Raw genomic sequence first — 230,686 nt, 5'->3', positions numbered from 1 at the left:
GTCGATCCGTCGGTGATCGGTCTCGCCGCCTCCTGCGGGCACGACACCCTGCGGGTGCGGGCGCAGCCTCGGGCCGCGCTGCTGGTCTTCGGCGACGAGCTGCTGACCGCCGGTCCGCCCGCCGACGGCCGGATCCGCGACGCGCTCGGCCCGGCCGTGCCGGGCTGGCTGCGGCGGTACGGCTGCCAGGTGCGTACGACCGATGTGGTCGGGCCGGTCGCCGACACGCTGCCCGCCCATGAGGCGGCGCTGCGCAGCGCGTTGGTCGAGGTCGACCTCGTCTGCACCACCGGCGGCACCATGCGCGGCCCGGTCGACCACCTGCACCCGGCGCTGGCGGCACTCGGCGCGGACTACGTGGTCAACACCGTCGCGGTGCGGCCCGGCTTTCCCATGCTGCTGGCCCGGGTGATCGGCCCTGACGGGCGGAGTCGATTCGTGGCGGGCCTGCCGGGCAATCCGCAGTCCGCCGTCATCGCCCTCGTCTCGCTCGTCGCGCCGTTGCTGGCGGGTCTCGCCGGCCGGCCGATGCCGGTGCTTCCGCACGCCATGCTCGCCGAGCCGATTCCGGGTCGGGGCAACCACACCCACCTGGCCCTGGTCCGGCTCGACCGGGTGGCCGGGACCGCGCATCCGGTGCGGCACGTCGGTTCGGCGATGTTGCGGGGGCTGTCCGGGGCCGACGGGTTCGCGGTGATCGCGCCCGGCAGCTCCGGAGCGGCCGGGGATCGGGTGCCTGTCGTACCGTTGCCGTTGCTGCCCGGGGAGCGGACATGGTGATCCTGATCGGAGCCGTCACCGAACAGCCGTTGGATCTTGCCGCGCACGAGGCCGCGGTGGCCGACCATCGGGCCGGCGCGGTGGTCTCGTTCGCCGGGGTGGTCCGCGACCACGACCACGGGCGGGCGGTGGCCAGCCTGGAGTACGAGGGCCATCCGAGCGCCGAGCGGGTGCTGCGGGAGGTGGCCGCCGAGATCGCCGCGGACCCCGAGGTGTACGCGGTGGCGGTGTCGCACCGGATCGGCCCACTGGCCATCGGTGACGCGGCCCTGGTGGCGGCGGTCAGCACCGCGCACCGGGCCGCTGCGTTCGCCGCCTGCGCCCGTCTGGTGGACGAGGTGAAGGCCCGCCTGCCGATCTGGAAGCGGCAGGTCTTCACCGACGGCACCGAGGAGTGGGTGAACTGCCCCTGACGCCCTACCGCCGGCCGTACAGGATGGCGTTGCGGGCCATCCGGTCGGTCAGGAAGGCCGGCTCGGCACCCGGCCGCCACGGCAGTGCGGCGACCAGCACGATCAGAGCCAGGATCAGGGAGTTCTCCATCACGGCACCGAACAGGCCGTCGGCGTAGTGCGAGACCTCCGGCAGTTGGTGTTCGTACGGCCAGATCGGCGAGATCAGGAAGAGCAGGTAGAGCCCGACGGCGGCGATGCCGTGCCGGATCCCGGTCAACGTCGGGTACCAGATCGGCGGGCGTAGCGCGGCCACTGCCGGAGGGCCGCCGTACGGCCCTGCCGTGGCTCGGGCGACAAGTCCCCGACTCGCGTCGCGGCGGCGGATCGCCGCGTCGGCCAGCACGATGATCGCCGGGATCACCCAGACGAGGTGGTGCGTCCAGGAGATCGGGCTGATCACGTTGGCGGTCAACCCGACCAGGGTGAAGGCGGTCAGTTCGTCGCCGTCGGAGTGCGCGTTGGCGGCCCGGGACAGACCGAGGGTGAGCACCAGTACGGCGAACGCGAGCCAGAGCAGGCCGGGGGTCTCGATCGAGTCGTAGAGTCGGGCCAGGAGCCCGGCCAGCGACTGGTTGGGCGTCATGTCGGCGGCACCCACCCGCTCGGTCTGCCAGAGCACGCTGCCGAAGTAGGCCCGGGACTCGGCTCCGACGATGCCGAAGCTGCCGATGGTGACGCCGACCGTGGTGCCGATGGCCGTCCAGGCCACCCGCCACTGTCGAGTGATGATCAGATAGAAGATGAACAGCGCCGGGGTCAGCTTGACCGCCGTGGCCAGGCCGATGCCCACGCCGGCCCAGGCGCCGCTGTAGATGAACCGCAGCAGTGGGCCGTCGGTGTCGGCCTGGTGCGTACCGCGACGGGACCGCCAGCGCAGGGCCACCATGTCCGCCATGATCAGGGCGAACAGCAGCAGGTTGACCTGCCCGTAGCCGAGGGTCTCCCGGACCGGCTCGATGGCGGTGGCCAGCGGCGTGGCGATGGCCACCGTGTACCACAGTGGCCAGCCCATCCGGTCGACGATCGGGCGCAGCAGCGCGGCCAGCACCACGGCCAGGGCGGCGATGCTCATCAGTGCGTTCACCAGGCCGGCCATGGTCACCGGCAGGTGCGCCATGGGCAGCATGGCCAGGCCTGCGAACGGTGGATAGGTGAAGCCCAATGTGGTGTCGGGTGCGACAAACTCGTACAGCTCATGACCGCTCGCCCACCAGACCACCGCACCGTGGTAGATCTTCATGTCGAAGAAGTTGTACGGCCGCCCGAATGCGCCGATGGCAAGCCAGGCGGCATAGGCGACGGCGGCCACGATGCCGGTCCGTACGACTGTTCTTCGATCGATCCCACGCGTTACGCGACGGACTGCGGCGAGGCGGTCCAGCCTTCTACCGACATTCGTCGGCATGGCGTGGCCACCCCCGTACCAAGGTCGTCCTACCCGTCCAGGTCCGGTAGGGAGCCTAGAACGGCGCCTCACGTCAGTGCCTCCCGCGTTATGCGACCGTGTCCGATCCCACACATTCTTTTGACATTTCCACCGCGTTAACGCCTCGCGGGCGGTTCAGGTGATTCGCGGCCTTAGCGGGGGGTGGGGGCCGGTAATCGCAGGTCAGCCGGGAAGCCGACGGGCGGTGGCTGCGGAGAGGGCGGCGATGCGGGCCTCGCGGCGGGCGGTACGCACGGCGCGACTCACCGACCGTCGAGAGTGGTCGATGCGGTGCCCGGCTCGCCAGCGCAGCCCTGGCTTTCCCTGAGTGTCGGCGGCGGCGAGCAGCAACCCACCGAAGAGACCGACGTTCTTCAGGAAGTGGATCTGGTGGTTGTGGCGCTGCGCCGGGTCCTCCTGACGCCAGAAGGGGTGCCCGGCCAGGGTCACCGGGACCAGGGTGCCCGCCAGGACCAGCGCCGCCGGCCGGGTGAACCGCCCGGTGGCGAGCATCAGGCCGGCACCGACCTGAACGGCGGCGTTGGCGCGGATCAGCGTCGTGGTGTCGGTGGGGATGCGAGGATCAGCCCGCTGCAGCAGGGGCGTCATTCGATCGGTGATGGGCTTGGCTACGGGTACCAGGCGCTCCGGGTGGGTGAAATTGCGAGCGCCGCTGGCCACGAAGATGCCGCTGAGCATGGCGCGGGCGATGAACCGTACGGGCGTCATGGACCAGTCATACCCTCTTCGGGCCGTGGTCACTCGCCACAACGGCCGATCTCGATCGACCGGGTGATGCCGGACGGCGCGCCGATTCCAACGACCATCTCGGATGGACGGGCCACAGGCGGTAACCTCGCGGCGTGACGACGCTGCGGCTACGACCCGAGGAGCCGGCCGACACCGGCGCGGTCCGTCGGGTGCTGGCTGCGGCCTTCGCCCGGCCGGACGTGGCAACCCCGCCAGAGGTACGCCTCGTCGAGGAGTTGCGGGACGGCGACGCCTGGCTGCCGGAGTTGGCGATGGTCGCCGAGTACGGCGGTGAGATCGTCGGCTACGCCTTGTTCACCCGGGTCGTCGTGTCCGCGGACGAGCACACCGCCCCGGCACTGGCCCTCGGCCCGGTGGCGGTGGCACCCCACCGTCAGCGGATCGGGCTCGGCACCTCCGTGGTGCAGGCCGGCCTGGAGGCGGCCACGGAACTCGGTGAGCGACTGGTCGTGGTGCTCGGTGACCCCGCGTACTACCGGCGTTTCGGGTTCAGCCGGGCCGACCGGATGGGTCTGACCAGCCCCTGGTCGGGGCTGGGTGAGCCGTGGCAGGCCCTGGTGCTGCCGCCGTCGACGAGTGGCGAGCCCGCCCCGCCGCAGGGCGAAGTCGTCTTCCCGCCACCCTGGTCCAAGGTCTGACCGTTCCCTGTGCGGACACCTCACCGGCTGGTCCGCGCCGGAGCGCGTCGAGCGGGGTACGGGACCGGTGCGACGCGCACCGGGCGGATCCCCTCCGGCATCACGAACAACTGGCGCTTCTCGGTCGCGTCTCCGTGCCGGTCGAGCTGGTAGCAGTCGATCCACGTCCAGCCGTACGGCGGGTGGCGGTCGGTCAGTTCGCGGATCACGCGGACCAGGATCGGCACGTGGAACTGCGGAGACGCGTCCCGGTTCAGCAGGTAGACGCCGGGGCTCACCCGCGGAGTCCCGTCCTCCCGACGGCCGGTCACCGGGCATCGCGGTCGGACACGGGTGCCTCCTCGGCTGCCAACAGAGATGGAAGGGGCCGCCCCGGAGGTGCTCGCCGGGTCGGGGCGGCCCCGACAGCGCGACCAGCGGGTTCGGGTCCTCCACTGGCAGCGCCGTCCTGATTTCCACCTTTCCGGCGATTGCCTGCCCCATACACCCCGTATCGGAGTGGAGACTGAGTGTCCCGGGACGTCCAGGAGGGACCGCAGAGTGAACCGTGCCGTTGTAGCAGCCATGACCGAGGCGGGCGAGACCGCCGACACCCTCGCGGCGCAGGTCGGTGTCGACCCGAAGACCGCCGCGCGGTGGGCGAGCCATGGACGCATCCCGCGTCCGCAGACACGCAGGAGGGTCGCCGCGGTCCTCGGTCGCGAGGTGACCGAGCTGTGGCCAGACGTTCTCAAGCGGCGCGAGCCGGCGTGGTTCCGGCGGTGGGTGGACATCGAGCGCGAGGCGGTGGCGCTGCGCTGGTTCGAGCTGACCTGGGTGCCGGGTCTGCTCCAGACCGAGGCGTACGCGCGGGCGACGCTGGCCGGGGAGAAGCTGACCACCGACGATGTCGGACGATTAGTGGAGGCCCGCCTTCAGCGGCAGGCCATCCTGCGGCGGGACAACCCACCGATGCTGGTCGTGGTGCTCGACGAGTTGGTGCTGCGTCGGTCCGCCTACGGTGACCGGGCCCTGATGCGGGAACAGTGTGAGCACCTGGTGGCGTGCGGCACCCACCCCACCACGACGATCCACGTCGTGCCCGCGTCGGTCGGCATGTACCCCGGTCTGGGCGGCCCCTTCACCCTCGCCGAACTGGACGACGGCAGCGTGCTCGGCCATGCCGACAGCCAGGCCGAAGCGAAGATCATCGATAACCCTGCGGACGTTGCTACCCTGGGCCGCAGGTGGGAACGCATCCGTGGCGAGGCCCTGTCGCGGACGCAGTCCCTGGAGCTGATCAGGGAAGCGGCAGCATCATGGACATGACCGGCGCCCATTGGCGTAAGAGCAGCAAGAGCGGCAACAACGGCGGGAACTGTGTCGAGGTCGCCGACAACCTCCCCGGCGTCGTCCTCGTCCGGGACAGCAAGGACCGCGACGGCGGGACGCTCGCCTTCGAGCCAGCGGCCTGGCACTGCTTCGTCGAGCTGGCCAAGGCCGGCAGCCCGACCGCCTGACGCCCTTCAACCGAAGCCGGTTGACAGTCAGGCGGGTTGGGTGCGCAGGTAGCGGCCGAAGTGGGGGACGGTGAAGGCGACAGTGCCGCGTTCTCCGGAGTAGATCAGGCCCTTCTTGATCAGGGCGTCGCGGGCCGGGGAGAGGCTGGCGGGCTTACGACCGAGGGCACGGGCGATCTCGGCGGTCGGCACCGCCGCGTCCATGTCGTCCCGTCCGCCGCCGTCCGCTGCCCCCTCGACCAGGGAGAGGGCGGCCATCGCCCGCATGTACTCCCGTTCCGCCGGGGTGGCCCGCTCGAAGCGGGAGCCGAAGAAGCCCACCGCCAACTCCGCCTCGGCCTCCGGAGCGGCCACCCGTACGTCGGCGGCGGTGATCGGTGATCGGGGCGCGTGATCCCAGGTCGCCTTGCCGTACGCCTGGACGAAGTACGGGTAGCCGCCGGACTTCTCGTAGAGCAGGTCGAGCGCCTTCGCCTCGTACTCCACGTCCTCGCGCTCGGCCGGGGCGCAGAGTGCCTGGTCGGCGGCGATCCGGTCGAGCCGGTCGATGCGTTGGTAGCGGAACAGCCGCTCGGAGTACGACTTGGCCGCGCTCAGCACCGCCGGCAGGTGCGGCAGGCCCGCGCCGACCACGATCAGCGGCGCGCCGAGTTGGGACAGCTCGTGGCAGGCGGCGCAGAGCGCGGAGACCTCCTCCGGCCCGAGATCCTGCATCTCGTCGATGAAGATGGCCACGCCGGTGCCGACGTCGCTGGCGACCGAGGCGGCGTCGGTGAGCAACTCCACCAGGTCGATCTCGATGTCGCCGGAGTCGGCGCGCCCGCTGGCCGCCGGTACGTCGATGCCGGGCTGCCAGCGGTCCCGCAGCTTGGGGGCGGCACCGCCCCGGCCGGTCGGGGCACCCCGTTGGGCGAAGGCTTTGAGCACCCCGAGGAAGGCGTCGATGCGGTCCGGTGCCCGGTGCCGGGGGGCGAGTTCCCGGACGGCCATGTGCAGGGCGGCGGCGATCGGTCGGCGCAGCGACTGATCCGGCCGGGCCTCGATCTTGCCGCTGCCCCAGAGCCGGTTGATGGCCTGCGATCGAAGCGTGTTGAGCAGTACGGTCTTGCCGACGCCCCGCAGGCCGGTGAGCATCAGGCTGCGTTCCGGTCGGCCGCGCGCGATCCGTTCCAGGACGATGTCGAAGACGTCCAGTTCCCGCCCCCGCCCGGCGAGTTCGGGCGGGCGCTGACCGGCGCCCGGAGCGTACGGGTTGCGGACCGGATCCACGAATCGCAGAGTATCGAGCCGTCTAGCCGAGGAGCTAGACATCGGTAGAGCAGGCTACGGCGTGTCGACCGTCGACATAAAACTAGTGCTGTCTAGCATCCACGCTAGACAGCACTAGTTTTGCCGATCGTCGACTCAGCCGCGGCTGATCCGACCGCGCCGCTTCAGCCCGCGCCGCTTCAGCCGCGCTGCTTCAGGCAGAGGACGAAGTCGAGCGAGTCCAACTCGCTGTCGTAGAAGTACCAGTTCGTGTAGCCGTCGACCTTGGCGCACTTCGCCTCGGCGTCCTTCTCCCCGCTGGTCTTGCCGTCGAAGCGCTGCAACACCTCGTACGCCGAGGGGCCGCAGTCGGTGATCAGCAGCTTGGGCTTGCCGCCGGTCGGCGCGTCGTTGCGCACGCACTGTCCCTGCTCGACGAACCGGGGATCGGTGGACGAGTTGGCGGTCGGGACGCCTGCCCCGGGGTCTTCCTCGTCGCCTGTCGGATCGGCGGTAGGCACCGGATCCTGGGTCGGCGCGGCCACCGCAGTGGGAGTCGACTCGTCCTGCCCGAGCAGGTAGAACGCCACCCCGCCGGCGGCCAGCACCAGCACCGACACCAGCGCGGCGATCATCGGCGTACGACCGCGCCGACGCTCCGGCGGTGGCGTGGGTTGCCCGGCGTACGCGGCCACCCCCGCGTCATCCTGGAAGGCCCGGCCGCCCTGCGGATACCCGCCGTAGCCCTGCCCAGCCTCATAGCCCTGCCCAGCGCCGTAACTCTGCCCAGCGCAGTAACTCTGCCCAGCCTCGTAGCCGCCCTGGCCGGAGCCGTACATCTGACCGGAGCCGTAGACGTGGCCGGAGTCGTACGCCTGGCCGGGTTCGTAGGTCTGGCCGGAACCGTACACCTGGCCCTGCACCTCGCCGGGTCGCGGCTCGTGCCACGGTTGCGGGCCGCCGCCCGGTGGTCCGTAGTTCGCCATGCACGCCCTCCTCCGTCACCCACGTCACGGTAGCGCGTGCGCCGCTTCGGCTCGGCCCGGAAGGCAGCCGGTCAACTCTTCGCAGGTGGGTCAGATGAGCCGTAGTTGGCGGTCCTTCGGACGGCGAGGTGCGTCACTGTCGCCGAGCCGCTCGAACAGACCCGGGTCGATCACATCCAGGAACGGCGACGGTCGGCAGTCGTGCTCCGAGCCGTGCCGGACCCGACGGGCCGCGTGGCTGACGTAGAGCCGATCCTGTGCCCGGGTCAGGCCGACGAAGAACAACCGGCGTTCCTCGGCGACCGCGTCGTCGTCGGGCGTCGAGCCCGGCCAGCGCAGCGGCAGCAGCCCGTCCTCGGCACCGACCAGGAAGACCACCGGGAACTCCAGGCCCTTCGCGGCGTGCAGGGTCAGCAGGGTGACCGCCTCGGCGCGCGGATCGAGGGCGTCCACCTCCGCGCCGGTGGCGAGCTGGGACAGGAACGTCTCCAGGTCGTCACCGCACCGGCGGGCCAGCGGCGTGAGCAGGTCGACAGCGGTCCGCACGTCCTCCGGGCGGACCCCGCCGGAACCGTCCAGGGTGGGGATGGCGAAGCGTTCGGCGAGGACCTGCCCGGCGAGGCGTACCCGGGCGGGCAGCGCGCCGTCCACGCCCGAGGCGTGCCGCAGTTCGCGCGCGATGGCCAGCACCCCGGGACGGTCCCGCAGCCGGTCGTGCGAGCGCTTCTGCACCGGGATGTTCGCCCGGGACAGGGCATCCACGATCGGGGCCGCCTGCGAATCGGTCCGGTAGAGCACGGCGATGTCGGAGAAGGACAGCGTGGTCGACCGACCGTCGATCCGACCGGAGTCCAGCGACCGGTGCGAGAGGCCGCCGACCAGTTCGTCGACGGTGCGTACCACGAAATCGGCCTCGTCGGCGACGGAGGCCGCGGCGTACCGACCCACCAGCGGGGCCTCGGGGTCGAGCCGGGCCGGATCCAGCCGGCGGCCCCGGACCAGCGACGACGGCGCGATGGCCTGCACCGCGGCGGCCAGGATCGGCGCCGAGGACCGGTAGTTGCGGTTGAGCCGGACCAGCCGGGCGTCGGTGAAGTCCTGCGAGAAGCGCAGGAAGTACCCGACGTCGGCACCCCGGAACGAATAGATGGCCTGGTCCGGGTCGCCGATCGCGCAGAGGTTGCCGTCGGCGGGGCTGAGCAGCCGCAACAGCTCGTACTGCACCGCGTCGACGTCCTGATACTCGTCGACGAAGATCCACTGCCAGCGGTCCCGGTACCGCTGGACCAGCTTGCGGTTCTCGCGCAGCAGCGCGACCGGCAGGGTGAGCAGCTCGTCCAGGTCGACCATGCCCTGCTTGCGCAGCAGCCCGGTGTACCGGGCCAGGTCGTCGCCGGCCTCCGCGCGGGCCGCCGCCCGCTCGGCGTCGTCGGCGATCCGGAAGTCGCCCGGCAGGCCCGCGGCCTCGGCGTTCTCCCGCAGGATGGTCAACCCGAGCGAGTGGAAGGTGCCCACCGTGACGTCCTCGGCGACCGGGCCGAGCAGGCCGTCGAGGCGGTGCCGAAGCTCCTCGGCCGCCCGTCGGGTGAAGGTGATCGCCAGGCACTGCTCGGGGAAGACGTTCAACTCGGCACAGAGGTACGCGATCCGGTGGGTGAGCGTACGGGTCTTGCCGGTACCCGGTCCGGCGACGATCAGCAGCGGACCACCGGGAGCCGAGGCCGCGACCCGTTGCATCGCGTCGAGCCGGTCGAGCAGGCCGGTGCCGACCTCCTCCATGCCGGCGAGCATCGGCTCGAACGGCTCGTGCGGAGAGGGCTGCGGGGCGATCGGCGGCGGTGGTGGGGCCGGTTGACGCTTCGGTTCGGCCTTGGTCGCCGGCCGCTTGACCCTGGCGACTGGCCGGTCCGAGTCGGCGGGCCGCCGCTGCGCCGGGACCGGCACGTCGAACAGCGTCTCCTGGCCGCCCGAGGCACCGGAGTTGCTCAACTCGGCCGGATCGAACAGCGTGATCACGCCGTACTCGCCGTCGTAGCCGGGCACCCGGCGCACCTCGCCCCGGCGCAGCCGGCCGATGCCCTCGGCGAGCAACTCCCCGCCGACCCGGCCGATCTCGTCCAGCGGGGTACGGGTCAGGATCTCCAACTCGGGCCCGAGCGCGGCGACCAGGTCGGTGAGCTTCCCCTCGACCTTCTTCGATCGCGGCCCGACCTTGTTGATCTCACCGAGGATCTCGGCGAGCTGGATCAGATGGGTCACCTCACGGGCGTGCTCCGGCCGGTACCCCTGCGGGCGGTCGGCCAGTTCCTCGACCCGACTGAGTACGCCCACCGTGAGCGGCTTGCCGCACTCCGGACACCGGCCGCCGGCCTGCCGGGTGCGTTCGGGCGCCCAGTTCACCCCGCACAGCCGGTGGCCGTCGGCGTGGTACTTCCCCTCCTCGGGGAAGAACTCGATGGTGCCGGCCAACCCGTCGCCGGTGCGCAGCGCGTCCCGGATGCCGAAGTAGTCCCGAGGCGCGGCGAAGACGGTGGCCTCCCGGGCCAGCGCGGGCGGGGAGTGCGCGTCGGAGTTGGAGACCAGGCGGTAGCGGTCCAGACTGCCGACCCGCCAGTTCATCTCCGGGTCGCTGGAGAGCCCGGTCTCCACGGCGAAGATGTGCTCGGCCAGGTCGGCGTAGCAGTCGGCGATCGCGTCGAAGCCGGACTTCGAGCCCAACGCGGAGAACCACGGGGTCCAGATGTGCGCCGGGACCAGGTAGCCGTCCGGGCTGGCCTCCAGGGTGATCTCCAGCAGGTCCCGGGAGTCCAGGCCGAGGATCGGCCGGCCGTCCGAGCCGAGGTTGCCGATGCGGCCCAGGGCGGCGTTGAACCGGCCCACCGCGTCCAGATCCGGCAGATAGATCAGGTGGTGCACCTTGCGGGTCCGGTCGTCCCGCTTGTAGATCGTCGAGATCTCCACGCTGAGCATGAACCGGACCGGGTCGGTGTCCGCCTCGCTGGCCAGCCTCGGCGGCAGGCGGCGGGCGATGTCCCGCTCCATCTCCGCCGACAGGCGGTACAGGCCGGGCTCGGCCGGATGCAGCGTCTCGCGCAGATGGTCGTACCAGGCGGGGTGGGTGAAATCGCCGGTGCCGAGCACCGAGATGCCCTTGCGTCGCGCCCACCAGCCGAGATTCGGCAGGGTCAGATCACGGCTGCACGCTCGCGAGTACTTCGAGTGGATGTGCAGGTCCGCGACGAAGGGCGGGAGGCCACCGGGGGGTACGGCGCTGAACGGGGGCACGCCGCATCCTGCCACGACCGGTGACGCTCCCGCGCGTCGCCACGCACGAAGGTGAGGTGCGCTATGCCGAGCGCAACTCCACGAGAGTGATCTGCGGCTCCGCGCCGACCCGGACCGGCGGGCCCCAGAATCCGGCGCCGTTCGTGACGTACACCTTCGTGCCGTCCACCTCACCGAGGCCGGACACCACCGGCTGTTCTAGCCGTACCAGCAGGTTGAACGGGACGATCTGGCCGCCGTGGGTGTGGCCGGACAGTTGCAGGTCGACGTCGTACTTCGCCGCCTCGAACGCGGCCACCGGCTGGTGTGCCAGCAGCACCACCGGGCGGGACGGGTCGCGGTCGGCCAGCGCGGCGGCGTAGTCGGCCGGGGCGGCCACCCCGGTACCCGCCGCGCTGACGTCGTTGACCCCGGCCAGGTCCAGTACGCCGTTGCGGGTGGCGATCTCCAGCCGCTCGTTCTGGAGCACCCGCAGCCCGAGCCGGTCGACCTCGGCCACCCACTCCTCGACACCTGAGTAGTACTCGTGGTTGCCGGTGACGAAGTAGCTGCCGTGCCGGGCCCGCAGGTCACGCAGGGGCGCTGCGGCCTCGCCCAGTTCGGCCACCGTACCGTCGACCAGGTCGCCGACGACGGCGACGAGGTCGGCGTCCAGCCGGTTGATCGCGGCGACGATCCGCTCGGTGTGCAGCCGGCCGCGCAGCGGCCCGATGTGGATGTCGGAGACGGTGGCGATCCGCAGGCCGTCCATGCTGCGCGGCAGCTTGGCCAGCGGAATCTGCACCCGGTCCAGTCGCGGCGGACCCATCGCGGTGCGGACGCCGCTGCCGACCAGACCGGCGGCGGTGAGCCCGGCGAAGATCGCGGCACCTCGGGCCAGCAGCAGCCGGCGGCCCGGATCGTGGTCCGGCCCGATCGCCCCGGCGGCCGGCGGCTCGCTCGCCTCGTCGGCGGTCGGCGGGGTGCCGGGCGTCGCCGGCCCGTCAGCCGCTGTGGTGGTCGTGGTGGTCGTGCCGGTCGTGGTGGTCGCGCCGACCGTGGTGGTCGTGCCGGTCGTGGTCGCCGTGCCTGGCGTGCTGGCGGGACCGACCAGCACCGGTTCCGGCGCGGCCACCGCCGTGCGGCGGCGCAGCACCAGGCGGGTCACCAGCATCGGGACTTCCAGCACCACGAGGAGCACCAGCAGGTAGAACATCAGCGCGAGCCAGACGTAGCCCGGCCAGGCCAGCCAGTACATGCCGGCGCGGGTGCCCATCATCGTCGCCGGTACGAGCAGCGCCAGCACCACCGCGGTGACAGTGCCGATCCGCCGCCAGCGGCCGGGCCTGGTGGTGTCCTTGACCAGCCGCTTCCAGAGGTAAAGGTGGATCAGCCCGGTGATCAGGGCAAGAGTGGCCACGAAACCGAGTACCGCGAGCACGAGTGAAGTCCCCCTCAGCCGCCGGCGAAGGGAGGCAGGACGTCGATCGTCACTCCGGCCGGCAGCGGCTTGTCCCGATCATGACAGGTCACGCCATCGACCAAGAAGTTTGCCACGGCAAGCACAGGGACCAGCCGACCGTGCCGCTCAGCCAGTTCCGTCAACAATCCGTCGAGCGTACGGCCCGCCGGAACGGTCTCCTCGCTGAGCCCGGCCGCAGCTCGCGCCCCGGCGAAGTAGCGGACGGTGACGGTCGCCATGGTCATCCTCCGATGGCCGACATCGGCCTGGCGGGTTGCAGGAAGCTCGGGTCGTCGATGCCGTGACCGGCCCGTTTGCGCCAGGTCGCGGCCGACCACCGCCGCGCCAGCTCGTCGTCGTCGGCACCGGCGCGCAGCGCCCCGCGCAGATCCGTCTCCTCGGTGGCGAACAGGCAGTTGCGGACCTGACCGTCAGCGGTGATCCGGGTCCGGTCACAGTCGCCGCAGAACGGACGGGTCACCGTGCCGATCACCCCGACCCGGGCCGGACCGCCGTCGACCAGCCAGGTCTCCGCCGGGGCCGCGCCGCGTCCGGCCGGATCCGGGCTCAACTCGTACGCCGCACCCAGCGTGGCCAGGATCTCCTCGGCGGTGACCATGCTCGACCGGTCCCAGCCGTGCTGAGCGTCCAGCGGCATCTGTTCGATGAAGCGCAACTCGTAGCCGTGGTCGAGGGCGAAGCGGAGCAACGCCGGCGCCTCGTCGTCGTTGACGCCGCGCATCAGCACGCTGTTCACCTTGACCGGGGTGAGCCCGGCGGCGGCCGCCCCGGCCAGGCCGGCCAGCACGTCGTCGAGGCGGTCCCGCCGGGTCAACCGGAGGAAGCGATCACGATCCAGGGTGTCCAGCGAGACGTTCACCCGGTCCAACCCGGCGGCGTGCAGCGCCGGTGCCAACCGGGCCAACCCGATGCCGTTGGTGGTCAACGAGATGCGCGGACGCGGGTCGAGGGCGGCCACGGCCGCCACGATGGCGGTCAGACCCGGACGGATCAGTGGCTCACCGCCGGTGAACCGGACCTCGTCGACGCCGAACCGGTGCACCGCGAGCCGGACCAGCCGGATCACCTCGTCGTCGGTGAGCAGTTGCGGCCCGGCCAACCAGGGCAGCCCTTCGGCGGGCATGCAGTACGTGCAGCGCAGGTTGCACTTGTCGGTCAGGGAGACCCTCAGGTCCCGAGCTGTCCGGCCGTACCGGTCGACGAGGAGGCCTCCGGGCGGCGCGACGCTCATCCGTCGACGGTAGCGCGCCCGGCCCCGCTCAGGGTGGCGCGGGCGAGCCCGACGACCGAATCCCGGTACGCGGCTCCGAACAAGGCGGTGTGCACCAGCATCAGGTGCAACTGGTGCAGGGGCACCCGCTGCCGCCAGCCGTCGGCAAGCGGCCAGGACTCGTCGTACGCGGCCATGATCCGGGCACCGTGCGGCGGGCCACCGAAAAGCGCGAGTTGCGCGAGGTCGGTCTCGCGGTGCCCACCGTGCGCGGCCGGGTCGACCAACCACACCCGGTCGTCGGCCCCCCAGATCAGGTTGCCCGGCCACAGGTCGCCGTGGATGCGGGCCGGCGGCTCCTCCCCGCCGAACTCGCCGATCCGGGCGACGACCTCTTCGACGAGCCCGGCGGCGCGGGCATCCAGGGCCTGGTTGTCGACCGAGTGGCGCAGGTAGGGCAGCAGCCTGGTCCGGGCGAACCAGTCCGCCCAGGGGCCGTCGTGCGGGGTGTTGTCCGCCGGCAGGGCCCCGATGAACCCGGGCCAGGACGCGCCGAAGGCGGACGCCCTGGCCCGGTGCAGGCCGGCCAGCTCCCGGCCGAAGCGTTCGGCGGCGTCGACGCTCGGCTCACCCGGCTCGATCCACTCCAGGGCGAGCAGGTCGGGCAGCGCCACCAGCACCTCCGGAACCGCGACCGTGCCGGCCTCCCGCAGCCAGCGCAGCCCGGCCGCCTCGGTGGCGAAGAACCCCTCCGGGACCGGCCGCTGCGCCCGTTCCGGCCAGGTCTTCGCGAAGACCGAGTGGCCGTCGTCGAGCGTCAGTCGGGACGCGGCGCAGATGTCGCCGCCGCCGACCGGCGTCTCCCGGATCCGCTGGTGGGTCAGGAAGGTCGGCAGCTGCTCCGGATGCGCTCGCAGATACGCCAGATCCATGCCCCGCAACGTATCGCCTCCGGCGGGAAGGAAGGGCACCTTATTAACGCCTCCGGTAGAGGAAGGGCCCCTTATTAACGCCTGCACCGTGGACCCGCGCGTAGTGCAGGGGTGGGAGGCGGATGGAGAACTCTGCTGACCAGGGAAAATGCGCTGAGTAGCTGTGGATAACCGGCGTGTCGTCCACAGGGGCGGCGGCGCGTACCGCTCGGCTCGCAGGCTGGCCCCATGAACTCGACGGAGATTCCCCGGCTGACCGTCCGCTCGCCCGCCGACCTCATCGCCGCGGTGCCGTACCTGCTCGGCTTCCATCCGACCGACAGCGTCGTGGTGGTGGCGTTGTCGGCCTCCCGGGTGGTCTTCGTCGCCCGTGGTGACCTGCCCGGCGAGACCGAGCACGACGAGGCGGCCGGGCACATCGCCGCGGTCACCGCCCAGCAGAGCGCCGACTCGGCAACCGTGATCGGGTACGGCCCGGCAGCCCGGGTGACCCCAGCACTCGACGCGGTCCGAGGGGCGTTGACCGAGGCCGGCCTGGCCGTGCTCGACGCGCTGCGGGTCACCGACGGACGGTGGTGGTCGTACCTCTGCACCGAACCGGAGTGCTGCCCGCCGGAAGGAACCGCGTACGACCCGCAGGGCAGCGCGGTGCCGGCGGCGGCCGTCTTCGCCGGCCAGGTCGCCCTGCCCGACCGGGCGGCGCTCGCCGCTCAGCTCGCCCCGATCGGCGGGGCAGCCGCCCGGCACGCCGCGAAGCGGGCCGAGCAGCGGCTGACCGGGTTGCTGGCGACGGCACCCCCGGCGGATCTGCTCGGCGCGCGGGCACTGCGGGCGGCGGGGGTGTCGGCGTACCGTGCCGCCCGGCGTCGGCACGACCGTGGTGCGCAGCTCACCGACGACGAAATCGCCTGGCTGTGCCTGCTGCTGACCCACCTTCCGGTACGCGACCACGCCTGGGAGCGCACCGACGGCCGGGACGAGGACGTGGCGTTCTGGACGGAGCTGCTGCGCCGCGTCGAACCGGATCTGATCGCCGCCCCGGGGGCGCTGCTGGCGTTCGCCGCCTGGCGGGCCGGGCAGGGCGCCCTGGCGGCGGTGGCGTTGGAACGGGTGCTGGCCGAGCACCCGGAATACTCACTCGCCCTGCTGATCGACGACCTGCTGCGTCGCGGAGTGCCGCCGTCGCGGCTCGACGGATGGCCGGCCGACGGGCCGGTGGTGACACCCCGTCGAGAGCGGCGCAAGTCGCGCCCCCGGCGGCGATGACACACCCGACCGGGGCAGCGGGATGGACCGCGACGCTGGATAATCGGCGGATGTTCCGGGCGGCGTCGGGGGGCGCATGAGCGTTGCACTGCTGCTCTCACTCGCCGGGCTCGCCCTGATCGACAGCACCAGCATCGGCACGTTGTTCATCCCGGTGTGGCTGCTGCTGGCACCCGGCCCGGTCAGCGGCCGGCGGGTCCTGACCTACCTGGGCACCATCGCCGGGTTCTACTTCCTGGTGGGGTTGGCGCTCTTCTTCGGCGGCAGCGGCCTGGCCGATGTGCTGGGCGGGGCGCTGGACAACCCGCCGGTCATCTGGGCGCAGCTGGTGTTCGGGGTCGCCCTGCTGCTGGTGAGCTTCCGGTACGACGGTAAGCGCGGCGCCGGAACCGGTCGGGTGTTGCGCTGGCGGGATCGGGTCACCGCCGGTGACTCGTCCGGGCGCTGGCTGGTCGGGCTGGCGTTGTTCGCCGCGTTGGCCGAGGTGGCGACCATGCTGCCGTACCTCGGCGCACTCGGTCTGTTGAGCACCTCGGGTCTGGACATGCCGGCGGTGGTCGCCCTGCTCGGTGGATACTGCCTGGTCATGGTGCTGCCGGCGGTGGTGCTGCTGGGTGCGCGGCTGGCCTGGCCGAGGCTGGTCGAGCCGGTGCTCGCCCGGCTCAACGCATGGATCGTCAGGTCGTCCGGGAGCATGCTCGGCTGGGTCCTGGGCATCGCCGGCTTCCTGATCGCCCGGGACGCCGCCGTCCGCCTGGGGCTGTTCGAGATGCTCGCGAACCGCTGACTGCTCGCGAACCGCTGACTGCTCGCGAACCGCTGACTGCTCGCGGACGGCTGAGTGCTCCTGAACCGCTGAGCGGTCGCGTCAGGCGCTCACCCGGTGTGCGCCGGTGTAGACGTTCATGGTCCGGCCGCGCAGGAAACCGACCAGGGTCATTCCGGCCTCGGCAGCGAGGTCGACCGCGAGTGTGCTCGGTGCCGAGACCGCCGCGAGCAGCGGCAGACCGGCCATCCACGCCTTCTGGGTCAGCTCGAAGCTGGCCCGTCCGGAGACGAGCAGGACGTACCCGGCCAGCGGCAGTCGCCGTTCGCGTACCGCCCAGCCGATGACCTTGTCCACCGCGTTGTGCCGGCCCACGTCCTCGCGCAGCACCACCAGGTCACCGTCGGCGGTGAACAGACCCGCGGCGTGCAGCCCGCCGGTACGGTCGAAGCCCCGCTGCCCGGCGCGCAGCCGCTGCGGCAACTCGGCCAGCAACTCCGCCGGCACGGTGAGCGGGTCGCCGGCCACGTCGAACATCGACCGGGTCCGCACCGCCTCGATGCTCTCCTTGCCGCAGACCCCGCAGGCGCTGGTGGTGGTGAACTGGCGACTCGCCTCGGCAGCCGGCTCCGGTACGCCAGGCGCGAGCGCCACGTCGACCACGTTGTAGGTGTTCGGGGTCTCCGCACCGGCACACAGCTGCGCGGTCGACACATCGTCCGCCGACCGGATCAGCCCCTCGGCGAACAGGAAACCGAGCGCCAGGTCCAGATCCGCGCCGGGGGTACGCATGGTGACCGACAGCGGGCGGCGGCGACCCGGTCCGGCCGCACCGACCCGGATCTCCAGCGGCTCCTCGGCGGCGAGGGTGTCCGGCCGACGGGTCAGCGTGCGCCCGTCGGCGGTGGCGTCGAGGTCCACGCGGAGCACCACGCGGCGGTCAGCAGCACGTCCCACCCCACCATCCTGCCCCGACCGCCACGCCCCGGCCCGACCAGCCCCGCAGAGCGCGTGGCGTTACGGTGGCCCGGTGAGCGCGTACGCGGCGGTGGTGCTCGCCGGCGGTGCGGCCCGCCGGCTGGGCGGACTGGACAAGCCGGCGCTGCCGGTCGGCGGTGTGCCGATGCGGGAGCGGGTGCTCACGGCGGTCGCCGACGCGTCGCCTCGGATCCTGGTCGGGCCCGGACCGGCCCCGCCGGGCGTACGACTGACCCGCGAGTCGCCACCGGGCGGTGGGCCGGTGGCCGCCACCGCAGCCGGGCTGGCCCTGCTCGACGCCGACGTGCCGGCCGTCGCCCTGCTCGCGGCCGACCTGCCGCTGCTGACCCGGTCCGCCGTCGGTGAACTGCTGCGTCACCTCGACACCGCACCCGCCGCGTCGAGCAGCGCCGAACCGGCCGCGTCGAGCAGCGAGCCGCCCGCCGACGGGGTCTGTTTCGTGGACGCGGACGGGCGGCGGCAGTCGCTCTGCGGGGTGTGGCGGCCCGCGGCGCTGCGCGCGGCCCTGGACCGGTTGACCGTTCGACGTGGCGGGTTGGCCGGAGCCGCGCTGCGGGAGTTGCTCGCCGACCTCGCCGTACGCGAGCTGACCTGGCCCGGTGAGGGCCCGGCGCCCTGGTTCGACTGCGACACTGAGCGGGACCTGCGGCAGGCGGAGGAGTGGTCGCGATGACGGTGATGGACGACTGGCTCACGGCGGCCTGCGCCGAGTTGGGTGTCGACCCGGCCGATGTGCCGGTACAACCCGTGCTCGACCTGGCCCGGGACGTGGCCCATCAGGTGCTCCGGCCGGGTGCCCCGGTCACCGCCTACCTGCTCGGTCTGGCGGTCGGCCGGGGTGCGGATCCCGCCGTGGCAGCCGCCCGGCTGACCGAGTTGGCCGGCACCTGGCCGGTCGAGTTGGGCGGCGACCGCTGACCGCGTGAGCGGTGTCCGATCACGGTCCGGGCTGATCCCTCTCGACGGCGGGCTCGGTAGGGTGGCCGGAACGGACGGAGGCGATCATGACGGCAGACCACCCCTCGGCACCGCCCGGCACGCCGGCACACCACGAGTCGATTCTGCTCGATGAGCCGAGCACGGCCGACCTGCGGGCGAAGGTGACCCATGCGTGGCGGGAGTTCGCGCGGGCACTTGCCGACCGGCTGGCGGCCCTGCCACCGGGTGCCCACGTGGAGTTGACCCTCGACCCGACGGCCTCCGGTATCGATGACGCCGTCTACTCCGTCAGCGTCGACGTCACCGAGGACGGTGGGTTGACGGCGCGGGCGGTGGGCAACGCGACCCTGCCGCAGGGCTACCGGCTGGACCGGTCGGCGGTGGCCGACATGGTCGCGCTGGGCTGGTCTCCGCCGGGGGTGCTGGAGGGCTCCGGTGACCAGTTCGGCCTGCACTGCGCGGTGACCGAGAGCAGCCGACTGGCCGCCCTGATCTCGCGTACGCTGCGCGACATCTACGGCGCGCCACACCCGGCGTTCCTGGTCTACCTGATCGTCGACGCGGAGGGTGAGCCGCTTGCCGGCGCGCCACTGGGCACCGCACGCAGCGAGTTCGGCACCGGTCGGGAGATCGAGACCGATCTGGCGCAGGCGCTGGCGGACACCGCTGACTCCGGCGCGGACACCGAGGTGCTGGAGTTGGCCGAGCGGGTCCGGACGGTGGTGTCGACCATGCTGAAGTCCGACTCCGACCGGGTCCAGGTCGATTCCGACGGCGACATCAACATCCGTGCCGGATCAGCGATGGTCTTCGTCCGGGTACGCGACAACCCGCCGCTGGTCGACGTCTTCTCCCCGGTGCTCACCGAGGTCGAGCCCACCGAGCGGCTCTACGTGAAGCTCTCCGAGCTGACCAACCGGATGCCGATCGGCCGGCTCTACTGTGCCGACGACACCGTCTGGGCGTCGATCCCGGTCTTTGGCCGCAACTTCCAGCCCACCCACCTGATGCTCGCCGTGCAGGTGATGACCGGCCTGGCCGACGAGTTGGACGACCGGCTGCACGGTGAGTTCGGCGGCAAGCGCTTCTTCGGCGAGGGGGACAAGCCGGGGCGGGGTGAGCACCGCACCGGCATGTACCTCTGAGCCCGCCGTCGGGGTGCCGTCGAGGTCAAGTCGAGGTGCCGTCGAGGTCAAGAGGTGGGGCCCGGAGATCCCCAGATACCGGGCCCCACCCCTCGGGGGAGGGTGATTCAGGTCGTCGGGATCCAGCCGAGGCCCTGGGCTGTGGCCGGATCGGAGGCCCGTAGGCCCGCTTCGGAGACGGTCCAGAGCACGTCGCCGATCATCAGTGCACGCTGTACGTCCGGTCGCCGCCAGGCCCGGTCGCTGTGCGTCGTGACGGTCGGGTGGGTGACCTGACCGATCTCGCTGATCCGGTCGGCGCTGACCCGCAGCAGCCGCAGGCCGGTGTCCACCGGCAGCACCACCAGGCCGTTGGCCGGCCAGTACAGAAAGGCGTGCGGGTCGTGCTCGGCGGCGGACCAGCCGGACGGTAGGTGCCACTGGTCCAGTCGGGTCGGCCGGGCCGGGTTCCGCACGTCGAAGAGGGACACCTGCACGCCCTCGGTGCGGCCCTGACCGTCGGCCTCCTGACCCACGCCGAGTAGCCGCCCGTCGGGCAGCGGATGCAGGTACGCGGAATAGCCGGTGATCTTCAGCTCGCCGGTCACCAGCGGCTTCGTCGGGTCGGTCAGGTCGAGTGAGTAGAGCGGGTCGGTCTGCCGGAAGGTCACCACGTACGCGACGTGCCCGAGATACCGCACGGAGTAGATGCGTTCGCCGCGTCCGAGCCCGCCGACCGCACCGGTCGGCACGAGTGACCCGCCGTCGCGGCGCAGCACCCGTACGGTCGACTCGGATCGGCGTTCCTCGCCCCAGACGTCGCCGACGGTGGTGGCCACCCGCAGGTGTCCGTCCCATTCGGAGAGCGCGTACTGGTTGATCAGCCAGCCTGGCACGGTGCCGGCGGCGAGGTAGTGGGGACGACCCGGCTCGCTGGTGTCGAACTGGTAGATCTCGGTGACCTGGTCGCGGACGGTGGGTCGCCAGCGGAGCAGGCCCATACCGGGTTGTGGCTGCTGACCGGCGAGGTACAGGCTCCGCGCCGTGCCGTAGACGGTGGTCGCGTCGGCGGCGACGCTTACCGGGTCGCCCGCGCCCAGCTGGTCGGCGGCGAGGTCGAAGCTGAGCACGGTGAGCAGCGAGGTGCCGGTCATCCGCTTCGGACGGCTGAGCCGATCGCAGTCGACCCGCCCGGTGTGCCGCTCGTCGCCGGCCGTCCACTCGTACTCCGGCAGCCAGGACTCGATTCCGGCCCGGTCGATGATGGCGCGGTTCTGCCTGGTACGGGCCCGGTCGCTGCCGATCGCGTCGAGCGGGAACTCGATCCGGGGTGCGGTGCGGACCACCACCCGCGCGGTGTCGCCGGTCAGCCGGCCGTCGAGCAGGCTGCCCTCGATCCGGTACGAGCCGAGCACCGTGGGCGCACCGGCCAGGTCGACCAGGAACAGGCGGGCCGATTCGACCGGCGGCGTCGGCCAGGCCCGGTCCATCGTGACGAACGGTGACCCGTCGGCCAGCACCAACGCCCGGTCGCCGTGCAGCAGCAGTCGGTACGAGCCCCAGTAGGCGTCCGCTTCCGCGCCGGGCAGGTCGAGCTGGCCGGTGATCCGTCGGCCGGCCGGGTCGATCACCCGCAGCATGCCGGAGGTGACCGTGACGATCCGTCGGCCGTCGGTCTTCACCACGTCCGGTTCGTCCGCGTCGGCTTCATGGTTGTTGGTCTTCGAGTGGTCAGGCCCGGCATCGCCGAGAGGTTGGCTCCCGCCCTCTGCCCCGGCCGCGACGGCCGCCCGGGCGCTCAACAGTGTGCCGTCCTCGAAGCCGTACGGCCCGACCGAGTCGCGGGCCGCGGCGCGCAGTTCGGTCAGGGCCTCGGCGCAGGAGTCGAACGAGGTCAGGGCGGCCACCGGCACCATCACCGACCCGGTCGGCCGGACCGGGTTCGGACCGGCCGTACTGCCGGCGAGCAGGGTCAGTGCGACCAGGGTGCTGCCGACCGCGACGACTCTGCTTGCCCGCATCATGTCGGCTTCGACGCCGCCGGTCGTCGTCCGGTTCCGCACCGGCGGCGAGATCCCGACCGATGGTCAGCTGATCGACGGGCCGACGCCGGGGGACTCGACAAGTCGGGACAGCACGATGGTGCTGCGGCTGGAGGTCACGAAACTCTCCGCCCGCAACCGCTCCAACGCCTGCTCAAGGTGGGCGATGTCGGCGGCCCGCAGATGCACGAGCGCGTCGGCCTCCCCGGAGACCGTGTACGCCCCGACCACCTCGGGATGGCGGCGCACCGCGGCGCCGATCTGTGCCGGGGTGGTGCGGCCGGCGCAGAACAGCTCGACGAACGCCTCCGTGGTCCAGCCGACCGACGCCGGGTCGACGATGGCGGTGAATCCCCGGATGACCCCGGCGGCACGTAGTCGGTCCACCCGTCGCTTGACGGCCGGAGCGGAGAGTGAGACCCGGGTGCCGATGTCCGCGTACGAGGCACGGGCATCAGCGACGAGCAATGCAATGATTCGCTGGTCAACCGCGTCGATCTGCAACGTTTCGCCCCTGAGAAGCAATGGTCGTGGCTGTTACGAAAGTCTGAGCCTACCTACTCTTGGTGACCGTGGACCAGCAGCGAGTGCCGCGAAAGCGGACATATCTCATGTGCTCACCGGAGTATTTCGCGGTCGAGTACGCGATCAACCCGTGGATGGACGTGACCAGGCCGGTCGACCCGGAGTTGGCCGTCAAGCAGTGGGACCGCCTGCGGGAAACCCTTGTCGGTCTGGGGCACGAGGTGCACCTGCTGGCACCCGAGCCCGGACTCCCCGACATGGTCTACGCCGCCAACGGCGCGTTCAGCGTCGACGGAACGGTCTACGGGGCCCGGTTCAAGCACCATCAGCGCACCGCCGAGGCGGCTGCCCACCGGGCCTTCTACGAGTCGCAGGGCTGGCGGTTCATCGCGCCGAACGAGACGAACGAGGGCGAGGGCGACTTCGCGTACCTGCCGGAGGCGCACGGTGGGCTGATCCTCGCCGGGTACGGATTCCGTACCGAGCTGGCCGCGCACGCCGAGGCACAGGAGGCGCTGGGCCGCCCGGTGATCTCGCTGCGGCTGGTCGACCCGCGCTTCTACCACCTGGACGTTGCCCTCGCCTCGATCGACGACGGCAACATCGTCTACTACCCGGGCGCCTTCTCCGCGGCCGGTCAGAAGGTGCTCGCCCAACTCTTTCCGGACGCGGTGCTGGCGGAGGCCGAGGACGTCCTCGCCTTCGGACTCAACCTGGTGAGCGACGGCGCGAACGTGGTGCTCAACAGCGAGGCGACCCGGCTGGCCGGGCGACTCAAGGCGGCCGGCTACACGCCGGTGCCGGTGGAGTTGGCCGAGCTGAAGAAGGGCGGCGGCAGCGTGAAGTGCTGCATCGCCGAGTTGCGGCACTGAGCGGACGACGAGCAGGGTCGCCGACCCTGCTCGTCGTGGGATGAACCGGGGTCAGCCCAGCGTGGCCAGCTCGCTGACCATCACGTTCGACAGCACCTGGCCGTCGTGCTGAACCTCCCGCAGGTACCACTTCTGCTGCGGGGTACGCGGCTGGTTGAACTGCCAGGCGCCGCGCGGGCTGTCGATCTGACCGATCCGGCCCAGCGCCAGGTTGACCGTCTGCGGGGTGGGGTCCTCGCCGGCCAGGCGGATCGCCTGGTCGAGCACCTTCGCCGCGTCGTACGAGGCCATCGCGTAGGTGGTCGGCGAGGCGCTGTGCTTCTTGCGGTACGCCGAGGCGAACCGGCGGTTGGCGGCGTTGTTCAGGTCGGCGGAGTAGTTCAGCGCGGTGCGGATGCCCAGGGCGTCGTTGGCCGGCCGGACGCTGTCCAGCACGGTGCCCTCGGTGAGGAACCCGGGAGCGTAGATGCCGCCCTGGAAGCCGGCGTCGCGGAGCTGCATGATGAACTCCGCCGCCGCCGGGCCGGAGTAGAAGCAGAAGACGACCGACGGGTTGCGGCTCAACGCGCGGTCGATGTCCCGGACGAAGGCACCCTTGCCCGGGTTCGCGTTGTTGGTGGTGAAGACGACCTGATCCGCGATGCGCGGGTCGGATTCGCCGAACTCCTGGCGGAAGCCGAGCAGCACGTCGTCTCCTCCGACGGCCGACTCCGGCATGACGATCGCCACCCGGTCGTCGGGGCCCAACACGTCCCGCAGGTAGCGGCCGAGTGCCCGGCCGGCCTCGTCGAGCACGTACGAGGTGCGCCAGATGTAGACGACGCTCTGGAGGCTGGAGGGTGAGGCGTTGGAACCGATCAGCGGCACCCGGGCCTGCTCGATGGTGTCCCGGATGCCGAACATGACCGCCGAGGAGGCGACTCCGGTCAGTGCGAGCACGCCCTGTTTGAGCAGCCCGTCGACGGCGGCCTGACCGGACTTGACGCTGTCACCCTCGTCGGCGACGAGCAGGTTGACCGGATGGCCGCCGAGTTGGCCCTCGTTGAGGTCCAGATAGAGCTGGAAGCCGTTACGCAACTCGTCACCGACGGCCTTGCCTGAGCCGGACTGCGGTGCGACGAGCCCGACCTTGACCGGACTCTTCGGCTTCGCGGGCTCCTCGGTGTCCGAGGCACATCCGGCGGCGAGGCCGCCGGCGCCGAGCGCGGCCAGCATCTGGAGTGCCCGCCTACGGTTCATCTGCGACACCGGGGTTCCCTTCGGATGTGCTGCCGGGGCCTCCCGCCCCTCCGGCGTTCTACCTGCTTAGCGACGCTGCGTCAATGGTTAATGATCTTCGACTAGAGAACGGAACGCGGCGGTAACCTGCGACCAGGCCGGAGACTCCGGGTCGATGAGCCCGAAATGTTCGCAGTCGGGCAGCTCGACAAGGTGCATATCCGCACCTAGTGCCTGTGCGGCCTGCACGTACGCCCTGCTCATGTGGACCGGAACGTGCTGATCCAGGGTGCCGTGAATCACTACCGTCCGTGTTGACGGAGGCGGGGTGGCTCGTGGGTCCGCGACCTCGTAGCGATCGGGCACATCGGCCGGCCCACCACCCAGCAACGCCGCCACCGCGCCCGCGTCCAGATCCAGCCGGTACGCCTCGGCCAGGTCGACGACCGGGGCGAGCGCGAGCACGCCGCCGACGTCCTGCGGTGAGCGCGTCGCGGTGTGCAGCGCGAGATGACCGCCGGCCGAGTGGCCGACCAAAATCGGCGGCACCGGCGCGACCTGACCGGGCAGCGCCGCAGCGGCCAACCCCGGCAGTGCGGACACCCCGGAGCGGACGTCGGTCAGCGTGACGGGCCAGCCACCACCGGGTTGCCCGGTCCGGCGGTACTCCAGTTGCGCGATCGGAAAGCCGAGCCGGGCCAGCCCGACGGCCAGCGAGTCGGTGTGCCGCCGGTCGTACTCCACGCGCCAGAAACCGCCGTGCACCACGATCACCAGTGGGCGGGGCGGGGTCGCGCCGGGCGGGCGGCGCAGATCGGCGACCTGATCGGGATGCTCGCCGTAGGCGACGGTGAGGTCCGGCTCAGGCGCGGGTCGGCTGAGCACGGCGCGGGGATCGGGCGACATCGGCCGACGGTAGCGCGGCTGGTCGGCGGCCGACCGGACGGGTCCATTGCACCTTCTCGGCCGGGCCGGCGGGCGGCGACGGGGATGGCTGAGTCAAGATGGATGCCATGACCGAAGCGCGTACCGCTGGACAGAACGACGAGCCTGGCCGGGACGGCACCGGGCACTCGGGCACCGTGGTGGTGGTCGGCCCGGACGGCCGACCCGTCGGCACCGTGCAGACCGACGACGGCCAGGGTGAGGACCCCACTCGCCTGGTCGAGCAGCCGGCAAAGGTGATGCGGATCGGCAGCATGATCAAGCAGCTGCTGGAGGAGGTCAAGTCCGCGCCGCTGGACGACGCCAGCCGGCATCGGATGCGGGAGATCCACGAGCGGTCGATCGTCGAGCTCAAGGAAGGGCTGGCGCCCGAGCTGCGCGAGGAGCTGGAGCGACTCTCGCTGCCGTTCACCGAGGACCAGGCCCCGACCGAGGGTGAGCTGCGGATCGCCCATGCCCAGCTGGTCGGCTGGCTGGAGGGGCTGTTCCACGGCATCCAGGCCGCCCTGGTCGCCCAGCAGATGGCCGCCCGGGTGCAGTTGGAGCAGATGCGCTCCGGCCGGCAGGCGTTGCCGAGCGGGCCGAGCGGAGCGGCCCTGCCGGGAATGCCCGGCCTGGGCCAGGTGCCCGGCGGTGAGGGCCACAGCACCGGCCAGTACCTCTGACGATCGCTGCGGGGTGCGGCGTGCCGCGCCCCGCAGCCGTCAGTCCACCCCGAAGACCTTCTCCAGGTACGCCGCCACCCCGTCGACCGAGTTCGCCGAGGTGACCTCGTCGGCGATCTCCCGTACGGCGGGGTGCGCGTTGGCCACCGCCACCGCCCGGCCGGCCCAGGTCAGCAGGGGTACGTCGTTGGGCATGTCGCCGAAGGCCAGCACCTCGTCCGCCTCGATGCCGAGCCGGTGGCAGTACCACGCGAGGCCGGCCGCCTTGGTCACCCCGGCCGCCGAGATCTCCACCAGGCCGGAGCGCGAGGAGTGGGTGGCCTCGGCCAGTCCGGCGAGGGCAGTGGCGACCAGCTCGGTGAACCGATCGGGATCCTGCTGCTCCTCGGCTCGTACCAGCAGTTTCACCGCCGGCAGCGAGTGCAGCTCGTCCGGAGTCGTCACGACCCGGATCGCCGTGTCGTCGGCGTCCCAGCGCATCGGGTAGTGCGCCTCGTGCCGCATCTGCCGGCTGTCGGCGATCTCCACCGCGAAGCTCACCCCGGGCACCTCGGCGCGCAGCCGGCGGGCCACCTCGGCGAGCAGTTCGGGGGCCAGCGGATCGGCGCGCAGCACCTCGTCGTTGACCGGGTCGTAGACCACCGCACCGTTGGCGCAGACCGCGGGCACCGGCTCGGCCAGCTGGTCGTACACCAGTTTCAGCCAGCGGATCGGTCGGCCGGTGACCAGCACGACGGGCGTGCCCCGGGCGGAGATCCGGGCCAGCACCTCGGCGGTGTGGGCGCTGAGCGTCGCGTCGTCGCGCAGCAGCGTGCCGTCGATGTCGCTGGCGACCAGGCGTGGAAGTGCCTCCATCACCTGGACAGTAGCCGGTCGAGGTAGACCGCCACCCCGTCGTCGTCGTTGCGCAGGGTCACGTCGTCGGCCACGGCACGCAACTCGGCGTGAGCGTTCGCCACCGCCACCCGCGCCCAGCCGGCCCACTCGAACATCGGCAGGTCGTTCGGCATGTCACCGAAGACCAGCACCTCGGCCGGGTCGACGCCGAGGCTCTGCGCCACCACACTCAGCCCGGTCGCCTTGTCCACCCCCGACGGGCTGATCTCGATGAAGCCGAGCCCGGCCTGGGTGAGCGCGGCCAGGTGCGGCGGGATGATCTGCCTGGCGACCGCCAGCAACTCGTCGACATGGTGGTCGGCGGTCCGCGCGAACGCCTTGATCACGTCACCGGCCAGGCACTCGTCGCGGGTGCGTACCTCGAACCGGTCCTGATACGGCCAGGCCGGGTGGTAGTCGCCCCACAGGGGCGCGTCGTGCTCGTCGGACGCCTCGACCATCACCGTCAGCGGGCCGACCGCGGCTTCCAGGTCGGCCAGGAGGGTAGCCAGCACCTCGCTGGAGAGCCGTTCGTCGCGCAGCACCACCGGCCCGGCCGGGTCGCTCTGGTCGACCACCCGGCCGCCACCGGCCATCACCAGGAAGTCCGCCGCGCGGATGTCGTTGCGGGTCAATTCGGTCAGCCGTGGGCCCCGGCCGGTGGCACCGACCACCGGAATCCCGGCCGCACGCACCCGGTCCAGAACCTCATGGGTGTACGCCGACACGGTGTCGTCGCTGCGCACGAGCGTCCCGTCGAGGTCGGTGGCGATCAGCTTGGGCAGGCCCGGGCGGGTCATTTCTCCTCCTTCGCCCACCGCCGTCGCAGCCAGCCGTTTCCGGTCGTCAGGTGGCGACCCGGCGTGACGGCGGGCAGCAACCGTACCTCGTCGAACGGGTCGCAACCACGGCTTCCAGGCGAATCGGATGCGGCGAGCGGAAGGGCTGCTGCTTAACGTCCGGTGGCCCGCTCAACGTGCGGTGGTCTGCCGGGGCGGCGTGGGGCACCGATCAGTCGGATCAGGGCTCGCGGGCGAAGGGCACGGTGGGGGTGACGGTGATGTCGATCGGCCGCCCGCCCTCGTCCTCGTCGGTGTCGGTGTCGTCGATCTGGCGGTGGGGGCGGGGCTGACGCCGACCCGGCTCGCTTGTCGCACCCTCGGGCCTGGTGGTGGTGCGGGCGAGGGCGATGGCGAACAGCAGGACGGCGGCGAAGGCCGCGACCAGTCCTCGCCCCAGCTCGACTGCGAATCCGTCTTCCGTGGAGTAGGCCAACGCCGCGCGGCCGCCGCCGTCTTCGAGGGCGACGGCGGTGGCCACCAGCACGGCGACCAGACCCACGGCCAGGGCGAGGCCGGCGACCCGGGCATTGGCGCGTACGTTGTCGGTGCCGCGCAGCGCGAGGGCCACCGAGACGCCGAGCATCAGCATCCCGACCAGGTAGCCGACGCCCAGACCGCCGATCTCGGACACGTTGCTCGGCAACTCGATCCGCTCGCTGCCGGTGGGCAGGGTGACGGTGACCCATTCGCCGAGCAGGGAGGCGAGGGTGGCGGCGACACCGAGCCCGACGAGCAGCAGCGGTACCCGGTGGTCGTGGCCGAGGCCGCCGAGGGCCGAGCGCCACCGACTCGTGCTGGTGGTCTTCTCGTCCTCCGTGCCCCACTCAAGGACGCTTGTGCTCTCGGAGCGGTCCTCCTGGCGGGGAATGGGGAGGTCATGGGTCACCGCTGCGCCTCCTTGTGGCCGGGCTGCCTGCTCGTGGCCCTGCTGCCTGCTCGTGGCTTGGCTGCGTGCCCAGGGCGGGGTCTGTGACGAATTCTGGCACAGCCCACCTCTCCCGTCGGGGAACGTGGACGCAGCTGGCGGGGTCGGTCGCCCGGCGGGTGCGCGTTCGACTAGCGTCAGCTGCATGCCTATTCGTACCGCTTCCGCACGCTGGCAGGGCAACCTCCCCGAAGGGTCCGGCACCATTCGCACGGGCAAGGGTGGACTGGAGGGCAACTACTCCTTCAAGTCCCGCTTCGAGGAGGGTGAGGGCACCAACCCCGAGGAGCTGATCGGCGCCGCGCACGCCGGCTGCTTCTCGATGGCCTTCTCCAAGGCCCTCGCCGACGCCGGCACGACGCCGACCTCCGTGGAGACCACCGCGAAGGTGCACCTGGACAAGACCGACGCGGGCTTCACCGTGACCCGCATCGCGTTGGAGACCGTCGGTGTCGTTCCCGGCATCGACGAGGCACGCTTCGCCGAGCTGGCCGAGACCGCCAAGCAGAACTGCCCCATCTCCCGCCTCCTCTCCCCCGGCGCCGAGATCACCCTCACCACCCACCTCTCCTCCTAACCCACCCCCTTTGACCGCCGCGATCTTGCACTTTCGGTCGACGAGATGGGGCTTACGTCCCGTTATGCGGCGACGAAAAGTGCAAGATCGCGGGGTGGGGGTGGGTTGGGGGTGGGGGAGAATGGTGACGTGGCGGTGGAGATGGAGCGGGAGCGGTTCGAGGAACTGGTGGGGGAGGCGCTGGACGAGGTTCCGGAGGAACTGCTGGCGCTGATGAGCAACGTGGTGATCCTGGTGGAGGACGATCCCCCGCCTGGGGAGGATCTGCTCGGCCTGTACGAGGGGCACGCGTTGACCGACCGGGGGTGGGACTACGCCGGTGTCCTGCCGGACCGCATTCTGATCTACCGCAACCCGATCCTGCGGATCTGTGAGACCGAGGACGACGTCGTCGAGGAGGTGGCGGTGACCGTGGTGCACGAGATCGCCCACCACTTCGGCATCGACGACGAGCGCCTGCACGACCTCGGTTGGGGTTGACGGTTTGCGCAGCTGACCTATCGTCTCGACCAGTCCCGGCCGAGTACGGAGGAAGACATGCGCAGCGAACTGTTCTCAGCGGCGAACCTGGAGCAGGAGTCCGCACAGCCCGGCATGCGGCTCCAGAACTCCAAGATGCTCAAGATCGAGCTCAATGGCGAAATGCTGGCCCGCGTCGGTTCGATGGTCGCGTACCAGGGACATGTGCAGTTCCAGGCGCTCGGCTCCGGCGGACTGGGCAACTTCCTCAAGCAGAAGCTCACCGGCGAAGGCGTGCCGCTGATGAAGCTCACCGGCCAGGGTGACGTCTTCCTGGCCGACTTCGCCAAGGACGTGCACATCATCGACCTCGAACCGGGCGACGCACTGTCCATCAACGGCTCCAGCGTGCTGGCCTTCGACCCCAGCCTCCAGTACGACATCAAGATGGTCGGCGGGGCGGGCATGGCCTCGACCGGCCTGTTCAACTGCGTCTTCACCGGCCACGGCCGGATCGCCGTGACCACCCGGGGCACCCCGGTGGTGCTCGCCGTCGACGCGCCCACCTATGTGGATCCGCAGGCGGCGGTCTGCTGGTCGGCCGGCCTGCAGACCGGCTACCACCGGGCCGACCAGCTCGGGTTGGGCACGCTGCTGGGCCGTACCACAGGCGAGGCGTACACGATGAGCTTCGCGGGGCAGGGCTTCGTCGTCGTCCAGCCGTCCGAGGAACCGCCGATCATGGGCAGCGGTCAGCAGGATCAGGGCGGGGTGCTCGGCGGCCTGTTCCGCTGAGCCGACTCAGCTCAGCTCGCCGGCCCTGAGCCGGGCGAGCCAGGCCGCGGCGTCGGCGTAGTCGGCGTCGGAGAGACCGGCCGGGGCGGGCACCGGCTGCTCGCCCTCGGCCCCGCTCCACCGGTGACGCGGATAGGAGCCGAGGAAGCGTACGTCGGCGCAGACCCGCCGTAGCCCCTGGAGCGCCTCGCCCAGCCGGACGTCGGCGACGTGGCCGGTGCAGTCGAGGAAGAAGACGTACTCCCCGAGGGCCTTGCCGGTCGGCCGGGACTCGATCCGGCTCAGGTTCACACCCCGGACCGCAAGCTCCATGAGTACGGACAACAGCGCGCCGACCCGGTCGTGCGCGATGTACACCGCAAGCGTCGTCACGTCGTCGCCGGTCGGAGGCGGTGGTGGACCCGGCCGGGCGACCAGGGCGAACCGGGTCACCGCGTCGGGATGATCGGCGATCTTGTCAGCGAGCACGGCCAACCGGTGTCGCGTCGCGCCCACCGGAGCACAGATTGCCGCGTCGTACTCGCCCGTGGCCGCGCCGGCCGCCGCCGAGCCGTTGGAGAGTACGTCGATCACTGTCGCGTCCGGCAGGTACGTCCGCAGCCAGCCGCGACACTGCGTGGACGCCTGCGGATGAGCGGCGACGGTGCGAACCGCCGACAGTTGAGTGCCCGCACGTGCACCGAGGACGAACTCCACCGGCAGGATCACCTCGCGGGTGATCACCAACGGCTCGCCCTCGGCCAACTCGTCCAGCGTCACCCCGACGGCGCCGCCGATCGAGTTCTCCAGCGGGACCAGCGCGGCGTCGGCGTCACCGGCGCGTACCGCGTCCAGCGCCTCACCGACGCTGCGGGCCGGCGTACGCGTGCCCCGCTCGGCCGCGGGCAGGGTGCGCAACGCCTGCTCCGCGAAGGTCCCCTCGGGACCGAGGAAGGCGAAGCGGGTCGGCGGTGTTCCCGGCATGGCGTCCAGCCTACGCACCCGGTCCGGGTGTGGTGGTCGAAGGCGTCGCAGCGGGCGTCGTCGGCAACGGCGTCGGTGTGGTCGGGAACTGCGTCGGCAACGGCACGGTGACCGGGGCGTCGTCGCCGCAGGCCAGCCTACGGACGCCGGGCGGCGCGGTGACCCGTACCTCGACCGAGCACACGTCGGTGCCGGCGGTGACCAGCCGTAGCGCGCCCGCCTGCCGGCGGGTGACCACGTGCAGCGGCTCGTAACCGGTCACGTCGAGGGCGGTGAAGTGCCAGTCCGCGGCGCACAACGGGCCTTCGCTGACCTTGACCTTCGCGTTGCGGGGCAGGAGGCCGGAGCGCCCCCGGACCAGATTGACGACGCCCTGACCCGACGGTTCGCCCCGGCAGGCCGTGGCGACCAGGCCGGCATCCGTCGTCGGAACGGCCGTGCCGGCGACGGGCGGTACGGCGACCGAGGGCGAGGGCGTAACGGGCCCGGAAGGGCTGGGAGTCGCCGTGGTGGTCGGCAATCCGGATGTGCCGCCATCGCGCACCTCGGGAGGCTCGCCACAGCCGGACAGCAGCAGCCCGGTCAGCGCCAGGACACCGGCCGCCCAGCCGACGCGCGGGCGCGGGTCGGGGCGGGCCGGGCGACGGCCGGCAGCGGCGCGACGGAGGGGACTGGGCGGCACGGGAGGGATCCTCGGGGAACGCGGGGGCGTGCATGGGGTGGGCCCATGGTAGGAGGATCCGTTGCCGTGGTGGAAGACCGCACCGACAGCGGCCCGCGAGCCTGTGCCGGTGACGGGTGCTCAGACCTCGGAGAAGAAGGTCAGCGAGCCGGCGACGGCACCATCGGCGAGCACCGGGGTGGAGACCGCGTCGACTGTCGCGTCGGGCCCACCGACGGTGGCCGACTCGATGCGTAACAGACCTCGGGCCAGCCGGCCCGAGGTGAGCGCGAGCAGCGGTGGGATCTTGTCGATCTCCGGCTCGGTCAACTCGCCCCGGTTGGCGGTGAAGTCCAGCAGGCGCAACCCGCCGTCGAGCAGCGGCAGGCCGATCAGCTCCTCCGGCGTACCCAGACAGAGCAGCTCACAGCCGGCGGCGGAGACGGCCACCACCCGCGTCTGGTCGTCGATCAGCAGGCACGGCTCGTCCGCGCTGGACACCGTCGCCGACCAGCGACCGATGTTGTCGCACTCCTGCTCTGTCGGTGTCCCCGTCGTGGGCGCGAACACTTCCGAGAGCGAGAGTTCGACGTGGGCCACCGCGCCTCCTATGTACACCGACGGTACGTCCACGCTAGCCGGTCATCGCGGCGACCGCCGACCGTGCGTCGCGCATCGGGTCGTCGGTGGGATCGGTGTCCCGGTCGGCAGCTGAGCCGGCCGGGACGAATACCGAGCCGGGACAGCCCGGCCGCGTGGCGTCGTGGCAGACGTTACCGGTGGGTGGCCGCCTTGTCAGCGGCCGTTCGGCCGTCCTCGTACCACCGGTAGTCCGCCGCCGGCTGGTGTCCACCGGTGGTCCAGGTGCTGGGATGCTGGGCCACCCGGGAAAGCTTCTCCGCCGTGGCCGGACTGATCCGGTTGCCGCCCGCGACGAGCAGCCTGTCGAGTTCCCGGTGCGTGGCCATCAGGCAGTCCTTCGGCAGGCCGTAGACGCTGATCACGCCGGAGCCGACGAAGGTCAGCACCGGCGTGACCGGAATCGGATGGCCGACAGCTGCGGTGAGCGCCTTGCTGGCTCGCCGGGCGTCCCGCCGGGCCTCCGTCACGTACGGCGGACGCTTGCCGTTGATCTGCACCACGTCACCGGCGACCAGTACGCGAGCCCGGCCGTGGTCGGCGATGGTAACGGCGAAAAGGCCGCTGGGACCGATGGCGAGGAACCCGGCCCGGTTGTCGTCGCTCTCGTCGAGCAGCACGTCGGCGGGGTCCACCCGGGGCCAGTCGACGACGTGCCAGGCCGGCCCGAGGTGACCCAGTTGGCCCAACGCGCGGGCACCGGCTGCCTCCAGCCGCCGTGCGCCACGCTCGGCCCGGCGACGCCGGGCCCACTCCAACGGGGACGGACGAGCGGCCACCCCTGCCGCCTCCGTCCGGGGGTGCGGTACCGCCACGGGCGGCAGTGCCCGGGTCGGGGGTACGGCTCGACGAGCGGGGAAGACAGTCATCGCGACCTCCGGCAAAAGGTCCCTCGAAGTTACGTTCTCACTACACTACGTTGCTGGTCCGGGTGGTCGGCAAGCCGGAGCGCCGGAATGACTGCGGATGAATGCCGTATTCATCCACAGCTGTTTTCCCAGATGCCGCCAAACCCTGCCCTACGCTGCGAGAGTGAGCCACTACGTGGACAGTGAGGTCGGTCGGCTCGGCAGCGTGCTGGTGCACCGACCGGGGCCGGAACTCGCCCGACTCACCCCACGCAACAACGACTCCCTCCTGTTCGACGCGATCCCCTGGGTGGGACGGGCACAGGAGGAGCACGACGGCTTCGCCGACGCGCTGCGCGCCCGCGGCGTCGAGGTGCTCTACCTGACCGACCTGCTCACCGAGACGTTGGCGGTGGCCGACGCCCGGCACGAACTCACCGAGCAGGTGCTCGACTCTCCCCGGCTCGGCGACACCCTGCGGGCCCGGGTCGCCGCCCACCTGTCGTACCTCGACCCGGCCGCCCTCGCCGGTGTGCTGGTGGCCGGTCTGGCCCACGAGGAACTGAGAATCGGCCGGGACCGCCCGGGTGGGCTGGTGTACACCCTGATGGACCGGCACGACTTCGTCATCGAACCGCTGCCCAACCTGCTGTTCACCCGCGACTCGTCGTTGTGGATCCGGGACCGGGTGGGCGTGACCAGCCTGGCCATGCCGGCCCGCCGCCGGGAGACCACCCTGACGGACGCGATCTACCGTCACCATCCGCGGTTCGCCAACACCGAGTTCGTCTACCGGCCCGAGCTGGAGCACCTGGAGGGCGGCGACGTTCTGCTGCTGGCGCCCGGGGTGCTGGCCGTCGGGGTGGGCGAGCGGACCACTCCGGCCGGTGCCGAGCGGCTGGCCCGTCGGGTCTTCGCCGCCGAACTGGCCCACACCATCCTCGTCGTGCCGATCGCCCAGGAACGGGCGACCATGCACCTCGACACCATCTGCACGATGGTCGACGTCGACGCGGTGCTGATGTACCCGAACGTGGCAACCTCGCTGTCGGCGTACACCGTGATCGCCGGTGCCGACGGCGACGACCCGCGGGTCGACGGGCCGGCGCCGTTCCTGCGGGCGGCGGCCGACGCGATGGACCTGGATCAGCTCCGGGTCATCGACACCGGTCTCGACCCGGTCACCGCCGAGCGGGAACAGTGGGACGACGGCAACAACACGCTGGCGCTGGCACCCCGACTCTGTGTCGGCTACGAACGCAACATCGAGACCAACGCGCAGCTGGAACGGGCCGGCATCGAGATCATCCCGATCGCCGGCTCCGAACTCGGCTCCGGGCGGGGTGGCCCCCGCTGCATGTCCTGCCCGCTGCTGCGGGGGTGAAAGGAGGGGCCCCTTCTTAACGCCTCAGGTAGAGGCGGGGCCCCCTGTTAACACCCCGCGCCCGACCTCAGCGCAGGGTGAGCTGGCGGCCGAGCAGACCCTGCCGGGACCGGCGGGCCGCCGCGTCGAGCGGGCCGGTCTCGGCGAGCGCCTCGACGTACCGCTTGGCGAACCCGGCGACCGGCTCCTCCCAGTCGCTCGCCGGCACGTCCTCGGGCAGATCCCAGACCGGCACCAGTCGCCCGTGCGCGCGGAACATGCCCGCGAACTTGGTCGACTCACCCAGGGTCAGCGAGCCGGCCGCGCTCAGCCGTGCCAGGGCGTCCAGGGCGGCCTCCTCGTCCTCGGGCAGCACCCAGCGCACGTGCGCCTTCTCCGGCACCCGGCACCAGTACGCGGCAGGTGCGGCGGCCAACCGTACGGTCGGGTAGATCGCCGCGTTGGCCCGCTCCAGCGACGCCTGCACGGTCGGGTCGTCGACGGCCTCCGGAACCAGCCAGAACTCGAACCCCTCGTGCAGGGTGATCTCCAGCGGACCGTCGGCCAGGATGTCCTGCAGTCGAGGCCCGGGGCCGGGCAACGGCGGTACGGCGACCGGCGCGCCCGGTTCCGTCCGCAGCGCGCAGAGCAGCGACTCGGCCAGATCCCGCGACACGTCACCGGACTGCTGGTGCCGCTGGAGCCCGATGAAGACGCGCCCGTCCTGCCGGCTCATCGCCGGCGCGGCCATCGGCAGCACCGTGGCCAGCGTGATCGGGCGGTCGCCGTACTCCTCGGTCAGCGCCGGGGTGAGCCGCAGCGGCGCGGAGGCGGCGGGCACGAGCTCGCGCAGGGCGATCCACTCCGGCTCGTCGGCCAGCCCTTCGAAGGGGCGGGGCACGAAGACGTCGCGTACCCGCTCCCGCTTTGCGCTCGGAGTGGCCGCCCGCTGGTTCTTTCGACGCTTGCTCACGGCCAGACAGCCTAGAGGCCCCGGCGGCACCGCGTGGGCCGGACCCACCCCTGCCACCTTGGCGGGCCGTTCAGCCGGCGGGCACCAGGCCCGGCCGCTGCGGCACAGGATCGAAGTCGGCCCAGACGCTCTGCCCGAGACCGTCGCGTTCCACGCCCCACCGGTCGGCCAGCCCGGAGACGATGTGCAGGCCACGGCCGTCGGCCGCGCCCAGGTCGGCCGGACGGATCTGCGGACCGCACGCAGCCCCGCCGTCGGTGACCTGGAGCCGGACCTGGGTGCCCTCGGTCGTGGCGCGCAACCGCCAGGACACCCGGACCACCCCGCCGGGCAGCGGGTCGGCGTGCCGGACGGCGTTGCCCACCAATTCGGCCAGGACCGCCACCAGGTCGGCGAGGACCGTCGGGGGCACCACCTCGGCCAACTCGGTGGCGAGCCGGTGTCGGGCGACCCGCGCCCCGGTGGCGTGGTGCGGCACCACCACGCACCACGCTCGTTCGACAGCTGCGGTCGACACCTCTGCCCCTCTTCCGCCCCCGTTGTTCCCACCGGTCACCGGCAGGGCAGTCGCATCTCTGCGACCGTACCGCCGCCGGTCCTCGGTCGAAGGAATACCCATCCATTCTGCTGTTCAACGATCCGACGGACGAGATAGAGGCCCAGACCGGTGCCGGGATAGCGCCGCCGGTCGCCGGAGTCGCCCTGCCAGAACCGTTCGAAGGCGCGTTCGACGTGTTCCGGGCGGATGCCGATGCCGCGGTCACTGACCTGAAGGCTGACCGTCCGGCCGTCGGCTGCTGCGCTGATCTCGATGGGCGAGCCGGGTGGGGAGTACTTTCCGGCGTTGGTGACCAGTTCGGTGAGCACGGTGGCGAGGCTCTGCCGATGCCCGACCGCCCGGGGCAGGTCGGCCGGCACCTGGAGCGTGGCGCGGCGGCGCAGGTCGGCCGGCAGGTTGGCGACGGCGACCCGGAGCGTCTCGGCGAAGTCGAACGGGGCCGGTGGGCCGTCGCCCGGCCACACCTCGGCGGCGGAGGAGAGCAGCCGGTCGAGCAGCCGGGCCAGTTCGTTCGCCCGTTGCCCGATGACCCGGGCCGCCTGCCGCCGGTCGGCCTCGCCGAGCGAGTCCCAGTGATCGTTGAGGGTGTCCGCGTACCCCTTGATGACGGTCACCGGGGTACGCAGCTCGTGGCTGGTGACGGCGACGAAGAGGTCGCGTTCGCGGTCGTGGCGTTGCTGGTCGAGGGCGTCTCGAAGGTCCGGCCCGTCGGCGCGGGTCGCGACCGTCGGATCGTCACCCTGCACCGGCAGGTGGCTGTGGTCGCCGTACATGTGCGCGATGCAGGTGCCGAGGTAGGCGACGACTCCCCGTTCCTCGGTGCTGGGTTCCTCGGCGTCGGCGGAGTAGAGGGCGTGCAGACTGCCGACGGTGTGCCCGCCGAGTTCCGCCCGGGACACGACCATTTGCAGCAGTCCACGGCCGGCCAGTTCGACGGCGAGTTGATTGGTCAGCTGGTCGGTCCGTACGCACCGCACGCGCGGCCCGGAGAGCAGGCAGGTGGTGGCCGGGTCGTTGGCGGGCACCGGCCGGCCGACGATCCACTCGGCGGCGCCGGTGGCGGCGATCACCCGCCCACCGCTCGGCGCGAACTCGACGAACGCCATGCCTGCCGCACCGAGGGCCGGCTGGGCCATCCGGAGCAGTCGGTTCAGGACCGGCAGACCCGCGTCACCGGAATTGATCATCTCGATGATGACGGTGTGCCCGGCGATGAGGGCCGAGTAGTCGGTGCGGTCCGGCATGACCCAGAGTGTGCCCCGCGATTCGTGTATCTGGGCACCCCCGAGTTGGTTACCGGGCCAATCGGGCGAGCGTGTGCGCCGGACGGTCGGTGATCACGCCGTCGACCCCGGCGGCCAGCACCAGGTCGAGGTCGTTCGGCTCGTTCACCGTCCAGACGTAGACCTGGTTGCCGGCTGCCCGCAGGGCGGGCACCAGCATCGGTCGGGCCCGCACCAGCCCGATGCCCGGACCGGCGATGCCGGCACCGAACGGCAGGCGGCCGAGGCGCAGCCAGCGCGGCAGCACCTCCAGCAGCAGCACCGTCGGCAGCGCGGGAGCAAGAGCCCGGATCCGGCGTACGGCCAGCGGGGAGAACGACATCACGGTGACCTGTACCGGGGCGTCCGGGCGCGGTTCGGCCAGCCCGTGGCGGCGCAGCAGGGCGACCAGTCGACGTTCGACGTCCCCGCCGTGGCGGGACGGGTGCTTGGTCTCCACCAGCAGCCGTACCGGTCGACCGGCGGCGAGGACCGCCTCCAGCAGCCGTTCGAGGGTGAGCAGCCGGGTGTGCGACTCGTCGAGCACCTCGTCACCGTCGGGCGGTACGCAGCCCGGGTGCCAGGAACCGAAGTCCAGGCTCTCCAACTCGGCGAGGGTACGGGTGCTGACCGGCCCTCGGCCGTTGCTGGTCCGTTCCAACCGACGGTCGTGTACGCAGACCAGGTGCCCGTCGCGGGTCAGCCGTACGTCGCACTCCAGCCCGTCGGCACCCTCGTCGAGCGCCCGCAGATAGGCCGCGAGGGTGTGTTCGGGCAGGTCGTGCGAGGCGCCGCGGTGCGCGAATACGAGGGGTGCGCCCATTGCGCCCTACAGGACCCGGCCCGGCTGCCCGTTGTCGGCGACCACCGGCCGTCCGGCGCTCGCCCAGTCGCCCATCCCGCCCGCGACGTTGCGGACCTGGTCCCACCCGTTGCGCATCAGGTACGCCACGACCTGGGCGGAGCGCCCGCCCGAGCGGCAGATGACGGCCACGTCGCGGTCGGTCGGCACCTCGGCGATCCGGGCCGGCAACTCCATCATCGGCAGGTGGTGGGCCTCCGGCGCGTGACCGGCGGCCCACTCGTCGTCCTCCCGGACGTCGAGCAGGTACGTGTCGTCGGTGATCTCGGAAACGGTCACGGTGGGTATCTGGGATCCGAACACGGGTACCAAGGGTAGATCCTCGGCGGGCCCGGCGAGGATCGACGCCACCTATGGCTCCGTCAGAGCTGGGTCACCCAGCGCGGATGCGCACCGGCCCACTGCGGCATCCGGGTGCCGCGGACCGCCTCGAACAGTCCCTCACCGCCGTTGTCGAGCAGGACGTAGGAGACCTGGTCGATGGTCTGCGGGTACGACGGCACCTGCACACCGCGCAGTCCGTCGGTGGAGAGCCCGCGCAGGGCGAGCAGCAGATCCTCCACCGGTACGCCGTTGGTGTCCACGGTCAACGACTCGCCGACGGCCCTGATGAGCTGGTGCATCTGGACGGGGTTGGTGCGCACCCGGGTCTCGCCCGCTCGTTCGAGCATCGCCCCCAGGAGTTGCTGCTGGTGGGTCTGCCGGTCGTAGTCGCCGCCGGGCAGGTCGTAGCGCTGGCGTACGTAGTCGAGCGCCGCAGCGCCGTCCATCCGCTGACAGCCGGGCTGGAAGACCCGGTTGGTGTGGATCGAGCGCACCTCGGTCCGTACGCACATCTCGACGCCGTCGAGCAGGTCGATGACGCTGCGTAGTCCGGCGAAGTCGACGAGGGCGGCACCGTCGAAGCGGATCCCGGTGAGCCGGGTCAGGGTGGTGGAGAGCAACTGGGCACCGGACTGGCCGCCCCCGCCGTACTCGTAAGCGGTGTTGATCTTGTCATCGCCGCCCGGCCAGCCGGCCGCGGCCGGGATGCTGACCAACAGGTCCCGGGGTACCGAGACGAGGTAGCCCTCGCGCAGCCCGGCGGGGACGTGCACGATGAGGATGGTGTCGGTGCGTTGCTCCGGACCGGTGTCGCCGGGACGCCGGTCCGAGCCGACGAGCAGGTAGTTGAGCGGTCCGTCCAGGTCGGTACGGTCGGTGCGGGCGGACGGATCGAGCAACTGCTCGTGGGTGATGGTGCGTTCGTACCGGTCGGCGAGCACCCGGAGGCCGACCACGGCGACCGCCGCCAGCAGCACCACCACCAGCCCGGCTCCGAGCAGCACGCGCGCCCAGCGCGGATGCCGGGAACCCTTCCCCGGCGGCCGCGTCCCGCCGTCGCGCACCCGACTGGCCGTGACGTCCCTCCCGCTAGCCCAACCTGAACACGTCTCATGTCAGGCTAGGAGAGGTTTACGCAGCGTGACGGGAGATTACGAAGATCCGCGCCCGCCGGTCACTTCCGGTTGGAGATCACCTCGGGGTTGTAGAAGACGAACTCGGCGAGCTTGTCCTGCCGGACCGCCCGGAACATGTCCAGGGTCTGCTCGTCGAGCGCCTCGTTGCCGTTGCCCTTGGCGTTGTAGGTGCCGCCGTTGGTCTTGAGCATGATCAGCTCGTTGCCGGTGACGCCGCGCATGGTGAAGACGAAGTCCTCCACCGAGACGCCGCCGGTGTCGAGGATGAACGCCTTGCCCGCCGCCTTGATCAACTCGTTCAGCTTGACCGGGTTGGTCAGCGTGCCGTTCTGGCTGGCCTTCTTCGCCATCGCCTTGATCAGCTGCTGCTGGTTCTGCTGGCGGTCGTAGTCGCTGTTGGCGAGGCCGTAGCGCTGCCGGGAGAAGTCCAGCGCGGCCCAGCCCTCCATCTCCTGGCAGCCCTTCTTGTGCACCACCGGAGTACGCGGCTTGCCGGTCTTCTTGGCGTCCGCGTTCCACATCGGCTTGCCGTCGACGTACGACATGTGGGTCGACTTGACGTCCTGCTTCGGGCAGATCCGCACCGAGCCGAGGGCGTCGATGACGTTCTTGAAGCCGCCGAAGTTGATGATGGCCGCGCCGTCGAAGCTGACGCCGGTCATGTTCTTGATCGTCTGAGCCATCACCTGGGCGCCACCCTCCCAGCCGCCGCCGTTGCGGGCGCCGACCTGGAACGCGGCGTTGATCTTGTCGACGCCGCCGGCGTAGTTGCCCTTCGGCCAGGCGGGGATCTGCGCCTCGGTGTCCCGGGGAATGGAGATCAGGTACGCCTGGTCGTGGGTGGCCGGGATGTGCAGCACGATGATGCTGTCCGCCCGGACGTCGTCGGCGGCCCAGCGCTCCCGGGCGTCCACGCCCAGCAGCAGCATGTCGATCGGGCCCTTGAGGTCGGACCCGCCCTCGGCCAACGTCTTGCCCGCGTCGCCGAGCAGGTTGCGCTGGGTGATGCTGCCGGTGGCCTGGCTGATCACCGCCTTGCTGCCGACGATGGCGACACCGCTTGTCATCATCAGCACGGCTCCGGCCACCACGGTGAGTCGGGCCCAGAGCGGATCCTTGCGCCGCGGACGCCCCTTCCCGGCCTTGCCGGATCGCTTCCTGCCCCCGGGCGGCGGCGGTGGGGTGGCAGTCGCATGAGGTGGTTCGAGCAAGGCGGAACTGTGAACCGGCATGCGCGCTCCAGCTCTTGTGTAGCAAAAGGGGGCGGAGACACTTTACGTACGCAATCCCGCCGAAGCGAGTTCTCATGACGGCCAGTTACTGTTCTCCGCCGCGTCATCCTGGCGAAATGACCGAACGGTCAGAGTCAAACATCCGATCAGCCGTTGGCTCACAGGAAGGGTTCAGCTGGCCGCGTCAGCCGTTACCGCTGGTCGATGGCTTGTTGGCCGACATCCACTCGGCCATCGTGTCGGCGGACATCGCGCGGTACATGGCCAGGGCCTTCTCCCGGTCGGAGACCACCACCGACTCGCCGTTGATGGTCTCGCTGCCCAGGTGCGGGCTGGTGACGAAGGTGAGGTTCTCGCCCCGCAGGTTGCGGAACTGCACCGCCATGTCGGTGAGCGAGAAGCCGTGATCGACCGTGACCGCGTCGGTCACCGACCGTAGGAAGGCGTTCAGCTTCTTCGGGTTGGTCAGCGTGCCGGTGCTCGCCGCCTTGTCCATCAGGGCACGCAGGAACTCCTGCTGGTGGCGCATCCGGGCGAAGTCGCCGTCGGGGAACTGCTTGCGCTGACGGATCCAGTCCAGCGCCTCGGTCCCGTTCATGTGGTTGGTGCCCTTGGTGAACTTCCGGTACGGCTTGTGGATCGAGGTGATCGTCCGCTCCACCTCCAGATCCACTCCACCGAGGGCGTCGGTGACCTGCTTGAAGCCACCGAAGTCGATCGCCATCACGTGATCGATGTGCACGTCGGTGAAGCACTCGACCGTGCGTACCGCCAGCGGCAGCCCGCCGAAGGCGAAGGCGGCGTTGATCTTGCGACGCTGGCCGGAGCCGCAGTCCGCGCCGGCGCTCTCCGGAATCGGCACGTACAGGTCACGGGGGATGGAGACCAGGTACGCCTTCTGGTGGTCGGCGGGGATGTGCATGACGATGATCGTGTCGGCCCGCCACTCACCGGGCCGGTCCATCGGCGCGTCCGGATCCCGCGAGTCGGTACCCACCATGAGGATGTTCAGCGCGCCGTCCACCGACTTCGCCGGCCGACCGCCGGTGATCTCCGAGAAGGGGTCGGTCCGGGCCAGATTCTTGTCGAGGCTGCGGGCGTAGAACCAGGCCCCGCCCCCACCGATCAACGCCAGCGCCAACACGACGACGCCGGCCACCAAGGCGATGCGCCGCCAGTGCGGTCCCCGCCTCCGGGGCGGACCACTGCCCGGTCCTCCCGGCCCCAGCGGCCCACGCGGGCCGCCCGGCCCGCCGGACCGTACCGGCTCCTCGTCGTAGCCGGGCTGCCACTGGGCGGTGTCGGCCGGTCGGGCGGCACGCCCGCCGCGACCGGGGCCCGGCACCGCCGCGCGCCCGGCGCTGCGGTGCAGGTGAGGGAGCCGGTGGGCATCGGGGCTGGTCGCTGACATGTCACTCAGGGTACGCAGCCCCGGCCACTGTCGCCCTGCGTCGAACCCCCGCGCCGTGTCGGACCGGCTAGGCCAGCCGCTCCCGGAAATGGTCGATGGTGCGTCGCAGGCCGATCTCCGGCGTCACCGTCGGCTCGTAGCCGAGCACCTCGCGGGCGAGGCTGAGATCGGGCCGGCGCATCTCCGGATCGTCGGCGCTGCGGGTGACGTACGTCACCTCAGAGCTGCTGCCGCAGAGTGACACGATCGTCTCGGCCAGTTCCCGCATGCTCACCTCGTGCTCGGTGCCGCAGTTCACCGGCCCGCTCTCGGTGGAGTCGAGCAACAGCAGGATGCCCCGGACCAGATCCGCCACGTAGCAGATCGAGCGGGTCTGGTTGCCGGTGCCGTGCACGGTGATCGGCTCACCACGCAGCGCCTGGGAGATGAAGGTCGGGATGGCCCGTCCGTCGTCCGGCCGCATCCGGGGGCCGTAGGTGTTGAAGATGCGCACGATGGCGGTGTCCAGACCCCGACTGCGTCGGTACGCCATCGTCGCGGCCTCGGAGAAGCGCTTTGCTTCGTCGTACACGCTGCGGATGCCGATCGGGTTGACGTTGCCCCAGTACGTCTCCCGCTGCGGGTGTTCCTTCGGGTCGCCGTACGCCTCGGAGGTGGAGGCCAGCAGGAACCGGGCGCCGTCGGCGACCGCGCGGTCCAGCAGGTGCAGGGTGGCCACCGAACCCACCCGCAGGATCTCCACCGGCAGCTTCTCGAAGTCGGTCGGGCTGGCCGGCGAGGCCATGTGCAGGATCGCGTCGAACCGTTCCGCCAGCGCGGGATGATCCGGCAGCCCGTCGGAAATGTCCGCCTCGACAAGTGTGAAGGTCGGCGCGTCGAGCAGGTGGGCGACGTTCTCCTTCGAGCCGGTGACGAAGTTGTCCACCGCGACCACCGTGCAACCGCGGGCGATCAACGCATCCACCAGGTGCGAGGGAACGAAGCCGGCGCCGCCGGTGACCAGGACCCGGTGACCGGGACCGAAACGCTGCTCAACCTTCATGCCGCCAAGCCTAAAGGAGGGGCCCCCTGTTAACGCCTCGCGTACTACAGGGGGCCCCTGTTAACAGGTGCGGGTCAGTGCGCGCCGGCACCGGTCAGGGCACGCACCTCCAGTTCGGCGTACTTCTCCTCGTCGCTCTCCTTGGAGATCACCGTGCCGATCCAGCCGCAGAGGAAGCCGAACGGGATGGACAGGATGCCCGGGTTGGACAGCGGGAACCACTGCCAGTCGTGGTCCGGGAACATCGCCGTCGGCGCACCGGAGACAACCGGTGAGAAGAACACCAGCACCACAGCCGCGAGCAGACCGCCGTAGATCGCCCAGACCGCGCCGGAGGTGTTGAACCGCTTCCAGAACAGGCTGTAGAGGATCGCCGGCAGGTTGCCCGAGGCGGCCACCGCGAAGGCCAGCGCCACCAGGAACGCCACGTTCAGGTTCTGCGCGTAGATCGACAGGGCGATGGAGACCGCGCCGATCACCAGGGCGGAGATCCGGGCGACGTTCACCTCCTGCCGTTCCGACGCGGAGCCCCGCTTGACGACGTTGGCGTAGAAGTCGTGCGCCAGGCTCGACGATGAGGCCAACGTCAACCCCGCGACCACCGCCAGGATGGTGGCGAAGGCGACCGCCGCGATGATCGCCAGCAATGCCGCACCACCCAGTTCACCGCCGAAGAAGTCGATCCCCAGGGCCTCGGCCAACTGTGGTGCGGCCGTGTTGCCGGCCCGATCCTGCTCCCGGATGGCGTCGCCACCGACCAGCGCCGCCGCGCCGAAGCCGAGCGCCAGGGTGAGCAGGTAGAACGAGCCGATGATGCCGATCGCCCAGAGCACGCTCTTGCGAGCCGCCTTCGCCGTCGGGACGGTGTAGAAGCGGATCAGGATGTGCGGCAGGCCGGCGGTGCCGAGCACCAGCGCGATGCCGAGGGAGAGCAGGTCGACCTTGTTGTAGAAGGTCTGTGTCGCGTTGCCGGCGACCTCGACGCCGTACCTCAGACCGGGTTCCAGGAATGCGGTGCCCTGGCCGGAACTCGCGGCCGCGTCACCGAGCAGCGAGGAGAGGTTGAACTTGTACTTCGCCAGCACCAGCAGGGTCATCAACAGCGCGCCACCCATGAGCAGGAACGCCTTGACGATCTGCACGTAGGTGGTGCCCTTCATGCCACCCACGGTGACGTAGATGATCATGAGCGCGCCGACCATGATGATGGTCGCCACCTTGGCGGTGTCCGCGTCCATGCCCAGGAAGGTGGTGCCCGGCCGGATGCCGAGCAGCAGTGCCACCAGGGCGCCCGCGCCGACCATCTGCGCCAACAGGTAGAAGATCGAGACGGTGATGGTGGAGACCGCCGCCGCCGTACGCACCGGACGCTGGCGCATCCGGAACGCCAGCACGTCGGCCATCGTGTACCGCCCGGAGTTCCGCAGCAGCTCCGCGACCAGCAGCAGCGCCACCAGCCAGGCCACCAGGAAGCCGATGGAGTAGAGGAAGCCGTCGTAGCCGTAGAGCGCGATGATGCCGGCGATACCGAGGAAGGACGCGGCGGACATGTAGTCGCCGCCGATCGCCATGCCGTTCTGGAAGCCGGAGAACGACCGGCCGCCCGCGTAGAAGTCGGTGGCGGTCTTGGTCTGCCGGCTGGCCCAGATCGTGATGGCCAGGGTCGCCGCCACGAAGGCCAGGAACAGCACGATGGTCAGGTTGCGGGCGGTGGTGTTGCCCGCCTCGGCCGCGAGGACGACTGAGTTCACGACTCACCTCCGGTGAGCTCGCCGCGGATCTTGTCGGCCACCGGGTCGATCTTCCGGTCGGCGTACCGGGAGTAGAGCCAGGCGATGAGGAAGGTGGAGACGAACTGGAGCAGGCCGAAGACCAGCGCAACATTGATGTTGCTGCCGAACAGTCGGGTGCCCATGAAGTCTCGCGCGTACGCGGAGAGGATCACGTAGAGCGCGTACCACAGGAAGAACGCGATGGTCATCGGGAAGACGAAGCCGCGCAGCGCGCGACGCAACCCGGCGAACTCGTCGGACCGTTGGACCGCGAGGTACCGCTCCGGTTCCGAGTCGGTCGGCGCGGTAGCAGGGGTGTCCGTGGACATTTGATCACCACCTTCACAGACGTCAGGAGTTTCGCGCACGGTAGAAAGCGCGCTCCCCGCCGGAGAAGAGGCAATATCGGTGCCGGTCGACGGCTGCGCCGAACGGCCGCGCTGCTGCGCTCAATGACCTGGATCACACCGCTGACCGGTAAGCGCGCGGCAGCGGGTAGGTGGTTGTAGCTCGGGTGCGACGGTGGTGGCTCGGCGGGATCAGCCCAGCTCGTGGTAGCGGCCACGGTGGTGCAGCAGCGGCCCACCGTCGTCCGTCAGCTCCACCCGCTCGATGGTCGCCTCGACCAGCAGGCTCCAGCCGTACTCCCGCGCGCCGTCAAGCCGGCAACCGGCCCAACCGCCGCCGCCGGCAGGCACCGGCCCGTAGGGCGTCTCGGCCCAGCTGTCGATGGCGAACAGGCCGCCAGGGGACGGGAACAGACCGGCAAACCGGTCGGCGAGCTGTCGGTGCCCCGGGCTCAACGGTGCCACGGCGAACCGACCCGCCTCCTCGACCGCCGCCCAGAGATCCGACTCCGCGTCGATCAGGCCGAGCAACCGCCCGGGATCACCGTCGGCCACCAACGTCGACGAAACCGTCAAACCCGCCGGCCCCGGCGCCGTCCACAGCGTCACCGGCGCGGCGAGCCGACCCCGAAACCGGCGTACGGGCGAACGCTTGTCGGCCGGTACGGCGAACGGATCGCTGTGGTGGATCTGGGCGCCCGGCTCTGGATTCACGTGAAACATTGTGACCCGCCCGGCCTGCCCGCGTGCCCGCGCCCAGCCGACGAACCGCTGATAGAGCTCGGCCCGGTGTCGCGGCCCACCGGCGCGTGCAAGAGGCCGGAACAGGGCTGAATACGCCAACTCGCCGTGCGCGGGTGCCGCTTAGCGGCCCGGCGGGGGTGAACGCGGGGTCGCAGCAAGGCCCGATCCGACAAGGTCACGCTCGATCTGGGATCGAGTGGTCTGGTTGCCAGCACGGAACCACTCGATCACAGATCGAGCGTGACCTTGTTCGAGATAACCCCTCTACGGGGCCTGCGAGGGCACTTGTTCCCACGTCGAGCGCGATCTTGCTGGAGGTAATCCCCTGCGGGACGTGCGAGGGCGCTTGTTCGTTGGGTCGCCCAGGCGGTGGAGCGGGCTCCCGCATCGAGCGCGATCCTGCATCGAGGCCATGCCTCTATGGGGCCGTGAGGGCCCGCGTGTCGCGGTCGACCTGGCGGATGCCGGGGCCGAGTCGCCGCAGGAGTCCCGTGCTCGGGTTCGGCTCGTGTTGGCCGGGCTGCCGCGTCCGCGTACCCAATGGGTGGTGTCGGCCCAGGGTCGGTTCCTCGCCCGTCTCGATCTTGCTTGGCCGGACTATCGGGTGGCGATCGAGTACGACGGCCTCTGGCACGACGACCCGGCGCAGTTCGACGCGGATCGCCGACGGCTCAAGCCGGTGGTCGGCGGTGACTGGATCGTCCTGCACCTGACTGCGAAGCGCCTCCGCGAGGACTTCGACGGCTTCGTCGCCGAGGTGCGGGCCGCCCTGCGCTCCCGCGGCCACCGCAACGGTGCACCCCGCATCCCCGAGCAGCATGCCCCGTGACCGCCGGCCGTCACCCCGCGACCGCCGGCCCGTGAGCCGCGACCAGCGACCCCAAACCAGCGACCCCAGACCAGCGACCGCCGAGCCGCGAGCCGCGATCGGCCGCGGATGGTCAGCGGCGCGGGGTGACGGCGGTCAGCAGTTCGGGCTGGCGACGGTCCAGGGCGTCACCGGCCAGGTAAGAACCGAGCAGCGCCACGCCGACGCCGTAGAGGATGCCCAGGGGCAGACCCAACCAGAGCCAGGCGTCGCCGAGCAGCGCGGCGGCGATCACCGTGGGTAGGCCGGTCGCGGCGGTGGCGACCATGGCCACCAGGGCCAGCAGGCTCTTGGTCACCCCGGCGCCGCTGTTCATCGCGAACGGGTTGCTCGTCTCGGGCAGCGAGTAGGCGGCGAGGACGGACACGAACGAGTTGACCGCCAGCCCGGCGCCGAAGGTGGCGATCAGGGTGCCGGCCATGAAGCCCACCCAGGTCGGCTCGCCGAGGATCAGCGCCATCACTACGGAGACGAGCACCAGCATGGGCAGCACGTAGAGCGAGAAGGCGACCATCCGGGCGCGCAACTCCAGGCGGCCGGGCACGCCGGCGATCACGTTGGCCGCGTACGCGCTGCCGTCGAAACCGAACTGGTTGGCCAGGGTCATCGCGGCCAGCAACCCGACGAAGAGCATGGAGAGACTGACCAGCAGCGGTGAGGTGTCGGAGGGGAGGCTGAAGCCCTGCTCGCTGTCGATGCTGAAGCCCTGCCCACCCACGTTGACCATGACCGGCACGAAGAGGCCGACCACCGCGATGGTGATCAGGTTCGCCCGCCGTCGGGCGTCCCGCCACCAGTAGCGGGCCTCCCGGGCGACCAGCGCGCCGAAGCGGTCCCGGCGCAGCCAGCCGGCCGCCTGTGGGAACAATTGGTCCACCGCGCCGCCACTGACCTCCGGCTTGCCCTTGGACGGCCCGGTGCTGGCCGTACCGATCATCGCCGACTCCAACGAGCGCGACCACCAGGCCAGCAGCGCGACGATCGTCACGACGGTGATCAGGAGTTTCAGCGGTGCCGCCCAGGCTCGGCCCTGCGCCACGTCGATGCCGGCGGTCCAGGGTGCGCCGAACGGTGTCCAGCCGATCACGGTCGCCACACCGGTGAGCCGGTCCCAGTCGGTGTCCCGGATCGCGGCGAGACCGGCCAGCTGCAACGGACCGAGCAACGCGGCGGCCACCGCGAGCAGGACGGCCGCCAGGTCGCGTACCCGGCGGGATCGGAGCATGCTGGCGAAGGCGCTGGTCATCGCCCGTGCGGCGGCGACGCAGAGCAGCAGTCCGGAGATCACTCCGAGAACGGCCACCGCGGCTGCGGGCCAGCCACCGAACACCCCGGCGGTGACCACCAGCCCGGAGAGCGCCACCAGTACGGCGACCGTGGGCACGCTCACCAGCGCCGCGGCGAACAGCCCGGTGACCAGGGTCCGGCGGGACAGCGGCAGCAACGCGAAGCGGGCCGGGTCGAGGGTCTCGTCGACGCCGAAGAAGACCAGGGGCAGCAGCAGCCAGCCGAGCACCGTCAGGCCGCCGGCGAACGCGGCGACCAGCAGCGCGTACCGGTCCTCGCCGGCGAACCCGGGGGCTGCCAGGCCGAAGAAGGCGGTGGCTGCGAGCCAGAGCCCGACCAGCGAGCCGATCACGAACAGCACGGCCCGCCAGGCCTGGCCCCGGAAGTTGTTGCCGATCACCCGCAGCTTGAGCCGGACGAAGTGCCGCGCCTTGACCGGGTGTACGCGGCTGGCCGGGTCGGTCACCGGGACAGCCACGACAACTCCTCGCCGGTTGCCGTACGCCCGCCGACCACCTCGACGAAGACCTCCTCCAGTGAGCGCTCCCCGCGTACCTCCTCCAGGGTGCCCACCCGCTTGATGGTGCCCTCGGCGAGGATCGCCACGTGCGAGCAGAGGCGCTGCACGACCTCCATGACGTGACTGGAGAAGATCACCGTCCCGCCGCCGGTGACGTACCGCTGGAGGATGTCGCGGATCAGCGCCGCCGAGACCGGGTCGACCGCCTCGAAGGGCTCGTCCAGCACCAGCAGCCGGGGTCCGTGCAGCAGGGCGCAGGCGAGGCCGATCTTCTTCTTCATGCCGGCCGAGTAGTCCACCACCAGGGTGCGGCCGGCATCGGAGAGGGCGAGCACGTCGATCAGCTCCGCCGCGCGCTGGTCGACGACCGCCGGGTCCATGCCCCGCAGCAATCCGTGGTACGCCAGCAGTTCGGCGCCGCTGAGCCGGTCGAACAGCCGTACGCCGTCGGGCATCACCCCGAACAGCCGTTTCGCCTCGACCGGGTCGGCCCACACGTCGCGCCCGAGCACCCACGCGCTGCCGGCGTCCGGTCGCAGCAGCCCGACGGCCATCGACAGGGTGGTGGTCTTGCCCGCGCCGTTGGGGCCGAGCAGCCCGTAGAACGAGCCCGCCGGTACGTCCAGGTTCACCCCGGCCACGGCGACCTTGCTGTCGAATCGTTTGGCCAGGCCACGTAGCGCCAACGCAGGGTACTCGCCAGTCATGTGACAGACCGTATCCGGTGGCGGCCAGCGCTCCCTGAGCCACCAGGCTGAGCTTGACTCATCCCACAGTCGTAGGCGTCATCCGCTGCGAGTGTTAACAAGGGGCCCTTGCTCTACACGAGGCGTTAATAAGGTGCCCTTCCTTTCACAGCCGGAGGCTGTCGGGGGCGTGTAGGCGGAGCATGGTGCGGCCGGTGTCGGCGGGGGTACGGCCACGGGTGGCGAGCGAGACCGCGACCATCACCGTGAAGGCCAGCGGCACCGTCCAGGCGGCCGGCTGCGCGGTGAGGGTGGCCGGCCAGCCGCTCAGCGGCGGCCCGAGCACGGTGATCAGCACCGCCGACACCGCCGCGCCGCCGCCGACCAGGATCCCGGCGGCCGCGCCCGCGTCGGTGAGCCCACGCCACCAGATGCCGAGCACCAGCAGCGGGCAGAAGCTGGACGCGGCGACGGCGAAGGCCAGCCCGACCACCTGTGAGACGTCGAGTCCGGAGACGTTCAGCGCGAGGATCAGTGGCACCCCACCGGCGATCACCGTGGCGAGCCGGAAGCCGCGCACCGAGCCACGGCCCAGCACATCCGTGGAGATCACCCCGGCGACGCTGGTGAGCAGCCCGGACGAGGTGGAGAGGAAGGCCGCGAACGCCCCGGCGGCGACCAGGGCGGCCAGCAGTCGACCGGTGGTCCCGGCACCGAGCGCCGCCTCGGGCAGCAGCACCACCACCGCGTCGGTCTGGCCACTGACCAGCAGTTGTGGGGTGTAGATCCGACCCAGCACGCCGTAGATGGTGGGCAGCAGATAGAAGACCCCGACCAGGGCCAGCACGACAAGCGTGGTGCGGCGGGCCGCGGTGCCGTCCGGGTTGGTGTAGAAGCGGACCAGCACGTGCGGCAGCCCCATGGTGCCCAGGAAGGTGGCCAGAATGAGGGAGTACGTGGCGAACAGTCCCCGGTCGTCCGAGCCGGCGGTGCTGGGCAGCAACCAGTCGGTCGCGCTGGTGGCGACCCCGGACACCTCGGGCACCGGCTCGCCGGCGGCGAAGGTCAACTCGTCGCCGGGGTTCACCTGGCGGCTCTGCCCGTCCGGCAGGGTCAGGACGGCGCGATGTTCGACAACGACTGTGGTCGCGGTTCGGAAGGTCGGCCCGTCGGGCGGGGTCACCGCCGGCCGCCCGTCGGCCTGCCACTGAAGCGCCAGAAAAATCGCGGGTACGGCCAGCGCGGTCAACTTCAGCCAGTACTGGAACGCCTGCACGAAGGTGACCGCCCGCATCCCGCCCAGCGCCACGTTGGCGGTCACCACCACCGCCACCACCAGGGCACCCACCGGGTACGGGGAACCGGCCAGGGTGGCCAGCGTCAGCCCGGCGCCCTGCAACTGGGGCACCAGGTAGAGCCAGCCGATGAAGATCACGAAGACGGTGGCCAGCGTGCGCAAACGACGGGAGCCCAGCCGCAGTTCGCAGAAGTCGGGCAGGGTGAAGGCGCCGGAGCGGCGCAGCGGCGCGGCGACGAAGAGCAGCAGAGCCAGGTAGCCGGCCGCGAAGCCGACCGGATACCAGAGCACGTCCACGCCGTACTTGAGGATCAGCCCGGCGACACCGAGGAAGCTGGCCGCCGACAGGTACTCGCCGCCGATCGCGGCGGCGTTCCAGGTCGGGCTGACCACCCGCGAGGCGACCAGGAAGTCGGAGGTGGTGCGGGCCAGCCGCAGCCCGTAGAAGCCGATCCCGAGGGTGGCCAGGGTGACCGCCACGATCGCCGGTACGACGAGGTCGTTTGTCACCTCAACGCTCCGGCCGCTGGACCAGGTCGGTGAAGTCCTGCTCGTTGCGTTCGGCCAGCCGTACGTACGTCCAGCCGACCGCGACCAGGAACGGGAAGGAGAGCACGGCGAGCAGCAGCCAGGGCAGGTTGACACCGAGCACTGTCATCCGGCCCACCGAGGGGGCGATGGCGAACAGCCAGGGCAGTCCACCCAGCCCGACCAGGACCACTGCCGACAGTTGCAGGGCCAGCGCGAGCTGGGCGCGTACCAGGCCGCGGATCAGCGTCTCGCCGACCCGGGTCTGCTGGGTCAACTCGGTACGGGCACCGCCGGCCCGCTGTCGTCGGCCCGAGACCTCGGCCAACACCACCCGGGTACGTGCAGCCGGCCCCGACCCGCGCAGCTGCGCGGCAGCCAGCTCCCCAGCCTGAAGCGGCTCCTCAGCCCGGGGCGCTTCCCCAGCCCGGGGCGGCGATGCAGCCTGAAGCGGCTCCGCGGCCCGGGGCGGCGGCGCGGCGGTCCCGGCTGGCTCGGGTCGGCGGGGTGCCGGTGGTGAATCCTCGGCGGCCACCCCGGCAGTCTCGTCCGCCCCACGGGAATGTCAAGCGGCTGTGGACAACCTGTGGACAACCCGCTGACCCTGTGGACAAAGGTGTGGACGCTCAGCGGCTCCATTCCTGCTTCGCGGCTCGGACCAGCTTGTCCTTCAACTCCCGGGTGTGCCGCCGACTCACCGGCAGCTCCGCGTCGTCGACCACGACCACGTAGCCGGAATTGACAAGTCGAAGCTCGGCGATCAGCCGCAACTGCACCAGGTAGGACCGGTGGATCCGGACGAACCCGGCGTCGGCCCACCGCTCGGCGAGCGTCGCCAGGGACACCCGCACCAGGTGCGAACCTTCTGTGGTGTGCAGCCGGGCGTAGTCGCCCTGCGCCTCCACCCAACGCACGGCGGAGCGGGGCAGCATCCGGGTGGAGCCGGCCAACTCGACGGGGATCGTCGGGTCCTCCTCGGCGCGGGCCAGGGCCGCCGGATGCGACGGCAGCACCCGTGACCCGACGACTCGACGCAGTGCCTCGGCGAGCCGCTCCGCGCGTACCGGCTTGCGGACGTAGTCGGTGGCGCCCAGGTCGAAGGCGTCCGCGGCACCGTCGTCGTACGCGGTGACGAAGACGATCGCCGGTGGCCGGGCGAACTGACGCAACACCCGGGCCAGCTCCATGCCGTCCAGGCCGGGCATCCGGATGTCCAGGAAGATCACGTCGACCTCGTCGTCGCGGAGCACCCGCAGCGCCTCGGTGGCGTCGCCGGCCGTGTGCAGCCGCGCCACCCGAGGGTCGGTACGCAGGTGGTACGCCAGCTCGTCCAGGGCCGGGGGTTCGTCGTCCACCGCCAGCACCCGCAGGAAGCCGGGCGTACCGCCGTTGCCGGTCACGAACGCGCCCGTACGCCGGGGTGGAACTTCGGCACCCGCATGCTCACCTTCGTGCCCGACCCCACGCCCGTCTCCACCACCAGGCCGAAGTCGCTGCCGAACACCGAGCGGAGTCGTTCGTCGACGTTCGAGAGGCCGACGTGCTGGCCCGGGTCGTCCCCCGGATCACCGGTGGCCCCGGCCAGCTCGGCGATTCCGGCGGTCAGTGTGCCCGGATCCATCCCCACTCCGTCGTCCTCCACCGTGATGTGACATTCGGCGCCCGCGTCCCGCGCCTCGATGCTCACCATGCCCGTGCCGGGCTTGCGCGACAACCCGTGCCGGACGGCGTTCTCCACCAACGGCTGCAGGCAGAGGAAGGGCAGAGTCACCGGCAGCACCTCCGGGGCGATCTGCAGCCGCACCTGAAGCCGGTCGCCGAAGCGGGCCCGCTCGATGGTCAGGTAGCGGTCGATCGACCGAAGCTCCTCGGCCAACGTGGTGAACTCACCGTGGGCCCGGAACGAGTAGCGGGTGAACTCGGCGAACTCCAGGATCAGCTCCCGGGCCCGCTCCGGATCGGTCCGGACGAACGAGCCGATCGCGGTCAGCGCGTTGTAGATGAAGTGCGGGCTGATCTGCGCCCGCAGCGCCCGGACCTCGGCGCGGGCCAGCCGTTCCCGGGACGAGTCCAGCTCGGCCAGGGCGAGTTGGCTGCCCGCCCAGCGGGCGGTCTCCATGGTCGCCTGCACCAGGCCCGGACCGGGCACGCCGTCGGTGACCGCGATCATGGCACCGGCCACCCGGCCCTCCGCGCCGGCCATCGGGGCCACCACCGCACCCCGGACCGCGCAGTCGATGCGGTCGCAGAACAACTCGGCCTCGCCCAGCACGGTGGACCGCTCGGTGGCCACCACTCGCTGTGCCGCCGCGCGCAGCTGGTCGGTGTGGTGCGCACCGCGCCCGTCGAGGGCGAGCACCTCCTCGGTGTCGGTCAACGCCAACCCCGCCGCGCCGACCAGGCCACGCAGGTGCCGGGCCGCCTTCGCCGCACCCGCCGGGCTCAGCCCGGCCCGCAGCGGCTCGGCGGCCAAGCCGGTGGTGTGCAGCACCTCGTAGGTGGCCCGCTGGCTGGCCGTGGCGATGCCCCGCCGGCCACGCAGCCGAGCGACCGCGACCAGTGCCCCGGTCAGCACGACGACCAGCGACAAGACTCCGATGCCGGCCGAGAGGTTGCCACCCACGTCGATGATCCTGCTGGTTGCGGTGGCGCAGGGAAAGAGCTGATTCAGTACGCGCCCTTGCGCGCCAGCACCACGCCCACCGTGCGCCACAGGATGCTCAGGTCGTACGCCAGCGACCAGTTGTCGACGTAGTAGAGGTCCAGTCGGACGGCCTCGTCCCAGGACAGGTCGGAGCGGCCGGACACTTGCCACAGCCCGGTCATCCCGGGGCGGACCAGCAGCCGGCGGCGTACGTCGCCGAGGAAGTCGCCGTCGTCGGCGGGCAGCGGACGCGGCCCGACCAGGGACATCTCGCCCATCAGCACGTTGATCAGCTGCGGCAGCTCGTCAAGCGACGAGGCACGCAGGAAGCGGCCCACCGGGAAGACCCGAGGATCCTGCTTCATCTTGAACAGCATGCCGTCGGTCTCGTTCTGGTCGACCAGGCTGGCCAGCCGGTCCTCCGCGTCGACGTACATGGTGCGGAACTTCCACACCCGGAAGGTGCGCCCCTCGTGCCCCACCCGGGGCTGGCGGAAGAAGACCGGACCGGGATCGGAGATCCGGATGGCGATGGCGATGACGATGAAGACCGGGATCAGCGCCAGCAGGCCCAGGCCGGCGGCGACCCGGTCCATCATGTTCTTGGCCAGCAGCGCCGGCCCGGACAGGGTGGGCTCCTCGACGTGCAGCAGCGGCAGGCCCTCGATCGGGCGGATGTGCACCCGGGGGCCGGCGATGTCGGTCAGCTGCGGTGCCACCACCAGGTCGACGCCGGAGCCCTCCAACTGCCAGGCCAGCCGGCGCAGCTCGCCCGGCTCGGCGCTGGCCGAGCCGCAGACCGCGATCGTGTCGCCGCCGACCTCCCGCACCAGGGCCAGCACGTCACGGCCGGCGTACACCGGGACGGGGGTCTGCACGCCCTTGGCCGCGGCGTAACCGTCGGTGATGTGGATGGCCACCGGCACCAGCCCGGCGGCGGGGTTACGGGTGACCGCGGTGTAGACCTCCAGGCACTCCGGCAGGGTGCCGACCAGCACCATCCGGTGGGCCGCCTGCTGGGTGTTGCGGCGCATCACGTGCAGCACGAAGCGGGTCAGGATCCGGCCCAGCAGGATCAACAGCAGGGCCAGCAGCAGGGCGGTGCCGACGGTGAACCGGGACAGGTCGGTCTTGGTGGCGAAGGCGAGGAACGACACGGCCGCGCATACCGCCACGCCGGCCCGGATCACCCGCTTGAACTCGTCCGGCCCGAGACCGAGACAGCGCCGGTCATAGGCCCCGTTGAACCACAGAATGGTCAGCCAGCCCAGCGGCAGCAGCAGGAAAGCCACCGTGTGGAACCAGGTCGGGTCGTTCTGGGCCTCGTGGAAACCGGCGGTGGCCTGGTCGAAGGTGCGGATCGCGGTGAAACTGGCGAAGGCCGCCGCCGCGAAGTCGAGCAGCAGCAGAATCGCGGTGTACGGCCGATGCCAGCGGGAGACGCGTCGTCGAGCCCGCGCCCACGCCGAGCGGGGCACGCCGTTGTGCGACGGCGGGTTCGGCGGCTGGATCTCGAAGCTGTCGACGTGCCGCACGAGTCTGCTCCGGCCTTCGTTGGTTACCGGGCGCTGGAGGCTTGTCGTCACCTCACCCATGTCCTCCCGCATGACCCGCACCGCTTACTCGCCGTAAGGGCCCGAGTCTCCCACCGTTCCAGTTTCCCACGCGGATTCCGCCTCGACGCCGACCCGAGAGACATTGCGTGACGGACTCGTTTTCGCCTGGGATCTGGCCGGCTCCACGCCATCCGGAAGCCGGGGACCGAGCCACTATACCGATGGATGGCGGCCCGGGAAGAGTGCCGGACCGTGGTTGCGCACCCCGCGTCCGATTCCGCTCCGTAGTCAAGCGTGTCGTTACTCACCGTACAAGTCTGGACAGCCTTCGGTCAGCAAGGGGCTTGCCGCCGGTCTGACAGGTCGGGCAGTACTGGAGGCTCGAATCGGCGAAGGAAACCTCACGCACGGTGTCGCCGCAGACCGGGCAGGGCAGTCCCGTACGGGCGTGCACCTTCAGCCCGGAGCGCTTCTCACCCTTCAGTTCCGCGGCCCGCTGCCCCAGTGAGCGGGTGACCGCGTCGCCGAGCACCCGTCGGGTGGCCGCGTGCAGCGTCGCCATCTGGTCGTCGGTGAGTCGGTCGGTCAGGGCGAACGGTGACAGCTTCGCCGCGTGCAGGATCTCGTCCGAGTACGCGTTGCCCACCCCGGCCAGCACCGCCTGATCGGTGAGCACCCCCTTGAGCTGTCCCCGGCGGCTCCGCAGTGCCCCGGCGAAGGCGGCCAGATCGGCCGAGAGCGCGTCCGGGCCGAGCTTGGCCACTCCGGGCACCGCCTGCGGATCGGTCACCAGGTACACGGCGAGCTTCTTCTGCGTACCGGCCTCGGTCAGGTCGAAACCGGAACCGTCGTCCAGACGGGCCCGCAGCGCGATCGGGCCCTTGCCCGGTCGGAGCGGGACGGTCGAGGCGAACGCCTCCCGGTAGTGCAGCCAGCCGGCCCGCGCCAGGTGCACCACCAGGTGCAGGTCACCGTCGAAAACGACGTCGAGGAACTTGCCGTGCCGGCGGGCGTCGGTCACCGACCGGCCGGTGACCGCGGTCAGCGCCGGATCGTACGTCTTCAGGGCGCTGATCGCGACGGCCTCCAACCGCTCGACGCGGCGGCCCACCGCGCGCTGTCGCAGGTAACCCGCGAGCGCCTCCACCTCCGGTAGTTCGGGCATCGTCCAACGGTAGCCTTCTTTCCCGTGAGCGCGAGGAATGAGCTTGCGAGTCCCGCAGTCGTGAACGAAAGACGAATCCCGTGAGAATCGTGGTGGCGCACAACCGGTACCGGGAAGCTCAGCCCTCCGGTGAGAACACCATCGTCGACGCGGAGATCGCCCAGCTCACCGCCGCCGGTGTGGAGGTGCTGCCCTTCCTGCGCAGCTCCGACGAGATCCCGTCGATGCCGAAGACGGCGAAGGCCCTGCTGCCGATCTCCCCGATCTATGCGCCCCGGGCCCAGCAGGAGCTGTCCCAGTTGCTCACCGAGCACCGGCCGGACGTGCTGCACCTGCACAACCCGTACCCGCTGCTCTCGCCCTGGGTGGTGCGGACCGCGCACAAGCACGGCGTGCCGGTGGTGCAGACGGTGCACAACTACCGCCAGGTCTGCTCCTCGGGCCTGTACTTCCGCGACGGGGTGATCTGCCAGGACTGCCGGGGGCGGGCGCTCGGGGTGCCGGCGGTGGTGCACCGCTGCTACCGCGGGTCCCGGGCGCAGAGCGCGCTGATGGCCACCACCCTGGCCGTGCACCGGGGCACCTGGAAGTCGGTGGACCGGTTCATCGCGCTGACCAGCGCGGTCGCCGACCACCTGCGCGACTACGGCATCCCGGACTCTCGGATCGTGGTGAAGCCGAACGGCATTCCCGATCCTGGTACGCCCGCCCCGCTTGGTCAGGGCTTCCTCTTCCTCGGCCGGCTCTCCCCGGAGAAGGGGCTCGGCCTGCTGCTGGAGGCGTGGCGTCGGCACCCCGACGGGGCGCTCGGGCCGCTGCGGGTGGCCGGTGACGGTGAGTTGCGTCCGCTGGTCGAGGCGGCGGCGGCCGAACGCGCCGACGTGACCTTCCTCGGCCCGCTGGACCGGGCCGGGGTCCGCTCGGCACTGGCCGCGAGCGCCGTGGTGCTGGCCACCTCCACCTGGCACGACGTGCTGCCCACGGTGATCATCGAGGCGTTGGCCAGCGGCCGACCGGTCCTCGGCACGGCACTGGGTGGTATTCCGTACCTGGTCGGCGCGGACACCCCGCGCGAGCCCGCGGGCACCGGCCCGGCGGTGATCGCCTCGGCCCCCGCCCCGGCCAGCCCCGGCGGCCCCGCCGCTTCAGGCGGGCCGGGTGGTGTCGGTGGCATGGCCGGTCTGGGCAGTGCCTCCGGGGTGGCGTCCGCGCTGCCGGCCGGGGTCCTGGCCGGTGAGGCCGGCTGGGTGGTGCCGCCGGAGCCGGCGGCGCTCGCCGCCGCGCTGCCGCTGGCCGCCGCCGGCGCCGCCGCACTCGCCGCCCCGGCCCGGTCCCGCTACGAGCGGGTCTTCCACCCCGACGTGGTCACCGAGCAACTCCTCGCCGTGTACGCGGGGCTCGCGCGTTCTTGATCAACGCTGTTACGCCGTAGTGGCGGTATCCAGGCAGGTGGGATACCGCCACTACGGCGTAACGAAGTCGATCTAGTAGGCAATGAGCTTGTAGGAGAGGAATACGCCGGGGCTCCAGCCCTGCCAGCCGCTGAGCTGCAACCCGTAGCCGGTGCAGTCGTCACTCGCGTAGGCGATGGCGTACACGGGGGTCCAGCTGATGGAGGTGACCGCGTCCTGCATCGGGTGGCAGAGGTCATCGGCTGCGGTGTGCCGGGCGACCACGTAGGCGCTGTTCGCGGTGTAGAGAACCAGGCCCTGGTCAGGCACCTTGAACGGTTCCCGCGCCACCTCCTTCGCGACCGCGGGCGCGGCAGCCAGAGTGGTGGTCAGGGCTGCGACGGCCAGGACCGAGGCAATCCGCTTGGCGGTTTTGCGCATGAGGTCTCCCAAGGGTGGGGTGGCGTGGGGAGCGAGAACATCAGCTTCGCCATGAAGCGATATCCGTCTATGGGATCTTCCATGGCTTTGCTTGAAGTGTCAACAATTGTCGATCACCTTGAAATCGGCACAGCGGGAGCGGCGTCTCGTCGTCGTAGCCGGCCACCAGCGCCCTTGGATCAGACCGGGATGCCCTGGAGCCTGGCATCGGGATAGCCGGTGCACCAGCCCGGCCCCCGACGCGTTAATAGGGGGCCCTTCCTATGCGCGAGGCGTTAAGAAGGTGCCCTTCCTTACCAGCTGGCGCGGGCGGAGAAGGCGATGCTGGCGAGCAGGAAGCCGCCGTTGACGATCGTGAACGCCGCGATCACCCAGAACACCAGCGCCGGGGCGACGGCCAGGACCAGCGCGGCCGCGAAGATCACCGCGCCGTAGTCGCGGACCAGCTTGACCAGGCGTACGGGCAGCGAGGTCGAGGTGACCATGCTTGCCGCGTTCGGGCCGGACTGCATCACCGAGGTGACCAGGTTGACCATCCAACTCCCGGCGAACGCGGCCACCAGCCACACCGGCGTCGAGGGACGCTGCGCCACCGCAGTCGCGGACAACGCGGCGACCAGGGCGATCTGCGCCGCCACGTCACAGAGCACGTCCACCCGGGCGCCGGCCGCACTGCCCTGACCGGTCACCCGGGCCAACTGGCCGTCGGCGCAGTCCAGGGCGTACGCCACCTGCCAGCCGACCAGGGCGAGCAGCCCGACCAGCCAGGCCGGTACGTCCCCGGCGGCGACCGGGCCGGCGAGGGCGACCACGGTCGCCGAGGTGGCCAGCCCGAGCACCAGGTTGGTGATGGTCAGGGCGGTCGGCCGGAGCCCGAGGCGCTGGGCGACAAGCGCGAAGACCGCACCGATCCACTGGCTGACCGACTCGCTGAACAGGCCACCGCCCCGGTTCACCCGGTGGAAGTCGGCGACCGTGGGGTGGGACGGCTCAGCCAAGGTGCTCACGGAGGGCGTCAACGTAATCTCCCAGCCGGGTACGGAGGTCGTCAGCGGACAGCGCAAGGTGCTCAAGGATGGTGTAGCGGTCCGGCCGGGTACGCGGCGCGAAGGCGACCGCCTCGACGAACTGCTCGTCGGTGAGACCCAACTCGCTCGGCCGGGTGGAGAGGCCGTGCCGGTGCAGGCAGCGGGCGAGCTGGCCGAAGCGCTCCAGGTCACCACGGAGGAAGGTGCAGAACAGCGCACCCAGGCCGACCTGCTCGCCGTGCGAGCCGGTGCCCGGGTAGAGGTGGTCGATGGCGTGCGAGATCTCGTGGTCGCCGCCGCTGGCCGGTCGGCTGGAACCACAGACCGACATTGAGATGCCGCCCAGGATGAGCGCCTCGGCCAACGTGGTCAGGAACGCGTCGTCGGTGATCTTGCCGGGGTGGTTGACCAGGGCCTCCGCCCCGGTCCGGGCCAGCGTCAGGGCCAGCCCGTCGATCGGCTCGTCGCGTACCTGATGGGCCAGCTCCCAGTCGGCGCAGGCGCTCAGGTTGCTCACCGCGTCGCCGATGCCGGCCTGGGTCTGCCGATCCGGGCCGTTCTCCACGAAATCCAGGTCGACCAGGACGGCGATCGGGATGTGCACGCCGTACGACCCCTTGCCGCCCTCGTGGCTCAGCGAGGCCACCGGGGAGGCGATGCCGTCGTTGGCGAGGCTGGTCGCCACGGTGACCATCGGGAGGGCGTAGCGGGTGGCGGCGTACTTGGCCGTGTCGATCGTCTTGCCGCCACCGATGCCGACGACCGCGTCGTAGTGCCGGCGGCGGAGCTGATCGCCCAGCTCGTTGGCCGAGTCGACGGTGCCGCCGCTGACCGTGAAGATGTCGGCCGATCCGAGCGAGGGCCGGCACATCTCGGCGATCTTTTCGCCCTGCCCGGGGCCGACCACCACCGCGACGTCGCCGCCACCGGAGATCCGCCGGTCGGCGAGCAGCGCGCCGAGGTCCGTCACCGCACCACGGCGGACCTCGATCGACAGCGGCGTCGTGACGGTACGGGCTAGTAACGGCACGCGATCTCCCGAGCCCGGGCCAGGTCGGCGTGGTTGTCGACCTCGACCCAGGACACGTCACCGATCGGAGCGGCCCGCACCTCGCCACCCCGGTCGGCGAACTCCTGGTAACCGTCCTCGTAGTACAGGTTCGGGTCGCGTCGCCAGGTCGCCTCCAGCGCATCGGCGAGCGGCTCGGCCACCTGCGGCTCGATCAACGTCGCGCCGATGTACTCGCCGTACGCCTCGGCCGGGTCCATCAGCTTGGTGATCCGGGTGAGCTGGCCGGCGGCGTCGAAGGTGGTCTTCATCTCCTCCTCCGCCAGCGGCTTGATGTTGTCGATGGCCAGCAGGACACCGGGACCCCGCTCGGCGAGCAGCGTCTTCTCCACGCTCACCGGATGCACCGTGTCACCGTTGACCAGCAGCACGCCCCGGGCGAACCAGTCCCGGGCCAGCCAGAGAGAGTACGCGTTGTTCCACTCCTCGGCCTTGTCGTTGTGCACGAGAGTGATCGTGACGCCGTACCGGCGCTCCAGCTCGGCCTGTCGTTCCCGGACGGCGTCCGCGGCGTACCCGACCACCACCACGACGTCCGTGAGTCCCACCTCGGCCAGGTTGCGCAGGGCGATGTCGAGGATGGTGATCTCGCCATCCACCGGCACCAGCGCCTTCGGCAGCGTGTCGGTGTACGGGCGCAGCCGGCGACCCGCGCCAGCCGCCAGCACCATTCCGACCATGCCGGTACCAGTCTCTGTCTTCACGGCGTTCACCGGAGGAGGATAGCGCCGTCCCGAGGGCTGCCGTCGGCCCAGCCGGACACCGCTGCCAGGTGGGCCAACATCTCCAACCGCCGCGACCCGGGGTCGGCCGGCGTGTCCAGCCGTTGCGGCACGAGTCCGCCGGCACCGTCGCGACGAACAGCGGGTAGTTGGCGGGCGCGACCATCGCGGCATGGGTGCGCGCCGGTCCGCCGCTGTCGTTCAGGAATGCGTTGACCTCAGCAGGGCGAAGGCTCGTTCCGCGATCTGGCGGATCAGGCCCTCGTTGACATGGCGGTGCTCGTCCAGCACGTCGACATCATCCGGACCGAGCCAGCGGTACTCGGTGTGCTTGCCGGCCTCCAACACCGGAGCGGCCAGGTCACCGTCGACCCGGACCAGCCAGTCGTACTCGATCCGGGTCAGACCGTCGTCACCGACGTAGCGGAACTCACCGACCGGGCCGAGGATCTCCGCCACCCGCCAGCCGGTCTCCTCCAAGACCTCTCGACGCAGGGCCTCCTCGACGGTCTCGCCCGGTTCGAGGTGACCACCCACGATGTCCCAGCAGTTGGGGAACAAGCGCCGGTCCGGCGACCGACGCTGAAAGAACAGCCGCCCCTCCGGGTCGACGATCAGCGCCCCAGCACACCGCAACGGCTCAACCGACACCCCAGCACCCTAACCCTCCCCCACCCCCGCCCCCGCCCAGCGCCTGCTGGCACCTGCTCGGCGATCTTGCACTTTGTGTCCCCGCATAACGGGTATAAGCCGCGAATCAACGACCGAAACTGCAAGATCGACGGACTGGCCCCCTGGCCTGGGGCGGGCGGTGTGGTGGGGTGGGTTGGGGGGTATGGGGGTTGGGTCGGGGGTGGAGTGGGTTGGTGGGGAGGACAGGATGCGTGGCGCGGACCGGTTGATCGAGCAGCAGTACGCCATGCTGCTGCGGCGGGACGTGGCCCGCCTGCCCGAGTTGTACGCGGTCGACGGCAGCTACGGCATGCCCGGCGTGACGGTGCGCCCGACCGAGTTGCCGGCGCTGCTGCGTACCTGGACGGGTGCCTTTCCTGACCTGCGGGTCGACCCACTCGGCGCGGTACGCACGGCCGGTGGGGCGGCGGTCGAGCATCGGCTCACCGGCACTCACACCGGGGTGCTGCACACCCCGTTCGGCACTGTCGCACCGACCGGTCACTCCGTGTCCTGGCAGGTGGTGGACATGGTCCGGGTGCGGCGGGGTCGGATCGTCACCTGGCGGTCCTACTTCGACTGGGGACAGCTGATCACCTCGCTCGGGGTGCAGGTGGCGGGCCTGTCCCGGCAGGTGCCGTTGGCCTCGGTGTCCCCGGTGTCGTCCGGCGTCAGGTAAGTCCTGACCTGCTCGGCCGTCCTCCCGATCACCCACTCGCCTTTCCCGGTCGCTCGGCTCACCCGACCCGGTGGCTCAGGATGCGGACATCGCCGTGCCGTCGGCGTACGCCCTGCCACCGCACGTACGCTGAACAGCCATGACCGCCGAGCAGCTGATCTCCTTCGCCCGTGGCGCGCCTTCGCTGGACATCGTCGATGTCGAAGGGCTCAAGGCCGCCGCCGTCCGCGCGTTCGACGCCGACCCCACCGGGGTGACCGCGTACGGTACCTCCGTCGGCTACCTTCCGTTGCGGAAGTGGATCGCCGAGAAGCACGGGGTCGAGGCCGACCAGGTGTTGATCACCAACGGTTCCCTGCAGGCCGACGCCTTCCTCTTCGACCACCTGGTACGCCCCGGCGACGCCGTGGTGGTGGAGCGGCCGACCTACGACCGGACCCTGCTGAACCTTCAGCGGATGGGCAGCGAGCTGCACGGAGTCACCATCCAGCCGGACGGCCTGGACACTGCCGAGCTGCGCAAGCTGCTGGAGTCCGGGGTGCGGCCACGGCTGGCGCACATCATTCCGAACTACCAGAACCCGGCCGGTGTGACGCTCTCCCTGGACAAGCGCCGGGAGCTGCTGGAGTTGGCCGCGGAGTACGGCTTCACGATCTTCGAGGACGACCCGTACGCCGACATCCGGTTCCGTGGTGAGCCGCTGCCGTCGATGCTGTCGATGGACACCCGTGGTGTCGTGGTGCACGCCTCCAGCTTCACCAAGACGGTCTGCCCCGGCGTACGGGTGGGCTACCTGGTCGGCCCGGCGGACGTGATCGGTGCCATCGCGAGCAAGGCGACCAGCCTCTACATCTCGCCCGGCATGGTGGCGCAGGCGATCGTGCACCAGTTCTGTGTCTCCGGCGACATCGAGCGGTCGATCGAGACGGTCCGGGCGGCGCTCGGCGAGCGGGCGCGGGTGCTGGCCGAGTCGCTGCGCCGGCACATTCCCGAGGCCCGGTTCGTGGAGCCGGACGGCGGCTACTTCCTCTGGGTCGAGTTGCCGGAGGACGTCGACGTCGAGAAGCTGGCGCCGGCGGCCGCCGAGCGGGGCGTCGCGGTGGTCAAGGGCAGTGACTTCGTCATCGACGGTGGGCGGCATGCGCTCCGGCTCGCCTATTCGGCAGTCACCGCGGATCGTGTCGACGAGGGTGTCCGGCGGCTGGCCGAGGCGATGGAAGCGGTCCGCGGCTGAAATCTGTCGGATTTCTGACAGTACGGCCACGCCGGTCGCTCCAGGGCTCCCCCTCGGGGCGACCGGCGGCTCACAATGCTGCGAGCGTCACTCACCTGCGTACTGCGGCCTTCCGGGCTTCGACCATCGTGGACATGCCCGACGCGAGCCGGCCGCCGTACGCCCCTGGGTGACACGGCAGCACCACCCCCGCCCCCATGGCGCCGGGCGGGCCGGGCCGCAGCCTCACCCCCCGTAGCGGTCCGGTCCGTCCGGCGCCACCCCCCCGGCGGTCGCCGAAGCCACCATGATCGTTGCTGCGGCGTACCCTGCAAGCCGCAACCAGGGCGTGCGGAGGGGGCGTGATGACCGATCGGATCAAGCGAGGCCGGAACACCTCCACCGCCGACCAGCGGACGTCACCTCCGGATCAGGATCGGGCCCGCTCCGCGGTCGCCGGCCGGGCACTGCGGCCCCGCGACTGGTCACCGGTACGCGCCATGACACGTCGACTCAGCCCGGACGGAACACGGACGGTGACGGTTCCGGCCGAGTCGCCACGCAGCGCGGTGGTGGACTGCGCCGTCTACGTCGACGGTAGGCGCCAGCCCGGCGAGTGGACCTTCGCGGAGGCGCTGGCGGCGGCGCGCCGCGAGGAGAGCGGCTTCGTGTGGCTCGGGCTGCACGAGCCGGAGCTGGCCGAGATGACCGAGATCGCCGAGAGCTACGGGTTGCACGAGCTGGCTGTCGAGGACGCCGTCAAGGCCCAGCAGCGGCCCAAGCTGGAGCGTTTCGGCGAGGTCAGCTTCCTGGTGTTGCGTACGGCACGCTACTGCGAGCACACCGAGTTGACCGAGAACTCCGAGGTCGTGGAGACCGGGCAGGTGATGCTCTTCATCGGTCCGCACTTCCTGATCAGTGTCCGGCACGGCGACGCCAGCCGGCTCGCGCCGGTGCGGGAGGAGTTGGAGAGCCGCCAGGACCTGCTGCTGCACGGCCCCTGGGCGGTCGCGTACGCGATCACCGACCGGGTCGTCGACCTCTACCTGGAGGTCGCCGACCAGCTCGAGGACGACATGGACGTGTTGGAGATCGAGGTCTTCGACCGTCAGGCCACCGGCCGGATCCAGCGGATCTACCAGCTGAAGCGGGAACTGGTGGAGTTCAAGCGCGCGGTGATGCCGTTGCAGCGTCCGCTGCTCGCGTTGACCACGCAGATGAACCGCGAGGTGCCCAAGGAGGTACGCCGCTACTTCCGTGACGTGCAGGACCACCTGAGCCGTACGGTCGAGCAGGTCAACTCGTACGACGACCTGCTGAACTCGATCCTGCAGGCGCGTCTGGCCCAGGTGACGGTCGACCAGAACAACGACATGCGCAAGATCGCCGCCTGGGCGGCCATCGCCGCCGTCTGGACCGCCATCGCCGGCATCTACGGCATGAACTTCGAGTTCATGCCCGAACTGAAGGTCGCCTACGGCTACCCCGTGGTCCTGGCCCTGATGCTCACCATCTCCCTAACCCTCTACCGCTGGTTCCGCCGCAACGACTGGCTCTAACGCCCTCCCTCCCTCCCACCCCTCCCCGCCGATCTTGCAGTTTCGGTCGCTGATTCGCGGCATAAGTCCGCTATGCACCGACGCAAAGTGCAAGATCGACGGGGTGGGAGGTGGGGTTAGGGGCGGCCGTTGGAGGAGGTGGGGGAGTTGTTGACGGCCTTGGTGAGGTTGTCGGCGGGGCGGCCGCTGGTGGTGCGGGCGCCCTCGGCGACCGAGGGAACCTTGTCGGTCGGGGTGGGCTTGGGCGGGGTGGTGGTCTTGGTGGTGGAGGCGCTGTCGCCAGCGGCCACCGCGGAACTGCCCGCGCCGGTCGAGGCCTTGCCCGCGCCGGCCGGTCCGGTCGTACGCACCTCGATGGTCTCCACCTCCTCGCGCATCGGCTCAAGCGTCGTGCCCGGGTCGTACTCGGCCCACGCCTGCTGTTCCCGGTAGCGCCGCAGAGCCATCGCACCGGCCAAACCGGCCACCGTGCCGGCGGCGAGCAGGCCGATCATGGTGCCGCGGCGGGACTTCTTCTTCGCCTTCATGTTCTTCGCCTTGACCTTCCTGGTGGCCGCCGCCTTCTTGGTGGCGGCAACCTTCTTTCCGGCAGCAGCCTTGCCGGCTGCCTCGGCCTGCGCCTGCCGCATCGCCAGGGTCAGGGGCGCGAGTGCCGCAGCCGTCGTCGCCAGACCGCTCGACGCGCGATCACGGATCATGACAGTGGCTGGCATGACGGCACTGCGAGCCGCCTCGACCCGTGGACCGACAGTGGCACCGGCACCCTTCGCCGCGTGCGTGGCAGCCTGACGCAGGTGACCAACGCCGCGGTTCAGCTCGGCCCTGGCCAGTTGCCCCTGGGTCTTGCGCCGCGCGAATCCAAACACGTTCCCACCTCCTGGGAGTTGTCCTCTGTCATCCTCCACCTTCGGATGCCTCCGCATGTCCAGATCGGGCACATGGGAGGATCCGCAAGGAACTGACCAACGAGTGAGGAGTACCCGTGGCTGAGGCTGTCTACGCCACCTTGCACACCAACGCCGGTCCGATCCGGCTGGAGCTTTTCCCGAACCACGCGCCGAAGACGGTCCGCAACTTCGTCGAGCTGGCCGAGGGCACGCGCGAGTACACCGACCCGCGGACCGGCCAGCCGGGCAGTGGTCCGTACTACGACGGCACCATCTCGCACCGCGTGATCAGCGGGTTCATGATTCAGATGGGTGACCCGACCGGCACCGGTCGCGGCGGTCCGGGCTACAACTTCGCCGACGAGTTCCACCCCGAGCTGCGCTTCGACCGGCCGTACCTGCTGGCGATGGCGAACGCCGGGCCCGGCACCAACGGCTCGCAGTTCTTCATCACGGTCGCGCCGACCCCGCACCTGAACAACCGGCACACCATCTTCGGTCAGGTGGCCGACGAGCAGTCCGCGAAGGTCGTCGACTCGATCGCCAACACCCCCACCGGCCCGAGCGACCGGCCGCTTCAGGACGTCGTCATCGAGCGGGTCGAGATCGAGCGTCAGGGCGCCTGACCCGTACGTCGTCCGGCCGTGTCCGCCGCCCGGGCCTGGGTGTGGCGGGCATGGAGGATCCGACCGGGGTGCGGCCCATCCGTCGCTGCGGCGGATCAAGGTACCTTTGCTCGCATGACTGAGCGCTCGGGCACCTGGGGCTCGCGGTGAGTGAGTCCGCGCCGACCACTCCGGCCTGTTACCGCCACCCCGGGCGGGAGACGTACGTCAGATGCACCCGGTGCGACCGGTCGATCTGTCCGGACTGCATGAACGAGGCATCCGTCGGCTTCCAGTGCCCGGAGTGTGTGTCGGAAGGACGTCGTAGCGTCCGGCCGGCGCGTACCGCCTTCGGTGGCGGTGCCGCCGGCCGGCACGGCTACGTGACCAAGGCGCTGATCGCGATCAACGTGCTGATCATGCTGGTGTCGATCGCCTCCGACCGGGGCGGGGACGCGGCGGCCGGTGGCACCGGCTTCGGCGGTCTGATGGGTGGCAGCACCCCGCTGACCGAGTGGGGTGCCGTGCTGGGTCGGGCGATGTTCCTCGACGGCAGCATCGGCGGGGTCGCCGAGGGCCAGTGGTACCGCCTGGTCACCGCGATGTTCCTGCACTACGGCATCCTGCACCTGTTGCTCAACATGTGGGCCCTCTGGGTGCTGGGCCAGTCGTTGGAGGCGGTGCTCGGGCCGCTGCGCTTCGCCGCGCTCTATTTCATCGCCGGCTTCGGCGGCAACGTCGCGGTGTACGTGTTCAGCCCGCCGAACCAGATGTCGGCCGGCGCGTCCACCGCCATCTTCGGTCTCTTCGCGGCGATATTCGTGATCATGAGGCGGCTCGGTCGGGACACCTCGGCGATCCTGCCGATCCTGGTGATCAACCTGATCTTCACGTTCACCGTGCCGCAGATCTCGATCGCCGGGCACCTCGGCGGCCTGGTGTTCGGCGGGCTCATGGCCCTGGTGCTGGCCTACGCCCCGAGGTCACACCGGACGCTGGTGCAGGCGGTGGGCGGCACGGTGATCATGGTGCTGCTACTCGGCGCGGCTCTGATCCGTACCGTCGCTCTGCTCGCCTGAGGGCGGCCGGGACGGTCGTGCCGGCTCCGGACGGACGGCGGCCAGGGCGTCGGCGACCTCCTCCGGATCGGTGCCGAGGTCGAGCCGGCTGAACAGGTGCAGCGTCTCGCTGGTGTCGATCTCCAGCGCCGGGCCGGCGAAGCCGCGCCCGGGTCGGCGCTGCACCCGGATGCTCTCCACCGCCGACCAGGGCAGGTGCTGCCGGCCGGTCCATCCCTTCGGCACGGTGATCCCGCTCGGGTCGACCGCCAGCCGGACCGGTGCGATCACGTCTCGTACGCCCCATCCGGCCAGCAGCGCGGCACCCAACGCGCCGGCCACCGGCCGGAGCAGATCACCCTCGGCCAGCAGGAATCCCAGGGCGAGGAGGCCGGCCGCGCCGACCAGTTTGAGCACCGGCAGGGCCGCAGGTATCCGCCACTGCATCGGAGTCGTCCCGGAAGGCACCCGACCAGCATCCGTTTCGGAAGGCACGAGACCAGCATGCCAGCGCGGGCGGACGACCGGCAGATGGGCGTAGGATCGAGGCAGCCCAAGTTACCGGGGAGTACAGATGAGTGACGCGGTTGTCGTCGGTGCGGTGCGTACCCCGGTCGGACGGCGCAAGGGCAGCCTTGCCGCAGTGCACCCGGTGGATCTGTCGGCGCACGTGCTGCGCGCCCTCGCCGAACGGACCGGATTCGACCCGGCGCAGGTAGACGACGTGGTGTGGGGGTGCGTCTCCCAGGTCGGCGAGCAGTCCTGGAACGTGGCACGCAACGCGGTGCTCGCCGCCGGCTGGCCCGAGTCGGTGCCCGGCACCACGCTGGACCGGCAGTGCGGCTCCAGTCAGCAGGCGCTGCACTTCGCCGCCGCCACCGTGCTCTCCGGCCAGGCCGACCTGGTGGTCGCCGGCGGGGTGGAGTCGATGACCCGGGTGCCGATGGGTTCCAGCGTGGCCGGTGGCCAGCCGTTCAGCGACCTGATCCTGGCCCGCTACCGGGGCGTCGAGGGCGTCGCCGAGGATTCGCCGCTGCCGTTCAACCAGGGCGTCGGCGCGGAGTTGATCGCGCAGCGCTGGCGGTTGTCCCGTACCCAGCTCGACGAGTTCGCCCTGGCCAGTCACGAGAAGGCCGCCGCCGCCCAGGACGCGGGAGCGTTCGAGGGCGAGATCGCACCGGTTGTCCTCCCGGACGGCGGCAAGTTCGCCGCGGACGAGGGCGTACGCCGGGACACCTCACTGGAGAAGCTGGCCGAGTTGCCCACCCCGTTCCGCCCGGACGGAGTGGTCACCGCCGGTTCGGCCTCGCAGATCTCCGACGGCGCGGCCGCGCTGGCCGTCACCACCAGCGAGTGGGCCAGCCGGCACGGACTGCGGCCGCTGGCCCGCATCCACACCGCCGTGGTCGCCGCCGACGACCCGGTCGCCATGCTCACCGCGCCGATTCCGGCCACCGCGAAGGCGCTGCGCCGCGCGGGGCTGGGCATCGAGGAGATCGGGGTGTACGAGGTCAACGAGGCGTTCGCCCCGGTGCCGCTGGCCTGGCTGGCGGAGACCGAGGCGGACCCGGAGCGGCTCAACCCGCGCGGCGGGGCGATCGCCCTCGGGCACCCGCTCGGCGGATCCGGTGCCCGGATCATGACGACGATGCTCGCCCACATGCGCGACAACGGCATCCGCTACGGCCTGCAGACGATGTGCGAGGGTGGCGGAATGGCGAATGCGACGATCGTCGAGCTGCTCTGACCTGCGCCGCCGAGCCGATCTTCGTAACGTGGAATTTGCAAAAAGCAGTTGCGTGAGCCACGTCACCGGTTGAGCAAGGTCGTTGGGTAGGGCATGGACGTCTTCTCCCGAACGTTCCTTCCCGCCGCCGCCGAGGCCGGGCTGGCGGTGCAGACCGCGACCCGACACATGCCGGTGTTCCGTCGCTGCGTCGGCGCCAGCGACGCCACAGTTCTGGTCACCCGGTGCAGCCGGCCCGACCGGCCGATGTCCGGCGAATACCTTCTCCTGCTCACCCATCGACGTCTCGTGATCACCCGGCAGACCCGGGTGCTGCACCGGCTGCGGCTGCACCTCAACACCGAGTTGCGCGAGCTGAGCCACGTGACCTGGAGCCCCGACCCCCGACTGCACTCGGTCGAACTGGCGGCCACCGCCATCGACGGCATCCGTGAGCGCTTCCTCGTCCGCACCCAGCACCCGAAGCAGGTGTGGCAGCTCGACGCGCTCTTCAACCACGCCTTCCGCACTCGGGTACGCGCCACCCGGCCCCGGGTTCTGGCGACCGTTGCGGAAGCCTCCGCCGTCCGTCCGACCACGCTGCACCCGGCCGCGGCGCACTGACCGTCGCCTCGGCGAAAACGACCGGCGAGGCGGCAGGTGAACCCACCGCCCCGCCGATGATCAGGGGCCGGCGTCAGTAGACGCGAGACCCGATGAAGTCGTCGTACCCGTACCCGACGGGCTGCGCGAACGACCGTGACTCGAACGACCACTGCTGCCGGGAGCTGCTGGAGCAGTTCGCCAGCCGCAGCCGGGGAGTGCCCAGCAGCGGGTTGTCGAAGGCCAGGCAGAGGTTGGTGTTGCCGGCGGCGCGGATCTGGTTGCCGGAGAAGACGAACTTCTGGTTGTTACCACCGTGGCAGTCGTAGATGTTGACAGTCGTGCCGGAGGTCAACGATCCGCCGGAGACGTCCAGGCAGCGGTCGTGGGACAGCTCGGAGTGCAGCGACTGCCGCGTCGGGTCGTACCAGAAGCCCTGGTTGCGGCCCCCGTGGCAGCGGTACGACTGCTGCGCGGTGTTGTTGCGTGAGTCGTACCCCTTGCCGTCCACGCAGGTGCCGGTGGCGGCGTTGCGCAGCTGCTTGAACTGCATCAGGCCCGGGTAGAGCACGCCGTTGCCGGTGCTCGCCGGGTCGACGCAGGTGCCCTGCTGCTGGCCGGAGGCGTAGAACTGGGTGATGCACTGGGCGAACATGCCGTGACCCCGGTAGTTCGGGTGGAACGACTGGCGGGCCGCGTTCTCGTCCCAGACGCCGAGTTCGATGTAGAGGCCACGCACTGACGTGTTGTCGGTGCACACCTCATGGCCGTGGAAGAGTCGGCTGCCGTCGAGGTAGCGGGTGCCCGTGTTGGCCGCCGCCGCCCGGAGCGCCGACTCGAACAGCGGTACCGCCTTGTTCCGGGCGAAGGCGGCGTCGGCCAGGTAGAGCAGGCAGCCGCCGGCGTACCAACCGGGGAAGTTGGGGTTGTCCTCCACGTCGGGGCTGGCCGGGCTGGAGTACGACATCAGCACCAACTCGTAGTCGGTGTTGAGGTAACCGGCACCGGTCATGGTCCGGCGGATGTCGGTCAGCGCGTCCTCGACGGCGCGCCGGCTGCCGTCGGTGCGTACCGTCCACTGGTCGGTGTAGGTGGGCCAGCAGGGGCCCTGGAAGAGGACGCGGCGCACCGCGCAGTCGGTGGCGACCGGACCGAACTGGATCGTGCCGTCACCGTTGGCGCCGACCACCACCCAGATCAGCTTGATGTTGGTGTTGCGCGCCTTGATGGCGAGGTGGTCGCCCTGGTTCAGCTCGTTGTGCTGGGTCGGTCCGCCCGCGATCAGGTTCCACGGGGTGGCGCCCGAGCAGGCGATGTTGTAACGCTCGTCGGCGGCGATGCCGGTACGGAACACCGCCTGGTCGTACGAGCGGTCGCACCAGTTGCCCGGCTGGTGGGTGCCGGGCACGTAGTTGCCCACCCCCTCGCCGGAGATCTGACTGTCGCCCATGGTGATCAGCGCGGTGCGGCGCTGGGCGAGTGGCCGGATGCCGGGAGTGCCGTACAGCTGGGTGGCTTCGGCGGCGCGGATCGTTTCGAGGTGGGCGGGGAGTGGCTGGACGGCGGGACGGTCGGCCGCGGCGGCTGGTGAGGCCGGCCCGGCCAACATGGGCAGGACGAGAGCGGTGGCGAGGACGGCGACCTGGACGAGTCGCCGTCGGGGCGTCCGTTCACGCCTGGCAGGGAAACCAGACATCGACGCGCTCCTTTCGGTTCGATCGTGGGACGTCGATCGAGTTACCGGACGGTAACGCGTGGAGGCATGTATGTGAATACGCTTCGGGATACTTGCGTGCTGCGATCAACCGGGCCAATGGGGCAGGAGATCAGCGGCCGGGCAGCGCGTAACCGACGTAACTGCGGAACTCGAACTCCCAGCCGTCGGGCACCAGGTCCGCGCAGAGGGGCTGGCTGCCGACGCAGACGATCGCGTCCACCGACGTCGGGTCGGCCGCCGGACGGCCGTCCACCACCGACTGGAGCGCGAGCAGCTCCGGTGGCCGGCCGTCCTCGTCACGCAGCAGCAACCACCACGGGTACTCCCAGTCGTCGTTGCGCTGCGACAGGCCGATCCGGCGGGCCTCGGCGGCGCGTACCGCGTCGGCCGCCCACCGGTACTCCTCCGCCCACTGGGGACGCCGCAGGAAACGCAGCTCCCACTCGGCGGTGGTGAAGACCGAGCCCGAGCCGACCAGCCGGCGGGGAAAGCCGTACGACACCGCCAGCACACCGGCCAGTGCGGAGGTCGCCAACACCGTCACCACGACGGTCGCGGCGATCGGCCCCCGCCCACCCGCAGTACGTCCCGACGGGCCGGCGAGCCGCGCCGAGGCCGAGCGGCGCAGCAGCGCGTCCAACCAGAGCCCGGCCAGCGGCACCGCCACCGCCAGCGCATAGAGCAACAGCCGGTTCCCCCAGGGCTGCCATTTGATCATCGTGGTGTGCAGCAGCACCGCCACGACGACCACCACGCCGTACGCCCGCGACGCCCCGGCCGCACCAGGGCTGATCCGAGCCGGGCGGCGGAGCGCCGCCACGACGGCGAGCAGCGCCAGCACCCCGGCCAGTGGGAAGGCCACCCGATCCTCGTCCGGATACCAGGACGGCTCCGGGAAGCTCTCCCGCCCGAAGGTGATGTCGCGGTCCTGCGGATCGACACCGAGCAGGTCGGCCACCCCGACGATCGCCCGGGCGGTGACGTCACGCAGCGGGGCCAGCGGGGTGTCGAACGCGGTGTGCCCGATGCGCAGCGCGTTGACCAGCACCGACGGTGGATCGTGCCGCTCCATCGGCACCGAGTTGCGCAGCCGGTCCGGGCCGAGGGGATGACCGAACTCGGCGTACACCCGACCCATGAAGGGACCGACCACGACGACGGCGACCAGCAGGATCAGCACCGACGCGCCGACCGTACGGGCCAGGCCGCCGCCCGGGATCCGCCGTCGACCCGCCGGCCGGGCCAGGTACGCCAGGCGCAACTGGCCCAGCCCCCAGAGCACCAGCAGCGGCCCCACCGCGAGCAGGCCACTGGTCTTCGTCACCGCGACCAGACCGGTGGCCGCACCCAGGGCGAGCAGGTCGCCGAGGTGGGCGCGTCGCCGCAGCCCGTCCAGGGCGAGGGTGGCCGCGCAGACCGCCCAGGCGGCACAGACCAGATCGGTCTGGGTGCTGGTCGCCTGCAACGCCACCATCGGCGTGGTGGCCAGCAGGAACGCGGTAAGCAGTTGGGCCCGCCGCCCGCCGCCCAGTTGAGCGGTCAGCCGGGCCACCGCCAGCAGGGCACCTACCCCGGCGGCCCACTGGACCAGGTTGAACAGCACGTCCGAGCCGGTGAACAGGCGCAGATGCAGCAGCAGGTACTCGGCACCCGGCGGAATGGTCACCTGCCGGTGGATCGCCGTGGCCCAGAACGTCAGGTCACCCTGCGCCACCCACCGTTCCACCTTCGGCAGGTGGTAGGTCTGCGAGTCGAAGTTGTTCGGTGCGGCCAGCAGCGCGATCAGCAACTCGACCAGGACGAGGCCGCCGACCGTGCCGGCGAGCAGCCGCTCGCCCCGACCCGCCGTACGCCAGAAAGCGGTGAGCGGTGCCCACCAGCGTGCCGGGCCGTCCCCGCCCGGTGTCGGCGCCCGGTCGAAGCCTGCCCCGGCAGGGCGGACCTCGGTGGCCAGTCGGGCGCCGGACGACACCGACGTGCCCGACCCGGCCGCGACCAGGGTGGGTGCGGCGGTGCGGTCCACGGCATCCGCAAGGGACGCCGTCGCGACCTCGGTGGACAGGTTCCGCCGGTCGCGGCGCTGCCGCCACCCGGCCGCCGCCACGCACCCGGCCACGAAGAGCAGCCAGGCCACGGCGAACGCGGGCAACGTCAGCAGCCCCGACGCGCCCAGCACCTCGACGGTCACCACCGCGAACGCGCCGGTGGCCAGGGCGGCCCGGATCACCGCGAGGCGTCGGGGCGCGACACTGTCCACGGCCCGTGGCCGTAACGCCACGGTCAGCGCGACGACGGCGGCGACGGGTGCCAGGACGAGCGGAAAGCCGACGGCCGACATGGCCGGAAGTAAACACCATCAGCCTGAATGTGCGATGGCGGATGTCCATCGGCAGTCGCCACCACATCGCTGAGCTGCCAGGCTAGGCTATGGCCGACACACTGCCGCCCTCGTGGAGAATCCCGTGAAGCTGTCGATCCTCATGCCGGTCTACAACGAGGAAGAGCGCATCGGGGACGCCCTCAAGCAGGCGTTGGCCGTGGAATATCCGTGCGAGATCGAACTCGTGGTGGTCGATGACGGCAGCCGCGACGGCACCGGAGAGGTTCTCGGTCGCGCCGACGACGCCCGACTGCGCGTGATCACGCATCAACGCAACGCAGGCAAGGGCGCCGCGATCCGTACGGCGGTCGCCGCCGCCGAGGGCGAATACATGGTCATCCTCGACGCGGACCTGGAGTACGACCCGCAGGACATTCCGAAACTGCTCGCCCCGGTGCTCGACGGGCGGGCCACCGTGGTCTACGGCAACCGGACCTTCGGCAGCCACAGCGCCTACAGCTTCTGGTACGTGATGGGCAACCGAGGCGTCACCATGGCCGCCAATGTGCTGTTCAACTCCTACATCGGCGACCTGGAGACCTGCTTCAAGCTGATGCCGGTCGCGCTCTACCGCTCGCTGGACATCCGCTCCCGAGGCTTCGGCATGGAGGCCGAGGTGACCGGCAAGCTGCTGCGTCGCCGCATCCGGCCGTACGAGGTGCCGATCAGCTACCGGGCCCGGGGCCGCGAGGAAGGCAAGAAGATCACCTGGCGGGACGGGGTCGAGGCGCTCTGGATCCTCGGACGCGAGCGCACTCGCCGCCGTCCCACCGCTGCCTAGCCCGCGATCGCGGCCGGGGTGAGGAAGCCGGTCAGCGAGCGGCGCAACCCGGCCGGGTCCAGCCCGTGCCAGCGCAGATGATCCTCCGCCGAACCGTAGCGGCGTAGCTCCTCCCGACCGACCCCGAGCGCGAGCAGCCGGTGCGGTCGATCCGCCAGCGCTGCCGAGACCACGCGGGCGGAAGTCCCCGCCAGGTAGGGCTCGACCAGGATCACCTCCGTGCCGGCGAGCGCCCGCAGCCCGGCGACGTCGAACGGACGCGGCCGGTGCGTGTACGCCACCGTGACGGGCAGGTCCGCGACGGCGGCCAGCGCCGCGTCCAGCATCGGGCCGACCGCGACCAGCAGGGCCGCGCCGGGACCCGCGTCCCGCACCACCACCAGATCACCGGCATCGGCGTACGGGCGATCGTTGTGCAGGGTCGACAGCCGCAGGTACGCCGAGGTGTCGGCGGCCACCGTCGCACGCAGCAGCCCGGACACCTCGCCCGGGTGCCCCGGCACGTGCACGGTCCAGTCGGCGAGGGTGTCGAACAGCGCGACGTCCGCCGGGCTGAAGTGGGTGCGACCGGACTCCGCCCGGTCGAACGAGCCGCCGACGCTGACCAGCACCGCGCTCGCCGCCTGGTGGTCGAGGTCGAGCTTGATCTGCTCGTACGCCCGCTCCACCAGGAACGGCGCGTAGCTGTGCACGATCGGGCGCAACCCGGTCAACGCCAGCCCACCGGCCACCCCCACCATCAACTGCTCCCGGATGCCGACGTTGAGCACCCGGTCGGGGTGCCGCTCGGCTGCCGAGGCGAACAGGGAGGCGGAGATGTCGGCGAGCACCAACGCCGTACGCGGCTTCTCGGCCAGCAGGGCGGTGGTGGTGTCGACGAAGCAGTCCCGCATGCTCAGTTCCGCTACTGCCGTAGTCATCTCGCTCATGCCTGCTCTCCGTTGTTGACGACTGCGACGACGACGTGCGGCCGGTGGCCGTGGTGCCCGGTCAGGGCCGCATGCAGGGCGTCCTGGTCGTGCCCGTCGACGGTGGCCGCGGTCCACCCGTTGACCGTGAAGCGGGTGGCCACCCCGCCCGGCCAGCCGTACGTGGCGGAGGAGTTGTCGACCACGACCGCGGTCAGGTTCCCCAGGCCGACGGCACCGGCGTACGCGATCGCCTCGTGGTTGGAGCCCTCGTCCAGTTCGGCGTCGCCGAGCAGCACGTACACCCGGGGGTCGAGCAGGCCCTGGGCGCGCAGGCCGAGCGCGCTGCCGACGGCCAGGCCGAGACCGTGCCCCAACGACCCGGAGCCGATCTCCACCCCCGGCACCAGCGTCCGGTCCGGGTGGTCGCCGAGCCGGCTGTCCGGCCCGCCCTGGTCGTCGAGCCAGTCGGGTGGGATGAAGCCCTTCGCGGCCAGCACCGCGTAGTAACCGGCGACCGCGTGCCCCTTGGAGAGCAGGAAACGATCCCGGTCGGGTTCGTCGACGGTTGCCGGGGTGACCCGCAGGACGCGGTCGTAGAGCACCCACAGCACGTCGCGGGTCGAGTAGACGTTCGGGCCGAAGTCGCGGCCGGCGCGGACCCGCTCCAGCAGCGGGGCGACGGGGTCTCGACCGTCCAGCGGGGCGGCCGCCTCGGCGACCTGGGTGGTGATGGTGGCTAGTGAGGACATGCGACTAGCCTGCAAGTTGAAGCGAGGTTCAGTTCAAGGCGAAAGTGATGCACGAAGCACTCACCATCGGTCAACTCGCCGCCCGCAGTGGGGTGGCCCAGTCCGCGCTGCGCTACTACGAGCGGCTCGGGCTGATCCGGGCCGAGCGCACCGGCGGCAACCAGCGCCGGTACCACCGTGGCGAGTTGCGCCGGGTCGCCTTCATCCGGATCGCCCAGCAGGTCGGCATCTCGCTGGAAGAGATCAGGTCCGCACTGGACTCACTGCCCGCCTCGCGTACGCCCACCGCCGACGACTGGGCGCAGCTGTCGATGGCCTGGCGCGACCGCCTGGACGAGAAGATCAGGTTGTTGAACCGGCTCCGCGACGACCTCGACAGCTGCATCGGCTGCGGCTGCCTGTCCCTGAGCCGCTGCGCCCTCTACAACCCGGGCGACGAGTTGGCCGGTGAAGGCCCCGGAGCGCGACTGACCCTGCCCCGCTGAGGCGGCACTGTTTTGTTGCGGTCCGGGTCGGCTCAGTCGACCGTCAGCAGCACCTTGCCGACATGGTCGCTCGACTCGACCAGGCGGTGCGCGTCGGCCGCCTCGCTGATCGGCATCCGCCGGTCGATCACCGGCCGGATCCGACAGGCCTCGACCAGCGGCCACACCTGTTCGCGTACCCCACGGACGATGGCACTCTTCTGCTCCAGCGGGCGGGACCGCAACGCCGTCGCGGCGACGGTGCCGCGCTTGGCCAGCAACGCACCGAGATCCAACTCCCCCTTGCGCCCACCCTGCATGCCGATCGTCACGAGCCGTCCGTCGTACGCCAGAGCAGCCACGTTACGACCCAGGTACGACGCGCCCATGATGTCGAGGATGACGTCGGCACCCGCGTCGGAGGTGACCCTGCGGACCTCCTCGACAAAGTCCTGCTCCCGATAATCGATCAGGTGCGCGGCACCCAACGCCCGCAGCCGATCGTGCTTGGCCGCCCGGGCGGTCGCCACCACCGTCGCGCCCAACGCCGCACCCAACTGGATGGCGAACGTGCCGATCCCGCTGCCACCGCCGTGCACCAGCAACGTCTCGCCCGCCGCCAACCGAGCCACCTGGACCACGTTGGACCAGACCGTCGACGCCACCTCGGGCAAGGCTGCGGCATCCACCAGATCAACCCCATCCGGTACGGGCAGCAGCTGCCCCACCGGCACCGCCACCCGCTCGGCGTACCCGCCACCGGCCAGCAGCGCGCAGACCTGCTGCCCCACCGCCCAGCCGTCCACCCCGGCACCGAGCGCACTGATCACGCCCGAGCACTCCAACCCGAGATACTCCGACGCGCCCGGTGGGGGTGGGTAGTGCCCCTGCCGCTGCAACAGGTCCGCCCGGTTGACGGCGGTGGCCCGTACGTCGACCAGCACCTCGCCCGGCCCCGGCTGCGGATCAGGCACCTCGCTCCAGCTCAGCACCTCCGGCCCACCCGGCTCGGAAACGACGATCGCGCGCATGTCCCCAGTCTTACCCGATCCGACCCGCACCCCACCTCAAGGTCCCCACCTGCTGCCCGCACAGAGGGTGAGTGATCATGACGAAACGGGTAGCTCCCCCCGTTCGGCGCTCGCCCGGGCGTGGCAGACTAAGCACGGCCGCGCGGCGCGCGGTCCGGGAGGGTTCGCCTAGTGGCCGATGGCGCTGGTCTTGAAAACCGGTAAGGCAGCGATGTCTTCGTGGGTTCGAATCCCACACCCTCCGCTCACCTGGACAGCAAAAACGCCCCCTGACCAGCGCGAACGCTGATCAGGGGGCGCATTTATAGATGGTGAATCAGTCTCACTTTGTCTCGCCCGATGCCGCCGTGTCTCACTGGTCGTGTCGTTTACGTGTCGGCGTCACCCGGCGCATTCTCGGCCTGGTCGTCGGTGCCTAGCGCTCCCTCGATCCGCTTCCGCGCGGCCTCATCCTGGCCGTCGATGCACGAGGCGTAGACCTTCAACAGCACATGCACACTGTGACCGGCCCACTGGGCCACCTGGGTAGCCGGTACTCCGGCGTTGAGCCAGAGCGACACGGCAGCGTGCCGCAGGTCGTACGGCCGGTGCGCCAGTGGTGAGCGCTGCTGAGCCGGTGTCAGCGCTGCCTCGCGTGCCTGTCGCCAGGCGCGCAGATAGGTGCTCTTGGACACCGGGGCCGGTCGCGCACCAGCGGCGTTGAACATCCGGCCGTTGGCGTCCCGGCAGTGCTCCCGTGCGTGATGCCGCAGGATGCGGACCAGCTCCGGGCAGGCCGGAACGTCGCGGGTCGCCTTCTTTGCCCGGTGCTTCAACTCCCGATCTTCCAGCGACCGGCCGCTATCGCTCCAATCCTCGCCGACCTGTTGCGTTGAGCCGCTGAGGTGAAGCCAGCCCCACCCGCTTTCGGGTAGCTCGCATTCGTCGGCGCGTAGATGGATTACCTCGGAAGGCCGGAGCGCGGCGAAGTACATGCATGCGAAGAAGCCTTCCAAGTGCGGATCGCGTTGCCGCACTGCTGACAGTAGGGAACGGGCCTGTTCGGGATTCACCACCACCTTTCGGTCGACCTGATCCGTGTTCTTCGGTGCTCGCCACTGGATGGAGTCCATCGGATGGGCGTCGAGATAGCGAAGTTCAACGGCGTACTTCAAGGCGCTGTAGAAGACGGCCCGTTTCCTTGCAACCGTGTTTGCTGCGGCCGGTCCGCCATCGATCCGAACCGTGAGCGCGTCGAGCGCCTTTCGGATGGTGGCCGGGTTCGCCACGTCCGACAGCGGCAGCGTGTTCGCGGTGAGCCACCGGACGGCCGGCGCAAGATTCTCCGGCGGTTGGCCGTTGTCGCGGTCGCGCTGCAACTTGTTGAAGGTCCAGGTGTAGAGGGCGTGCCGAATCTCGGCGTCATCCGGTGCGCCGCGTGACGTGGCCAGCAGGGCGAGTGTGACCGTGGTGAGCGCGTCGGCGATGCTCTTGCGCTGGGTTGCTGCGGCACGCGGCCACTTCATGTCTACGAACGCAACGGCGAGGTCGTACCAATTCCGGCTGTTCAGTTCGCGCGCCATCGGTTCCGGTAGCCCGGATTTCTCATCGAAAGCCGTTCCCTCGCGCTGAGCAACCACCAGCTTCGACCGGAAGCTTTCGGCGAGCGCCCGAGTGGCGTACGTGTTCCGGAACGGCTTGCCGGCGACCTTCCATCGGACCGTGTACGACTTTTTCCGGCCCGATAGTTCGTTGGTCAGGATCGCGTGAATGCGTACGTCGTAGCTGCTCAAGCGGCCTCCTCGTGATCGTTGAGCCAGGTGTCCAGGTCGCGGCGGCGGACGTAGAGGCTGCCGTTCGGGTACTTGATGGTTCGGGGTGCGCGGCCGGTGGCCTTCCAGCGGAAGAAGGTCGACCGGGGTACGCGGAGTTCGTCCAGGACTTCGGCGAGGGTGAGCAGGTTGCCGGTGGGGGTGCGGCGGGCGGTCATCGGCGGGTGTCCTCCCTCGGGGTGGCATCGATGTAGAGGCGCTGGAACATCGGGGATCGGCGGTCTGGGTAGGGCCGGGACACGGAGCGGATGTGCAGCACTTGGGTGATGGCGTCGAGCGCCGCGACTGTTTCAGCGGGTGTGCCACGCAGCCTGATTTGCACGCTGAGAGCCTTCCGGTCGGTGGCGGTCACTTATGGAGGTACAGGGAGGTATCGCCGCAGAACGGCGTAGAACGGCCCACTGAGAGCGCCCTGGACGCAAGATCCCGGCCGTCCCGGTGTTGGGCGTAGGGCATGTCGCTCTGAGGCGCTCTCAGCGGGCCGTTTTCGGCCACTGGTGGGGCCGGTGTGATCCGGTGGTGGGCCGGAAAGCGTTGACACGTTGACAATCCGCCGACACGCGACTGTTTCCGCAGGTGGTGGCGGGTGTGTAGGTGTCAACGGGGGCCGTTGACAGGCGTTGACACCGTTGACACCGGGCGGGCCGGCAACGGATTGTCAACGCCTGTCAGCGGCTGTCAACGCGGCCCGTTGACACCCTCGCGTGTGTCCTGAGCTGCGGAAACGTTGTCGTCGGGGGCTGGTGTCAGCGTGTCAGCGCTTCCGCCGTCGTCTCCGACGGCGCGGGGGTGCAGCTCGTACCGGCCGTCCGGCCCGGTGCGGACCCATCCGAGCGCGACCAACTCGGCGAGCACCGCCGACACGTCATCGGACTTCGGGAGTCGGCGGGATACCCGGCGGTGTAGCTCCCGTCGGGTGAAGGTGGCCATGTGCTTGCCGGTGAGGACGCCGAGCACGTACCGGGCGTTCTCCACCGCGCTGTCGGTGCCGATGGTGGTGAGGGCTGCTCGGTAGTGCGCGGCGAAGAACTCGGCCAGCCGCACGGCGTCGGCCATCCGGTCGGCGTCGATCGGCCGTAGCCACGCATCGTTCGGGTGGTGGGCGACGTGCAACAGCCCGGCGAGGCGCAGCGTTGCGCCGGAGAGCTTGTTGCCCCATTCCCGCATGTCGTACAGGCTTCCGCCGGGCCGTAGCTCGGCTTCGACCTGCTCGGCGGCGGCCCGGCGGACGCGGCCGGCGTCGTCGGTGAGGGTGACCACGTCCGGGTCGGGCCATTCGGCGAACGTCGCGGCCAGGTCATGCACCCGGTGCCGGTATCCGGCGGTCACCTGTTCCGGCACGGGCGGGGTGTCCACCGGCCGATACCCGGCCAGCGAACGGGGTAGGGCGAACAGGAACCGGGCCGGCAGGCCACGCCCGGCCAGGTCGGCGTTCCCGCCGAACTTGCGCAGCACGGTCGGTTGCGCCATCACGCACACGGTCAACGCGGGCTTGTCGACCGATGCGCCTTCGCGGGTCTGCCGTTCGTTGCTCATCGGCTGCCCGGCGTGGCCCTTCAGGTACGGGTCAAGGTTCGGCGCACCGGAGTACCGACCGGCGAGGGTGTCGAAGATCCCGCCTTCATCGCTGATGATCGCCATGCGTCCGCCGTTGGCGGCCATCAACCCGATCAACGCCTCGGGGGTGGCGTCGTCCACGATGAGTTTCGGCAGGGTCGGGACGGTGATGGCCTCGGCGGCGATGGCGGCGGCCACCGCCTCGGCTGCTGCTTCGTCGCGCTTGTGCGGGTCGCTGGCCTTCGCCGCAGCCGTCTTGGCCTGTTCGGCTTGCCGGTCGGCGATGTCGCGTAGCGCGGCGGCCTCGGCGATCCTCGGCCGTATCGCCTCGGCGAGGGTGGACTGTGCGGCGAACAGGGGCGCGGTCATGGCCCGGTGAACCGGTGACTTGCGTTCGCCGGGGCCGGCGATGACGGCGGCGAAGATGTTCACTGGCTCCCGCCACCCGGCCACCGGTTCGACTTCCAACCGGCCACCCGCGCACGCGGACAGCACGGCCACGGCGAGGGTTCCGGCCATCGCCGGGTCGGTGGCGGTGAACCGGGCTACGCCGGTCACCATGTCGGCGAGCCATCGCGGGAACACGTCGACCGGAAACGGCGGCGGCGTCGTGGTGGGGCCGGTCAAGGGCACTGGAACATCCCACAGCGGCCCGCCCGCAGACGGTTCGCCGGTGGCGTGCGGGTGGTCGGTGACCAGGTGCAAACGGGCGGCACTCATGCGGCCACCGCCCGGGGCCGACGGGCACCAGCGGTGAGGCCGGATCGGACGGTGCGGTACGCCTCGGCGGTGCGCAACCCGGCCGTCACCCCCGCCTGTTCCAGCACGCTCTGAGCGTCATCGGCGGCGAGCGCGCCACCGGCCACCAACTGGCCGAGCGCGACGGCGGCCACGTAGAGAGTGCGGTTGCGCTCCCCCGGCGCGGCGGCGGTCACCCGGTCGACCTCCCGCCCGACGGCGGCCCGCACGTACGCGCCGGCCCGGTCGGTGGGCAGGTCGACCACCACCGGCCGCTGCGGCGGCAACGGTGCCGGGGCAAGCATCCCGGCCAGCCACGCGGGCAACGGGTCCGGGTCACAGTCAAGGGCCACCACGTACGGACGGCCAGCGACGATGGAACCGGCGGCCACGACGTAGCCACCGGCGGCGCGGGTGTCGACCATCGGCCCAACCGTCCCGGCGGTGTTCCGCAGCGCCGGCCCGGTGTTGGGGTGTTGGTAGTAGAGGTGGGTGCCGCCTCGGCCAGTCGTGACGGTGTAGGTCGGGTCGATGGTCGCCCCGTGGGTGTCGGCCAGGTCGGCAAGCACGGCCAGGCCGTCCCGCCCGTCCGCCTCGGCCGGGTGCTTCGGGGTGTCGAGGTCGACCACGACCAGGCCGGACGGCCCGCACGCGATGCCGATGCCGTAGGGGCGGGTCGACCAGGCGCGGCGGATGCGGTCCGGGTCGGTGGTGGCCCGGTCCTCCCACCCGACGTGCTGGCCAGCGGCCCGGCAGCGCCGGTCACGGCCGGCGCACCGGTCGGCGGGGTGGTCAGGGAACGCGGGGCGCTTGTCACCGGGTCGCAGCGGGAAGATGTGCCAGCCACGCTCGGCGTGACCGAGTGCGGTAGCGAGCAGGTCGGACATGGGATGTCTCCTGATCAGGCGGTCTTGCGGCGGGCGGTGTCGAGGTCGAGTAGCGCCGCGCCGCCGGTGGCCGACGCGCGGCCGGATGGGCGTGCGGCGGTGGCGATGGACAGGCGTAGGTAGAGGCGGTGCCGGCTGGCATCAGTGCCGGTCAGTGGGCGGCGGGTGCCGGCCTGGATGACTCGTCCGGCGGTGGTGAGCGCGGCGGTTGCGGCGTCCAGTTCGGCGGGGGTGCCGGTGAGCCATACCTCTAACCCGGACAGTCGGGCGTCGCGCGGGGAAGCGCCGTCGCGGCGCGACCCGCGCATCAGGCGGCCCGCCGAGGTCGGGGCCGTGCCGCGATGGCTGCGCGGGTGACGGCCTGGCGCAGGTCGTCGAGTAGCCCGACCAACTGACGGCGGGCGGCCACCTCGGTCGGGGAGAGGGCGACGCGGATGCGGATTTCGGCGTGGTCGCGGCCTGCGGCAGTGCGAACGCGGACCAGTACGGCACGCGCCCGGCCGGCGTCGACCACGATTTCCGGCGATCGGTGTTCGCCGAGGTTGCAGCGGTGGTCCCGGCCGCACCAGTCGGTGTGCCCGGTCCGGCGGTTCATCGGTGCGCCTCGGCGCGCAGCCGGTGAAACACGTTGTAGACGCGCCGTCCGGTGCGCAACCTCATGCCCCGGTCGCAGCGGCGACAGGCACGCGGCCGACGCAGGAAACGGGTCGTGGTCTGACCGGTGCCGGCGCACCGTCGGCAGGTCTTGAACGGCGAGATCCAACACAGGATGCCGTAACCGAGCGTGATCAGTGTGGGGATGGTGGTGAGGGTGATAGCGGCGATGGTCAGGGGGTCCACGGCAGCCTCCAGGGCCGGATTTTGGGCGTGAACGGCTGTGAGCTGCTATCCGCTAAAGGGCAGCTCATGATTCGGTTTGGGTGCTAGCGGGGGTGCTAGCGCTAGCAGTACGCGCCGCTAGCGCTAGCACCCTGCGGGCGGGTCAGCCGGCGGATCGCTTCCGGTCACGCTCCGCGATCGCGGCCAAGAGGTCGGTGTGCTTGATGCCGCGCCGGGTGACCGACTTGCCGTCGATCCGCCGACCCACATCGGCGACCTTGATCAGCGGGTGGGGTTTGAGTGCGGTCGTGAGTTGTGCGGCTTCCCATCCGCCGTAGACGTCGGGTCGCAGCTCGGCGAGCAGACCGCACAGCGTCTCGTTCCATGCCGACTTCTCATCGCCCGGCCACACCTGGGCGAGGTCGCCGAGCACGTCGGCTACCGGGGCGATGTCGCGGGTCTGCTCGTCCGGCTTCGGCAGCGTCCCGGCGCTCTGGCGCAGCGCTACGGCGCGGGTGACTATGCGGGCGGCGTCGGTGGTGTCGACGTAGAACGACCGCACCGCCGACGCTTTCGGCCCGAAGCCGCGCAGGATGCCCCACCCGGCTTCGATGACCGGCTGGAACACGGTGGCCCGGTACCCGTTCTTGTACGCCGACGTCCCGAGGATCATGTCGTTCGCGGTCTGGTCAGCCACGGACAGGCAGAACCGGGAGTTGACGTTGCGGGTGATGCCGGTCGGCAGGCTGTCCTTGTCGGGGATCTGCGTACCGATCAGGATGATCACCCCAAGGGCGCGGCCCAGCTTGATGACCTTCTCCAAGAGTTCTCCGGCGTCCTTGCCGTACTTGCTGGTCATCAGCTCTTGCAACTCATCGAACCACGCCACCAACGGATGCAGGCCGGAGCCTTTGAGCGAGGCCAGTTCGGGGGTGACCTTGTTCTCCGGGGCTTTCCCGAGTCGGGCGTAGTGCTCGATGCGCTTGGAGCGGCGGCGGCATTCCTCGTACAGCCACTCGATGAAGGCGAAGCAGCGGGCGAGGGTGTCGTCGTCGAAGCCGTTGCCGTACTCGGCCATGACCGGTTCCAGCACGGCGAAGTCCCCGACGCCCTTCAACTCGTAGCCGCGAATCTCGGTGCGGGGGTCGAGGGCTGCGGCCAGGATCAGATCCCGCAACGCGAACGTCTTCCCCGAACCGGGCTGACCGCCGAACAGGAAGTTGCGGAACATCAGATCCACGCTCACCACGTCGAGGCGGGGCGTGGTGGCGAACGGGAACGGCTTGAACACATCCACCTTCACGGCGCTGGCCAGGAGCGGCCAGGCGGGCTGCTTCATCTGCGACGCCGGTTCATACCCGACCCACAAGGCCAAGCGGCCGGTGTGACCGGGGGCGGGTTCGGGCCACACCTGATCCAGGGGCAGCCGCATCGCCGAGGCCAGCTTGCCTCGGCGGGCGACCACCTCGGCGGCTTCCACCCCATACGGGAGGTCGACCACGGCCAGGTGACCAGGGCCGTCCCGGTGAATGTCCACCGGGAAGCTGATGGCCTTCGGGTCCTTGGCAACGGCGCTGTTGATGGCCGGCATTTGCAGCGACGTGAGGGCGCGACGCACCAGCTCGGCGGTCAGCTTGCGGTAGCGGGTGCCTTCGGTCACCCGGTCCGTGATCGGCCGGTCCGCCGGACGGCCACGGGTCGCCAGCCACGGCACCACCACCGCACCGGCCACCGCCGACCACCAGCCCGGCCCAGCCGCGAGCACGATGACCCCGGTTCCGGTCCCCGCGGTTCCGGCCGCGAGCACCCACCACCGCCACACGCTCTGGCGCTGCCGGCGCGCGTCCAACTTCAACCAGGTGTCCGCGTCACCCCGGGACGCGGCGGCTTGCCGTAGATGCCAGTTCCCTTCCTCAGCGGCGGCCCAGCGCAGGGCCTGGCCGATGCTGCGGACCGCGCCGATCGGTGCCCACGCCAGGGCCTTCACCGCGTACTTCGGCAACCGCACACCGTGATACGCGACCACATACCCGGCGTCCTTGGCCTGGTGCTTCACGGCCGCGCGTAGGGCACGGCCGGAACGCGCCCACTCGGCCAGGATCGGCCGACGCTCACGCTGCCGAGCCACCACCTCGGCGGGGATGTCGTCGGCCATGTCCACCGGCCCACCGACACGCTCCGGTCCCGCGTCAACCGTCTCCGCATCCTCGGCGGCGTCGGCGTCGGCGGTGTCGGCCGGTGGGCGGGGGCGGGGAGCACGGCGGGCGCGAGCGTCGTCCAGGTCGACCACCTCGGCACCCGGTCCGGTGGTGTCTTCGGTCAGGTCGGCTTCTGCGGCGTGCCAGTCGAAACGGTCGTCATTGGGGGCAGTCATGATGGGGGTTCCTCCCACGGGTCTGTCGGATCGGTAGGGGGCCGGCGGCACGGCTCGTGGTTTGCGAGGCCGGTGGGCCGTGCCGCCGGGTGGGGTCAGCGCCGCTTGCGGCGGCCGATGACGATTGCGCCGTTGCCGATCGCGGACTGGCCGTTCACCTGCACCGCGCCGGTCTGCACACTGCTGGTGCTGGTGCTGGTGCTGGTGCTGGTCGTGGTGGGGTCGAAGTTGTAGTGGCCGGCGGTGCAGATGGCGAGGGTTCCGGTGTCGTCGATGGAGACGCTGCGGAAGCCCTTGCCGCACTGGTCGCAGGACGAGATCGCCACAGGTGGGTGTCCTTCCGGTTGGTGCCGTCAGCGGGTCTGGCGGCCACCGCACGCCACCGGGTGATGAGCCGGTGGCGGCGGAAGCTGTCAGACCGCGCAGAACAGGGCGGCGATGAACAGCCACCCGACGTGCCAGGACTGATCGAGGGCGTACATGCCGCCCGCCTTGTCCAGCCAGGCCGGGGACTTACGGAGCTGGTCGGCGATCCAGCGCAGCGGGGTGCGTCGGTCGGCGATGTAGTGCGTGACGGCGGAGATGCCGAGTCCGACTGCCACCCCGGAGGGGTCGAGGCGGAGGCCGGTGCCGGCGATCAGGAACACCAACGCCAGCACCGCCGTCCCGGTGTAGGTGGCCACGTGCGCGGCACACGCGAGACGGCCGGACCATCCGGGCTGTCCCTTGCAGTCGGCCTGGTGCTGGGTCTGAATCCAGTGGTCGGCGACTTGGTGTGCGGCGTAGAGGGTGGCGAACACGGCCGCGAAGGCGGCGGCGTGCGCGCCGGTCGGGTCTGCGAGCATGGGTGTCTCTCCCAAGGTCCGTGAGGGTTGAGGGGTGAGGCCGGCAGCGCAGCGCTTGGCCTAGGAACCGTGCTGCGCTGCCGGGCGTAGCTAGTCGTGGGAGCGAACGAGGTGCGCCAGCGCGGCACCCATGCCGAGCACGGCCACCGGCAGGCAGGCGACGGCGGTCGTGATCCACCACGGGGCTACCTGCACTCCGGCAGCGACCAGCAGGTGATACGCCACCTGGCCGAGCGCGCCGACCAGCAGCGAGGCGATGGCCGACCACTTCGCGAACTGGCGTGCCCGGTCGGGCACGCGGCCGGACAGCCACACGTAGAGGGCGTAAGCGCCGTAGGTTTCGACGCCGATGGGCAGGGTGATCGCGGTGTTGATGGCGAACCCGTCGGCGATACCGGGTAGCGGGTGCACCACGCCGAACCCGGTGAGTCCGCCGAGTCCGACCCACCCGGACCAGATAGCCACGAACGCGGGAAGCGCCAGCAGGATCACCGGCCACACCACCGCCGGGCGGGCCGGCTTGCCGGTGGCCGGTGGGGTGGGCGTGTCCGGGTGACCGACCGGCGTGGCCTCGGCAATCGGCGCGGCCGGCGCGATCACCGGCGGCTCGGCGGCCGGCGGCGTGTGCTCGGGCACGGCCGGCACCGGTGCCGGGTCCGGGCCGATCGGCTCGGCGTAGTCCAACCGAGATACGGCCGGTGCCTCGGTGTCGGTGTGGGTCTGCTCGGCTCGCAGTCGGGCCAACAGATCATCGGCCTTCGGTGCGCCGATGCGGAACTCGCGCATCAGCCGGTTGCGTGACGGGAACTGCTGCCCATCGGGCAGGTCCAGGGCGCGGGCGGCGGGCAACAGCGTTTCGATGGGTTGTGGGTAGCGGGTGCCGTTGAGGGTGGGGGCCGTCATGACGGGTTGTCCTCCGGTCAGCGGGTGAGGATGTCGGCGATCAGGTCGCGGTGGGCGGCGAACACCTGCCCGCCGTACGTGTCGGCCAGGTGGGCGGTGAGGCTGGCGTAGTCGGCGGCGGCGATCCAGGCGGCGCGGCGGGCGTCGTCGCGGCCGGTCACCGGTGGTGGGGTGTGCCAGCCTTGGCCGAGGTCGATGCGTACGGGGGTGGTGACCATCCACGCTTCGTCGGAGGCGCGGGGGTCGGGTACGTAGCGGGCCGGCAGCGTCCTCACCCACGGGTCGGTGGGGTCAGCGGTCAGGCCCGTTTCCTCGGCCAGTTCGCGGAACGCGGCGGCGGTGGGGTCCTCGCCGGGATCGACATAGCCGCCGGGCAGCGCCCACCCGTGCCCGTCGCCGCGCTCGATCAGCAGCAGCCACCGCATGTCGTCAGTGGTAGCGGTGACGATGGCGTCGGCGCACTGCTGCTCGCCCCAGTGGCCGAGTTCGTTGCGCCCGTAGCGGATGCCGGTCGGCGCGTACGGGTTGACCGGCCGTCCGTCGACCAGCGGGAACGGGATCGCGGCGGTAGCGCGGCGTGCCGTCCAGTCGATGTCGGCGGGGTTCATGGTCGGATCGGCCCACGCCGCTCCGGCGGTGATACCGGCCAGCACGGACGGATGGGTGAACGTCCGGGCGGTCATTAGGCCACCGCCAGTGCGGCGAGCCGGTCGATGGTGGTCGGGTCGAGGTCACCGCCGGTGGTGTATTCCTTGGCGTGGGCGTAGATCTCCCACCCGTGCAGGGTCGGGTAGGCGTACATGACCTGCCAGGGGCGGCCGTCGTCGGTGGTGCCGGTGTGCTCGGCGGTGAGCGTGTCCGGGGTGTTGAGTCCGGCGAGGTGCAGCCAGGACCGTAGTTCGGCGATGCGGTCGAAGGACACCGCCAGGGCTACGCCGTCGGTGTGGGTGCGGATCTCGGTGGGGTCGGCCAGCAGCAGGATGTCGGCCATCACGGCACGTCGGGTCTTGCGGGGGGTGTTCACGCGGACTCTCCTTCGGGGTAGGCACAGTCGACGCACTCGCCGAGCGAGCGCGGGATGCAGTACGGCCGGACCACGCCGCAGACACGGCAGGTGCGGCGGGCGGTCAACGCGGCGTCGATCGCGCGTAGCTGGGCGGGGGTGGCGGTGCGCTTCGGTCGGGCCAGGTCGACCCGGTACAGGTAGGCGGTGCGGGTGCCACCGACGCCGCGCCAGAGGATCTGCGCGGCGATGGGTTGGCCACCGGGGCGTAGGCCGGCGGCGCGCAGTTGGCGGCGGGTGGCGTAGCCCGGCGGTGCGCCGCGCCACCAGTAGGTAGGGATGCCGTACTTCGTCCCGTCCGGGTCGTAGTAGGCGGCACGGATGCGGGACATCAGGCCGCGCGGCGCGGGTCGGTGGTGCGGTCGGCGAGGTCGGCGGCGGCGCGGGTCACGCGGGCCTCGGCCCGGCGCAGCCTGCGCCAGTCCAGCGGCGAAGGGCCGCCGTGGTCCTCGGCGTAGATCAGGGTGATCTGCGCGTCCAACACGTCCAGCTCAGCGGCGATCAGCGGCCACTCGGTGTCGATCGCGGCCAGGTCGGCGGCGGTCGGCTCGGCGGTGACGGCAACGAGGTGCTTCCGCACGGGAAACCTCCGGGTCGAGTCGATGGGAAGTGCGGCGGTGCCGACCAGGAACAGCAGGCACCGCCGCAGCAAGCACGGGATTGAAGGCACGGCGACCATGGGCCGTGCGCGGCACCTTTTCGGTGGGAGGTGCGGCCCGATGCGGTTGTCAACGAACTGCCACACGGCGGCCTGTTCGCGAACGCCGCAGCCAAAGCCGCAACGCCGACGCAGCAACCAACCGGCTTATCGTTCCTGGCTAGCCAGGTGCGACGCGATGAACGTAAGCCGGCTTGGCTAGTCAGGTCAAGGGGGCGCGGCGAACTTCCTCAACTTGGCTAGTCAGCGATAGTGTGAAGTTGTGACCGAAAGCCTTGATTTCCTCGGCCAGCTAGACCCCGACGACCCGAAACAGGCGTCACAGCAGATCGCGAACAAGCTGCGAGCCGCCATCCTCACGCGCCGACTCGCCCCCGGCGACAAGCTGCCGTCTCAGCCAGAGCTAGCCACCCGCTACGGCGTAGCCCGAGAGACCGTCAAGCGAGCCCTAGACCTGCTCCGGGCAGAGCGACTGATCGTGTCCAGGCAGGGAAGCGGCGCGTTCGTCCGAGCACAAACACAGCGAGCCGTCGAGCTACGCCCCCACATCGAAGCCGCGTTCGAGCGACCTTACGTCACCATCGACTTCGCCGGCTTCTCTGGTGAGACGCTGCGCGATGCGCTTGCCGAAGCACTCGACAAGGTGCGCGTCGGTCGACTCGCACCAGAGACGATCGCCGTGCGAGTCCTGATCTCCGACATGGCCGCGCCGATGGCGCTGCCATCACGGGCCGAGACACAGGCCGACGATCCGGCGGTACGCGAACGCGCCGAACGAATCACCCGCCGCGCCGCAGACGGCATCATCGACCAGGTCACCGAACTAGGCGACCTCGGCCTAGTCCGGTCGGCCACCGTTGAGGTGCGGATGCACCGAGCCTCCCCGCTGTTCAAGCTCTACATCCTCAACGGCGAGGAAGTCTTCTACGGCTTCTACCCTGTCACGGAGCGCACCGTATCGATCAAGGGCGAGCCGATGGCAATCTATGACCTCATGGGCAAAGACGTGCCGCTGTTCCACTACGCCGTAACCGACGACGACACCTCACACGGCACACAGTTTGTGGAAGCATCCCGCCAATGGTTCGACTCGGTGTGGTCGACCATCGCCTACCGGTACGACGCATGAACGCCGACCTCGGTCGACTGCTCGGCGACGTTGATGCGCTGCTACTCGACTTCGACGGACCGGTGTGCAGCATCTTCGCCGGATACCCCGCACCACAGATTGCCGCCGAGCTGGTCGACGTACTGCGGCAGCACGGGGTCAACGTGCCGCCGGAGCTAGCCAGCGAGCCGGACCCGCTTGAAGTGCTACGTCGTACCGGCACGGCCAGCGACCAGGACGTCACGCGGGCCATAGAAGACGCACTTTGCGCGGCCGAACGCCGGGCCGTTGAGACTGCCGAACCCACGCCTTATGGGCGTGAAGTAATCGTGGCGGCCCGGCAGGCCGGGATGCCGGTGGCGGTAGTCAGCAACAACTCAGCCGGCGCGGTGAACGCCTACCTTGTAGCGCACCGGCTCGCCGCTCATGTCTCGTTGGTAGTCGGCCGGGCGTACGCCGAACCGGATCGGATGAAGCCCAACCCGGAACCGATTCTGAAAGCCGTGCGCGCTGTCGGCGAGCGTCCGAACAGATGCGTCCTAGTCGGCGATTCGATTTCTGATATCGACGGGGCACGGGCCGCTGGAGTGCAGGTGATCGGTTACGTGAATCGTCCGATCAAGTTAAAGGCGTTCCAAGTTGCGGGGGCGGACGTGGTGATTGCGAGCATGGGTGAGATAGCTGGCTTGCTAATTGGGCGATCTTTGTCGTAAGCCACTCTCCCGGCGTCGGCCTCGGAATGATTCATTTGAGTCTGGCTGGACTAGCTTCTCAACCACTCTTCCAGCCCAGGGAGCGACGCATCTATCATTGCTAATTTAACGTGACCGATCGCCAGTCCGACTGCGGTAAGGCTTGCGGCGCTCATCAGCTCGCCGTCAAAGAGATTAAACAGGCGGCGTGATGTCTTGCTGCCTTCTGAGAGGAAATCGAACAGATCATTCTCCGAGAGGGTGTTTGATGTGGCAAGAGATGCGATGGCCTCTTGATGTGCGCCATCAATCCCGACGCGATTCAGATGACTAGGGAGATCGGCAATATCTGTGATAGGGACAGCGAATCTATCTGGGTGGTGCGGGTGAGGAACGAAGGCGGGCATCCACTCATCTAGGATGCAATCACGGGTAACGCCTTGAGAGATCAAGCAGGGAACCTCATCCCAAAAGGCTACTGAAAGCATGGTCGATCTGCCCATCTGGATGCATCCCGCGTACTGCAGGTAGCGCAAGTCTTCCTCGTCGCTAGCTGAGTCTTCTAGAGCTTCCAGGACTGACTGAATTTTCTCTCTAAGTTCGAAAATTGCCGCCTCGAAGCTCGTAAAGCCAGATACCTTTAAGTGTCGCAGGAGGAAGATTAGCGACAGCGTGCTGATATGTCTCGACGTGATCTTCGGAACTGTGACCAGCGCCTCAGCAAGTGCGAGCTGTCTCAAGCTTCTTGCGCTCTCCTTGGCCCTATCAACTAGAAGTCCAACCAGGACCTTAGCAATTTCTTCATCTCCCGAACATGCATACTCTTCCTGTGCCTTGAAAAGGGATCGTTGAAAAGCGGGGTCAGCGGCAATGGAGAGGTGTTGGGGGTGGGCTCTCCTAAGCGCCTCAAGGAACTCTTCGGTGATTCGCTCTGCACGTTGCTGCGCCACTTTAAAGGCGTCGCCTGCGAGGGTCACAAAGTTCTGCCTGAAGACGTCTAAGGCGATTTCGCGAACATCTGGATATGACAATCCGGAATTGTGAACCTGAATCAGGGTGGCACCATGGCCCCCGCGCTGACTTTGTTTAGCATTCATTTGTTGTCGCCGCTCTTTTCTGCGACTGTGTCTTCGGGTCGACCAAGCGTAACATCATGCCCATACTGAGTGAGTACGGAATTGTTTCCCGCCTTCTGGTTTTGGCGGATCGATGACCGATTGCTTACCTTTATCCAAAGACGGTCGCCTGCTGCGCCAAGAACAATTCCAACCAGGAGGGTTCCCAAGCCCTGAAAAAGCCATTCCACTGAAGTTCCTCTTTTCGGTGACAGTAGGGGGAAGTGATGATCCCGAGCGAGTCAAGTTGGCTGCACTCCATCGGGGATGGTAGCAATCCCATCACCGCATACGGCATCCCTGATGCCTGGATTTGTCTTGCACCTAGTCGGTCAAGGGCTGAGTGGGTGCCCTCGCCTAGTCGGCGCGCCCCGACGCTTAATTGGTGCTCTGCGCAGAACCGGACCGGTATCTACCCAGATAGCCAGCGCGACTTGGGCGGCGTGACTGGCTGGCGGGCCGCCGCAGCTACGCAAAGCGGCCCGTCATCCGTCAGCGCAGCCGCTTGGCGGCGCTGTTGGCGGCCATGGTGACGACAGTGCCCACAAGCGGTGCCGCGTAGGCAGGAACCCTCAACTCCTTCACGATCCTGCCGGTGGCCCAGGTCGCCACCGCGCCAACAGCGAGACTCATGATCAACCTCTTCGGATCCATGCGTCCTCCTACCTTGATACGGGGATGATCACCTCCTATGGATCATCCGAACCTTGCTGGTTTCTAGCACAGGCGTACGACTAATTCGAGCGCGACACCAGCGTCCGAGCAGCATCTATGCCGCATTCGTGTCGCATAGGTGGCGGTGGCTCGCAAAACAGCAGGTCAGCGCCGTGCGCTTCGTGGTCTTGAAAACCGGTAAGGCAGCGATGTCTTCGTGGGTTCGAATCCCACACCCTCCGCTCACTGGGCTGACACAGCGCGGGTTTCACGAATGCCAGCGGGTCACAGGGTATGAAGGGGGCGGCAGAACGCCACCCGCATCGGAAGGACCTGACTCGATGACCCTGGAACGTCCCATCGCCCCGGACCCGTACGAGCTGCTGCCGACGGTCGCCTCGTTCACGCTGACCAGTCAGGACGTCCAGAACGGTGAGCCGATGGACGCGGCGCACGCGCACGGCAGCACCGGCGGCGGCAACGTCTCACCGCAGCTGTCCTGGTCGGGCTTTCCGGCCGAGACCAAGGGTTTCGCGGTGACCTGCTTCGACCCGGACGCGCCGACCGGTAGCGGCTTCTGGCACTGGGTGCTGGTGAACCTGCCGGCCGACGTGACCGAGTTGCCGCGGGGGGTCGCCGACGACGACCTGCGCGGCGGATTCACCGTCCGCAACGACTACGGCGAGCAGGGCTTCGGTGGCGCGGCCCCGCCGCCCGGTGACCGCCCCCACCGGTACGTCTTCGCGGTCCACGCACTCGACGTGGAGCGCCTCGACGTCACCCCGGACGCCACCCCGGCGTACGTCGGCTTCAACCTGACCTTCCACACCCTCGCCCGCGCCACCATCCGCCCCACCTACCAGGTCACGCCCTGACCCCTCCCCACCGACACAGTTGATCAAGAGGTTTGCGTCAGAATCCGGCCGGATCCAGACGCAAACCTCTTGATCAACGCGGCGGGGGAGCGCCGCGGGGAGGGTGCGTGTGGAGTGGGTTAGGCAGGGGTGCGGGCTACGGCGAAGACGGACTGGCCGAAGGGGGGAAGGAGGACCTGTTCGGCGGCCTTGGTGGCGGGGAGGACCAGGGTGTCGTAGACCTTCACCATGGGGCCCTCCTTCGGCATCAGGCGGAAGACCTTGGTGGCCATGAAGTAGCCGATCAGGCCGAGCGCGTTGGCGTAGTGGATCTTCTCCACCCGTAGGCCGGCCTCGGTCATCGCCGCTGACAGGGTCTTCTTGGTGTAGCGGCGGACGTGGCCGGTGGCGATGTCGGCGGGGCTCATCGCGAACTGGAAGGCCGGCACGATGATGACCACGGCGCCGCCCGGCCGGACCAGCTCGCCCATGCTGCGCAGCGCGCCCACGTGGTCCTCGATGTGCTCCAGCACGTTGTACGACACCGCCGCGCTGTAGTCACCCTGCTCCGAGTGCGGCAGCAGCATCTGGCGGACCTCGATGTTGGGCCGGTCGGCGAGGCGTTCCTTGAGCGCGACCAGGCGGTCCGGGTCGGCCTCGGTGGCGGTGAACCGGGGGAAGTGCTCAGCCCACTCCAGCGCGTAGTCGCCGAGACCGCTGCCGATCTCGATCGGGTTGTCGCCGAGGTAGGGCACGGCCAGCTCGACGAACCAGCGTCGGTGGTTGACCGCGGTGGCGAGGCCCTCCAGGACCTCGGACTGTATGCGCTGATCCCCAGTGATTTCTGTCATGCGTCGATTCCTCACGATACGACTCGACCGCGCCAGGACCGACTGAGTGAACCATCCGCCCGGCGTGACGGAATTGTCGGGGTCTGGCACAACCGAATTGGTCGGGGGCTAGGTGCACGATCGGTGGTGGTCAGCGAACTTGGCAGATGTTACGCGAGTGACCCGAACCCTGCACGACGGCCTGATTGGCCGACTACGCTGCGAATTGTTATGACTACTCCTGAATCGGGTCGCCACGTCGAGGAGTCCGGGGCGGGAGAGTCGCCGGGCGAGCTGCGGGACACCAGGCGTTTCAGCAGGTCAGGGCGGTGGAAGGACGTCGCCGCCGTGGCGAGTTTCGTGCTGCTGGCGTTCTGGGTGACGGCCCGGATGTGGTGGAATCCCACACACGGCATTCGGGACAACAAGACGGATATGGCGCAATTCGAATGGATGATGGCGCACGGCGCGCGGGTCGTGACCGAATTTGCCTACCCCTTCTCGTCGGACCGGATGAACGTCCCCGAAACAGTCAATCTGGTAGCAAATACCTCGGTGTTGTCTGTTTCGGTGCCAATGACGCCTGTCACCCTGCTGTTCGGCACCCGTACCGCGTTCCTGGTATTCCTCACGCTGGGGATGATCGCCACGGCGACCGCCTGGTACTTCGTGCTGTCCCGGGTACTCGTCGGCGCGCGCGGCCCGGCCTGGCTGGGCGCCACCTTCTGCGCGTACGCGCCGGCGATGATCTCGCACGCGAACGCGCACCCGAACATCGTGTCGCAGTACGTCGTACCCCTGATCATCTGGCGTACGGTGCGGCTGGCCGACGGGGGACGCTGGCTGCGCAACGGCCTCCTGCTCGCGTTGGTGATCGTCTGGCAGGCCTTCCTGAACCTGGAGATCCTGCTGATGACCGCGATCGGTCTCGGCGTGGTGATCGTGGCACTGGCCCTCGCCCGACCCGCACTACGCGGCCGGGCCCGTACCTTCCTGGCCGGGCTCGGCATCGCCGCGGCGGCGTCCGTGGTCCTGTTGGCGTACCCGTTGTATGTCCAGTTCTTCGGTCCGGGCGCCTACAACGGGCTGTCCTGGGTGATCCGGGGCTACTCCACCGACCTGGCCTCGTTCGTCGCGTACGCCCGGGAGTCCCTGGCCGGGGACGCGCGGAGCGCGACCGGCCTGGCCAAGAACCCCACCGAGGAGAACTCCTTCTTCGGCTGGCCGCTGGTGATCCTGATGGCGGCGGTGGTCTGGTGGCTGCGGCGCAACGTGGTGGTGCTCGCGCTGGCCGCGTTGGGCGTGCTCTTCGCGGTGCTCTCCCTCGGCCGCGAGATCCGCTTCGACCGGGAGGGGACCGGCATACCGGCGCCGTGGGCGCTGCTGGAGGACCTGCCGGTGCTGCACTCGGTGGTGCCGACCCGCTGGGCGCTGGCGATCACACCGATCATCGGGCTGCTGCTCGCCTACGCTGCCGAGCGTGCCCGGGAGTTGGCGGCCCGCTATCCGGCCCGGCGTTCGCAGATCCGCTTCGGCACGGTGACCGTACTGGCGATGGCGCTGGTGCCGGTGCTGCCCACCCCGCTGCCGACCAAGCGCCTCGATCCGACCCCCGAGTTCGTCACCTCCGGTGCCTGGCGTCCCTACCTGGCCGGTGGCCGCAGCCTGGTCACCCTGCCGCTGCCGGACACCGAGTACGCCGACCCGCTGCGCTGGTCCGCCCAGACCCGGCTGGAGATGCCGATCGCCCGCGGCTACTTCCTCGGCCCGGACACCCGCCCCGGCAAGGACCGGATCGCGTTGTTCGGCGCGCCACCCCGCCCGACCAGCAGCTTCGTCGCCACCGTCCGGCGCAGCGGCGAGGTGCCACCGGTCACCGCGGAGAATCGGCGGGAGGCGGTCGAGGATCTGCGCTACTGGCGGGCCGGCGCGGTGGTCCTCGCCCCGCAGGAGCGCGCGGACGCGCTGCGCCAGGCGATGACCGAGTTGACCGGGATCGAGCCGGTGCACACCGGCGGTGTGTGGGTCTGGGATGTCCGGCCGCTGACCGACTGAGAGCGTGAAGGCCGCTGACCGACTGAGAGGATGAAGGCCGGTGGGCCGTCAGGCGGTGCGCAGGCAGCAGCCCTGGCACACCTTCGGCTTGGGCAGGGTGAAGGCGAGGCAGCAGGTGCGCCGCTGCACGGTCGGCTTGCCGTCCGCGTCGGGCACCAGCTCCACCAGATCGGCCAGGCCGAGCGTGTCGAGCAGGGTGTCGATCGCATCGACAGTCGAACCGGGCACGCTGTCGGAAGCCGTCAGCAATCCGTGCGCGATGCCGGAGGCCACCGAGCCGAGCAGGGTACGGGTGCCGATGCGGACCTCACCCTGGATCGCGGTGATCAGCGGCGACAGGTGCGCCTCCAGCAGGGCGGCCCGCAGTGTCGCCAGCAGCTCCTGCTCGTCGGCCACCACCTGGACCCGCTGTGGCTCGGTGACTACCAGCGGATCGGCCGGCAGCACCGCGACCCGGGCCGACTGGCGCAGGCCGAGGGTGATCAGGGTGTGCGGGTCGGCGAAGTGGATGAGCGTGCTGTCGGCGTCGAGCAGCGGTACGCGCCGGGCGACCGCCCAGCCGAGCACCACCGGCAACGCCGCCCAGTAGCTGTACGCCTTCCAGGCCAGCGCGGCGGAGGCGTGCGGGCTGCCACCCCAGAGTCGGGCGGCGGAACCGAGCAGCTCCGGCAGCCGACCGCCGTCGGCGAGGGTCGCGGCCGGGGCCCAGTCGGCCTCGTCGACGACCAGCAGCCCCGGTGCCAGCCCGGGGAGGACATCGGTGCCGAACATGGCCCGCAGGGTCGCGGTCACCGGATCGAGAGCCGTCGAGGAGGCGGCGTGCGCCGGTAGTACGGCTGTCACCTGCTCCACCTCCGTCCGAGATCCTCAATTAAGGCTAGCCTAACCACACTTTGCCGGTGGTGGTAACCCTCGACGGAGGCAGTTACAGAGGCAACAAGTGGGAAGCGCGACACGCGGTTACCCAGCGTGTTCATCGGGAAACGCGACGCAGTATCGGGGTGAATCGCCCAGCCGTCAAGCGTCCTGTCGAGAAGGTGCCAGTCCTGTACACGTCCGGCCACTGAACGTGAAAGTTTTGGTACTCCCGGCCACGAGGAAGCTGATGACGACCTCACCGCTCGATCGGGCTGCCGACTCCTTCGCCGCCGAGCTCGCCCGCCACCGCACCGAGCGGGGTCTGTCCAAGAAACAGCTGGCCACGCTCATGGGCTTCGACCCGTCGTACGTCAGCCACGTCGAAGGGCGGCGGCACCGACCCACCGAGGACTTCGCCCGGCGCGCCGAGGCCGTCCTGGATGCCAGCGGCGCGATCTGGCAACGCTTCCGGGAGTACGACCACCTGCGCCACGCCCGCACCGAACGGGACCCGCGGGAGCCCGACCCGAGCGGCCGGTGGATCCCGCCGGGCACCGGGCTGATCGTCGAGAACGAGTCGAGCATCCTCACCTACACCGAGGACGGGTACCGCTGCCTGATCCGCCGGGAGCTGTACAACGCCGGCACCGAACCGATCACCCGCTACCTGGTACGGGTCGCCGTGGACCGCTACCCCAACGATCCTGGCCGCTCCAACCGGCACCACCGGGAACGCCCGCTCACCTTCGCCGAACTCGGCCTACGGGCCTACCGGGAGGAATCCGGCGAACGCGAGGCCATGCACTGGCGGGCCAAGTACGACCGGGACGCGTTCAAGGAGATCTGGCTGCTCTTCGAGAACGGCGAACGGCGCTTCCCGCTCTACCCCGGTCACCGCGCCACCATCGAGTACACGTACACCGTCGGGCGGGACAAGTGGGGGCCGTGGTTCCAGCGGGCGGTCCGCGTACCGACCCGGCACCTCGCCGTACGCCTGGACCTGCCTGCCGAGCTGGATCCGCAGGTCTGGGGCGCGGAAACCTCGCTGTCGGCGGAGGAGGGCCCGCTGCGCCGGGCCGTCGCCCGGCGCGACGAGGGTGACCGGGCGATCTTCGAATGGGCGACCGACGACCCGCCGCTGAACGCCCGCTACCGGATGCAGTGGCGCTTCCGGGCCCAGTCGGACGCCGAACCGGAGGGCGAGCGGATCCGGCCCTCCGAGCGGATGCGCGGGCTCGGCATTCTGCAACGCGGCGCCGACCTGCTGCGGCAACCGGCCCGCCCGTTCGACCTGCCGCGCGAGGCGCGGGCCGCCCGGGAGGTCATCGATCGGCTGACGGACGCGCTGGCCCGCCTCGACGAACTGCACCCGTTCGCCAAGGGAGTGGGGATCGCCGCCCCGCAACTGGAGATCGGCCGGGCCGCGGCCGTGATCCGCCCACCCGACCGCACCGCCGAGCCGCTGGTGCTGCTCAACCCCCGGGTCGTCGACGCGGCACCCGACACCGACGAGCAGTACGAGGGCTGCCTCTCCTTCTTCGACCACCGGGGTCTGGTGCCGCGCCCGCTCCGGCTCGACGTGGAGCACGCCCAACTCGACGGCCGGCGTGTGATCACCTCGTTCGAGTTCGGCATGGCCCGCCTGGTGGCACACGAGATCGACCACCTGGAAGGCCGGCTGTACGTCGACCGGATGGCACCCGGCGTGCCGCTGGTGCCGATCGAGGAATACCGCGAAACCGGCCACCCCTGGCGCTACTGAGCTGTTGCACGACCACGCCTGGTCCGGGTGGGAACGACGCCGGCCAGGGTGGCGTTTGCTGTTGCACGACCACGCCTGGTCCGGGTGGGAACGACGCCGGCCAGGGTGGCGTTTGCTGTTGCACGACCACGCCTGGTCCGGGTGGGAACGACGCCGGCCAGGCGTGGTCGTGCGGGCGGTGCCGGTCCGCCCGTTCGGGGGACCGGGGCGCGTGCCCCAGGGGGCAGGGGCACGCGCCCCGGTTCGGGGGGAGAAAAGCTCTACAGATTGCCGAAGGTGTCGTACCGGGTGTGCTGCGGCGGGACGTCGTCGGCGGCGAGTACCCGCAGCGTCGACCGCACCATGGCCGCCGAGCCGGAGACGTAGCAGTCGTGTGTCGTCCACGGGCCGTAGCGGGCCACCACATCGGAGATGTCGCCGTGCTCGCCGTCGAAGTCCGGGTCGTCACTACAGGCGGCGGTCACCGACAACCACGGGTGGGCGGCCACCAGGTCGCGCAACCCGTCCAGCCCGTAGAGGTCGGATTCGGTACGCGCGCCGTAGAAGAGGTGCACCCAGCGGGTCCGGTTGAAGCTGACCAACTCCTCCACCAGGGCCTTGATCGGGGCCAGCCCGACACCCCCGGCGACGCAGAGCACGTCCCGATCCGACGAGCGGTCCAGGGTCATCGAACCCATCGGGGCGGCCACCCGCAGCAGGTCGCCCGGCTTCACCCGGCGGACCAGGGCACCGGAGACCCAGCCGGCCCCCTCCGGCGTACGGACGTGGAACTCCAGCACGTTGTCGTCGTTCGGGGCGTTGGCCACCGAGTACGTGCGCCACACCCGAGGGTGGTAGCGGGGTGCCTCGATGCTGACGTACTGCCCCGCCTTCCAGGTGAGCGGATGTTGCAGCGCCCGGCAGGTGAACACGGCGGTGTCCGGACCGTACCGCTCGTGGGTCAGTACCTCGGCGTGCCAGAACGGCGGGTTGTCGTCCGCCGCCGCGCCGGCCAGCATCTTCTCGCTGATCGCCGCGTACGCGTCCCGCCACGCCTGGTCGTACTCCAGGTTCCAGCCGTCCCCGGCGGTGCTGCGCAGCGCGTCCAACAGCGCCACGCCCATGGTGTCGTAGTTCGCCGCCTCGACGTGGTACTTGCGGTGGTCCCGGCCGAGCGCGCGGAGGAACTCGTCGAAGCCCTCCGGGTCGTCCACCGTGTGGATCGCCGCGATGATCGCTTCCAGCAGTCGGTCGCCCTGCCCGGCCATCTGTACCGGGAAGAGTTTGCGCAGTTCCGGATCGAGGAGGAAGAGCCGGGCGTAGAAGTGCTCGCTCAACCGGACCCGGTCGGCCTCGACGAGGGCCCAACTCTCCTTCAGTAGCCGCGCGAAGTTGTCCACGGGGGCGCTCCTTCTCTGACGGCGGTTCGGGCCCTCATAGAATGTCCACGGAGCGTGTATGAAGGTCGCACAGAATGTGCGATCGCATCGTGAGGCCGGCTCAGTGGCACCCGGGTGCCAGCAGTGCGGCAGAGTGGTGCGGTGACCGTTGAGCTCACCCGACCGGCGTCCCGCCGGATGCTCGGCACCGAAACACTTCTGGTGCTGGGCCTCTCCCTCGGCCAGTCGGCCGTCTACGCCACGGTGTCGATCATCGCGAAGCTCACCGCCGAGGGTGGGCTGTCGAAGCAGACCGCCGCGCTCAACACCTCCGCGTCGGCTCGGCCGTACCTCGACCTCACGTACCAACTGCTCGGCATCGTCTTCGCGTTGCTGCCGGTGCTGCTCGCCGTACACCTGCTGGCGCGTGACCCCGGCGACCCGGCGCGGACCCTCGGCGTCGACTTCCGGCGGCCCGGACCCGACCTCGCGCAGGGTGCCGGGCTGGCGGCGCTGATCGGGCTGCCCGGCCTGGTCCTGTTCTGGGCGGCGGCGCAGCTGGGTCTCAACGCCACACTGGTCCCGGCCGCGCTGCCCGACCTGTGGTGGGCCGTGCCGGTGCTGATTCTCGCCGCCTTCCAGAACTCGATCCTGGAGGAGGTGATCGTGGTCGGCTACCTGATGACCCGGCTGCGGCAACTCCAGTGGCGGGTCGGCGCGATCATCGCCACCAGCGCCCTGCTCCGCGCCTCGTACCATCTCTACCAGGGCTTCGGCGCATTCGTCGGCAACGCCGTGATGGGCATCGTCTTCAGCTACTTCTACCTGCGCACCCGCCGCGTGATGCCCCTCATCATCGCCCACGCCCTCCTCGACATCGTCGCCTTCGTCGGCTACACCCTCGTCCCCGACTCCTGGCTAACCTGGCTCTGACCCCCTTTTTCTGCGTGGTTGCTCAAGAGGTTTGCGTCTGTGGCGGTGCCTGACCTGACGCAAACCTCTTGATCAACTCTGGCTTCGGGGTGGGCGGTAGGCGGTGAGGGCCCGGGCGGTGAGGCGTTGGGTGGCGGTGGAGGTGGTGACGGCGGCGGCCAGGGGAGCGGCGCCGGGGATGAGGCGGGAAGCCAGGCGCAGGACCAGCCAGCCGCCGGCCTGGGCGGTCAGGGGAGCGGCCAGACGCCAGGCCGCCTCGACCGCCCGTGGGCCGGGCTCCTCGCCGGGCCCGTCGGCCGCGCGGGCCGCCGCCAGCGCCGAACGGGCGGCCTCCAGATCCGGATGCACCAAGGTCAACACCAACAGCTCCGCCGCCCGGTCCGGATGCGCCGGATCCCGGCCGTACGCCGCCGCCAGGTGCAGCACCAGACTCGCCTGCGACCAGAGCACCACGGCCAACTCGACCACCGGCGCGAAGGCACCGGCCAACGCGGCACCCGCCCCACCGACCGTCGCCTGCCGGACGAACCGCTGACCGGCCAGCCGAGCCAGACCGTCCGCGCTCGCCTCCGGGTACGTCTCCCGCAGCCGCCGCGCCCACTGCGCCGCGCGCGGCCCGAGCACCTCGACCGCCGTCAGCGCCAGCAACTCCGGCGCAAACCCCGGATGATCGAGTACGCGCGCCACAAGCGCCCGCAACTCCACCTCCGGCACCCCGCCGGTGCTGCTGCCAGCGTCCCCGGCCCGGTCAGCAGTCGTGCTGCTGGTCAGGACCGGCTCGGCCGCTGTGGTTGTGGGTGTGGTCTGCTGGGCGGCGGCCTTGCGGGCCGGTGTCTTCTTGGCCGCGAGCGGCTGCGGGGCCGCCTTCGCGGACGCGGCCCTGCGTGCTGGTGCCTTCTTCGCAGCGCTCGTCCCGGTGACGTCGGCGTCCTCGACCGTGGTGCTCGGCGGCACGGCGCTCTTGGCAGGAGTCGCTCTTTTGGCGGGCGTAGCTCTCTTCGCCGGCGTCGCCTTCTTCGGGGTGGCCTTCCTCGCTGCGCGGGGAGCCTGCCGAGTTGTCGGAGACTCCGGCCGGCCCTCCTCGCCACTGAGCTGAGGTCTCCCCGTACCCGAGGTCGAATCGGTGATCCGCGTCTCGCCGACGTCGACCGGCGTGGCCGCGAACGGCGGCGGCGCGGGTGAGGACGAGGCTGGCCGCGCCTGACGCGGCAGCGGCTGCTCCGCAGTGGGAGGCGGCTGGAACAGCACGCCGGGAGCCGCCTTCGCCCGCCGAGGACGTGCCCCACCAGGCTCGTTCCGCTCATCCGGGGTCGGGGCGGGCGGTGCCGGAGGTGGCGTGAAGGTCGCCTCCGGGGAGCGCCGACGTGCTCCCTCGGCAGACTTCGGGCGGTCCTGCTCGCTGGGCGGCTGCTCCTGCATGTCGATGGAGCGTAGTCCGGAAAACGGCAGCGCACAGCGGTCACGTTCCCCACCCGCACGGCCACGGTCGAGCGGCACCCGATAGTCGCTTTGCTCCCGGCCGGGGCGGACCTGTATCCTCGGGCGCGGTGGTCTGCAGGACCACCAGGGAGACTTCGCCTAGTCTGGTCTATGGCGCCGCACTGCTAATGCGGTTGGGGTCTTAAAGCCCCTCCCGGGTTCGAATCCCGGAGTCTCCGCGCGAAGGCCGGGTGTGTAGACTGGCCGAGCACCAGCGCCCGTAGCTCAACGGATAGAGCATCTGACTACGGATCAGAAGGTTAGGGGTTCGAGTCCCTTCGGGCGCGCAGACAGCCCCCTAGCAGGCCCAACAGCCGCTAGGGGGCTTCTTTCTGTCTTGCCGCCGGTCATGCCCGCGCCGCGGCAGCGGCCCTCGTCGCGGTCATTCGGGTCAGCGGGAGTGGGTGGTCCCGATCTATCATCGGCGCTCCGCCCGTTGTCGTACGGGCTGGATTGGTTTCCACCCATGAGGATGTGGAATTGTCTGATCGACTCAGCCCGGCCGGTGCCAGCCTGGGCGCGTCCACCCGTAACCGCCGCCGGATCGTCGGCAAGGTCGTCGCGGCGGCGCTCGTGCCGGCAATCCTGCTGGCCATCGGCGCCCCTGCGGTCGCCGCCAGCAACACGCTCACCATCACCACGCTTGATCGCAACGGCAAGAAGGTCAACGTCACCACGACGGTGGTCAACCTCGCCACCAGTTCGAGCCGCTCGGTGAAGTCCAACAAGTCGACGAAGCTGCCGAAGGGCAGCTACGCGGTGCTCGCCTCGATCAGGACCGGCTCCGCGGTGACGCTCGGCGCGCGTACGGTCAAGGTCTCCGGTGCCAGCAAGACGACTGTGGACGCCCGCAAGGGCAAGAAGATCACCTTGGGTGTCAGCCCAGCACCAGCCGGTGAAGGAATCATGGCGCAGACCAGGGCGCAGATCTGCACCAAGTCCGACTCCGCCAGCTACGACGTCGAGGCTTCGGACTGGGACGGCAGCAGCCTCTACGTCATTCCCAACTCGTCGAAGAAGCTTGCCTTCGGCGCGATGCGGCAGTGGAGCGACAGCTCCGGGCTCTCCGACAGCTATGCGGTCATGTACACCCGCACCGGCGTCCCCAGCGGGCTGTCCAAGACCTACAAGCGCTCCTCGCTCGGTACGGTGAACGCGACGGGCCGGCAGGGCACGGCCGCGACCGTCGACGGCCTCCACCTCGCGGTGCAGCCGATCAAACGCGTCTGCGGTGACCACATGTACGCGGGCCTGTTCGGTGCCGACCGGCCGTACCGGACCAAGGTGCACCTCTCACCCGGCAACTGGTTGATCCGCGCCAGCAGCTATGCAGCAGCCAAGGATGGCACCACTGTCACCCTCGGCGGCTACATGGTGTCCCGCAAGGTTGTGGCGGGCGAGTCGCACACCCTCAACTTCTTCCGGGCTGCCTGGGGCCCGTCCGCGCGGCTGCCGGTCGTGATCAACGGCCGGATCTCCTACTCGCTGAACAGCATGTTCGCCGATCCCGGTTTTCCTCGCGACGACAACGTCGAGGGCGGCGACAAGGCGACCGCGACGCTGACCTTCGGTGGCAAGACGGTCAAGACCAAGAAGGACAAGGGCTGGGAGCCCGGCGATACGTACCTCGAATACAAGGTGAAGAAGTCCGGCTGGTACAAGCTCACCAACAACGCGAGCCGCTACTACCCGGAGATCACCTTCCCGGCCGGGATGCTGTCGCCGAAGACCAGCGTCACGTACCGGTTCAAGGCGAAGCCGAACACCTCGGTGACGGCGCCCGTCTACGCCGTCACCATGCTGCCCACCGGCCTGAACCTCTACAACCAGGCGAAGCCGGGCAGCACCACCGACGTCAAGTTGACGTTGAGCCGGCCCAAGCTCAACCCCGACGCCAAACTGGGCAAGAACCCGAAGGTGAAGACGGTCACCGCCAAGGCCTCGTTCGACGGCGGTAAGACCTGGCGTTCGGTGAAGGTCAAGAAGATCGACGGCACCTGGACCGCCCAGGTCGGCAACCCGACCTCCGGTGCGGTCTCGCTGCGGGCGAAGGTCACCGACACCACCGGCGGCTACACCGATGTGACGATCATCCGGGCGTACGCGATCGGCTGATCGACCTGCTCCGACAAAGGCGCTCCGCTGAAGTCGGGCGGAGGGTGCCTACGCGAAACGGGCGGGCCCGACGTGATGTCGAGCCCGCCCGCTTTCGGTTTAGAACTAGCTGACCTGCCTGTTCTCGAACAGGCCGTCAACCACTGTCATCGTGCGACGAGGTTGAATCGCTGGTTGGTGCCGCCGTGGCAGTCGTAGAGCTGGACCTGGGCGCCGTTGGAGGTGCTCCAGACGTCGAGGCAGCGCCCGGACTGGACTCCGCTGATGGTGCCGTTGGAGTTGACGTTCCACTGCTGGTTGGCACCGCCGTGGCAGCTGTAGATCTGTACGGCTGCGCCGTTGCCGGTGCCGGCGGCGTCCAGGCACATGTTGCCGTACACCTGGAGTTGCTTGTTCGCGGTGTAGGTCCAGGCCTGGTTGGTCTGTCCGTGGCAGTCGTAGAGCTGGACCCGGGTGCCGTTGTTCCGAGAGGAGTTCGGGACGTCGATGCAGCGGTTCGACTGGACGCCGACGATCTGGGTGGCCGAGCCCGGCGGCGGCGTGGTGGGCGGAGGGCTGGTCGGCGGCGGGCTGGTGGGCGGGGGGCTGGTGGGCGGCGGAGTGGTCGGGGTGTTGATCAGCGGGCAGGTGCTGCGGTAGGTGACCACGCCGCTGTTGTCCATCAGCGGGCACAGGAACTGGCTGTACCGGGCGTCGTTGTCGACGAAGATCTTCAGGAAGGGCAGCATGGTCCGGATCATCACCGGGTTCGACCGGCCGACCATGAAGCCGTGGTCTCCGCCGGCGACCTCGACGTACACGCTCTCCGTGGTGGACGGGAGGCTGTTGTACAGGTCGAGGGCGTAGGACGGGGTGACCACCGTGTCGGCCTGCCCGGAGATGACCATCGTGGGCACCCGGTCGTTGGCCAGGTTCGACGACGGCGAGAAGGGCGTGATGCCGACCGCCGCCTTCAACGCCGGACGCCGCGTGGCGGCGCTCAGCGCCCCACCGCCGCCCATGGAGTGACCGGCCACGGCCAACCGGCTCGCGTCGACCCGGTCGCGTACCGGGCTCTGCTGCGTCAGGTAGTCCAACGCGGCGAGCAGCTGGGTGCCGCGGGCGGTGTCGAAGTCGTTACGGCTGTTGGTCTCGATGCCGATCACGACGAAGCCGTGGGACGCCAGCCACGGTCCCATCCAGGCCAGTTCCGCGGAGAACAGTGCGGTGTAGCCGGGCGAGATGGCGATGGCCCCGAAGGTGCCCTGGCTGGTGTCGGTCGGGTAGTAGATCCGGCCGCCGTTGAAGCCGTACCCGGTGGGGACGCTGACCGAGGTGTTGGCGAAGGGGCCGCGTTCGGTGGCGACGCTGGTCCGGGTGGGGTCCGGGCCCCGCTCGTACGGGTTGTCGGCGGCCGACGCCGACCCGGCTGCCACCGTCACGGTGAGCAGTCCGACGGCGGCGGCGATCCCGGCGGCGGCGAGCTTGGTCAGCCGTCCCCGAAGGGTGGGCACTCGGTCAGCATCGGCAGTCGCCGCGGGTGGGGGATGGTGTGCCTGTCCTTGCACGGTCGGTACCTCCTGGTGGTGGGGGTGATTGAGGGGTGGGCGGGCTCGGCTGGTGCCGAACCCGCCCGCTCCGGCTGTGCCCGAGCCGGACCTGCACGCGGTCAGCGCTGCAGAGTCAGTACTCCCGGGCGGTAGGGCAGGAGGCCGTAGTCGCCGCCCGAGTTGGGGGACCGCCCTTGGTAGAGCAGTTGCAGGTTGCAGGGGTCAACGGTCATCGTCTGGTCGGCGTTGCTGCGGATGAGTTCGCCGTGGCTGATGTCGTTGGTCCAGGTCGCGTTGCTGTTGGCCTTGCCCGCGAACGGGTTGCTCTCGGAGGTGGCCTGCGGGGTCCACGTCCCACCGAGGCTGGTGGCCGTGAAGGACCGGAAGTAGCGGCCCTGCGAGCCGATCGCCTCGACGATCATGAGGTAGCGCTGCTGACCCTGGAGCTTGTACACCTGAACGCCCTCGAACAGGTTGTTCGTGGTGTCGGTCATGATCGTGGTGTAGTTGGAGCCGAAGCTGCCGGGGAAGTTCCCGATCGGCATGCTGGCCCGGTAGATGCGGCCGTTGTCGCCGGCGAAGAACAGGTACATGTTCTGGTCGTCACCGATCAACGCCTGATCGATCGGGCCGGTGCTGGAGTTGGAGATCGACCCGGTGAACAGCGTCTGGGCCGACGACCAGCTGTTGACGTTGGTGGGGTCGGTCGAGGTCCGGTACGAGAACGCCGGTCCACCCCACTGGTAGGCGAGGACCCAGATGTTGCGCGGCGCGAAGTAGAACAACGACGGCGCGACGGCGGCGAACGGCATCTGGTTCTGGCTGGCCGAGCCCATCTGGTTCCAGTTGGAGAACAGGCCGAAGTTCATCGAACCCCAGGTCGTACCCGTGTCGTGGGTGGTGGCGTAGACCAGGTGCTGACCGTTGTACGGGGCGTGCGTGAAGTCCTTCAGCGAGACCCAACCGGACCTCGGCTGCGCGAGAGCGCCGGTCGACGACCACCGGTACGACGACGGCAGGTCACAGCTGGTGCCGGGCGGCGGAGTCGTCGGCGGCGGGGTGGTCGGCGGCGGGTTGGAACCGCCGAGGGAGACGAGCCGGAACTGCTGGTTGGCACCGGTGTGGCAGTCGTAGAGCTGGACCTGGGCGCCGTTGGAGGTGCTCCAGACGTCGAGGCAGCGCCCGGACTGGACTCCGCTGATGGTGCCGTTGGAGTTGACGTTCCACTGCTGGTTGGTGCCGGTGTGGCAGCTGTAGATCTGTACGGCTGCGCCGTTGCCGGTGCCGGCGGCGTCCAGGCACATGTTGCCGTACACCTGGAGTTGCCTGTTGGCGGTGTAGGTCCAGGCCTGGTTGGTCTGCTTGTTGCAGTCGTAGAGCTGGACGCGGGTGCCGTTGCTCTGTGACGCGTTCGGTACGTCGATGCACCGGCCCGACTGGTTGCCGACGATCTCGTTGGCGGAGCCGGATGGAGGCGGGGTCGGGGTCGGGGTCGGTCCCGGAGTGGTCGGCGTGGGGGTCGGCCCGGGGGTGGCGCTGTTCAGCGCGTCCAGGGTGGCCGTGTACGCCTGCTTCTTGTTGCCGTTGTTGTCGAACAGCAGCGGCGTGCCGTAGGAACGCCAGGAATCGCTGTCCCGGATGCCCCACACGGTGATGCCGTTGCAGCGGGGGACTGCCAGGCAGTCGTTGACCACGGCGCGGTAGGTGTTGGCCTGGGTGCTGCCCGAACCCTCGATGTCCAGCTCGGTGATCTGCACGTCCACCCCGAGGGCGGCGAAGCTGGACAGCGTGGTGCGGTAGTTGCTGTTGTACGCCGACTGGGCGTTGAAGTGCGACTGGAAGCCTACGCAGTCGATCGGTACGCCGCGCTGCTTGAAGTCGCGCACCATGTTGTAGACGGCCTGGGTCTTGGCCCAGGTCCAGTTGTCGGTGTTGTAGTCGTTGTAGCAGAGCTTCGCGCCCGGATCGGCGGCGCGGGCGGCGCGGAACGCGGCCTCGATCCAGTCCCCGCCGGTGCGCTGGAGGTTGGAGTTACGGCGCGCGCCGCTGTTGCCGTCCTCGAACGCCTCGTTCACCACGTCCCACGAGTCGATCTTGCCGCGGTAGTAGGTCGCGACCCGGGTGACGTGGTTGAGCATGGCCGAGCGCAGCGCCTGGCCTTCCATCCGCTCCATCCAGGCGGGCTGCTGCGAGTGCCAGGCCAGGGTGTGACCCCGGACCTTCCAGCCCCGGGAAAGGGCGTGGTTGACGATCCGGTCCGCGTTGCCGAACGTGAAGTTGTTCTGCTGCGGCTCGGTCGCGTCGATCTTCATTTCGTTCTCGGGCGTGACGCTGTTGAACTCGCGGTTCAGGATCGTCGTGTACGCGCCGTCGTTGAGCTTGTTAGCCGCCACGGCGGCACCGAAGTACCGGCCGGACTGGTTCGCGGCCGCACCGAGGGTGGACTCGGCAGCGTGGGCCAGAGTGGGCAGCATCGACGCGGCGAGGACCGCAACTATCGCGGTCGTTCCGGATAGGGAGAGCGTTCGAAGTCGACGCCCGGAGGGACGGGTCCGGGAGATCATGCTGATCCTCCACTAGTGGGATAGGAGATGTCTGTCGCTGTTCGGGGCGCTCGGACGGCGGCGAGCTGCGATGTCGGTCCGCCGACCGGGCCAGGAATCACATCAGCGTCCGCCCGGAGGCGAGTCGGCTGACCAGCGGGTAAAAGGGTTCCAAATGAGTTGCCCGGTCTGCCCGCGGAGACGTTGTTGCGGGCGGTGGACTGGCAGGTGGTGGAGATGTGACCGGGTGCGTAGGTGGCCTTGGTCGCGAGAGGCGCCTCCCCGGTCCGGAAGATCATGTTAGCGACAACATCGATCGGTGGCTATCAGGCTGGCAGAAAGTTCCAGCCTTTTCAACCGGTAGTTTCGGTAAGTAATCGGTACCGTTTCCGGCCGTCGCTCCGGAGTGGAGGACTCGACACCTCCGGTGGCGCGGAAGACCCGGCAGCCGAGTTGGCGGCGCTGGTGGCGAGTTCCGTCCGCAGCGCCATCACCGACCAGAGTTGGGACAGCTACCAGCACACCTGGGGTGGAAACGCCCGGCCGAGCAGCGGCCCGTAGGAGATCGACTTCAACACCGACCTCATGCGGCTCGCGCGACCGGCGGGTCGATCCGGGCCGGCCGCGATACCGGCACCGCCTGAGGCGGTGCCGGCGGGCCGGCAGAGCAGCTCGGGCGGGTCGGTTAGCCTGCCTGGTCATGGGGGCATCCGACGACGACCGACTGGAACTTGTCGTCGATCCGGTCCGACCCACCGGGCGTACGCTGCTGGCCGGCGGTGTCGAGCAGTCGTACGTCGATCTTGCCGATCCCACGTACCTGCACTTCGAGTACGTCCGGCGGATGGCCGCCGTGGCCGATCTCGCCGCGCCCGCCGGTCGGCCGCTGGACGTGCTGCACCTCGGCGGCGGTGCGCTGACGCTGCCGCGCTACCTCGCCGCCACCCGGCCCGGCTCGACGCAGTTGGTCGTCGAGCGGGAGCCGGCCGTGGTCGACCTGGTGACACGCGAGCTGCCACCCGTCCCGGCCGGCGTCGAGATCCACGTCGCCGACGCGCGGGAGGCGGTCGCCGAGGTCCCCGCCGGGGCGTACGACCTGGTGCTCGCCGACATCTACCGGGCGGCCCGGATGCCGCCGCACGTGGCGACGGTGGCGTTCGCCGCCGAGGTTGCCCGGGTGCTGCGCCCGGACGGCATCTACCTGGTCAACGTGACAGACCTGCCGCCGTTGGTCCTCGCCCGGGTGCAGGCGGCCACCCTGCGGGCGGTCTTCGCCGACGTCTGCGTCGTCGCCGACCGCCGGATGCTGCGCGGCCGGCGGTACGGCAACGTGGTCCTCGCGGCGGCGCTGCGCCCGGACCGACTACCCGTGGCGCGCCTGGTGGTACGGGCACTGCGTGATCCGCTGCCCGGCGGGGTGCTGCACGGGCCGGCGCTCGATACGTTCATCGCCGGTGCCCGTCCGCGTACCGACGACGTCGAGCGGTGAGACCGGTCAGTCGTCGAGCAGCCCCGCATGGCCCGCGAGAGCTGCGGCCTGGGCGCGGTTGGAGACCCGCAACTTGCGCAACAGCGCGGCCGACATCCGCTTCACGGTCCGGTCGGAGACGTGCATCTGATCGGCGATCTCCAGGGTGCTCCGGCCGGCGGCGATGGATCGGAGCAGGGCACGCTCCGCCTCGTCGAGGCTGACCGGCGGGAACCGGGCGGGTCGCAGCAACGTGCTCAGCAGTTGCGTCGGCATCACCGCCCAGCCGTCCAGGACCGCCAGCAGTGGGGGAAGCAGCTTCTCCGGCTCGGCGCTCTTGGGCATGTACGCCTCGGCACCGGCCTCCAACGCCTGTAGCGGCGAACTCAGGTCCTCCGCGTCGGACATCGCCACGATGCGGACCTGTGGTGTGGTCCGTCGGATCGCCGCCACGGCTCGGATCCCTCCCGGCGCCGGCATGTGCAGGTCGACCAGGGCCAGGTCGGGTACGCACCGGCGGACCAGCGAGGCCGCCGCCGCGGCGTCAGCGGTGAAGCCCACCACCTGCGCCCGCCCATCGGTGGCAGCAGGAAGCAGCAGTTCGAGGCCGCGAGCGAAGATCGGCTGGCCGTCGACGACTGCGACCCGGATGGGGGAACAGTGTGACATGTTCGCTCCTTCCCGGTTAACGAGCCATCATGCGCATTCGTACCGAAGGTGATCCCGGACCGTGACTGGACCGGATGACCCAGCGGGGTCGCCGACTGGCCCATAAGGGCCAGCGTCCGGGGAAGTGCCGTGGCGTACCTGCTGCGGCCTGGAGCAGCACATCCCCCGCAGGCCGTCTGTCGCCTGGAGGTGTGTTCATGACCGAAATCGTCCTGCGTCCGATCGCTGACGCGTTCATGCAGGTTGGTGTCTACGTCGCCGTGATGGTGGCGCTCTTCGGTTGGCTGCGCTGGCGCTTCGGAGACCGGGTCACCGACGGCTTGACCCGGCATCGGCGGTTCGGGCCGATGGTCGGAGCGCTGCTGGGGGTGAGTCCCGGCTGCGGTGGCGCGATCATCCTCATGCCGCTGTACGCCCGGGGCAAGGTGTCGTTCGGCACGGTGATCGCCGCCCTGGTGGCGACCATGGGCGATTCCTCGTGGGTGGTGATGGCCTGGAATCCGATGTTCGCGCTCAAGATCCATACGCTGCTCTTCGTGGTCGGCCTGATCACCGGGTACGTGGTGGACGCGCTCGGCATCGACCCGGCACGTGCGGTACGCCGGACACCCGCCGTGGTGGCCGTGCCCGCCGGGTCCGCGGCGGTGCCCACGCCCGCCGGATCCGCACCCGTCAGGCCCACGCCCGTCGGATCCGGGGTCGGCGGTTCCGGGTCCGGCGGTTCTGGGGTCGGCGGTTCCGGGTCCGTGCCGGTCGGGTCCGGGGCCGGTGGCGGCCTGGTTGCAGTCGGCGTGCCCGACCTGGCCGGCTCACGACGGTTGCTCGGTGGCGTGCTGCCGCAGATGTCGGCGTCCACGCTCTTCTGGGGCCTGACCGTGCCGGCCTTCGCCGTGTCGGTGCCGGTGCTGTTCCAACTGGTCGACCCGACGGTGCTGACTCGGGCACTCGGTGGGATCGACCCCTACCTGGCGCTCGGTGTGCTCGGCACCCTGCTCGCCACGGTGATCTTCGCTGCCGGTCGCGGGCGGCTGGCGGACGACAACCTGGAGACGGCGCATCCGCAGTCGATCGGGGCGACCCTGCGGCACAGTGCCCACGAGGCGTCCTTCATCACCGTCTGGGTGGCGGTGGCGTACCTGGCCTGGCAGGTGGTCACCAGCACCACCGGATTCGACGGTTCGCAGATCGCGCTCGGTGGGCTGCTGGGGGTGCTGGTCGGTGCCGGCATCGGCCTGATCCCTGGCTGCGCGGTGCAGATCGTCTTCACCGGCCTGTACGTCAGCGGGGGACTGCCGCTGCCGACCCTGGTCGCGAACGCGATAAGTCAGGACGGCGACGCGTTGATCCCGCTCGCCGCGCTGCGCCGGCACTCCGCGTTGATGGCCACGGTCATCACCACCATTCCGGCGGTGGTGGTCGGGTCGGCCCTGCTGCTTCTGCTCTGACCAGCGCGGCCCGTGCCTCGGCCGGGGTCGGTGGGCGTCAGTCCTGCGGACCCAGGCCGAGGTACGGGCCGAGCAGTCGGCGCAACCGGGCGAGCGTGACGTCTGCGGTCTTCCTCGCCTGCGTACGGGCGGTGGCGCCGACGTCCTGGGAAGCCCGCACGATGAGGGAGTCGATCAGCTCGGCCATCGTCTCCGGCTCCGGCTCACCGAACTCGGTGAGCGCCTGCCGCAGTGGCCCCTGGAGTTGGGCGTGGAACTCCTCCATCGGGCCCTGCAACACGCGCGGTTCCACCACCCGGGTGAGGGCTCGGGCCACCGCCTGCTCGGAGCTTGCGAACAGGTCGACGTTCGCCACCACGTACGCCCAGATGCGGGTGCCCGGCGTCGGCGCCGCCGCCACCCGCTCCAGGACCTGGCCCGCCCAGGTCGGAAAGACGTCCGCGACGACGGCGGCCAGGAGATCCTCGGCGGAGGCGAAGTACTGGTAGACGCTGGAGCGGGCGAGCCCGGCGCGACGTCCGATCGCCGCCATGGAGGGCGCCTGCTCGGTCTCGGCCAGCAGAGCGCGTGCCGCGTCCAGCAGGGCACGCCGCTGTCGGGCGTGGTGCTCGGCGACGCTGGCCGCCTGGATCCGCGGCACGCGCTCCTCCTCGTCTGGGTAGCTGGCCTAGGCGGTGACCTCAGACCGCGGCGTTGCTCTCGGCGGGCAACAGCCTGCCGTCGATCATCTCAAGTACCCGGTCGCAGTGGTGCAGCACCTCGTGGTCGTGGGTGACCATGACGGTGGCGACCCCGTGCTCGTGCGCCTCGCGGGCCAGCAGGGCGACGACGTCCTGACTGCGCTGGCGGTCCAGCGCCGCGGTCGGCTCGTCCACCAGGAGCACCTGGGGGCGGGTGACAAGTGCCCGCGCGATGCCGACCCGCTGCCGTTCGCCGCCGGAGAGCTGGTGCGGGCGTCGGTCCGCCTTGTGCGACATGCCGACCTCGGCCAGCAGCTCCCGGGGGTCGCGCGGGTTGGCGACCTTGCCGAAGGTCAGCGGCAGCCGTACCTGGTCCAGGCTGGTGAGCGAGGGGATCAGGTTGCCGCTCTGGAACACGAAGCCGATCCGCTCCCGACGGATCGCGGTGAGCCGGCGCGGCGACTGCGCGCTGAGGTCCAGGTCGTTGAGCCGGATCGTGCCCGAGGTGGGGCTGATGAGCGCTCCGCAGACCGCCAGCAGGCTGGACTTGCCGGCGCCGGAGGGGCCGACGATCGCGACCAGCTCGCCCGCCTCGACCTCCAGGTTGACCTTGTCGAGGGCGGTGACGGTGTCTTCGCCGTCGCCGTGGATCAGGGTGACGTCGGACAGGGACAGCATGGCGGTCATCGGTTGCCTCCGAGCGCGGTGAGCGGGTCGACGCGAGTGATGCGCAGGACGGCCACGGTGGCACCGACGACGCCCAGGATGAGCAGCAGAGCGGTGGCGACGGCGATGGGGGCGGCCTCCAGCACGAACGGCATGGGGGTGGCCGAGATGCCGACGCCGGCTGCCACACCGATGGCGACGCCGACCCCGGCGGAGAGGACGAGGAGCACCACCGACTGGAGCAGGCTGTCCCGAAGCAGGTAACGGGTGCTGGCACCGAGCGCCCGGATCACCGCGATCTCCTGCTTGCGCTGCACGGTGAGCACGGTGAAGAACGCGCCCACCACGAGGGCCGAGATGGCGTAGAGGAAGACCTGGATCAGCTGGAGCGTGGAGGTCTCGGCGGTGTAGCCCGGCGAGGCGCCGAAGGACTGCTCCAGGGTCAGCGAGGTCGTGCCGGCGGCCTTGTCACCGGCGGCCAGGTCGACGTCGGCACCGTCGGCGGCGCGTACGGCGACCGCGGTGATCTCGTTGTAGATGCGCTCGGGTGCGGCGTCGCCGGCCCGTACGCCTGCCTTCACTTCCTGCCACGAGCGCAGCGGAAGGTAACCGATGTCGACGTGACCGAAGGTGTGCTGCTCGCCGAGGATGCCCACCACCTTGAGGGGGGTCCCGGCGGGTTCCAGGGCGATCGTGTCGCCCACCGAAATGCCCAGCTCGGCGGCGGTGGAGCTGATCACCACCTCGCCTTCGCCGGCCAGGCGCTGACCCTCGGCGACGGCCGGGTCGAGGAAGGAACCGACCTCGACGCCGAAGAGGGCGAGGTCGACCTCGACTCCCTGGTTCGTCCGACCGTTGGCGAGGGTGTTGCCCAGCGGTGCCGCCTCGGCGACACCGTTCTGGGCCGCCCAGGTGTCGACGGCTGAGGTGTCCACCACGCTGCGGGAGAAGGCGGAGTCCTTGGCGACCTCGTGCTGGAAGGCCAGCGAGGTCACGGGGAGACGTTTCAGGCCGGAGACTCCGTCGTTGACCAGGCCGACGGAGAGTCCGCTCAGCAGTACGGTGAGGATCGCGATGAGCGCGACGACGACGCCCATCAGGGCGAATCGACCGCGGGCGAAGGTAAGTTCGCGTATGGCGAGGAACATGGGCTCACCGCATCCGATAGGTAGCCGACAGCATGTCGGCAAAGATACCGACGCCCTGTCGAGAAGATGGCGTCAGGGTGGATGCTGTAAGGGAACTCACGCAGAGTGAGGGGTGACTCGCCGAATTGCGGTTCGGCAGGTGGGCGCCCCTTCAATTCGTGAAAGCCGGGCATCGCGGCGACGAGTACGACGCCGTCCCAGGGCCGGCCCGCCTCCTCGCCCCGCGGAATCCGGGAGATCACCGGGCCGAAGAAGGTCATCGGATTTCCACCACTGTCGATGGTGCTGTTGTTCGCCAGTCCGTCGTCCATCCGAGCGAGCGCGATGGTGCGCCGCAAGGCGAGTCTCTGCCCGGCCGGGTTCGGTACGCCTTTCCGGGGCGGGCGCGGGGGCGACCGAATCATGCGTAAACGCCGATGTTAGCGCCATCAGGGAGCCTGCTGCGGGCGGCTCCCCCTGGACTGCGGCGGTGGGCAGGGCGATGCCTGCGCAGCGACGGTTCGGCACTGGCCGCGCCCAGGTTCCCGGCGCGGCCAGTCTCCATGAAACCACCAAGTTACGACTTGACGAACGACATGTTATCGCCCACATTCGATGTTCAAGGGTGATGACGCCGGAGGTTCACCGGGCAGGCCTGTGTCGTCGGATCTTGGTTCAGGCGTGCGCCAGGGCATGCGGACGCCACTGTTAGCGCTAACACGTCACGGCTCGGTCGCTGCGCGTCGTGGTGTGCCCGTCCTGGGCCGTTCGGGGTCCTGGTCATCTTGAAGGAGGATCATGTCTGCCTTTGGTAGATCTGAATTGCTCGCGCCGCCGTCGCGTCGGCGCGGGCGGTTGCTGCGCGTCGTCGCGGCCGGCGTGGCGGCGGTGGTGGGCGGTGTCACCGCCGTAGCGGTGACGTCGACCCCGGCCGCCGCGGCGACGGTCGACACGAACGCGTGGTACGTGCTGGTCAACCGCAACAGTGGCAAGGCGTTGGACGTGTACAACCTGGCCACCAACGACGGAGCGCGGATCACCCAGTGGACGCGTAACAACGGCAATCAGCAGCAGTGGCAGTTCGTCGACTCGGGTGGCGGCTACTACCGCCTGAAGTCGCGGTTGTCGGGCAAGGTGCTCGACATCTACAACTGGTCGACCGCCAACGGTGGCAGCATCGTGCAGTGGACCGACCACAACGGAGCGAATCAGCAGTTCCGGCTGGCCGACTCCGACGGTGGCCACGTCCGGTTGATCAGCCGGCACAGCAACAAGGTGGTGGAGGTGCAGGGCGCCTCGACCGCCGACGGTGGAAACATCGTGCAGTACGACGACTGGAACGGCGCCAACCAGCAGTGGCAGCTCGTCCGCGTCGACGGGGGCAACAACCCCGACCCGACCCCCACCACGCCGCCGCCGACGGGCACCTGCAACCTGCCGTCGTCGTACCGGTGGTCGTCGACCGGTGCGCTCGCGCAGCCGAGGTCGGGTTGGGTGTCGTTGAAGGACTTCACGCACGCGCCGTACAACGGTCAGCACCTGGTGTACGCCACCACCCACGACACGGGTACGACCTGGGGTTCGATGAACTTCGGCCTGTTCTCCAACTGGAACCAGATGGGCTCGGCCAGCCAGAACCAGATGCCGTTCGCCGCTGTCGCGCCGTCGTTGTTCTACTTCGCGCCGCGCAACATCTGGGTGCTTGCGTATCAGTGGGGTGGGCCGGCGTTCTCGTACCGGACGTCGACGAACCCGGCGAATGTGAACAGTTGGTCGGCGCATCAGACGTTGTTCACGGGCAGCATCTCGAACTCGGGTACCGGCCCGATCGATCAGGCGTTGATCGGTGATGACCAGAACATGTACCTGTTCTTCGCCGGTGACAACGGTCGGATCTACCGGGCGAGCATGCCGATCGGGAACTTCCCGGGCAGCTTCGGGTCGAACTACACCACGATCATGACGGACACCACGAACAACCTGTTCGAGGGTGTGCAGGTGTACAAGCTGCAGGGTCAGCAGCGGTACCTGATGCTGGTGGAGGCGATCGGTTCGCAGGGTCGTTACTTCCGGTCGTTCACCGCGACGAGTCTGGGTGGGACGTGGACGCCGCAGGCGGCCACCGAGAGCAACCCGTTCGCGGGCAAGGCCAACAGCAACGCGACCTGGACCAACGACATCAGCCACGGCGAGTTGATCCGCTCCAACGCCGACCAGACGATGACCGTCGACCCGTGCAACCTGCAACTGCTGTACCAGGGCCGTGCCCCGAACTCCGGCGGCGACTACGGCCTGCTGCCGTACCGCCCGGGCGTACTCACCCTGCAACGCTGACCAGGTGACACCGTCCCACCGATGACGTGGGACCGGGCGGGCTCGGCAACAGCCGAGCCCGCCCGACACGTCAGGTGACCTTGCTCTTGACCTTGTTCATCACGCCCTGCACCATCCCCGGGTCGGTCCCGTACAGGCGTGGGTCGCCCGGAGGCAGGACGGGTTCCGGTGCGTGCGCGCGAGGGCTGTGGTCGTAACGGAACTCTCCCTTGCCGTCCGGTGCCGGTCCGGACGCCCAGCGACCCTGGCCGGCGTCGCCGTCCGGGGAGAAGTCGAGATACGTGTAGCTGAACTCCTCGGTGAAATCCGGGGAGTCGGGGAAGGCATCCGGCACCGGCATGCCCTCCAGGCCGTCCTCCTTGAGCTGCTCGATGGCCGCCATCCACATGTTCTGGTGCATCGTGTCGCGGGCCAGCAGGAACCGCAGCATCTGCTTGACGCCGGGATCGTCGGTCATGTTGAACAGACGGGAGACCTGGAGTCGGCCCTGGGCCTCGGCGGTGACGTTGAGCTGGAAGTCGGCCATCAGGTTGCCGCTCGCGGTGACGTAGTTGCCGTTCCACGGCACACCCACGCTGTCGACAGGCATCGCACCCCCGCCGCCGTGGATGAAGTGCGCCGGGTTCGAGCCGCCGTAGATCGCCCCCACCATCGGATTGCCCTCGGCAGCCTCCGCCAGGGACAACGGCGCGTGTTCCAACAGCCGGGTGATCATGGTGGCGATCATCTCGACGTGGCCCATCTCCTCGGTGCCGACATCGAGCAGCAGGTCCTTGTACTTACCGGGCAGCCGACAGTTCCAGCCCTGGTAGAGGTACTGGTTGGCGACTGTCATCTCGCCCCACTTGCCGCCCAGGACCTCCTGCAACCGGCGGGCGAAAGCGGCGTCCGGCCCGTCCGGTTTGGCCTCGAACTGAAGGTTCTTGATGTGGCTGAACACACGGCCTCCTCGTCGTAGAAACGCTGTCGAGGTGCCTTCCCGCCCCGGTGGCATCCACGGGCCATCCGGTGGCCCGTCCGGGCCAACCTCCAGGTCAGCCTGCGACCGTCTGGGCGATCAGGTGCTGCAGCACCGCCTGGACGTCACCGTCGGTGCCGGCCATGACCCGACGTTGCCGGGTCGCTCCGGTGCCCTCCCGGCGCAGCCGGTCGACCTGCCGCAGCACCAGGTCGAGATCGTCGTAGCGGGCCAACGCGGGCGTGACGGTGTCGAGCAGGTCGTCGACGAGGTCCCAGGCGGGCCGGGCACCGCCGCCGAGCAGGTCGACGAGCACCCCGTCGACCCCGTCGTGGGCGGCCCGCCAGTGCGCGGCCGCGACCAGGCAGTCCCGGATCCGTACGGGTGGCACGCCGTCGCGTACCCGGTCGATCATCGTGACGACGAGCGCCCGGACCAGTGCGGCGACCAGGACGGTGTCCTCCACGGACGGGCAGACGTCGCCGACCCGGACCTCGACGGTGGGGTACTTGGTCGACGGCCGGGCGTACCAGTAGACCATCGCGGCATCGAGCATGATCCCGGCGGTGATCAACTCCTGCACCGTGGCGTCGTAGTCGGCGACCGACTCGAAGTGCGGGGTGGGTCCGATGCTCGGCCAGCGTTCCAGTTGCATGGACCGCCAACTGTTGTGGCCGGTGTCCCGACCGTCGTACAGCGGCGAGTTGGCGGTGAGCGCCTGCACCACCGGCAGCCAGGGACGCAGATGGTTGCAGACCTGCACGGCCAGTTCCCGGTCCGCCACCCCGACGTGCACGTGGCAGCCACACACCGCCGGGTCGTGCGCGACCGGCCCGAAACGGCGGGACATGGCGTGGTACCGCTGCTCGTCCGGCACCGTGAGATGGGCTTCGCAGACCGGCGTGGCCCCCACCGCCACCAGCCGTGCTCCGGCCGTCGACGCCGCCTCGGCGGCCGCGCGGCGCAGGGTGATCAGGTGCTCGCGCAACTGCGTCAGGTCGGCACAGACCGGGGTGACCATCTCCAGCATGCTGTGCCGGAACTCCTGGCGACTCTGCGTGCGAGCGGTGCCGGACAGGGCGTCGAGCACCTGCTCGGCGACCGGCAGACTCTCCCCGGTCTCCGGGTCCAGCAGCAGGAACTCCTCCTCCACTCCGAGGGTGAGGCGGTCCTGCTCGACCCCGCGGCTACTCGACGCCATGGGTCTGGAGCCAGAGTTCGAGCAGGCCGAGCTGCCACAGCTTGTTGCTGCCGGCCGCCGCCTGGGCCGCCTGCGGATCGGCGAGCAACCGTTCGACGTACTCGGGCCGGAACAGTGCGCGTTGCCGGGCGGCCGGCGCCCGCAGCGCCTCGACGACCAGTTCGCGGACCGGCCCGTCGACGTTGCGCAGCGCCGGCACCGGGAAGTAGCCCTTGGGTCGGTCGATCACCTCCGCCGGCAGGACCTGCCGGGCGACCTCCTTGAGGACGCCCTTGCCGCCCTGGGCGACCTTGTGCTCCGGAGGGCAGGCGGCGGCGAGCATGACCAGGTCCTGGTCGAGGAAGGGCGTACGCACCTCCAGCCCCCAGGCCATGCTCATGCTGTCGACCCGCTTCACCGGGTCGTCGGGCAGCATGCGGTGGGTGTCCAGTCGCAGGACGGCGTCCAACGCGGTGTCCGCGCCGGGGGCGGCCAGGTCGGCGTCGACCAGGTCACCGCTGGCATCGTCGACGAGGGCGTACGCGGGGCCGACGACCCCCGCCAACTCCGCGTGCTCGTGATCGAAGAACGCCTCCGCGAATGCCCCGGCGGCCTGGTGCCGGGGCACCTCGGTGAACGGCTGGTGATAGCCGTACCCGGCGAACACCTCGTCCGCGCCCTGCCCGGACTGTGCCACCTTGACGTGCCGTGCGACCTGCTCGGAGAGCAGGTGGAAGGCGACCACGTCGTGGCTGCCCATCGGCTCGGTCATCGCCCCGATCGTCCGGCGTACGGCCGGCACCAGGTCGTCGTTGGCGAGCTGGATGCGTTGGTGGTCGGTGTCGAAGGCGCGGGCCACCAGGTCGGAATAGTGGAACTCGTCGCCGGCCTCGCCACCCCGACTGTCGAAACCGATGCTGAAGGTGCGCAGGTGCTCCTGCCCCGCCTCGGCGAGCAGCGCCACGATGAGACTGGAGTCGAGCCCACCGGAGAGCAGCACACCGACCGGCACATCGGCGACAAGTCGCCGGGCCACGGCCGTACGCAGCGCGTCGCCGATCGCGTCCTGCCAGTCCCGGGCGTCCCAGTCGCGGTGGGTGGCTTGCCGGACGTAGTCGGGCCGCCAGTAGACCCGTTCCCGGCTGTGCCCGTCGGCCTCGACCACCCGCACGGTCGCCGGTGGCAGCTTCCGCACCCCGCGCAGGATGGTCCGGGGCGCGGGCACGATCGAATGCCAGGACAGGTAGTGGTGCAGGGCCACCGGATCGACGTCGGTGTCCACCTCACCGGCGGCCAGCAGCGCCGGGAGGGTCGACGCGAAGCGCAGCCGGCCTGCTGTCTCGGCCAGGTAGAGGGGTTTGATGCCGAGCCGGTCCCGGGCCAGCACCAGCCGCCGTCGCGCCCGGTCGACCAGGCCGACGGCGAACATGCCCACCAGGTGGTCGACGAAGTTCTCACCCCACTGGGCGTACGCCACCAGGATCACCTCGGTGTCGCTGGTGGAGTGGAAGGCGTGCCCGGCGGTCCGCAACTCCTCGCGGAGCTGCGGGTAGTTGTAGATGCAGCCGTTGAACACCAGGGCCAACCCGAGGTCTTCCCGCACCATCGGTTGACTGCCGGCCTCGGACAGGTCGATGATCGTCAACCGTCGATGACCGAGGGTCACCCAGTCGGCACTCCACCGGCCCGTGCCGTCCGGACCCCGGGACCGCATCGCCTCGGTCATCCGAGTCACCGCGGCAGCGTCCGGGCTCGTACCGTCGAACCTCGCCTCTCCACTGATCCCGCACATGCCTCCCCCTAGCTAGCCATAGGTCAGCGAACACGCGCTCGGAGCAGCGGCTGACCTTGACCGTATGCGGCCCGGAGGGGCGACCGAGCCTAGATCGGTGAGGAGGAATATCGAGCGTCCATCACGCTTTGCCCCGCAGGTCGACACGGATGCTGTCGAGGAGCACCCCGGACGCCTGCTCGACGACGACAGGGGTCCGCGAGCGGAGCGGGTCCTTCGCGCCGATGACCGGCAGCGGCACCAGGGTGCAGTCCGTCACCACCACGTCGCGGTACTCCAGCACCCGCACCGAATGGTCGACCTCGCTGCGGCCCCAGCCCGCGATCCGGATCGCGTACAACGGGCCGTTCCAGGACACCCGGGCATCCGACACCCGGATCCGTTGCCCGATGACGTCGTCGTCGCCGACGTGGAAGCGGTCGGTGTTGTCGCCCGGCAGCAGCCGGAAGCCGATCTCGACGTCCGACAGGCGGGCCCGCCGCACCGACACGTCGTGCACGGAGCTGAGATAGAAGCCCTCGAAGGCGTCGCTGACCACCAGATCCTGGATGTCGATGTGGTGGGGGTGGTACGACGGCCCGCTGATCGAGCTGACACTGTCGCCGACCGCACCCCAGTGCACCGCGATGCCGGTGCAGCCACCCACGATCGACACGTCGGCGAGGGTGAGGTGGCGTACCGCCCCGACGAGCGCGATGCAGTTGGCGGCCCGGGTGTCCGGGCGCTCCACCCGTACCCGGCGAAGCTGGATTCCCTCGATCCACTCCGCCTCGGCCGGGTAGAGGTAACTGCCGACGGTGATGGCGGTGCCCCGGTCCCCGCCGTGCTCGCCGGGGGAGACCGGTGGCGGTCGGAACCCGATGTCCTGGATCGTCACCTGGGAGCCGAGGACGTGGACGATCGGCTGGCCGTCCGAGGCGGACGAGGTCAACCAGGTTCGTACCGGCCCGTCGTGCTGGGGCGCGCCGGCCAGGGTCCAGCCCGCACCGACGACGATCCCGCCGTCGAGCGGGAAGGTGCCGGCCGGCAGGTGCAGCGTGCCGCCTGCCCCATCGGCCAGGAGGCGTTCGATCGCGTGCCGATTGGCCGCCGGGTCGGCGCCCAGCGGCACGTCGCGACGGTCCGTTGCGGCCATTTCAGCACTCCACTTCGGTGACCTGGCAGGCGATCTCCGACACTCGTGGCCGTACCGTCTCGGCCGCCGGGTCGGTCAGCCCGAGCAGCACCGGCCCCGCAGTGGCCCGCTCAATCAGCACGTCGAGCACATCCGGCGCGACAGTCGTCGTACGCACCGGGCAGTCGGTGCCGTCGAGGAGATGCGTGGCGCGCACGACCAGGCGGTCGGTCTGCGGTGCTCGGGTGAACGGTGACGCCTCGAACAGGGCGTACCCCGCTCCCCGCTTGGCCACCCGGACCGCCTTCAGCACGGTCTGGCCCTGCTGACGACGCAGCCAGGGTCGGGTGGGATGGCGGAACGCCGCCGGCGGCACCGAGGCGACGGTGGTACGCAACCGGCAGCGTACGGTCGGGCCCGGCGCGTTGACCACGACGAACCTGGACCGGGCGGGCCCCTCGGTGCGTCCCTTCGCCCCCACCAGACCGCCGGCGCTGACCAGGCCGGCGAGCTGCGCCGACGCCCCGGTCAGCGGCGGCCCGTCCGGGCTGTCGTCGCCGCCCTCGATCGCGGTCACCTCGACCTGATTGATCCGTACGCCGACCGCCGCCAGCGGGCTGAGCGCCGGGGCCGCCCACGGCGGCAACGTGGCGTCCGCCAGCTCGATGATCAGCAGATCGTCGACGCCCATCTCCGGCGCGCCCAGGTCGAACTCGACCCAGGCGTGGGCCTCCACCATCCGCAGCCGCCCACGCTGACGGCAGATCAGCGCGGCGGCCCGGGCCACCCCCTGGGCCCGGACCATGATCAGCCGGGGCAGCTCCCGCATGCCGCGGTCGGGCACCACGGTGCGGGACCAGGCCGCCTGCGTGGCACCGTCCACGTGCAGATCGACGCGTACCCGGATCGGCCGCCCGCCGCTGCGTACCTTGAGCATGACCGCGCCGGAGTCGCCCTGGACCCGCCCGACGATGGCCGCGCCCCGGGTGAGCTGGTCGGCGACCAGCACCTCGGGGTCGCCGCCGCTGGTGAACACGGCGGGCAGTTCGCGCGGCGCAGCCGGCTCGTCGAACTCGGTGGCGAACCGGGCACCCGTGGCCGTCACCGCTGCCCCCCGGGCCGGTGCAGGTCGGTGCGGGTCAACACCGGCTCGCGGCGGTTCCACATCCGCTCCACCGCCTCGAACAGCGGATCGGCGTCGCTCTCGATGTGCCGGAACGCGACCTGTACGGATTTGAGCAGATGGTCGGCGGGCCAGACCTCCCACTGCGGCACCTGCGGGGTGAACAGGTCGGTGCCGCTGCGGTAGAACCACAACCACAGCCGGGCCCGCTCGACCTGCTCAGCGGAGATCAGCTCCTCGCCGCTGCCGAGCGCGCCGATCGCCGAGTCCAGGGCCTTCCAGTACGTCTCCGGGTCGTGCACGACGGTGGACAGGCCGCACTCGCTCCACTCGGACCAACCCGCCTGGATCACCGGGATGCCGTACGCGGGCAGCTCGTTGCTCACGCTGCCCCGCACGGTCACACCGAGGTCGACCAGGCTCCACAACCCGTTCTTGCTCAGATCCTTGCTGGGCTGGAACACCATGTGCCGGTGTCGGGCGTACCGGGCGGCCACCGACTCGAAGAAGCCGGTGCTGTCGTACCGGAACTGGCTCGGATGATCCTGGAACAGCCACTGCACCTGCGTCGCGGTGCTCGCGAACCGGGCCGTCTCCTCGAACCAGTCGGCCAACGTGGGGAAGGACTGGTGGTTGGTGCCGGGTGCGTCGGAGACGGCGTGGTTGAACACCGCCACCATCGGCCGCGCCGGGTCGAAGCCCAGACGCGCCGCGAAATGGGTACGCAGCCGGGCCCGCTCCGCGCTGTTGTTGATGTCGACCGAGGCGCTGGCCCCACCCCGCCACCAGCTCGGGCGGCCCAGGTTGACCTTCGAACGCCAGGCCACCAGCTCCGCGTTGCGGCGTACCTCCTCGCGTCGGGACCAGACCCGCTCGGCGAAGAAGGCACCGATCTGCTGGGTGAGCTCGCCCCGGAAGGTGTGCTTGCCGGTGTCGGTCTCGGGAAACAGGGCGTACGCCTTCAGGCACCCGGTCTGCTGGGTGTGCACCACCGGCACCCCGGCGCGCCGGGCGGAGTCGACCGCCAGGCCCCAGTGGTCGTAGTCGACGTGGCTGGTCACCAGCGCCACCACCGATTCGTCCCCCAGCAGCGCGTCGTACGCCGACGAGATGGCCCGGGCCAGTGCCTGCCGCCGCTGGTAGCGCGGGTCGGCGGTGGGATCCTCGGGCGGTCGGGGCCGCTTGGTCACCCGGCAGTAGGTGGCGCTGACGAACTCCGCAAGCGTCTGCTCGCTGATCGCCGGTCCGGGGCGCAGCGGCCTGCCGAACAGCTCCAGCCGTACCTGGCTCGGCGTGGCGGACCGGGCCGGCCCGTCGACCAGGCGGTACAGGTCGATGACCTCGCTCGCGCCGTACGCCTCGGCGAGCCGCCGGACCAGCTGCACGTCGAACTCGGTCCAGAGCGCGTCGTGCCACATCTGCTCGACCCCGGTGACGACGACGAGCTGCGCGGGGACGATCCGGCGGATCGCGTTGGCCACCGCCAGGTTCCGCAGCGCCACCCGGATGTCCTGGTGGAACACCTCGACGACCAGGTACCGCTGGGACGACGTGGATCCCAGGTTCTTGCGCCAGTACACCGAGGCGGCGTCGAGGAACCCGTCGAACGCCTTCTTGTCAGCCCTGAGCCACACCCGAGACCCGTCCTCACCCCGTAACGGCAACCAGCGTCGGGACTGTACGGTCCGGTTACGCACGGCAGCCGAACAGTCGGTGACCAGCCGGTGAAGACCTGTCTCCCCCGTTCGGGGGAGCGTGATTTCCCGATGATCGGGGAGGCGCCGGCAGGCGGCCCGCTGGCATGCTCGCGGGTATGGCGAATCCGGACCAGAAGCCGACCGATCCGGCCGATGCGGACCCCCGTGGCGGGGCAGCCAGGTGGGGTGCGCCGCTGGTGCTCGCGGCGGCGGTCGGAATGCTGCTCGTGGCGACCCCGTGGTGGGGAGTGGACGGTCTCGACGAGACCTCCAGTCCATGGTTCGTGGATCTGGAACGGCTGGTGCTCGGGCTCGCGAATTTCGCGGCGGTCGCGGCGGTCGCGTTGTCCCGGTACCGGCTCGGGGCGGCCTGCGTGGTGGCGACCGTCCCGTGGGTTCTCTCGCCGTTGCTGGGTGCAGTCGCCTGGGCCTGGTGGTCGGCCGTGCTGGCCGTGCTCGGGATCGCTGTCCTCGACGGTGCGCGCCGGCTCTCCCTCGCCATGGCGGCCCTGGCCGTCACGCTCGCGGTCGTGTACTGCACCAGCGGGATGTACTGGCAGGTGCCGATCGTCGGGCCGGTCAACCTCTTCTCCCGTGAGCCGGATCGGTGGCTCGACGAGACGCGGCTGATCTACCTTGCGTTCTATCTGGGCGCGGTCGGCGTCGTCGTGCTGCTCGCCGCTGTACTGCGCCGACGTCGCGCCGCTCGCCTCAGATCGATAGCAGTCACTCCCGCAGCGGCAGCAGCGCCCATGCCACCTGCGGTCGAGTCGCCCGAGGTGACCGGGCCGGGGGTGGTCGAGGCTGAGTCGTCGGTGGGACCGGTCGGATCGGAGGTGGCCGAGGTCGGACCGCAGGCGACGCCTGTTGGGCCGGCGGCCGTCGGGGCCGGAGCGCAGGTGTTGACCGGGCCGTGGGCTGAACGGATCGCGACACTCACTGCCCGGGAGCGGGAGGTGTTGCTGGCCGTCGCCCGGGGCCGATCCAACGCCGAGGTGGCCGCGGACCTCGGCATCGGAGACGAGACCGTCAAGACCCACGTCTCCGAGGTGCTGCGCAAGCTCGGCTGCCGCGACCGCGTACAGGCGGTGATCGCCGTATACGAATCAGGCCTGCGATAGGGCGACCCGGCCGGTCCCTCTCGGTGATCGACTCCGTTTCGCCGAAACGGCGGTATCCCGCCGTCGCGAACCCCGCCATTTCGCCGAAACCGCGCGCCGGCGAACCGGACCCCAATTCGCTCGGCTATCCGGGGGCGGGTCGGCATGATTGGTCTGAGGGTCGGGGAGGTGGAGGTGCGGATCGAGGTCACCGCGCTGCGGGACGCCCGAGCGGTGCTGCTTGTCGAAGGGACCAGCGACCTGGTCGCCGTGCAGACCCTGGCGCAACGCCGGGGACGGGACCTGACCGGCGAGGGCGTACGGGTGCTGGCCATGGGCGGGGCCACCAACATCGGGCACTACCTGGAGCAACTCGGCCCGCGTGGCCGTGACCTGCGCCTGGCCGGCCTCTACGACGTCGCTGAGGAGGGCTTCGTCCGGCGAGGGCTGGAACGGGCGGGCCTCGGTGTGGCCCCGCTCAGTGAGCTGGGCTTCCACGTCTGTGTGCGTGATCTGGAGGACGAGCTGATCCGGGCGCTCGGCACCGACGGGATGCAGGAGGTGTTGGCGGCCGAGGGGGATCTGCGCTCGTTCCGGCTCTTTCAGCGACAGCCCGCGCAGCAGGGCCGCGAGCTGCCGGCTCAGCTGCGCCGGTTCATCGGCACCCGGTCCGGCCGCAAGGAGGCGTACGCCCGGCTGCTGGTGCAGGCGCTCGACCTGGAGCGCGTGCCGCGTCCGTTGAACGCGGTGCTCGCGTCGGTGACGCCGCCGGGCGGGGCGTCACCAGCTCGGCAGCATCGAACCGGTTAGTCGGCCACCGAAGCGGTAGACCACGCACATCACGTCCCGGTCGCCGTCGGCCCAGGTCTCCACTGTGGGCAGCACCGGGTAGAAGCGCAGTGCCTGGCCGGTGTCGTCGGGCCAGGTGCTGGTGAACAGTTGCCGGCAGGCCGACCAGGCGAACTCCCGTAGCGCCACCGGGTCCCAGTTGGTGTCGTCGGCGTGCACGAAGCCGTACACCTGGTTGTCGGCACCCAGTGCGCAGGGCCGGTAGCGGACGACGACGCCGCCTGCCTCCGGCAGGTGGGCCGGATCATCGAAGCACTCGCCGCCCTCGATGTGAAGGATGCCCGGTGTCTGCGCGTCGACGAAGGTCTCGTCCTTGACGACGGCGGGGGCCGATGTGGCGCTGCCGGCCATGGTGGCGAGCAGTCCCGCCGTGCAGAGCAGGGCGACGACGCCGCGCAGCGAACGGCGCGGGAGCTGGCCGGTGACAGTGTCCTGGTTGGTCATAGCGCGTCGATCGTAGGAACGCGATCCCTTCCGGCGAGCTGCTCACAGGTGTCGACGAGGTGACGCGACGACCAACACCGGCTGGTGGGGCAGGCGACGCGGCGAGTGTTCATGTGCTGGAAAGGATCTTGTAGCTGTCCGGTTGAGCGGGACTGGGCCAATGACGACGGCGCGCCGCCCGCACAACCCGTGGTCGGGCGCCACCCACCTCCTCATTTGAAGGGTGACCAGAGTCGTGACCGACCAGAAGCTCCCCTGGAGCATCGGGGCCCGTCGGGCGAAGATCGTGGCGATCGGTGCCGCGGCACTGCTCGCCGGGGGCGTGGCCCTCAGCCCCGCCGCCTTCGGTGATGCAACGCCAGCCAAGTTTCCCGCCGCCGAGATTCACAAGCCGTCGCCGGTGCCGGACCGGATCATGTTGACCCCCACCGCCACCCCGTCCACCTCGCAGCGGGTGACCTGGCGGGCCGAGGCCACGGCGGAGTGGGCGCGGGCCGAACTCCTCGAGGCCCCCCGGGCTCTCGTCGGTGGCGTGCCGGCGTCCGGCAGCGCGGTGACCCGCCTCGCCGCCCTCTCCAGCACCCCGGTCAACACCTCCCTGGGGTACGCCTCGACCTACCACACCGTCGAGTTCACCGGCCTGAAGCCGGACACCCGGTACACGTACCGGGTCGGCGACGGCACCAACTGGAGTGAGTGGATCGACTTCACCACCGCGGCCAGCGACTTCGAGCCGTTCTCGTTCATCTACTACGGCGACGCGCAGAACAACATCGACTCGGCGGTGCCCCGGGTGTTCCGGCAGGCGTTCGCCGAGCGGCCCGAGGCCAAGATGATCGTCAACGCCGGTGACCTCATCGACAACGCCAACAGCGAAGAACAGTGGGGCCAGTGGTACAAGGCCAGCGGCTTCATCGACGGCCAGATCAACAACATCTCGGTGCCGGGTAACCACGAGTACAGCGGCGGCCTGTCGCAGTTCTGGCGGCCGCAGTTCCCGTACCCGGACAACGGCCCGGGCAACCCGGAGCTGAAGCAGACCGTCTACTACGTCGACTACCAGGGCGTACGCTTCATCGCCCTGGACTCGAACCACCAGAGCAACAGCACCCTGATGGCCGCCCAGACCGCCTGGCTGGAGGGTGTGCTCCGGGACAACCCGAACAAGTGGACGGTGGTCACCTTCCACCACCCGGTCTACTCGACCACGGGTACCCGCAACAACCCGCAGGTCCGGGCCCAGTGGGGCCCGCTGTTCGAGCGGTACGGCGTGGACCTGGTGCTGCAGGGCCACGACCACTCGTACGGCCGGGGCAACGTGGCCACCAACCGCCGCTCGGCCGCCGTGCACGAGGGCACGGTGTACGCGGTGTCGGTCTCCGGCGGCAAGATGTACGCCCTCAACAACGGTCAGAACTGGACCGGCAACGGTGCCGAGGTGACCAGCACCAGCCAGAACACCCAGCTCTACCAGCTCATCGACGTCTCGCAGGGCACCCTGCGCTACGAGGCCCGGTACGCCAACGGTGAGCACCACGACGGGTTCCTGATCCGCAAGAACGACGAGGGCGAGCGGACCGTCAACGAGCTGCGTACCCCGTCGAACACGACGGGCCAGCACGTCACGGTCGACCGGACCAGCGTCGCGGTCAAGGGCGAGGTCAAGGTCTCCGCGTACGGCTACGACCCGGCCGAGAAGGTCGCCGTCTCGCTGCGCAAGCTCGGCAACACCCCCGGTCAGGCCGAGATCCCCGTGGCCAACCTGACCGCGGACCAGCTGGGCCGGATCAGCTACCAGCTGGCGATTCCCGCCTCCGCCAAGGCCGGCGGCACCTACGAGGTGTTCCTGTCCAGCGCCAACCAGCAGATCACCAGCCCGGCGATCACGCTTAACGGTTGGCGTGCCGACGTCCAGGCCCGCGCGCACTGCGTCGGTGCCAACGCGTACGTCTCGGTCACCCTGCGCAACGGCGAGGGTGAGCCGCTGAGCGTCGAGATGGTGACCCCGTACGGGTCGCGGACCATCGCCGGCGTGGCCGGTGGCAAGTCCGCCAGCCAGGCGTTCAACAGCCGGGCCAAGTCGGTCCCGGCCGGCGTCGCGACCGTCGACGTCACCGGGATGGTCGACGGTGACCCGGTCACCATGCGGGTCGAGGCTGCCTACGAGGCGGCCAGCTGCGAGTAGCCCGGGTGCGGTGGCGGTGCCGGATCGACCTTGCCACCGCCCTCCCGCCGGTGGACAAGCGTTCCTCCGGCTGAACTTCCTTCAACTGCCCTGAGTGGCGATGGAGCATCGAGATGAAGACATCAAGTCGTAGGCGGCTTTTCGCGGTGGGCGCCGCCGGTGCCCTGCTGGCCGGATCGGTGGCGGCGGGATCACCCGTGTTCGCCGCACCCGGTGACAGCGCCGACGTGTCGGTGACCGTGGACATCGAGGAGATCAAGGAGCCGGGTGTGCTGGCGATGTCCATCGCCGGTGACTCGGTGACGTTGGCCGAGGACGGGTCGACGCTGCTGGTCCGTCAGTTCGTCGGCACCCTGCCGACGGTGACGGTCACCGACACCCGTACGCCCGACGAGGTGCCGGCCGGCGCCGCGTGGGCGGTGCTGGGCAGCGCCACCGACTTCGTCGGCGGTGCGGGTCAGGCACCGATCGGCGCGGGGCACCTGGGCTGGAAGCCGAAGCTGATCGACGGTGGCGACAGCGGCCTGGTCAGCGAGGGTGAAGAGGTCGTGACCGTGGTGGACGAGCCGACCCAGCCGGGCAACAACGTGGGTCTGGTGGACCAGGAACTGCTGGTCTCCACCTTCGACTCGGGTGCGGTGGCCGGCGGCGCGTACGCCGTCAACGCCGATCTGTTCCTGCGTACGCCGGCGGACGTGGCGGCGGGTGCGTACACCTCGACGCTGACCCTGTCCCTGTTCGAGTGACCATCGCGGGTGTGGGGGTCCGCAGGCGGCGAACCCCCACACCCGTGGTCTGCCGGAGACGACAATGAATCACCGCAGCAAGATGATCGGCGCTCTGCTCGCCGGCGGTACGGCCCTGGCGGCGACTGTCGGGGGCGGCGCGCCGGCCGCCGCGCATCCCTTCGGCCCGCCGACGACCGCCCAGGTCGTCGTCGACGGCTCCCGGGTCGACATCTCCTGGCAGCCCGCGGAGGACGACTGGGTGGTGCTCGGCCAGTCACTCGGTGCCTTCGAGGACCCCAGCGCCGGCCCGGTGGCCACCCAGCTCACCGGCGAACAGAAGCTCCGGGAGTCCGCCGCGGTCCGTGACTACCTGCGCGAGCGCATCACCGTCAGCCAGCACGGACAGCCCTGTCGCGGCGAACTCAAGCCGCTGGACGGGTTGCTCGCGCAGGGTGCCCGACTGACCTTCGACTGTCCCGCCCCGGTCCGCACGCTCGACATCACATTGACCGCGTTGACCGACCTCAACCAGGCGTACCGCACGATCCTGCGCGCCGACTCGGCGAGCCCGGCCGAGACGCTGTACACCGCCGCGGCCGACACCCACCAGGTCGACTTCACGCAGTCCGGCGGCGGGCTCGGATCGGCCACCGCGCTGGCCTTCGGGGTCGGCGCTGCCGCTGTGCTCGGTGCGCTGCTCGTACCACTTTCCCGACGACGTACCCGGAGCACGGCATGAACGGCCTCAACGACCTCGACCAACGACTGCTGGCACTCTTCGACAACTCGACCCTGTTCTGGTTGGCCCTGGTCGTGGCGGTGGGCGTCGGCGCGGCACACGCCGTGGCACCGGGACACGGCAAGAGCATCACCGCCGCGTACCTGGTCGGCACCCATGGCCGGTACCGGGATGCGCTGCGGCTGGGCGTCATCGTCGCGGTGATGCACACCTTCTCCGTTCTGGTGCTGGCGCTGGTCTGGACCGCGTTCAGCGGCGCAGCCAGCCTCGGCACCACGACGATCACGGCCGGGCTGCAGGTGTTGGCCGGGCTCGTGGTGATCGGCGTCGGCGCGCACCTGATCCGCCGGCATTTGCGGCGTCGCCACGCCCACGCCCACGATCACCACCACGGCCACGCTCACGATCACAGCCACGATCACCACCACCATCACCACGACGAGACGGTCGACCCGTGGTCCCGTCGGGGTCTGGTCGCGCTCGGGCTGTCGGGTGGGCTGCTGCCCTCCCCGTCGGCCTTCCTCATTCTGGTCAGCGGACTGCTGACCGGTCGCGCCGTCGGCGCCGTCGTGATCGTGCTGGCCTTCGGCGCCGGGATGGCGTTGACCCTGACCGGGGTCGGGGTGCTGACCATCCGGGGGCAGGCCCTGCTGGCGGGCCAGAGCCGCAGGTGGGCCCTGCTGTCCAGCGTGTCGGCCTGGACTCCGGCGATCGCCGGGGTGGCGGTCTGCCTGGGCGGCTGCCTCTACGTGGCCGCCGCGGTCTCGACGCTCACCGCGTGACCCTGGCCCTGCTCGTCGGTCAGACCGCGCCGCCGTTGGCGTAGAGCACCTGGCCGTTCACCCAGCGCCCCGGGCCGGCCAGGAAGACGACCAATTCGGCGATGTCGTCAGGCGTCCCGATGCGCTCCAACGGCGGTTCGGCGGCGATCCGGACCAGCCACTCACCGAGGAGTTCGCCGCCACGCTTGTCGACAACCTGATGCGCGGCCTGCGCTGACCTTCGCCGGGGCGACGCGGACGGCGCGAACAGATGCACCGTACGCGGCCACCGGTCGGCCGGGCCGTGCGCCACGGGGCAGCGGAAACGCCGACGACGGTCGATACTGCGGAGATGACGCCGTTGGTACGGGTGCTGACCCTCGTGGTGCTCGGGTCGGCACTTGTCGCCTGTGACCGCGCACCGGTGGACGCCCCGTCACCCTCACCGACGGCGCCCTCCCCGTCGGCATCCCCCGGCGACCTCGCGGTCCCACCACTGCAACTGCCCAGCGTGGCCCCCGACGGCACCTGCCCGGTCGCCGAACCGCAGCGCTGGAGCAACCCGGGCCAGGCCCAGCGGGTGCTGGGGCCGGGCCCGGTCTACCCGATCGCCGACTACTTCACCGGCGGAGCCCTGCCGCTGCGCCCCAGCGACCGGCAGGTCGACGGCAGCTACACGGCGAAGGTGCGCTGGCTGGCCGCCGACTACACCGGCCCGGTGCTGGTACGCGCGGGGCGCATCGACGCACCGGGTGCAGCCTCGGCCCAGTTCTCCTACCTCGGCGAGCCTCGCCACGACGGCCACCATGCCGTGCTGACCAGGCCGGAGACCGACCTGCCGGGCACCACCACTGTCGACGGTCCGGGCTGCTACGCGTACCAGGTCGACGGCACGTCGTTCAGCTACACCATCGTGTTCCGCGCCGATTGAGGGGCAGCTCAGCCGACCGGGGTGGTCCGGCGACCCTCGGCCCGGCCCTCTTCCCGGGCGCTGGCGAGCAGCTGTGCCAGCCGCCGCCGACGGCGCTGGGTGATGACCCGGTAGGCGAGCACGAGCAGGCCGAGCAGGAGCAGCAGCGCCAGTTGCGGCCAGGGGACGATCCAGGTGGTGACGGTCGCGGTGCCGGGGCGGATCTCGGCGCCCGTCGGGTCGCCGCCCTGAACGGCGGGCGTGACCGAGACGGTGGTCTTGAGCCGGCCGAGCCCCCAGACCCCGTCGACCTGGGTGTCCACCACCTGTACGCCGCCGGGCAGCGTCTCGGTGACCTGGGTCGGGTCCTCCTGCTTGACCAGGCCGAACAGTTCGTCGACGGACACCTTTCCGGTACCGGTCAGCGCGACGTTGCCGTCGTTCTTCGCGGTGTAGCCGACCTTGAGGGTGCCGGCGGAGAACGGGTTCCACGAGGGCGTGTAGGTGGTGCTGAGGTCACTGATCGCCACACTGGCGGTGACCGTGCCGCTGGCCCGCAGCATGACCCGGAAACCGACCCGGCTCTCCACGGCGACGGTGCCGCCGGTGCTGGTGACGGTCGCCGCGATGCCCGCCGGGTGGTCGCCGGGGGTGGCGTCCTCGGGCACGGTGATGGTGAACGGCACCACCTTCGTACCGTTGGCCTCGACGGTCACCGTCTCCTGGACGGTGATCCAGGTGCCACCGTCCACCGACTTCTCGTTCGAGGGCAGCATGTTGAAGCGGCCCTTGTCGGTGAGGTATCCGTCGGCCGCCTTGAGGGAGAAGACCACCGCCGAGTCGCTGAAGTTCCGTACCGCGAGGTGCTCGGTCACCACCTGGCCGGGGTCGAGGGTCCGTTCGATGAACCGGCGGCCGTCCGGGCCGTTGCGGTCGGCCGGCTGGACCGCCCAGGTGACCGCAGGACTGGTCGGTTCCGCCATCGCGCCGGTCGACGAGATCGGCACGACGGCCAGCACCACAGCCAGCACGGCGAGCATCCGGGTCAGTGCTCGCAGCGGGGTTCGGATCATGGCGGTTTTCCTTTGCGGGAGGAGCGGGTGGGGGAGCCACGCCCAGGTGGCTCCCCCCGATGGATCTACTCGAACAGAGACAGGGTCAGCGTCGAGGTGTACTTGCCGGCGGCGACGTCCGCCGGGGTGCGCAGGAACAGGTTCGCGTTGACGGTGTACTCGCCACCGGCGACCGCTCCGGAGTCGAAGGTCGAGACCAGCAGTTCCTGATCCACCAGACCCACGTTGTTGCCCGGCTGGGTCGGCTCGTCCAGCACGGTGACGACCTCTTCACCCTCGCTGACCAGGCCGCTGTCCCCGCCGTCGATCAGCTTCGGCTTCCAGCCCAGGTGCCCGGCACCGATCGGTGCCTGACCCGCACCGCCGACGAAGTCGGTGGCGCTGCCCAGCACCGCCCACGCGGCCCCCTCGGGCACCTCGTCGGCGGTCCGGGTGTCGGTGACTGTCACCGTCGGCAGGGTGCCGACGAACTGACGGACCAGCAGCGTCGACCCGTCCTCGGCCAGCGCGACCGAGTCGGCGGCGACCGTCATGGCGAGGACACCCGGCTCGCGGATCTCCTCGATGTCGACGGTCACCCGTACGTCGCTGCTGTCGACCGGCTCGGCCGAGGCCGGCGTGCCGAGCGCCACCGACCCGGCGAGAACGGCGCTGGCCGCGGCGGCCGCGAACAGTCGCCGGTGGTTCCTTCTGTGCATGCGTTGCTCCGTTGTGCGTATCTGCTCGATGGGGGGGGTGGGGTGGCGGCAGGATCGCCGCCACCCCGTACGAGAACTAGCCGCAGGTGATCGCGGCGTACGCCGACTCGACCTGGATCGTCGCCGGCTGGCCGTTGACCGTACCGGTGATCTTCACCGTCGAGGTGCCGGCGGCCACGGTCTTCGCCCGGCTGTTGAACGCCTGGTACGCCGTCTTGCCCGGGGCGACGTCGGCGACGACGCGCGACCCGTACGGCGTGACCAGTTCGATGCTCAGCGCCACGTCGTCGGCGTTGCGGGCGCTGACCGAGACGTACGCGTTGCTGCCGACGCACTGGGTGCGGGCCTGCACCTCGACCTCCCACGCCGGGCCGCCCTGCCCGATGGTGGAGCGGGGCGTGGTGTCGGCGGTGACCGGCGAGTTGGCGGCGAGGTAGTTGACCAGCATGGTGAGGTCGTTGTCGCCGGTCGTCGCCGGGTTGGTGCCGCCGCCGAGGGCGGTGAAGTTGTCCCCACCGGAGGCGAGGAACGAGTTCACCGTCACCCGGTAGGTGGCCGTCGGGTCGATCGGTACGCCGTTGAGCTGCATCGAGGTGATCCGCGAGCCGCGCTCGGCCTGCGGGTCGTAGGTGTAGCTGAAGCCCTTCGACACACCCAGCCACAGCACCGGACGGGACGCGCCCGTCGGCTGCCACTGCTGCTCCAACGTCTGCTTGATCTCCGCACCCGTGTAGGACTTGGTGACCACGTCGTTGGAGAACGGCTGGACGGAGAAGGCGTCGGCGTAGGTCACCGTGCCGTCGGTGCGGTACAGCAGGTCCGCCCGCAGACCACCCGGGTTCATGAAGGCGATCTGGGCCCCACCCCGACCGGGGGCGGAGGTGCCGGCGAGCTGCACGTCGGCGATGAAGTTACCAAGCGCCGACTCCTTGCCCCGGTCCTCGTTGCCGTCGGTGTAGGCCCGGCGGATGTCGGCGGTGATCTCGCCCAGCTGCCGCTGGCCCAGCTCCTGCGCCCGGACCTTGGCGGCGGCCACGATGTCGGCCACCGCCGGGTCCTGCGGCGCACCGACCACGTCGACGAGCGAGGCGTCGGCGGCGGTGACGGAGTTCGACTCCGGGTCGAAGGTCAGCGTGACCTTGCCCAGCCGCTTGCCGTAGTCCTCGGCCTGCACCACCGGACGCAGCTTGTCGGTACCCGGCACCGGGACCTCGAAGGCGTACGGCTGGTGGGTGTGGCCGCTGAAGATGGCGTCGATGGTGGCGTCGACCCGGGTGAACTTGCCGAAGACCGGGTCGTTCGCCAACGCCTCGGCGGAGTCGATGTTCTCCGTGGCGGCCCCCTCGTGGGCCAGCAGCACCACCACGTCGGCCTCACCGTTGGCGGGGTTGCCGTCCTTGAGCTGACCGGCGACCAGGTTGGCCTCGACCACCGGGTCGCGGAAGGTGATGCCGGCGATGCCGTCCGGGCTGACCAGCGAGCCGGTCTGCTCGGTGACCACACCGACGAAGCCGACCCGGACCCCACCGATGCTGCTGACCGAGTACGCCGGCAGCGCCCGGGTGTCGTCCCGGTACACGTTGGCGCCCAGCAGCGGGAAGTCCGCCCGGTCGGTGACCCGACCGGTCAGGTCGGTCATGCCCTTGTCGAACTCGTGGTTACCGACCGCCGAGGCGATCAGACCGGCCGCGTTCAACGCGTCGATCGTCGGGTTGTCGTCGTCGATCGCCGAGATGAAGGTGGACGCGCCGATGTTGTCGCCCGCAGACACGAACGCGGTGTTCGGGTTCTGCGTACGCAACTGGTTCACCAGACCGGCGAGCTGAGCCGCCCCACCGGCCGGCTGACCGCCCACGGTGGCCGGTGACTCCAGCCGGCCGTGGAAGTCGTTGATGCTCAGCAGTTGCAGGTCGACCGGGCTGGCCCCGGTGTTGATCCCGACGACAAGCGGGTTGTGGTCGCTGGCCCGGTACGGGTCCGGAGCGTAGAAGGCAGCCAGCCCGTCGTACTGGAAGGCGTACGACTCGACCGCGTTGATCTGCCACACGTCCACGCCGGTGACCCGGTCGGCAAGCGACGGCGAGGCCAGCGCGTGGTCGAGCGAGCCGGACTCACCGTTGAAGACGTAGCTGGTCTTCCCGGTGTTGTTGAGGTTGCGGTAGTCCTTGCCGTAGAGGACCTGCATCGGGTCCTCCTGGGTGTACGCGTTGAAGTCACCCAGCAGCAGCACGTTGTCGGTGTCGCTGTCGGCCTTGACCTGGTCCACGAAGGTGGCCAGCGCGGTGGCCTGCCGGACCCGGTCACCGTTCCAACCGCCCTGACCGTCACCGGAGTCGGCGTTGTCGCCGGAACCGGCACCACTCTTGGACTTGAAGTGGTTGGCCACCACCACGAAGTCGAGCGGCCCGGCGGTGAAGGTCTGCGCGATCGGCTCGCGGGCGTTGAACCAGACGCTCTCGTCGTTCACCGACCGCGACGCGCCCTTGGGCTGTGCCTTGGCCGGCTTGAAGATGATCGCGGTGGTGATGAAGTCCTGCTGGGCGGCGCCCGGCAGCTCGGTCGGGGTGCGAACGTAGTCCCAGGTGCCCGCGCCGTCGGCGGTGTTCAGGGCGGCGACCAGGCGCTTGAGCGCCCGCTGCGGGTCCGAGGAGCTGAACCGGACCGAGTTCTCGATCTCCTCCAGTGCGACCACGTCGGCGTCCAGCGCGCTGATCGCCGAGACGATCTTCGCCTCCTGCTTGGCCAGCGCGGCCTCGTTGGCAGCGCCACGCGCGTCGCCACCGAAGTGCACGAAGTAGTTCAACACGTTGAAGCTGGCCACCCGCAGGTCGCCGCCGACGTTGACCGGGGCGGCGGTACGCGGGTTGGTGACCTTGAAGGTGGTCCGGTCGCCCGGGCGGGTGTCCGCGTCGACCGGGCGGGTGGGCTGCAGACGCCACTCTTCGAAGGCGTACGACAGCACCGACGGCCCGAACGCCTCGACCGAGTCGCCGACCCGCAGCGGGCTGTCCTTCGACAGGTACGGCGGCAGCAGGCCGGCGGTGGACAGGTTTGTGGTCCTGCCGTCGTCGAGCAGGATGCGGCGGGCCTTGTTGTCGGCGGCGATCTGGCGGGCCTCCGCCGAGCCGGGCCGGGCCACATCGGTCGGGGTCAGTGCCGGCTTGTCACCGGCGGCGAGGGCCACCTCGCCGTAGCGGTTGGTGTTGTAGACCTCGGAGACGGCGTACGCGCCGACCGGGGCGACAAGCATCGACTCGACCGACTCGCGGGCGTCGTCGGTGAGCGGAAGCTCCACCGGGACCGGAGCGGGCAGCGGCGCACCCTGCTCGCACACCTGCACGTCGCCACGGGTGGCGATGCTGAGCTGGGTGAGCCCGTTGAACTCGCTGGCCGTACCGCTGACCCGGACCCGGTCACCGATCGTGACCGCCGGGTGGTTGGCGGTGTTCGTGGTCAGGTAGACGAAGATGCCGTCCGAGGCGGTGCCGGCGGCGACCGTACGCTCCCCGCCGCTGCCCGCCGTCTGCACGTACACGCCGTTGTAGCCACCGGTGCGGTGGTCGGCGGTGACGACGCCCTCGACGGTGACCCGGCTGCCGGCCACCGGTGTGGCGGTGCCGGAGCCTTGGACCTGGGCGATGGTGTGGCTGACCGCGACGTCACAGCCGACGGGCGGGTCGCCCGGTCCCGGGTCGCCGCCGCCAGCGGTGTTGCGGACGCCGAAGCTGTTCGGTGCGGGTGCCTTCCAGGCCCCGTCGATCTTCTGGAGCGAGTGCCCGACGGGGGTGCTGCTCGACTCCTTGACTCCGATGTCGGTGCCGGCCAGGCCGTTCGCCGGCCCGCCGACCGCGGTGAAGGTGCCGCCGTAGGTGATGAACTCACTCACCGAGTTGCTGGGCGAGACCAGAGCGACACCGTCGGGATCACCGTTCTGGATGCCGTTGACCGGGTACTCGGCGACGACCACACCGGACTCCGGCACCGAGCCGGTAAGCGTCCGGGTGCTGTACGCCGCACCGTTTCCGCCGTTGTAGAGAACGATCTGCCAGCCGCTCAGGTCGAAGCCGACCGGCGCCTCGATCTCGATCGCCTCGCCGACGTCGGTGCCGGCGTTGTCATAGTGGATCTCGCTGATGAACGGTGTAGCTGACGCGGGCGCGGCGAAAGCGGTGGTGCCGCTGCCCAATAAGAGCGCAGTGGCGGTGACCAGTACGCCCGGAATTGTGAGTTGCCGCCTGCTTTTTCGTAGCTGCATCTGCTGGGCCTCCGCGGGGCCTCCGAGGGTGTTAGACCGCTGGAGGATAAGCGGCACAAGTGTCCGCGCGGGAGCCACCAGATGTACTTATTCGCGAAACGAGGTGGTAGCCGTCACGGCATTGGCCTGCGTGATCGTGCGCGAATCGCGATGTCGACAGAGTTTCCGGAGCCGGTTCGGCGGCGACGGCTCAACCGCCGCGGGCGACCGGCCCGATCAGTTGCCGTTCGGTGCCGGTCATGCTGAGCATGACCCACTGCACCTTTCCCTTGGTGATCAGGCCGACCATTTCCGGATGGAGTTGGGTGAACCAGCTCTGCACGCTGACCAGGCCGAGGGCGTTCGCCGCGGTGGCTGCCTCGGGCGCGGTGAGTCGCTGGAGCACCACGATGTCGCTGCGTACCAGCACCTCGACATCCCAGCCGGCCAGGTCGTCGCGGACCACCAGGGTCGCCCGCCACGGCGCGCTCAGGTTGGTGTCCGGCCCGGTGACCGGGCCGGTGTCGATCACGACGAGCTGAGGCTCGGTCGGCGTCGCCGGCAGCGGTGGCGGCACCCCGGGCGGGAGGAACGAGGCGATCTCCCGGCCGATGACGCAGCGTCGCAGGAAGGCGTCCCACTCCTGCTCGCGAGCGGTCTGGATGAACAGCCGGGCACCGAGCGCCAGGGCCCGGAAGGCGAGCAGTTCCGCGGCGCGTACCCCGCCGGTCAACATCAGCCGGGTCGGCTCGGCCCGGAACAGCCGCAGGCCGACCGGCTCCTGCTGGCGATTGCGGCCCACCACCAGCCCGCCCCCGCCGGCAACCAGGCGTAGGCCGGCCACGGTGGGCCCGTCGGTGACGTGCAGGCCGATCCGGCTGCCCGGGAAGGAGACGGTGTTCACCGCAGGAAACCTCCGAGCGGCAGGGTGGCGGCGACGCCCCGGGCATGCTCGCCGTCGAGTCGTTGCAGGCGACCACCGTGACCACGGATCGCCTCGTGCAGCGCGGCGTCGGCGGCGGTCAGGGCGGCGGCGTCCGCACCGATCAGCCGGAAGGCCACCTCCACCACGGCGTCGTCGGCACCCTCACGATCCGGTTCCCGGGCCACCGCGATCGACACCACGGCCGCCGCGGCGGGCAGCCCACGCAGCAGTGGGTCCACATCCCACACCCGGTCGGGCCAGTCGAGCAGCCGGTGGCAGCTCTGCGGAGTGCCCTGCGCCGACCAACTGCGCCAACCTTCTCGGGCCAACGGGCGGTCACCGGCCACCGGCTCATCGGTCAGATGGGTCAGGTTGGCGACGGCGGCCAGCACCTCGTCGCGGTTGAGCAGACGGGCGGTCACCCGATCCTGGCGGAGCTGGCGTCGGGTCCGGCGGATCGCCGCGGTCAGCGCCGGCCGCAGGTCACGGTCGGCATGAAAATCGGGGGTACGGGGTGCCTGAAGCACCACCCAGGCCTGCCGACTGGCGGGCACGTTGCCCTCGGTCAGCTCGCGGTACGCCCGCTCCACCGCCGCCGCCCGCACCCGGGGGGCCGGGGTGACCTGGATCAACACCTGCACCGTCACCGGCGGCGCCTTGGGATCGGTGGCCGGAAGCAGTGACACCGGCGGTGGCAGGGCCTGCGGAGAGCCCACCAGCAGCGCGCCCTCGGTCGGGTCGACCTCCAGCACGGCGCTGAGCCCACCACGATGGGTCAGCAGCACGGCGGGCTGGTCGTCGATCTCGACCTGTTCGAGCTCCACGCCGTTCTCAAGATGGGTGAGCAGCTGCCACCGGGCATCCGACCCCGTCGCGGCGAGCTGCCGGCGGCGACGCCGATAACCCCACCAGACCGTCAACCACTGGTACACCCACCGGCCGCGGTAGCGCAGCACGGTCGGGGCGAGCAGCAGCAGCACCGCAGCGCCGACCCCGACGGTCAGCAGGGTGCCGTGCCCGGTCGCGGCCAACACCACCGCCGCACCGGCCTGCCAGGCCACCAGCTGGGCGACGTGGATGCCGGCGATGCGCAACGGTCGCCGGTAGGGGCGTACCACCGGGGCGGTCGCCGCCGTGGGCTGTGCCTGATCTGCCGGCGACGCGGCGGCGTCCGCGGCCCGAGCGGCCGGGGCGGTTTGAGCCGCCTGCGCTGCTTGAGCCGCCTGGGCGGGCTGGGCCGCCGACACGGTGGCCGACGCCGGGGCGGCGGCCTGGCTGCGGTACGCGGTGCCGACCGTCGCTCGGCCCTGTCCCCGCTGGGTGGCCCAGGCCGGTCCCGTGGTCCCACCGACCGTGGGGGCCGGTACGCCGGCCTGCTGTGGAGAGCCCGTTCGCTGTGCTGGCGGTGCCGTTGCCTCCGGCTGATGCTGCCAACCTGGATCCCCCGGCCGCGCCGCGCCCGGATGAGTCACCGCGCGCCCCTCCCTGACCGGCCCGACATGATCAACGGCCGATCGCGGTACGCACGTCGGCCACGGTCACGGTACGCAACTCGTCGAGGCTGGGCCGCTGACCGGACTGGCGCAGCCGCTGCGCCTGCGCCTTGCGTACGCCCTCGAACAGCTTGCGGGCCTCGCGGGCGTTGCCGAAGTTCTGATCCCGCTCGATCGTGCCGAAGTGCTCCCGGAGCACGTCGGTCACACCGTCGGCGAGCAGGTACTCGTCGCCACCGGCCATCCGCTCCACGATGACGACGAGCTGGTCGGGACTGTAGTTGCCGAACTCGATCGTCTTGGCGAAACGGGAGGCCAGACCGGGGTTGGCATCGAGGAACTGAAGCATCTCGCCGGTGTAGCCGGCGGCGATCACCGCGACCTCGTCGCGGTGATCCTCCATCAGCTTGACGAGCGTGTCGATCGCCTCCTGCCCGAAGTCACCGCCACTGCCGGAGGACCGGGACAGGGTGTACGCCTCGTCGACGAAGAGCACACCACCGCGCGCCTGCTCGAACGCGGCGGCGGTCTTCTCGGCGGTGTGGCCGATGTACTGACCGACCAGGTCCCGCCGGGACACCTCGCGGAACGCGCCGCCGGGCAGCGCACCCAACGCGGCGAGCAGATCACCGTAGATGCGGGCCACGGTGGTCTTACCCGTACCGGGCGCACCCGCGAAGATGAGGTGATGGCTGACCGCACCGACCGGCAGCCCGGCGCTGCGTCGCCATTCGTTGACCTGGATCTCGTCGATGAGGGCCCGGACCTCTTCCTTCACCGACTCCAGGCCGACCATCTGCTCCAGCTCGGCCAGCAGCTTGTCGACCCGGGCGGTGTCCTGCGGAGTGGCGGCCCGGGCGGCGTCCGCGCCGTAGGCCGCCTTCCGGCTCGCCGTACCCTCCACGATGGTCGGCGCGGCCCCCTCGGCGACCTCGATCGCCGGCTGGGCGGTGTTCTCGGTGGTGCACTCCTCGACCGTGCCCTGGCAGCCACGGGCGAAGGAGATCGCCGGCCCACGCGTGTCACGGATCCGGCAGCGTCGCAGCACGGGGGCGCTCTGGTGCACCACCGCCACCCCGGCGTGACCGGTCTGCGAGATGTCGCAGGCCTCGATCGTCGGGCGGCCGTACTGGTAGATGTAGATGCCCCGGTTGCCGCAGCGGGTCACCGTGCTGGTGCGGATCGTCGGGGCGGCACCGATGCGCACGATGATGCCGTCCTCACTGAGGTCGGCGAACTCGCAGCCCTCGACGGTGCCGTCGGAGTCCTCGACGACCAGGCCGTACCGCCCGCCGGTGACCCGGCAGCGGGTCAGGGTGAACTCGGATCGGCCGGCCACCTGGATGGCCGCACCGAAGCCGGCGCTCAGTTCGCAGCCGCTCATGGTGAGCGTGGCCCGGTCGCCCACGACCACCGGTGCGTCGCCCGCCTTGAGCACGAGGTCGCGCAACTCCAGCCGACCCGAGTTGCAGGAGACCGTCGGGTACGCCCCGGAGGAGGCGTCGATGGTGACCGTTCCGGCGCCCTGTGCGGCGATGACGGTGACCGCACGGTCGTTGACGAACAGCGCCTCGTAGTAGGTGCCAGGGCTGACCGAGACGACTGTGTCGTCGCCGGCCACCGCCAGAGCCTCCCCGATCGAGGGGTAGGCGCCGGGCTGATCCGGGGCGACGAGAAGGGTGCGCGTCATGACTCCGGGCTTCGTACGGCGATGAGGGTTGGGCCGACGATATCCCAGGCGGTCCATGCCATGGAGCCCCGCTCGCTAGGCTGCGTCGGGCGGACCGGTCGACTTCTGGCGCCGGGACACTCTCGACTGCGGGGGGACGGATGACCGAGCTGCGGACGCTGCCGCTGGTGGCGGGTGCACTGCTGGTCGACGGGACCATCCACACGCACACCTCCGTACGCGGTCAGACGGCACCGGAGTTGCATCCGATCGTCCGGCGGTTCCTGCACGGGCTGCCGGTCGGGCAACGGGAGCGGTTCACCGGCTGGTGCGCCGAGCCGGTGCTGATATCCGACCGGCTGTACGCCGCCGACGCGGACGGGCCGCCGGTCGACACCGCCCGGGCCCGCGCGCTGCTGTGGGGGGCGAAGGTGCGACTGACCCGCGTACGGGAGGAGGGCGACCCGCGGCACGGCGAGGTCCAGCCGCCCTGCCGATCGTGCGCGGCCCTGCTGGACTGGTTCGGTATGGAGGCGTTGACATGACCGAGCGCTTTCCGTCCGAGGTGGCCGAGATCCTCGCCGCCGCCGGCTGGTCACCCGGATGGCGCGACGAGGAGCGGGCCCGCGAGTGGGCGCTGCGCATCGCCGCCGACGCCGCGCTGGACGGCCGCCAGCACGTCATGACGCCCGCCGCGATGCAGGCGTACGCCGAGTTCGGTGGGTTGCGGCTCCACCCGCAGGGTGCGGGTGAGCAGGTCGCCCCGAGCGACGTCCACCTCGACCCGTTCCGGGTCCGCCATTGCGTGGCCACGCTGGCGGAGTTGGCCTCGGTGACCGGGGCACCGCTGAGTCCGCTCGGTGAGGAGGGTGACGGCACCGGCATCCTCGCCGTCGACGAGCAGGGCCGGGTGTTCGTACTGGATCACACGGGTGACTGGTTTCTCGGGGCGAGTGTCGAGGAGGCGCTCGGGACGCTGCTGCTCGGCCGCCAACCGTCCCGGGTACGCGAGGACGGCACCTGGTGACCGATCCGCAGCCGACCACCGCCACCGGCTGGCAACCGACCACAGCCGCCGAACGCGAGCTGCTGGCCGCCGCCGAGCAGGAGGACGGCGCGGCATTCCTCGCCGCGCTCGCCACCGGGCCGTTGCTGCTGCCGGTGCCGGCGGCGACCGCCGCAGCGCCGGTGCCCTGGCCGACGGGTCACCACGAGGGCGTCACCCACGTGATGGCCTACACGTCCCCGGCGGCGATCGCCGCCGGGCTGCCCGGCCAGGACGTGACCTACCGGGTGTCGGTGCTGACCGATCTCGCCGTTGACTGGCCCGACGAGCGCTGGGTGCTGGCCGTGAACGCCGGCCTGCCCATCGCCGTACGGCTGACCGCCGACGAACTCACCAGCCTCGCCGCCGCCATGGTCGAGGCGGAACGGCCGTTACGGGAGGCGGTCCGCCAACAGGATCCGGACGCCCTGATGTCCGCGCTGCTGCGGACCGAACTCCTACTCCCCCTGCGGCCCGACGGGCCGGCGACCCGTGACCTCGACGATCCCGATTTCCCCTGGTGGTGTCTGCCGGACGAGCAGGGCCGGCCGAGCCTGCCGGTCTTCACCTCCGAGGCCCGGCTGCGGCAGGCGCTCGGCGATCACGACCTGGTGGCGATCAGCAGTCTCCAGCTCACCGAACACTGGCCGGACGCCTCCTGGCAGTTGTCGCTCAACCCGGAGACACCGCTGGCCGCGGCGTTGCCCGGCGAGGCGGTGCTGACCCTGCGTGACTGGCTCGGCGAGCTGCGCCACGTCCTCGACGACGCCGCCGAGCAGGAGCGGAGTCGGCGGGTGAGCGCCGCGTACGCCGACCCCTCGACGGTGGGCGTACCTGTGCCCCGACCAGCGGCGGAGTCGACGGTCGACGTCGACGAGGGCCCCGATCCGGACGTCCCGCTGCGACTGCAACTGGTCATCCCGCATCGCTACCTCGCGTCCTATCTCGACGACGGATACGACCGCGCGGCTGGCCTGGTGCACGCCTGGTACGGCCCCGGGCGGGACACCCCGGTCCGGCTCTACCGGCGGCTGGGACTGCTCGGCCCGGGCTCGCCCTTCGAGGAGTCGGACGAGTGGGTGGCCGTGCTGCGCTGGCCGCCCGACGAGAGCACACCGCCGGAGTGGGGTCAGGGTCAGCCGCGAATGGAGTCGTTGATCGTCCCGAACGGCACCGAACTGCGCTGCCTGCACCAGGACGGCCGGGACGAGTTCCTGGCCCGCTTCGACGCCACCACCCGCCGCTGGTCACCCGCCTGACCGGCCTGGACGCCGGGGTCAGCGCCGCCGGCTGGCGAACCAGGCGCGTGCCGGCGGGCTCTTGACCAGGGCCAGTGCCACGCCGGCCAGCCCGCCCACGACAAGTGGGGTGACCATCGTCGGCTCGAAGGTCAGTTTGCCCTGCACCAGCAGTACGACGATGACGACGACGAACAGACCGAAGGTGAAGCCTGCCGGCACCGCCAGCCCCTGGGCGCTGTCACCGGTCCACGCCATGAGTATCCCGAGCGCGGCGAGCAGCACCATCAGCAGCGCGATCGCGAGCACCCCCGCGCCGATGCCCACCACCAGGACGCGACCCGGCCCGGTGCCCTCGGCGGCCAACATCGCCCGGAAGAAGGCGATGCCGGCGATCAACCAGGTCACGATCGACGGCACCATCAGGACGACGGCCAGCGTCACGACGATCGGCCGTCGACCGGGCGGCGGAAACGCTCCGGACGGGGTGGTCGACATGGGTGTGACCTCCTGAGGTCCGACGGCTCAGCCGGGCGGGCGCCGCCAGACGTCGTCCGTAACCTCCGCAGGCTGACCAGGGTCGTTCGGCGGTCCATCGCCGAAAGCGGTCCCCACCGGCACGGGCTCGTCGTCGTCGACGAGTTCGGCCTGCCGACGTTGCGACCGGTTGCGCAGCATCCAGACGGTGGCGATGCCCCCGCCGACCAGCACGACGAGGATGGCGGCCCACACGAAGACCAGGATGCCGTCCTCGCGTTCGCGAGGGTTCACCTGCCACGGTTCGAGTTGGGCCGACGGTGGGCCGCTGGCACGAGGGCTGGCCCGGCCGTCGGGCTCACCGGTCAGCGCCGTGCGCAGGTCGAGCACGCCCCACCCGTAGTCCAGGTCCCGGCCGGGGTCACCCGCGTCGCGCGCGGTCTCCAGCAGCCGCTCGAACAGCTCGTACGCGTTCAGGTCCGGGTACTTGGCCTTGATCAGGGCCATGGCACCCGAGACGAGCGCGGCGCTGCTGCTGCTGCCGAGCGAGGTGACGTACTTGTCGCCGGGTGCGGCCTGGACGATGTCCTCGCCCGGCGCGGCGATGCTCACCTCCTCGGCCGGCAGGGCGGCCTCCTTGCTGATGACGCCCTTGCGGTCGGTGCCGTTGACGGCGATCGTGGCCGGGTGCCGGGCCGGGTTGCTGATGATCATGTCCTCGCGGTTGCCCACGGCGGCGACCACCACCACGTTGCGCTGGTACGCCCGGGCGACCGCGCGGTCCAGTTCCTCGTTGAAGCTGCTGCCCAGCGACACGTTGATGATGTCCGCGCCGTTGTCGATCGCCCAGTTGATCCCAGCGGCGAGCGCCGTGGGTGCGATCAGCGGGCTCCGCTCACTCTTGATCGTCACCGGCAGGATCTTGGCCTTCGGTGCGACCCCGAGCACCCCGTTGCCGCCGCCCGGCCCATGCCCGTGCCCGGCGATCAGCGACGCCATCCCGGTGCCGTGGCCCACCCGGTCGACACCGCCCTTGGTGTCGTCGTCGTAGAGATCCGCGCCGGGCAGCACGTTGCCCTTCAGGTCCTGGTGTTTGGCGTCCACCCCGGTGTCCACCACCGCCACCACGACACCCTCGCCCTGGGTGATCTTGTGTAGCTCGGGCAACTCCAGGGCCTTGACGTGCCACGAGTCGTCCCGGGTGGAATCCGCCAGGGCCGGTGCCGCAGGCAGGGTCAGCACCGCCAGGGCACTCACGGTGCTGAGCGCCAGGACGGCAGTCGGTCGGGTGAGGACACGCATGCCCGTCCTACCTTCCTTTGTGGTTCCTTCGTCACGGGACGGCCGAAAACGGGCGTTCACCGCATGGTACGGGCCAGTCACCGAAGCTGCGGTGACTGGCCCGTCCGTGTTCAACTCTGGCCGAGCGTCCTGCCCTGCTCCCGAGGCCGGTGCTCCGCCGGTGCCTCGACGACCCCGACGGCGGAGGACTCGGTGACCCACAACTCGTCGTCGCCGTCGCCGTACTCCCAGGTCTCCTGCTCCAGGTCGTGCTGGGTGCCCTTGCGCGCGCCCGGTGCGGCCGGAGCGCCGCGCCGGCCGCTGAGCGACGGACCCGGCCCGGTGGCCGGTGCCGGCCGTGCGGCACCGGTACGACCGCTCAGATCGGGCCGACCGGCACTGCCCTTTGCTCCCGGACCGCTGGCCCGGCCACCCGGCGGAGTGGCGGGGCGGCTGCCGAGCGGGCCGCCCGCCTTGGGTGGGGTGCCGGGGGTTGCACCGCGTTGACCACCGAGGCTCGGCGGCGGCGCGGCGGGCCGGCCCGAGGCTGCGCCCCGCTGGCCGGACGGCGCCGTGGAGCCCGGTAGACGCGGGCTGGACGGTGGCGGGCCGGCCGACGGCTTCGGGCGAAGCGCACCGGCACCGGGACGCCCGGGGGCACCCGTGTTGCCCGGCAACGTCGGACGGTTCGGTGCGGGCCCACGCCGGCCACTGCCCGGCGCGCCGGAGCCGCCGCCCGCACCGGGCAGCGTCGGACGGTTCGGTGCGGGGCCACGACCGCCGCCCGGGCCGGGAGCGCCACCCGAGCCCGGCAGGGTGGCCCGGGGTGCGTTCGGTCGGCCACCCGGGTTCGGCGTGCCCGGACCGCCGCCGCCCGGCCGCTGTCCCGGCGGGACCACCGGCGGTAGCGGCGGGCCGGGTGTTCCGGGCGCGTTCGGCGCGGTGGTGACCGGCGGCGGGGTGGGCGCGGGTCCCGGCGGGGCCACGGTTGCGGTGCCGCCGGCGAGGTCGACGCCGTCGGGCAGCGTCGGCGCACTGGGCTGGGGCGGTCGAGCGCCCACCTCCGGCTGGTTCGGTTGCTCCAGCCGGTTCGGCATCTCCGGCCGGTCCGGCCGCGGGCCCCGCGCACCCGGCGGGACGGCACCCGGGCGGGTCGGGCCGCCGGTTCGCCCCGGACCACCGGGCACGGTCTTGCCGTCGAAGAGGGCCGCCTCGGTCGGGCCCTTGAACTTGCCGCCCCGCGAGATGTTCGAGATGTACACGTCGATGTACATGTCCGCGAGCGGCTTGGTGATGTTCTTGGCGCGCTGGTGGAACTCCTTCTGGACCTCCTCGTACGACTTGTGCTTGTCGCCGAAGATGTCGCTGAAGGTGATCTTGGCCTTGTCCTTCTCGTAAACGTCCTGCTGGTGCTGCTGCTCGGCCTTGTACTCCAGCCAGAGCTGGGTCATCTCCCGCTGCGCGGTCGAGATCTTGCTCGCCAACTGGTCCAGACCGGTGGCGTTGCTGCTGGCCACGTTCTTCCACTCGTCCAGCGAGTGCAGAGTGGCACCCACCTTCGACATGAAGACCCGGGAGGCGGGAGAGTTCCACTTGGCGCCGAGCGCGTCGGCGTGCCGCTTGAGGTTGTCCCTGGTGGACTCCAGCAGGCTCGCCGCCCGCCGCCACATCTCGGCGAGCGCCACGGTGCGCTCGTTACTCTCCTTGCGGACGTACTCCCACATCTGCTCGATGTTGACGCCGTCCCAGTCGGTGGGCTGGTACGGCGTCGCCTGGGCCGCGCGGTCGGCCGCGTAGTCGTCCCGCATGCCCCCGTACGCCGGGTAGCTGATCGGCCTGTAGCCGTAGTAGTCGTCGGTCATCCCCGCTCCTCAGGTCCCCCGTTCCTGGCAGCCGTCATCGCAGGTTGGACTGGTCCAGTCGGAATTCCTCGCCGTGCATGCGCTGATCCTCGGCCTCGATCTGGTACGCGCCCGGACCGTTACCCACGGTCTCCGCCGCGGCCCACTCGGGTGCCTGCTCACGGGTGTCCTCGGTGGGGCAGGAATCCATCCCGTGGTAGGGCCCGACGACCTCCGGATCCCTCGCCTGCTCGGGGATCTCCTCCATCGGGTCGCCCTCCTGCTGCCACTTGCCGCTGAGGGTGTTCTGGCCGTCCACCGCGTTGAAGGCGTTGTACACGTCGTCGTTCGTGGCCTCGGCCAGTGCGTCGCCCAGCAGGTATTCGCCGGAGATGGAGGTGGCCGCCGCGCTGAGCGCGGTCAGACCCTTGATCACATCGCCCATCAGGTGTGACACGGCCATCCGGCTCTCGTCGTGCCGGCCCCGGAAGAACGCGGCCTCTTTCATCCCGCCGCCGCCGAAGGGAGCCTGCACGGTGAGCATCGGACGCAGACCGTTCTCGAAGCTGGGCTGGAAGTTGGTGTCCAGCTCCTTCTGAATGGCCCTGGCGAAGTCCTGCAACTGGTTGACGTCGACGTCGATGTTCTCGTTGACGAGCCACTCGCCGCCCATGGTCCCTCCCCCGTCCCGCTCACACGGTGCTGGCGCGGCCGACCCGAACTCCGGTTACCGGAGCGACCCGACCGCGTACCGTAGGTCCACTCTGGCCGACGGTAGTCCGGTCCGGCAACCCCGTACGCCGGCTATGCACGAGGCGGAAGATTTACCAACTGCACCAGTCGGGTGCCACCCCGTCGGGACACCAGCCAGCCCCGACCCGGCGGCAGCGGTCCGGGCCGCACCGTGCCGAGCAGTACGCCCTCGTCGCGGTTGCCGGACATCACGATGCCGGGAGTGCTGATCTCCCGCAACCGCATCAGCACCGGCTCGTAGAGCGCCCGACTCGCGCCGCCGGTGCGGCGGGCGATGATCAGGTGCAGACCGATGTCCCGGGCCTGGGGCAGGAACTCCAGCAGGGGCGTCAGCGGGTTGCTGCCCGCACCGGCGACCAGGTCGTAGTCGTCGACAAGCACGTACAGGTCGGGGCCCTTCCACCAGTCCCGGGCCCGCAGCCGCTCGGCGTTGATGTCCGCCGGCGGCAGCCGGTCCCGCATCACCGCGGCGACCTCGGTCACGATGCTCTCGGTGATCTGCGCCGTCGAGCCGTACCCGATGACGTGCGGTGTCTCGATGTCGCCCAGCAGGCTGCGCCGGTAGTCGACGATGACCAGCCGCGCCTCGGTCAACTCGTGGCCGTCGACGATTGTCTGCGCCAGCGCCCGCAGGAAGGTGCTCTTACCCGACTCGCCGTCGCCGAAGAGGATGAAGTGCGGATCGGCGGTGAAGTCCAGGTGCACCGGCGCGAGGTCGACCTCGGCGATGCCGATCGGGATCCCGGCCTGCCCGGTGTTCGGCAGGCTGCCGTACGGGACGTTCGGCGGGAGCAGCCGGATCGGTGGGGCACCCGGGCCCTGCCAGGCGGCAGCCAGGTCGGTGACCAGCTTGCGGGCTCCCTCGGGCAGCGACTCCGTCTCCTGCGCGCCGTCGATACGCGGCAGCGCCGCGAGGAACTGCTGCCCGTCCGGCGTGATGCCGCGCCCCGGTGCCTTCTCCGGCACGTTAAGCGCCGCCCGACGGTCCAGGTTGGAGTCACTGGCATCGGCCAGCCGCAGCTCCAGGCGGGTGCCGAAGACGTCCCGTACGGCCGGGCGGAGGTCCATCCAGCGGCCGGCGGTGACGATCAGGTGGATGCCGAAGGACAGTCCCCGGTTGGCGATGTCGTTGATCGTCGGTTCCAGGTCCTCGAACTCCGCGCGCAACGTCGCCCAGCCGTCGATGATCAGGAAGACGTCGCCGAACGGGTCGTCGCCGTGCTGCCCGTGCCGACGGGCCCGCCGGTACTCGGCCATCGAGTCGACACCCCGCTCGGCGAAACGCCGCTCCCGCTCGCCCATCAGCAGTTGCATCTCGGCGACCGTACGCCGGACCAGGCCCGCGTCCAGTCGGGTCGCCACCGAACCGACATGGGGCAGGTCCCGCAACGACGACAGCGCGCTGCTGCCCAGGTCGAGGCAGTACACCTGGGCTTCCCGGGGGGTGTGGGTCAGCGCCAGCGAGGTGACCATGGTGCGCAGCAGGGTGCTCCGGCCGCTCTGCGGCCCGCCGACGATCACCGCGTGGCCGGCCGCACCGGCCAGGTCGAACCAGAGCACGTCCCGGCGCTGCTCGAAGGGCTTGTCGACGATGCCGACGGCCACCTGCAACTCGCCGAGCAGACCGGCGTGCGCCACGGTCACCCCACGAGTCGGGTCGGCGGTCAGCGGCGGCAGCAACTGATCAAGCGTCGGCGGCTCGGCCAGCGGCGGAAGCCACACCTGGTGGGCCGGTTTGCCCCGGCCGGCGAGCCGCCCGACCAGGATGTCCAGCACGCTCTCACCGACCCCGTCGGCCGGCTCGGGCGGCTGCTCCTCCTTCGGCGTACGGGTCACCGGCGGGGCGACGTAGCTGGTGGTGTACTCGCGTACCCGGTCCTCGCCGTCACCGGCCGCCACCGCCGCGGCGGTCTTGCTGCGGTAGGCGCCGGAGACGTACGCGGCCTTGAACCGGACCAGCGGCTCGGTGCCGAAGCGCAGGTACCCGTGCCCGGGAGAGCGGGGCAGCTCGTACGCGTCGGTCGCGCCGAGCACCACCCGCGACTCCATCGCCGAGAAGGTCCGCAGACCGATCCGGTACGACAGGTGGGTGTCCAGCCCGCGCAGCCGCCCCTCCTCCAGCCGCTGCGAGGCCAGCAGCAGGTGCACACCCAGCGACCGACCCACCCGACCGATCTGCACGAACATGTCGATGAAGTCGGGCTTCGCGGTGAGCAGCTCGGAGAACTCGTCGCAGATGATCAGCAGGCTCGGCAGCGGTGACAGCGGAGCGCCCGCCGCCCGCGCCTTCTCGTAGTCGCGCTGGGAGGCGTAGTTGCCCGCCGACCGCAGCAACTCCTGCCGGCGTACCAGCTCGCCGTTGATGGCGTCGGTCATCCGGTCCACCAGCGGCAGTTCGTCGGCCAGGTTGGTGATCACCGCGCTGGTGTGTGGCAACCCGTCCAGCCGGGTGAAGGTGGCACCACCCTTGAAGTCGACAAGGACGAAGTTGAGGTTCTCCGACGAGTGCGTCGCGGCCAACGCCAGCACCAGGGTGCGCAGCAGCTCGGACTTGCCGGAGCCGGTGGCGCCGATGAGCAGCCCGTGCGGGCCCATGCCGTCCTGCGCCGACTCCTTCAGGTCCAGCTCCACCGGCCCACCGTCGGTACCCACCCCGATCGGCACCCGCAGCCGGTCCCGGTTGGGTCGCGGCTGCCAGGCTCGATCGACGTCGAACTCGTACGGGTCGCCGATGTCGAGCAGATCGGCCAGGCCCAGCTCACTGGTCAGCGGGGTGTCGCCACCGCCACGGGAGGCAGCCGACAGCCGCAGCGGGGCCAACTGCATGGCCAACGCCTCGATCTCCGCGACCTGGCAGTCGTCGGCCCGACCGATCTCCGCCGAACCGTCGACGGTGACACCGTGCAGCTGACGGTCCGCCGCCACGTCGAGCACCAGGCGCGCCCGGTCGAACATCCGGGGTGCCGGGCTGGACAGGTCGAGCAGGGTCACGCCCTCGACGCCGCCGTCGGTCATCAGGTGATCGGAACCAGCGGTGTCGCCACCGTCGATGATCACAAGTACGTGCGGCCCGCCGACCTGGGACGATCCGCCGCTGGCGTTGAACCGGGGCCGGCTGGCCAGCACGTCGTCGAGCATCGCCTCCAGGCCGGTCACCGAGGACGACACCAGCCGCAGTTGACCGAGCGCGTCCGTACGCGACGGGTGCAGCGCGTGCGGCAACCACTTCGTCCACTCCCAGTCGGCCCGGCGCTCGGCTGAGACGCAGACCGCGACGAGCATGTCGTCCGGGGCGTGGAAGGCCGTCGCCTGGGCGAGCAGGGCCCGCACCAGGCCCCGGGCGGCGTCGATGTCGCCGCGCAGGTGCACTCGGGCGAACCCGTTCAACGCCATGGTCACCGGCAGGTCCGGCACCTCGCCGTACGTGGTGAGGAACCGGCGCAGCGCCAGCGCGCACATCGGCTCCAGCTTCTCCAGCGACGTGGCCGGTGGCGGCACCAGCGGAGTGGCCAGTTCCTGCGGCCCGAGTCCGATCCGGACGGTGGCGAAGTCCACATCGCCGCGTCGCCGTTCCCACAGCCGGGGCCCCAGCGGCAGGGACCAGAGCGTGTCCGGATCCGGGTGCCGGTAGAAAGCGGCCTCACGCTGCCGGCGGACCGTCTTGAGGACGCGTCGGCGTTGCCGCGACAGGTGCGCCATGTACTCCCGGCGCTTCTGCAGCATCTCCTGCTTGCTCGGGCCGCCGGAGTTGTTCGTCAGCTGCGCGCCGAGCATGCCGATGGCGGAGAGTCCGAACAGGCCACCTGTGACGTAGCCGAGGGTCGACCCGCCGCGACCGGCGAACATCAGGGCCATCGCGAAGGAGCCGGCGAGCATCGGCAGCAGCATCATCATCTGCCCCCACGCCTTACCACTGGGTGCAGGCACCTCCGGTGGCGCTTCCAGGAGCACCTCGCCGGAGGGATACTCCGGTTCCGGCTGTCGGGCGGGTCGTTTGACGACGACCGTGCTCACGTGACAGACCTCCGTTGCCTCTCCTGGGCGTGGTGGTCACGCCCGGCACCCCCGCACGCTCGGCCACCGCCGCGAACCGGCACCCCGCGTCACCGGCACATGGTAGGTAGCCTTCTCCCGTCAGGACAGCCGCGGGCCGCATCGGCCCGCTCCTCGTATCGAGGGGTCGTCAGTGGTCACCCAGGCCGGAACCGGACTCGCGCGTATCGCCGTCGCCGCCCCCAAGCGGCGACTGGATCTAGCTCTGCCCGAGCATCTGCCGCTCGTCGGGCTGCTGCCGGCGGTGCTGCGTCAAGCCGACGAGGAACCCTCGGACGGCACCGCCCACGGTGGCTGGGCGCTGCGCCGCAGCGACGGCAGCGCCGTCGATCTGACGCGTACGCTGGCCGCCCAGAACGTCCGCGACGGCGAGACGCTGCACCTGGTGCCGCGCCGCACCGAGTGGCCCGAGTTGGCGTACGACGACCTGATGGAGGCCGTGGCCGACGGTGCCCGCCGCCGTGGCGTGGCCTGGACCCCGTTCGCCACCCGGTTGACCGGCCTGATCGTGGCCGGCGTGCTGCTGCTGCTCGGGCTGGCCGTGATCGTCACCTCCGAGCAGCCCGGTTGGCTCGGCGGTACGGTGGCCCTCGGAGCCGCCACGCTGCTGCTGATCGGCGGGATCGTGCTGTCCCGGGCGATGGCCGACTCCCTGGCCGGTGCAGTGCTCGCCGCCGCCGGCCTGCCCTACGCCTTCGTCGGTGGGGTGCTGGTGATCGGCACCGGCGAGTCGGTGTGGGCGTTGGGCGCACCGCACATCCTGCTCGGTTCGGCGGTGCTGCTGCTGTCCGGGCTGCTCGGCCTGCTCGGCGTGGGGGACGCGACCCGGGTCTTCGTGGCGGCGGTCTTCGTCGGGTTCTGGGGCATGGTGGGCGGGCTGCTCGCCCTCGGCTCGATGGATGCCGCTCAGGGCAGCGCCGTGGTGGTCAGCGCGGTCGCCCTGCTGCTGCCGGCCATGCCGCTGCTGTCCGTGCGACTGGGCAAGATGCCGATGCCGGCGTTGCCGCGTACCGCCGACGACCTGCTGCGCGACGAGCCGCAACCGAAGCGAGAGGTGATCTACCAGGCCACCGCCCGAGCCGACGAGGTGCTCACCGGCATGATCTTCGGCGCGTTCCTGGTCACCATCGGCTGCCTGGTGGTGCTCACCGCGACCGGCACGGTCGCCGCGCTGCTGCTCGCCGCCGTGATCTCGCTGGGCTACCTGCTGCGGGCGCGGCTGGTGACGACCGTCCGGCACCGGGTTCCGCTGCTGGCCGTCGGTCTGGTGGGCCTCGGCCTGCTGCCGCTGGTGGGTGCCGCCGACGCGTCCACCGCCACCCGGGTGCTGGCCGTACTGCCGGTGGCGCTGGTCGCGGCCGGCATCTCGGCCGCTGCCGGGCTCGCCTACAGTCGGCGTGCCCCCTCGCCCCGGCTGGCCCGGCTCGGCGACGTGCTCGACATCCTGCTCCAGCTCGCGGTGGTGCCGGTGGCCTGCAGCGTGCTGGGCCTGTACGCGTTCATGCGAGCGATCAACGGTTGACCGGCAGGGTCACCAGTCGAGGTCGCTCGCCTCGGTCATCTCGCCGCCCCGGATCAGGTTGACGACTGCCGAGTCGAGATCTGGGCCGACGAGGAACTCGTCGGCCCAGTGCAGCAGGAAGACCCGTCCCTGGGCGTCCATCACCAGCTCGGACGGGCCGTCCTCGTTGTTGCCGATCGGATAGACCGGAATGCCGTACTCCTCGGCGAAGCCCCGCGCCCCCTCGGTCACCACCCCGCCCCGGGTGGGATGGAGGTAGCTGGTGAAGCCGGCACCGGCTCGGCCGGTCCTGCCGAACTGCGGCAGCGTCAGGCCACCGAACTCGACAAGCGCCGCCCGCGCGGCCGGCGGGCAGTCCAGGCCGGCCAGGTCGTCGGCGAACCGGACCATCCAGTGGTCGACCGCCGAGGTGACGTCACGGCCGGGAAACCAGCCGGCGGACTCCAGCACATGGCGTACGTCCGGCGGGAACCGCCCTTCGGCGGCGCGGCGACTCGCGTACCGTTCGGCGATCGTCTGCTCGGGCAGGGACGGCCACTGGGACACCTCGCCGGTCTCCCGGTCGATGACCGCCCGGGGGTAGCCGGTGGCGGGCGGCGGAGCCGGCGGCCCGTCGGTGGCGGCAGGCGTCGGTTCGGCTCGCCAGGCGACATAGCCCAGGTCGAATTCGTGCAGGAAGACCTCGGGAGCGGGCCCGGGGCGACCGGCACCGGCCCACTGGCGGGCGATCTCCAGGGCCTCGTCGCGACTGATCATCGTTGCGCTCCTCGGGCTGCCGTGGTCGACGTCAACGGTCGGCGTCGAGTGCGGAGACCGGCTGGCTCGACATCGTGCCTATGGTAGGCACCGCGGTCCGGCGGTCGTGACCGCACGGCGTACGCCAGGGGGAGGGTGCCATGCCGTCGCGGCGGGATCAGGTCCAGTCGTACCAGTTCTTCGTGCAGCGGATGACCTCTGCCCTGGTGGCGCGGGAGCCGGACCCGGAGGCGGCGCCGTTTCGCCGGTTGGGCGGTGCCGGCTTCGCCAGCGTCATGGTGGCGGTGCTCTGCCTGGCGGCGGTGGGCGTGTACGGGCTGCTGCGCCCGGGCGGGGCGACAAAGTGGAAGGACGGTGCCGGGGTCATCCTGGAGAAGGAGACCGGCACCCGGTACCTGTATCGGGAGGGCCGGCTGCATCCGGTGGTGAACTACGCCTCCGCCCTGTTGGCCATGGAGTCGGCCGCACCGACGGTTTCGGTGTCCCGGAATTCGCTGGTCGGCACGCCCCGCGGTCCCCGCATCGGCATCCCGGATGCGCCGGACGCGCTGCCGGCACCGGGCCGCATCCTGGACGGCCCGTGGACCCTGTGCACCCAGCCCGCCCGGGACGCGGCCGGCGGAGTCGTCGCCACCACCGTGCTCACCGTCGGTCGGGCGCCCGTCGGTGGCCGGGAACCGGGCGACGCCGCGCTGCTGGTCCGCGACCGTAAGACCAAGCGCCTGCATCTGGTGTGGCGCGACCACCGCTACGAGATCCGCAACGAGAAGGTCGTGCTGGAAGGTCTCGTGATGACCGCCGAGCCGGTGGTGGAGGTCGGTGGGGCGTGGCTGAACGCGTTGCCCGCCGGTGAGCCGATCACCCCGCGACGGGTCACCGACCGTGGCGCTGCCTCGACGGCGCTGCCGGACGCCCGAGTCGGTCAGGTCTACGTGGTCAAGAGCCAGAACGGCAGCCGCCAGTACTACATCGTCGAACGGGAGCGGCTGGTCCCGATCACCCCCGTCGAGGCGGACGTCCTGCTGGCCGACGGCGAGACGCAGGCCGCGTACCCGGACGGGACGAAGCCGGCTCCGATCGACCTCGCCGCCGGTACGGCCGCCGCCGCACCGAAGGCGTCGGCACCGCAGCAGGGGCGGCACCGCGCACCGGAGCAGCGACCCGACATCGCCCGGTTGAGCGGGAGCGACCCGGCCGTCTGCGCGGCCTACCAGCCGGATCAGGACGAGCCGACGGTGCTGCTCGACGCCCAGGTCGAGCCGGTACGCGAACCGGTGCGCACCCGGGAGCAGACCGGCAGCGGCATACCGCTTGCCGACCGGGTGGTCATCGAGCCCGGCTACGGTGTGCTGGTCGCCGCGCTCTCGTCGCCCGACCAGGACGGCGGCACCCTGAACCTGGTCACCGATCTGGGCTACCGCTATCCGCTGGCCTCCGAGGGGGTGCCGGCGATGCTCGGTTACTCGGGGTTGCGGCCGATCCGCCTGCCCGCCAGCCTGGTGGTTCGCCTGCCTGCCGGGCCGGCGCTCGATCCGACCACCGCGAAACAGGCCATCGACCCGGAGTGACGAAACCAGCCACATAGGAGCGGCACCCCTGGCCCGCGGTCTAGCGCGGGCTCGACGCAACCCGATACCGTTTCAGTGACGATGGTGCGTAAGCGCTGATTGACAGACCGCCCCCGGTGTCGCGGGGCGATCCAACGAGGACGGGGGTGACTTCCGCCATGTCGATGCGTACCGACACCGGCTTGATGCTGAAGACCGAGGGTGACGTCGATGCCGTCGCCGATCGGCTCACCAGCAACCTCAACGGGCTGATGGACCAGCTCGCACCGCTCTACGACCAGTGGAAGGGTGCTGGTGCGGGTTCGTTCCAGCAGGTTCGTGAGCGGTTCGACCAGGACATGGCCCGGCTCAACGTCGCGCTGCGCGCGATCGCCGAGGCTGTCGGCTCCGCCGGTAAGGACTACGACGTCAGCGACGAGGAGATCCGGGCCGACATGGACAGCGCCGGTGCGACCGCCGGCCAGATCACTGCGGCTCTGAAGCTCTGACGGGGGGATCACGATGGAAATCCGGTACAACTTCGCCGGTCTGAACGCGGCGGCTGACAGCTGCGGCAGTTCGGTCCGCAACATGACGAGCGAGCTGGAGGGCCTCAAGTCGGGCATCGCCCCGCTGCTGGCCACCTGGGACGGCGACGCCCGCGAGGCGTACTTCCAGCGTCAGCGCGAGTGGGAGTCGGCCGCCAACGACCTGCGTGACCTGCTGGGCAGGATCGAGCGGGCGTTGCGCGAGTCGGCGGGCAAGATGCAGGCCCGCGAGGCGGCCAACCGCGCCAAGTTCGGCGGCTGAGTCACCCGACCGCTGCACCCGATGGCCCGGCCGATCGCCGGGCCATCGTCGTCCGCGCCGCCGATCGTGCCGCTGGCGCGGTCATTCCCGTGAGGTCGAGGTAGGCACCCGGAAGAAGACCTCCTCCGGCTCGTCGATCTCCGGCCGGTCGTCCGGTGACGCGGCGGGCCGGGTGGGCCGCCACCGGGTACGCCGCCCGCGCGGCAGCAGCGCCGCCAGCACCGCTACGCCGACCGCGACAGTGGCCAGACCCAGACCGATCCAGAGGGCCAGCCGGCCGAACAGCGCCCAACGTTGCTCGCGGGCCTGTGCCGCTGCGTCCAGGGGCACCTCGGGCAGGGGCGGCTGTGCCACCGGCTTCGCGCTTGTCAACCGTTCGGTGACCGCCCGGTACGGGTTGACCACTCCGCTGCCGTAGCCGCGTGCCGCGTCGCCCCGGGCCGGGTCGGCGGTCGCCAGGATCCGCCGCGTCACCTCCTTCGCCGACAGGTTCGGCTCGGCGGCGCGGATCAGGGCAGCCGTCGCGCTGACCATCGGGGTGGCGAAGCTGGTGCCGTCGTAGGCGGCGTGCCCGGTCAGCCTGGTCGCGGCGACCACCGCCCCACCCGGCGCGACGATGTCCACGTATGGTCCGATCTGGGACTGCCGGATCCGGGCGCCGTTCTGGTCGACGGCGCCCACCCCGATGACCCCGTCGTAGCTCGCGGGGTAGGGCACCGGGTCGGGTCGGGCACCGTCCTGATGCCGGTTGCCGGCGGCGGCGACCAGCACGACGTCGTTGTCCACCGCGTACCGGATGGCCCGCTGCACGTCCGGGTCGGGGCGGTAGAGCGTCACCGACATGTTGATCACGTCGGCGCCGTCCTCGACCGCGCGCATGATGGCCTGCGCGAAGACCGCGCCGCCGACGGTGGCCCCGGCGGTGTCCGTGCTCTCGTTGGCGTTGCGTTCGCTGACCCGGATCGGCACGATCGTGGCATCCGGCGCGAGGCCGTGGAAGCCGACCCCCTCCTGCCGGGCGGCGACGATGATGCTGGCGACCGCCGTACCGTGCGAGACGCAGTCCACGTCACCGCCGGGTGCATTACGCAGTGCGTCGAATCCGCTGTCGACCCGGCCCGTCAACTGCGGATGGCTGCTGTCGGTACCGGAGTCGATCACCGCAACCCGTACCCCGGCACCGGTGCTGAACGGCCACACCCGCTGCGGCGCGAGCCACCGCTGGTGCCAGGGCGTCTCGGTGTTGACCTCGCCAGGATCGCTGGGATTCTGACAGATCTCCGGGGCGGCGTGCGCCGGCGCGGGAAGCGTCAGCGTCGTGGTCAGCAGCGCCCCCACCAGGGCAAATGTCGTGATAGGACGGCCGCGGGCCATGCTGCTCACCTCCGGTGCGCCGGTGCCGGTGAATCCTAACGACCCCTCGCCCATCCCCTGACGGGGCGCGCATTCAGTATGGTCGAGTCGTCATGGGCGCGAACGGGGGAGGGACACCGCCATGGACGTGCAGGCGCTGCGTGCCCGCGCCGACGAGCTGATGGCTCAGTTCGAGCGGATGCGTTCCGGGGTCGGTGACCTCCAGCAGCAGCTCAAGGCCGTGCAGGCGACCGTCACCTCCGAGGACGGTCTGGTCACGGTCACCGTCGGGCCGCGCGGTCAGGTGACGAAGGTCGAGTTCGATTCGCGCATCTATCGCCGACCGAACTCCAAGGAGCTGTCCGCCACGGTCACCGAGACCATTCACCGCGCCACTGCGAAAGCGATGGCCGACGTCGAGCGGCTCATGCGGCCGTACGTGCCGGACAGCCAGTTCCAGGCCTACATCGACCACGACCTCGACGGCATCTTCCGTCAGTTGGACAGTGACCTGCCCGGGGAGGACAAGCGATGACCGAGCTCCGCGAAACGTTCGTCAAGCCGGATGCCGCCCTGGAAGGGGCCAGCACCCTCAGCGCCGCCGGTGCCCGGCTGGCCGCCCGCTGGAAGGGCCTGGCCGGCACGATCAACACGCTCAACGGTGGCCACCCCTGGGGCGACGACGAGCCGGGCCAGGCGTTCAACAAGGACTACCTCGGTGGCGAGCAGCCGGCGCAGAAGGTGCTCGACCTGGCCGCGGGCGTGGTGCCCGTGGTCGAGCAGATGGGCCCGACGGTGAAGGGTGCCGTGGAGGGCACCGTCGACGTCGACGACATGGTCAAGACGCTGTTCGGGGGCGAAGGCAAGTAACCGCCGGCAGCTGACGGTCGAGATCGGATAGAGGGGCGCGCGCCGGTGGCGGTACCCAATCCCAAGCACTCGCTGGGCGAGTACGGCTGGGTCTGGGACGCCATCTGCTGGGTCAGCGCCGGTGAGGCGTGGCCCAGCGGCGACGAGGACCGGATGCGCGAGCTGGCCGATGCCTGGCAGTCCCTGGCCGACCTGGTCGGCGAGGTACTGACCGAGGCCGACCCGGCGGTCATGAAGATCCTGCAGAGCTGGGGCGGCGGGGCCGGCGAGGCGTTCGGTGCGCTGTGGAACCAGGTCGGCGTCGACCCGAACACCGGCCTGCCGCTGATCCAGGAGATCGCCGCCGCGTACGCGTCCGGCTGCGACCAGGCGGCCCTGGAGATCGAGTACGCCAAGCTGACGGTGCTGATCGCCGTCATCATCACCGTCATCGCGGTCTTCGTCGCGTTGCTGATGGCCTGGCTGGGCGGTGTCTCGGCCGGTGCGATCCCGGGCATCCTGGCGGCCGGTCGGCAGGCGGTCACGGTCGCCTTCCGGCGGCTCATCGCTCAGCTGGGGCGGCAGTTGCTCACCCGGGCGGGACTTCAGGCGGCGCTGCGGACCGCCGGCGGTCGGGTCGGGCAGATCGTCACCAGTCAGGGCTTCCGGCAGGGCCTCAACCGGCTCGGTCTGGAGCTGATGGAGGAGATCGGCGAAGAGCTGATCATCGACGTCGGCGCTCAGGCGTACCAGATGCGCAGCGGCGAGCGGCGGCAGTGGGACGGCAACCGGACGCTCACCGCGGGCGTGGGTGGCGCGTACGGCGCCGTGCTCGGTTCCGGCATGAACTGGGCCGGCCGGCGGGTAGCGCCCAAGATGCCTGTCTCGTTCAGCCCGTCCCGGTTGTCCTTCCCGGGCAGCGGACTGGTGCGCTGGGGCAGCACCAGCATCGCCTCGGGTGCCCAGAACGCGCTCATCTCACCGGCCGCGAGCGTGCTCGCCAACGCCAGCGTCAACCAGCAGCTCGTGCTCCCCGGCGCGGACGCCTTCCTCGGCGGGTTCGCCAGCGGCGCCGGCCGCACCGGCGCGACCCTCGCCGGTGGTGCCACCGGAAACCTGGGTGCCAAGGTCACCAACCTTGGTCTCGACCGGCTGAATGGGACGACCACCCCCGGTGCCGGCCTGGGCGCGGGCCTCAACCCGTCCCCCGGCGTCGGCGGGGTGGACCTCGGCAACCTCGGCAACACCAGCACGGATGGGGGCTCCTCCGGCACTTCCGGCCGCGGCAGCAGCGATACCGACACCGGTACGGTCCAGGACAGCGGCGGCACCGTACCGCAGAGCGGGGCGGGTTCCATCAGCCTCGCGCCGTCGGTCGACCCGACCGTCGTCGCACCGGTAGACGGGGCCACTTCGACCAGCGGTCCCGCCAGCACGACCGACGGCGTGGACCTGGCCAGCGGTGCCAACGACCCGACCTCCACCGATGTCACGTCGCGCGGCGACGAGTCCGGCACGGCTGGACGCGACGACGCGGCCACCACCGGCGGCCGGGTGCCCACCGACGGCACCCCGGCGACTGCCGAGCCCACCGGGGACACCAACCGGGACAGCACCCCGGGCGACCCCGCGACACCGGTCGCGGACACACCCGCCGACCGCGCCACCTCCGACTCGACCGAGCAGGCCGGCCCGGCGGAGCGCGCCGACAGCGGACCGCCAACCGACCGGGCCGCCGCCGGGGCCCCGGACACTGCCACCGACACCACCGGCGACCGGGCACAGAGTTCCCCTGTCGACAGCCCAGGCGATCGGGCACCGGGTTCCGCTGCTGACACCACGGGCGACCAGGCACCGAATTCTGTCGACACCACGGGTGACCGAGGTCAGAGCGCGACTGTCGACGGCACGGGCGATCGGGTTCAGAGCGCTCCGGTAGACACTTCGGCGGGGAATGCCCGAACTGTGCCGGTCGATGCCTCGGGCGACGGTGCCCGGAGCGTTCCGGTCGACGCCTCGGCTGGTGCCGGTCGTACCGTCGGTGTTGGTCCGGTTCCGGGCTCCGGTGTCGGCGCGAGCGTCGATGGTCCCGGTGGCCCGGCCGTCTCCGGGGTTGATCCCCTGGCCGCGGAGATCGCTCCCGCTGTGGTGCCGGGTGCACCACCCGCGAGCCCGGTGGCGGGACCGACTCCGGGCAACGTCACCCCCGCCACCACGCTGAACCCGGCGCAGACCACCGCCGTGCCGTCCGCGACCACCCCAGCCGCCACCCCGACGGCCCCCGCGCCCACCACCCCGACCTCCGCACCTGGCACGCCGACCGCCGGCGCGTCGACCACGCCCACAACGTCGACCTCGCCCACGTCGACCACGCCCGCCACCGGCAACAACGGTACGCAGCCGACCCCGAGGGCACCGGCCAACACCACGGCCCCGAACTCGGCGGGATCGGTTTCGCTGACCCCGCCACCCAGTGCCGCCCCGGTGACCCAGCCCAACGCCGCTCCTGTGGCGCAGCCCGACGTTGCTTCGGTGGCGCCGCCTGAGGCTGCTTCGGCGCCGCAGTCCGACGGTGTTTCCGTGGCCCAGCCCGACACCGGTCCGGCGGTGCGGCCGACGGCACCGGCCGAGACGGCAGGCACCGATTCGGCGACCACCGCCGCGACCACCGACCCGACGGTTACGCCCGCCTCCCCGGACGGTGCCACGGATCCTGCGGCGCGCCGGGCGGACCAGGCCGACCAGTTGGCCACCGGCGGGCCGGTCGTCGTCGCGGTGCCGGGCAGCACGGGGACGCTCCAGGCTGGTGGCCCGACCGCGCCGGACACCGGCCGGGGTCCGGTGAACCCGGACACCCTCCGGCGGTCCGAGGGGCCGACCGGCAACGGCACCCACAGTTGGCAGTTGGCCCCCACTGCTGTGGACGGCGACCCCACCGGCCCGGACGCGGAGCAGGCTCTGATCGAGGCGTCCCGGACCCTCGCCGAGGCCGCCCGGCGGGCGGTGAAGGACGGCACGATCTCCCGGGCCAAGCAGCCCGGCACGTCCGGTGCCCTGCTGATGCCCGACGGTGGCATCACCACGCACACCAGCATGACCGTGGACAAGGGCACCAAGCCGCCGACCCAGCCGTCCGTGCACCCGCTCGCGCAGGCCGCACTGGATCGCACGAAGGCGGCACTGCCGGACGGGACCGGCAGCGGGCACGGCAAGTGTGCCGAGGTGGCCCTGGTCTCGGATCAGCTCTACCGGCTCGAAACGCAGTGGCGCGAGGCCGGTGAGCCGGGCTCCTTCGAGCAGTACGCGCTGGACGCCTTCAACGGTGCCAAGATCCTCACTCACCAGGTCAAACCGGCTCAGCAGAACGACATCGTCTACAACCTGGGGCACCACCGGCCGCCCTGCCGCTCGTGCGCACACTTCCTGCCGCAGTTCGCCATCGAGCCGATCGTGGACCCGGAGCGGGACGCCCGGACCTACCAGCCGCCGGTCCCCGGTGTGGTGGGCAACGGTCCTCCGCTGAGCGACAACCGACCGTACGGCGACCCGAACGGTCTGGTCCCCCCGGAACAGGCCGACCAGCAGGCGCTCGACGCGGCCGTGCCGCGCGATGCGACGACCGGTCGACCGCTTGTGCACCCGGATCCGCGCGTCGGATCGTGGGCGGGCCTGGTCAACGACGGCGGTCCGACCGTCCCCGGCCGCGACAACAACTGTGCCGACGTCGGGCTCTCCGTCCTGGACACCTGGTTCGGTCGGCCGGAGGTGGCCGCCCCGACCGCCACCTCGGCCGAGGTGGAGGCGGGCAGCACGGCACGGCAGGAGCAGGCACTACGCACGGAATTCGCCCACCAGGGCACCGGCACCGCCGGCCTGGACGCCGTCGCCGACGCGCTGCGTGCGGCCGGCCCCGGCTCGGCGGCCCTGATCATCACCACCCGTCCGGACGGCAACGGCGCACACACCTGGAACGCGGTAAACCACGACGGCACCATCATCTGGCTCGACGCCCAGAACCAGCTGATCTCCGACACCGACCCGGTGCACGGCGATCCCGGCAACGTCTGGTCGATCGTCCTCGACGCCGAGGGTGACCCGCACCGCCCCGCAGCGACGGACACCGACATCCGGCCACCAGCCCCACCGGACTCGACAGCACCCGACGACACTTCCGCCACCACCCCCGACCCCAGCAGGCCCGACATGCCGGGCTCGCCGATGGAGGTGCAGCCCGGCCATGTCGATGAGCAGGGAGGAAGCCCGACAGGTCTGGCCGGTACCGGATCCGACGGGCTGAGCGACGCCGACCCCGCGCCCGAGGGCGACCCGGCGGCGAGCCCTTATCTGGACGGCCTCGCGGAACCGGATCAGGCGACCCTGCACGAGGCGCTCGCCGACGCGCAGCGCGACGCCGACCAGATCCTGGCCGACCTGCACGGTGTGAACGCCGAGGTGAACGCCCGGCTCGGGCTGACCGGGGCGGACGCGCTGAGCACGCTCGGCGAGCAGCATCGCGTCAAGGGCGCCGAGTCGCTGGCCCGCAAGTTCCGCACCGAGATGGAGCCGCTCGGCTACGACCTCGGTTCCGCGCTGGACACCGTCAACGACGTGGTGCGGTTCTCGGTGCAGGGGCCGGAGACCGAGGCGTACGGGCCGGCGGTGGACGCGGTCCTGTCGTCGTTGGAGGCACAGGGCTACCGGGTCACCGATCTGAAGAACTTCTGGCACCCGGGTAACCGGTTCTTCGGATTGAACTGCACGCTGACCTCGCCGACCGGGCGCACCTTCGAGTTGCAGTTCCCGACCGCGACCAGCTACGCCATCGGCAAACAGACCCACCTGCCGTACGAGGTGATGCGTGACCCGGCGCAGACACCCAGCGCCCGGGTGCACGCGTTCCTCGACATCCTCGCGATCAACAAGGCCAACGGCATCGCGGCACGCATGCCGGGCGGGATGGACTCCGCGCGGTTCGACACCCCGAAGAACACAAGCTTCGCGAAGTGGATGTCCTCGGCCCGGCAGGAGAGTATCCGTCAGTCGTACCTCGACTGGCTCGGGCAGCAGGGCCAGACGTTCGCCGACGTGCTCGCCGCGCGAGGATTGACGGCGTCCGACCTGCCCGGTCTGGATCCTGACCTGATGGGGGGCCCGCATGACGGCGCTGACGTTCGGCTACTTCCTCCTGCGGAGACCGGACGACCCGACGGGCCCGCCGGTCAACCTGATCGCGGAGGCGGAGAGTTCGGGGCCGACCCAGGCGGTGATCTGGGATCGTCCGACGGGCGCGTGGACGTTCCGCCCGGACGTGGCGGCGGCGATCCTGTGGGCGAATCCGGAGCGCCACGAGATCGAACGGGTCGACCGGGCGACGGCGGAACGCCAGACGGCGCACTTCACGACGGTGCCGCTGCCGACGGAGACCGAGTTGACGGAGATCTGCCGCCAGGCGACCTGAGCACCACCCCTGTCGCGTCCGAGACCCCGCCGGTGCCTCCGGGGAGCGACGCGACCGCCGGCGCCACCGACGCAGGTCGGCCGGCGGTGTCGCTCGGTACCGATCGCGGGTTGTCACAGACGAGACGGATCGGGCCGGGTGAGCTCGCGCCGCTGGAGGATCCGAGCTTCCACTGGGACGTCGAGCAGGCCCTGCGAACGCCGCAAGGCCACGCTCTCTTCGCCGACCCGTCCACCAACCCGTACGGTGGACTGATCAACGATGGCGGACCGGATCGGCCCGGCCGCGGCAACAACTGCCTGGACTGCTCACTCTCGGCGTTGTCCAGCTTCTACGGCGACCCGCAGGTGTCCTTCCCCCGCTGGTCGGACGTGCGACCGGACGGCTCGATCGACACCGTCACGGGTGAGGCGAGTGGTCTCGACCGGGCAGAGTCCTGGCTCGGCGGCACCTGGGCCGGCGGCCCGGCCGGACTTCCCACCACGCCCGCTGAGCGCGCTGCGGCGGTCAGCGCACAGTACGCCCGACTGCATCAGCACATCGCCGAGGCCGGCCCCGGCTCAGCGGCCTTGGTCGTGGCCGAATGGGTCAAGCGGGATCGCCGCACCGGAGACCTCCTCCTCGACAACGGCAACGTTCAGGTCGAGGATTCACACGCCCTGGTCCTGGTATATCCGCAGGGTGCCGAGGGGCCGGTCTGGTGGGATCCACAGCGGGGGATGACCTGGCCACAACCCCCGACCGCGTACGTGGCGCAGACGTACGCGCTGTGGTCGATGACGCCCGCGGTGGAAGGGATTCCCGATGACGGAGGAAGAGGCGCTGACGCTGATCAAGCGCCTACTGGGTACGCCGAACGAGATCGAGCTGCATCCGTTCGAGTTCGGTTGGCTGGCGAAGGAACAACTGTCTCCGCAGGAACGGGCGGAGGGTCGGCAACTGGGCCACGGGAGCTACATCATCGACCGGAGCGGGGTGATCACAGCGCAGATGAGTCTGCCGGTGCCGCTGCTGATCATGGAGTACACCCAGGCGCGCCGGGCGGGCCGGATGACGGGTCGTCAGGTCTGGCCGACGGTGACACCGACCGACTGACCGCGACCGCGCCGTCGCTCGAGGAGAGCCGGCGGTTCGGGCCGGGCGAACTGGCGCCGCTGGAGGACGCCCGCTTCCACGACGACCTGGCCGCCAGCCTGGCCACCCCACACGGGTACGCCGTCTTTGCCGACCCGTCCACCCACCCGTACGGAGGGCTGGTCAACGACGGTGGGCCGGATCAGCCGGGCCGGGGCAACAACTGCCTGGACAGTTCGCTGTCGGCGCTGGCCAGCTTCCACGGTGACCCGCAGGTGTCGCGTCCACGGTGGCCGGATCGCCTCCCCGACGGCTCGATCGACCGGCTCTCGGGCGAGCGCGGCGGCCTGGAGCGGGCGGAGGCGTGGATCGGTGGGCAGTGGATCGGCGGCCCGGACGGTCTGCCCACCGACCTGTCGGCCCGTACCGAGGCGGTGGCCGCCCAGTACGCCGACCTCTACCAGCAGGTGGCCGACGCCGGGCCGGGGGCGTCGGCGCTCGTGGTCGCCGACTGGTTGCTCCTCGACGACGCCGGCGACGTCGTCCTCGACGACAACGGTCAACCGGAGGTCGACGGCTCGCATGCCTTCGTGATCGTCTTCCCGGCCGACGCCGACGCGCCAGTGTGGTGGGATCCCCAGACGGGCACGGCGTCGGTGGACATGCCGGCCGGCGAGGTGCGGGACACCCATGCCCTCTGGGCGATGATGGTGCCTGACGGAGAGGGGCGAGTTGACCGAGGACGAGGCGTTGACGCTGATCAGCCAGTTGCTGGGGACCGGGAATCCGATAGTGCTTCGGGAGTTCGAGTTCGGCTGGCTGGCCCGGGAGAGGCTCTCGGAACAGGAACGGTCCGCGGGGATGGCAGTGGGGCAGGGCAGCTACATCATCGACCGGACGGGAGTGATCACGGCTCACTCCAGCCTGCCCCCGAGGCGGATCATGGAGGAGTACACCCAGGCGCGACGCGAGGGTCGGATCAAGGGTCGGCAGGTCTGGCCCCAACCGGAACCGAGGGCCTGACCGACCCGGACGGCCTGACCGACGCCGACTCCATCACCGCGGACGGCCGGACCGACGCCGCCGACCACAACGGACCGCCCGCACCGCCGGGCGCCGACTCCGACCCGACCCCTGCCGACGGGCCCGACCTGCGGCAGGCCGCCGCCGGTACGACCTTCGGCGGTGCGCTGCTCGACGCCGATCCGGCCCGGACCGCGCAGGCCGTGCAGGAAGCGCTGACCGCCGGCCCGCTGCCCGAGCAGGCGAACGTGGACCCGGCCGCCGCCACCGTCACCCTGGACACGGCCGACGGCCCCTACCAGGTACGGATCGTGCTGGCCGACCCGCCGGCGGGCGTACCGGCCGTGCCGGTCGCCACCGTCGGGTACACCGCCGACGGTGCCGTGGTGCAGGTGTCCACCGGCGCACATCCGGACCACGTCCGGCGGGCCGTCGCCGCGATGCTCGCCGAGGTGGACACGGTCGCCCAGGAACGCGCCGTCGACCTGCGTACCGACGCCACCACCGCGCTCGCCGAGGGGGCCCGACCCGAGTACGACGGCACCCGCGTCCTCACCGCGCGGGACATCGGCCGCCTCGCCGAGCTGCGGGTCGTCCTCGCCGACAGCGCCGCGACCACCGATCCGGCCCGCGCCGGCCAGTTGCAGGCCGAGGCGTTGAGCCTGCTCGTCGCCTCCGGCCTGCTGGAACAGGACCCGTCGCATGCCGTGCACGGGCTCGGTGCCAACGTCCCGGTGGTCGGACCGGAGGCGGCGCAGGCCCGACTCGATCTGATCCGCAGCCACCTGGGCCCAGCGGCCCCGGCGATCGAGAACCTGATCGGCCAGGCGACCGGGCAGCAACTCGTCGCGGACCTGCGGGCCGCCCGGTCGGCGATCCGCGCCGAGGCCCGTACCTGGGCGCAGCAGGCCACCGCGTTGCGCAACGCCGCCGACCTCGCCCTGACCACCAGGGTCGACGCCACCCTGGACATCGCGCCCGAGCACGTCTTCGGCCGGCTGGTGATCGGTGGCGGTTGGGCCGCCACCGCCGACTTCGTCACCATGGGCGGCGCCCCTGATACCGGCATCGGCCTGCCGCCGGTGCTCTGCGTGTCGCAGGGCCACGACCCCTGGGCGGAGCGACAGGCCCTGCTGATGGGCCAGATCCCGTCGGAGCTGGAGCTTCCCGGGATGCCGTTCCAGCCGGCCGACCTGGCCGAGGCGGGCACCCAGTTCACGCCGTCCGACGTCTTCGCCGACGCGGTGGGCGCGGCGCGGGCGCTCAGCGGAATGCCGACCTACCAGGGCACGGCGACCGCGATCACGCCCCGCCCGGCCGACGCCGAGGGCTGGCCGGACGGCGCGAACTTCCGGGTGACCGTGGGTGGGCGACAGTTCTTCACCGCCTCCGTCGATGTCGCGTCCGGGCCCGGACCCTCCCGGGTGCCGAACGCGCCGGCCACCGCAGGCGGCCGGTACGTCGACCCGACGACCGGCTACCGGGTCGACCGGTCCGGGCCGACCCCGGTGTTCCGCGCCCCCGACGGCACCGTGGTGGATCCGGACACCCTCCCGGCGACGGTACGAACCGTCCTCGGTGCCGGCGTCCCCAACGCACCGCTGCTGGCCGACTTCGGCGGTCGGCCGACGGATCCCCTGGTGGTCGATCCGACCTCCGGCTACGCCGTGGACCCCACGACCGGGCAGGTCTTCGACCCCGACGGCGCGCCGGTCGACCCCGACACCCTCTCCGACGAGGTACGCGCCCGGCTCGGCCACGCGCCGGACGGCTCGTTCGGTGACCCCCGCCCGGCCGTGCCCGTCGTCGACTTCGGCGGGCAGAACCTGGCCGACGCGTACCGCCCCGGTGACCGGGTGCTCGTCTTCGGCGCGGGTGCCTCCGGAGCGTGGGACATCGAGCAGGCGGTGGCCTCCCAGGCCAGCAGCGTCGACTGGTCGGCCCGGGCCGTGCCGCCGCCACCCGACCAGCTGACCGGCGATCCCGGACACGACGCCGAGGCGCAGCTGCGGTTCAGCTTCGGCGGTGGCTACAACCGGCGCAACACCCTGCCGGAGGTCGGTGCCTATGCCGAATCCGTACGCGGCCAGGTGGAGCAGTCGCTGCGGGAGATCGTCAGTCTGCGGCACACGGTCGACGGCGGGTTCCTGGTGGAGTTCACCGACGGCAGCCGGCAGGCGTACGACCGGGTGGTCTTCTCGATCGGGCAGGCACCCGAATATCCGGGGGGCGTCGCCGACCTGCTGTCCGAGGTGGACCTGTCGCCGCTGCACGGCCCGGCCACCGCACACGACGGCCCGGCCGACGTGTTGGGTCTGCGGGACACCAGCGGCCAGCTGCGGGTCCTCGGTGGGGCCAGCGTGGCCGGTCCGCTGTTGGCCAAGGTCGGCCCCGCGCTGCGGCAGACGATCGTGGACCAGGCCGCCGCGTTGCCGGACGATTCGCGGGGCATTCCGCCCAGCATCCGGTTCCACGCCCAGCGGATCGCCGAAGCGAACCTGGGCGCCCCGCCCGTGCCACCCGGCGGGCAGCCGACTGGCGGCACGGGCCCGGACACCTCAGGTGGGCCGTCAGACCTCGTCCCAGCGGGCGACACCGAGCAGTCGCCAACCCCACTGGATGTCGAGCCAGGGCAGCGGACCGTACCGGTCGTTGAGTTCCCGGCCGAGCGGCGGCATCTCGACAGCGACGGGCCTGCCGTCGATGTCCTGCCCGACGCCCTTGGCGACGACCTCGACGGGGTTGCCCCACAGCTCGACGTAACGCAGGGCGGGCAGCTTGCGGCTGGCGGCGAGGGCCTCGGCACCGGCCGGCCCGACGCCACAGTTGGCCAGGCCCAGCCACCGCAACCGACCCAGGTGCGGGGAGCCGGCCAGCGCGCCGACGCCGTCGTCACCGATCGGGTTGTCACTCAGGTCGAGGGCGACCAGACGTCCCAGAGCGGCGACACCGGCGACGTCCGGCATCAGCCCGGCCGCGTCGACAAGGGTCAGGTGGCGGACGGGAAGGTGGGCGAAGACCTCGGCACCGTGGTCGACGAAGGTGCGGGCGGTCATCGTGACCAGCTCGACGAGTCCGTTGCGGACCTTCCAGTCGACGAGCAGGTCGGCGACCGGCGCGGCGAGCCGCGGGACGACTCTTCGGTACCGCAGGGCGGCGGTCCGGTCGGGCCGGGTGCCCGCCAGGTCGATGCGGATCACCTCGGCGTGGTCGGGGTCGGTGGTCTCGATGGCGTCGGCGTAGCGCCGGCGCAGGTCGAGGTCGTCGGGGTCGGCCAGGATGGCGGCGTACAGCTCGGCGGGCGTGGCCATGACGGCAGCGTATCGACGACCGGCTCGCTCACCGCCAGTGCCGTGCCCGGCTCGACCTTCCACGGCCTGGGTCGACCGGACGCCGACCCGGGCGCGGTCCTGGACACCGCGCGGGTCGCGCTGCCGCAGGTGGCGCCGTACGCGCAGGTCGACGCGGTGGTGCCGGTCGGCCCGGACCGGTTCGAGATCCGTCCGGCCGGGCAGCACCCGCTGACCGTGCGGCTCACCGCGGGGCCGTTGGCCGACGGCGTGGTGGCCCAGTCGGTCCGCAACCCCGACGGGACCTTCACTGTCACCGTGTCGGAGCGGGCCGTGGACCAGGCGGTCGTACGGGCCCTGGCGCACGAGGTGGCCGAGCTGGTGGCGCTGAACGAGGCCGGCCGGGCGCTTGTCGGCCCGCTGGACCCGGGCAACGTACGCGGCCCGATCGACGCGTCCGGGCTCACCGCCCACGACCGGGGTCGGCTCGCCGAGATCCGGCTGCTCGCCGCCGGGTACGCCACCGCCGACGCCCCGGGCCGACCGGCCGTACGCGCCGAGATCGACGCCCTCGCCGAGCACCTCGGCCTCCGCGTGGGCGACCAGGGCGTCCGGGCCCGGTGGGCGCTGCTCCCGCGCGACGTGCTGGCCCACCTGATGCAGCTCAGCGTCCCCGCTCTCACCCCGGAAGCGGTGTCGGCGGTGCTCGCCGGGGCGCCCGCCCTCACCGAGGTCGAGCGGGTCCGGCTGATCGACTACCGGTCCCGGCTGGCCCCCGACTTCCAGGTGCCGCAGTCGCCGGAACTGGCGGCCCGGCTGCGGGAACTGGCCGCCGAGGCGGAACACACCCAGTCCGGCATGCCGCGGATGCCCGCCTTCGCAGGGCAGATCATCGGCATCCCGCCGGCACAGCTCGACCGGGTCCGCGCGGTGGACCCGCAACTCGCCGACCGGCTCGCCCGCGAAGGCGTCTACGTCGACCTGACCGGCCGCTACGACCTGCGCCCGTACATGGCGGACGTGCCGGCGATCGACCTCGGTGCGGCCCGGTCGGCGTACGACCTGAGCACCGAAGCCGGGCGGCAGGCCCAACTGCACGAGGACCGGCAGCGGTCCCGGGCGGCACTGCGTGCCCTGCGTGGCGGTCAGGCCGCGACCCTGCTCGCCGACCACGACTTCCACTACCAGGGCACCGCCCGCTGGATGGGGCTGGTGCCGGACGTCCTGACCGACGTGCTGCGCGGCATCACCCCCGTACCGCCGACCCCGGCCACCTCGGCGGAGAGCGCGTCGACGCAGGGGCCGTCCGGCGACACCCAGGTCGTGGCCGACCGGGTGACCCTGCCACCGGATTCACCGACCACACCCGGCCCGGCGTACGGGCCGGCGCTGGACGCCCGGACGGGACAGCCGGCACCGCTGTTCGACGGTCCGCCCCGGCGCGAGGACGTGCAGCAGGGCGCGCTCGGTGACTGCGGCATGATCGCCGTGATCGGGGCGGTCGCCGGCCACCTGCCGGACACGATCGCGCAGATGTTCCACCCCAACCCGGACGGCTCGGTCGACGTGCTGCTGCACGAGGCGAGCGGTCCGGGGCAGTCGGTCACCCCGACCGGACGCCAACTGCGGGTCACCGTCTGGCCGGACGTGCCGTTGCACGCCAACTCGAACGGTCGCAGCGCCTACGCCGACCAGTCGACGGTCGGCAGTTCCTGGGCGTCGCTGCTGGAGAAGGCGATCGCGGCGGTCGACCGCACCTGGACCGAGCAGCGCCACGACCAGTGGCAGAAGCAGTGGAGCGTCCGACCCGGTGCCGACCCGCATCAGGCCGCCCCGCTCGGCTACGCCCGACTCGGCAACGGCAGCAGCCGACTGGTGCAGGCGGAACTGCTCACCCAACTCACCGGCTTGCCCAGCAGCGTCAGCCGACTCGATCCGACGCCCGGGCGGGAAGCCGAGGCGGAAGCCCGGTTGGCCACCCTGCTCTCCGCCGGCAGCCCGGTGATCACCGGAACCCTGCCGGCCGCCCAGTACCCCGGCAAACCGCCGTACGGACTCATCCCCGGCCACGCGTACGAGGTCGTGTCGGTGGCGAACGGTGAGGTGCAGCTGCGTAACCCGTGGAACGCCAGCCACCCCACGCCGATGCCGGTACGTGCCTTCCTAGACCTGATGAGTCCCTGGTACGGGCACGTCGAGGTGGCGCAGAGCAGCGTGGCGGCGCTGCCGGATTCCGACTTCCACGGGCAGGGTCGACCGGCCGCCGATCCGACGGCGGTGCTCGACCGGGCGCGACTGGTGCTGCCCACCCTGGCCGACACGATCGGCGCGGACCAGATAACCGCCGTCGAGCCGGACGTCTTCGAGGTCCGGGCGGGCGGCCTGGCGCCGCTGCGGGTCCAGGTCACCACCGGCGCGCTCACCGGCACGACGGTGGCGCAGACGACCCGCAACCTCGACGGCACCTTCACCCTCACCGTCTCCGACCGGGCCGTCGACGCCGTGGTGGATCGCGCGGTGGCCCACGAGTTCGCCGAGCTGCTGGCCCGACACGAGAGCGGCCAGGCCCAGGTCGGACTCTTCGACCAGGGCACCCCGGAAACGTCAATCGACCCGGCCGGCCTCACCGCCCGCGACCGTGGCCGGCTGGCCGAGCTACGCGTGCTGGCCGCCGGGTACCCGAATGCCGACCCGAGCACCCGGCTGGTCCTGCGCCGCGAGATCGACGCGCTTGTCGACCAGCTCGGCCTGCACTGGGGTACGCCGGACGCACCCGCCCGCCTCGCGCTGCTCCCCGCCGACGCGTGGCACCACGTCATCCGGCTGAGCGTCCCGAAGATCACGCCGGAGGCGCTGGCCGGAGTGCTCGCTGTCAACCCGGACCCGAACCGGGTCGAGCGGTTCCGGGCGATCGACTACCGCGCCCGGCTGGCACCCGACCTCCAGCCGCCCTCGGCCGCCGAGATCACCAACAAGCTGCGCGAGCTGGCCGTGCACGGGGAGCGGAGCCAGTCCTCGCTGCCCCGGATGCCGGCCCTGGCCGGGCAGGTCGTCGCGCTGCCACCGGCCGCGCTGGACGCGATCCGGCAGACCGATCCGCAGCTGGCCGACCGGCTCGCCGCCGAAGGCGTCTACGTCGACCTGACCGGCCGCTTCGACCTGCGCCCCTACACCCTCGACGGTGCCCCCGAGTTCCCACTCGACGTGTCGGCGCCCGCGTTCGACCTGACCACCGAGAGCGGTCGCAGGTCACTGCTGGCCGAGGACCGCAGCCGGGTCGCCGCCGCCTTCCGTGCCGCGTACGGGTCCAACCCCGCCGCGATGGCGGTGCTCAGCACCCATGGCTTCCACTACGTGACCGACGCGCGGCTGATGGCGCTGGTGCCGAACGCGCTCACCGACGCGCTGCGGGCGATGCTTCCCCCCGACCCCAGCACCATCGTCGATGTCGAGATCGAGATCGAGATCGAGATCGAGCCGACGGTCAGCGGCACCGAGGTGGCCGTGGTCGCCGACCGGGTCACCCTGCCCGACCCCGACCCGAACTATCCGGTCAGGTACGGCCTGGCTCTGGACGACCAGACCGGCCAACCGGCGCCACTATTCGCCGGACCGCCGCATCGCGAGCAGGTGAGTCAGGGCGTACTCGGCGACTGCGGAATGCTCGCCACCATGGCCGCTGTCGCCGGCCACCGCCCGGATGCGCTGGCGGGCCTTTTTCAGCCGAACTCGGACGGCACGGTGGATGTGCTGCTGCACGAGAGCGCCCTGCAGGGCGACACGTCTACACCCACCGGCCGACGCGTCCGGATCACTGTGCGACCGGATGTGCCGTTGCATGCCGGCAGCATGGGCGTTTCTGCCTATGCCGACAGGTCGGTGAACGGTACAGGTTGGGCATCGGTGCTGGAGAAGGCGCTGGCGGCGGTCGACCGGACGTGGACCATGCAGCGGCACGAGGCTTGGCAGCGGGACTGGACCGCCTGGCGCAGCAAGGACGATCCGCATCGGGCGGCCCCGCTCGGCTATGCCCGGCTGCATGTCGGCAGCACCAGCTATCTTCAGGCGGAGCTGATCACCCAGTTGACGGGTGTGCAGAGTCGGATGTCGGTCTTCGACACCAGGCCCGGACAGGAGGCTGTAGTCGCCGCTCGGCTGGGCGCCCTCCTCGCCGCCGGAAGCCCGGTGATCTCCGGTACCTTGCCTGAGACCAGCTACCCGCCGGGACTCTCCAGACTGCCGTTCGGGCTCTACGCTCAGCACGCATACGAGGTCGTGTCGGTGACCAACGGCCTGGTGCAACTGCGCAACCCGTGGGGCGACGATCATCCCGCACCGATTCCGGTCCGAGACTTCCTCGATCTGATGGCGTCCGACTACGCCCACACGGACGTCGCCGGCACGAGCAGCGCCTCGCCGACAGCCTCGGTGACGAGCCCGGATGTCCCGCCGACGCCGCCCACGCCGCCAGCCCCGCCGGCGATGCCGCTGACGCCGTCGGTCCCGGTGCCCCGGTCGGCGGAGCCGGCGGCCGGGGCCGCGAGCGACAGACCACGTCAGCACACTCTCGGCCGTACCGACCTGGAAGACGAGCGGGCCGACATCAGCTACCTCGCGCTGCTCGACGGCAGCGGTACCGTGATCGGCTTGAGCGTCCTGCTGTCATCCGGAAACGGCCAGCGTGAGGCCCGCTGGACGACAAGCGGAGAGCCGGGCATCGGCGGGTCGGTGCCCGTCGGTCGGGGGGAGGCCGAGCGGATCGCCCGTGAGGTGCTCGGGTTTAGGCTGCCGGAGGAGTCCGCGTTGCACGAAATGATCGACGGCTGAAGATGCCGGCCGCAGGGACAGGGGGACAGCCGTTGCGATCCTTCACCGCGAAAACCGCGATCCGTAACAACATCCCCACCGACATTGGTCCGGCCCGCCTCGGGGTGCGTTGGATTGAGATGGGACCACCGGTGCGTGCCGAGATCGTCGTCATGCCGCGTCGGGAAGGAGACACCACACGGTACGAGGTGACACTCGGCGAGACCTTTCCGGTGGGCGAGGAGATTTGGCGCTTCGCGGATCTCGACATGACCAGCGCCAACGACTGGCAGGTGAAGATCCGTCGGGTCGATGACGACGAGGTGATGGAGCCGCCCACCGGTCACCTCTGGAAGCCGGCACGGTTGCGCCCGTACGGCGAGCTCGACGAGGCGCAGGTCCAGTCGGTGGAGGCGGCTCTGGGGCACCCGCTCCCGGCGGACTACGGCAACTGGCTACGCCGGAACAATGGCGCGCAACCCGAGGTCGAGCACCATATTCCCGGTAAACCGTTCTCGCTGCTGCCCGAGCGTCCGCTGTTCGGGGTGCACCCCCAGTACCCGCCCTTCGACCTGGTGCACGCGCAACGCGTACATCGGGATCCGTGGCTGTCGCGCGACTGGTTGGTGATCGCGAATCCGTTCGGTGGGCTGCTGGTGGTCCCCGCACTGACGGACATCCCAAAGATCTATTTCGTGCACGAAATGGATCTGCTGGGTCCGCCCGGCCCGGCCGGCTCAGCCGTACGGGAGCAGAAGCTGCGCGCGGTTGCCTGGTCGATGGGCGAGTTCCTCGGACGGTTGACCCCGAAGGAGCTGGACGACCAGCCGCCGGTCCAGATGTTGCCGCCCGGCACCTTCACCGACCCCCGCAACTACCAGGACGGGCCGTTCTGACCAGGTCCGCCGTCGCGCCCAGCCGCGAGAACCGGGAGACAAGCGTTGCGCTCGTTCACTGATGTCGCCACCATCGCGAACAACGCCACGGCGATCCTGGGACCGGCTCGGCTCGGGGTGCGCTGGGTCGACGTCGGGCCGCCCGTACGCGCCGAGATCATCGTCATGCCCTCCTCCGGCGAGGACTCCGCCCACGAGGTCACGCTCGGCGAGACGTTTCCTGTCGGGGAGGAGACCTGGCGCTTCGCCGATCTCGTCATGTCCAGCCTGGATGAGTGGGAGGTCACCGTCCGCCGGGTGGACGGCAGCGAGGCGCCACCCATCGGCCGACCGTGGGAGCGGGCGAGACTCAGCCCGTACGGTCAACTCGACGAGGCGCAACTCCAGGCTGTCGAGGCGGCCCTCGGGCAGCCGCTTCCGCCCGACTACCGCGACTGGCTGCGCCGGAACAACGGGGCGCAGCCCGAGGTGGACCACCACGTTCCGGGCGTCACGTTCACCCTGATGCCGGAGCGTCCGCTGTTCGGGGTGCACCCGCAGCATCCGCCCACCGACCTGGTGCCGGCGCAGCGCGTACACCGCGATCCGTGGTTTTCACCGGAGTGGCTGGTCATTGCGAGGCCGTCCGGCGGTCTGCTGCTGGTCTCGACCGCACAGCCGTACGACAGCACGGTCTACTTCCTGCCCGAGCAGGACATGGTCGGTCCCATCTCAGCGGCCCGGGAGCGCAAGCTGCGACCGGTGGCCGGGTCCATGCCCGACCTCGTCGGCCGGCTGGCACCGCTCGATGTCGCCCATCTCCCGCCAGCCCAGCTCGCCCCGTTCGGCACCGACATCGACCGGGACGGCGGGCGGCACTGACCGGTAGCCGGGTGATTACGCGCAGAGTCCTACGCCCCGACCGGCTCGGCCGGGCCGGCGCCGAAGCGCTCAGCCGAGCCGTGCGAGCAGTTCGGCGTAGCTGCCGCGAACCGCAGCGAGTCGCTCGCGCCGGAACCGGCCCGGCTCGCGCTGGTGCAACTGCCGCCCCCGGTCGCTGACGAAGGCGCTCGCGGGAATTTCGCCGCCGCCCTCCGGGGCGAACTTGCCCACCTCGTCCAGCGCGGCGACGGCCCGGGTGAGCGCGGCGCGGGCCCGCTGGCCGGCCTCACCGGCGGATTCGGCCGGCACCGATCCGGCGTACGCGTCGGCGACCAGGAGCCATTCTCCGGGGTCGAGCAGCTGAGACGGTTCGTTGCCGCCGTAGCGGAACCCGCCGCTCGTGCGTCCCGGTGTGGCCGGTAGCCGGAAGACGAACTCCCGTTCCGCGCCGCAGCCTTCGCAGGTACCGGTGTAACGGCTGGCCAGGTCACCGTCGGCCAACGCGACGACGGCACTGTGCCTGGGGAAGCGGGTCGACCCGCACGAACAGGGGTGCAGGTCCATGTAGAGGTGCGCCTCCGCGCTGGTACGGCTGAGCGGCGGATTCATGCGCTCAACCGTACCGATGCAAGAGCTTCGGCACCGCCCCCGGTGGTGCCGCTGGCATACTCGCCGACCATGGTGTTGTCGCGGAGCTGGGCGATCTTCCTCACCGGGGTCGGGGTCTGGACCTGGGTGATCTGGCCCCGCTTCGCGCTGGCCATCTGGAACGACCCCAGGTCCTGGACCAGCGGCAAGGTCGGGGACTGGCCGGCCACCGGCTTCCTCTGGGTGCACGCCTTGCTGATCGGCGCCTCGCTGGCCATCGGCACGACCGTCGGACTGCTCGGCGTCCGCGCCTGGCGAGCAGCACGCCGTCGTACGCCCTGAGCCGGTTCGATGTCTGGAAGGTACGGCGACTGCGCAGCGTCCTACGTCCCGCGCCCCCAGCCCCGCGACCCCGCTCCGGAGACCCTGAGGGGACCGTTCCCGATCGATTTGACGATCAATCCGTCCGCCGCGTAGGTTTCTCTCTGCCAGCGCGGAACGGGCGAAACGGGGCGAAAGACCCGGTGACTCCGCTCCGACGATGGCACCGGGCTTGCGGAGGATCTTCTCGGTGAGCTCGGTCCGGGTGGTGCTCGTCTGGTTCGTCGCGAGGCGGATTTGGCGGAGCGGAACCGACCGGGTAAGGTTCACGTCCGGCAGGGCACCGGGCGAGCTTGCGGGAGACCGCAGCGGCCGGCCTGCCAAATCCGATGAACTGGCGAAGCGGATCTCCGCTGCGCCGGATCGCGGGTGCCGAACCGCATGAAGCGTGACGGACCGGGACACACCGGTTGACACGGGCCAGACGGTGAGGTAACGTAGTAAAAGTGCCCGGCGCGAGAGCGGCGGGTGTGAGAGTGGAACGGATGCCCCGGATGGTGGCCCTGGTGGGTTGCTTGATGGTGTGTGGTTGTTCTTTGAGAACTCAACAGGGTGCTTGATAAGCCAGTGCCAAGTAGTTTGATACCCCGGACTGGGTTGGGCCTTTGTGGTCTGGTCTGGTTGGGATTCCTTTGGCAACATTTTGTTTGTTGTCGGGATGGATTGTTCAACAGGTTTTTGTTGGAGAGTTTGATCCTGGCTCAGGACGAACGCTGGCGGCGTGCTTAACACATGCAAGTCGAGCGGAAAGGCCTTTCGGGGTACTCGAGCGGCGAACGGGTGAGTAACACGTGAGCAACCTGCCCTAGGCTTTGGGATAACCCTCGGAAACGGGGGCTAATACCGAATATTCACTCATGGGCGCATGTTTGTGGGTGGAAAGTTTTTCGGCTTGGGATGGGCTCGCGGCCTATCAGCTTGTTGGTGGGGTAATGGCCTACCAAGGCGACGACGGGTAGCCGGCCTGAGAGGGCGACCGGCCACACTGGGACTGAGACACGGCCCAGACTCCTACGGGAGGCAGCAGTGGGGAATATTGCACAATGGGCGGAAGCCTGATGCAGCGACGCCGCGTGAGGGATGACGGCCTTCGGGTTGTAAACCTCTTTCAGCAGGGACGAAGCGCAAGTGACGGTACCTGCAGAAGAAGCGCCGGCCAACTACGTGCCAGCAGCCGCGGTAAGACGTAGGGCGCGAGCGTTGTCCGGATTTATTGGGCGTAAAGAGCTCGTAGGCGGCTTGTCGCGTCGACTGTGAAAACCCGTGGCTCAACTGCGGGCCTGCAGTCGATACGGGCAGGCTAGAGTTCGGTAGGGGAGACTGGAATTCCTGGTGTAGCGGTGAAATGCGCAGATATCAGGAGGAACACCGGTGGCGAAGGCGGGTCTCTGGGCCGATACTGACGCTGAGGAGCGAAAGCGTGGGGAGCGAACAGGATTAGATACCCTGGTAGTCCACGCTGTAAACGTTGGGCGCTAGGTGTGGGGGGCCTCTCCGGTTCTCTGTGCCGCAGCTAACGCATTAAGCGCCCCGCCTGGGGAGTACGGCCGCAAGGCTAAAACTCAAAGGAATTGACGGGGGCCCGCACAAGCGGCGGAGCATGCGGATTAATTCGATGCAACGCGAAGAACCTTACCTGGGTTTGACATCGCCGGAGATCCTGCAGAGATGTGGGGTCCTTCGGGGCCGGTGACAGGTGGTGCATGGCTGTCGTCAGCTCGTGTCGTGAGATGTTGGGTTAAGTCCCGCAACGAGCGCAACCCTGGTCCCATGTTGCCAGCAATTCGGTTGGGGACTCATGGGAGACTGCCGGGGTCAACTCGGAGGAAGGTGGGGATGACGTCAAGTCATCATGCCCCTTATGTCCAGGGCTTCACGCATGCTACAATGGCCGGTACAATGGGCTGCGATACCGTGAGGTGGAGCGAATCCCAAAAAGCCGGTCTCAGTTCGGATCGGGGTCTGCAACTCGACCCCGTGAAGTCGGAGTCGCTAGTAATCGCAGAGTCAGCAACGCTGCGGTGAATACGTTCCGGGCCTTGTACACACCGCCCGTCACGTCACGAAAGTCGGCAACACCCGAAGCCGGTGGCCCAACCCTTGTGGAGGGAGCCGTCGAAGGTGGGGCTGGCGATTGGGACGAAGTCGTAACAAGGTAGCCGTACCGGAAGGTGCGGCTGGATCACCTCCTTTCTAAGGAGCACCATCCAGCGAAGGCTGGTATGGAGCCCGCGATCTGCGAATGTCAGGTCGGGGTGCTCAATGGCGGAGACACTGGCGAGTTTTTCCTCGGCAACGGTCGGGGCGCTTAGTACAGCCGGCTTTCGGGTTGGTGGGAACGGTTGCTCTGGTGCGGCTGGGGAGGGATGTAGAGCACCCTGTTGGGTCCTGAAGGAACAACCATGGGTTGTTTTCTTCGGAGCCGATTACTCCACCGGTTGGTGGGGGTTGGTTGCCAGGCATGGCCTGGTCTCGCATACCGGATGTCACCTTGGGGTGGGGTTGCTGGTGTGGGGCTGTGGGTTGTGGGTTGGTTGTTTGTTGAGAATTGCACAGTGGACGCGAGCATCTTTGTGGTCAAGTTGTCAAGGGCGAACGGTGGATGCCTTGGCACCAGGAGCCGATGAAGGACGTGGGAGGCCGCGATAGGCCTGGGGGAGCTGTCAACCGAGCTGTGATCCCAGGGTGTCCGAATGGGGTAACCCGGCATCAGTCATGTGATGTCACCTGCACCTGAACTCATAGGGTGTGTGGAGGGAACGCGGGGAAGTGAAACATCTCAGTACCCGTAGGAAGAGAAAACAATTTAGTGATTCCGTGAGTAGTGGCGAGCGAAAGCGGATTGAGGCTAAACCGGTTGCGTGTGATACCTGTCAGGGGTTGCGTGGTCGGGGTTGTGGGACCCTGCGAAACGAGCTGACACTCGTTTGAGGAGTTATAAAACCAGTTGTTAGCTGAATGGTCTGGAAAGGCTGACCGTAGACGGTGATAGTCCGGTAGGTGAAAACAGCTGGTCTTCTGTGGGTGTTCCCGAGTAGCGGCGGACTCCTGAAATCTGCCGTGAATCTGCCAGGACCACCTGGTAAGCCTAAATACTTCCTGGTGACCGATAGCGGACGAGTACCGTGAGGGAATGGTGAAAAGTACCCCGGGAGGGGAGTGAAATAGTACCTGAAACCGTTCGCCTACAATCCGTCAGAGCCTTGCGGGGTGACGGCGTGCCTTTTGAAGAATGAGCCTGCGAGTTAGTGGCATGTGGCGAGGTTAACCCGTGTGGGGGAGCCGTAGCGAAAGCGAGTCTGAAGAGGGCGTTTGAGTCGCATGTTCTAGACCCGAAGCGGAGTGATCTAGCCATGGGCAGGCTGAAGCGTGGGTAAGACCGCGTGGAGGGCCGAACCCACCAACGTTGAAAAGTTGGGGGATGACCTGTGGTTAGGGGTGAAAGGCCAATCAAACTCCGTGATAGCTGGTTCTCCCCGAAATGCATTTAGGTGCAGCGTCGTGTGTTTCTTGCCGGAGGTAGAGCACTGGATGGTCTAGGGGGCCCACAAGCTTACCGAAATCAGCCAAACTCCGAATGCCGGTAAGTGAGAGCGCGGCAGTGAGACTGCGGGGGATAAGCTTCGTAGTCGAGAGGGAAACAGCCCAGATCACCAGCTAAGGCCCCTAAGCGTGTGCTAAGTGGAAAAGGATGTGGGGTCGCATAGACAACCAGGAGGTTGGCTTAGAAGCAGCCACCCTTTAAAGAGTGCGTAATAGCTCACTGGTCAAGTGGTTCCGCGCCGACAATGTAGCGGGGCTCAAGCACACCGCCGAAGCTGTGGCATTCACGCGTGTACTTCGCGAGGTTCTTTGGAGCCTTGTGCAGGTGTGTGGATGGGTAGGGGAGCGTCGTGCCGGGGGTGAAGCAGCCGAGTGATCGAGTTGTGGACGCGGCACGAGTGAGAATGCAGGCATGAGTAGCGAAAGAAGGGTGAGAAACCCTTCCGCCGGATGACCAAGGGTTCCAGGGCCAGGTTAATCCGCCCTGGGTGAGTCGGGACCTAAGGCGAGGCCGAGAGGCGTAGTCGATGGACAACGGGTTGATATTCCCGTACCCGCGAAGGAGCGTCCCTGATGAACCTCGTTGTGCTAACCACCCAAACCAGTCAAGACCTTCGGGTTGAGGTTGGGGAGCGTGGGAACCTGGCGGGTAGTAGTCAAGCGATCGGGTGACGCAGGAAGGTAGCTGAGCCCGGCCGGTGGTTGTGCCGGGGTAAGCGTGTAGGCCGTGTCATAGGCAAATCCGTGGCACATGTAGGCTGAGACGTGATGCCGAGCCGATTCAGGTGAAGTCAGTGATCCTATGCTGCCGAGAAAAGCCTCTAGCGAGTTCTGAGCGGCCCGTACCCCAAACCGACACAGGTGGTCAGGTAGAGAATACCGAGGCGATCGGGCGAACTGTGGTTAAGGAACTCGGCAAATTGCCCCCGTAACTTAGGGAGAAGGGGGGCCGGAGACGTGAAGCCCCGCGCGGGTGGAGCGTTGTATGGCCGCAGAGAGCAGGGGGAAGCGACTGTTTACTAAAAACACAGGTCCATGCGAAGAAGTAATTCGATGTATATGGACTGACGCCTGCCCGGTGCTGGAACGTTAAGGGGACCTGTTAGCTCTTCGGGGCGAAGCGGAGAACTTAAGCGCCAGTAAACGGCGGTGGTAACTATAACCATCCTAAGGTAGCGAAATTCCTTGTCGGGTAAGTTCCGACCTGCACGAATGGCGTAACGACTTCCCCACTGTCTCAACCACAGGCCCGGCGAAATTGCATTACGAGTAAAGATGCTCGTTACGCGCGGCAGGACGGAAAGACCCCGGGACCTTTACTATAGCTTGACATTGGTATCTGAGTTAGCTTGTGTAGGATAGGTGGGAGCCGGTGAAGTGCATACGCCAGTATGTGTGGAGGCAATCTTGAAATACCACTCTGGTTGATTCGGGTATCTAACTTCGGACCGTTATCCGGTTCAGGGACAGTGTCTGGTGGGTAGTTTAACTGGGGCGGTTGCCTCCTAAAAGGTAACGGAGGCGCCCAAAGGTTCCCTCAGCCTGGTTGGCAATCAGGTGTTGAGTGCAAGTACACAAGGGAGCTTGACTGTGAGACTGACGGGTCGAGCAGGGACGAAAGTCGGGACTAGTGATCCGGCACTTGCGTGTGGAAGCGGTGTCGCTCAACGGATAAAAGGTACCCCGGGGATAACAGGCTGATCTTCCCCAAGAGTCCATATCGACGGGATGGTTTGGCACCTCGATGTCGGCTCGTCGCATCCTGGGGCTGTAGCAGGTCCCAAGGGTTGGGCTGTTCGCCCATTAAAGCGGTACGCGAGCTGGGTTTAGAACGTCGTGAGACAGTTCGGTCCCTATCCGCCGTGCGCGTAGGATACTTGAGAAGGGCTGTCCCTAGTACGAGAGGACCGGGACGGACGAACCTCTGGTGTGCCAGTTGTCCCGCCAGGGGCACGGCTGGTTAGCTACGTTCGGAAGGGATAACCGCTGAAAGCATCTAAGCGGGAAGCCTGCTTCAAGATGAGGTATCCCACCACCTTCGGGTGGGTAAGGCCCCCAGCTAGACTACTGGGTTGATAGGCCGGAAATGTAAGCCCGGTAACGGGTTCAGTTGACCGGTACTAATAGGCCGAGGACTTGCTCACAAAGGTTCTGCTCGCGTCCACTGTGTAACTCACAACAAACAAACAAATACCCCGACAAGTTGTTGGTGTGGTGTTGTTTGATATGTTGATAGGGTTACGGCGGTTATGGCGGAAGGGAAACGCCCGGTTACATTCCGAACCCGGAAGCTAAGCCTTCCAGCGCCGATGGTACTGCACTCGGGAGGGTGTGGGAGAGTAGGACACCGCCGGACATTCTTCGATTTGAGGGCCACCCCTGCTGGGGTGGCCCTCAAACGTATCTACCCCCCGGGAAATAGTTACTGCTGGTTCGGGGACGGGCTCTGCGCCGTCGAGCGGCGCCCTGGTCATGACCTCACGCAATGCCACGGGCCGGCGGGCCGAGCAACACAGCGTGGGTGTTCGAGCGTGGGTGTTAGGGGAGCCGGAGGAGAACCAGGGGCATGAGATCACGCAGGACGTCGTCACCCGGTGTCGCCAGCGGCTGAGGTCGAGCAGTTCCCTCAGCAGGACGGGCAGCGCCAGACCGTTGACCCGCGGCTGTTCTCCGCGCGTTCTCTCCGTCCTCGGCATGGGCGGACAGGCGCCGGGCCGAGGGTGAACCACTGCCCCTCGGCGGCGCGGTCATCGTCCGGTGTGTGCCGAGGTCAGGCGGGTTCCTTGGCGCAGATGAAGCGGGGCTCCGCGTCGTAGGTCCAGGTGAACTTCTCCCGCTTGACGACTTTGCCGTCCTTCTTGATGACGCGGAACGCGTCCTGGGTGAAGCCCTGGCTGCCGTTGGCCGGGATGCAGCTGGGCCCCGGCTCCAGATAGACGGTCTTCGGCGAGGTGATGTTGCGACGGGGGCCGTACTCGGTTTTGACGCTGTCCCAGATCTTCGTGCTCCAGATCGAGACGGTGATCGAGTTGGCGGTGTACGAGGTGTCGATCAGTACGCCGTACTCGGTGTTGTTGCGGAATTTGAAGTCGAGGTTCGGCCAGAAGATCGTGGACTCGATGACGGCCGGGTAGCGGCTGAAGTAGTACGAGTGCGGCTTGTGCTCGACGTCTTCCAGGCCCGCGTAGTAGGTCGCGTTGAACAGCGTGGTGGTGAACTGCGAGGTGCCACCGCCGACTCCGGGCACCAGTTTGCCGTCGAGGATCACCGGTGCGTCGCGGTAGCCCTGCGCGTAGCCGCGCTCCCCGGTGTGGCCGTTGAGCGAGAACGTGTCGCCGGGCAGGACCACGGTGCCGTCGACGTGCTTGGCGATGGTCACGATGTTCTGGCTACGTGGCGATGACAGGCCGCCGGTGAAGTACGTGGTGAAGGAGGAGACCTTCTCCTTGATCCCCAGACCGGAGATCTTCTCGGCGGTGACCTTCGGGGTGACCGGCTTGAGGTCGGCGGAGATCGTACGGTCGTCGGTGCGGGGTAGGACGGCCAGCAGGTCGTCGCGGAGCTTGCCGATGTCCACCTGCTTGCCGGCGCGCCCGTCGACCACCTTCGGTTTGCCGCCGGAGATGGTCATCGTGGCGTTCTTCGGCGCCACCTCGACCTTGTCGAGTCGGTCGCCGAGGGCCGACCTGAGCTTCTTGGCGTCCACGCTCGGGGTGAGCTTGCCGGCCTTGTCGGCCTTGAACTGGAGGCTCTTGGCGATCGCCTGTGGCGGGATGGTCACCGTGCCCCGGTCGGTGTTCAGCTTGACGGGTGCCGCGACCGCCGGCTTGGCCAGTTCCTCCACGAGGCGGTCTACCTCGTCGGCGGAGGTGACCGGGTGGTTCTCCACCAACGGCACGGTCACCGGCTGCCCGCTGAGCCAGCCCTCCTTGACCACCTGCGCCGAGTGTTCGGTGTCGAGGGCCAGGCTCGGCTTGGGGTGACGGGCCTTCGGGGTGGTGCCGGAGAAGGTGATCGCCGGCATGGTCATCTTCCGGCCCTGCTTGCCGACCAACTTCTGCAGCTCGGCTTCCAGCTTCGGCACGTCGACGGAGACCACCGGCTCGATCTCGCGGGAGCCGACCAACCGGTCCACGGCGTGCGCCTGGGCTGCCGCCGCGGCGGCCACGGTGGCGTCCACGTCGACAGTGAGCCCGACCTCGGCCGGGTTGATCTGGGCCGTGCGTTCGCCCACCCGTACCTCGATCGGGGCAGCCAGTTCGGCCGCGCGCCGGTCCAGCTGCGCCTGCAGCTCCCGCGCCGCGTCGGCCCGGCTGCGCCCGCCGAGTTCGGTGCCGAGCACGGTGGTGCCGCGCGGGACGTCACCGGCGTACGTCCAGGCGGCGACGACGCCCACCGACGCGAGCACGGCGGTGGCCACCCCGGTGGCGAGCAGGATCCGGACCCGGCGGGATCGCTTGGCGCTGCCCTGCGGCGGATCGACAGGTGTGGGGCGCTCCGGTTCCTCGACAGGCCAACTGACCGCTTTCACCTGGACCGTGGGCCGGTCGTCGTCAGCGGGCGGACGGTTCTCGCCGTACAGGGTCACAGCTACCTCTTCGGAAATGGCCGTGGGCGGAGTTGGGAACCTTCACCCCGGGAGCAACTACGGTAGCCAACGCGACGGGGTACGGGGGGTCTGAGTGTGCGGAGAGTCGCCATCGACACCGGTTTGAGGCGTTGGGGCAGCGGTACGGTCACGCTGTGTAGTTCGCGGGTGGCTCGGTCGGAAGACCAGCCAGGACATCGTCGCGGCGGTCACGGCGGCGGTGACCAGCGCGCAGGACAGCACCCCGGTGACGGTGCGTGGGGCGATGAGTGCAGCGCAGACGGTCAGGCCGACCGTGGCCATCCACAGCGGTGCGGCTGGCCAGCGCGCGCCGGTCGCCACCCGGTCGTTGACGAGCATGAACACCACTGCGTAGAGGGCGCCGGTGGCGGCGAAGATCGGCGCGGTGTCGGCCAGGTGAAGGTAGTCGGCGCCCCCGGCGAGCCGGAACGCCAACTCGCCGCCGATGGCGGCGGTCGCGACGAGGGCGGCGCCGCAGGTCGTGATCAACGCCAGCGCCACCAGGCGGGCGCGCCGGTCGCCCCGGGCCAGCCGGGGCAGGACCAGCAGGGTGACGACCTGAGGTGCCCACAGTGCGCCCTTGGTGAGTACCGAACCGACCGCGTACGCGCCGGAGTCGGCGGCGGGCAGCAGTTGGCGGGCGAGGATCAGATCGGCGTACGAGATGGCGAGCATCGCCAGCGTGGCGGCGCAGGCGGTGGTCACCTGCCGGGCACCCAGCCGGCGTGGCACCGGGTCGCCCGGTTCGGCGGACCTCGGCTGATCATCTCGTGACCCGGTCGGCACCGCACCGGGCGTGGCTGTCGCAGTGGTGGTGGGGGAGGCGAGGCGGGCCAGCAGTGGCAGGGCGAGCAGGCCGGTGACCGTGGTCAACAGCAGGCAGGTTGCCGGTCCTCGACCGAGCAGGAGGCCGACGACCAGCCCGCCGTAGCGGCCGGCGGCCAGTACGGCCATGGCGACGGCGAGCCGCAGGAAACGCTGGTCGCCCTGCAGTTCACCGAGCCACCGGCCGGCCATCACGGTGGCGAACGTGGTGGTGGCGAGCAGCAGCGTCAGCGGGGCCGGCAGCCGCAGGAGCACCGTCAACAACGGTGCCAGGGCCAGGGTGACGGCACCGGTGAGCGCGGCGGTGCGTAGCCCGAGTCGGCCGGCTCCGTCGCCACCTGAGCGGGCCCGGTGCGCGGCCACCGCGATCTGCAACCCGAACCCGGGCACCGCGGCGATCGCAGCCAGCGCGAGGACGGTGGCCAGCGCGCCCAGGTCGGCGGCGCTCAGCCGGCGGGCGCCCAGCACCGGTACGACGTACGCCAGCGCGTTTGTCACCAGCGTGGCGAGGGTGACGGCGGCACCGGCCGCGCCGAGCCGAACCCTGCTGGTGTCGCTGCCCGTCGTCTGTGTCATGCCACTCCGCGTCTGCCGGCCGCCCGCACGACCGGCCGGCTGATCCCGTCGGGAAGCGGCCCGACCGGCAAGACGGTACCGGCCGGTAGCCTTTCCGGACAGCCCCGCACCGACGGCCCCTGCCCAGCGCCGCGGAAAGGGTCTAGTGTGCTGCCCCATGGCGTCGACGAAGCTGGCCCCCGCAGCAACCTCCGGCCTGGCGGCAATGCTTCCCGAGCGGCTGCTCGGCGCAGCGATCCGCCGCGCCTATCCGCGGGTCGAGCCGGAACTGGCCCGGTTGGCGGAGTTCGTTCCGTCCGGCGGTACGGCGGTGGACGTGGGTGCCTGGTACGGCCCGTGGACGGCCCGGTTGCTGCGGCGGGCGGAGCGGGTGGTCGCGGTGGAGCCGACGGCGGCGCTGGCCGGACAGCTGCGTTCGGCCTTCCCCACGGTCGAGGTGGTCGAGGCGGCGGTCTCCGACCACGAGGGCTCCGCCACGCTGTACCTGCCCGCAGGGGGCGCGATCGTGGGCACCTCGTCGCTGGAGGATCCGACACAGGGCGAGCCGGTGCCGGTACGACGGATCACGCTCGACTCGCTGGGCCTGACCGACGTGCGGTTCGTCAAGCTCGACATCGAGGGGCACGAACTGCCGGCGCTGCGCGGCGCGGCGGAGACCGTCAAGCGGGACCGGCCGGTGCTGCTGATCGAGGTGGAGGAGCGGATCCAACCGGTCGAGCCGCTGCTGGACCTGCTCACCGGTTGGGGCTACCGCGGATATGTGCTGCCGGAGCGCGAATGGGTGCCGCTTGCCGACTTCGACCTCGGTGGACACCAGCGGGAGGCGATCGTACGGGTCGGGCAGAGCTTCGCCCGCCGGGTCGTCTGGCCCCGTCCCCGGTACGTCAACTCGGTGCTGTTCCGCCCCGAGTGACGTACGCCGCTACTCGGGTCTGGGTGCCGGGTCGCCGATCGCGATCTCGTTGGTGCAGAGCGACACCTCGCCGCTGGTCACGGTCAGCTCCACCGTGTCGCCGCCACCGGTGATGCGGAAGAACCGCTGGTTGAGACCCTTGCGGATCGGGAACTGGGCCACGCCGTCGCCGAGCCGCAGGGTTGCCGTGCCGTCGGCCGAGCTGAGGTAGCCGATGCGTACCACCCAGTGCCACTCGAAGCGTGGCTCGTTCAGCGGCATCCGTACGGTCTCTCCGGTGCCGACCCGGTAGCCGCAACCCTCCTGAGGGCCGGGCTGGATGATGCTGCCCACGATCGTGGCCACCTGGATGCGGCCCAGATCGTCGAGGACCGAGGCGTTGTCGGTCTCGTCGACAAAGGTGGGGCGGGTACCGAAGGCGCGGAAGAACCGGGACTGGAGGTTGTACGGCGAGGAGAGGCGGGGCACGACGTTGTCCGGCACCGGGGCGTCGAAGAAGACGGTGTCCGGTGGCGCGCTGGCCATCTCGATCCGCACGGTGTCGATGTACGACCGGCCGGATTTCGCCGCCCACTCGTCGCCGTACCGGGCGGTGGTCCAGACCGTGCCCAGGCCGACCGCGACCAAGAGGAGGACGAGGACGACGGTGACCGCCTCCCGGTAACGCTCCGGCACCGGACCGAGCAGTCCCGGCGTGGGCGGCTCGGTCGGGTTCGACGGTGGCACGTCGGCCGGGGGTGGTCCGGGAGCGGCCCGGCCGGGATGGGGTTCCGGGTCGACGGGGGCTTCCGCGTGGATGACACCGTGCCCGGAGACCAGCCGTGCCGGTTGGCCCGTCGCCGCAACAGCCGGCGTGGTCGACGCGATCACCGGCTGCGCCGGTGTCGTCGGCACAGTCAGGTCGGTCCTACGGGCCAGCCCGACCACGGCGACGCCCAGGCAGATCGCCGCGACCACGACGACGTCGCTGACGTACCGGGGGACGCCGCCGGCGACCCCGCTGAAGGCCGAGCCGAGCCGGGTCGCGGCAAGCATTCCCGCCACCATCAGCAGGTAGGCCGCGAGCAGCAGCCAGGCCCGGCCGGCCCGGCGACGCTGGCGTACGGTCGCCGCGACCACGGCGGCGACGATCGTCCAGCCCACCCAGGTGCCCAGTTGCGGCGGCGAGGCGACGGGCGCGCCGTCACCGGCCCCGAGCCACTGCCACGGGCCGCCCACCAGGCCGGGCATCACCGTCGACCCGAACATCTGGGTCAGGAAGGAGAAGACCTCGCCCACCGATTCCGGGCGACGCAGCGACGATTCCGAACGGCCCAGGTAGGCCGCCGCGAAACCGAGCGACAGTACGGTCAGCATCAGCCAGGACGGCCACCACCGACGGATCGTGGTCCAGATGGCCCGTACCGGACCACCGTCGGCGTAGCAGGCGGCGGTCAGCAGGAAGACCAGCGGCACGATCAGGATCGACTTCTCGAAGAAGAAGAGGCCGAGCAGCAGAGCCGACGCCAGGCTCACCAGGTGCCGCCGACGCCCGGTCTGCACGTAGCCGACCTGGGCGGAGACCGCGAGCACCATGGCGATCTGCATCGGCAGCATGTTGACGCCGACCGCCCACCAGGTGCTCGCCTCCAGGGTCAGCGGGCTGAACAGCAGCAGGCCGAGTGGCAGGAGCAGCAGCGCGGAGGGGCGGAGCATCCGCCGTAGCAGCCGGAAGAAGGTGATCCCGAGGATCGCCTGGCCGATCGCCATGAGCAGCACGTACGGCCAGTACGCCAGGCCGACGTATTCGGTGACCAGCCAGATGAGCAGCCGCCCGCCGGGCATGAGGTGGTTGTTGTAGAGCGCGAACAGATGCTCTACGGTCAGCCGGGACTCCGCCGCCTGGGTGATCAGCACGTAGTCGTCGGCCGCCAGGAAACCGCGGGACGCCACCTGGGCGCGCCACAACACACTGACCGCGATCATGACCAGCGCCGCCGTGGCGATCCGGTCGCCGCTCAGCCGGCCGCCTGGCCGCCCCGGTGCCGTCGACACGCCTGCCCCCGCTGATGCCATGGCGGGAAGACTGCCACACCACTGAACGCGTTCCCTATCAGGTCAACGGATGGTTCGACCGGTTGGCGACCCGGGCGGAGTCTGCCGGTTACAGTGGCCGCCACCGACGCGGCGGGTCGCCGCGTACCGGCGAGGTGAGGTCCACGGATGCGGGAACGGCTGCGGCAGGGCGGCCCGGCGGCCGAGCGTGGCCGTGCCGTCGGTCGCCTCGTGCCGCACCTGGTGGCTGCCGCCGTGACGGCAGTCGTGCTCGCGCCGTTGGCCCGGCCCGGCTACGTGCTGCGCTACGACATGGTCTTCGTGCCGAGGCAGGCGCTGAGCTGGGAGGTGATCGCCCCGGCCACGGCGCTGCCCCGGGCCGTACCGCAGGACGCGGTGGTGGCGTTGGCCAACCAACTGGTTCCGGGCTGGCTGCTGCAACGCCTGGTACTTGTGGCGATCCTGTACTTCGCCGCGCTGGGCGCCGCCCGGCTGGTGCCGACCCGGCGGACGGCCGTGCGGGTGGTCGCCGCCCTCGGGTACGCCTGGACGCCGTACCTGGCCGAGCGGCTGCTGATCGGCCAGTGGGGACTGTTGGTCGCGTACGCCGCGATGCCGTGGCTGGTGCGCGCGGCGATCGGGGTACGGGCGGGTGAGCGGGGTGCGCTGCGCCGGCTGCTGCTGGCGGCGGCGGTCTCGGCGATCACCCCGACCGGTGGCCTGCTCGCCCTGGTGGTCGTCGCCGTCCTGCTCGTCGGGCCGGGTACGGCCCGGTCGGCTTCGGTCGGGGTGGGCGTGACGTTGTTGCTGAACGCGCCGTGGCTGGTGGCCGGCTTCACCAGCGCCGGTGATGGGCGGTCCGATCCCGCCGGGGTGGCGGTCTTCGCCGCCCGGGCGGAGAACTGGGCCGGTCCCCTGGTGGCGCTCGCCGGTACCGGTGGCATCTGGAACGCACAGGCCACTCCGGCGTCGCGGTCCGGGTTGCTGGTGCCGGTGGCGACCGGGCTGCTGCTGGTGGTCGCCGCTGCTGGCGTACCGCTGCTGCGGCGTCGCTGGGCGGCCGGGGTGACCAACCGTCTCGGCCTGCTGGCGGTCGGGTCGTGGCTGGCGGCGGTGTTCGGCGTGCTGCCGGGTGCGGTGACGGTGCTGGGCTGGCTGGTCGCCAACGTGCCGGGCGCGGGTTTGCTGCGCGACGGGCAGAAGCTGCTTGTCCCCTACGCGTTGCTGCTGGCGGTCGCCGTAGCGTTGGGGGCGGAGCGGCTCGCCGGGTGGTTGACCGCCCGGTTCGACGCGGCGACCGGGCGGGTGTTGCTTGTCGGTGCGGCGTTGCTGCCGGTGGCCGTCCTGCCCGACCTGGCGTTCGGTGGGGTGGGTCGGCTGCGCCCGGTGGCGTGGCCGGCGGACTGGGCGGTGGTGGCCCGGCTGGTGCAGGAACGGCCGGGTGAGGTGATCTCGCTGCCGTTCCAGGAGTACCAGAGTTATTCGTGGAACGACGACCAGGTGGTGATCGATCCAGCGCCCCGGTATCTGGGCGTGCCGGTCCTGATCGACGACACGCTGCGCGTGGACGGTACGGCGGTGGCGGGCGAAGACCCGCAGGCCGCCCGAGTGCGGGACCTGCTCGACGCGGGGGAACCGGTGGCAACGGCCGGTCCTCGGTGGGTGCTTGTGCAGCGGGCGGCCGGCCCGCCGGTGGACCCGGCGACGTTGGACGGACTCCACCGGGTGTACGCGGGCGACGACCTGACCCTGTACGAGAATCCGCAATGGCGACCCGCGCCTGCCCCGGCCCGTCCCGGACCGGTTGGCCTGGCGCATCTCCTTGCCGCAACGGTGGTGCTGGCCATCGGTTTTTTGGACGCTGCGCGACGGAGCTACCGCGTGGTAGCGTCCCGGCACGCGAGTCCCGCGGAAGGAGAAGGTGGATGAGGAACCTGCCCGCGTTCGTCGCCGTCGGGGTACTCGGTGTCGTGCTCGGCATGCTCGGCAGCGTCGGTCTGGCGAACGTGCTCAGCCCGTCCGCCAAGGAGGCCGCGAACTCCAAGGTGAGTGAGCAGACCGAGGCCCCGCTGTACGGCACGCGCTGACCTCGAACGGCACAAGGCGCCCGCGTCGCGGGCGCCTTGTCGTCGTGTCCGATCAGCCGCGGGCGGTGGCCTGCGCCACGAGCTGGGCGAAGCGGGCACCGGTCGCGGTCCAGGTGAACTGGGCCGCGTGGGTCAGGGCAGCCTCACCCATCGCCTTGCGGCGTACGTCGTCGGCGAGCAGTTCGCGGACGACGGCGGTGAACTCCTGTTCGTCGTCGACGAGCAGGCCGGTCTCCGTGTCGACCATCGCCTCGGCGACCCCTCCGGCGTAGCGGAACGCCACGGTCGGGGTGCTGCACGCGGCGGCCTCCACGATGGTCAGTCCCCAGCCTTCCTTGAGCGACGGGGTGAGGGCGAGCCAGGCCGAGCAGAGCAGGGCGTGCTTCTCCTCCTCGCTGACGAAGCCGGTGAACCGCACCCGGTCGGTGATGCCGAGCGTCTCGGACAACTCGCGTAGCGGCTCCTCCCACCAGCCCTGCCCGGCCACCACCAGCTCCAGTTCCGGCAGTTCGTCGGCGAGTTCGGCGACCGTCCGCAGGGCGATCTCCACCCGCTTGTGCGGCACCAGCCGGCCGAGCACCAGCAGCGACGGATGGGGCGTACGCGGCAGGGACGGGCCGGTCACGGTGGGGGTGCCGTTCGGCACCACGTCGATCCGCTCGGCGTCCACGCCCAGCGTGGTCAACTCCGTCCGGCTGGCCTCGGAGACGGTGACGTACCGGCAGCGCCGGTAGAGCCGTACCGCCAGCCACGATTCGATCCACCAGCCCAGCCGGGACATCCACGGGCCGAACACCACAGGCCACTGCTCCCGATGCACGTGGTGCACCAGCGCGATGACCGGTCGGCCGACGTAGAGCGGGGCGAAGAACGGCACCCCGTTGCAGACGTCCACGACCAGGTCCGGCCGGCCCAGGCCACGCCGACTCAGCGGGCCGAACCCGAAGCGACCGGCCAGGCAGGTGAGCGCCGCGCGCAGGTAGACAGTCATCCGCGAGCCGTGACGCAGCACCCGTACGCCGGTTTCGGTGGTCTCGGCCGGGCCCGCGTTCTCGTGTGCGGCGCAGAGCAGAGTCACCCGGTTACCTGCTGTGACGAGTTCGGCGGCGATGCGTTCGATGTAGACCTCGGAGCCGCCGCCCTCGGGGTTGGTGGTGTCGCGCCAGTTGAGGAACAGGACGTGGCGGGAGGGGGTGTCGGAGTTGTCCACGCTGCTCCTACCGACGAGTAAGTGAGCACGATCGCGCCACCCTAGGGCGGTCCGACCCGGGTGCGCAATGGGCAGATCCGGCAGCGTGGGTCGGATGTCGGTTCGTCGATCAGGGGTTTGCCGAGCCGCACAAACCTTGGCAGGGTGTGCAGCGCAGCAGCGTGCGATGCTCGCCTGCCCGGCACGGCGAACCCGTCGCGACGCCGGTGACCTGCGATGGCGTGTCGTCCGCAGGGGTGACGAGGAGGTGAGGCGGCGGTGGAGGCCGACCGTCGCGCGCCCACGCGCGCCCTGTCCCACCGGTCGCCGGTGGTGCTGCTCAGTGCCGCCCTGGTGGTGCTGCTGGCCGGCTGGGCGGCGGTGGCCTACGTGCGTGCCGACCGTGGCACGCCGACCTGTGTCGAACAGGTGCGGCTGCGGGTGGCTGCCGCCCCGGTCATCGCGCCGGCTCTGGACCGGGTGGCGCGGGCCAACGCCGGCAACCAGCCGTGCGTCTCGGTCGAGGTGCAGGCCCGACCGTCGGCGGCGGTGGCCCGGGAACTCGCCGAGGGCGCTGACGTGGCCGACGCCTGGCTGCCGGAGTCCACGTTCTGGCTGCGGCGGGCCCGGGCCGCAGGTGCCTTCGAGGTTCCGGGCGCGGGCACCTCGGTGGCGAGCACCCCGGTGGTGCTGGCGGTGACCGAACGGGTCGCCCGCCGCTCCGGCTGGCCGGCCAAGCCGCTGACCTGGAAATCCCTGGTGGGCACCAAGGCGCGGCCGGTCCAGGTCGGGCTGCCCGACCCGGCGGCCGACCCGGCCGGGGCCGGTGCCCTGATCGGCGTACGGGTGCTGGCCGACGACAACAAGGACTCGGCGGCAACCGTGGCGGCGACCCTGCGTCGCCTGGCCACCCGCACCTTCAGCCCGGGCGAGCAGGCCAGCTCGCTGACGCCCGGCCGTGACCTGCCGGGCCGCGTCGACGTGGTCGCCGCGAGCGAGCAGGCGGTGCTCGAACACAACGCGTTGACCACGTCCGGCAAGTTGGTCGCCGCGTACCCGGAGATCGCCGTTCCCTGGCTCGATCTGCCGTACGTGGTGCTGCCCGCCGCGCAGGGGCGGGCCCGCGACGCCGCCGCGAGGCTCCTCACCGAACTGCTCACCGCCACCAGCCGGGACATCTTCGTCGGCCACGGCTTCCGGACCGCGTCGGGTTTCCCGCCGGCCATGCCGAGCGACGACCGGCTGCGGGCGGACGAACGCCGGCCGGTGCCACTACCCGCCGAGGAGACCGTCACCGATGTGCTGACCGGTTGGAGCGGCGTGCAGCGCAGTGCCCGGATCCTCACCCTGCTGGACGTCTCGGGTTCGATGGCCGCGCAGGTGCCCGGTGGGGGAACCCGGCTCGACGCCACGGTACGGGCCGCAGAGGAGGGCGCGGCGCTGCTGCTGGACAACAGCGAACTCGGTGTCTGGGCCTTCGCCACCAACCTCGACGGCGAACGCGACCATCAGGAGATCCTGCCGGTGGCTCCGCTGGGCGCTCAACGTGACCGGCTGGCCGAGGCGCTGGCGGCCGTCCGGGTCGAGCCGCAGGGCGGCACCGGGCTGTACGACAGCACGCTTGCCGCGTACCGCGACGCGCGGCGGAACTGGACTCCCGGGCGGATCAACCTGGTGCTGGTGATGACCGACGGCCGCAACGAGGACGACGACAGTATCGGCCGGGCCGCCCTGCTCGCCGAACTGAAGCGGTTGCAGGAACCACGCCGACCACTGCCGATCATCTTCATCGGGCTGGGCGGTGCGATCGACCCGGAGGAGTTGGAGGCGATCGCGAAGGTCACCGGCGGCCGGGTCTTCGTCACCGCACAGCCCAGCGGGATGCGCCGCATCTTCTTCTCCGCCCTGGCGGACCTGAGCTGCCTGCCACCGGAGTGCCGCCGATGAGCCGCCTGCTGGCATCGCCCCTGAGCCGGTTGTCGGCACGCGTACGCCGCTCACCCGGCACGGTGCTGTCGCTGCTGCTGCTCACCGCGATCGCCTTCGCGCAGCGGCCCGGTCAGGTCACCTTCGACACCAAGCTCGACCTGGCCGCCAACCCGATCCACTTCATGGCCCGCGCGCTGCACCTGTGGAACCCGGAGGCCACCTCCGGGGAGTTGCAGAACCAGGCGTACGGCTACCTGTTCCCGATGGGGCCGTTCTTCGCCGCCGGTCAACTGCTCGGCATCCCACAGTGGATCACCCAGCGGTTCTGGACGGCGCTGCTGCTGGCCGCCGCGTTCTACGGGCTGCTGCGACTGGCCCGGGCGATGAACATCGGCACCGAACCGACCCGGTACGCGGCGGCGCTCGGCTACGCGCTGGCCCCGCGCATCCTCACCGAGGTCGGCGCGCTCTCCTCGGAGACGCTCTCCGCCGCGATGCTGCCCTGGGTGTTGCTGCCGCTGGTGACCGTACGCCGGATCGGCTCGCCACGCCGGGCCGCCGCGCTCTCCGCGCTGGCCGTGCTCGGCATGGGCGGGATCAACGCGGCGGTGGTGCTGATGGCGTTGGTGCTGCCCGGCGTCTGGCTGCTGACCCGGCGCTGGGACGCCGAGCACCGGCGGCTGGTCGCCTGGTGGTGCGTCTGCGTGGTCGGGGTGTGCCTGTGGTGGATCGTGCCGCTGCTGCTGCTCGGCCAGTACAGCCTGCCCTTCCTCGACTACATCGAGTCGTCCACCACCACCACGGCGGTGGCCTCGCTGTTCCAGGCGGTACGCGGCACGAACCAGTGGGTCGCGTACATCGTGCAGGGCGAGCCGTGGTGGCCGGCCGGTTGGCTGCTGATCGACCACCCGGTGCTGATGGCCCTCACCGCGGTGGTCGCGCTGATCGGGTTGGCCGGGCTGGCCGGCAACCTGCTGCCGCAACGGCGGTTTCTGGTGGCCGGCTTCCTCGCCGGGCTGACCCTGCTCACCATCGGCTACGTCGGCGCGGTGGACAGCCCGCTCTCCGAAGTGGTCCGGGAGTTGCTCGACGGCCCACTCGCCCCGCTGCGTAACGTGCACAAGCTCGACCCGGTGCTGCGGCTGCCGCTGATGCTCGGCTTCGCGCACGGCGTCGACGCGGTGGCCACCCGGATGCACCACGCGCTGGCCCGACGCCGGCCCGGTGTGCGGCTGCGCCCGCTGGTCTTCGTACCGGTGCTGATGCTGGTGCTGGGTGCGGCCGCACCGGCCTGGCTGGGGCTGCTGCGGCCCGGCCCCGGCTGGGCGGACCTGCCGCCGCACTGGCGGTCGGCGGCGACCTGGCTGGCCGACCGGGACGCGCTGGCCCGCACGCTGATGGTGCCCGGTTCCGGCTTCGGGCAGTACGAGTGGGGACGTACGGTCGACGAGCCGTTGCAGGCCCTGGCCGGGGCGCCGTGGGCGGTCCGGCACCAGATTCCGCTCGGCTCGGCCGGTAACACCCGGATGATGGACACTGTCGAGGAGGTGCTGGCCACCGGTCGTGGCTCCACCGGGCTGGCCGACCTGCTCGCCCGCTCCGGATTCCGGCATCTGCTGCTGCGCAACGACATCGACCGGATCCAGGTGGACGCCCCACCGGTGGCGGTGCTGCGCCGGGCGCTGGCCGAGTCGCCCGGCATCACCCGCGTCGCCACCTTCGGCAGCACCGACGCCCTGACCCGGACCATCGGCAGCCCGGTCGACGAGGGGTTCGACACCCTGCCGGCGATCGAGGTGTACCAGGTCGACGCGCCGGTCCCGGCTGCCTCGGCGGTGCTCACCGCCGACGTACCGACGGTCAGCGGCGGCCCGGAATCCCTGCTGGCCCTGCTGGAACAGGGCGTGGTGGAACGGGACCGGCCGGTGGTGCTCGCCGGCGACCGGGACGGGACACCCGAGGCGACAGGCGAGTCGTGGATCGTCACCGACGGGCTGCGCCGCCGGGAACGCGACATCGGCCGGGTGCGGGACAACCTCTCCCAGACGTTGACCGCGAACGAGTCGGGACGGCAGGGCCGGGTCGCCCTCGACCTGCTGCCCTTCCCCGGCGAGCAGCATCAGACCACCGCGACCTACCAGGGCGTACGCGAGGTGTCGGCGTCCTCGGCGGTGAGTTTCGTGGACACGCTCGGCCCGGCCGACCCGTCCCGCCTGCCGTTCGCGGCCGTCGACGGCGACCCGCACACCGCCTGGCACTCGGCACCGTTGAGCGGGCCGGTCGGGCAGTGGCTCGAAGTCGACCTGGACACTCCTCGCCAGGTGGAGAACGTGCGACTGTCGTTCGTCACCGACCTGGCTGTGGGCTGGCCGGTGACCCGGTTCCGGCTGACCACCGACCGTGGTTCGGTGGATCACGAGGTGGCCCCGACGCTGGGCGGCCACACGTACTACACGCTGCCCGGACCGACCAGCCGGGTACGGGTGACCGTGCTGGCGGTGGCCGACGGACGGCTCGACGGTGCCGTTGGTATCCGCGAGTTGACCATCGCCGACACCGAGCCGCGTCGCGCGCTGCGCGCCCCCACCGACCTGCCGCAGGATCCGGCCGGGCCGGTGAGCTGGGTGTTCAGCCGGGGCCCGGCCGACCGTCCGGCGTGCCACCTCGCCCAGGCGTCGGAAGCCGACCGGATCGTCCCGGTCGGGTCGCCGGTGCGGGCGGCCGACACGGTGATCCGTTGCGACCGGTTCCTGGCCCGGGTCGGTGAAGAGCCGCTGGGGCTGGACCGGATCTTCCGCAACCCGGCCGCCGACACGTACCGGATGGCGTTGCGGGCGGTGGCCCGCCCGGGCGGCGATCTCAAGCTCTCCGGCCTGAAGGTGACGGCGAGCGCCTCGTCCCGGCTGGCCGGAGACCCGGCCGTGACGGCGTACGCGGCGATCGACGGTGATCCCGGCACGGCCTGGCTCGCCGACACCGGCGACCTGCGGCCCACCCTGCGGCTGAGCTGGTCGGGCCCGCGTCGGATCGACCAGCTGCGGTTGCGGGCCGCGCAACTGCCGGTCGGCTCGCTGCCCGACGAGGTCGAGATCCGCACACCCGGCCGCGAGGTGGTCGTACCGGTGGGCGCCGACGGGACGGTGCGCTTCCCGGCGGTACGCACCAACCGGATCGAGATCGTGGTGCGCTCGACCGAACTGCGGATCGCCGACCAGCGGGGCAACGGCTGGCCCGCGACCGCAGGCATTGCCGAGGTGGAGATCCCCGCTCTGGCGAAGCTGCTGGAGCCGGTCGACGCCGAGACCCGGGTCGTCGAGCGGTGCGGCGACGGACCGACCGTCGAGCTGGACGGCCACCGCTACGACACGTCGGTCGACGCCCGACTCGGCGACGTGCTGGCCGGCCGGCCGGTGCCGCTGCGGGTCTGCGGGCCGGGCGGTGCCGTGCTGGATCTGCCGGCCGGCGGGCACCGGCTGGGAACCTCGCCCTCGAAGGGCTTCCTCGTGCAGGACGCGAGCCTGCGACCGGTGGCGGACGCGACTTCCGGTGCGGCGGACGGTGCGACCGCACCCGGGGTGGATGGTGCGACCTCACCTGCGGTGGACGGTGCCGCCGCGCGTGCTGTCGACGCTGTCGACAAGCCTCGGCATCGGGCCGTGACAGTGCTGGACTGGGCACCGACGGACCGGACGGTCCGGGTCGACGGCGGGGAGTCGGCGCTGCTGGTGGTGCCGGAGAACGCCAACCCGGGCTGGACGGCCACGCTTGGCGGTACGCCGCTGACCCCGACCCGGGTGGACGGTTGGCAGCAGGCGTGGGTGCTACCGGCCGGTGTCGGCGGCGAGGTCAGGTTGATCTTCGCGCCGGACCGCGCCTATCGAGGTGCCCTGCTGGCCGGCGCGTTGACGGTCGTCGGGGTGCTGCTGCTGGCCACGTGGCCGGCGCGCCGCCGGCTGGACACCGTGCGTGTCGCGTCGGTCGACGCCGGGCGTGGTGCGTCGCTGGGCACCGGGCGTGGCGCGTCCGTGGATGGTGGCGGGGCCGCAGCTATCCCGGCGGAGGTGCCGGCCTGGCTGATCGGTGGGTTGCTGGTGGTGCTGCTCGCCGCGCTGGGCGGGGTGCTGCCGGTGGCGATCGTGCTGGCCGCGATGGTGTTGCGGCAACTGGCCGTGCGGGCCCTGCCGGTGGTGGTGCTCGGCGGCCTCACGGTGGCCACCGTGATCGCGGTGACCGGACGGGTGCAGGGGCACGGGCAGAGCTGGGCCTACGGCTCCTGGGTGCAGGCGGCGATGCTGGTCGCGGTCGGCGCGGTGGTCGCGGCGGTCATGCCCACACCCGGCGTACGGACCGAGCCGCCCGTCGCGCATGATGTGACGCCGGGCACATCCGGACAGCCGCCACGGGCGGCCGAGGGCGGGACCGAGGACGGGACGGTGACGCGGTGACGACAGCGGACGACCGGGCGCGGCGGGCGGCACGGCGTCGCTTCGCCACCCTGCGCCGGTCGGTGACCCTGTTCCGGGCATTCCTGGTCGAGCAGACCGACCCGGACCACTTCTACGGCCTGCTGGCCGCCGACTCGGTAACTCAGCTGCACGGCTACACGGAGTTGACCGGCCGGACCGTGCTGGACGTGGGCGGTGGGCCGGGGTACTTCGCCGCCGCCTTCCGCGCGGCCGGATCCCACTACGTCGGGCTCGACCCGGACGTGGGTGACTTCTCCGCAGCCGGGGAGTCCGTGGCGGGCATGCTGCGGGGCAGCGGCACGGCGCTGCCGGTACGCACCGGCAGCGTGGACATCGCGTTCTCGTCCAACGTGGTGGAACACGTCGCCGAGCCACCCCGGATGCTCGACGAGATGGTACGGGTCACCCGACCCGGCGGGCTGATCTTCGTGTCGTACACCCCGTGGTTCTCGCCCTGGGGTGGGCACGAGACCGCGCCCTGGCACTATCTCGGCGGCGACCGGGCCCGCCGCCGGTACGAACGCCGCACCGGACGGCCGCCGAAGAACCGGTTCCGGGAGACGCTCTTCCCGGTGTCGATCGCCGACACGCTGCGCTGGGCGCGGAGCAATGACCAAATCGATATGGTCGATGCGCTGCCCCGGTACCACCCGTGGTGGGCCCGCTGGGTGATCCGGGTTCCCTGGCTGCGGGAAGTGGTGGCCTGGAATTTCGTCCTGGTGTTGCGCCGTCGCGCGGAGCATCAGCCCGACACGGTGCAGAAATCAGAGCTGACCGGGGGTCGCGTCGCTATGTGACTAGGTAGTAACCTCGCGGCCATCCCACTGATTGACACCGACGAAATTCGCTCCTCTAGGGAGGAAACATGAAGCACCGCGCCGTGGGTGCCGTGCTGTTCGGCGGGGGCGTCCTGCTCCTGGCGTTGGCCGCCGGACTGGTGTTCGTCGTCAAGCCGGCGATGACCAAACTGCCCTACGACCTGGATCCCTCGACCTCGGTCGCCGAGGCCAAGGGCGCGACTTTTCTCCAGATCACCAACGGCGCGGTCGACATCGACCAGGCTGACCTGAAGTCCACCATCCTGGTCACTCCGGAACGCGACAAGACCGCAGCGCTCAGCGGTGACCTCGCCGGCGACACCGTGGTGTGGCGGGTCGGCCAGACCGTCGACCGGACCGACACCAAGGAACTGGTCAGCGCGTACGGCGCGGAACTGGCCCTGGACCGGGTCTCCGGAGCGGCCGTGGAGTGGAACGACCAGTTCCTCGACGACAGCGGCACCCCGGAGAAGGTCTCGTTCGCCGGGCAGGTCTACAAGTTCCCGTTCAACGCGGAGCAGAGCAACTACGAGGTCTTCGACCGGGACCTGCGGCAGACCCGGATGGCCGAGTTCAAGGGCACCGAGGAGATCGAGGGCCTGGAGACGTACCGGTACGAGCAGGTCATCACCGACGAGAAGCTGCCGCTGCCCGCCGAGCGGATCGCCCTGCTGCTCGGCGCGCTCGTCCCGGGTGCGACCGCCGGCGACATCGTCTACAGCAACACCCGTACGGTCTGGGTCGACCCGGTGACCGGCTCCTACATCAAGGTGCGGGAGCAGCAGAAGAAGGTGCTGACGCCCAACACGGGCGCACCGGTGACGCTGCTGGACGCGGACTTCGTGTACAACGACGAGACCGTGACGGCCTCCGCCGACCGGGCCAAGTCGAGCCGGGGTCAGCTGGCGATCCTGGGTGTGTGGGCGCCGCTCGCCCTGGTCGTGCTGGGCCTGGCGCTGATCGTCGCCGCGCTGCTGTTCTCCCGTCGGCCCGCCCCGGCGGCCGTGGGCACCCACCGGGCCGGGGCGGACCCGGCGCCGACCCGCGTGGACCAGCCGGCGGTACGTGACGACGACCGCGCGGCCGGTCCGCTTACCGACGAGATCCCGCCGGCGTCGACCAACTGGCGCTCCGAGGAACCCACCGTGCCGCTCCAGCGCGGAACGCAGGGCGAGGCGGAGAAGCGCTGACCCGCTGAACACGTCGACGTTGAAGGGGTGGACCCACGCGGGTCCACCCCTTCAGCGTGTGCGGACTCAGAGACGGGCCAGCGCCCGACGCAGCGGGTCGAGCCCGAGCGCACCCAGGTCGAGCGCCTGCCGGTGGAACTCACGCAGGTCGAAGTCGGCGCCCTTGCGGGTCTTCGCGTCGTCGCGGGCCTGCAACCAGATCCGCTCGCCCACCTTGTACGACGGTGCCTGCCCCGGCCAGCCCAGGTAGCGGTTCAACTCGAACCGCAGCATCTCGTCCGGCACCCGGCAGTGCTCCCGCAGGAACTCCCAGCCCAGCTCGGGCGTCCAGCGTTCCCCCGGGTGGAAGTCGAACGGATTGTCCTTCGGGATCTCCAACTCCAGGTGCATGCCGATGTCGACGATCACCCGCGCCGCCCGGAACGCCTGGCCGTCCAACATGCCCAGCTTGTCACCCGGATCCTCCAGGTAGCCCAGCTCGTCCATCAGCCGTTCGGCGTACAACGCCCAGCCCTCGCCGTGCCCGGAGACCCAGCAGAGCAGCCGCTGCCAGCGGTTGAGCATCTCGGCGCGGACGGCGGTCTGCCCGATCTGAAGGTGGTGGCCGGGGACGCCCTCGTGGTAGACGGTGGTCACCTCACGCCAGGTGGAGAAGTCCGTGATCCCCTGCGGTACCGCCCACCACATCCGCCCCGGCCGGGCGAAGTCCTCGCTGGGGCCGGTGTAGTAGACGGAACCGTCGCTGGTCGGCGCGATCATGCACTCGATCCGGCGTACCTGCTCGGGGATGTCGAAGTGGGTGCCGTGCAGCTCGCTGATCGCCTGGTCGGCGAGCTGCTGCATCCAGTCCCGGAACGCTTCCTTGCCCTGGATGGTGCGGGTCGGATCGGCGTCCAGCGCGGCCACCGCCTCGTCGATGGTGGCACCGGGGGTGAGGATCTGCCCGGCCACCGTACGCATGTCGGCCTCCAGGCGGGCCAACTCGGCGAACCCCCAGGCGTACGTCTCGTCGAGGTCGATCCGGGCACCGAGGAAGTACTGCGAGGCCAGCTCGTACCGCTCCCGCCCGGCAGCCTGCTTCTGCCGCCCGTGCGGAGCCAGCTCGGTGCGCAGGAACTGCCCGAACTCGGCGATCGCCGCGGTGGCTGCCGCCGCCCCCCGACGCAGGTCGGCGTCGAGGGCGCCCTCGGCACCCAACCGCTCGACCAGCCCGTGGAAGACGTTGTCGCCCTGCGGGTCGACCCAGGCGTCGCACTGCTCGGCCACCTTGAGCAGCTGAGCCTGCGAGCTGACGTGGCCCTTCGCGGCCGCCTCGCGCAGCGTGGTCTTGTAGCCCTCCATCGCACCGGCGAAGAGGCTCAACCGGGCGGCGATGTTGGCCTGCGCCTCGGCACCCTCGGTCGGCATCAGATCGAAGATCATTCGACTGTGGTGCAACCCGCTGGTGATGACGCTGACCTCGCTGGTCGTCTCCCCGGTGTCGTAGCGGGCGAGGTCGAGACCCAGCCGCTCCTGCATCGCCTCCCGGGCGATGCGCTCGGCCTCCGTGTCCGGCTCGGTGGCGTCGAGGTCGGCCAGGGTGCGGCGGGTCAGGTCGGCCTGGGCGGCGTACCCGTCCGGCGACAGGTCGTCCAGTTGGTCGTCATAACCGGAAATGCCGACGTAGGTGGCGCCGGTCGGGCTCAGCGCGGCCCACTCGGCGACGTAGCGGTTGGCGATGTCGTCGATTCGTCCCACGCACGCGACCCTACGCGAGACGGCCGGACAGAGGTTGCCGTCTTTCCGGCCCTTCCGCACCGGCGTGGCGACCCGCCGGCGGCAGTGGGGTGCCCGGTTCCTGTGGTGCGCGACACGGCGGCGGAAATCCGCAGGACAATGTCGTTCCCCAGGGGCAGAGTGTCAGGGGTGACCATGGATCTCACCCCTGACAAGCTGGCCTTGCGGAGCTGGCTGCCCGGATTCGTCGCACTCGCCGCCATCTGGGGCTCCAGCTTCCTGTTCATCAAGGTCGGTGTGGCCGAACTGCACCCCCTGCACCTCACCCTCTACCGGGTCGGCGCCGGTGCGTTGACCCTGTTGGTGGTGCTCGCTCTGCTGCGGGACCGACTGCCCCGGGACCCGCGCGTGTGGGGCCACCTCTGCGTGATCGCCGCCTTCGGGGTGGCGGTGCCGTTCAGCCTGTTCGGCTACGGCGAGCAGCGGATCGAGTCGTTGCTCGCGGGCATCTGGAACGCCACCACCCCGCTGGTGGTGCTGCCGATGGCGGTGCTGGTGTTCCGTACCGAGCGGTTGACCGTCCGCAAGGCTGTCGGGTTGGCGCTCGGCTTCGCCGGTGTGCTGGTGGTGCTCGGCGTCTGGCAGGGCGTCGGCGGTGCCCACCTGGTGGGTCAGCTGATGTGCTTCGCGGCGGCGGCCTGCTACGGCCTCGCCATTCCGTACCAGAAGAAGTTCGTCGCGGGCAGCGAGCTGTCCGGACTGTCGCTGTCGACTGCGCAGCTGGTGCTCGCCACGGCCCAGCTCGCCATCGTGGCGCCGCTGGTGGCCGGCGCGCCGCCGGTACCGACCAGCCTGTCGCCGAGCGTGGTCGCCTCCGTGCTGGTGCTGGGCGCGATCGGTACCGGACTGGCCTTCGTCATCAACCTGCGCAACATCCGGATCGTGGGCGCCACCACGGCCGCCATGGTGACCTACCTGATCCCGGTCTTCGCCATCGTGATCGGTGCGCTCGTGCTCGACGAGCGGCTCACCTGGCACCAGCCGGTCGGCGCGCTGATCGTGTTGCTCGGCGTGGCCGTGTCGCAGGGACTGATCGGCCGCCGCCGGGCGGGCACCGCGCGACCTTCCGACCCAGTGCGCGCCGGGACGACGCCGGCTGGGGTGCCTTCTGCGGTTTCGGCGGAATGGCGGTGACGCGGCACCACGGATACCGCTATTACGGCGATATGGAGTGGATCAAGCACTGAGGCCGAGGGCAGGTGGTCAGGGGGTTGTCCAGGCGGTCAGGTCGGTGGCGGTCCAGGTGTTGATGACCCGGTCGGCGGGGACGCCGCAGCGGGCTGCCCGTTCGCAGCCGAAGCGCTGCCAGTCGAGCTGGCCGGGGGCGTGCGCGTCGGTGTCGATGGCGAAGAGGCAGCCGGCCTCCAGTGCGCGGCGGATCAACCGCTTGGGCGGGTCCTGACGCTCCGGTCGTGAGTTGATCTCCACGGCGGTGCGGTTTTCGACGCAGGCGGCGAAGACCGCGTCGGCGTCGAAGTCGCTCTCGGGGCGGGTCCGGGCGCGGTGTCCGCGGTCGCCCGGACCGGTCACTCCGGCCGGGCGGGACGACACCATCCGGCCGGTACAGTGCCCGAGGATGTCCAGGTGCGGGTTGGCGACGGCGGTCAGCATCCGCCGGGTCATCTTGGCCCGGTCGTCGTTGAGGCCACTGTGCACGGAGCCGACCACCACGTCCAGGCGGGCGAGCAACTCCTCCTCCTGGTCGAGGGAGCCGTCGGCGAGGATGTCCACCTCGATGCCGGTGAGGATCCGGAATCCCTCAGGCAGCGCCTCGTTGAGCTGTGCCACGTGGTCGAGTTGCCGGCGCAGCCGGTCCGCGGTCAGGCCGCGCGCCACCTTGAGCCGGGGCGAGTGGTCGGTCAGCACCAGGTATTCGTGGCCCAGCTCGACCGCGGCCAGCGCCATCTCCTCGATCGGCGAGCCGCCGTCGGACCAGTCGGAGTGGGTGTGGCAGTCGCCGCGCAGCGCGGCACGCAGCCGGCTCGCCTCGGCGTCCAGGTCGGTGCCCTCGGTGGCGAGCAGTCGCCGCAGGTAGACCGGCTCCTCGCCGGCCAGCGACTCGGCCACGCAGCGGGCCGTCACGTCACCGACGCCGGCCAACTCGGTGAGCTTGCCGGCCCGGGCACGCTGCGCCACCTCTGCCGCCGGCAGCGCGGCCAGGGCGCTCGCGGCGGACCGGAAGGCCCGGACCCGGTAGGTGGCCTCGTTCGCCCGCTCCAGCAGGAAGGCGATCCGACGCAGGTCGGCGATGGGATCACGGGTCATGGTCTGCAAACTACGCGCCCGCGCCGCCGGTCGGGAGACGACCGGCGGCGCGGGGTTGGGGGCCGAAGCAGTGGACGAGGGCCCCGAGTCGGCACCGGAGCGTCCTACCGGACGTGGACGCCCCGACCCGGGTGGGCGGTGATCAGCTGTACGGCAGTCTGATCACCGACTGGTTTCCGATCCCGAGCGTGCTGGGATTGTTGCCGATGGCGGACCAGACCTCCACCCGTACGGTGCCGTTGCGAAGGTTCCCCAGCGATCCGGTGCTGGAGTGCAGCCCGGCCGCCTGGGTGTAGTGCTCCCAACCGGGAACCGGGTCGGTGGCGAAGTACCGGTAGGTCTCGATCCGTTCCCAGGACCCGTTGCCGGTCAGGTCGTACGAGATGCGGAGCTGTACCCCGTTGCCGACCGCCTGGCCGGCGTCGAGCAGCAGGTCGAACGCGGTCTGCCCGCCGTTGTGGTTGAGGTTGAGCCCGGTCGCGGTGAACACCACCGGGTTACGTGGGGTGCCGTCGTAGTTGCCGCCGCCGGCGCTGGTCACGGTGGTGCTGCCGGCGGATCCCGCCGCGCCCAGACCGCCGCCCGACAGCAGGTACCGCACCGGCGAACTGACCGGCCCGGTCGGGGTCGGGGTGGGCGTCGGGGTGGGCGTGGGCGTCGGGGTCGGCGTGGGAGTGGGCGTCGGGGTGGTGGTCGGTGGGGGCGTGCCGCCACCGCCGCTGCCGCCGCTCCAGGTGTGCGCGCCGCTGGTGGCGGTCCGTCCCGGTGCCACCGACAGTTGCGTCCCGTCGGAGAACCGTACGGTCAGCTGGGTGTTGGAGATGTTGCTGGCCACGTACGTCCGGGCACCGTTGCGGTTGAAGACGGCGGCCAACGGGTGGTTGGCGGTGATCTCGGTGTCCACCCGGCCCAGCGCGGCCAGGTTGCGCACCCAGTGGAAGGTGTGCGCCCGGCTCTCGCCCTCCTCCGGGGTGTAGCCGGGGTTGGCGCGCAGCTTGGCCAGGGCGGCGTCGGCGTCGCCGAGGGCCAGGAACTGCCAGTGCATGTCCTGCCAGATGGTCGGCTCGCCGCCGTTGTTGCGGACCAGTTCGGCGTACTTCTGTGCGTTGTAGTCGGGGTGGTAGCCCAGGTAGAGGTGCCCGCCGGTGATCGGCAGCAGGTTGATGCCCTGGATCATCTCCGGCTCGGCGCTGAACCAGGTGGCGTACGCCCCGCCGTCCCCCCAGACCATGCCGACGTTGTTGTGGCCGAACGCGGCGGGGAAGTTCTCACCGGTGACGTCGAACCAGTACTCGTGGATGGCGGCGGCCTGCGTGGTGTAGATGAAGATGCCGGCGTCGCGTACGGCGGTGTTGCCGGTGGCCTGTCCCCACTGGATCAGGGCGTTGGCGAAGTTCATCCCCTCCGACGAGGACTCCTGGTTGTTGCCGCTGGCGAACGCGCCGTGCCCGGCCGCCCAGTCGTGCCCGGCGTAGATGTCGAAGTCACGCAGGTACGGGAAGCGGCTGTCGGTGCGGTCGTAGTTGTTGGCGTCCCGGATCAGCAGGTCGATCATGCCGCCGTACTGGTCCTGGCGGGCCCAGGCGGGGTCGAACTTGGCAAGCGTCGCGGCGGCGGCGATGTAGTAGCCGTAGTGGAAGTGGTGGTCGTTGAGCTCCTGGTCGGAGCCGTACGAGGCGGGGTAGCCGATCAGCGTGCCCCAGCGCTGGTCGTAGTAGAACAGCCGCTCGGTCTCGCCGGGCGAGGCGGTGAGCCAGTCGGTGAGCGTGGCGCGGATGGCGTTCAACGCGGCCGTACGGGTCTCGGTGTCGCCGACCTGGTCGGCGATCTCGGCGATCCGGGCCGCCCGGCCCAGCCCCTTGCCCGTCCAGTAGGTGTCTCCGCCGCGCTGGTCCATCGGGTTGGCGCGGGTCGCCGCCAGGTGTTGGCGCAGCGTGGTCAGGTCGGTGCCGGCCCCCGTGGCGACGGCGGGCACCTCGGGAAGTACGCCGTGGAAGCGCATCGAGGTGCGGAACTCGGCGACCCCGGTGAGCACCTTCATCCGGCCCCGGGCCGACGGGTAGGTCTGGCTGATCGGGGTGGCCCCGGTCAGCGCCTTCCACTGGTGCGGATAGAGGCTGACCACCGTACGCGTCTCGGTGCCCTCGCGGGGCGTGGTGGTGAAGGTGTATCGGGTCTCCACCTGGCTGCTCGACTGCTGGTAGCTGTAGGCGACCCGGGTGCCGGTGACGTGCGCGTGCGCGTACCGGCCGTAGGTGGTGGCGAGTTGGGCGCGGGTGGTGCCGTCGGCGGTGGCCGGCAGCAGGGCGACGGAGAAGTAGCCGCGGCCGGCGAGGTTGGAGCTGATCCGTGCGCCGCTGACGGTCCAGGTCGCGCCGCTCGGCGCGTACGCGACGTAGTCGTGGCCGCGGACGGTGAAGCCGATGGTGGCACCGCTGTTGGACCAGATCGTGGGGCTGCCGCCGGTTGCGTTGATCACCGCGTCGCCGCCGGTGCTGCGGAAGTACGTGAACGGCAGGCCGTGTCCGATGGTGGCCCGCAGGGTGCGTGACCCGTCACTCCAGTACGGGGTGACCGTCCAGTCCGTCCAGTCGTCCACCAGAACGTTCGGGGCGCCCAGCCCGGCCAAGCCGACCCGGATGTCCTCGACGTAGGGGTACTTGAACTCGCCGACCCCGGTGGCGGTGCCGGTGATGGTGGCCGTGGAGGTGGCGGAGAAGCCGAGGCCGTCGGTGACCGGCTGGTAGGCGACCGGGTGGGCGTGCAGTGGCTCGCTGAAGGCGCAGTTGAAGCGCTTCCACAGCAGCGAGGACCACCAGTCGTTTGTCGGTACCGGCCCGGCGGGTGCGGCGGCGGTGACGTACTGCCGGGGGTTGGTGGTGAGGTTTCCGCAGCCGCTGGGGAGCGGGCCGACGGGGGTGGTGGTGTAGCTGCCGGCACCGACCGGCGCGGCCTGTGCGGCGGAGGTGGCGATGACGGCCAGCCCGCCGAGGACGAGGGCCGCGGCGGCGCCGGCGGCCAGGAGCCGGTGGTGGGTGCGGTGTGGGACGGGAGGTCTCATCTTTCCTCCATCGCGCCGGTCCGGCCGCGACCGGTGGGCGCGTTTTGTCGTCATTGTGAGTTTAGGTAGGCCAGAGAGCGCTCTCTGAGGTGTTAGGCGGACGGTAGTTCACGAATGAGACCTCCGTCAATGTTGCGGAGTGATGACGTGCGAATGACGCGGGACGCGATGCCCCGTTCAGCGCCCCGGTGGTTTCGCCGGACAGCCGTGCCGGCGGTGCCATCGGGCTACCTCGGCCGCCGGTGCGCGGTTGCCGCCCCTGCGCCACGAGTCGAGGTACGGCGCCGGCCAGACCACACCCCGACGGATCCACCAGCCGTCCTCACCCAGGCACGGCGGAGAGATGCCGAAGTGCAAGTGGCAGACGTTGTTGGCGTTGCCCGTCCGGCCCACGGTGCCGAGTTGCTGACCGGCCCGTACCCGCACGCCGGGCTCGATGCCCACGGCGATCTCGGTCAGGTGCGAGCCGTAGTAGCGCACGCCATCGTCGCCGAGCACCGACACCGACAGGCCACCGTTGTACGGGCCCTGTGGGCCCCGCTTGTCGTACCGGTCCCGGCGGCTGACCTCGCCGACCGTACCGTCGGTGACCGCCACGAACGGTTCGCCGCAGTCGGCGAAGATGTCCGTGCCCGGGTACCCGGAGTGGGTCGGGTGGTAGTCGACGTTGCGGGCGCGTACCGGAAAGACGTGCGGCAGCCGGTCGGCACCCGGGGTGGCGGTCGGCGCCGGTTGATCGGCGCTCTCCGGCCCCGGGCTGCCGGCGGCGGTCGGGGTGGTGCTGGCCGGTGCCGTCGGGCTGGTCCCGGTCGTTGCGCTTGTCGGGCTGCTGGTCGGTGCGGACCAGGTGGGTCCGGGACCGGTCGCGCAGCCGGCGGCGAGCACCGGCACCAGCAGCAGCGCCGCGTACGGCAGGTGTCGTCGTCCGGTCAGCGCAACCACCCGGCCATCCTGACAGAACCCGTCCCGTCCGGCCCGGCCGCGTGCGCTCGCCCGCCCAGCGGCGGTCCTCCCCGGTACGGTGAGCAGTACCGGCCAGGCGTGGGAGGAGTGGCCAGCGATGATGCCGTACAGCCCGTCGGGTCTCTTCCCCAGCGGGCGCCCGCCGCGTCCCACCTACCGTGAGCCGCACCCGGTCAGCGGAGCGGCCATCGCCGCCGGCGCCACCGGCACGACCGCCTGGTTGGTCATCTTCGGGCTGCTCGGCGGCACCTTCACCGGGTACGCCTGGTGGACCCTGATCGCCGGAGCGCTGGCCTGGCTGGTGTCCCTCGTGCTGGTCCGGTACGGCGACCGGGGGGTGGCCACCGGCATCGCCATCGTGACCGCCGGAGGGTGGAGCATCGCCGCTGCCGCGGTCGCCGTCCGGTGGTGGACCAGCGGCGACTGGCCGCTCTGGTGATTCCTACCGGCATTGAGTGCGTTGCGTCGTCGTGCAGGCACTGAAACCCATCTTGACTGTGCCGCCAGGACTCGGCACTCTCCCGGTATGGCCTGGACCACTCCGCGGCTCGACCCGGATCGCAGCCGTCGCCGCCTTCAGCTGCTCGCGCAGTTGGCGGACGCCCGCGCGATACGCGAACGAGAACGGCCACAGCGGGCGCGCACCGAACGACTGCGCGAGCTGATCGCCACCCGTCGGCGGCTCGCCGGCTGAGCGGAACCAGATACTTCCCCAGGAATGACCGGCCGGCGCTTCGGGGCGTTGACCGGTCGCCTACCGATCCGACCGGCTAACGTGCACGCGTAACGGCTGGCGTGAGCTGTGCCAAGGGCTACTTGGGGGGACCGTGTCGTACTTCGCTGCGGCCGTGGTACGCGAGAAGGGCGGCTGGACAGCCGCCGAGCTGAGTCTGCGGGGTGTCGCCGACGTCGACGATGTCGCCGAGCGGCTGCGCGACGTCGGACCGGATGCCGACCTGTCGCTGTTGTTCGTCGAGGCGGACGACACCTACCTGGTCATCCTGCGCCTCGACGAGGGTGAGGACCTGCGGGTCTTCGGCTCGGACTCGGCCTTCGCGGAGGAGTCCCGGCTGGGTGCCCTGCTGGTCGGTGACCTCAAGACGTCGATCGCCGGGCTCGACGACGCCGAGGAGACGCCTCCCGCCACGACCAGTGGCGACGACAACGAGCAACCGGCCGTCGACCCGGAAGCCGACCCGGTCGGTGAGGCGGACATCCTGACCGACCTGGGCATCTCCGCGCAGCAGTTGCTCGCCCTCTGCGCGCACGAAGGACTGATGCCGGCCGACGTCACCGCCGAGGTCTGCCAGGTGCTGGGCTGCGTCGATGACGTCGAGGAACTGCGTGAGGTCTGATCCAGCCGGCGGAGCACCGCCGGGTGGTGTCGGATCTGCCGGTGGGCTGCCGCTGGGTAGCGCCGGATCTGCTGGCGCGCCGGTGGGCGGTGGGGAGCCGGCGGACGCGACCGATCCGGCGTTGGAGACGGTCCGGGCCGGGCAACCCACTCCCGGTGCGGTCGGCCGGGTGGGGCCGGGCGCGCACGAGGGCCTCGCCGATCCGGGCGGCATCGGCCGGCGGCAGCGTCACGAACTCTGGATGCGCCGCGCCCTGGAGGTCGCGGTCACCGGTCCGGCGGTTGCCGACCCGTCCGGGCAGGCCGACGACGTGCCGGTGGGTGCGGTGCTCTACGGCCCGGACGGTGACGAACTGGCGATCGGCCGCAACGAGCGGGAGCTGACCGGCGATCCGACCGCGCACGCCGAGGTGCTTGCGCTGCGGCGGGGCGCCGAACGGCTGGGCCGCTGGCGGTTGGACGGCTGCATCCTGGTGGTCACCCTGGAACCGTGCACCATGTGCGCGGGCGCGCTGGTGCTGTCCCGGGTGTCCACCGTGGTCTTCGGCGCGTGGGAACCGAAGACAGGTGCCGCCGGCTCGCTCTGGGACGTGCTGCGCGACCGCCGCCTCAACCACCGCCCCGAGGTGTACGGCGGAGTCCTGGCCACCGAGACCGGCACCGTCATGCGCGCCTTCTTCCGCTGAAGCCCTGCCGTCGCTGGTGCTCTCGTCAGGCGGGGCGCAGCAGGGCGCTGGCGATGCCTCGGGCGGTGTCCGTCCAGGGTGCCGGGCGCAGAGTGGCCGGGTCGAGCCGGACGACGGCCCGTCGTCCCTCGGCGTACACCGTCGTGCCGTCGAGCGAGTGGAAGCGGAAGGCGTAGACGGCGCTGCTGGTGCCCAGGTGCTCCAGCCAGAAGTGCACCCCGACCGGGCCGGTGCCGGTGATCGGGGCACGGTAGGTGATCGCGAACTCGCGGACCGCGTGGAACACGTCGGGGGTGGTGGCCTGCCCGTTCTGCAAGGCGACCCCGTTGGCGGACCAGTACGCGGTGAGCGCCCGCTCCAGCAGCAGCGCGTACCGCGCGTTGTGCAGGATGCCCATGGCGTCGAGGTCGTCGAAGTGCACCATGGCGTGCTCGACGTGGCCGTACTCGACGGCAGTGGGGTCGGCGACGGCGTTGCTCATCAGGTGCCTTCCGGTAGCAGGGTGGGATCGGGGCACAGGCCCCGGAGCCGGTCCAGCACGCTCCGGCGGGCATGCCGGTAGGTGCTCTCCGGGTCGAAGAGTCGGGAGCGCAACGCGGCGGCGATCCCGAACGAATCGATCTCGTACGCAAGCAGCGCCACATCCACCTCGGCGGGCAGCTCACCGAGCTCGACCGCCTCGCGGACGAGCCGCTCCAGGAACGCGGTCCAGTCGGCGAGGACCGTGGCGAGGCGATCGTGGACCGCACCGGGCCGGGCGTTGAACTCGAACTCGGCGGTGCCGAAAAAGCACCCCCCGGGCAGCACCCGGGTGGCGTAGAAATCGATCCGGGCCTCGTGCAGCGCCCAGATCCGGCGTACGCCCCGGGGGGCGCGCAGGGCCGGGGTGATGATCAGCTCCTGCCACTGGGCCACGGCCCGGTCGATGGTGGCGAGCTGGAGCGCCTGCTTGGAACGCCAGTGCGCGAAGATGCCGGACTTGCTCACCCCGAGGGAGTCGGCGAGATGCCCGAGTGACAGCCCGTCGAGGCCGTTCTCGCTGGCCAGGCTGACGGCGGCATCCAGCACTGCGGTGCGGGTGCGCTCACCCCGGGCCAGCCGGCCGTCAACGGTCATACCGCTGACCCTACACAATACGACCGACCGGTCGTACTTATTTTTGTCGTGACCGCCGTCACCCGGCTGTGGTGCTCCGCCGTTTCGGCGTAATGGTGGTGACGCGGCGCTGCGGATACCGCCATTACGGCGATATGGAGTGGATCAGCGCTGGGGCTACGGCGGTGCGGTGTTCGGCGCGGGCGGCGAAGACCGCACACGAAGCGTCCCGCCACCGACGAGCGGTGACGGGACGCCGACGGGTGCCGCGAGTCAGGCGACGATGGTGTCCAGGGCGATCTCGACCATCTGGCTGAAGGTCTGCTCCCGCTCCTGGGAGGTGGTCTTCTCACCGGTCTTGATGTGGTCGCTCACGGTCAGCAGAGTCAACGAGCGTGCCTTGAACCGGGCCGCGATCGTGTAGAGCGCGGCGGACTCCATCTCCACCGCCAGCACCCCGTAGTCGGCCAGCCGGTCGTAGAGATCCGGCCGGTCGGTGTAGAAGGCGTCCGCCGCCAGGATCGGCCCGACCCGCATCGCGATGCCGCGCCGCTCGGCCACCTCCACCGAGGTACGCAGCAGCCCGAAGTCGGCCACCGGGGCGTAGTCGATCAGCCCGTCGAAACGCACCCGGTTCATGTTCGAGTCGGTCGACGACCCGATCGCCGCGATCACGTCCCGCAGCTGAAGGTCCTCGGACAATGCGCCACACGAGCCGACCCGGATCAGCGACTTCACGCCGTACTCGTTGACCAGCTCGTGTGCGTAGATCGAGGCGGACGGCATGCCCATCCCCGACCCCTGCACGGAGACCTCGACGCCGTTCCAGCGGCCGGTGAAGCCCAGCATCCCCCGGACCGTCGAGTAGCAGTTCGCCCCTTCGAGGTAGGTCTCCGCGATCCACTTGGCCCGCAGGGGGTCACCCGGCATCAGGACCCGCTCGGCGATCTCGCCCGGCTTCGCGCCGATGTGCGTACTCATGCCAGTGATCCTGCCAGGCCGGCCGGCCGGGGACCGGTTCGGCGTCCGAACCGGGAGTCCTGTAGCCTCTTCGGCGGTGGCGTGTCCGAGTGGCCTAAGGAGCACGCCTCGAAAGCGTGTGAGGGTTTACGCCCTCCGCGGGTTCAAATCCCGCCGCCACCGCTCGTGAACAGCGAGAACGCCCGGTCGATCCGCAGGGATCGACCGGGCGTTCCGCTTGTGGTGTCAGTTGTGGTCTCAGTCGTCGTCAACGCGCTGCGTGCAGACCGGCGTCCGGTGAGTGCCCTGTCACTCTTCGCGCTTGACCTCGGCGGGCTGATCAAGCTGCTGCTGTCGCTTGTTCTGCTCGTCACGAAGCCTCTCGACGGTGTCGGCGAAGAGGGCGTATGCCTTTGCCTCATCTAATCCCGCGTACTTGCCCACGCGAAGTTCAACCGCCTCGTATTCACGCTCAATCGCGTCAGCCGTCTGCTGTGAGTTGAAGCTGCGCTCGTGATATTTGAAATACCCGGTGAAGCCGGCTGATAGCCCGACGGCGGCGCTTGCTGCCACAGTTAGCCACCTTGCTTGGCTAAAGGCGACTGACGCTGTAGCAATCGCGGAGGTGGCTACCGAGCCGACAATAATCACGCTTTGGAAGCGGTTATGAATTCCTCGGGTCCTCCCGGCATCCTCACGGAACTGTGAGATGAGGTCGGGGACGTCATCCCTGTAGCGCTTCTGCGCGCGCAGCGCCGAATTCTCTCCGCTGCTCGTGCTCGTGTCTAGGTCGGACTGGGTTCGCCGGCGGATGACGTGCAGCTTTTTGATGATTATGCGGGTTTTTCTCATGCGCTTGTACTGCCAGTAAGCCAGCGCAGGCGAAGCGAGAAGCGATACGGCGCATGCGGCGTAGAGTGGAGTGGAGAAACGGTTCAGTTGTCCGAGATTGGAAAACGTGGCGACTGTTGCTGTTGCGATAAGGGCGATATTTCCTACGAGGATCCAGGCGATCCCAACCTTGCGCCATAGCCCTTGAAGGTGGAGTTTCTCCTCAGCGTCGAGGATCAGACTCCGGACATGGTCGGGATGCCAGCTTTGGGATCCATCGCTAATGACCTGGTTCCAGTTTTCCTCGTTCGTAGTTCCACTTCTTTTTCCCCAAAGCTGTGACAATCTCGACCACATGGCGTCACGCTATGATTACGCACTCATGAGGGCAAGGTGAGGTGGCGTCGTCTTATCGACACTTGCTTTTGGATCGGGGGTGTGCTTCCGGCTCGATCTCGCTTTCCGGCAGGCGCGGTGCCTTGGCGAGGCTGGCCGGATTCTTGGCCAGGTCTCCCCGGCGTACCGCCTCGTTAAGCGCGGTTCGGATCGTGCGGTGCGTCGTTGCTGGGACGCTGCCGTTCTCCTGCATGTGGGCGACTGGCTGCTGCGGCGAGCGTCCGGGCGGAGTTGAGCATTCGACTCCGGCCCGCCCTAGGTATCCGGGCTCGTGTATGTGTGGCGCCTGCCGGTTAGTGTCAGCGTCCGCTCAAGGGAGGAAGCGCTGTGGTTTTCACGCCTGCACAACCGTTGGCACCCGCCGGACCGGTCACGTCCCGTTCCGGTGGCTCCCTTCGGCCGCACCTGATCTGGGAGGCGGTGCTGCTGGCGCTGACCGTCGTCGCCGCGGTGGTGTGGTACTCCCAGGACGGGTCGCGGCTGTCGCCGCTGGTGTTCAACATCGCCTCCGCCGGCCTGCTGGCGACCGCTTTCGCGCTGTCGCTGCGCACCGCCACGCCCAACCTGGCGGTCGTCGCCGTCGCTGCCCTCGCCGGCCTGACGTACGCGGAGGTGCTCGACGCCGGCGCCCCGGTCCTCGTCGCGGCGGTCGCCGCGATCGCCGCCGCGGCGTTCTTCGGTCTCGGGATGGGCCTGGTCGCCGGGCTGCTGCAGGCGCCCGGGTGGGCGGTGTCGCTGGGCGGGCTGGCCCTGGCGCAGGGCATTCTGCTCGCCACCACCGGCAGCGGCGGTCCGCGGCGGCTCGCGAGCGAAGGTTGGATCCGGTCCGACGGTGCCGGGGCCGGGTGGCTGGTGCTGTTTCTCCTGCTGTCGATCGGCGGCGCGGTGGTGTGGTCGATCCCGGCGGTGCGGCGGGCGCTGAGCGGCAACCGGGTCGTCGCCGGGGAGCCGCCGTCGCCGTTCGGCGCACGGCTGCTGGGCGCGGTCATCGGCCTGGGCGGTTCCAGCCTGATCGCGGGCGCGGCCGGAGTCCTGCTGGCCGGCCGGATCGGCGCCACAACCCTGTCGGCCGACAACGGCCAGCTGGCGTTCGTGGCCGGCGCCGTCCTGCTCGGCGGCGTGAGCGTGGCCGGCGGGCGGGGCGGCTTCGCGGGCACCGTGCTGGGGGTCGCCCTGCTGAGCCTGGTGCAGATGACCATTCTCGTCGCGGACGGCCCCCGGTGGCTGTCGACGGTCGTCTTCGCGCTGGCGGTCCTCGCCGGCCTGGGCGTCAGCCGGGCGCTGGAGGCCCTGCAACCGGCACTGCCCGCGAGAGTGCCGGGTGCCGGGCCGGCCGAGCCGTCGCGGAAGTACTGACCGCTGTCAGTCGGTGGCCGCTGTCCCGGAGCCGGTACGCCCGGTCGGTCCGTCAGGATCGCGCCGGGCGTTCTCGCGGTCCGCCCGTCCGCGACGGCCGGTTCCGGACGGGCAGACCGCGATGTCTGGCCGGAAAGGCATGGTTTTTGATCTACGTTTCCCTATGCTGTGAGAGCGACAACGGGGATGCGGGGGTTTCGATGCGGCGCAGGCTTGCCGGGCTGACGGTTCTGACGGTGTTGGCCGGGCTGGCGGTGAGCGCTCCCGCCCAGGCCGCCGACGAGTTCCGGACCATCACCCGGGACGGCCTGATCATGCAGTACCACCGGGTGGCGAAGGCGGTCACGCCGGTGAAGGGGACCGGGGCGACCCGTTCCGACTTCGACGGCGACGGGGTCGACGACATCGCGGCTTCGGCCGGCTGGCTCAACCACAGCCTGCCGCACTATCCGACGGGCGTGGTGGTGGTGCGCTACTCGTCCGCGCCGCACGTCGACTACTTCATCGGCACCGGGGTGGACAACATCTCCAGCTTCGGCATCGCGCTGGTGGCCGGTGACTTCAACGGTGACGGCTACGACGACCTGGCGATCGGTGACGCCGACGAGGCCGACACCAAGAAGAACAATGCGCATGGCGGTGGGGTCTGGATCATTCCGGGCAGCCGTACCGGCCTGGTTGTCGATTCGACCAAGCACTTCAACCAGAGTTCCCCCGGTGTGCCCGGCGAGTCGGAGAACCGCGACGCGTTCGGTGCCTCGCTGGCGGCCGGTGACATCAACGGCGACGGTCGGGACGACCTGGCGATCGGGGCCTTCAAGGAGGCGATCGGCAGCGTCAAGGAGGCCGGTGCGGTCACCATCCTGTACGGCGGTAGTGGCGGCCTGACCGGCACCGGGGCTCAGCAGCTGCACCAGAACCAGGCGGCGGTGCCGGGTTCGGCCGAGCGCCGTGATCATTTCGGCATGTCGCTGGCCATCGGCAAGGTCAACAACAACAAGTACGCCGACCTGGTCATCGGCGCGCCGCACGAGAACGACGGCAGCGGTGCCAACGGCAGCGGCATGGTGACCCTGATGTGGGGTTCGGCGAGCGGGGTGAAGCTCAGTGGGGCCACCTCGGTCACCGGCGCGGGGGTGTACAAGGCGACCGGACGCAAGGACACCATCGCCTGGTACCTGGGCATGTCCCTGGCGATCGGTGACGTGAACGGTGACGGGCTGGGCGAGGTGATCGCCGGGGCGCCGAACGCGCAGACCCCGCACGTCGACGGTGGTCTGATCGCGGTCTTCACCGGCCGTACCGGCGGCGCAGGGCTGTCCGGCAAGGCCGTGAAGATCATTACGCAGCGTACGGCCGGGGTGCCGGGTTCGCCGGAGAGTGCGGACCGGTTCGGCGCGACCCTGGCGGCCGGTGACGTGACCGGCGATGGTCGGGCGGACGTGCTGGTCGGCGCGTACACCGAGGCGATCGGTACGAAGGACGAGGCGGGCATGATCGTCCTACTCAAGGGTTCCTCGTCCGGGCTGACCGGCACCGGCGCGCAGGGGTTCGACCAGAACCACTCCGTCGTTCCGGGTGGGGCCGAGCGCGGCGACCGGTTCGGCGGCTCGCTCGCGCTGTTGAACCTCAACGGCAAGGGCCCGCTGGACGCGCTCGTGGCATCGACCGGAGAGGAGGTCGCCGGAGACATTCCCGGTTACCCCTCCGCGACGTTGTCCCGGTTCCACGGTTCCTCCAGCGGGATCGTCGCGCAGTCCGGCTCGTGGAGCGGGCGTGCCCTGAACACCAACCGTCTTGAGTTGCTGAACTACGGCCAGCGCATCGCCGGGCCGCAGAGCAGTGGACCGTGGTACTGAGCAGGAAGACGGGGGCGCAGATGCGGCGCAGGCTTGCCGGAGTGTCGGTGTCGGTGGTTGCGGCGAGCCTGATGGTGAGTCCTCCTGCACAGGCGGCGGCAGAGGAGGTCCGGACCATCACCCGGGAGGACGTGATCCTCCAGTACCAACGGGTGCCGAAGGCGGTCACCCCGGTCAAGGGGACCGGGCCGACCCGGTCCGACTTCGACGGTGACGGGGTCGATGATGTCGCGGCGGCCAGCGACTTGTCGCAGAGCGGACTGCCACATCAGGCGACCGGGGTCGTGGTGGTGCGCTACTCGTCCGCACCGCACGTCGACTACTTTGCGGGCGTGCTCTCGTCGGACGGCGGCTGTGGCTGCTTCGGCATGGCGTTGGCCGCCGGCGATTTCAACGGCGACGGCTACGACGACCTGGCCATCGGTGACTCCGACGAAGTGGACCCGGGGAACAAGACCCATGCCGGTGGGGTGTGGGTGATTCCCGGCAGCCGGACCGGCCTGGTGGTCAACTCGGCGCAGCATTTCAACCAGAGCAGCCCCGGGGTGCCCGGTGCGGCGGAGGACTACGACTGGTTCGGTGCGGCGCTGGCGGCCGGTGACATCAACGGTGACGGCCGCGACGACCTGGCGATCGGGGCGTACGGCGAGTCGATCGGCAAGGTCAGGGAGGCCGGTGCGGTCACCGTCCTGTACGGCGGGGTGGGCGGCCTGCGGACGGCCGGTGCGCAGCAACTGCACCAGAATCTCGCCGCCGTGCCGGGTGCCGCCGAGCGCGGTGACCACTTCGGCTTCACGCTGGCCATCGGCAAGGTGAACGAAAACAGGTACGCCGACCTGGTCATCGGCGCGCCGCACGAGAACGACGGTCAGACCTGGAACGGCAGCGGCATGGTGACCCTGATGTGGGGCGCGAAGACCGGGGTGAAGCTCAGCGGTGCTACCTCGGTCACCGGCGCGGGGGTCTACAAGGCGACCGGCCGCCAGGACACCATCGCCTGGTATCTCGGTGAGGCGTTGGCGATCGGTGACGTGAACGGTGACGGGTTGGGCGAGGTGATCGCCGGGGCACCCGGTGCCCAGACCCCGCACCTCAACGGTGGTCTGATCGCGGCCTTCACCGGTCGTACCGGTGGCGCGGGCCTGTCCGGCACGGCTGTGAAGATCATCACCCAGCGCACGGCCGGTGTTCCGGGCAGCCCGGAGCAGGAGGACCGGTTCGGTGCGGCGCTCGCGGTGGGTGACGTGACCGGCGACGGCCGGGCCGACGTGCTTGTGGGTGCGCCCGGTGAGTCGATCGGCACCAAGACCAAGGCGGGCACGATCGCCCTGCTCAGGGGCTCTGCCTCCGGGCTGACCGGTACCGGGGCCCAGGGGTTCGACCAGGACCATGCGGTGGTGCCGGGCGGTGCGGAGCGTGGCGACCATTTCGGCGCTTCGGTCGCCATCCTCAACCTCGACGGCAAGGGCCCACTGGATGCGATCGTGGCATCGACGGGTGAGGAAGTGGCAGGTGACCAGGCCGGGTACCCTTCCGGCACGTTGTCGCGGTTCCACGGTGCCTCGGGCGGTCTCGTGCCGCAGGCGGGCTCCTGGAGTGGTGCGTCGCTGCGTACCGACCGGATCTGGCCGCTGCGGTATGGCGCGCGGATCGCCGGCCCGGTCAGTGGCGGCCCACGATATTTCTGATCTTTCGAAAGCGGGGGTTCTTGATGCGGCGAAGTGTCGCAGGACTGTCCACCTTGGCCATCGGAGCTGGTCTGGCGGTGAGTGTGCCCGCCCCGGCGGCAGCGAACGACTACCGGACGGTCACCCGGGACGGGATCGTTCTTCAGCACTACCGGGTCGCGAAGGCGACCACGCCGGTCAAGGGGACCGGGCCGACCCGGTCCGACTTCGACGGTGACGGGATCGACGACATCGCCGCCTCCGCCGACCCCTTCGAGCACCGCTTCCCGCAGTCACCGATGGGTCTGGTGGTGGTCCGGTACTCCTCGGCACCGTACGTCGATCACTTCGCGACCGGGGTCACGCCGGCCGGCGGTTGCGTTTGTTTCGGGGAGGTACTCGCCGCCGGGGACTTCAACGGTGACGGCTACGACGACCTGGCCGCCGCCGACCTCGGTGAATACGACCTGAGCGCGAAGGCGAACGCCGGAGGGGTCTGGGTGATTCCCGGCAGCAGTACCGGACTGCGAATCGACGCGGCGAAGCACTTCAACCAGAGCAGCCCGGGAGTGCCGGGCGCCTCGGAGGAGGGAGACTGGTTCGGCTCGGCGCTGGCGGCCGGTGACATCAACGGTGACGGCCGCGACGACCTGGCGATCGGGGCGTACGGCGAGGCGATCGGCAGCATCACGTACGCCGGCGCGGTCACCGTCCTGTACGGCGGGGCCAGCGGACTGACCGGCACCGGCGCGCAGCAGTTGCACCAGAACCAGGCCGCCGTGCCGGGTTCCGCCGAGCGCAACGACCACTTCGGCTGGACCCTGGCCATCGGCAAGGTCAACGACAACAAGTACGCCGACCTGGTCATCGGCGCGCCCGGCGAGAACGAGAACAGTTCCTCGACCGGCAGCGGCATGCTCACGCTGATGTGGGGCTCGGCGAACGGCGTGAAGCTCAGTGGCGCGACCTCGGTCACCGGGGCGGCGCTGCGCAAGGCGACCGGTCGTACCGACAGCTATGTGCGGAGCCTCGGCATGGCGCTGGCCATCGGTGACGTCAACGGCGACAAGTTGGGCGAGGTGATCGCGGGCGCGCCGTACACGCAGTCCCCGAAGGGCAACGAGGGCATGGTCGCGGTCTTCACCGGTCGTAGCGGTGGCGCCGGCCTGTCCAGCAGCGCGGTGAAGATGTTCAGCCAGCGTACGCCCGGGGTACCCGGTTCGGCGGAGGTCGGTGACCTGTTCGGTGCGACCCTGGCGGTCGGTGACGTGACCGGCGACGGTCGGGCCGACGTGTTGGTGGGCGCGCCCGGTGAGGCGATCGGTACGAAGAAGCGGGCGGGCACGGTTGCTCTGCTCAAGGGGTCCGCCTCCGGGTTGACCGGCACCGGTGCGCAGGGCTTCGACCAGGACCACCCGGTCGTACCGGGTGGGGCCGAGAGCAACGACCTGTTCGGCGGTGCGGTGGCCATCCTCAACCTCGACGGCAGGGGCCCGCTGGACGCTGTCGTGACCTCGCCCGGGGAACTGGTCGGCGCGGACCCGGAGCGGCCCGCATCCGGGTCGGTCGCCCTGTTCCACGGTGGTTCCGGTGGGTTGGTTCCGCAGACCGCCTCATGGAGTGGTGCGAGTATGCGCACCGACTTCGTCTGGCCCAAGTGGTACGGCCGTCGCCTGGCCACCGCCCAGTCCGGCGCCCTGATGTACCACTGATCTGCGGCCCGATCGCCCCCGTCACCGCCTGCGAAGCAGGGATGGCGGGGGCGACGGCGTTCAGGCCATGTGCGGGTAGCGGTGGTCCGTCGCCGGCACGAAGGTTTCCTTGATGGTGCGGGCGCTGGTCCAGCGCAGCAGGTTCTGGGCGGAACCGGCCTTGTCGTTGGTGCCGCTGGCCCGCCCGCCGCCGAACGGCTGCTGGCCGACCACCGCCCCGGTCGGTTTGTCGTTGATGTAGAAATTCCCGGCCGCGAAGCGCAGCACCTGGGCGGCGTGCGCGATGGCGGCGCGGTCCTGCGCGATGATCGAGCCGGTCAGCGCGTACGCGGAGACGGACTCCAACTGGGCAAGCGTCGCCTCGTACGCCTCGTCCTCGTAGACGTGCACCGCGAGGATCGGCCCGAAGTACTCGGTCGTGAAGACTTCGTCGGTCGGGTCGGTGCACTCGATGATCGTGGGCCGGACGAACCAGCCTTCGCTGTCGTCGTACCCGCCACCGGCGAGGATCTCGCAGCTGGCGGTGGCGCGGGCCCGCTCGATCGCGACGGCGTGCCGGGCGAAGGCCCGCCCGTCGATGACCGCCCCCATGAAGTGGGACAGGTCGGTGACGTCGCCCATGGTCAGCGACTCCACCTCGGCGATCAGGTCCTCGCGCAGCTCGGGCCAGAGTGACCGGGGCACGTACGCCCGGGAGGCGGCCGAGCACTTCTGCCCCTGGAACTCGAACGCCCCCCGGATCATGGCGGTGCGTAGCACGTCGACGTCCGCCGACGGGTGGGCGACGATGAAGTCCTTGCCGCCGGTCTCGCCGACGATCCGCGGATAGCTGCGGTAGCTGCCGATCCGCTCGCCGACGGTGCGCCACAGGTGCTGGAAGGTCGAGGTGGAGCCGGTGAAGTGGATGCCGGCCAGGTCCGGGTCGGCGAGCGCGACATCGGAGACGGCGAGACCGTCACCGGTCACCATGTTGATCACCCCGGGCGGCAGGCCGGCCGCCTCCAGCAGGCGCATCGTCCACCACGCGGCCAACTGCTGCGTCGGCGACGGCTTCCACACCACCGTGTTGCCCATCAGGGCGGGCGCGGTGGGCAGGTTTCCGGCGATGGCGGTGAAGTTGAACGGCGTGATCGCGTAGACGAAGCCCTCCAACGGCCGGTGGTCGACGCGGTTCCACACGCCGGGCGAGGACTGCGGCTGCTCGGCGCGAATCTGCCGGGCGAAGTGCACGTTGAAGCGCCAGAAGTCGATCAGCTCGCAGGCCGAGTCGATCTCCGCCTGGAACGCCGTCTTCGACTGGCCCAGCATGGTGGCCGCGTTAAGCGTCTGCCGCCACGGCCCGGCGAGCAGGTCGGCGGCCTTGAGGAAGACCGCCGCCCGCTCGTCGAAGGAGAGCGCTCGCCAGTCACCGGCGGCCCGCTTCGCCGCGTCGACCGCCGCCCGGGCGTCGTCGTGGGTGGCGTTGCCGAGGGTGCCGAGGACGTGGCGGTGGCGGTGCGGTTGGACGATGTCGATCCGGTCGCCGCCGCCGATGCGGCGTCGACCGTCGATGGTCAAGTCCAGTTCGAACCGCTGGCCGGCGAGTTCGCCAAGCTTCGCGGTCAGTCCGGCGCGTTCCGGGCTGCCCGGTGCGTACGAGAGGTTCGGCTCGTTGACCGGTGCGGGGGTGGTGGTGACGGCGTCCATCAGACTGCGTTGCTCCTGGTCAGTTGCGGCTGGTGAGAGCCCGGAAGAAGAACATGAGGTTGGCCGGGCGCTCGGCGAGACGCCGCATCAGGTAGCCGTACCACTCCTCGCCGAACGGCACGTACACCCGGACCTGGTGGCCTGCTTCGGCGAGCCGTCGCTGCTCGGTGGGGCGGATGCCGTACAGCATCTGGAACTCGTAGCCGGTGACGCCGCCGGGGCGGCCGGCGGCCAGCCGGGTGCCGGCCACGATGAGCTCCGGGTCATGCGTGGCCAGCATCGGGTAGCCGGGACCGGCCAGCAGGATCTCGGCGCACCGCAGGTACGCCTGGGTCACCTCGGCGCGAGCCTGGTAGGCCACGCTCGCCGGCTCCCGGTAGGCGCCCTTGCACAGCCGGACCCGCGAACCGGCGGTCGCCAGATCACGGCAGTCGCCCTCGCTGCGCCGCAGGTACGCCTGGATGACCGCGCCGGTCTCCGGGAAGTCCCGACGCAACTGGGCGACGATGCCCAGCGTCGAGTCGGTGGTGGTGTGATCCTCCATGTCCACGGTGACCGTGGTGCCCGCCCGCGCGGCCGCCGCGCAGATGCGGGACGCGTTGTCCAACGCCACGGCCTCGCCCTCGCGGGGCAGGGCCTGACCGAGCGCGGACAACTTGATCGAGACCTCCGCCATGCCGGTCAGCCCGGCGTCGGCGAGCCCGTCGAGCAGTGCCACGTACTGCCCGGTGACGTGCTCGGCGTGGGCCCGGTCGGTGGTGTCCTCGCCGAGATAGTCGAGGGTGGCGAGACAACCGGCGTCGTTCAGGCCCTCCGACGCGCGTACGGCGGAGGGCACGTTCTCACCGGCGACGAACCGGTCCACCACGGCACGGGTGAGCGGGGTGGCCTCGATCGCCCGCCGGGCGCGGCGGCTGGCCGCGGTCTTCAGGATGACCTGACGCAGCATGTCAGCCGGCCTTCTGGTCGAGCGGACCACGCGGGGTGGGCGCGGGACGGTCGGTCGGCGCGTACGGGGCGGTGTCGACGATCGGGCCGTACAGGTCGGGTCGCCGGTCCTGGAGCAGGTTCAGCCCGAAGAAGCCCTCGGTGCGGCTGGCCAGCGTGGTGGCGTCCAGGTCGGCGGTGTGCGTGACCAGGCCCTCCTCGTCGGTCAGCATCGCGACGACCTTGCCGTACGGGTCGACGATCTGGCTGTGCCCCCAGTAGTCGAGGCCCGCGCTGTAGACGCCCTTCTCACAGTGGTTGGCGACGACCAGCCACGACTGGTTGAAGAAGGCGTTGGCCTGGGCGGAGAGGTCCATGGCGAAGCCGTGGTAGTCATCGTTCGGGTCGTGACCCTTCATCGGCCACGCCGTGGAGTTCAGCACCAGCGTCGCGCCCTTCAGCGCGAAGACCCGCATCAGCTCGGGGAAGGCCAGGTCGTAGCAGATCAGGCTGGCGACGCGGGCGAACGGCAGGTCGAACACCGGCGCGGACTGACCGGCGTTGAAGTACGGGAACTCGAAGGTGTTGTGGGTCTTGCGGTACACGCCCACCACACCGTCGGGGCCGATCAACGCGGTCGCGTTGAGGATCACGTTGCCGTGCGCGGCCCGCTCGGCGAGCCCGAGCTGGACGTACATGCCGTGCTCCGCGGCCTTGGCCCGGATGGCCTCGGTGGCCGGGCCGGGTACCGGCTCGGCCTCGCGGAAGTAGTACTGCTTCTGCGCGGCGGTGCCCTTGTCACCGAGACCGAAGGCGAAATCGGCGTAGCCCTGGAGGCCGACCTCCGGCAGCACCAGCACGTCGACGCCCTTGGCGGCGGCCTCGTCGATCATCTCCAGGAACTTCGCCAGGTTGCGTGCCTTGTCGTGCTCGATACGCACGTTCGCGGCGGCGAGGGTCACGGGGGCCATGGTTTTCCTCCTCGTCAGGGGTGTCGGATCAGGAGAGCTCGTACTTGACCAGGTCGCCGCCCTTGATGACGACGGGTACGGCGGTGGGGCTGGCGAAGACCGCGATGTCCTCCCAGGGGCGTCCGTCCACGACGATCAGGTCGGCGAGCTTGCCCGCCTCGACCGTGCCGAGCCGGTCGGCCAGGCCGAACAGCTCCGCGTTGACGCGGGTCGTGGCGATCAGCACCGCGGCGGCCGGCATGATCTCCGCCTTGAGGGACAGCTCCCGGTGCTTGTGCACGAACATCGGGCCGAGCAGGTCGGAGCCGCTGGCGATGCGTACGCCGGCACGGTAGGCGTACTCCAGCGAACGCAGGCCCTGCTCGTGGGCCATCCGGATCTTCTCCAGCGGCTCCGGGGCCACCCCGTGCTCGGCACCCTGGCGGTGCAGCAGTTCGTAGGTGGAGAGGGTGGGCACCAGGTAGGTGCCGACCTCGGCGAGCAGCGCGGCGGTCGCCTCGTCCATCAGGTTGCCGTGCTCGATCGAGCGGACGCCGGCCTCGACGCAGTTGCGGATCGCGGCGGAGGAGTAGGCGTGTGCCAGCACGTACTTGCCGGCCGCCTCGGCGGTCTGCACCGCCATCCGCAGTTCCTCCGGGCTGTACTGGATGGTGTCCAGCTCGTCGGCGGGGGACATCGCGCCGCCACTGGCCATGACCTTGATCTGGTCGGCCCCGGTACGGATGTTCTCCCTTACGCCCTTGCGGATCTCCTCCGGGCCGTCCGCGACGATCGCGTTCATGCCCACCTGGGAGCAGCACTCGACGGTGTTGCCGCGCTCGGTGGGACGCCGCCAGTCGGCGTGACCCCCCGTCATGGACAGCGGCGCGTTCGACACCAGCAGCCGGGGGCCGAGGATGTCACCCTGCTCGACGGCCTGCCGGAAACCCGCATCGCAGCCACCGGCGTCCCGCACGGTGGTGTAGCCCTGCATCAGGGTGCGGTTCAGGATCCGCCCCATCTTCAGCGCCGCGTGGCTGGTCTGGTAGTTCCGGTGCTGTTCGAGGATGTTGACGTCGATCGCGCCGATGTGCACGTGCGCGTCCATGAGGCCGGGCATCACGGTCCGGCCGCCGCAGTCGATCACGCGGTCGGCGCTGGCCGGCACCGCACCGCCGGCCGCCACGTCGACAATCAGCTCGCCGTCCACCACGACGGTGGCACCCTCCACGGGCTCCGCGCCGGTGGCGTCGAAGACAGTGGCGTTCGTCAGTGCGATGGTGCTCACGTGAGTCCTTTCGATTGTCAGTGATGGACGCCGAACGCGTCGGCGACGAGTTGGTCGACCTGGGCGGAGTCGGCGGTGTCGATGACCCGGTCGACGGTGCCGACGCGGAGCAGGACGAGTTCGTCGGCGACGCTCGCGGCCCGCGCGACGCTCTGCTCGACGAGCAGCACCCCCATGCCGCGCGAGCACAACTCGGCGATGTAGCGGTAGATCTCATCGATGACGACCGGTGCCAGGCCCAGTCCCGGCTCGTCCAGCAGCAGGTACTTCGGGTCGCGCAGCAGCGCCCGACCCAGCGCCACCATCTGCTGCTGTCCGCCGGAGAGCAGCGACACCTTCTGGTGGGTACGCCCCTGCAGCGCCGGGAACAGGTCCAGCACCTCGTCGATGCGGGCCCGCTGCGCGCGGTTCGCCCCGACCGTCAGGTTCTCCAGGACGGACAGCTGGGACAGCAGGCCACGACCCTCGTGGACGACCGAGATGTGGTGGTCGTTGACCCGCCGGTGCGTCGGCTTCGCCGAGATGTCCACGTCGTCGACGCGTACCGATCCCTCGGTGCGGACCGCGCCGAGGATGGCCCGCAGCGTGGTGGTCTTGCCGGCACCGTTGGTGCCGACCAGGGCGACGGTCTTGCCCGGCGGTACGCGCAGGTTCACCCCGAACAGGGCCTGGGTCGAGCCGTACCAGCCCTTGACCGACTCAAGCGTCAGCACTTGCGGCCCTCCCGAAGTACGCGAGCTGCACCTGCCGGTCACCGAACACCTCGGCCGGGGTGCCGTCGCGCAGGAAGGCACCGGAGTCGAGGGCGATGACGTACGAGCAGAGGCTCTTGACCAGGTCCACGTCGTGCTCGACGACGACCATGGTCGACGGATGGTTCTCATGGACCCGGGTGAGTACGGCTGCCAACTCCTGCCGCCCCTCCTGGTCGAGACCGGCGGCCGGCTCGTCCAGCAGGATCACCGACGGTGCGGAGACCAGGACCCGGGCCACCTCCACCAGGCGGCGGCTGGCGAACGGCAGTTCGTCCACCCGGCGGTGCGCCTGCCGGGCCAGGCCCAGCAGGTCGAGCACCTCGGTCGCCGCCGCCAGGTCCCGGTTGCGGGCACGCCACTGGGACGGCAACGCGAGGAACTGGGCGAGCGCGTTCGGCTGCGGCAGCCGTTCGGTCCCGACCAGCACGTTTGTCAGCACCGACTCGCGTTCCATCAGCCGAACCGTCTGGAAGCCGCGCACCACGCCGGCGAGGGCGCGGCGGCGGGTGCCGAGC

The 230,686-nt window shown here is 70.4% G+C and carries 195 protein-coding genes, 5 tRNA genes, 3 rRNA genes and 4 pseudogenes (2 of these 207 cut by a window edge); 84 read left to right on the top strand and 123 right to left on the bottom strand.

Going from position 1 to position 230,686, the window contains the following annotated elements:
* Together VAB18032_RS29305 and VAB18032_RS29300 are read left to right on the top strand one after the other, a co-directional pair.
* A protein-coding gene (locus tag VAB18032_RS29305; protein ID WP_013736564.1) for a molybdopterin molybdotransferase MoeA crosses the window boundary here: on the top strand, positions 1 to 780 show its 3' portion. The gene continues 429 nt to the left of window position 1, outside the view; only the last 780 of its 1,209 coding nucleotides appear in the window; its start codon lies beyond the left edge, outside the window; its stop codon occupies positions 778 to 780.
* Complete coding sequence (locus VAB18032_RS29300; protein WP_013736563.1) at positions 774 to 1,193, top strand: molybdenum cofactor biosynthesis protein MoaE; 420 nt, start codon at positions 774 to 776, stop codon at positions 1,191 to 1,193. The genes VAB18032_RS29305 and VAB18032_RS29300 overlap by 7 nt, the downstream gene beginning before the upstream one ends.
* Positions 1,194 to 1,197: 4 nt before the next feature.
* Here the strand turns inward: VAB18032_RS29300 and VAB18032_RS29295 are convergent, their stop codons facing one another.
* Both VAB18032_RS29295 and VAB18032_RS29290 read right to left on the bottom strand, forming a co-directional pair.
* A complete protein-coding gene (locus VAB18032_RS29295) occupies positions 1,198 to 2,640 on the bottom strand; it encodes a glycosyltransferase 87 family protein (protein WP_043722408.1) in 1,443 nt (480 codons plus the stop codon).
* A gap of 204 nt (positions 2,641 to 2,844) precedes the next feature.
* Positions 2,845 to 3,390, bottom strand: coding sequence for a DoxX family protein (locus VAB18032_RS29290; RefSeq protein ID WP_013736561.1), 546 nt, complete (start codon positions 3,388 to 3,390; stop codon positions 2,845 to 2,847).
* Between the two features lie 134 nt (positions 3,391 to 3,524).
* On the opposite strand from VAB18032_RS29290, the gene VAB18032_RS29285 reads away from it, so the two are divergent.
* A complete protein-coding gene (locus VAB18032_RS29285; RefSeq protein ID WP_013736560.1) occupies positions 3,525 to 4,070 on the top strand; it encodes a GNAT family N-acetyltransferase in 546 nt (181 codons plus the stop codon).
* Positions 4,071 to 4,090: 20 nt separating this feature from the next.
* On the opposite strand, the gene VAB18032_RS29280 is transcribed toward VAB18032_RS29285, so the two are convergent.
* A complete protein-coding gene (locus VAB18032_RS29280; protein WP_013736559.1) occupies positions 4,091 to 4,348 on the bottom strand; it encodes a hypothetical protein in 258 nt (85 codons plus the stop codon).
* A 262-nt stretch (positions 4,349 to 4,610) separates the two neighbouring features.
* Between VAB18032_RS29280 and VAB18032_RS29275 the strand changes: the two genes are divergently transcribed.
* Entirely contained in the window at positions 4,611 to 5,378 is a 768-nt protein-coding gene (locus VAB18032_RS29275; protein WP_043722398.1) for a DUF5753 domain-containing protein, read from the top strand.
* Positions 5,369 to 5,569, top strand: a complete 201-nt coding sequence (locus VAB18032_RS29270) for a DUF397 domain-containing protein (RefSeq protein ID WP_081476221.1) — start codon at positions 5,369 to 5,371, stop codon at positions 5,567 to 5,569. The genes VAB18032_RS29275 and VAB18032_RS29270 overlap by 10 nt, the downstream gene beginning before the upstream one ends.
* Positions 5,570 to 5,596: 27 nt before the next feature.
* On the opposite strand, the gene VAB18032_RS29265 is transcribed toward VAB18032_RS29270, so the two are convergent.
* The 7 genes from VAB18032_RS29265 to VAB18032_RS29235 all read right to left on the bottom strand — a co-directional run bounded on the left by VAB18032_RS29265 (position 5,597) and on the right by VAB18032_RS29235 (position 14,692).
* On the bottom strand, positions 5,597 to 6,838 hold the full coding sequence (locus VAB18032_RS29265) for an ATP-binding protein (protein ID WP_013736556.1): 1,242 nt from the start codon (positions 6,836 to 6,838) through the stop codon (positions 5,597 to 5,599).
* A 179-nt stretch (positions 6,839 to 7,017) separates the two neighbouring features.
* Positions 7,018 to 7,512, bottom strand: coding sequence for an LppU/SCO3897 family protein (locus VAB18032_RS33625; RefSeq protein WP_043726118.1), 495 nt, complete (start codon positions 7,510 to 7,512; stop codon positions 7,018 to 7,020).
* 381 nt (positions 7,513 to 7,893) lie between these two features.
* Positions 7,894 to 11,088, bottom strand: coding sequence for a UvrD-helicase domain-containing protein (locus VAB18032_RS29255; protein WP_013736554.1), 3,195 nt, complete (start codon positions 11,086 to 11,088; stop codon positions 7,894 to 7,896).
* Positions 11,089 to 11,149: 61 nt separating this feature from the next.
* Positions 11,150 to 12,508: a metallophosphoesterase gene (locus VAB18032_RS29250; RefSeq protein ID WP_013736553.1), complete on the bottom strand. Its 1,359-nt coding sequence runs from the start codon at positions 12,506 to 12,508 to the stop codon at positions 11,150 to 11,152.
* Positions 12,509 to 12,522: 14 nt separating this feature from the next.
* A complete protein-coding gene (locus VAB18032_RS29245; RefSeq protein ID WP_013736552.1) occupies positions 12,523 to 12,768 on the bottom strand; it encodes a MoaD/ThiS family protein in 246 nt (81 codons plus the stop codon).
* A 2-nt stretch (positions 12,769 to 12,770) separates the two neighbouring features.
* On the bottom strand, positions 12,771 to 13,781 hold the full coding sequence (moaA, locus tag VAB18032_RS29240) for a GTP 3',8-cyclase MoaA (RefSeq protein WP_013736551.1): 1,011 nt from the start codon (positions 13,779 to 13,781) through the stop codon (positions 12,771 to 12,773).
* Positions 13,778 to 14,692: a fructosamine kinase family protein gene (locus VAB18032_RS29235; RefSeq protein WP_013736550.1), complete on the bottom strand. Its 915-nt coding sequence runs from the start codon at positions 14,690 to 14,692 to the stop codon at positions 13,778 to 13,780. The genes moaA and VAB18032_RS29235 overlap by 4 nt, the downstream gene beginning before the upstream one ends.
* Before the next feature lie 228 nt (positions 14,693 to 14,920).
* Here VAB18032_RS29235 and VAB18032_RS29230 point away from each other — a divergent pair, with 228 nt between their 5' ends.
* Both VAB18032_RS29230 and VAB18032_RS29225 read left to right on the top strand, forming a co-directional pair.
* Complete coding sequence (locus VAB18032_RS29230) at positions 14,921 to 15,958, top strand: DUF4192 domain-containing protein (RefSeq protein WP_013736549.1); 1,038 nt, start codon at positions 14,921 to 14,923, stop codon at positions 15,956 to 15,958.
* 76 nt (positions 15,959 to 16,034) lie between these two features.
* The gene (locus VAB18032_RS29225; RefSeq protein ID WP_013736548.1) at positions 16,035 to 16,745 is read left to right on the top strand and encodes a GAP family protein; all 711 of its coding nucleotides are present in this window, start codon (positions 16,035 to 16,037) and stop codon (positions 16,743 to 16,745) included.
* Positions 16,746 to 16,826: 81 nt separating this feature from the next.
* Here VAB18032_RS29225 and fdhD read toward each other — a convergent pair whose 3' ends face one another.
* Positions 16,827 to 17,681: a formate dehydrogenase accessory sulfurtransferase FdhD gene (gene fdhD, locus VAB18032_RS29220; protein ID WP_043722393.1), complete on the bottom strand. Its 855-nt coding sequence runs from the start codon at positions 17,679 to 17,681 to the stop codon at positions 16,827 to 16,829.
* A 73-nt stretch (positions 17,682 to 17,754) separates the two neighbouring features.
* Between fdhD and mobA the strand changes: the two genes are divergently transcribed.
* From mobA to VAB18032_RS29205, 3 genes are all read left to right on the top strand, one after another.
* A complete protein-coding gene (gene mobA, locus VAB18032_RS29215; RefSeq protein WP_013736546.1) occupies positions 17,755 to 18,396 on the top strand; it encodes a molybdenum cofactor guanylyltransferase in 642 nt (213 codons plus the stop codon).
* On the top strand, positions 18,393 to 18,641 hold the full coding sequence (locus VAB18032_RS29210; RefSeq protein WP_013736545.1) for a DUF6457 domain-containing protein: 249 nt from the start codon (positions 18,393 to 18,395) through the stop codon (positions 18,639 to 18,641). Before mobA ends, VAB18032_RS29210 begins: the two co-directional genes overlap by 4 nt.
* A gap of 86 nt (positions 18,642 to 18,727) precedes the next feature.
* Positions 18,728 to 19,807, top strand: a complete 1,080-nt coding sequence (locus VAB18032_RS29205) for a T3SS (YopN, CesT) and YbjN peptide-binding chaperone 1 (RefSeq protein WP_013736544.1) — start codon at positions 18,728 to 18,730, stop codon at positions 19,805 to 19,807.
* A 107-nt stretch (positions 19,808 to 19,914) separates the two neighbouring features.
* Here VAB18032_RS29205 and VAB18032_RS29200 read toward each other — a convergent pair whose 3' ends face one another.
* Together VAB18032_RS29200 and VAB18032_RS29195 are read right to left on the bottom strand one after the other, a co-directional pair.
* The gene (locus tag VAB18032_RS29200) at positions 19,915 to 21,807 is read right to left on the bottom strand and encodes a beta-propeller domain-containing protein (RefSeq protein ID WP_043726114.1); all 1,893 of its coding nucleotides are present in this window, start codon (positions 21,805 to 21,807) and stop codon (positions 19,915 to 19,917) included.
* 66 nt (positions 21,808 to 21,873) lie between these two features.
* Entirely contained in the window at positions 21,874 to 22,332 is a 459-nt protein-coding gene (locus tag VAB18032_RS29195; RefSeq protein WP_013736542.1) for an Lrp/AsnC family transcriptional regulator, read from the bottom strand.
* A 59-nt stretch (positions 22,333 to 22,391) separates the two neighbouring features.
* Between VAB18032_RS29195 and ddaH the strand changes: the two genes are divergently transcribed.
* The gene (ddaH, locus tag VAB18032_RS29190) at positions 22,392 to 23,225 is read left to right on the top strand and encodes a dimethylargininase (protein ID WP_193386280.1); all 834 of its coding nucleotides are present in this window, start codon (positions 22,392 to 22,394) and stop codon (positions 23,223 to 23,225) included.
* A gap of 51 nt (positions 23,226 to 23,276) precedes the next feature.
* Here ddaH and VAB18032_RS29185 read toward each other — a convergent pair whose 3' ends face one another.
* Positions 23,277 to 24,473 (bottom strand): ABC transporter substrate-binding protein, encoded by a 1,197-nt coding sequence (locus VAB18032_RS29185; protein ID WP_043722387.1) that lies wholly within the window; start codon positions 24,471 to 24,473, stop codon positions 23,277 to 23,279.
* Positions 24,474 to 24,551: 78 nt separating this feature from the next.
* On the bottom strand, positions 24,552 to 25,349 hold the full coding sequence (locus VAB18032_RS29180) for an alpha/beta hydrolase family protein (RefSeq protein ID WP_043722384.1): 798 nt from the start codon (positions 25,347 to 25,349) through the stop codon (positions 24,552 to 24,554).
* Positions 25,350 to 25,447: 98 nt separating this feature from the next.
* Here VAB18032_RS29180 and VAB18032_RS29175 point away from each other — a divergent pair, with 98 nt between their 5' ends.
* Positions 25,448 to 26,053: a bacterial proteasome activator family protein gene (locus VAB18032_RS29175; RefSeq protein WP_043722382.1), complete on the top strand. Its 606-nt coding sequence runs from the start codon at positions 25,448 to 25,450 to the stop codon at positions 26,051 to 26,053.
* Between the two features lie 39 nt (positions 26,054 to 26,092).
* On the opposite strand, the gene VAB18032_RS29170 is transcribed toward VAB18032_RS29175, so the two are convergent.
* The 3 genes from VAB18032_RS29170 to VAB18032_RS29160 form a co-directional block, all read right to left on the bottom strand.
* The gene (locus VAB18032_RS29170; protein ID WP_013736537.1) at positions 26,093 to 26,908 is read right to left on the bottom strand and encodes an HAD family hydrolase; all 816 of its coding nucleotides are present in this window, start codon (positions 26,906 to 26,908) and stop codon (positions 26,093 to 26,095) included.
* Positions 26,908 to 27,729: an HAD family hydrolase gene (locus VAB18032_RS29165; protein ID WP_013736536.1), complete on the bottom strand. Its 822-nt coding sequence runs from the start codon at positions 27,727 to 27,729 to the stop codon at positions 26,908 to 26,910. Before VAB18032_RS29165 ends, VAB18032_RS29170 begins: the two co-directional genes overlap by 1 nt.
* Before the next feature lie 220 nt (positions 27,730 to 27,949).
* On the bottom strand, positions 27,950 to 28,657 hold the full coding sequence (locus VAB18032_RS29160) for a hypothetical protein (protein WP_013736535.1): 708 nt from the start codon (positions 28,655 to 28,657) through the stop codon (positions 27,950 to 27,952).
* A gap of 184 nt (positions 28,658 to 28,841) precedes the next feature.
* On the opposite strand from VAB18032_RS29160, the gene VAB18032_RS29155 reads away from it, so the two are divergent.
* The 3 genes from VAB18032_RS29155 to VAB18032_RS29145 all read left to right on the top strand — a co-directional run bounded on the left by VAB18032_RS29155 (position 28,842) and on the right by VAB18032_RS29145 (position 30,527).
* The gene (locus VAB18032_RS29155) at positions 28,842 to 29,273 is read left to right on the top strand and encodes an OsmC family protein (RefSeq protein WP_013736534.1); all 432 of its coding nucleotides are present in this window, start codon (positions 28,842 to 28,844) and stop codon (positions 29,271 to 29,273) included.
* 135 nt (positions 29,274 to 29,408) lie between these two features.
* A complete protein-coding gene (locus tag VAB18032_RS29150; protein WP_193386341.1) occupies positions 29,409 to 29,753 on the top strand; it encodes a metallopeptidase family protein in 345 nt (114 codons plus the stop codon).
* A 57-nt stretch (positions 29,754 to 29,810) separates the two neighbouring features.
* Positions 29,811 to 30,527 (top strand): AIM24 family protein, encoded by a 717-nt coding sequence (locus VAB18032_RS29145; RefSeq protein WP_013736532.1) that lies wholly within the window; start codon positions 29,811 to 29,813, stop codon positions 30,525 to 30,527.
* 6 nt (positions 30,528 to 30,533) lie between these two features.
* On the opposite strand, the gene pheA is transcribed toward VAB18032_RS29145, so the two are convergent.
* From pheA to VAB18032_RS29125, 4 genes and pseudogenes are all read right to left on the bottom strand, one after another.
* Positions 30,534 to 31,490 carry a prephenate dehydratase gene (gene pheA, locus VAB18032_RS29140; protein WP_013736531.1) on the bottom strand — a complete coding sequence of 319 codons (957 nt, stop codon included), beginning with the start codon at positions 31,488 to 31,490 and terminating at the stop codon, positions 30,534 to 30,536.
* Between the two features lie 127 nt (positions 31,491 to 31,617).
* Positions 31,618 to 32,082 (bottom strand): annotated as a pseudogene (locus VAB18032_RS29135) (hypothetical protein); the annotation flags it as partial.
* A 210-nt stretch (positions 32,083 to 32,292) separates the two neighbouring features.
* Positions 32,293 to 32,751: a hypothetical protein gene (locus VAB18032_RS29130; RefSeq protein ID WP_013736529.1), complete on the bottom strand. Its 459-nt coding sequence runs from the start codon at positions 32,749 to 32,751 to the stop codon at positions 32,293 to 32,295.
* A 173-nt stretch (positions 32,752 to 32,924) separates the two neighbouring features.
* Complete coding sequence (locus VAB18032_RS29125; RefSeq protein WP_043722371.1) at positions 32,925 to 33,659, bottom strand: hypothetical protein; 735 nt, start codon at positions 33,657 to 33,659, stop codon at positions 32,925 to 32,927.
* Between the two features lie 163 nt (positions 33,660 to 33,822).
* Here VAB18032_RS29125 and VAB18032_RS29120 point away from each other — a divergent pair, with 163 nt between their 5' ends.
* The gene (locus VAB18032_RS29120) at positions 33,823 to 35,022 is read left to right on the top strand and encodes an arginine deiminase (protein ID WP_043722366.1); all 1,200 of its coding nucleotides are present in this window, start codon (positions 33,823 to 33,825) and stop codon (positions 35,020 to 35,022) included.
* 67 nt (positions 35,023 to 35,089) lie between these two features.
* Here VAB18032_RS29120 and VAB18032_RS29115 read toward each other — a convergent pair whose 3' ends face one another.
* From VAB18032_RS29115 to VAB18032_RS29060, 12 genes are all read right to left on the bottom strand, one after another.
* Positions 35,090 to 35,974 (bottom strand): DUF5926 family protein, encoded by an 885-nt coding sequence (locus VAB18032_RS29115; protein ID WP_013736526.1) that lies wholly within the window; start codon positions 35,972 to 35,974, stop codon positions 35,090 to 35,092.
* 70 nt (positions 35,975 to 36,044) lie between these two features.
* On the bottom strand, positions 36,045 to 36,458 hold the full coding sequence (locus VAB18032_RS29110) for an ATP-binding protein (RefSeq protein ID WP_013736525.1): 414 nt from the start codon (positions 36,456 to 36,458) through the stop codon (positions 36,045 to 36,047).
* A 68-nt stretch (positions 36,459 to 36,526) separates the two neighbouring features.
* Positions 36,527 to 37,777, bottom strand: a complete 1,251-nt coding sequence (locus tag VAB18032_RS29105) for a sensor histidine kinase (protein ID WP_013736524.1) — start codon at positions 37,775 to 37,777, stop codon at positions 36,527 to 36,529.
* A 49-nt stretch (positions 37,778 to 37,826) separates the two neighbouring features.
* The gene (locus VAB18032_RS29100; protein ID WP_013736523.1) at positions 37,827 to 38,618 is read right to left on the bottom strand and encodes a glycerophosphodiester phosphodiesterase; all 792 of its coding nucleotides are present in this window, start codon (positions 38,616 to 38,618) and stop codon (positions 37,827 to 37,829) included.
* A 6-nt stretch (positions 38,619 to 38,624) separates the two neighbouring features.
* On the bottom strand, positions 38,625 to 38,960 hold the full coding sequence (locus tag VAB18032_RS29095) for a rhodanese-like domain-containing protein (protein ID WP_043726098.1): 336 nt from the start codon (positions 38,958 to 38,960) through the stop codon (positions 38,625 to 38,627).
* Between the two features lie 59 nt (positions 38,961 to 39,019).
* Positions 39,020 to 39,985, bottom strand: coding sequence for an LCP family protein (locus tag VAB18032_RS29090; protein ID WP_463014103.1), 966 nt, complete (start codon positions 39,983 to 39,985; stop codon positions 39,020 to 39,022).
* Positions 39,986 to 40,155: 170 nt separating this feature from the next.
* Entirely contained in the window at positions 40,156 to 41,349 is a 1,194-nt protein-coding gene (locus VAB18032_RS29085; RefSeq protein ID WP_050814666.1) for an LCP family protein, read from the bottom strand.
* Positions 41,350 to 41,533: 184 nt separating this feature from the next.
* Positions 41,534 to 42,760: an LCP family protein gene (locus tag VAB18032_RS29080; RefSeq protein ID WP_043722357.1), complete on the bottom strand. Its 1,227-nt coding sequence runs from the start codon at positions 42,758 to 42,760 to the stop codon at positions 41,534 to 41,536.
* A 67-nt stretch (positions 42,761 to 42,827) separates the two neighbouring features.
* A complete protein-coding gene (locus VAB18032_RS29075; RefSeq protein WP_013736518.1) occupies positions 42,828 to 43,802 on the bottom strand; it encodes an NAD-dependent epimerase/dehydratase family protein in 975 nt (324 codons plus the stop codon).
* 74 nt (positions 43,803 to 43,876) lie between these two features.
* Positions 43,877 to 45,553 carry a solute symporter family protein gene (locus VAB18032_RS29070; RefSeq protein ID WP_013736517.1) on the bottom strand — a complete coding sequence of 559 codons (1,677 nt, stop codon included), beginning with the start codon at positions 45,551 to 45,553 and terminating at the stop codon, positions 43,877 to 43,879.
* On the bottom strand, positions 45,550 to 45,903 hold the full coding sequence (locus VAB18032_RS29065) for a DUF485 domain-containing protein (protein WP_013736516.1): 354 nt from the start codon (positions 45,901 to 45,903) through the stop codon (positions 45,550 to 45,552). Before VAB18032_RS29065 ends, VAB18032_RS29070 begins: the two co-directional genes overlap by 4 nt.
* A gap of 210 nt (positions 45,904 to 46,113) precedes the next feature.
* The gene (locus VAB18032_RS29060) at positions 46,114 to 46,749 is read right to left on the bottom strand and encodes a flavin reductase family protein (protein ID WP_232510918.1); all 636 of its coding nucleotides are present in this window, start codon (positions 46,747 to 46,749) and stop codon (positions 46,114 to 46,116) included.
* A 328-nt stretch (positions 46,750 to 47,077) separates the two neighbouring features.
* Between VAB18032_RS29060 and VAB18032_RS29055 the strand changes: the two genes are divergently transcribed.
* A complete protein-coding gene (locus tag VAB18032_RS29055; RefSeq protein ID WP_050814665.1) occupies positions 47,078 to 47,494 on the top strand; it encodes an endonuclease domain-containing protein in 417 nt (138 codons plus the stop codon).
* A 112-nt stretch (positions 47,495 to 47,606) separates the two neighbouring features.
* On the opposite strand, the gene VAB18032_RS29050 is transcribed toward VAB18032_RS29055, so the two are convergent.
* The 8 genes from VAB18032_RS29050 to VAB18032_RS29015 form a co-directional block, all read right to left on the bottom strand.
* Positions 47,607 to 49,298, bottom strand: coding sequence for a hypothetical protein (locus VAB18032_RS29050; protein ID WP_013736513.1), 1,692 nt, complete (start codon positions 49,296 to 49,298; stop codon positions 47,607 to 47,609).
* Positions 49,283 to 50,047 (bottom strand): ABC transporter ATP-binding protein, encoded by a 765-nt coding sequence (locus tag VAB18032_RS29045; protein ID WP_013736512.1) that lies wholly within the window; start codon positions 50,045 to 50,047, stop codon positions 49,283 to 49,285. The genes VAB18032_RS29050 and VAB18032_RS29045 overlap by 16 nt, the downstream gene beginning before the upstream one ends.
* Before the next feature lie 145 nt (positions 50,048 to 50,192).
* Positions 50,193 to 51,833: a sodium/solute symporter gene (locus VAB18032_RS29040; RefSeq protein WP_013736511.1), complete on the bottom strand. Its 1,641-nt coding sequence runs from the start codon at positions 51,831 to 51,833 to the stop codon at positions 50,193 to 50,195.
* A 1-nt stretch (position 51,834) separates the two neighbouring features.
* The gene (locus VAB18032_RS29035) at positions 51,835 to 52,233 is read right to left on the bottom strand and encodes a hypothetical protein (protein WP_050814807.1); all 399 of its coding nucleotides are present in this window, start codon (positions 52,231 to 52,233) and stop codon (positions 51,835 to 51,837) included.
* Between the two features lie 244 nt (positions 52,234 to 52,477).
* Positions 52,478 to 53,251: a LytR/AlgR family response regulator transcription factor gene (locus tag VAB18032_RS29030; protein ID WP_013736509.1), complete on the bottom strand. Its 774-nt coding sequence runs from the start codon at positions 53,249 to 53,251 to the stop codon at positions 52,478 to 52,480.
* Complete coding sequence (locus VAB18032_RS29025; RefSeq protein WP_013736508.1) at positions 53,248 to 54,474, bottom strand: sensor histidine kinase; 1,227 nt, start codon at positions 54,472 to 54,474, stop codon at positions 53,248 to 53,250. The genes VAB18032_RS29030 and VAB18032_RS29025 overlap by 4 nt, the downstream gene beginning before the upstream one ends.
* A gap of 44 nt (positions 54,475 to 54,518) precedes the next feature.
* Positions 54,519 to 56,090, bottom strand: a complete 1,572-nt coding sequence (locus tag VAB18032_RS29020) for a sugar transferase (protein ID WP_050814664.1) — start codon at positions 56,088 to 56,090, stop codon at positions 54,519 to 54,521.
* Positions 56,091 to 56,355: 265 nt separating this feature from the next.
* Positions 56,356 to 57,216: an Fpg/Nei family DNA glycosylase gene (locus tag VAB18032_RS29015; protein WP_013736506.1), complete on the bottom strand. Its 861-nt coding sequence runs from the start codon at positions 57,214 to 57,216 to the stop codon at positions 56,356 to 56,358.
* A gap of 80 nt (positions 57,217 to 57,296) precedes the next feature.
* Here VAB18032_RS29015 and VAB18032_RS29010 point away from each other — a divergent pair, with 80 nt between their 5' ends.
* A complete protein-coding gene (locus VAB18032_RS29010) occupies positions 57,297 to 58,628 on the top strand; it encodes a glycosyltransferase (protein ID WP_043722347.1) in 1,332 nt (443 codons plus the stop codon).
* A gap of 72 nt (positions 58,629 to 58,700) precedes the next feature.
* Here the strand turns inward: VAB18032_RS29010 and VAB18032_RS29005 are convergent, their stop codons facing one another.
* From VAB18032_RS29005 to VAB18032_RS28985, 5 genes are all read right to left on the bottom strand, one after another.
* Complete coding sequence (locus tag VAB18032_RS29005; protein WP_013736504.1) at positions 58,701 to 59,048, bottom strand: hypothetical protein; 348 nt, start codon at positions 59,046 to 59,048, stop codon at positions 58,701 to 58,703.
* A 293-nt stretch (positions 59,049 to 59,341) separates the two neighbouring features.
* Complete coding sequence (locus VAB18032_RS29000) at positions 59,342 to 60,055, bottom strand: CDP-alcohol phosphatidyltransferase family protein (protein ID WP_013736503.1); 714 nt, start codon at positions 60,053 to 60,055, stop codon at positions 59,342 to 59,344.
* Entirely contained in the window at positions 60,039 to 61,106 is a 1,068-nt protein-coding gene (locus VAB18032_RS28995; RefSeq protein ID WP_043722342.1) for an iron-containing alcohol dehydrogenase family protein, read from the bottom strand. The genes VAB18032_RS29000 and VAB18032_RS28995 overlap by 17 nt, the downstream gene beginning before the upstream one ends.
* On the bottom strand, positions 61,094 to 61,825 hold the full coding sequence (locus tag VAB18032_RS28990) for a phosphocholine cytidylyltransferase family protein (RefSeq protein WP_043726079.1): 732 nt from the start codon (positions 61,823 to 61,825) through the stop codon (positions 61,094 to 61,096). The genes VAB18032_RS28995 and VAB18032_RS28990 overlap by 13 nt, the downstream gene beginning before the upstream one ends.
* A gap of 243 nt (positions 61,826 to 62,068) precedes the next feature.
* On the bottom strand, positions 62,069 to 62,518 hold the full coding sequence (locus tag VAB18032_RS28985) for an NUDIX domain-containing protein (RefSeq protein ID WP_013736499.1): 450 nt from the start codon (positions 62,516 to 62,518) through the stop codon (positions 62,069 to 62,071).
* Between the two features lie 229 nt (positions 62,519 to 62,747).
* Between VAB18032_RS28985 and VAB18032_RS28980 the strand changes: the two genes are divergently transcribed.
* From VAB18032_RS28980 to corA, 3 genes are all read left to right on the top strand, one after another.
* Positions 62,748 to 63,218 (top strand): ester cyclase, encoded by a 471-nt coding sequence (locus VAB18032_RS28980; protein WP_013736498.1) that lies wholly within the window; start codon positions 62,748 to 62,750, stop codon positions 63,216 to 63,218.
* 139 nt (positions 63,219 to 63,357) lie between these two features.
* Positions 63,358 to 64,452 (top strand): aminotransferase-like domain-containing protein, encoded by a 1,095-nt coding sequence (locus tag VAB18032_RS28975; RefSeq protein WP_013736497.1) that lies wholly within the window; start codon positions 63,358 to 63,360, stop codon positions 64,450 to 64,452.
* Positions 64,453 to 64,931: 479 nt separating this feature from the next.
* Positions 64,932 to 65,990: a magnesium/cobalt transporter CorA gene (gene corA, locus VAB18032_RS28970; RefSeq protein ID WP_043726074.1), complete on the top strand. Its 1,059-nt coding sequence runs from the start codon at positions 64,932 to 64,934 to the stop codon at positions 65,988 to 65,990.
* A 116-nt stretch (positions 65,991 to 66,106) separates the two neighbouring features.
* Here the strand turns inward: corA and VAB18032_RS28965 are convergent, their stop codons facing one another.
* Positions 66,107 to 66,913, bottom strand: coding sequence for a hypothetical protein (locus tag VAB18032_RS28965; protein WP_043726069.1), 807 nt, complete (start codon positions 66,911 to 66,913; stop codon positions 66,107 to 66,109).
* A gap of 59 nt (positions 66,914 to 66,972) precedes the next feature.
* On the opposite strand from VAB18032_RS28965, the gene VAB18032_RS28960 reads away from it, so the two are divergent.
* Together VAB18032_RS28960 and VAB18032_RS28955 are read left to right on the top strand one after the other, a co-directional pair.
* Entirely contained in the window at positions 66,973 to 67,503 is a 531-nt protein-coding gene (locus tag VAB18032_RS28960; RefSeq protein WP_013736494.1) for a peptidylprolyl isomerase, read from the top strand.
* A gap of 146 nt (positions 67,504 to 67,649) precedes the next feature.
* Entirely contained in the window at positions 67,650 to 68,561 is a 912-nt protein-coding gene (locus tag VAB18032_RS28955) for a rhomboid family intramembrane serine protease (RefSeq protein ID WP_043722339.1), read from the top strand.
* Here the strand turns inward: VAB18032_RS28955 and VAB18032_RS28950 are convergent.
* Positions 68,517 to 68,987: a PH domain-containing protein gene (locus VAB18032_RS28950; protein ID WP_013736492.1), complete on the bottom strand. Its 471-nt coding sequence runs from the start codon at positions 68,985 to 68,987 to the stop codon at positions 68,517 to 68,519. The genes VAB18032_RS28955 and VAB18032_RS28950 overlap by 45 nt on opposite strands.
* Before the next feature lie 127 nt (positions 68,988 to 69,114).
* On the opposite strand from VAB18032_RS28950, the gene VAB18032_RS28945 reads away from it, so the two are divergent.
* Entirely contained in the window at positions 69,115 to 70,287 is a 1,173-nt protein-coding gene (locus tag VAB18032_RS28945) for a thiolase family protein (protein WP_013736491.1), read from the top strand.
* A 93-nt stretch (positions 70,288 to 70,380) separates the two neighbouring features.
* Positions 70,381 to 70,890: a hypothetical protein gene (locus tag VAB18032_RS28940; protein WP_013736490.1), complete on the top strand. Its 510-nt coding sequence runs from the start codon at positions 70,381 to 70,383 to the stop codon at positions 70,888 to 70,890.
* A gap of 73 nt (positions 70,891 to 70,963) precedes the next feature.
* On the opposite strand, the gene VAB18032_RS28935 is transcribed toward VAB18032_RS28940, so the two are convergent.
* Positions 70,964 to 72,565, bottom strand: coding sequence for a ricin-type beta-trefoil lectin domain protein (locus VAB18032_RS28935; RefSeq protein WP_013736489.1), 1,602 nt, complete (start codon positions 72,563 to 72,565; stop codon positions 70,964 to 70,966).
* 130 nt (positions 72,566 to 72,695) lie between these two features.
* Positions 72,696 to 74,924, bottom strand: a complete 2,229-nt coding sequence (locus tag VAB18032_RS28930; RefSeq protein ID WP_013736488.1) for a glycosyltransferase family 39 protein — start codon at positions 74,922 to 74,924, stop codon at positions 72,696 to 72,698.
* A 124-nt stretch (positions 74,925 to 75,048) separates the two neighbouring features.
* On the opposite strand from VAB18032_RS28930, the gene VAB18032_RS28925 reads away from it, so the two are divergent.
* Positions 75,049 to 75,747, top strand: a complete 699-nt coding sequence (locus VAB18032_RS28925; RefSeq protein WP_013736487.1) for a glycosyltransferase family 2 protein — start codon at positions 75,049 to 75,051, stop codon at positions 75,745 to 75,747.
* Here the strand turns inward: VAB18032_RS28925 and VAB18032_RS28920 are convergent.
* Positions 75,744 to 76,640 carry a transketolase family protein gene (locus VAB18032_RS28920; RefSeq protein ID WP_013736486.1) on the bottom strand — a complete coding sequence of 299 codons (897 nt, stop codon included), beginning with the start codon at positions 76,638 to 76,640 and terminating at the stop codon, positions 75,744 to 75,746. The genes VAB18032_RS28925 and VAB18032_RS28920 overlap by 4 nt on opposite strands.
* A 32-nt stretch (positions 76,641 to 76,672) precedes the next feature.
* On the bottom strand, positions 76,673 to 77,407 hold the full coding sequence (locus VAB18032_RS28915; RefSeq protein WP_013736485.1) for a thiamine pyrophosphate-dependent enzyme: 735 nt from the start codon (positions 77,405 to 77,407) through the stop codon (positions 76,673 to 76,675).
* A gap of 47 nt (positions 77,408 to 77,454) precedes the next feature.
* Here VAB18032_RS28915 and soxR point away from each other — a divergent pair, with 47 nt between their 5' ends.
* Entirely contained in the window at positions 77,455 to 77,892 is a 438-nt protein-coding gene (soxR, locus tag VAB18032_RS28910) for a redox-sensitive transcriptional activator SoxR (protein WP_013736484.1), read from the top strand.
* A gap of 32 nt (positions 77,893 to 77,924) precedes the next feature.
* Here soxR and VAB18032_RS28905 read toward each other — a convergent pair whose 3' ends face one another.
* Positions 77,925 to 78,902: an NAD(P)H-quinone oxidoreductase gene (locus tag VAB18032_RS28905; RefSeq protein WP_013736483.1), complete on the bottom strand. Its 978-nt coding sequence runs from the start codon at positions 78,900 to 78,902 to the stop codon at positions 77,925 to 77,927.
* Positions 78,903 to 79,059: 157 nt separating this feature from the next.
* Between VAB18032_RS28905 and VAB18032_RS28900 the strand changes: the two genes are divergently transcribed.
* Positions 79,060 to 79,146, top strand: a tRNA-Ser gene (locus VAB18032_RS28900).
* Between the two features lie 124 nt (positions 79,147 to 79,270).
* Here VAB18032_RS28900 and VAB18032_RS28895 read toward each other — a convergent pair.
* From VAB18032_RS28895 to VAB18032_RS28825, 15 genes are all read right to left on the bottom strand, one after another.
* The gene (locus tag VAB18032_RS28895; protein WP_013736482.1) at positions 79,271 to 80,674 is read right to left on the bottom strand and encodes a tyrosine-type recombinase/integrase; all 1,404 of its coding nucleotides are present in this window, start codon (positions 80,672 to 80,674) and stop codon (positions 79,271 to 79,273) included.
* On the bottom strand, positions 80,671 to 80,871 hold the full coding sequence (locus VAB18032_RS28890; protein WP_013736481.1) for a helix-turn-helix transcriptional regulator: 201 nt from the start codon (positions 80,869 to 80,871) through the stop codon (positions 80,671 to 80,673). Before VAB18032_RS28890 ends, VAB18032_RS28895 begins: the two co-directional genes overlap by 4 nt.
* A gap of 520 nt (positions 80,872 to 81,391) precedes the next feature.
* The gene (locus VAB18032_RS28885; RefSeq protein WP_013736480.1) at positions 81,392 to 82,990 is read right to left on the bottom strand and encodes a YfjI family protein; all 1,599 of its coding nucleotides are present in this window, start codon (positions 82,988 to 82,990) and stop codon (positions 81,392 to 81,394) included.
* A complete protein-coding gene (locus VAB18032_RS28880; RefSeq protein WP_013736479.1) occupies positions 82,987 to 83,895 on the bottom strand; it encodes a bifunctional DNA primase/polymerase in 909 nt (302 codons plus the stop codon). Before VAB18032_RS28880 ends, VAB18032_RS28885 begins: the two co-directional genes overlap by 4 nt.
* 14 nt (positions 83,896 to 83,909) lie before the next feature.
* Entirely contained in the window at positions 83,910 to 84,203 is a 294-nt protein-coding gene (locus VAB18032_RS28875) for a hypothetical protein (protein ID WP_013736478.1), read from the bottom strand.
* Positions 84,203 to 84,490 (bottom strand): hypothetical protein, encoded by a 288-nt coding sequence (locus VAB18032_RS28870; RefSeq protein ID WP_013736477.1) that lies wholly within the window; start codon positions 84,488 to 84,490, stop codon positions 84,203 to 84,205. Before VAB18032_RS28870 ends, VAB18032_RS28875 begins: the two co-directional genes overlap by 1 nt.
* On the bottom strand, positions 84,487 to 84,735 hold the full coding sequence (locus VAB18032_RS28865; RefSeq protein WP_013736476.1) for a hypothetical protein: 249 nt from the start codon (positions 84,733 to 84,735) through the stop codon (positions 84,487 to 84,489). Before VAB18032_RS28865 ends, VAB18032_RS28870 begins: the two co-directional genes overlap by 4 nt.
* A gap of 142 nt (positions 84,736 to 84,877) precedes the next feature.
* On the bottom strand, positions 84,878 to 87,088 hold the full coding sequence (locus VAB18032_RS28860) for a P-loop NTPase family protein (protein WP_013736475.1): 2,211 nt from the start codon (positions 87,086 to 87,088) through the stop codon (positions 84,878 to 84,880).
* 95 nt (positions 87,089 to 87,183) lie between these two features.
* Positions 87,184 to 87,414 (bottom strand): hypothetical protein, encoded by a 231-nt coding sequence (locus VAB18032_RS28855; protein ID WP_013736474.1) that lies wholly within the window; start codon positions 87,412 to 87,414, stop codon positions 87,184 to 87,186.
* A gap of 87 nt (positions 87,415 to 87,501) precedes the next feature.
* Positions 87,502 to 87,933, bottom strand: a complete 432-nt coding sequence (locus VAB18032_RS28850) for a DUF3307 domain-containing protein (protein WP_013736473.1) — start codon at positions 87,931 to 87,933, stop codon at positions 87,502 to 87,504.
* A gap of 90 nt (positions 87,934 to 88,023) precedes the next feature.
* The gene (locus VAB18032_RS28845; RefSeq protein WP_013736472.1) at positions 88,024 to 88,836 is read right to left on the bottom strand and encodes a hypothetical protein; all 813 of its coding nucleotides are present in this window, start codon (positions 88,834 to 88,836) and stop codon (positions 88,024 to 88,026) included.
* Positions 88,837 to 88,853: 17 nt separating this feature from the next.
* Entirely contained in the window at positions 88,854 to 89,519 is a 666-nt protein-coding gene (locus VAB18032_RS28840) for an NUDIX domain-containing protein (RefSeq protein ID WP_013736471.1), read from the bottom strand.
* Entirely contained in the window at positions 89,519 to 89,827 is a 309-nt protein-coding gene (locus VAB18032_RS28835) for a hypothetical protein (RefSeq protein WP_043726053.1), read from the bottom strand. The genes VAB18032_RS28840 and VAB18032_RS28835 overlap by 1 nt, the downstream gene beginning before the upstream one ends.
* A 29-nt stretch (positions 89,828 to 89,856) precedes the next feature.
* Complete coding sequence (locus tag VAB18032_RS28830; RefSeq protein WP_013736469.1) at positions 89,857 to 90,231, bottom strand: RRQRL motif-containing zinc-binding protein; 375 nt, start codon at positions 90,229 to 90,231, stop codon at positions 89,857 to 89,859.
* Positions 90,231 to 90,479: a DUF6284 family protein gene (locus VAB18032_RS28825; RefSeq protein ID WP_043726049.1), complete on the bottom strand. Its 249-nt coding sequence runs from the start codon at positions 90,477 to 90,479 to the stop codon at positions 90,231 to 90,233. Before VAB18032_RS28825 ends, VAB18032_RS28830 begins: the two co-directional genes overlap by 1 nt.
* A gap of 340 nt (positions 90,480 to 90,819) precedes the next feature.
* On the opposite strand from VAB18032_RS28825, the gene VAB18032_RS28820 reads away from it, so the two are divergent.
* Complete coding sequence (locus VAB18032_RS28820) at positions 90,820 to 91,686, top strand: GntR family transcriptional regulator (RefSeq protein ID WP_043722330.1); 867 nt, start codon at positions 90,820 to 90,822, stop codon at positions 91,684 to 91,686.
* Positions 91,683 to 92,378, top strand: coding sequence for an HAD family hydrolase (locus VAB18032_RS28815; RefSeq protein WP_013736466.1), 696 nt, complete (start codon positions 91,683 to 91,685; stop codon positions 92,376 to 92,378). The genes VAB18032_RS28820 and VAB18032_RS28815 overlap by 4 nt, the downstream gene beginning before the upstream one ends.
* A 50-nt stretch (positions 92,379 to 92,428) precedes the next feature.
* On the opposite strand, the gene VAB18032_RS31965 is transcribed toward VAB18032_RS28815, so the two are convergent.
* Both VAB18032_RS31965 and VAB18032_RS32210 read right to left on the bottom strand, forming a co-directional pair.
* Entirely contained in the window at positions 92,429 to 93,388 is a 960-nt protein-coding gene (locus tag VAB18032_RS31965; protein WP_148272351.1) for an LPO_1073/Vpar_1526 family protein, read from the bottom strand.
* Positions 93,389 to 93,964: 576 nt separating this feature from the next.
* The gene (locus tag VAB18032_RS32210) at positions 93,965 to 94,105 is read right to left on the bottom strand and encodes a hypothetical protein (protein WP_157626877.1); all 141 of its coding nucleotides are present in this window, start codon (positions 94,103 to 94,105) and stop codon (positions 93,965 to 93,967) included.
* Positions 94,106 to 94,268: 163 nt separating this feature from the next.
* Between VAB18032_RS32210 and VAB18032_RS31960 the strand changes: the two genes are divergently transcribed.
* Together VAB18032_RS31960 and VAB18032_RS28810 are read left to right on the top strand one after the other, a co-directional pair.
* A tRNA-Ser gene (locus tag VAB18032_RS31960) sits at positions 94,269 to 94,370 on the top strand.
* A 97-nt stretch (positions 94,371 to 94,467) separates the two neighbouring features.
* Positions 94,468 to 95,001 carry a YbhB/YbcL family Raf kinase inhibitor-like protein gene (locus VAB18032_RS28810; protein WP_013736464.1) on the top strand — a complete coding sequence of 178 codons (534 nt, stop codon included), beginning with the start codon at positions 94,468 to 94,470 and terminating at the stop codon, positions 94,999 to 95,001.
* A gap of 119 nt (positions 95,002 to 95,120) precedes the next feature.
* Here the strand turns inward: VAB18032_RS28810 and VAB18032_RS28805 are convergent, their stop codons facing one another.
* Positions 95,121 to 95,831 carry a class I SAM-dependent methyltransferase gene (locus tag VAB18032_RS28805; RefSeq protein WP_013736463.1) on the bottom strand — a complete coding sequence of 237 codons (711 nt, stop codon included), beginning with the start codon at positions 95,829 to 95,831 and terminating at the stop codon, positions 95,121 to 95,123.
* Positions 95,832 to 96,041: 210 nt separating this feature from the next.
* Here VAB18032_RS28805 and VAB18032_RS28800 point away from each other — a divergent pair, with 210 nt between their 5' ends.
* The gene (locus tag VAB18032_RS28800; protein WP_043722326.1) at positions 96,042 to 97,865 is read left to right on the top strand and encodes a hypothetical protein; all 1,824 of its coding nucleotides are present in this window, start codon (positions 96,042 to 96,044) and stop codon (positions 97,863 to 97,865) included.
* Between the two features lie 48 nt (positions 97,866 to 97,913).
* Here the strand turns inward: VAB18032_RS28800 and VAB18032_RS28795 are convergent, their stop codons facing one another.
* Positions 97,914 to 98,636: a hypothetical protein gene (locus VAB18032_RS28795; RefSeq protein WP_050814805.1), complete on the bottom strand. Its 723-nt coding sequence runs from the start codon at positions 98,634 to 98,636 to the stop codon at positions 97,914 to 97,916.
* Positions 98,637 to 98,970: 334 nt separating this feature from the next.
* Here VAB18032_RS28795 and VAB18032_RS28790 point away from each other — a divergent pair, with 334 nt between their 5' ends.
* On the top strand, positions 98,971 to 100,485 hold the full coding sequence (locus tag VAB18032_RS28790) for a peptide deformylase (protein ID WP_013736460.1): 1,515 nt from the start codon (positions 98,971 to 98,973) through the stop codon (positions 100,483 to 100,485).
* Positions 100,486 to 100,745: 260 nt separating this feature from the next.
* On the opposite strand, the gene VAB18032_RS28785 is transcribed toward VAB18032_RS28790, so the two are convergent.
* Complete coding sequence (locus VAB18032_RS28785; protein ID WP_013736459.1) at positions 100,746 to 101,864, bottom strand: globin domain-containing protein; 1,119 nt, start codon at positions 101,862 to 101,864, stop codon at positions 100,746 to 100,748.
* Between the two features lie 141 nt (positions 101,865 to 102,005).
* Between VAB18032_RS28785 and VAB18032_RS28780 the strand changes: the two genes are divergently transcribed.
* A complete protein-coding gene (locus tag VAB18032_RS28780; RefSeq protein ID WP_013736458.1) occupies positions 102,006 to 102,776 on the top strand; it encodes a CPBP family intramembrane glutamic endopeptidase in 771 nt (256 codons plus the stop codon).
* Between the two features lie 72 nt (positions 102,777 to 102,848).
* Here the strand turns inward: VAB18032_RS28780 and VAB18032_RS33265 are convergent, their stop codons facing one another.
* Positions 102,849 to 103,730 (bottom strand): hypothetical protein, encoded by an 882-nt coding sequence (locus tag VAB18032_RS33265; RefSeq protein WP_013736457.1) that lies wholly within the window; start codon positions 103,728 to 103,730, stop codon positions 102,849 to 102,851.
* Between the two features lie 613 nt (positions 103,731 to 104,343).
* Here VAB18032_RS33265 and VAB18032_RS28770 point away from each other — a divergent pair.
* From VAB18032_RS28770 to VAB18032_RS28760, 3 genes are all read left to right on the top strand, one after another.
* A tRNA-Ser gene (locus VAB18032_RS28770) sits at positions 104,344 to 104,434 on the top strand.
* Between the two features lie 35 nt (positions 104,435 to 104,469).
* A tRNA-Arg gene (locus VAB18032_RS28765) sits at positions 104,470 to 104,542 on the top strand.
* Positions 104,543 to 104,735: 193 nt separating this feature from the next.
* A complete protein-coding gene (locus VAB18032_RS28760) occupies positions 104,736 to 106,370 on the top strand; it encodes a hypothetical protein (protein ID WP_013736456.1) in 1,635 nt (544 codons plus the stop codon).
* 146 nt (positions 106,371 to 106,516) lie between these two features.
* Here VAB18032_RS28760 and VAB18032_RS28755 read toward each other — a convergent pair whose 3' ends face one another.
* Positions 106,517 to 107,863: a poly(ethylene terephthalate) hydrolase family protein gene (locus tag VAB18032_RS28755; protein WP_013736455.1), complete on the bottom strand. Its 1,347-nt coding sequence runs from the start codon at positions 107,861 to 107,863 to the stop codon at positions 106,517 to 106,519.
* Positions 107,864 to 108,018: 155 nt separating this feature from the next.
* A complete protein-coding gene (locus VAB18032_RS28750) occupies positions 108,019 to 110,373 on the bottom strand; it encodes a non-reducing end alpha-L-arabinofuranosidase family hydrolase (RefSeq protein WP_013736454.1) in 2,355 nt (784 codons plus the stop codon).
* A gap of 769 nt (positions 110,374 to 111,142) precedes the next feature.
* On the opposite strand from VAB18032_RS28750, the gene VAB18032_RS28745 reads away from it, so the two are divergent.
* A complete protein-coding gene (locus VAB18032_RS28745; RefSeq protein WP_013736453.1) occupies positions 111,143 to 111,931 on the top strand; it encodes a spermidine synthase in 789 nt (262 codons plus the stop codon).
* Between the two features lie 6 nt (positions 111,932 to 111,937).
* Here the strand turns inward: VAB18032_RS28745 and VAB18032_RS28740 are convergent, their stop codons facing one another.
* A complete protein-coding gene (locus tag VAB18032_RS28740) occupies positions 111,938 to 112,579 on the bottom strand; it encodes a response regulator transcription factor (RefSeq protein ID WP_013736452.1) in 642 nt (213 codons plus the stop codon).
* 197 nt (positions 112,580 to 112,776) lie between these two features.
* On the opposite strand from VAB18032_RS28740, the gene VAB18032_RS28735 reads away from it, so the two are divergent.
* Positions 112,777 to 114,024, top strand: coding sequence for a putative manganese transporter (locus tag VAB18032_RS28735; RefSeq protein ID WP_013736451.1), 1,248 nt, complete (start codon positions 112,777 to 112,779; stop codon positions 114,022 to 114,024).
* Between the two features lie 37 nt (positions 114,025 to 114,061).
* On the opposite strand, the gene VAB18032_RS28730 is transcribed toward VAB18032_RS28735, so the two are convergent.
* Genes VAB18032_RS28730 through VAB18032_RS33620 form a run of 4 tightly spaced genes read right to left on the bottom strand, consistent with a single transcriptional unit; the run spans position 114,062 to position 116,829 of the window.
* The gene (locus VAB18032_RS28730) at positions 114,062 to 114,664 is read right to left on the bottom strand and encodes a TetR/AcrR family transcriptional regulator (protein WP_013736450.1); all 603 of its coding nucleotides are present in this window, start codon (positions 114,662 to 114,664) and stop codon (positions 114,062 to 114,064) included.
* Between the two features lie 40 nt (positions 114,665 to 114,704).
* Positions 114,705 to 115,391 (bottom strand): ABC transporter ATP-binding protein, encoded by a 687-nt coding sequence (locus tag VAB18032_RS28725; RefSeq protein ID WP_013736449.1) that lies wholly within the window; start codon positions 115,389 to 115,391, stop codon positions 114,705 to 114,707.
* A complete protein-coding gene (locus VAB18032_RS28720) occupies positions 115,388 to 116,467 on the bottom strand; it encodes an ABC transporter permease (protein WP_232510868.1) in 1,080 nt (359 codons plus the stop codon). The genes VAB18032_RS28725 and VAB18032_RS28720 overlap by 4 nt, the downstream gene beginning before the upstream one ends.
* Entirely contained in the window at positions 116,467 to 116,829 is a 363-nt protein-coding gene (locus tag VAB18032_RS33620) for a mycothiol-dependent nitroreductase Rv2466c family protein (RefSeq protein WP_415878012.1), read from the bottom strand. The genes VAB18032_RS28720 and VAB18032_RS33620 overlap by 1 nt, the downstream gene beginning before the upstream one ends.
* 466 nt (positions 116,830 to 117,295) lie before the next feature.
* On the opposite strand from VAB18032_RS33620, the gene VAB18032_RS28715 reads away from it, so the two are divergent.
* Positions 117,296 to 118,831 (top strand): non-reducing end alpha-L-arabinofuranosidase family hydrolase, encoded by a 1,536-nt coding sequence (locus VAB18032_RS28715; RefSeq protein WP_081476218.1) that lies wholly within the window; start codon positions 117,296 to 117,298, stop codon positions 118,829 to 118,831.
* A 70-nt stretch (positions 118,832 to 118,901) separates the two neighbouring features.
* Here the strand turns inward: VAB18032_RS28715 and VAB18032_RS28710 are convergent, their stop codons facing one another.
* From VAB18032_RS28710 to VAB18032_RS28685, 6 genes are all read right to left on the bottom strand, one after another.
* Entirely contained in the window at positions 118,902 to 119,771 is an 870-nt protein-coding gene (locus tag VAB18032_RS28710; RefSeq protein WP_013736446.1) for a manganese catalase, read from the bottom strand.
* A 94-nt stretch (positions 119,772 to 119,865) separates the two neighbouring features.
* Positions 119,866 to 120,990 (bottom strand): carboxylate-amine ligase, encoded by a 1,125-nt coding sequence (locus tag VAB18032_RS28705; protein WP_043722315.1) that lies wholly within the window; start codon positions 120,988 to 120,990, stop codon positions 119,866 to 119,868.
* The gene (locus VAB18032_RS28700; RefSeq protein WP_043722312.1) at positions 120,977 to 122,761 is read right to left on the bottom strand and encodes an N-acetylglutaminylglutamine amidotransferase; all 1,785 of its coding nucleotides are present in this window, start codon (positions 122,759 to 122,761) and stop codon (positions 120,977 to 120,979) included. The genes VAB18032_RS28705 and VAB18032_RS28700 overlap by 14 nt, the downstream gene beginning before the upstream one ends.
* Positions 122,762 to 122,882: 121 nt before the next feature.
* Positions 122,883 to 123,896 carry a right-handed parallel beta-helix repeat-containing protein gene (locus VAB18032_RS28695; protein WP_013736443.1) on the bottom strand — a complete coding sequence of 338 codons (1,014 nt, stop codon included), beginning with the start codon at positions 123,894 to 123,896 and terminating at the stop codon, positions 122,883 to 122,885.
* Between the two features lies 1 nt (position 123,897).
* A complete protein-coding gene (locus VAB18032_RS28690) occupies positions 123,898 to 124,980 on the bottom strand; it encodes a hypothetical protein (RefSeq protein WP_043726025.1) in 1,083 nt (360 codons plus the stop codon).
* Positions 124,977 to 126,632: a hypothetical protein gene (locus tag VAB18032_RS28685; RefSeq protein WP_013736441.1), complete on the bottom strand. Its 1,656-nt coding sequence runs from the start codon at positions 126,630 to 126,632 to the stop codon at positions 124,977 to 124,979. Before VAB18032_RS28685 ends, VAB18032_RS28690 begins: the two co-directional genes overlap by 4 nt.
* 179 nt (positions 126,633 to 126,811) lie before the next feature.
* On the opposite strand from VAB18032_RS28685, the gene VAB18032_RS33615 reads away from it, so the two are divergent.
* Together VAB18032_RS33615 and VAB18032_RS28675 are read left to right on the top strand one after the other, a co-directional pair.
* Entirely contained in the window at positions 126,812 to 127,816 is a 1,005-nt protein-coding gene (locus VAB18032_RS33615) for a response regulator transcription factor (protein WP_415878011.1), read from the top strand.
* Positions 127,817 to 127,960: 144 nt separating this feature from the next.
* Entirely contained in the window at positions 127,961 to 128,605 is a 645-nt protein-coding gene (locus VAB18032_RS28675; RefSeq protein WP_198408918.1) for a TOPRIM nucleotidyl transferase/hydrolase domain-containing protein, read from the top strand.
* Here the strand turns inward: VAB18032_RS28675 and VAB18032_RS28670 are convergent.
* Positions 128,576 to 129,088 carry a hypothetical protein gene (locus VAB18032_RS28670; protein ID WP_013736438.1) on the bottom strand — a complete coding sequence of 171 codons (513 nt, stop codon included), beginning with the start codon at positions 129,086 to 129,088 and terminating at the stop codon, positions 128,576 to 128,578. The two genes, VAB18032_RS28675 and VAB18032_RS28670, sit on opposite strands and share 30 nt — an antisense overlap.
* 223 nt (positions 129,089 to 129,311) lie before the next feature.
* On the opposite strand from VAB18032_RS28670, the gene VAB18032_RS28665 reads away from it, so the two are divergent.
* The 4 genes from VAB18032_RS28665 (at position 129,312) to VAB18032_RS28650 (ending at position 133,522) form a co-directional block, all read left to right on the top strand.
* Positions 129,312 to 131,273: a purple acid phosphatase family protein gene (locus VAB18032_RS28665; RefSeq protein WP_198408917.1), complete on the top strand. Its 1,962-nt coding sequence runs from the start codon at positions 129,312 to 129,314 to the stop codon at positions 131,271 to 131,273.
* 113 nt (positions 131,274 to 131,386) lie between these two features.
* Entirely contained in the window at positions 131,387 to 132,019 is a 633-nt protein-coding gene (locus tag VAB18032_RS28660) for a hypothetical protein (protein ID WP_043722304.1), read from the top strand.
* A 64-nt stretch (positions 132,020 to 132,083) separates the two neighbouring features.
* Positions 132,084 to 132,740, top strand: a complete 657-nt coding sequence (locus VAB18032_RS28655) for a hypothetical protein (RefSeq protein ID WP_013736435.1) — start codon at positions 132,084 to 132,086, stop codon at positions 132,738 to 132,740.
* On the top strand, positions 132,737 to 133,522 hold the full coding sequence (locus VAB18032_RS28650) for a nickel/cobalt transporter (protein WP_013736434.1): 786 nt from the start codon (positions 132,737 to 132,739) through the stop codon (positions 133,520 to 133,522). The genes VAB18032_RS28655 and VAB18032_RS28650 overlap by 4 nt, the downstream gene beginning before the upstream one ends.
* Positions 133,523 to 133,541: 19 nt before the next feature.
* On the opposite strand, the pseudogene VAB18032_RS32625 reads toward VAB18032_RS28650, so the two are convergent.
* Positions 133,542 to 133,679: pseudogene (locus VAB18032_RS32625) on the bottom strand (SDR family oxidoreductase); the annotation flags it as partial.
* Between the two features lie 174 nt (positions 133,680 to 133,853).
* On the opposite strand from VAB18032_RS32625, the gene VAB18032_RS28640 reads away from it, so the two are divergent.
* Entirely contained in the window at positions 133,854 to 134,432 is a 579-nt protein-coding gene (locus VAB18032_RS28640; RefSeq protein ID WP_013736432.1) for a hypothetical protein, read from the top strand.
* Positions 134,433 to 134,440: 8 nt separating this feature from the next.
* Here VAB18032_RS28640 and VAB18032_RS28635 read toward each other — a convergent pair whose 3' ends face one another.
* The 6 genes from VAB18032_RS28635 to VAB18032_RS28610 form a co-directional block, all read right to left on the bottom strand.
* Positions 134,441 to 135,484: a WxL protein peptidoglycan domain-containing protein gene (locus VAB18032_RS28635; protein WP_013736431.1), complete on the bottom strand. Its 1,044-nt coding sequence runs from the start codon at positions 135,482 to 135,484 to the stop codon at positions 134,441 to 134,443.
* Between the two features lie 65 nt (positions 135,485 to 135,549).
* Positions 135,550 to 136,182: a hypothetical protein gene (locus tag VAB18032_RS28630; RefSeq protein WP_013736430.1), complete on the bottom strand. Its 633-nt coding sequence runs from the start codon at positions 136,180 to 136,182 to the stop codon at positions 135,550 to 135,552.
* Positions 136,183 to 136,258: 76 nt separating this feature from the next.
* Positions 136,259 to 140,437, bottom strand: coding sequence for an ExeM/NucH family extracellular endonuclease (locus VAB18032_RS28625; protein WP_148272348.1), 4,179 nt, complete (start codon positions 140,435 to 140,437; stop codon positions 136,259 to 136,261).
* Positions 140,438 to 140,627: 190 nt separating this feature from the next.
* On the bottom strand, positions 140,628 to 141,320 hold the full coding sequence (locus VAB18032_RS28620; protein WP_043722296.1) for a hypothetical protein: 693 nt from the start codon (positions 141,318 to 141,320) through the stop codon (positions 140,628 to 140,630).
* On the bottom strand, positions 141,317 to 142,813 hold the full coding sequence (eccE, locus tag VAB18032_RS28615; protein ID WP_148272347.1) for a type VII secretion protein EccE: 1,497 nt from the start codon (positions 142,811 to 142,813) through the stop codon (positions 141,317 to 141,319). The genes VAB18032_RS28620 and eccE overlap by 4 nt, the downstream gene beginning before the upstream one ends.
* Positions 142,814 to 142,844: 31 nt before the next feature.
* A complete protein-coding gene (locus VAB18032_RS28610; RefSeq protein ID WP_013736428.1) occupies positions 142,845 to 144,524 on the bottom strand; it encodes a right-handed parallel beta-helix repeat-containing protein in 1,680 nt (559 codons plus the stop codon).
* A gap of 140 nt (positions 144,525 to 144,664) precedes the next feature.
* Here VAB18032_RS28610 and VAB18032_RS28605 point away from each other — a divergent pair, with 140 nt between their 5' ends.
* Genes VAB18032_RS28605 through VAB18032_RS28595 form a run of 3 tightly spaced genes read left to right on the top strand, consistent with a single transcriptional unit; the run spans position 144,665 to position 146,807 of the window.
* Positions 144,665 to 145,048: a YwqJ-related putative deaminase gene (locus tag VAB18032_RS28605; protein ID WP_013736427.1), complete on the top strand. Its 384-nt coding sequence runs from the start codon at positions 144,665 to 144,667 to the stop codon at positions 145,046 to 145,048.
* Positions 145,045 to 145,530, top strand: coding sequence for an SUKH-3 domain-containing protein (locus VAB18032_RS28600; RefSeq protein WP_013736426.1), 486 nt, complete (start codon positions 145,045 to 145,047; stop codon positions 145,528 to 145,530). The genes VAB18032_RS28605 and VAB18032_RS28600 overlap by 4 nt, the downstream gene beginning before the upstream one ends.
* On the top strand, positions 145,527 to 146,807 hold the full coding sequence (locus tag VAB18032_RS28595; protein ID WP_013736425.1) for an SseB family protein: 1,281 nt from the start codon (positions 145,527 to 145,529) through the stop codon (positions 146,805 to 146,807). Before VAB18032_RS28600 ends, VAB18032_RS28595 begins: the two co-directional genes overlap by 4 nt.
* An 18-nt stretch (positions 146,808 to 146,825) precedes the next feature.
* Here VAB18032_RS28595 and VAB18032_RS28590 read toward each other — a convergent pair whose 3' ends face one another.
* The 5 genes from VAB18032_RS28590 to VAB18032_RS28560 form a co-directional block, all read right to left on the bottom strand.
* Positions 146,826 to 147,284, bottom strand: coding sequence for a hypothetical protein (locus VAB18032_RS28590; protein WP_013736424.1), 459 nt, complete (start codon positions 147,282 to 147,284; stop codon positions 146,826 to 146,828).
* 27 nt (positions 147,285 to 147,311) lie between these two features.
* Complete coding sequence (gene mycP / locus VAB18032_RS28585; protein WP_013736423.1) at positions 147,312 to 148,565, bottom strand: type VII secretion-associated serine protease mycosin; 1,254 nt, start codon at positions 148,563 to 148,565, stop codon at positions 147,312 to 147,314.
* A 110-nt stretch (positions 148,566 to 148,675) separates the two neighbouring features.
* Positions 148,676 to 150,406 carry a hypothetical protein gene (locus VAB18032_RS32205; RefSeq protein ID WP_013736422.1) on the bottom strand — a complete coding sequence of 577 codons (1,731 nt, stop codon included), beginning with the start codon at positions 150,404 to 150,406 and terminating at the stop codon, positions 148,676 to 148,678.
* Positions 150,407 to 150,440: 34 nt separating this feature from the next.
* On the bottom strand, positions 150,441 to 151,058 hold the full coding sequence (locus VAB18032_RS28565) for a hypothetical protein (protein WP_013736421.1): 618 nt from the start codon (positions 151,056 to 151,058) through the stop codon (positions 150,441 to 150,443).
* A gap of 131 nt (positions 151,059 to 151,189) precedes the next feature.
* Positions 151,190 to 155,152: a type VII secretion protein EccC gene (locus VAB18032_RS28560; RefSeq protein WP_013736420.1), complete on the bottom strand. Its 3,963-nt coding sequence runs from the start codon at positions 155,150 to 155,152 to the stop codon at positions 151,190 to 151,192.
* A gap of 172 nt (positions 155,153 to 155,324) precedes the next feature.
* On the opposite strand from VAB18032_RS28560, the gene eccD reads away from it, so the two are divergent.
* On the top strand, positions 155,325 to 156,713 hold the full coding sequence (gene eccD / locus VAB18032_RS28555) for a type VII secretion integral membrane protein EccD (protein WP_013736419.1): 1,389 nt from the start codon (positions 155,325 to 155,327) through the stop codon (positions 156,711 to 156,713).
* A 9-nt stretch (positions 156,714 to 156,722) separates the two neighbouring features.
* Here the strand turns inward: eccD and VAB18032_RS28550 are convergent, their stop codons facing one another.
* Complete coding sequence (locus VAB18032_RS28550; protein ID WP_013736418.1) at positions 156,723 to 157,469, bottom strand: SUKH-3 domain-containing protein; 747 nt, start codon at positions 157,467 to 157,469, stop codon at positions 156,723 to 156,725.
* Positions 157,470 to 157,609: 140 nt separating this feature from the next.
* Here VAB18032_RS28550 and eccB point away from each other — a divergent pair, with 140 nt between their 5' ends.
* From eccB to VAB18032_RS28535, 3 genes are all read left to right on the top strand, one after another.
* Positions 157,610 to 159,037, top strand: coding sequence for a type VII secretion protein EccB (gene eccB, locus VAB18032_RS28545; RefSeq protein WP_013736417.1), 1,428 nt, complete (start codon positions 157,610 to 157,612; stop codon positions 159,035 to 159,037).
* A gap of 158 nt (positions 159,038 to 159,195) precedes the next feature.
* On the top strand, positions 159,196 to 159,525 hold the full coding sequence (locus tag VAB18032_RS28540; protein WP_013736416.1) for a WXG100 family type VII secretion target: 330 nt from the start codon (positions 159,196 to 159,198) through the stop codon (positions 159,523 to 159,525).
* A gap of 13 nt (positions 159,526 to 159,538) precedes the next feature.
* Complete coding sequence (locus VAB18032_RS28535; RefSeq protein ID WP_013736415.1) at positions 159,539 to 159,826, top strand: WXG100 family type VII secretion target; 288 nt, start codon at positions 159,539 to 159,541, stop codon at positions 159,824 to 159,826.
* Between the two features lie 81 nt (positions 159,827 to 159,907).
* Here the strand turns inward: VAB18032_RS28535 and mycP (VAB18032_RS28530) are convergent, their stop codons facing one another.
* Positions 159,908 to 161,200, bottom strand: a complete 1,293-nt coding sequence (gene mycP, locus VAB18032_RS28530) for a type VII secretion-associated serine protease mycosin (RefSeq protein ID WP_081476328.1) — start codon at positions 161,198 to 161,200, stop codon at positions 159,908 to 159,910.
* 121 nt (positions 161,201 to 161,321) lie between these two features.
* On the opposite strand from mycP (VAB18032_RS28530), the gene VAB18032_RS28525 reads away from it, so the two are divergent.
* The 5 genes and pseudogenes from VAB18032_RS28525 to VAB18032_RS33610 form a co-directional block, all read left to right on the top strand.
* Complete coding sequence (locus tag VAB18032_RS28525) at positions 161,322 to 161,714, top strand: YbaB/EbfC family nucleoid-associated protein (protein ID WP_013736413.1); 393 nt, start codon at positions 161,322 to 161,324, stop codon at positions 161,712 to 161,714.
* A complete protein-coding gene (locus VAB18032_RS28520) occupies positions 161,711 to 162,049 on the top strand; it encodes a hypothetical protein (protein WP_013736412.1) in 339 nt (112 codons plus the stop codon). The genes VAB18032_RS28525 and VAB18032_RS28520 overlap by 4 nt, the downstream gene beginning before the upstream one ends.
* A gap of 45 nt (positions 162,050 to 162,094) precedes the next feature.
* Positions 162,095 to 166,033: pseudogene (locus tag VAB18032_RS33400) on the top strand (YwqJ-related putative deaminase); the annotation flags it as partial.
* A 1,150-nt stretch (positions 166,034 to 167,183) separates the two neighbouring features.
* Positions 167,184 to 167,486, top strand: a complete 303-nt coding sequence (locus VAB18032_RS33395; RefSeq protein ID WP_081476327.1) for a hypothetical protein — start codon at positions 167,184 to 167,186, stop codon at positions 167,484 to 167,486.
* Between the two features lie 32 nt (positions 167,487 to 167,518).
* A pseudogene (locus tag VAB18032_RS33610) lies at positions 167,519 to 169,198 on the top strand (toxin glutamine deamidase domain-containing protein); the annotation flags it as partial.
* A gap of 2,955 nt (positions 169,199 to 172,153) precedes the next feature.
* On the opposite strand, the gene VAB18032_RS33605 reads toward VAB18032_RS33610, so the two are convergent.
* The gene (locus VAB18032_RS33605; RefSeq protein WP_415878026.1) at positions 172,154 to 172,549 is read right to left on the bottom strand and encodes a leucine-rich repeat domain-containing protein; all 396 of its coding nucleotides are present in this window, start codon (positions 172,547 to 172,549) and stop codon (positions 172,154 to 172,156) included.
* Between the two features lie 981 nt (positions 172,550 to 173,530).
* Between VAB18032_RS33605 and VAB18032_RS33600 the strand changes: the two genes are divergently transcribed.
* The 3 genes from VAB18032_RS33600 to VAB18032_RS28505 are packed head-to-tail and all read left to right on the top strand — an operon-like array spanning position 173,531 to position 179,436.
* Positions 173,531 to 177,700 (top strand): C2 family cysteine protease, encoded by a 4,170-nt coding sequence (locus VAB18032_RS33600; RefSeq protein WP_415878025.1) that lies wholly within the window; start codon positions 173,531 to 173,533, stop codon positions 177,698 to 177,700.
* A 2-nt stretch (positions 177,701 to 177,702) separates the two neighbouring features.
* Positions 177,703 to 178,575, top strand: a complete 873-nt coding sequence (locus VAB18032_RS28510; RefSeq protein ID WP_148272346.1) for a DUF6406 domain-containing protein — start codon at positions 177,703 to 177,705, stop codon at positions 178,573 to 178,575.
* A gap of 45 nt (positions 178,576 to 178,620) precedes the next feature.
* Complete coding sequence (locus VAB18032_RS28505; RefSeq protein ID WP_013736409.1) at positions 178,621 to 179,436, top strand: DUF6406 domain-containing protein; 816 nt, start codon at positions 178,621 to 178,623, stop codon at positions 179,434 to 179,436.
* Between the two features lie 69 nt (positions 179,437 to 179,505).
* Here the strand turns inward: VAB18032_RS28505 and VAB18032_RS28500 are convergent, their stop codons facing one another.
* Positions 179,506 to 180,045, bottom strand: a complete 540-nt coding sequence (locus tag VAB18032_RS28500; RefSeq protein WP_013736408.1) for a hypothetical protein — start codon at positions 180,043 to 180,045, stop codon at positions 179,506 to 179,508.
* 69 nt (positions 180,046 to 180,114) lie between these two features.
* Here VAB18032_RS28500 and VAB18032_RS28495 point away from each other — a divergent pair, with 69 nt between their 5' ends.
* The 4 genes from VAB18032_RS28495 (at position 180,115) to rrf (ending at position 186,304) form a co-directional block, all read left to right on the top strand.
* Positions 180,115 to 180,366, top strand: a complete 252-nt coding sequence (locus VAB18032_RS28495; protein ID WP_043722278.1) for an SCO4848 family membrane protein — start codon at positions 180,115 to 180,117, stop codon at positions 180,364 to 180,366.
* A gap of 717 nt (positions 180,367 to 181,083) precedes the next feature.
* Positions 181,084 to 182,598: ribosomal RNA gene (locus VAB18032_RS28490) — 16S ribosomal RNA — on the top strand.
* A gap of 382 nt (positions 182,599 to 182,980) precedes the next feature.
* Positions 182,981 to 186,092 (top strand): 23S ribosomal RNA (locus tag VAB18032_RS28485).
* A 95-nt stretch (positions 186,093 to 186,187) separates the two neighbouring features.
* A 5S ribosomal RNA gene (gene rrf / locus VAB18032_RS28480) occupies positions 186,188 to 186,304 on the top strand.
* The 16S, 23S and 5S rRNA genes sit together here, the layout of an rRNA operon.
* A gap of 414 nt (positions 186,305 to 186,718) precedes the next feature.
* Here the strand turns inward: rrf and VAB18032_RS28475 are convergent.
* Both VAB18032_RS28475 and VAB18032_RS28470 read right to left on the bottom strand, forming a co-directional pair.
* Positions 186,719 to 188,536, bottom strand: coding sequence for a VanW family protein (locus VAB18032_RS28475; RefSeq protein WP_013736406.1), 1,818 nt, complete (start codon positions 188,534 to 188,536; stop codon positions 186,719 to 186,721).
* A gap of 57 nt (positions 188,537 to 188,593) precedes the next feature.
* A complete protein-coding gene (locus VAB18032_RS28470) occupies positions 188,594 to 189,958 on the bottom strand; it encodes a polysaccharide biosynthesis protein (protein ID WP_013736405.1) in 1,365 nt (454 codons plus the stop codon).
* Positions 189,959 to 190,115: 157 nt separating this feature from the next.
* Between VAB18032_RS28470 and VAB18032_RS28465 the strand changes: the two genes are divergently transcribed.
* Entirely contained in the window at positions 190,116 to 190,871 is a 756-nt protein-coding gene (locus VAB18032_RS28465) for an FkbM family methyltransferase (protein WP_013736404.1), read from the top strand.
* 9 nt (positions 190,872 to 190,880) lie between these two features.
* Here the strand turns inward: VAB18032_RS28465 and VAB18032_RS28460 are convergent, their stop codons facing one another.
* On the bottom strand, positions 190,881 to 192,926 hold the full coding sequence (locus VAB18032_RS28460) for a hypothetical protein (protein WP_043722274.1): 2,046 nt from the start codon (positions 192,924 to 192,926) through the stop codon (positions 190,881 to 190,883).
* A 147-nt stretch (positions 192,927 to 193,073) separates the two neighbouring features.
* Between VAB18032_RS28460 and VAB18032_RS28455 the strand changes: the two genes are divergently transcribed.
* A complete protein-coding gene (locus VAB18032_RS28455; RefSeq protein WP_013736402.1) occupies positions 193,074 to 194,834 on the top strand; it encodes an MmpA family trehalose lipid delivery protein in 1,761 nt (586 codons plus the stop codon).
* On the top strand, positions 194,831 to 194,992 hold the full coding sequence (locus VAB18032_RS32195; protein ID WP_013736401.1) for a hypothetical protein: 162 nt from the start codon (positions 194,831 to 194,833) through the stop codon (positions 194,990 to 194,992). Before VAB18032_RS28455 ends, VAB18032_RS32195 begins: the two co-directional genes overlap by 4 nt.
* Positions 194,993 to 195,044: 52 nt before the next feature.
* On the opposite strand, the gene VAB18032_RS28450 is transcribed toward VAB18032_RS32195, so the two are convergent.
* A complete protein-coding gene (locus tag VAB18032_RS28450; RefSeq protein WP_013736400.1) occupies positions 195,045 to 196,202 on the bottom strand; it encodes a glycosyltransferase family 4 protein in 1,158 nt (385 codons plus the stop codon).
* A 258-nt stretch (positions 196,203 to 196,460) separates the two neighbouring features.
* Between VAB18032_RS28450 and VAB18032_RS28445 the strand changes: the two genes are divergently transcribed.
* The 4 genes from VAB18032_RS28445 (at position 196,461) to pgfA (ending at position 204,584) form a co-directional block, all read left to right on the top strand.
* Entirely contained in the window at positions 196,461 to 198,128 is a 1,668-nt protein-coding gene (locus VAB18032_RS28445; protein WP_013736399.1) for a substrate-binding domain-containing protein, read from the top strand.
* A complete protein-coding gene (locus VAB18032_RS28440) occupies positions 198,125 to 202,555 on the top strand; it encodes an alpha-(1->3)-arabinofuranosyltransferase (protein WP_043725988.1) in 4,431 nt (1,476 codons plus the stop codon). Before VAB18032_RS28445 ends, VAB18032_RS28440 begins: the two co-directional genes overlap by 4 nt.
* Entirely contained in the window at positions 202,552 to 203,373 is an 822-nt protein-coding gene (locus tag VAB18032_RS28435) for a class I SAM-dependent methyltransferase (protein ID WP_013736397.1), read from the top strand. The genes VAB18032_RS28440 and VAB18032_RS28435 overlap by 4 nt, the downstream gene beginning before the upstream one ends.
* 68 nt (positions 203,374 to 203,441) lie before the next feature.
* Positions 203,442 to 204,584, top strand: a complete 1,143-nt coding sequence (gene pgfA / locus VAB18032_RS28430; protein WP_013736396.1) for a cell envelope lipid trafficking protein PgfA — start codon at positions 203,442 to 203,444, stop codon at positions 204,582 to 204,584.
* A 66-nt stretch (positions 204,585 to 204,650) separates the two neighbouring features.
* Here pgfA and VAB18032_RS28425 read toward each other — a convergent pair whose 3' ends face one another.
* Entirely contained in the window at positions 204,651 to 206,321 is a 1,671-nt protein-coding gene (locus VAB18032_RS28425; protein WP_013736395.1) for a DUF885 domain-containing protein, read from the bottom strand.
* A gap of 168 nt (positions 206,322 to 206,489) precedes the next feature.
* On the opposite strand from VAB18032_RS28425, the gene VAB18032_RS28420 reads away from it, so the two are divergent.
* Complete coding sequence (locus VAB18032_RS28420; RefSeq protein WP_415878010.1) at positions 206,490 to 207,494, top strand: DMT family transporter; 1,005 nt, start codon at positions 206,490 to 206,492, stop codon at positions 207,492 to 207,494.
* A 69-nt stretch (positions 207,495 to 207,563) separates the two neighbouring features.
* On the opposite strand, the gene VAB18032_RS28415 is transcribed toward VAB18032_RS28420, so the two are convergent.
* From VAB18032_RS28415 to VAB18032_RS28405, 3 genes are all read right to left on the bottom strand, one after another.
* Complete coding sequence (locus tag VAB18032_RS28415) at positions 207,564 to 208,625, bottom strand: PHP domain-containing protein (RefSeq protein ID WP_013736393.1); 1,062 nt, start codon at positions 208,623 to 208,625, stop codon at positions 207,564 to 207,566.
* A gap of 142 nt (positions 208,626 to 208,767) precedes the next feature.
* Positions 208,768 to 211,686, bottom strand: coding sequence for a glycosyl hydrolase (locus tag VAB18032_RS28410; RefSeq protein WP_013736392.1), 2,919 nt, complete (start codon positions 211,684 to 211,686; stop codon positions 208,768 to 208,770).
* A gap of 177 nt (positions 211,687 to 211,863) precedes the next feature.
* A complete protein-coding gene (locus VAB18032_RS28405; RefSeq protein ID WP_415878024.1) occupies positions 211,864 to 212,571 on the bottom strand; it encodes a M23 family metallopeptidase in 708 nt (235 codons plus the stop codon).
* A 175-nt stretch (positions 212,572 to 212,746) separates the two neighbouring features.
* Between VAB18032_RS28405 and VAB18032_RS28400 the strand changes: the two genes are divergently transcribed.
* The 4 genes from VAB18032_RS28400 (at position 212,747) to VAB18032_RS28390 (ending at position 214,689) form a co-directional block, all read left to right on the top strand.
* Positions 212,747 to 213,088 carry a hypothetical protein gene (locus VAB18032_RS28400; protein ID WP_013736390.1) on the top strand — a complete coding sequence of 114 codons (342 nt, stop codon included), beginning with the start codon at positions 212,747 to 212,749 and terminating at the stop codon, positions 213,086 to 213,088.
* An 87-nt stretch (positions 213,089 to 213,175) separates the two neighbouring features.
* Positions 213,176 to 213,343: a hypothetical protein gene (locus VAB18032_RS32435; protein ID WP_013736389.1), complete on the top strand. Its 168-nt coding sequence runs from the start codon at positions 213,176 to 213,178 to the stop codon at positions 213,341 to 213,343.
* Positions 213,344 to 213,476: 133 nt separating this feature from the next.
* Entirely contained in the window at positions 213,477 to 214,004 is a 528-nt protein-coding gene (locus tag VAB18032_RS28395; RefSeq protein WP_013736388.1) for a tRNA adenosine deaminase-associated protein, read from the top strand.
* A 241-nt stretch (positions 214,005 to 214,245) separates the two neighbouring features.
* Complete coding sequence (locus VAB18032_RS28390; protein WP_081476320.1) at positions 214,246 to 214,689, top strand: nucleoside deaminase; 444 nt, start codon at positions 214,246 to 214,248, stop codon at positions 214,687 to 214,689.
* A 25-nt stretch (positions 214,690 to 214,714) separates the two neighbouring features.
* Here the strand turns inward: VAB18032_RS28390 and VAB18032_RS28385 are convergent, their stop codons facing one another.
* From VAB18032_RS28385 to deoD, 3 genes are all read right to left on the bottom strand, one after another.
* Positions 214,715 to 215,170: an acyl-CoA thioesterase gene (locus VAB18032_RS28385; RefSeq protein ID WP_013736386.1), complete on the bottom strand. Its 456-nt coding sequence runs from the start codon at positions 215,168 to 215,170 to the stop codon at positions 214,715 to 214,717.
* Positions 215,170 to 215,805 (bottom strand): TetR/AcrR family transcriptional regulator, encoded by a 636-nt coding sequence (locus VAB18032_RS28380; protein WP_013736385.1) that lies wholly within the window; start codon positions 215,803 to 215,805, stop codon positions 215,170 to 215,172. Before VAB18032_RS28380 ends, VAB18032_RS28385 begins: the two co-directional genes overlap by 1 nt.
* Positions 215,806 to 216,057: 252 nt before the next feature.
* The gene (deoD, locus tag VAB18032_RS28375) at positions 216,058 to 216,765 is read right to left on the bottom strand and encodes a purine-nucleoside phosphorylase (RefSeq protein ID WP_013736384.1); all 708 of its coding nucleotides are present in this window, start codon (positions 216,763 to 216,765) and stop codon (positions 216,058 to 216,060) included.
* A 75-nt stretch (positions 216,766 to 216,840) separates the two neighbouring features.
* Between deoD and VAB18032_RS28370 the strand changes: the two genes are divergently transcribed.
* Positions 216,841 to 216,927 (top strand) — tRNA-Ser (locus VAB18032_RS28370).
* Between the two features lie 126 nt (positions 216,928 to 217,053).
* Here VAB18032_RS28370 and VAB18032_RS31940 read toward each other — a convergent pair.
* On the bottom strand, positions 217,054 to 217,932 hold the full coding sequence (locus VAB18032_RS31940; RefSeq protein ID WP_148272345.1) for a DUF4231 domain-containing protein: 879 nt from the start codon (positions 217,930 to 217,932) through the stop codon (positions 217,054 to 217,056).
* 366 nt (positions 217,933 to 218,298) lie between these two features.
* On the opposite strand from VAB18032_RS31940, the gene VAB18032_RS28360 reads away from it, so the two are divergent.
* The 4 genes from VAB18032_RS28360 (at position 218,299) to VAB18032_RS28345 (ending at position 224,565) form a co-directional block, all read left to right on the top strand.
* Entirely contained in the window at positions 218,299 to 219,327 is a 1,029-nt protein-coding gene (locus tag VAB18032_RS28360; RefSeq protein WP_013736381.1) for an ABC transporter permease, read from the top strand.
* Between the two features lie 200 nt (positions 219,328 to 219,527).
* Complete coding sequence (locus VAB18032_RS28355; protein WP_043722265.1) at positions 219,528 to 221,186, top strand: FG-GAP-like repeat-containing protein; 1,659 nt, start codon at positions 219,528 to 219,530, stop codon at positions 221,184 to 221,186.
* A 20-nt stretch (positions 221,187 to 221,206) separates the two neighbouring features.
* A complete protein-coding gene (locus tag VAB18032_RS28350) occupies positions 221,207 to 222,874 on the top strand; it encodes an FG-GAP-like repeat-containing protein (RefSeq protein WP_043722262.1) in 1,668 nt (555 codons plus the stop codon).
* A gap of 77 nt (positions 222,875 to 222,951) precedes the next feature.
* Positions 222,952 to 224,565, top strand: coding sequence for an FG-GAP-like repeat-containing protein (locus tag VAB18032_RS28345; protein ID WP_244881186.1), 1,614 nt, complete (start codon positions 222,952 to 222,954; stop codon positions 224,563 to 224,565).
* A 60-nt stretch (positions 224,566 to 224,625) separates the two neighbouring features.
* Here VAB18032_RS28345 and pruA read toward each other — a convergent pair whose 3' ends face one another.
* The 6 genes in view from pruA to VAB18032_RS28315 are tightly spaced (at most 28 nt apart) and all read right to left on the bottom strand, a layout consistent with a single transcriptional unit that may run on beyond the window.
* The gene (gene pruA / locus VAB18032_RS28340) at positions 224,626 to 226,251 is read right to left on the bottom strand and encodes an L-glutamate gamma-semialdehyde dehydrogenase (RefSeq protein WP_013736377.1); all 1,626 of its coding nucleotides are present in this window, start codon (positions 226,249 to 226,251) and stop codon (positions 224,626 to 224,628) included.
* Between the two features lie 19 nt (positions 226,252 to 226,270).
* Positions 226,271 to 227,200, bottom strand: a complete 930-nt coding sequence (locus tag VAB18032_RS28335; protein WP_013736376.1) for a proline dehydrogenase family protein — start codon at positions 227,198 to 227,200, stop codon at positions 226,271 to 226,273.
* A 1-nt stretch (position 227,201) separates the two neighbouring features.
* Positions 227,202 to 228,149 carry a carbon-nitrogen hydrolase family protein gene (locus VAB18032_RS28330; protein WP_013736375.1) on the bottom strand — a complete coding sequence of 316 codons (948 nt, stop codon included), beginning with the start codon at positions 228,147 to 228,149 and terminating at the stop codon, positions 227,202 to 227,204.
* Between the two features lie 28 nt (positions 228,150 to 228,177).
* Positions 228,178 to 229,416 (bottom strand): metal-dependent hydrolase family protein, encoded by a 1,239-nt coding sequence (locus tag VAB18032_RS28325; protein WP_013736374.1) that lies wholly within the window; start codon positions 229,414 to 229,416, stop codon positions 228,178 to 228,180.
* A 17-nt stretch (positions 229,417 to 229,433) separates the two neighbouring features.
* Entirely contained in the window at positions 229,434 to 230,129 is a 696-nt protein-coding gene (locus tag VAB18032_RS28320) for an ABC transporter ATP-binding protein (RefSeq protein ID WP_013736373.1), read from the bottom strand.
* Positions 230,116 to 230,686: the 3' portion of an ABC transporter ATP-binding protein gene (locus tag VAB18032_RS28315; protein WP_013736372.1), read on the bottom strand. Its footprint extends 224 nt past the window's final position; the window shows 571 of its 795 coding nt (coding positions 225-795); the start codon falls outside the window, past its right edge; it ends in the stop codon at positions 230,116 to 230,118. Before VAB18032_RS28315 ends, VAB18032_RS28320 begins: the two co-directional genes overlap by 14 nt.

Origin of the sequence: Micromonospora maris AB-18-032 (assembly GCF_000204155.1) — a bacterium.
In the GTDB taxonomy this organism is placed as follows: Bacteria; Actinomycetota; Actinomycetes; order Mycobacteriales; family Micromonosporaceae; genus Micromonospora; species Micromonospora gifhornensis.
The sequence above is the reverse complement of the archived record's forward strand: the minus strand, read 5'-3'. Positions and strand labels throughout refer to the sequence as shown.

Coding starts and splice junctions, on each gene's coding strand:
- VAB18032_RS29300 (WP_013736563.1), top strand. CDS start 774: ATGGTGATCCTGATCGGAGCCGTCACCGAACAGCCGTTGGATCTTGCC.
- VAB18032_RS29295 (WP_043722408.1), bottom strand. CDS start 2,640: ATGCCGACGAATGTCGGTAGAAGGCTGGACCGCCTCGCCGCAGTCCGT.
- VAB18032_RS29290 (WP_013736561.1), bottom strand. CDS start 3,390: ATGACGCCCGTACGGTTCATCGCCCGCGCCATGCTCAGCGGCATCTTC.
- VAB18032_RS29270 (WP_081476221.1), top strand. CDS start 5,369: ATGGACATGACCGGCGCCCATTGGCGTAAGAGCAGCAAGAGCGGCAAC.
- VAB18032_RS29245 (WP_013736552.1), bottom strand. CDS start 12,768: ATGGCGACCGTCACCGTCCGCTACTTCGCCGGGGCGCGAGCTGCGGCC.
- moaA (WP_013736551.1), bottom strand. CDS start 13,781: ATGAGCGTCGCGCCGCCCGGAGGCCTCCTCGTCGACCGGTACGGCCGG.
- VAB18032_RS29235 (WP_013736550.1), bottom strand. CDS start 14,692: ATGGATCTGGCGTATCTGCGAGCGCATCCGGAGCAGCTGCCGACCTTC.
- VAB18032_RS29230 (WP_013736549.1), top strand. CDS start 14,921: ATGAACTCGACGGAGATTCCCCGGCTGACCGTCCGCTCGCCCGCCGAC.
- VAB18032_RS29225 (WP_013736548.1), top strand. CDS start 16,035: ATGAGCGTTGCACTGCTGCTCTCACTCGCCGGGCTCGCCCTGATCGAC.
- VAB18032_RS29210 (WP_013736545.1), top strand. CDS start 18,393: ATGACGGTGATGGACGACTGGCTCACGGCGGCCTGCGCCGAGTTGGGT.
- VAB18032_RS29205 (WP_013736544.1), top strand. CDS start 18,728: ATGACGGCAGACCACCCCTCGGCACCGCCCGGCACGCCGGCACACCAC.
- VAB18032_RS29200 (WP_043726114.1), bottom strand. CDS start 21,807: ATGCGGGCAAGCAGAGTCGTCGCGGTCGGCAGCACCCTGGTCGCACTG.
- VAB18032_RS29180 (WP_043722384.1), bottom strand. CDS start 25,349: ATGTCGCCCGATCCCCGCGCCGTGCTCAGCCGACCCGCGCCTGAGCCG.
- VAB18032_RS29175 (WP_043722382.1), top strand. CDS start 25,448: ATGGATGCCATGACCGAAGCGCGTACCGCTGGACAGAACGACGAGCCT.
- VAB18032_RS29170 (WP_013736537.1), bottom strand. CDS start 26,908: ATGGAGGCACTTCCACGCCTGGTCGCCAGCGACATCGACGGCACGCTG.
- VAB18032_RS29165 (WP_013736536.1), bottom strand. CDS start 27,729: ATGACCCGCCCGGGCCTGCCCAAGCTGATCGCCACCGACCTCGACGGG.
- VAB18032_RS29155 (WP_013736534.1), top strand. CDS start 28,842: ATGCCTATTCGTACCGCTTCCGCACGCTGGCAGGGCAACCTCCCCGAA.
- VAB18032_RS29145 (WP_013736532.1), top strand. CDS start 29,811: ATGCGCAGCGAACTGTTCTCAGCGGCGAACCTGGAGCAGGAGTCCGCA.
- pheA (WP_013736531.1), bottom strand. CDS start 31,490: ATGCCGGGAACACCGCCGACCCGCTTCGCCTTCCTCGGTCCCGAGGGG.
- VAB18032_RS29125 (WP_043722371.1), bottom strand. CDS start 33,659: ATGACTGTCTTCCCCGCTCGTCGAGCCGTACCCCCGACCCGGGCACTG.
- VAB18032_RS29105 (WP_013736524.1), bottom strand. CDS start 37,777: ATGCCGGACCGCACCGACTACTCGGCCCTCATCGCCGGGCACACCGTC.
- VAB18032_RS29100 (WP_013736523.1), bottom strand. CDS start 38,618: ATGGGCGCACCCCTCGTATTCGCGCACCGCGGCGCCTCGCACGACCTG.
- VAB18032_RS29085 (WP_050814666.1), bottom strand. CDS start 41,349: ATGCCGGTTCACAGTTCCGCCTTGCTCGAACCACCTCATGCGACTGCC.
- VAB18032_RS29080 (WP_043722357.1), bottom strand. CDS start 42,760: ATGTCAGCGACCAGCCCCGATGCCCACCGGCTCCCTCACCTGCACCGC.
- VAB18032_RS29075 (WP_013736518.1), bottom strand. CDS start 43,802: ATGAAGGTTGAGCAGCGTTTCGGTCCCGGTCACCGGGTCCTGGTCACC.
- VAB18032_RS29065 (WP_013736516.1), bottom strand. CDS start 45,903: ATGTCCACGGACACCCCTGCTACCGCGCCGACCGACTCGGAACCGGAG.
- VAB18032_RS29055 (WP_050814665.1), top strand. CDS start 47,078: ATGCCTCTATGGGGCCGTGAGGGCCCGCGTGTCGCGGTCGACCTGGCG.
- VAB18032_RS29045 (WP_013736512.1), bottom strand. CDS start 50,047: ATGACTGGCGAGTACCCTGCGTTGGCGCTACGTGGCCTGGCCAAACGA.
- VAB18032_RS29020 (WP_050814664.1), bottom strand. CDS start 56,090: ATGGGTGAGGTGACGACAAGCCTCCAGCGCCCGGTAACCAACGAAGGC.
- VAB18032_RS29015 (WP_013736506.1), bottom strand. CDS start 57,216: ATGCCCGAACTACCGGAGGTGGAGGCGCTCGCGGGTTACCTGCGACAG.
- VAB18032_RS29005 (WP_013736504.1), bottom strand. CDS start 59,048: ATGCGCAAAACCGCCAAGCGGATTGCCTCGGTCCTGGCCGTCGCAGCC.
- VAB18032_RS28990 (WP_043726079.1), bottom strand. CDS start 61,825: ATGGTCGGAATGGTGCTGGCGGCTGGCGCGGGTCGCCGGCTGCGCCCG.
- VAB18032_RS28980 (WP_013736498.1), top strand. CDS start 62,748: ATGCGTGGCGCGGACCGGTTGATCGAGCAGCAGTACGCCATGCTGCTG.
- VAB18032_RS28975 (WP_013736497.1), top strand. CDS start 63,358: ATGACCGCCGAGCAGCTGATCTCCTTCGCCCGTGGCGCGCCTTCGCTG.
- corA (WP_043726074.1), top strand. CDS start 64,932: ATGACACGTCGACTCAGCCCGGACGGAACACGGACGGTGACGGTTCCG.
- VAB18032_RS28965 (WP_043726069.1), bottom strand. CDS start 66,913: ATGCGGAGGCATCCGAAGGTGGAGGATGACAGAGGACAACTCCCAGGA.
- VAB18032_RS28950 (WP_013736492.1), bottom strand. CDS start 68,987: ATGCAGTGGCGGATACCTGCGGCCCTGCCGGTGCTCAAACTGGTCGGC.
- VAB18032_RS28945 (WP_013736491.1), top strand. CDS start 69,115: ATGAGTGACGCGGTTGTCGTCGGTGCGGTGCGTACCCCGGTCGGACGG.
- VAB18032_RS28940 (WP_013736490.1), top strand. CDS start 70,381: ATGGACGTCTTCTCCCGAACGTTCCTTCCCGCCGCCGCCGAGGCCGGG.
- VAB18032_RS28935 (WP_013736489.1), bottom strand. CDS start 72,565: ATGTCTGGTTTCCCTGCCAGGCGTGAACGGACGCCCCGACGGCGACTC.
- VAB18032_RS28930 (WP_013736488.1), bottom strand. CDS start 74,924: ATGTCGGCCGTCGGCTTTCCGCTCGTCCTGGCACCCGTCGCCGCCGTC.
- VAB18032_RS28920 (WP_013736486.1), bottom strand. CDS start 76,640: ATGCGGGACTGCTTCGTCGACACCACCACCGCCCTGCTGGCCGAGAAG.
- VAB18032_RS28915 (WP_013736485.1), bottom strand. CDS start 77,407: ATGTCCTCACTAGCCACCATCACCACCCAGGTCGCCGAGGCGGCCGCC.
- soxR (WP_013736484.1), top strand. CDS start 77,455: ATGCACGAAGCACTCACCATCGGTCAACTCGCCGCCCGCAGTGGGGTG.
- VAB18032_RS28905 (WP_013736483.1), bottom strand. CDS start 78,902: ATGCGCGCGATCGTCGTTTCCGAGCCGGGTGGGCCGGAGGTGCTGAGC.
- VAB18032_RS28890 (WP_013736481.1), bottom strand. CDS start 80,871: ATGACCGCCCGCCGCACCCCCACCGGCAACCTGCTCACCCTCGCCGAA.
- VAB18032_RS28885 (WP_013736480.1), bottom strand. CDS start 82,990: ATGAGTGCCGCCCGTTTGCACCTGGTCACCGACCACCCGCACGCCACC.
- VAB18032_RS28880 (WP_013736479.1), bottom strand. CDS start 83,895: ATGTCCGACCTGCTCGCTACCGCACTCGGTCACGCCGAGCGTGGCTGG.
- VAB18032_RS28875 (WP_013736478.1), bottom strand. CDS start 84,203: ATGCGCGGGTCGCGCCGCGACGGCGCTTCCCCGCGCGACGCCCGACTG.
- VAB18032_RS28870 (WP_013736477.1), bottom strand. CDS start 84,490: ATGAACCGCCGGACCGGGCACACCGACTGGTGCGGCCGGGACCACCGC.
- VAB18032_RS28860 (WP_013736475.1), bottom strand. CDS start 87,088: ATGACTGCCCCCAATGACGACCGTTTCGACTGGCACGCCGCAGAAGCC.
- VAB18032_RS28850 (WP_013736473.1), bottom strand. CDS start 87,933: ATGCTCGCAGACCCGACCGGCGCGCACGCCGCCGCCTTCGCGGCCGTG.
- VAB18032_RS28845 (WP_013736472.1), bottom strand. CDS start 88,836: ATGACGGCCCCCACCCTCAACGGCACCCGCTACCCACAACCCATCGAA.
- VAB18032_RS28840 (WP_013736471.1), bottom strand. CDS start 89,519: ATGACCGCCCGGACGTTCACCCATCCGTCCGTGCTGGCCGGTATCACC.
- VAB18032_RS28835 (WP_043726053.1), bottom strand. CDS start 89,827: ATGGCCGACATCCTGCTGCTGGCCGACCCCACCGAGATCCGCACCCAC.
- VAB18032_RS28830 (WP_013736469.1), bottom strand. CDS start 90,231: ATGTCCCGCATCCGTGCCGCCTACTACGACCCGGACGGGACGAAGTAC.
- VAB18032_RS28815 (WP_013736466.1), top strand. CDS start 91,683: ATGAACGCCGACCTCGGTCGACTGCTCGGCGACGTTGATGCGCTGCTA.
- VAB18032_RS32210 (WP_157626877.1), bottom strand. CDS start 94,105: ATGAGTCTCGCTGTTGGCGCGGTGGCGACCTGGGCCACCGGCAGGATC.
- VAB18032_RS28810 (WP_013736464.1), top strand. CDS start 94,468: ATGACCCTGGAACGTCCCATCGCCCCGGACCCGTACGAGCTGCTGCCG.
- VAB18032_RS28805 (WP_013736463.1), bottom strand. CDS start 95,831: ATGACAGAAATCACTGGGGATCAGCGCATACAGTCCGAGGTCCTGGAG.
- VAB18032_RS28800 (WP_043722326.1), top strand. CDS start 96,042: ATGACTACTCCTGAATCGGGTCGCCACGTCGAGGAGTCCGGGGCGGGA.
- VAB18032_RS28795 (WP_050814805.1), bottom strand. CDS start 98,636: ATGTTCGGCACCGATGTCCTCCCCGGGCTGGCACCGGGGCTGCTGGTC.
- VAB18032_RS28790 (WP_013736460.1), top strand. CDS start 98,971: ATGACGACCTCACCGCTCGATCGGGCTGCCGACTCCTTCGCCGCCGAG.
- VAB18032_RS28750 (WP_013736454.1), bottom strand. CDS start 110,373: ATGCTGCCCACTCTGGCCCACGCTGCCGAGTCCACCCTCGGTGCGGCC.
- VAB18032_RS28745 (WP_013736453.1), top strand. CDS start 111,143: ATGGGGGCATCCGACGACGACCGACTGGAACTTGTCGTCGATCCGGTC.
- VAB18032_RS28740 (WP_013736452.1), bottom strand. CDS start 112,579: ATGTCACACTGTTCCCCCATCCGGGTCGCAGTCGTCGACGGCCAGCCG.
- VAB18032_RS28735 (WP_013736451.1), top strand. CDS start 112,777: ATGACCGAAATCGTCCTGCGTCCGATCGCTGACGCGTTCATGCAGGTT.
- VAB18032_RS28725 (WP_013736449.1), bottom strand. CDS start 115,391: ATGACCGCCATGCTGTCCCTGTCCGACGTCACCCTGATCCACGGCGAC.
- VAB18032_RS28720 (WP_232510868.1), bottom strand. CDS start 116,467: ATGGGCGTCGTCGTCGCGCTCATCGCGATCCTCACCGTACTGCTGAGC.
- VAB18032_RS33620 (WP_415878012.1), bottom strand. CDS start 116,829: ATGGACGACGGACTGGCGAACAACAGCACCATCGACAGTGGTGGAAAT.
- VAB18032_RS28715 (WP_081476218.1), top strand. CDS start 117,296: ATGTCTGCCTTTGGTAGATCTGAATTGCTCGCGCCGCCGTCGCGTCGG.
- VAB18032_RS28705 (WP_043722315.1), bottom strand. CDS start 120,990: ATGGCGTCGAGTAGCCGCGGGGTCGAGCAGGACCGCCTCACCCTCGGA.
- VAB18032_RS28700 (WP_043722312.1), bottom strand. CDS start 122,761: ATGTGCGGGATCAGTGGAGAGGCGAGGTTCGACGGTACGAGCCCGGAC.
- VAB18032_RS28695 (WP_013736443.1), bottom strand. CDS start 123,896: ATGGCCGCAACGGACCGTCGCGACGTGCCGCTGGGCGCCGACCCGGCG.
- VAB18032_RS33615 (WP_415878011.1), top strand. CDS start 126,812: ATGGCGAATCCGGACCAGAAGCCGACCGATCCGGCCGATGCGGACCCC.
- VAB18032_RS28675 (WP_198408918.1), top strand. CDS start 127,961: ATGATTGGTCTGAGGGTCGGGGAGGTGGAGGTGCGGATCGAGGTCACC.
- VAB18032_RS28670 (WP_013736438.1), bottom strand. CDS start 129,088: ATGACCAACCAGGACACTGTCACCGGCCAGCTCCCGCGCCGTTCGCTG.
- VAB18032_RS28660 (WP_043722304.1), top strand. CDS start 131,387: ATGAAGACATCAAGTCGTAGGCGGCTTTTCGCGGTGGGCGCCGCCGGT.
- VAB18032_RS28655 (WP_013736435.1), top strand. CDS start 132,084: ATGAATCACCGCAGCAAGATGATCGGCGCTCTGCTCGCCGGCGGTACG.
- VAB18032_RS28650 (WP_013736434.1), top strand. CDS start 132,737: ATGAACGGCCTCAACGACCTCGACCAACGACTGCTGGCACTCTTCGAC.
- VAB18032_RS28640 (WP_013736432.1), top strand. CDS start 133,854: ATGACGCCGTTGGTACGGGTGCTGACCCTCGTGGTGCTCGGGTCGGCA.
- VAB18032_RS28635 (WP_013736431.1), bottom strand. CDS start 135,484: ATGATCCGAACCCCGCTGCGAGCACTGACCCGGATGCTCGCCGTGCTG.
- VAB18032_RS28630 (WP_013736430.1), bottom strand. CDS start 136,182: ATGCACAGAAGGAACCACCGGCGACTGTTCGCGGCCGCCGCGGCCAGC.
- VAB18032_RS28625 (WP_148272348.1), bottom strand. CDS start 140,437: ATGCAGCTACGAAAAAGCAGGCGGCAACTCACAATTCCGGGCGTACTG.
- VAB18032_RS28610 (WP_013736428.1), bottom strand. CDS start 144,524: ATGACGCGCACCCTTCTCGTCGCCCCGGATCAGCCCGGCGCCTACCCC.
- VAB18032_RS28605 (WP_013736427.1), top strand. CDS start 144,665: ATGACCGAGCTGCGGACGCTGCCGCTGGTGGCGGGTGCACTGCTGGTC.
- VAB18032_RS28600 (WP_013736426.1), top strand. CDS start 145,045: ATGACCGAGCGCTTTCCGTCCGAGGTGGCCGAGATCCTCGCCGCCGCC.
- VAB18032_RS28590 (WP_013736424.1), bottom strand. CDS start 147,284: ATGTCGACCACCCCGTCCGGAGCGTTTCCGCCGCCCGGTCGACGGCCG.
- mycP (WP_013736423.1), bottom strand. CDS start 148,565: ATGCGTGTCCTCACCCGACCGACTGCCGTCCTGGCGCTCAGCACCGTG.
- VAB18032_RS32205 (WP_013736422.1), bottom strand. CDS start 150,406: ATGACCGACGACTACTACGGCTACAGGCCGATCAGCTACCCGGCGTAC.
- VAB18032_RS28565 (WP_013736421.1), bottom strand. CDS start 151,058: ATGGGCGGCGAGTGGCTCGTCAACGAGAACATCGACGTCGACGTCAAC.
- VAB18032_RS28550 (WP_013736418.1), bottom strand. CDS start 157,469: ATGATCAGTCGCGACGAGGCCCTGGAGATCGCCCGCCAGTGGGCCGGT.
- eccB (WP_013736417.1), top strand. CDS start 157,610: ATGCCGTCGCGGCGGGATCAGGTCCAGTCGTACCAGTTCTTCGTGCAG.
- VAB18032_RS28540 (WP_013736416.1), top strand. CDS start 159,196: ATGTCGATGCGTACCGACACCGGCTTGATGCTGAAGACCGAGGGTGAC.
- VAB18032_RS28535 (WP_013736415.1), top strand. CDS start 159,539: ATGGAAATCCGGTACAACTTCGCCGGTCTGAACGCGGCGGCTGACAGC.
- mycP (WP_081476328.1), bottom strand. CDS start 161,200: ATGGCCCGCGGCCGTCCTATCACGACATTTGCCCTGGTGGGGGCGCTG.
- VAB18032_RS28525 (WP_013736413.1), top strand. CDS start 161,322: ATGGACGTGCAGGCGCTGCGTGCCCGCGCCGACGAGCTGATGGCTCAG.
- VAB18032_RS28520 (WP_013736412.1), top strand. CDS start 161,711: ATGACCGAGCTCCGCGAAACGTTCGTCAAGCCGGATGCCGCCCTGGAA.
- VAB18032_RS33395 (WP_081476327.1), top strand. CDS start 167,184: ATGACGGCGCTGACGTTCGGCTACTTCCTCCTGCGGAGACCGGACGAC.
- VAB18032_RS33605 (WP_415878026.1), bottom strand. CDS start 172,549: ATGCCGGACGTCGCCGGTGTCGCCGCTCTGGGACGTCTGGTCGCCCTC.
- VAB18032_RS33600 (WP_415878025.1), top strand. CDS start 173,531: ATGCAGCTCAGCGTCCCCGCTCTCACCCCGGAAGCGGTGTCGGCGGTG.
- VAB18032_RS28510 (WP_148272346.1), top strand. CDS start 177,703: ATGCCGGCCGCAGGGACAGGGGGACAGCCGTTGCGATCCTTCACCGCG.
- VAB18032_RS28500 (WP_013736408.1), bottom strand. CDS start 180,045: ATGAATCCGCCGCTCAGCCGTACCAGCGCGGAGGCGCACCTCTACATG.
- VAB18032_RS28495 (WP_043722278.1), top strand. CDS start 180,115: ATGGTGTTGTCGCGGAGCTGGGCGATCTTCCTCACCGGGGTCGGGGTC.
- VAB18032_RS28470 (WP_013736405.1), bottom strand. CDS start 189,958: ATGACACAGACGACGGGCAGCGACACCAGCAGGGTTCGGCTCGGCGCG.
- VAB18032_RS28465 (WP_013736404.1), top strand. CDS start 190,116: ATGGCGTCGACGAAGCTGGCCCCCGCAGCAACCTCCGGCCTGGCGGCA.
- VAB18032_RS28460 (WP_043722274.1), bottom strand. CDS start 192,926: ATGGCATCAGCGGGGGCAGGCGTGTCGACGGCACCGGGGCGGCCAGGC.
- VAB18032_RS28455 (WP_013736402.1), top strand. CDS start 193,074: ATGCGGGAACGGCTGCGGCAGGGCGGCCCGGCGGCCGAGCGTGGCCGT.
- VAB18032_RS32195 (WP_013736401.1), top strand. CDS start 194,831: ATGAGGAACCTGCCCGCGTTCGTCGCCGTCGGGGTACTCGGTGTCGTG.
- VAB18032_RS28440 (WP_043725988.1), top strand. CDS start 198,125: ATGAGCCGCCTGCTGGCATCGCCCCTGAGCCGGTTGTCGGCACGCGTA.
- pgfA (WP_013736396.1), top strand. CDS start 203,442: ATGAAGCACCGCGCCGTGGGTGCCGTGCTGTTCGGCGGGGGCGTCCTG.
- VAB18032_RS28415 (WP_013736393.1), bottom strand. CDS start 208,625: ATGACCCGTGATCCCATCGCCGACCTGCGTCGGATCGCCTTCCTGCTG.
- VAB18032_RS28410 (WP_013736392.1), bottom strand. CDS start 211,686: ATGAGACCTCCCGTCCCACACCGCACCCACCACCGGCTCCTGGCCGCC.
- VAB18032_RS28400 (WP_013736390.1), top strand. CDS start 212,747: ATGATGCCGTACAGCCCGTCGGGTCTCTTCCCCAGCGGGCGCCCGCCG.
- VAB18032_RS32435 (WP_013736389.1), top strand. CDS start 213,176: ATGGCCTGGACCACTCCGCGGCTCGACCCGGATCGCAGCCGTCGCCGC.
- VAB18032_RS28390 (WP_081476320.1), top strand. CDS start 214,246: ATGCGCCGCGCCCTGGAGGTCGCGGTCACCGGTCCGGCGGTTGCCGAC.
- VAB18032_RS28385 (WP_013736386.1), bottom strand. CDS start 215,170: ATGAGCAACGCCGTCGCCGACCCCACTGCCGTCGAGTACGGCCACGTC.
- VAB18032_RS28380 (WP_013736385.1), bottom strand. CDS start 215,805: ATGACCGTTGACGGCCGGCTGGCCCGGGGTGAGCGCACCCGCACCGCA.
- deoD (WP_013736384.1), bottom strand. CDS start 216,765: ATGAGTACGCACATCGGCGCGAAGCCGGGCGAGATCGCCGAGCGGGTC.
- VAB18032_RS31940 (WP_148272345.1), bottom strand. CDS start 217,932: ATGTGGTCGAGATTGTCACAGCTTTGGGGAAAAAGAAGTGGAACTACG.
- VAB18032_RS28355 (WP_043722265.1), top strand. CDS start 219,528: ATGCGGCGCAGGCTTGCCGGGCTGACGGTTCTGACGGTGTTGGCCGGG.
- VAB18032_RS28350 (WP_043722262.1), top strand. CDS start 221,207: ATGCGGCGCAGGCTTGCCGGAGTGTCGGTGTCGGTGGTTGCGGCGAGC.
- pruA (WP_013736377.1), bottom strand. CDS start 226,251: ATGGACGCCGTCACCACCACCCCCGCACCGGTCAACGAGCCGAACCTC.
- VAB18032_RS28335 (WP_013736376.1), bottom strand. CDS start 227,200: ATGCTGCGTCAGGTCATCCTGAAGACCGCGGCCAGCCGCCGCGCCCGG.
- VAB18032_RS28330 (WP_013736375.1), bottom strand. CDS start 228,149: ATGGCCCCCGTGACCCTCGCCGCCGCGAACGTGCGTATCGAGCACGAC.